Source organism: Phreatobacter sp. AB_2022a (assembly GCF_026847585.1).
GTDB lineage: Bacteria > Pseudomonadota > Alphaproteobacteria > Rhizobiales > Phreatobacteraceae > Phreatobacter.
In genome coordinates this window covers 1-168,651 of sequence record NZ_JAPSET010000007.1, presented here as the reverse complement: position 1 = coordinate 168,651, position 168,651 = coordinate 1, and the positions used below count along the sequence as shown (strand labels likewise).

Below are 168,651 nucleotides of genomic sequence, written 5' to 3'. Positions count from 1 at the left end.
CGAGGTCCAGGTCGCCGCGACGAAGGCATTGATCGGCCCTGCCCCGGTCGAGAACATCGAATGGAACGGCCGCGACGGATTGGCATTCATGCGCGGGACGGCCGACCAGGAGCCGCGGCCGCCGTCCGGCTCGGCCGCATCGGTGCCGGCTGCCGGCGGCGCGGCGGGCGCTTGGGCGGCGGCCTGGGCGGCGACCAGCGTGGTCGCCGGCCGGGCCTCGGAGTTCCCGCCCGAGGCGAGCGCCGCATAGACCTCGGCGACGGTGCGCGGCCGGCCGTTCTCGAAAAAGATGCTGCGATTGGCACCCGCCGCGTCCGGAAAGGCGCGTGCCGCCACGGCCTGCGGGTTCGACTGGTTGAGGGTGATCAGCCGCGCCGCGCCGCCGGAGCCGAGGAAATGGGCCATGTAGAGCTCGCCCTCGGTCGGATTGCGGCCGGTAGCGCTGCGCAGGTCCTGTGCATTGCGATTGGTGAAGGCGCCGGCCATCAGCGCCGAAATCTGCGGATCGTCACGCAGCGCCAGGATCTCGCGGCGCACGGCCGGATCGGCGACCACCGGCTGGCCGGCGCTGTTGGTGCCGATCTGGGCGGCATAACGTTCGAGGCCGAGCTTGCGGCCCTCGTCGCGCACCATGGTGAGCCAGGTCGAATCGATGAACTGGTAGAGGCCGCGGGCGCTGCTGGTCGGCGCCTGGGCCGCCGGTTGCAGGCTCGATTCGCGATGGGCGGTGCGCAGCAGATAGTCGAAACCGGCGCCGGTGGCGCGCGCAGCCGATTGAATGGCCTGCACGACGCGGCCGATGCCCGCTTCCGTCGCCCCGCTCGGGCGGGTCTGCGGATCGGCCGGTGAACGGAACAGAAACATGATGGCGGCCCCCCGGAGGCGATACCTCCGCAAGGGATCTGACTGCTTTATGGTAAACGAATCCCTAATCGCATTGCCCGCGATGGCGCAGATCCCAGGTTGTCCCCCCATGACCACGACCGTTTCCCTCTCCGACGCCCAACGCCACCCGCGTGGCGGCATCTATTTCGACGATTTCGCGGTCGGACAGGTGATCAAGCATCGGCTGACCCGCTCGGTCACGCAGATGGACAACATGCTGTTCTCCAACATGACGATGAATCCGCAGCCGCTGCATGTCGACCGGCAGTTCGCCGCCGCGTCGGACTGGGGCAAGCCGCTGATGAATTCGCTGTTCACGCTCGGCCTGATGATCGGCATTTCCGTGCCCGACACGACCAACGGCACCCTGTTCGCCAATCTCGGCATGACCGATTGCAAGTTCCCGCACCCGCTGTTCGAGGACGATACGATCCATTGCGAGAGCGAGGTGACGGCCAAGCGCGAATCGAAGTCGCGGCCGACCATGGGGGTGATCGAGTTCCACCACCGGGCCTATAATCAGGACGACAAGCTGGTGGCGGAGTGCCTGCGCCAGTCCCTCGTGCTCAAACGCCCGGCCTGATCCCATGCGCTCGATGCTGTTCGTCCCCGCCGATTCGGAAAAGAAGCTCGGCAAGGGCCTGGAAACCGGCGCCGACGCGCTGATTCTCGACCTCGAGGATTCGGTCGCCGCCGCCAACAAGGCCGGCGCCCGCGCGACGGCGCGCGCCTTCCTGGAGGCCCATGTGCCGTCGGCCGACCGCCCGCTCCTGATGGTGCGCGTCAATGCGCTGGATACCGGGCTGACCGACGACGACCTCCAGGCGGTGGTCGCGGCGAAGCCGGACGCCATCATGCTGCCGAAGGCCGAAAGCGGCGCCGACGTCGTCCACCTCGACGCCAAGCTCAATGCGCTGGAGGCGCTCGCCGGCATCCCCGAAGGGCACGTCAAGATCGTCGTGGTGGCGACCGAGACGGCCAGGGCCGTGTTCAATCTGGGCAGCTACCAGGGCGCCAGCCCGCGCCTGTCGGGCCTGACGTGGGGCGCCGAGGACCTGTCCGCCGACATCGGCTCGGAAACCAACCGGGCGAGCGATGGCCGCCATACCGAGCCCTTCCGCATCGCCCGCTCGCTCTGCCTGTTCGGCGCTGTCGCCGCCGGCGTGCAGCCGATCGACACGGTGTTCCCGGCCTTCAGGGACAGCGAAGGCCTGCGGCGCGAGTGCGAGGAGGCCCGGCGCGACGGCTTCACCGGCAAGATGGCGATCCATCCGGCGCAGGTGGCGGTGATCAACGAGGTGTTCACGCCGAGCGCGGAAGCGGTGGCCGAGGCACACCGGGTCATCGCGGCCTTCGCCGCCAATCCGTCGGCGGGCGTGGTCAATCTCGACGGCGAGATGTTCGACCGGCCGCACCTGACCCGTGCCGAAAGGCTGATCGCCCGCCTCGGCCGCTAAGACGCGAGCGGGGCCGGGGCCCCGCTCCCATGCGTCCGTGTTCTAGCGCCTGCGCTCGTCGAAATTGCCGCCGCCCGGGGGCCGGGTCATGCGGAACATCTGGTCGGGCCCGACCTGGAAATACTGGTCGTAGCCGGCCCGCATGATCGGATGCATGGCGGCGGTATCGACCTTGCCGTCGCGGATGAAGGCGTCGTCGACATAGACGCCGACCACCTGGCCGATGATCAGCGAATAGGTGCTGACGCCTTCGAGCGAGGTGAGCGGTACGGTCTGCAGGTACTTGCACTCGATCGCCGCGGGCGATGCCTTGACGCGTGGCGGCCGGACGAATTTCGACGGTGCCGGCTCCAGCCCGGCAAAGGCCATTTCCTCCTCGCCGCGCGGCAGCGGCGCCGAGGTGAGGTTCATCTGGTCGCGCAGGTCGAAGGTTGCGAGCGAACAGGTGAATTCACCGGTTTCCTCGATGAAGACCTGGGCATCCTTCATGTGTCCACCGCCGAAGGCGACCATGTGCGGCTTGTCGGAAATGGCGTTGAAGAAGGAATAGGGCGAACAGTTGATCCGGCCCTCGCCGTTCACGGCCGTGATCCAGCCGATCGGCCGGGGCGCGACCACGGCCTTGAAGGGATCGTAAGGCAGGCCGTGATCGGCGGCGGCGACGCTGTAGTGCATGGCGATCAGCCCTCAAAACGCGTGACGATGGCGGCCATGTCGGGGCGCACCCGGTCCTCGGCCCTGGCGGTCGGCGTGCCGATATGGACGAAACCGGCGATCTTTTCATGTGTCGCCAGGCCCAGCCGCTCCTGGACGCGCCGGTCATAGGCCGGCCATTCGGTGACCCAGTTGCCGCCGAAACCGAAGGCCGCGGCAGCATGCAGCAGGTTGAGCCCGACCGCGCCGGCCGACAGCAACTGCTCCCATTCGGGGATCTTCACATGAGGCCCCGCGCGCGAGACGATGGCAACGCAGACCGGCGCCCGGCTGAACCGTGCGGTCTCGATCTCCAGCTTCCTGGCGTCGGCCGCCGGGTCGTCGGCACGCACGAGGTCGGCGAGGAAGGCGCCGAGCCGCGCCCCGGCAGCCCGGTCGATGACGATGAAGCGCCAGGGCGCGAGCTTGCCGTGGTCTGGCACCCGGGCCGCGATCGCCAGCATGGCGTCGAGCGTCGCCGGGTCCGGGCCGGGCTCGGCCATCAGCGGAAAGGGCGTGGAGCGGCGGGTCTTCAGATGCTCGATGAGCAGGTCGGATTGAGGCATGGGCATGTCCCGCGAAGAGATGCCGCCTGCATTAGCCCGCCTTGCCGACGGAGGATAGGCTTGGCCACACACTTTCGGGCGAGGCGACGCGCCGGCCTTGCCCCTTGCCAGCGCCCGCCGCAGGCAGCAAAAAGGCCATAATGTCAGGCGAATGGAACGCTGCCTGCCGCCGGAAATCTCGACCGATGCGTCTTACTCGCCAGCGCCTGATCTCGACCTGCCTTGCTGCCGCGCTGGCCGTGGCCGCACCAGCGGGCTCCAGCGTGGCGCAGGCCCCCGTTCCTGCTCCCGCAGCCGGCGCGGCGCCCGCGGCCGGCTCTGCGCCGTCCGGCGAGCTGCTGCCGCTCGCCGCTGAGCCGCAGCGGCGGCGCCGGCATATTCCGGGCGGCGCTGCGACGCCCTTCTTCACCCTGCCTGACGGCGCCATGCCGTTTGCGCCGCAGGCCGGCACCAACCCGGCCCTGCAGCTGCCCGGCGCGCCGCCGCAGCCGAACATCGTGCCGCAATTCACCGATCGCACGCCGGTCAATTTCGATGCCCGCTACAAGCAGAACGGCCAGTTCGTGCGCGGTGGCCTGCATTGGCGCGTCTTCGCTGACAAGCCCGAGGCCAGCGGCGCCTTCGCGCTGATCGCCGAATCGCGCGATGCCGCGCCGACCTTCGGCCTGAGGCCCGGCGCCTATATCGTGCACACCGCGTTCGGCACCGTGGCCCAGGCCCAGCGGGTGGAGATCGGCACCGGCCCGTTCCGCCAGACCGTGGTGCTCAATGCCGGCGCGCTGAAGCTGGTCGGCAAGGTCGGCGAGCGCGACATTCCCAACGCCCGCATGGCCTACGACATTTTCGCCGGCGGCCTGTTCGACGGCGGCGAGCCGCGCCTCGTCATGCGCCAGGCACCGGCGGGCGACCTCATTGCCCTGACCGAGGGCACCTATCACATCGTCTCCGTCTATGGCGATGCCAATGCGACGATCCGCGCGGACGTGCGCATCCGGGCCGGCCAGGTGACCGATGCCGTGGTCCATCACCGCGCCGCCAATGTCAGCCTGCGCCTCGTGCGCGACCGCGAGGGCGGCGAGCCGATCGGCAACGCCGCCTGGACGGTGCTGACGCCGGGCGGCGACGTGATCAAGGAATCGATCGGCGCATTCCCGTCCATGGTGCTGCAGGAGGGCGAATATCTCGCGATCGCCCGCCACGAGGGCCGGGTGTTCAACCGCAAGTTCCAGGTCGAGGCCGGCAAGGACCTCGAACTGCAGGTGGTCGCGCGCTAGATCGAACGTCGTGCGCCCGGCATGTCGGCGTGCCGTGGTTCGAGGCTCGCCTGCGGCTCGCACCTCACCATGAGGCATGTGGTGTACTGCGCCGCGGATGCTCATGAAGCCGCACGTCGTGAGCGCATCTGAGACCGCCACAGATGCCATGCTCTCCACTCCTCATGGTGAGGTGCGAGCCGCAGGCGAGCCTCGAACCACGGCGAACCGAGATGCAGCAGACCCGAATACGGAAAAAGCCGGCGGATCGACCGCCGGCCCTCTCAAATGCTCTTGCGACGACTGGCGCCGTCAGGCCGCGCGAGCGCGCCTGACGTCGGGCGGCACCGCCTCTTCGGCGAGCTGGGCGACGAGCTGGTCGAGCCCCATCGTCTCCTGGGCCTGCGAGCCGAGACGGCGAACCGAGACGGTCCGCTCCGCGGCCTCCTTCTTGCCGACCGCCAGGATCACCGGGACCTTGGCCAGCGAGTGCTCGCGGACCTTGTAGGAGATCTTCTCGTTGCGCAGGTCGGCATCGGCCTTGAGGCCGGCCTTGCGGCAGGCGGCCAGCACCTGCCGGCCATAGTCGTCGGCCTCCGAGGTGATCGGGCAGACCACGACCTGCTTCGGCGCGAACCAGAACGGGAAATGGCCGGCATAGTTCTCGATGAGGATGCCGAGGAACCGTTCCATCGAGCCGCAGATGGCCCGGTGGATCATGACCGGCGTGGTCTTTTCGCCGTCGGCGCCGATATAGAAGGCGCCGAAACGCTCCGGCAGGTTGAAGTCGACCTGGGTCGTGCCGCACTGCCAGTCGCGGCCGATGGCGTCGCGCAGCACATATTCGAACTTCGGCCCGTAGAAGGCCCCCTCGCCCGGATTGATCGCGGTCTTGATCCGGTTGCCCGACTGGCGCGCGATGGTTTCGAGCACCTCGCCCATGACGGCCTCGGCGCGATCCCACATGGCATCGGTGCCCACCCGCTTCTCCGGACGGGTCGACAGCTTCACCACGATCTCCTCGAAGCCGAAATCGGCATAGGTCGAGAGGATCAGATCGTTGATCCGCATGCACTCTTCCGCCATCTGCTCGTCGGTGCAGAAGACGTGGGCATCGTCCTGCGTGAAGCCGCGCACGCGCAGCAGGCCGTGCAGTGCGCCTGATGGTTCGTAGCGGTGCACGATGCCGAATTCCGCAAGCTTCATCGGCAGATCGCGGTAGCTCTTCAAGCCATGCTTGAAGATCTGGACGTGACCCGGACAGTTCATCGGCTTCACCGCGAACCAGCGCTTGTCCTCGGCCTCGTCACCGGCCGACTGCGCCGCGAACATGTTCTCGCGGTACCATTCCCAGTGGCCGGACGTCTCCCACAGCGACTTGTCGAGGAGCTGGGGGGCGTTGACCTCCTGATAGTCGGTCTCGGCGAGGCGGCGGCGCATATAGGCGACCAGGGTCTGGAACATGGTCCAGCCCTTGGCGTGCCAGAACACGACGCCCGGCCCCTCCTCCTGGAAATGGAACAGGTCCATTTCGCGGCCAAGCCGGCGGTGGTCCCGCTTCTCGGCCTCCTCCAGCATGTGGGTATAGGCCTTCAGCTCCTCGTCGTTCCGCCAGGCGGTGGCGTAGATGCGGGTGAGCATCGGGTTCTTGGCATCGCCCCGCCAGTAGGCGCCGGCCACCTTCATCAGCTTGAAGGAATTGCCGATCTGGCCTGTGGAGACCATGTGCGGGCCGCGGCAGAGGTCGAACCAGCCGCCCTGGTCGTAGAGCTTGATCTCCTGGTCGGCGGGGATCGCCTCGACCAGCTCGACTTTGAACTTCTCGCCCTTGTCGCGGAAGATCGCGACGGCCTCGTCGCGCGAGACGATGCGCTTGGTGAAGGGCTTGTTGGCCGCGATGATCTTGCGCATCTCGGCTTCGATCGCGGCGAAATCCTCCGGCGTGAACGGCTCGTTGCGGAAGAAGTCGTAATAGAAACCGTTCTCGATCACCGGGCCGATGGTCACCTGGGTGCCCGGCCAGAGCTTCTGCACGGCCTCGGCCATCACATGGGCCGCATCGTGCCGGATCAGCTCGAGAGCCTCCTCGCTCTCGCGGGTAACGAATTCGATGCGGGCATCGCGCGCGATCGGGTCGGACAGGTCGGTCACGACGCCGTCGAGCTTGACCGCCAGGGCGCGCTTGGCGAGCGAGGGGGCGATGGACTTGGCGACGTCGAGGCCGGACAGGCCGGCGTCGTAGGAGCGTTTCGCCCCATCGGGGAATGTCAGAACAGGCATTTTCAAAAACTCCTCTCACTCCTGCTGACCGGGCAGGTAAGGGGGTGGGACAGCGGGGATCCGAACCGCCGGCCGGACTTGCCGCGCACAGAGGCGGCATACGGCCAACGGAAGAGGAGACGGGATAGCCGAGCGGACGCCGAAGGGCAATGCTCCGGCGGCCTTTCGCCGGGTCGCGCCAGGAGGTAGCCTTGTTCCATGCGTCGCCTCGTCATCCGATCGGGCGCCCTTCTGGCCGCCCTCGCCGTCCTGGCCATCGCGGCCGGGCCGGCAAGCCGCGCCGAGACGCCTCAGGCCGAAGCCCCGGTCGCGCGCCCGCCCGATGCCGCGGACCTTGCCGCCCGCACCATGACCTTCACCCGCGTCACTGGCGAACCCGGCGCCTGCGGGCCGGGCTGTTCGGAATGGATCGCCGCCGAGGGCGTGATCCTGCCCGGCACGGTGGTGGCCTTTTCCAGACTCGTCGACCAGCTCCACGGCGCGCGCCCGCCGATCGTGATCCATTCGGACGGCGGCATGACCGACATCGCCATGGCCCTCGGCCGCGTCATCCGGCGCGCCAGGCTCGATGCCGTCATCGCCCGCACCGTCAGGTCGGGCGACAAGGCGACGATCGAGCCCGGCGGCGCCTGCCACGGCGCCTGCCTGTTCGTGCTGGCCGCCGGCGTCAACCGCAGCACTGCGCCCGGCGCGGTGATTTCGATCAGCCCCTTCGATTTCCACTTCGCGACCGGCGGCGCCCTGCCCGAGCCGCGCCGCCAGCGGCTGATCACGGCCATGCTGGAGCGGGCCCGCAGCTATTTCACCGATATGGGGCTCGATCCCGACCTCGCCGGCCTTCTCGATTCCAACACCCACGCCGCCTTCTATCCGACCCGCGGGCAGCTCGAAGCCTATCGCATCCTGACCCGCTATCAGGACCTGTGATCGTTCCCGGCCGGCTCGCAGACCGGCCGGCCGCCGCGCCAGCGCCATCGGCCGTAGCGCCAGGGCAGGAACCAGCGCGCCCCGGGCGGCAGCGCTTCGGGCGCATTGTCGATGCCCGACGTGCCCCAGGGGTGGCAGCGGCAAAGCCGCGCGAGGCCGATCCAGCCGCCGGCCCACAGGCCATGGCGCATGATCGCCTCGTCCATATAGGCCGAACAGCTCGGCAAATGCCGGCACCAGCGGCCGACCAGCATGGAAATGCTGAGCTGATAGGCGCGCAGCAGGCCATGGCCGGCGAGCCGCGGCCATCGGCGCGGACGCCAGTCGTCGAACAGCCGGTCGAGCTCGGACTTTGCCATCCCCTGCTCATAGGCGTCCGGCGGACCGGACGGAAGCGTCACGGTGCAAGCGAGATTGAACGTCGGCGCCCGCCGCTCTATCGGTGAGGCCATGACCCGCTCATATGACCTTGCCGTTGTCGGCGCCGGCATTCTCGGCCTTGCCCATGCGCTCGCCGCCGCAAGGCTCGGCAAGAGCGTCGTCGTCATCGACCGCGACGCCCAGGCGAACGGCGCCTCGGTCCGCAATTTCGGCTTCGTCACGGTCACCGGCCAACAGCGCGGCCTCACCTGGCGCCGCGCGCGCCGCAGCCGGGACATCTGGGCCGAGATCGCGCCGCAGGCGGGCATAGCGATCGCCCATCGCGGCCTGGTCGTGGCGGCGCATCGGCAGGAGGCCGTCGGCGTCATCGAAGCCTTCATGGCGACCGAAATGGCCGGGAACTGCCGCCTGGCCTTGCCCACCGAGGCGCTGGCGCGGGTGCCCGCGCTCCGCGCCGAGCGGCTGAAAGCCGCGCTGATCTCCGAAGAGGACCTCAGGGTCGAGAGCCGCACCGCCATCCCCCTGCTCGCCTGTCATCTCGAAGCAACCCTCGGCGTCACCTTTCGGCGCGCCATAACCGTGCTCGACGTCGCGCCGCCGGTCATCGCCACATCGGCCGGCCCGATCGGCGCGGAAGCGGCCATCGTCTGTCCGAACGACGATTTCCAGACACTTTTCGCCGGGCGGATCGCTGCGCAGGGGCCGACCAAATGCAAGCTGCACATGCTGCGTGTGCGCCCGGACCGGAGCGTCGCGCTCGGCGCCGCCGTCATGTCGGATTTCGGCCTCGCCCGCTATGAGGGCTATGCCGCCCTGCCGGAGGCCGCCCCGCTCAAGGCACGGCTCGCGGCCGAGGCGCCCGACATGCTCGCCAACGGCATCCACCTCATCGCGGTGCAATCCGCCGACGGCTCGCTGGTCGTCGGCGACAGCCATCACTATGCGCCGACACCCGACCCGTTCGCGCCCGACACCGTCGATGCGCTCATCCTCGCCGAGCTCGACGCCACGCTCGCCCTGCCCGGCCGCGAGGTCGTGGAGCGCTGGACCGGCATCTATCCCTCCGGCCCCGGCGTGATGTTCATGGACGCGCCGCTGCCGGCCGTGCGCCTCGTCATGGTGACGAGCGGCACCGGCGCCTCCACCTCCTTCGCGATCGCCGAGGAGACGGTGGCCGATCTCTACGGCTTGGCGCCGCCGCCACATGTCGCGCATTAGCGCCTGATCGGATGGAGCCGACGGCCTGCGCAGCGGCCGGCCTCGGTCCTCTCGTCATGCAGAAGGCATCAAAGCGCTACGCTACTCGCACAGGGTGAAGATCTCGCTGTTGTCCCGGCCGTAGATGACGATCAGCCGCATGGCGCCACCCCGCTCGCTGATCACGAAGCGCAGGTTGCGGGTGCCGCCGACGCTTTCCGTCACGCGGGCATCCCAGCTCAGCGGCTCGCGCGAAGCCTGACGGATCGACAGCGGCTTGCGGTCGACCTCCGGCCCGCGCATCTCGCGCGCCGTCACCAGCATGGCATCGGCCTCGAAGCCCTGGGCCGGCCGGGTGCAGCGGTCGACATTGAGCCGCCAGTAGCCCTGCATCTGCTGGGGAAAGCGCGCATTGCCCTGGGCAGAAGCGGAATGCGGCAGCGCCAGAAAACCGAGGGCGCAGGCAGCGGCAAAGGTCAGGCGCATCATCAAAAAGCTCCAAAATCAACGAAACAGGACATTCTGCCGATCGACCGGCAAAAGCCGGCATGCCGCGCCGATATTGCCGCGGCGTGTCTTCGGGCATCAGAAAGCGTTTCGATCTTCCGGTAAACGGGCCTATTCGGCGGCGGCCGGCGCACGCGCGGCCTCGATCCTGCCGATCGCCTCGACGACAGCGTCGAAGGTGAGCAGGGTCGAGGCGTGGCGCGCCTTGTAGTCGCGCACCGGCTCCAGCACCGCGACATCGGACCAGCGTCCGCCGGGCGGCGCGCCATTGTCCTTCAGCATGCGCCGGACATCCTCGCGCAGCTGCCGCAGCTCGGCAGCGGTTGCGCCGACGACATGGCGGGCCATGATCGAGGAGGAGGCCTGGCCGAGTGCGCAGGCCTTCACGTCATGCGCGAAATCGGTCACCCGATCGCCCTCCATGACGAGGTCGACCGTTACCGTCGAGCCGCACAGTTTCGAGTGGGCGGTCGCCGAGGCCTGGGGTGCGGCGAGCCGGCCGAGCCGGGGAATGTCCGCGGCCAGCTCCAGGATGCGCCGGTTGTAGATGTCATTGATCACGGTGCGATTTCCCCGGGACGCAAGATGAACAAGCGTTCATGGGCCGTTCAGATGCCCCCATCATATATGCCTCGCGTGCAGCGATGGAACCCCGCGCCAAGGCAGGGCGTTGCACCGGCGCATCGGGCATGCATTTCGTCCGCCTTCGACCTTCGCCCTCCTGCCCCAGGGCTCGCCCCTTTTCGCCGAAGACAACAAGCCGTCGGGAACGTCCTTTACGGAGCTCAAGCCATGGATGCCGCCGTCTCGACCCTGCCCGTTCACAAGGGACCCGAGGCCAGACGCCGCCGCCGGCCGACGCGCGAGGAGGCCGAGGCCGCTGTTCGCACGCTGATCGAATGGGTCGGCGATGATCCCGGTCGCGAAGGTCTCGTCGACACGCCCCGGCGCATGGTGAAAGCCTGGGAGGACCTGTTCCGCGGCTACCATCTCTCTGCGGCCGAGGAGCTCGGCACGGTGTTCGAGGAGGTCGGCGGCTATGGCGACGTCGTGCTGGTGCGCGACATCCCGTTCTTCTCCCATTGCGAACACCATATCGTGCCGATCATGGGCAAGGCGCATATCGCCTACTATCCCCGCGAGGGCGTCGTCGGTCTCTCGAAGCTCGCCCGCGTCGTCGATATCTATGCCCGCCGCCTGCAGACCCAGGAAAATCTCACAGCGGAGATCGTCGGCGCCATCGAGGCGAGCCTCAAGCCGCGCGGCCTCGCGGTGCTGATCGAGGCCGAGCATATGTGCATGGCCATGCGCGGCATCCAGAAACAGGGCGTTTCCACCGTGACGACCGGCTTTACCGGCCTGTTCAAGGACAATGCCACCGAGCAGGTCCGGTTCATGACCATGGTGCGCGGGTTCAGGGCCTGAGAAAAAAACTCACCGTTGAAACCGATGTAGCGACCGGACCGTCAGGCAAGGCCCAGGAAGACCGCCAGGGACCGTGTGACGGAAAGAAGGCTCTCGTCATCCAAACGGCCGAATGATGGGCCAAGCCGATCTCGCTTCACCGACATCACCTGGTCGATCATGACCTGCGACGGTTTGTGCAGGTCATTAGGTCGGCTGGACAGTCAGCCTGATCAAAGGTGCGTCGACGAGCGTTCCGGACAGCAAGACGACCGTAACCGTGCCGGTTTCCGCGAATTGATCGGCCTGAATGACGAGCACCGGCCGAGGCCGGCCAAAGTCGCCGGGCATGGCGACGGTCACGAGAGCGCCACGCTTGACCGCTCGTCCCTGTCAGCGAGATCGGACAATGCAGCATCGAGAAAACCGCCCAGGCCGTGGTCTTCAGCATCCGCGGAAGCAACGATCATCGACTGTCGCCGACATTCTTCCGCGAAGCCGGGCCGGCGCGTATCCGGAACCCAGATTTGCACCGGCCGCAGACCGGCGGCACGCAGCGCGTCGGGACGCTTGCGTACCCTCTGATTGATGGATGCCGGCACGAGCTTACCGCCCTCCAACGTTACGTGTAACAAATGGGCGGACCTGTCGTGTCGGTCGAGATCAGCACAGCCCGACCTTTTGAGAGCTCAGAGCGTAATGGTTTCGCCCGGCTTCGGCACAGCCACCTTGGTGCGCACGCCGCTCATGCCGCTGACGAACTTGTCGGCAGTCGCGTCGATGATCGGAAACGTGCCGTAGTGGCAGGGCACGACCGTGTCGAAATCGAAAAACTTGCGGCACGCGAAGGCCGCCGCATCGCCGCCCATGGTGAAACGGTCGCCGACCGGCACGAGGGCGAGGTTCGGCCGGTGATATTCCGCGATCAGCGCCATGTCCGGCATCATGTCGGTGTCACCCATCGCATAGAGATGGGCGCCGCCCTTCACCTTGATCACCATGCCGTTGGGATTGCCGAGCGCATGGCTGACGCCGTCATGGAAGTCGCAGGACGAATGCAGCGCGTTGGTCAGCGAGACCGTGAACTCGCCCTGGTCGGTGGTGCCGCCGCAGTTCATGGGATCGAAGGATTTCAGGCCCTTGGCGGCCAGCACCATGCACAGATCGTAATTGGTGACGACCTTTGCGCCGGTCTCGGCGGCGATCTCGACGGCATCGCCGACATGGTCGGAATGGCCATGGGTGATCAGCACATGGGTCGCGCCGGCGATCGCCTCGGCGCGATTGCCGGTGAACGAGGGATTGCCGGTCAGGAACGGGTCGATGAGCACGATCGACTTGCCGAATTCCAGGCGAAAGGCGGAATGGCCGAACCAGGTGAGCTTCATCGTGCATCTCCTCATGCAAACAGGACTTCGCGCCCTCGAAGCAGTATAGAGGCCGCGCCTGAGGGCTCAACGCGCCGGGGAGGAAAAGCTGCATGGCGATCGTCGAACTTGCCGATATCCGCGCTCATGTCGCCAAGGGCCGGCGCGCCATGGGCATCGACCTCGGCACCAAGACGATCGGGCTCGCCCTTTCGGACGTGAACTGGACGATCGCGACCCCGCTGGAGACGATCCGGCGCGTGAAGTTCACGCCGGATGTGGCCGCCCTTCTCGACCTCGCGGCCCGGCACGATGTCGGCGCGCTCGTCGTCGGCCTGCCGAAAAACATGGACGGCAGCGAAGGGCCGCGCGCCCAGTCGACCCGGGCCTTCGTGCGCAACCTGATGCCGAAGACCGCCCTGCCTGTCGTCTTCTGGGACGAGCGGCTGTCGACCGCGGCCGTGACGCGCACGCTGATCGAGGCCGACGCCTCGCGCGCGCGCCGCGCCGAGCTGGTCGACAAGATGGCTGCCGCCTTCATCCTGCAGGGCGCGCTCGACCGGCTCGGCTATGGCGAGCTGTCCGAAGGCTGACTTTGCAGGATCAGCGCAGGTCGACCGGCCGGGGCAGCATTTCCGTGATCTGGACGCCGATGCGATTGCCGTTGATCACCACCTGCCCGCGTGCGATCGGCATGTCGTTGGCCAGGATCTGGACCTCGTCGTCCTCGGTGGCGTCGAGCTCGATGATGGCTCCGCGCGCCATGCGCAACATCTGATGGATCGGCATTTTGGTCGTTCCGAGCACCACGGATATGTCGAGCGGGACGGTTTCGATTTGCGCCATGAATGCACCGGTCTTAAGTGGAGCTGAAGAGACCACGAACATGGTGAACGAGTGGTAAATACGCGCGAGGATCTGGTCGACACGCTCCACCCCCAAGGAGCGGCCGCGCCGGTTGAATGGCTGATCGCGCCGCGGCAGGTCGCCTATGGCGAGGCGCTGGCCGGCATGGAGAGCCAGGTCCAGGCGATCGCCGAAGGCCGCGGCGCGGAGCGCGTCTGGCTCCTCGAACATCCCCCGCTCTATACGGCCGGCACCAGCGCCCGCGGCCGCGGCGTGATCGACGCGCGCTTTCCGGTCTTCGAAGCCGGGCGCGGCGGCCAGATGACCTACCACGGCCCCGGCCAGCGGGTCGCCTATGTCATGCTCGACCTCAACCGGCGCAAGCGCGACCTGCGTGTCTTCGTCGCCGCGCTGGAAGCCTGGATCATCGCGACGCTCGCCGCCTTCAACATTCGCGGCGAGCGGCGCGAGGACCGCGTCGGGGTCTGGGTGCGCAGGCCCGACAAGGGCCAAGGCTACGAGGACAAGATCGCCGCCATCGGCATCCGGGTGCGCCGCTGGGTGACGCTGCACGGCATTTCCCTGAACGTCGAGCCGGAGCTGGACCATTTCGGCGGCATCGTCGCCTGCGGCATCGAGGATCCGCGCTACGGCGTGACCAGTCTCGTCGACCTCGGCCTGCCGGTGACCATGGAAGAGGTCGACATGGTGCTGAAGAAGACCTTCATCGCGCAGTTCGGGCCGGTGGCGGGCAGCGAATAGCCAGCAGGGCATGAAGCGTCCGGCGGCGCCTCACCCCTGCCCCTCTTCGCTGTTCGCCATTCGCTATTCCCCACTCACCGGCAGGCTGCGCTTGTGGGCGCTGGCGCGATAGGTCTGGAGGATGCGTGCGCGGGCGGTCTCGCTCACCGGCTTGCCCTCGAGGAAATCGTCGATCTCCTCGTAGGTCACGCCATAGGCTTCCTCGTCAGGCTTCAGCGGCGCGTTGGTTTCGAGGTCGGCGGTCGGCACCTTGAACACCAGCTCGCGCGGCGCGCCGAGATGGGCGGCAAGCGCCCGCACGCGGCGCTTGTTGAGCCCGGCGAGCGGCAGGATGTCGGCGGCGCCGTCGCCGAACTTGGTGAAGAAGCCCATGACCGCCTCGGCGGCGTGGTCGGTGCCGATGACGATGCCGCGCACTGCCCCGGCCAGGCCGAACTGGGCGATCATGCGCTGGCGCGCCTTGATGTTGCCGTGATGGAAATCGACCCGGGCCGCGTCCACCAGGTCGCCGGCGCTGCGCATCAGCTCGGCCATCATGGCATCGGCCGCCGGCTTGATGTCGACCGTCACGACGCGGTCCGGTGCGATGGTCGCAAGGCAGTTCTGGGCATCGGCCTCGTCGGCCTGCACGCCATAGGGCAGACGCATCGCGAAGAAGCGGGCATCCCGGCCCTCCCCGCGCAGCCGCTTCACGGCCGTCTGGGCCAGCAGCCCGGCGGTCAGCGAATCAACGCCGCCGCTGATGCCCAGCACATAGGCGCCAGCCCCCGACGTCTTGAGATAATCGGCGAGGAAGGCCGTGCGCCGTTCGGCCTCGGTCGCGGCATCGAAGGTTTCCGGCACGACGATGTCGGGGGTGAGCGGCTGGGGCATGGCGTCCTTGCATTCCCACGTTCAGATGGTCCAATGGCGCACCGGATGAAGGCGTTCCGCAGCGTCGGCGCTCCCCGTGCCGGCGGACCATACCATCTCGAACAAGGGACGAAAGGCGCGGCGCCGAATGGCGGTTGCGCAGCGGAGACCGGACATGATCGCCGAGGATCCCTTCGATCTCGCGCGCTTCAGGAGCGCGCAGGAGCCCGTCTTCGACACGGCGCTCGCCGAACTGCGCGCAGGCGCCAAGCGCAGCCATTGGATCTGGTTCGTCTTCCCGCAGCTTCGCGGGCTCGGCCGCTCGCCGACGGCGCACCATTACGGTCTCGCATCGCTCGCGGAAGCGCGCGCCTATCTGACCGAACCGGTCCTGGCGCAGCGCCTGCGCTGCGCCACCGAAGCTGTCCTCGGCGTCGAAGGCCGCTCTGCGCACGACATATTCGGTTCGCCCGACGATCTGAAATTCAGGTCCTCGATGACCCTCTTCCGGCAGGCGGCCGGTCCGGCCGGCCAATTGTTCCAGCAGGCGCTCGACCGCTATTTCGACGGCGAAGCGGACGAAGCGACGATCGCCCTGCTGCAACGCTGAGGCCTCGCCCGATGCCGGTGTGCCCCACCTGGGCATCGGGCGAAGAGCGGCATCGCGGCAAGCGCCTGCCCGCCTATTTGGCGATGCTGAGCACCGGGCTCGTTTCCTTGTCCGAGGTCATCACGACGAGCAGGCTCGATACAAGCTCGGCCTTCTTGTCGTCGGACATGGCCAGCGTCTCCTTGCCGTCGAAATGCTTGATGACGTCGTCGATGATGGCGAGCGCGTTCTCGACCATGTAGCGGCGGGCCTGGAAGATCGCGACGGCCTGCTGGCGCTTGAGCATGGCGACCGCGATCTCCGCGGCATAGGCCAGGTGGCTGAGACGGGTCTCCTCGATGACGATGCCGGCGACCGACAGCTTGGCCTGCAGGGCTTCCTGCAGCTTGGCGGCGATCTCGTCGATATTGCCGCGCAGGGAAATCTCGGTCTCGGAATCATAGGGATAGTGCGCGGCCAGGGTGCGGATCGCGATGTCGCTCTGATTGGCGACGAAGGTGCGATAATTGTCGACGTTGAACGTCGCCTGCGCCGCATCGGCGACCCGCCAGACCACCACCGCGCCGATCTCGATCGGATTGCCGTTGCGGTCGTTCACCTTCAGCTCGTTGGTGGCGAAATTGATCAGCTTCAACGGAACGGCGGTCTTGCTGCTGAACGGAATGGTGTAGAGAAAGCCGCTCTGGCGCAGCGTGCCCATATAGCGGCCGAAAAAGGTGATGACGCGCGCCTCGTTCGGCTGGATCACGGTGAAGCCGCTGGCCAGCAGAATGCCGATCACCGCGATGGGCCCGGCCAACGGCCAGAACAGGACGCCCGCGACTGCCAGCAGCGCCAGCCAGCCCAGCAGAAATACGAAGCCGCTCATGGCCCAGGCGTCACGGTCGGTAATCGTCTGCATGATCATCGCTCCGTTGGGTTCGCCGGCTGCCCGGGATGTCGATCCCGGCCCCCCGACCGGATTCCAGCACACATGACGTTACGTCATGTGTGCGGCTTTTTCAAACCGTCGGCCGGATTTCGAACCCCTGCTGCTGCGCACCCTCGTTCCACGCGCCGGCTTCGGCCGGCCGCCGGTCGATGCGGTCGACCTTGGCGCCGAGCGGCCCGTTCATCGCAGCGACGGCGACGGCCTCGACCGCCGCCGCCTCGCCTGCCAGCACGGCCTCGACCGTCTCGTCCAGGCGATTGCGCACCCAGCCCGACACGCCGCGGGCCTCGGCTTGACGGCGCAGCCACTGGCGGTAGCCGACCCCCTGGACCCGGCCGGAAATGATCAGGTGGACGACCATGGCAGCTTCGCCTCCCGCTCCTTCAGCAGCGCCTCGGCATGGGTGATGAAGTCGCGGTGAACCGGTACCGCGTCGCGTGTTACCGACAGGAGGAGCTGGTAGACCATGTTCGAGCCGTGCAGGAAGCTCAGCTCCACGGCCGACAGATAGAATTCCCACATGCGCGCGAACCGTTCACCCTGCATGGCTACGACCTTGTCGCGCACGGCCTCGAAATTCTCGCGCCAGGCCTTGATGGTCCAATAATAGTGCAGCCGCAGCACTTCGCAGTCGTCGACCCAGAGCCCGGTGCGCTCGGTGGAGGCGAAGACTTCCGACAGAGCCGGCGTATAGCCGCCGGGGAAGATGTATTTGCGGATGAAGGGCGCCGTGGTGCCGGGCGGGGACATGCGGCCGATGGCATGGATCATCGCATAGCCGCCATCATTGAGCAGCCGCCGGACGGTCGAGAAATAGTCGTCGAAATGGTTCACGCCGACATGTTCCATCATGCCGACCGATACGACCCGGTCGAACCGGCCCGCGAGTTCGCGATAGTCCTTTTCGAAAAAGGTGATCCGGTCGGCGATGCCGGCCTTGGCAACCCGGTCCTTCGAGGCCGCCAGTTGATCGGGCGAGACGTTGATGGCGGTGACGTGAACGTCGCAGACTGCGGCGAGATAGGTCGCAAGCCCGCCCCAGCCCGAGCCGATCTCGGCGACCGTCATGCCCGGCTCCAGCCGCAGCTTGGCCGCGATATGCCGCATCTTGGCGATCTGCGCGTCCTTCAGCGGCGTGTCGGGCCGCTCGAAATAGGCGCAGGAATAGCTCATGGTCTCGTCGAGCCAGAGTTCGTAGAAGGCGCGCGGATGGTCGTAGTGGCTGGAGACATTGGCAGCCGCCTGGCCAATCTTGTTCGATTGCTGGCGTCGCTTCAGCGTCCGCCAGACCTTGCGCAGCGCCTGCTGGATCGGATGCGAGCCAAGTCCCGTGCGGTTCACCGAGAACAGCATGAGCAGATCGAAGATCTTGCCGCCATTCTCGATCGTCAGCCGGCCGTCCATATAGGCTTCGGCCGATGCGAGCTCCGGGTTGAAGAACAATTCGCGCTGGACCTTGCCGTCATGCAGCTTGACCGTCACGTCCGGCCCGTTCTCGCCGGAGCCGAAGCTTTCCCGGCTGCCGTCATGGTGCAGCACGGTGAGCCGGCCGTTGCGGACGAAGCGGGACAGAAGATGGGCGAGCATGCTCATGTCGGACCTCGGTGAGCGCCCGGGAGCCGGAATGGCCAGGACGCGCATTGACACCTGCCCGGGCGAATTCCCGCATGAACGGGCGCCGGGAATTGATGGAAGCCGGCATCAGCTTCGGCTCGCCATTCGCGCGCCGCCTGAACCAGGCGGGGACCCGCGAATGCCGGATGAGCATGACACCGGCCCTGACGGCGGCGCAGGCAACGAAAACGAGCTCGAAACGATGCGCCGACGGTGACCCGCGATATAGCCTGCCCGGCAGCCGGAAGCGAGTGCGGCGCAGCGTGAAGCGGCCGCCATGCGCCAAATCAGCTTGCGCGGCCGGGCGCGGCGTGATGCAAGACCGCCGTCCCGCCCCGGCCCGAGCCCCATGTCCCTCGTCATCGCCAGTCTTGCCCCGGTCTTTCTGATCATCGTGCTCGGCGCGGTGCTGCGCGCGCAGAACCTGATGGACACGGCCGGCTGGAACGGGCTCGAACGGGCGACCTATTACGTGTTCTTCCCGGCGGTCATCATCATGACGCTGGCCAAGGCGGACCTGACGCGCGTGCCGGTGGTCGAGGTCGGCGCGGCGCTGATCGGCGCGATCCTCGCCATGGCCGCGCTGCTTCTCGCGCTGCGGCCTCTGCTCGCCCGCCTGTTCGGCATGAGCGACACGTCCTTCACCTCGGTGTTCCAGGGCGCGACGCGCTGGAACTCCTTCGTCGCCATCGCGACGGCCGGCGCCCTGCATGCGAGCGTCGGCCTGACGCTGACCGCCATCGCGGTCGCCGCGATGATCCCGCTGCTCAACGTGCTCGCGGTGATCATGCTGCAGCGCTATGCGCAGGGCCGGCCGATCGTGCTCGGGCCAACGCTGAAGACGTTGATCGCCAACCCGTTCATCTGGTCCTCGGCGATCGGCATCGTGATCAATGCGCTCGGCCTGCAGCTGCCGCTGATTCTCGTCCGGTTCGGCGATATTCTCGGGCAGGCCGCGCTTGGCGCGGGGCTGCTGCTGGTTGGCGCCGGCCTCGACGTCAAGGCGGCATTCCGGCCGCGCGGCCTGACGTGGCTCTGCTGCGCGCTGAAGCTCGTGCTGATGCCGGCCATGGTCGGCTCCGTCTGCATCGCGCTCGGCGTCTCCGGCGTGCCGCTGCAGGTGGCCGTGCTCTGCGCGGCCATGCCGACCGCCTCCGGCTCCTACATTCTCGCCCGCCACATGGGGGGCGATGCGCCCCTGATGGCGGAGATCCTGACTGTGCAGACGCTGCTCGCGGTCGTCACCATTCCGCTCGCCCTCAACCTGGTAAGCTGAGGTGGCGGCACGAAAAAGGGCGCGGTCCTGCGACCGCGCCCTCCGATCGCCGGCGGGCCGTCCGCCCGGCCGCGCCGATCAATCGTAATATTCCATGTTGCTGCCCGGCGTGTAGAAGTTGCGGGCCGGACGCTCGTAGTAGACCCGCGGCGGCGGGGCCTCGTCGTAATAGTAGGCGCGCGGCGGCGCGGTGTAGTAGCCGCCGCCATAATACCGGCGCGGCGGATAATAGGTTTCCTCGTAGCGCCGGTTGTTCTCGGCGGCGATCGCGGCACCGGCGGCAAGGCCGATGATACCGAGCGCGATACCGGCGCCGACGGCCGCGCCGTTGCCGCCATGGTGATGGTGGCGGCGATAATATTGCGCAGATGCCGGCGTGATGCTGGTCGCAACGCCGGCAGCCACCACAAGACCGGCCACCGTGGCCTTCAGGCCTCGCGATTTGAAAGCTTGGGTCAGCATTGTCATGCCCCTTTCTGGTCGCCGGAAGCTCCGTGGCGCCTCGCGCCTCGACTTCGAGCTTCCTGATCGAACCTTGGGGCAGACAGTAGAGGGGACGGCTTGAACCCCGCCTGAATGGACGGTGACCATATCGTGGCGCCGCCATGAACGGCCGTTCAGCTTGATTGCGGCGGCCCGGGCAAGACCCTAGCCGGCCGCGGGCACCGCCGAGATGACCACGAAGGCCTGGGCCAGCGGATATTCGTCGGTGATCGTCAAATGGATGACCGCGCGGTAGCCCGGCGGGGTCATGGCCTCGAGCCGCGCCTGCGCGCCGTTGGTCAGCTCCATGGTCGGCTGCCCGGAGGGCAGATTGGCAACCCCCATGTCGCGCCAGAAGACGCCGCTGCGGATGCCGGTGCCGAGCGCCTTGGCGCAGGCTTCCTTGGCCGCGAAACGCTTGGCATAGGTCGACGCCCGGTGCGCCCGGCCTTCCGCCCGCGCGCGCTCGCGCTCGGTGAACAGGCGGTGGGTGAACCGCTCGCCATGGCGTTCGATCGACTTCTCGATCCGCCTGATGTCGCAGAGATCGGAGCCGATGCCGAGGATCATTGCCTGCGCCTCCGCGTCGCGAGCACGGTCAATACGATGCCGCCGATCGTGATGACCAGGCCGAGCAGCACCAGCGGGATGCGCTCCTTCGGCGGATCGTCGAGCACGATCACGTCGTCGCAGGTCGCGCCGACGACCAGCCGCAGGTTTTCGAAAACCGGCTTGCCGTCCGGCGCGTGGCGGTATTGCGGCAGGTCGATGCGGCAGTCCTGCACCATGGGACCGATGCGTCGCTCGAAGGCATAGGCGGGCACGGAGACCGTATCGCGCGAGGAATGGGTGACCACCGAGGACACCCAGCGCGCACTCACCGCCTCGCTCGCATCGGCGCGCCAGTAGTGGACCAGCGGCCAGAGATTGGGCGCGAGCACGACCAGGCCGAGCACAACGACGAACAGCCCGACGATCATGCGTGTGCGCGACGGCGGGAGTTCCGGCGTCTGGAAGGTCAAGCCTTGGCTCCCTGGATGCCGCGCGAGCCCGGCTTCACCGCCGGCAGGGCGGCGAGCTCGGGCGGCAGGTCGTCGGCGGGGAAGTCCGGCACATACCAGGACAGCAGCGAAACCATGGGTACGCCGACCTCGACCTTGCCGCCGGACCGGTCGACCAGCACCGCTGCGCCGACGGTGACGCCGGCATGGCCTGATATCGCCTCCAGGCACTCGCGCGTCGACAGGCCGGTCGTGACGATGTCCTCGACCACCAGGACGCGCGCGCCGGCGGGGATTTCGAAGCCGCGGCGCAGCTTGAAGCAGCCGTCCTCGCGCTCGACGAAGATCGCCTTGGCGCCGAGCTGCCGGGCGGTCTCGTAGCCGGGAACGATGCCGCCGACCGCGGGCGAGACCACATAGTCGATCTTGCCGAAGGTCGCCCTCACCTTGTCCGCCAGCGCCGCGCAGAGCCGCGCCGTGCGCTCCGGATCCTGGAAGACGAACATCTTCTGCAGGAAGACCGGGCTGCGCCGGCCCGAGGACAGGATGAAGTGGCCTTCGAGCAGAGCGCCGGCAGCGCGGAATTCGGCGAGCACGTCGTCAGGGGTCATGGAGGTCTCGGCTGGCTTCTGGAACTTGGCGGATCAACGCCTAACCAGCCCGCCTGTCAACCTCATACCGGGAGGCATTTTCGGCGGCTCCGGGCTTCGCCGGTCGATTTGCCGGCTCGGCGTCATTCGAAGACCCGCAGCGCATCCGCCGCCATCGGCAGGCTCTTGATGCCGCCGATGATGGCGTTGAGGTGCTTCAGGTCCCAGACCTCGACGTCGATCATCACGTCGGTGTAGTCGGCGGTTTTGCGCTGCATGCGCAGATTGTCGATATTGCCGTCATTGTCGGCGATCACCTGGGTGATGCGGGCGAGCGAGCCAGGCTCGTTCCGTGATTTCACCGCGATGCGCACGGGATAGCGCGACGGCTTGTTCTCGTCGATGTCCCAGCGCACGTCGAGCCAGCGCTCCGGCTCGTTGTCGTAGGCCGCGAGCGCCGGCGACTGGATCGGATAGATGGTGATGCCCTCGCCCGGCGTCATGATGCCGACGATGCGGTCGCCCGGCACGGCGCCGCCGTCGGCGGCGAAGCGCACCGGCAGATCGAAATTGATGCCGCGGATCGGAATGGCGCCCTCGGTCTCCGGCACCTGGAACTTCAGCGAATCGGCGCCGCCGACCCCGAACCAGTCCTCGCCGGGTTTCGGGCCGAGCGGCACGGTGCCCTTGAAGTCGGGATGGACCGCCTTCAGGACATCGTCGGGCGGGATCTCGTCGCGGCCCACCGCCCAGTAGACGTCCTCGACGGAGGCCCGCGCCAGGCGCTTGAGGCCGGGCTTGATCAGTTCGTCCGAAAACGGCTTGCCGGCCCGGGTGAACAGGTTCTGCACGATGCGCCGGCCGAGCTCGAGATATTGCGCGCGGGTCGCCGCACGGGTCGCGCGGCGGATCGCCGAACGGGCCCGGCCGGTGACCACGATGCTCTCCCAGGCCGGCGACGGCGTGGCATTGGGATCGGTGATGATCTCGACCTCGTCGCCGTTCTGCAGTTCGGTGACCAGGGGCCGCTCGACGCCGTTGATGCGCGCGCGCGAGCAGTGATTGCCGATGTCGGTATGCACGGCATAGGCGAAGTCGATGCAGATCGCCTTGCGCGGCAGGGCGATCAGCCGGCCCTTCGGGGTGAAGCAGTAGACCTGGTCGGAGAACAGTTCGAGCTTGGTGTGTTCGAGGAACTCTTCCGGATTGGAGCCGTGGGCGAGCGTCTCGACCGTGTAGCGCAGCCAGGCATAGGCCCGGCTTTCGTTCTCGAAGGTCGAAAGCTCGGCGCCGTCCTTGTAGAGCGCATGGGCGGCAATGCCGTATTCGGCGACCTCGTGCATCGCGCGGGTGCGGATCTGCATCTCCACGCGCTGGCTGCCCGGCCCGATCACGGTGGTGTGGATCGAGCGGTAGTCGTTGGCTTTCGGCGTGGAGATATAGTCCTTGAAGCGCTGCGGCACGGCCGGCCAGGTGGTGTGGATGACGCCCACCGCGCGATAGCAGTCGGCGAGGCACTCGACGATCACCCGGAAGCCGACAATGTCGGAGAGCTGCTCGAAGGAGACCGATTTGCGCTCCATCTTGCGATAGATCGAATAGGGCCGCTTCTCGCGGCCCGAGACCTCGGCGGAAATGCCCTCGCCGGCGAGCTTGCCGGTGAGCTGCGTCTCGATCTCGGCGATCGCCTTGGCGTTGGCCTCGCGCTGGCGTTCGAGCCTCGCCGTCAAGGCGGCATGGGCTTCCGGGTTGATCTGGCGGAACGACAGGTCCTCCAGTTCCTCGCGCATGTCGTGCATGCCCATGCGGCCGGCGAGAGGAGCATAGATGTCGAGGGTTTCCTGGGCGATCCGGTCGCGCTTGGCCGCCGGCACGTAATGCAGCGTGCGCATGTTGTGCAGCCGGTCGGCGAGCTTGACCAGCAGCACGCGCACGTCGGACGTGATGGCGAGCAGCAGCTTGCGCAGGTTCTCCGCCTGCACCGCCTGCTTGGAGACGAGATCGAGCTTCTTCAGCTTGGTCAGGCCGTCGACGAGATCGGCAATGTTCTCGCCGAACTTCTCGCGGATGTCCTCCTTGGTCGCCGCGGTGTCCTCGATCGTGTCGTGCAGCAGCGCCGCGACGATGGTGGCGTCGTCGAGCTTCAGGTCGGTGAGGATGGCGGCGACTTCCAGCGGATGCGAGAAGTAGGGATCGCCGGAGGCCCGCTTCTGGCTGCCATGGGCGAGCATGGCATAGACATAGGCGCGATCCAGCAGGGCCTCGTCGGTCTGCGGGTTGTAGCGCTTGACGCGGTCCACCAGCTCGTATTGCCGCATCATGGACGGTTATCTGCCTCTGCGAGTGTCGCCGCGGCGGAAAACCGCCCCCGGCTAACGGATATCATTGCTCAGCCCCGATCACACAAGGCAAAGGCTAAAAAAGCCGGAATCAGGGCAGGTTTGCGCGTTCATCCCGTCTTTCCTTGTCCGCCACCGCGCGATATCGACCTTGTGAGCGCGCTGCGGAAAGGAACGCCGCGGCAACGGACGGCGCAGGCGGCGCGGCAGCCACCCGTACGGCGCACGCAAAAAAGGCGGCCATCGGCCGCCTTTGGCATTCTCGATCCCGGGACGCGGACGGCTCACATGCCGTCGTCTTCGTCGGTGTCCTCCGGCGGCTTCAGGCCTTCGAGGCCGCGCAGCAGGTCTTCCTCGCTCATGCGGTCGAGAGCGACGTCGTCGTCCCGGTCGCCGCCGGCCGAAGCGATCATCGGCACCGCATCCGGCTCCGGCTCGTCGACCTCGACATATTTCTGCAGCGAGTGGATCAGGTCTTCCTTCAGGTCCTCCGGCGACACCGTCGCGTCGGCGATCTCGCGCAGCGCCACGACCGGGTTCTTGTCGCGGTCGCGGTCCACGGTGAGCGGCGCGCCGGCGGCGAGCATGCGCGCGCGATGGCTGGAGAGCAGCACCAGCTCGAACCGATTGTCGACCTTTTCAATGCAATCTTCGACGGTGACGCGAGCCATCGGTTATCCTTGTTCGGGCGCCTCGCGGCTGAGGCGGATGTCCGGAAAGCTGGGCTATATAACCGGCGAAGGCCGAGGATACAAGCCTTTGCCGGCGGATGCGGCGAGCCTCGCCCCCCGCTCCCGGATGCCGGCTGCCTGGTGCCGGGCCCGCCGCCATGGCCGCGCGCCGCGAATCGGCACCGTGCGGCCCGGGCCTTCTGCGCCAACCGGCGCCGGCGCGCTTCGCCGATTCGGCCCCGCCGGCCCACGGGCGGTCCATTCCCGCCTTTTCGGCCGGTCCGGACGCTCGGGGAAGTCGAAATTCGCCGCCGCATAGCCGTGGATTGTGACGGCAGCGTCTTGCCGCCGTTCCGCTGCATGTTAAACTCATTCCAGATTTGGCGAACACTTGCCACATCGTGTGTTGTCGACCCCACATTGCCGTCGCGCGGCTCGCTTTTGCTATGGATCACCTGCCCCGCGCCGCATTGCCTGAAGGACCCGATCCATGTCGAGCGGACAAGAACGCATCGCACTCTTCATCGATGGCGCCAATCTCTATGCAACGGCAAAGACGATCGGGTTCGATATCGACTACAAACGTTTGCTGAAGGAATTTCAAAGTCGGGGCTATTTGCTTCGCGCCTACTATTACACTGCTCTTGTCGAGGATCAGGAATATTCCTCGATCCGACCGCTGATCGACTGGCTCGACTACAACGGCTTTACCGTCATCACCAAGACCGCCAAGGAATTCACCGATTCCATGGGGCGCCGAAAGGTGAAGGGCAATATGGACATCGAGCTGGCGGTCGATGCCATGGAGCTGGCTCCGCGGGTCGACCATATCGTGCTGTTCTCCGGCGACGGCGACTTCCGCTCGCTGGTCGAGGCGCTGCAGCGGCGCGGCGTCAAGGTGTCGGTGGTCTCGACCGTCTCCGTTCAGCCCGCCATGATCGCCGACGAACTGCGCCGGCAGGCCGACGAGTTCATCGATCTCGCCCATCTCATGCCGCGCGTCGGCCGCGACCCATCGGAGCGCAGCCAGCGCCAGGCCGCCCAGGATGTGCCCGGCTTCGTGCGCGACCGGCCGCGGCCGGCCCGGCCGGTGGCATCCACCAGCCCGGTCTCGACCGGCCCCGACGACGATTTCGCCGACCGCTGACCAATGACCGCATCGCTCGCTTCCGGGCCGGGCCGCGACTGCCCGCTCTGCCCTCGTCTCGTCGCCTTCCGCGACAAGCAGCGCGCCGCCCATCCCGACTGGCACAACGCGCCGGTGCCCTCGTTCGGCACCGACGATTCGCGGCTGCTGATCGTCGGTCTCGCCCCCGGCCTGCAGGGCGCCAACAAGACCGGGCGCCCGTTCACCGGCGACTGGGCCGGCGACCTGCTCTACGAGACGCTCCTTCATTTCGGCCTGGCCAGCGGCGTCTATGACGAGCGGCCGGACGACGGACTGACGCTGATCGATACCCGCATCACCAATGCGGTGCGCTGCGTGCCGCCCGAGAACAAGCCGACGCCGGCGGAAATCACCACCTGCCGGACATTCCTGTCGGCGACGGTCGCCGCCATGCCGCGCCTGACGGCGATCGTCGCGCTCGGCCGGATCGGCCATGACAGCGTGGTGCGGGCGCTGGGCGAGAAACCGTCGCGCGCGCCTTTCGGCCACGGCGCGACGCACCGGATCGGCCAGATCACCCTGTACGACAGCTATCATTGCTCCCGCTACAACACCAATACGGGCGTGCTGACCCCGGACATGTTCCGGGCGGTCTTTGCCGCCGTGCGAGCCCATCTCGACGGCGCATGACGCATCACCACCCGCAAGGGCTGTAGAACGGCCCGGCCTCCCGTGCCGTTGAACCTTTCGATCCGATGCCACGACCCACTGCCGGAGCCGCCGAGGGCGGCCGCCGTCGGCCGGCCCTGCCGCGCCCCTCAAGGGAAAGTGCATCGCCATGCCAAGCGACCTCAAGCGCCTCCTGCGTGTCGCAATCTTCGCCGCCGCGGCGATCGGCACGGTTTTCTGGCTCGGCACCGCGGCGCGCGTCATGGCGATGCCGGTCGGCCATCGCGACGGTCTGGAGACCGTCGGCGTGCTGCTCGCGACGGCCTATTTTCTCGGCCTCGTCGTTCCGGTCCTGGTGCTCGGCATTCTCGGCCGATGCCTCATCGTCGGCACGCTGCTGGCGGCCGTCGTGATCGGGCTCGCCGTCGACACCATCTGGCCATGGTTTCCCTGGACGCTGTTTCAACAAAGCTGATCGTCGCGACGATTGCCGTTGCGTGAAGGCCGCGACCGCGTCAGGTTCGTTCCTGCGGCGGATCGCTGTCTGGCCTGCGGTCCGATTCCGGCGGTTGCATCCGATAGACATGGGACGCCCCAGGGAGATGCTGGAACCCCGGGCAACGCCGGCTTGGCTCCACATCCGGCGCGGCCTCGAAACGGACCTTCGCAGCCCGTCCGGCGTTGCACGGACAAGGTGCACCCACTCGCATCACCACGCCCGGTCGCCCCGGCCCAACCATCACGGGAGAGCTCATCGATGAACCGCCGTCACGCCCTGAAGATGTTCGGCACCGCCGCGCTCGGCGCCGCCCTGCCGGTCGCTGCCCGCCAGCGCGTATTCGCCCAGCCGGCGAGCGGCCCCTTCACGCTGGCGCCGATCGGCTACGCCTACGAGGCCCTGGAGCCCCATATCGACGCGCAGACCATGACCATCCACCACCAGCGCCACCACGGTGCCTATGTCAGCAATCTCAACGCGCTGGCCGGCCAGTATCCGGCCCTGAAGCCGGATGCCATCGAGACCGTCCTGCGCAACCTTCAGGCGGCGCCCGACGCGGTGCGTACCGGCATCCGCAACAATCTCGGCGGCCATTGGAATCACGTGCATTTCTGGGACATCATGACGCCCGGCGGCGCAAAGGAGCCGGGGACGGAGCTCGCAACCGCGATCAACGGCGCCTTCGGCGATTTCGGCCAGTTCCGCCAGCGCCTCAATGCCGCGGCCGGCGGCCGGTTCGGCTCCGGCTGGGCCTGGCTCGTCGTCGACAAGGACCGCAAGCTCGCCGTCGTCTCGACCGCCAACCAGGACAATCCGCTGATGGACGGCGCCAATGGCGTCGTGCTCGGCGTCGATGTCTGGGAACACGCCTATTATCTGAAATACCAGAACCGGCGCGCCGACTATGTCACGGCCTGGTGGAACACGGTGAACTGGACCAAGGCCGGCGCCAATTACCAGCGGGCCATGACCTGACGGGGTGGAATGACGGCGGGTCGTCGCCGGCGGCGGCCGCGCCGCCGGAGAATCGACATCAACTGCGCCACCCAAGATGCTGGAAAGCCAGGGTATTCGGAACGCCGCGCGCTCAGCCGCGCTCGCGCATGATGCGCGCCTGATCGCGCTGCCAGTCGCGCTTCTTCTCGGTTTCGCGCTTGTCGTGCAACTTCTTGCCGCGCGCGAGCGCGATCTGCAGCTTGGCCCGGCCCTTCTCGTTGAAATAGAGCTTGAGCGGCACGACCGTCATGCCCTCGCGTTGCACGCCGCCGATCAGCTTGGCGATCTCGCGCTTGTGCAGCAGCAGACGGCGCGGCCGCCGCGGCTCGTGGTTGAAGCGGTTCGCCTGCAGATATTCCGGGATGTTGCAGTTGAACAGGAAGAATTCCTCGCCGGAGGGACCGGCATAGCTCTCCCCGATCGTCGCCTTGGAAGCGCGCAACGACTTGACCTCGGTGCCGGTCAGCTGAAGCCCGGCCTCGAAGGTCTCGATGATCTCGTAATCGTAACGGCCGCGCCTGTTGTCGGCGATCAGCTTGATGTTGGGATCCTGTTTCGACGCCATCAGTTCAGCAGGCCGGCATGGACAAGCGCCGAGCGCAGCGTTTCCCGCGTGCCTGCCGTCACCGGCACCATGGGCAGCCGCGTCTCATCCGACATGCGGCCGAGCATGGCGAGCGCCGCCTTGGAAGGCGCGGGATTGGGCTCGACGAACAGCGCCTGATGCAGCGGGAACAGCTTGTCCTGCAGCTTCAGCGCCGTCTGGTAATCGCCCGCGAGGCAGGCGTTCTGGAAATCCGCGCAAAGGCGCGGCGCGACATTGGCCGTCACGGAGATGCAGCCGTGGCCGCCATGGGCCATATGGGCGAGCGCGGTGCCGTCCTCGCCCGAAAGCTGGATGAAGTCCTCGCCGCAGGCCTGGCGCTGGGCCGAGACCCGGTCGAGCTTGGCGGTGGCATCCTTGACGCCGACGATGTTCTTGATCTTGGCCAGCCGCGCCATGGTCTCGACCGACATGTCGACCACCGAGCGCGGCGGAATGTTGTAGATCAGGATCGGCAGCGTGGTCGCTTCCGCGATCGCCTTGAAGTGCTGGTAGAGCCCTTCCTGGTTCGGCTTGTTGTAATAGGGCGTGACATGCAGCAGGCCCTGGGCGCCGACCTTCTCTGCATGCTGGGAGAACTCGATCGCATCGATCGTGTTGTTCGAACCGGCGCCGGCAATGACCGGCACGCGGCCGCGGGCCTCCTCGATCGCCCAGACGATGACCTGCTTGTGCTCGTCATGGGTCAGGGTCGGGCTCTCGCCCGTGGTGCCGACCGGTACGATGCCGTGCGAGCCTTCCGCAATCACCCAGTTCACATGGGCGCGAAACGCTTTCTCGTCGAGTTTGCCATTCGAGAACGGCGTGACGAGAGCGGGAATCGACCCCTTGAACAGAGTGGCGGACATGAAACGTTCTCCCGAACGTGGCAGCGTTGGAACGGCCGGGCGCGATGCGCCGGGCCCATGACAGGCGTCACAAAGCCTTGTGACGGCTTCGCCGTCAAGCGAAACGGCCCCGCAAAGCTCCGTAGAAATACACAAATGCCGCGTAAAGATCCCATGCTGAATCGCGCGGACGTGCGTCGCCGCGTCATATGGGCGTTCCGCCTCCCCGACGCGAGGCCTGCAAGCGCCTGACAGCCGCGACGAAATGGCCGAGCGCGGCCGATCCGCCGTCGCGCCGCCAGACGAGTTGCAGCGGCGCGACCAGGAGCGGCGTGTCGGCCAGGGCGAGATAGACGATCCCCTCGGTTTCCAGGCGCCGCATCGAGGCGGGAATGATCGAGACGCCGAGGCCTGCGGCCACCAGCGAGAGCACCGAAGGCAGCCGCGCCGCCTCCTGGCCGATGCGCGGACTGAAGCCGGCGGCGCTGCAGGCGGCGATGATGGCGTCATAGAGCCCCGGGCCGCTCGGCCGCCGGTAGAGCACGAAGGTCTCCTCGCTGAGATCGATGAGGCGGATCGCCCCACCCGCCGCCGCCAGCCTGTGCTGCACGGGCACCGCGGCGAGCATCGGCTCCTCCATCAGCGCCTCGATGGCGAGGCCGGGCCTGCGTCCGGCGGCCGCGCGAACGAAGGCAGCGTCGAGCCGGCCGGCCGCCAGCGCGTCCGTGAGCTCCAGCGAGCCACCCTCCTCCAGCGCCAGCGACACGGCGGGCACCGCCTCGCCGAAGCTCCTGATCGCCGCCAGGACGAAGGGGTGAAAGGCCGCGGAGCCGGTGAAGCCGACGGCGAGCCGGCCGCTCTCGCCGCGGGCGATCCGCCGGCAGGTCTCGACCGCCTGCTCGACGGCCCCGAGGATCGCCCGCGCGTCGCCCAGGAGCGACCGTCCGCTCTCGGTCAGCCGCATGCCGCGCGGCAGCCGCTCGAACAGGCGGACGCCGATCGCCGCCTCGATCGCCTGGATCTGCTGGCTGAGCGGCGGCTGCTGCATGCCGAGCCGCTCGGCTGCGCGGGTGACATGCCCCTCCTCGGCGACGGCCACGAAATAGCGGAGCTGGCGCAGATCGAGATTATTCATATCCAGACCATATGGATTTTCCCCCCAACATATATTGGACCAGATGATGACGTGGAACTAGGTCAGAGCCCACAGGGCTCCGGCAGCAGCGTGACGGACGCCCCTGACCCCGGAGTCCCGCCATGACCACGACGACAGCGACGGACGAGGTCTCCGCGCCCGCCCGCCCGCCCGGCCTCAAGGCCCTCTTCCTCGGCTTTCTCGAACTCGGCCTGACCGGTTTCGGCGGCGTTCTGCCGCTGGCCCGGGCGATGATCGTGGAACAGCGCCGATGGCTGTCGGCGGAAGAGTTCGCCGACCTCCTGGGGCTGTGCCAGTTCCTGCCCGGCGGCAACATCATCAACCTGTCGGTTGCCATCGGCCTCAAGTTCCACGGTGCGCGAGGCGCATTCGCCGCGCTCGTCGGCCTCATCGCCTTTCCGACCGCCATCGTGATCGGGCTCGGCGCGATCTACGCCCAGGTCCAGGCCGATCCGAACATCCGGCACATGTTCTCCGGGCTCGCCGCGGCCGCCGCCGGCCTGCTCGTCTCGATGGCTGCAAAGATGGCCGTGCCGCTCTTCAGGCGGCCGGAAGGACTGGCCGTCGCGGCCCTCTGCTTCATCGCGATCGCCGTGCTGCGGCTGCCGCTGCTGCCGACCATGCTGACGCTCGCGCCGCTCAGCATCCTGCTCACCTGGCTCGTCGCGCGCCGCGCTGCCGGAAAGGCCTGAGCCATGGTCTCCGTCCTGGTCGCCCTCTTCCTGATCTTCACCGAGCTGTCGCTGCTCGCCTTCGGCGGCGGCAATACGATCCTGCCGGAAATGCAGCGTCACGTGGTCGATATCCAGCACTGGATGACGGCCAGGGAATTCTCCATGCTGTTCGCGCTCGCCCAGGCCGCCCCCGGCCCGAACATGATGATCGTGCCGCTGATCGGCTGGCACGTCGCCGGCTGGTCCGGACTGCTCGTCGCCTCGGTCGCGAAATTCGGCCCGTCGTCGTTCGTCACCGCCCTCGCCATGGGCCTATGGCACCGGTTCAAGGACCGCCCGTGGCGCCGCGTCGTGCAGGCCGGACTGGTGCCGATGACCGTCGGCCTCGTCTCCGCCAGCGCCTTCCTGATCGCCGAGGCCTCGGGCGGCGAATGGGTCCTGATCGCCGTCACGCTCGCCGTCGCGGCCGTCACCTATAGGACGCGGCTCCACCCGCTCTGGGCGCTCGCCGCCGGTGCCCTGGCCGGCTGGGCCGCTCTCGGCCCGATCTGAGGCGGCCGGCCGCCGATCGTTAGCGCCCGCTTAACCACGCCGATCGATTACCCCTCGCCGCGTTCAACACTCGCTAAGGAAAACAAACGACAAACGATGGTTCAGGGGCCGCATTCTGTCCGGACGGTGCGGCCGTTCCGTATTGCGTATCAGGACGGATTCATGGCGCCGCTCGCTGTCTTCCTTCCCCGTTTGGGCCTGCTCACCGGCGTCGCTCTCGGCGCGCTGCTCATCGCCACTCCCGCCCTGCCCCAGGCGAGCGACGGCGACATGCCCCAGCATCTCCTGGAAGCCCAGGCCGCGGAACAGGCCGGCGACGACGAGCCGGCCGAGGCGACGCAGCAGCCGATCGTTGAAGCCCGCGCGAGCGGGCCGGCGGTGACCGGCTCGATCGGACAAAGCGAGCGTTCCTGGCGCCCCCAGGGTGATGGCGGCGGCCAGGTCGACGTCGCGGCGCTCGGCCGCGTGATCGCAGCGGCCAAGGCCGGCCGGGTCGAGCAGGCCACAGCCGGACGCAACGCCTTGACCGACCCGGTGTCGCGCGCGGTCGCCGAATGGGCGATCCTCAGGTCCAACGAGAACCTGCCTTTCGCGCGGCTCGCCGCCTTCGTCGAGACCAATCCGGGCTTCCCGGCGTCGCAGCGCATTCGCGCGCGTGCCGAGGCCGCCCTGCTGGAACAGAATATCGACGGCGCGACTGTGCGCGGCTTCTATGCCCGCCGCCAGCCGAGCTCGGCCAAGGGCAAGATCGCGCTCGCCATCGCCTGGCGGCGGGCCGGCGACAATGCACGCGCGGTGCAGCTCGCCCGCGACATCTGGCGGCGCGACGACCTGTCGGCCGATGTCGAGCGCACGCTGCTTTCCGCCTTCGGCTCGGTGATCGGCGCGGCCGACCACAAGGCGCGCCTCGACCACATGCTCTATGCGGGCAAGGACGGCACGGCCCTGCGCGCGGCCCAGCGCCTCGGCGCCGGCCAGCTCGCGCTTGCGCGCGCCTTCCTTGCGGTCAATGCGCGCCGCTCGAACGGCGGGGCGCTGCTCGCGCGCGTGCCCGGCTCGCTGCATGCCGACCCGGTCTACCTGCTCGCCCGCGCCCAGTGGCTGCGGCGCGAGGATCGGGCCCGCGAGGCCGCGGCCATCCTGATCGCCGCGCCGCGCGATCCGGCCGTCCTGATCAGCCCGGAAAGCTGGTGGACCGAGCGGCGCGTCATGGTGCGCAAGCTGCTGGACGCCGGCGACGCCCGCACCGCCTACCGGGTCGCCTCCGGCCATTCGGTCCGCCGCGGCGTCGCCCGGGTCGAAGCCGAATTCCATTGCGGCTGGCTTGCCCTGCGTTTCCTGAACGATCCCGGCACGGCGCTGCGCCATTTCCAGGCGGGCCGCCAGGCCGCCACCACGCCCATGTCGCAGTCGCGCGCCGACTATTGGAGCGGCCGCGCCTTCGAGGCGCTCGGCCGCCAGGCCGAGGCCCGCCGCGCCTACGAGGCCGCCGCCCGCCATTCCTCGCACTATTACGGCCAGCTCGCGCGCGCCAAGCTCGGCCTCAGCGACCTGCCGATCCGCCGGCCGGCCGAAGCAAGCCCCGTGGCGGGTCCGTCGGCCCGCGCGCTGCGCATGCTCTATCAGGTCGGGGAAAAGGACCTCGCCCGCGCGATCCTCGCCGATCTCGGCCTGCGCGCCATGGATACTGCCCAGCTCCACGCCGCCGCCGAGGTCGCCGCCCGCGCCGGCGATGCCAAGGGTGTCCTGATCCTCGGCAAGCTCGCCAACAATCGTGGCCTGCCCTTCGACATCCACGCGTTTCCGACGATCGGCATTCCGAACTATGCCCATGTCGGTCCACAGGTCGACCGCGCCGTGGTCTATGCCATCGCCCGCCAGGAATCGACCTTCGATCCGCGCGCCGTGAGCCACGCCGGCGCGCGCGGCCTGCTCCAGCTCATGCCCGCGACGGCGCGCGCGACGGCGCGCAGCTACGGCCTTGCCTATGACCAGGGCCGGCTGATCAGCGACCCCGCCTACAACGCCCGCATCGGCGCAGCCCATCTCGGCGATCTCGTCGCCGAATTCAACGGCAGCTACGTCATGACCTTCGCCGCCTACAATGCCGGCCGCGGACGGGTACGCCAATGGGTCGAAGCCTATGGCGACCCACGCGACCCGCGCGTCGATCCGATCGACTGGGTCGAACGCATCCCATTCACCGAAACGCGCAACTATGTGCAGCGGGTGATGGAGAACGTGCAGGTCTATCGTGCGCGCCTCGGCGGCGGCTCGGGCCTCAGGATCGAGGCCGACCTGCGCCGCGGCCGCGCCAACTGAGCGGCAAGGTCAGCCGGCGGTGCCCGCCGGCTCCATCGCCACGGCCACCAGCCAGCGCCTGACGACCTGCTCGTCGGCCGCGCTGAGGCCGCGCACGAGCTGCTCCTCAATCGCGCGGACCTGGCCGCGGCAGCGCGCCAGCAGGGCTTCGCCCGACGGCGACAGCGCGAGCTCCTGGATACGGCCGTGTATGGGGTGAGCCGTGCGCGTCACCGCGCCGGCGCGTTTCAGATTGCCGACGATGACACTGACCGTCTGCGGCGTGAGCAGCGTCAACCGGGCAATATCGGCATTCGACAGGCCCGGATAGGCTGCGATCATGGTCATGACCAGAAACTGGGGCGGCGTCGTGTCGAGTCCGGCCAGCGCCCGCTCCATGCGCAGCCTGTGCATGCCGTGGGCCTGCCGCAGGAGGTAGCCGAGATAGCCTTCCTCACCTCGCTTGCCTTCGCCGATGTCAGGTGCCTTGGCCGGCCGCGGCTTGCGCATGATATTCGAGCTCTTATATCTTGTTCGTGCACTGATATTATGCACGCACCGTTGCGACAATCCAGATCCGAAAGAGCCATCCCATGTCCGCGTCACCGGCCCGCCTGACCCAGGCCGCCTTTTCCGCCGCCGTGCCCAAGGCCTATGCCGCGCTGCGGGCGCTGAATGCCGAGCTCGGCGAGCTCGGCCTCGATCCCGCGATCATCGAGCTCGTCAGGATCCGCGCCTCGCAGATCAACGGCTGCGCCTATTGCGTCCAGCATCATCTGAAGGATGCCCGGCGCATCGGCGTGCCCGAGCACAAGCTCGAACTGCTGGTCGCCTGGCAGGAGGCCGGCGTGTTCTCGCCACGCGAGGAAGCCGCCCTCACCTGGGCCGAAGCCCTGACCGACCGGCCCGGCCCCGGCGCGACGGACGAGACCTATCGTGTGGTCAGCGCAGCCTTCGACGCCAGCGAGATCGCCGCGCTCACCATGGTGATCGGCACGATCGGCCAGCTCAACCGCATCGCCGCGTCGATGCGATTTGCCGTCGCCGTCCCCAAGGAGGCATGACGCCGGGCCGGGTCAGGCGAGCGTGAGCCGCTTCGGCGGCTCGCTCGCCACGACCGGATCCATGGCCTCGACCAGCTTGATGAAGGACGGGCCCGGCAGCGGCGGCGCGAAGACGTATCCCTGGGCGCTGCGCACGCCGCGCCGGCGCAGCGCTTCGACCTGGGCAAAGGTCTCGACCCCCTCGGCCACCACTTCCATGTTCAGGTGGGCTGCAAGATCGATCAGGCTGTCGACGATGGCCGTCGACTGCCGCTCCGCGCCGAGCGCGTCGATGAAGAGCTTGTCGATCTTCATGACGTCGACGCCCAGTTTCAGCAGATAGCTCATGCCGCCATGGCCCGTGCCGACATCGTCGAGCGCGACGCGCACGCCCATCGCCTGGAAGCGCGCGATGATGGCGCGGGCCGTATCGGCGTCCTCCAGCGGATCGCGCTCGGTGACCTCGAGCACGACCTGCGACAGCGCGACGCCGGGACCACCGAAAATGGCGGCGACGTCGGTCACGATGCGGTCGCTCTTGAAATGGGCGGCACACAGATTGAAGCCGCATTTCAGCTTCGGGCGCGCATCGTAGGTCGGCCCGAGCTCGACGGCGGCCTGGCGCATGAGCGCAAGGGTCAGCGGGAAGATGAAGCCGGAGCGCTCGGCATGATCAATGAAGGCGCCAGGCGCGATGATGCTGCCGTCGGGCTTGCGCCAGCGCACCAGTACCTCGCAGCCGAGAATGCGGCCGGTGTCGAGATCCAGGATAGGCTGGTAATGAGGCACGAACTCGCCGCGCTCGAGCGCGGTGCGCATCTCCGCCAGGGGGTCAGCCCGCCGGCGCGCCACCAGCACGATGAAGGCGGCCAGGAGCAGGCCGATCGCCGCGGCGACGGCGGTCGCCAGGGCGACGAGCCAGCTTCGCGCGTTGCGCCAGTCGGCCCGCGAGGCGCTGGTGACAACGGCCACCGGCAAACGCTGCGAGACATGTTCGAGGCGGGCGTCGAAAGCGCCCTCCGGCCCCCAGTCGCGCGGCACGAGCAGGGTGGAGCCGTCGCTCAGCCGGATCTCGACCGCGAGCCGGTCGCCCGGGGCGCTCATTTCCTGGAACGGCGCGAACAGGCTGGCCGCCACCAGCCCGCCGAACATCGAGCGGTCGCCCTCCCGCCAGACGATGCGCAGCGCCCGCCCTTCCGAGCCGAAGGCGACGACCGAGCCGACGAGAATACGCGGGTCGCGGGTCGGCAGCAGGTCGGACAATGGAGAGATGCGGACGAGCTCGCCGATATTGTTGCACAGAACCGAACCGTCCGAGGCGAGCACGGCCACTTCCTTGAGGACGGGCGAGCCGAAGGTGAGCACGCGCAGCGCCTCGCGGTCCCGGAGGTTGCAGCCGTCGGCGCGGCGCAGGGCTGCCTCCTTCAAGGTCGCGACCGACCGGTCGACGGCGCTCTCGACCCGCTGCAGCACGATCCGCGCCGTGCGCTGCAGGTGCACGTCGAGCGCATGGTCGACATAGGCGCTGGAGCCGAAATGGACGGCGACAGGCAGGGTTATCGCGACGGCGACCGCCGCGATCCACACCAAGCACTTTGCCCCCGCACCTGCCTTCAAGGTCCCCACCGATCACAGCCGAAGCCGCCGACACCAGGCAGGATCGCATGATACCGGCGCAATCTAGGGGGCGCCTCTTAACGCACTGTTGATCGGCGGTCGATTTCAACCCTCGCGGGTACGCGCCGCCTCCTGGGCCTCGACCACGGCGAAGGCGGTCATGTTGACGACGCCGCGCGCGGTCACCGACGACGTCAGGATATGCGCGGGCTTTGCCGGACCGACCAGGATCGGGCCGACCGGCAGCGCATCGGCCAGCACCTTGATCACCTGGAACGCCGTGTTGGCGGCCGCGATGTTCGGCATGATCAGCACGTTGGCGACGCCGGTCAGCTTGGACTGCGGCAGGATGCGCTCGCGCAGGTCCGGCACCAGCGCGGTGTCCGCGTGCATTTCGCCGTCGACCTCCAGGCCCGGGGCGCGCTGCCAGATCAGCTCGACCGCCTTTCTCAGGGTCTCGGCGTCGCGATCGTCGTGGCTGCCGAAGTCGGAATGACAGACCAGCGCGATCTTCGGCTCGATGCCGAAGCGGCGCACGTGTTCGGCGGCGATCACCGTCATATTGGCGATCTGCTCGGCCGTCGGCTGGTGGTTGACCTGCGTGTCGGCGATGAACAGCGGTCCCTTCGACGTGATCAGCAGCGCGAGCGCAGCCAGAGTTTCACAGTCCGAGCCGAGCCCGATGACCTGCCGGATATGCCGCAGATGGGTATTGTAGCGCCCCTCGACGCCGCAGATCATGGCGTCGACGTCGCCCCGCGCCAGTGCGACCGCCGCGATCGCCGAGTTCGAGGTCCGAATGATCGTGCGGGCCGCGTCCATCGAGACGCCGCGCCGGCCGACCCGCTCGTGATAGGCCGAGACATAGTCGCGATAGCGCGGATCGGACTGCGGATCGATCAGCTCGAAGTCCTTGCCCGGACGGATCGACAGGCCGAACCGTTCGAGCCGCTGCTCGACGACGGCCGGCCGCCCGATCAGCACCGGCATGGCCAGGCCTTCCTCGATCACCACCTGCGCGGCGCGCAGGATCCGCTCATCCTCGCCTTCGGCATAGATGACGCGCTTGGGCTCTTCGCGCGCCTTGCCGAACACCGGCTTCATGAGCAGGCCCGAGCGGAACACGAAGCGGTTCAGCTCATGCGCATAGGCATCGAAATCGGCGATCGGCCGGCTGGCGACGCCGGTTTCCATGGCGGCCTTCGCCACAGCCGGGGCGATGCGCAGGATGAGGCGCGGATCGAAGGGCGAGGGAATGAGATTGCCGGCGCCGAAGGTCGCGACCTCGCCGCCATAGGCCTTGGCGACGACGTCCGAGGGGGTTTCGCGCGCGAGCGCCGCGATGGCGCGCACCGCGGCGAGCTTCATCGCCTCGTTGATGGCGGTCGCACCGCAATCGAGCGCCCCGCGGAAAATGTACGGAAAGCACAGCACATTGTTGACCTGGTTGGGGAAATCCGACCGGCCGGTGCAGATCATCGCGTCGGGCCGGGCTTCGCGCGCGACGTCGGGCATGATCTCGGGATTGGGATTGGCGAGCGCCATGATCAGCGGACCCTTGGCCATGCGCTGCACCATTTCCGGCTTCAGCACGCCGGCGGCCGAGAGCCCCAGGAAGATGTCGGCATCACCGATGACGTCGCCGAGCGTCCGGGCATTGGTATCCTTGGCATAGACCTCCTTATAGGGGTCCATCAGCGCCGCCCGGCCCTTATAGACCACGCCCTCGATGTCGCAGACCCAGATGTTCTCGACCTTGGCGCCGAGCTCGACCAGCAGATTGAGGCAGGCAATGGCGGCAGCCCCTGCCCCCGAGGTGACGATCTTCACCTCCTCGATGCGCTTGCCCATCAGCGCAAGCGCATTGGTCACCGCCGCGCCGACGATGATCGCCGTGCCGTGCTGGTCGTCATGGAAGACCGGGATCGCCATGCGTTCGCGCAGGCGGCGCTCGACCTCGAAACATTCCGGCGCCTTGATGTCCTCGAGATTGATGCCGCCGAAGGTCGGCTCCAGCGCGGCCACGACATCGACGATGCGGTCGACCTCGTTGGCGTCGATCTCGATGTCGAAGACGTCGATGCCGGCGAATTTCTTGAACAGGACGGCCTTGCCTTCCATGACCGGCTTGCCGGCGAGCGGGCCGATATTGCCGAGACCGAGCACCGCCGTGCCGTTGGAGACGACGGCGACGAGGTTGGCGCGCGCGGTGAGCTCGGCGGCCTGGCTGGGATCGGCGACGATCGCCTCGCAGGCCGCGGCAACGCCGGGCGAATAGGCAAGCGCCAGGTCGCGCTGGTTGCCGAGCGGCTTGGTGGCCTGAATCTCCAGCTTTCCGGGCCGCGGCAGGCGATGATAGACCAGCGCGCCGGCCTTGAGGTCTTCGGTGATTTCCTTGGACATTCGCCCCTCCAGTCCCTGCGCTCACGCGTCCCAGTGTCACGGCCCGCGACATTTGCCCGCCCTGGCCGTCGGCCGCGGCTGCGCCGCACCCGTCCCGGGTGCGCGGGCAAATGCCAGAATCAAGGAACCACTACCAACTCTTTGATTTTAAGTGGAGCTTTGAATCCGACTTTCGCCTGCCCGGCTCGATCGCCCGGGCGGGCCACCGTCGCATCCGCGCCTTGCGGCCAACCTTCCGACATTCGCGGGGCCGGCGATAGGTATCGTGTTGGTTGAGGACCTTCGCCGTCAGGGAAAAGACGGCGGCCTGCGCGCCGCGGCCCGGCGATAAGCCGGAAATTCGCCGGACAGCCGTTGCAGACCGGGCCCGAGCGGGCTATCGGGGCGGGTCTAACGGGGACAAGCCACGTGACCGACAAGCCGAAAGCCACAAACGGCCTCACCTATGCCGAGGCGGGCGTCGACATCGACGCCGGCAACCGCCTGGTCGACATGATCAAGCCGATGGTGCGGGCCACCGCCCGTCCTGGCGCCGATGCCGAGATCGGTGGTTTCGGCGGCCTGTTCGACCTGAAGGCGGCCGGTTTCAAGGATCCGGTCCTGGTCGCCGCCAATGATGGCGTCGGCACCAAGATCAAGATCGCCATCGAGGCCGGCCGGCACGACACGATCGGCATCGATCTCGTCGCCATGTGCGTCAACGACCTGGTCGTCCAGGGTGCGGAACCGCTGTTCTTCCTCGACTATTTCGCCACCGGCAAGCTGGCCCCGGCCGCCGCGGCGGAAGTGGTCAAGGGCATCGCCGCAGGCTGTCGCGAGGCGGGCTGCGCGCTGATCGGCGGCGAGACCGCCGAAATGCCGGGCCTCTACGCCTCCGGCGACTATGATCTGGCCGGCTTTGCGGTCGGCGCGGCCGAGCGCGGCACACTCCTGCCGCGCCCCGACGTCACGAGCGGCGACATCGTGCTCGGCCTCGGCTCGTCCGGCGTGCATTCGAACGGCTACTCGCTGGTTCGCAAGATCGCCGCGGTCTCCGGGCTCGGCTGGGACGCGTCCGCTCCCTTCGCACCGGGCCGGACGCTTGGCGAAGCGCTGCTGACGCCGACGCGCATCTATGTGAAGAGCGTGCTCGCCGCCCACCGCTCGACCGGCGCAATCAAGGCACTCGCCCACATTACCGGCGGCGGTTTCGTCGACAATATCCCGCGCGTCCTGCCAGATGGTTTCGGCGTCGCCGTCGATCTTGCCGCCGTACCCATGCCCCCGGTCTTCGGCTGGCTCGCCAAGACCGGCGGCCTTGTCCAGAGCGAGATGGTGCGCACCTTCAACTGCGGCATCGGCATGGTCGTGGTCACCGCGCCGGCCGAAGCCGAGCGCGTCGCCGCCGCCTTGACCGCTGCGGGCGAGACCGTGGTGCGGCTCGGCGAGGTCGTGCCGGCCGCCGCCGAGCCGCGCGTCACCTTCGCCGGAGCCCTGTCGCTGTGAGCCGCAAGCGCGTCGCCATCCTGATTTCCGGCCGGGGCTCCAACATGGCCGCGCTGATCGAGGCGGCCAAGGCCGCCGACTATCCGGCCGAGATCGCGCTGGTCCTGTCCAATGTCCCCGATGCCGGCGGGCTGGCGCGCGCCAGCGCCGAGGGGATTGCAACCGTCACCGTCGATCACCGGGCTTTCGGCCGCGACCGCGAGGCCTTCGACCGGGCCATGCACGCCGAACTGGTCCGGCACGCGATCGATATCGTCTGCCTCGCCGGCTTCATGCGCATCCTGACGCCCTGGCTGGTCGCGCAATGGCCGCACCGGATGATCAACGTCCACCCCGCCCTGCTGCCGGCCTACAAGGGTCTCGATACCCATGCCCGAGCCCTTGCCGACGGCGCGACCGTGCATGGCGCGACCGTGCATTTCGTCGTCCCAGAGCTCGATTCCGGTCCGATCATCCTGCAGGAGGAGGTGCCCGTCCTCGCCGATGACACTGCCGAGACGCTCGCAAGCCGCGTGCTCGCCGCGGAGCACCGGATCTATCCCGCGGCGCTGCGGATGATCGCGACCGACTACAAGCTCGCCTGAGGCACGGCGGCGTTCAGCCGCCTGCCAGTTCCAGCGCCGTCTGCCGGTAGTCGCTCGGCGTCGTGTCATCGACCCGCCGGAACGCCCGATAGAAGGTGGAAAGCGAGTCGAAGCCGCAGGCAAAGGCAATGTCGGTGACCGATCGCCCGGGCGCGGCCAGAAGCTGGCGCCGGACCTCGGCAATGCGCATTGCCGTGATGGTGGCCTGGCAGGTGCTGCCGGTCGGTTCGAACACGACGTGCATCTGCCTCACGGAAATGCCGAGCGCGCGAGCCAGAGTGTCGACACCGAGGTCCTGCCGCGCCAGATTGTTGCGGATGAGCCGCAGAGCCGTCTTCAGGCAGGCATCGCGCACCGCCGCGCGGCTCTCCGGTTCGCCGGCGCGCACCGATCCCCGCGAGAGCAGGACGAGGCGGGCGAGATGCGCGACCGACTGTTCGGCCTCGCCGGCCTCCAGCACCGCCACCTCCTCGGCCAGCGACATGAAGGCGGCCCGCAGCAGCCGGGCAAATCGACCGTCGGGCGTCAGCACCGCCGTGTGGTAGCCGCGGACCAGCCGGGCAAGCCGGCCCTTGCCCTCGAGCGGAATGCGCAGCAGGCGGACGTGCATCTCTGCGCCGGGCCGCTGCCGGATCGCGAAGGGCAGATCGGTATGACTGGTCGCAAGCGAGCCGGCTCCGAGATAGACGCGGCCGGCCGGCGTTTCGCACCATCCGGGACCGGCGACCAGATGCGAGATCCGGAGGCTGTCGCTCGACACGCGGCCGATATCCGCCGCTGTGCGGGTGACGTCATAGGCGCTCGATCGGATTTCGGAAAAAAGCGCCCCGCCAACGGCGAGCGATGAAAACGCCCCCCAAAACGAGGCTTGCCGCTCGCGCTCGACCTCCATGGTGACGCCCGCCAAATGCCGGCCCCGTACCTCGCGCCAATGCTCGAAGCGTTCGTGGGGGCGCAACGTGTCTGTCGTCCATGAGATCATGAATGCTGCAACCGGCTCGGCACCCCTCTGTCGGCCCGCCGCGTCCCCGCGGGCACTTGTTCCCGCGGCGGTTGCCATATCGGCCGCCAATTGTCTTCTCAATGCGCGCAAACTCCGGAGAGGCAGCGAAACGCCGCTGCCGCAGGGGCGTCACGCGCTCAAGGCCGCGGCGACCCGCATGTCCGTCGCGGTCATTCCATGCGCCTGGCGGAAGGCGCGATAGAAGGTGGAGAGCGAATCGAAGCCGCAATCGAAGGCGATCTCGGTGACCGACCGGGCCGGCCTCTCGGTGAGCATGCGGCGTGCCTCGGCGAGGCGCAGGGCGAGCACAGTGCGCGAAAAGCTGAGGCCGGTCGGCTCGAACAGCAGGTGCACCTGGCGCAGCGAAATGCCGAGTTCGCCGGCGATCCGCTGCGGCGAGAGATCCGGGCGGCGCAGATCGCGCATCATGATCGCGCGGGCAGCACCGAAAAACCCATAGCGCAGCGCCGCCCGGCTTTCCGGCGCGCCGCGGCCGAGGCGGCCATGCGCCATCAGGGCGAGACGGGCGAGATGGTCCACCGCCGCCCCGGCATCCTCGCCCGTTCCTTCGGCGGCCGCCGCCCGGAAATGGCTGAAGGCCGCCGACAGCACCACGGCAAGGCGCGGATCGTGCGTGATGAGGGTCGAATGCAGCCCACGGGCCGGCCCCGCCAGATCCTCGCGCCCGGCGAGCGGGATCTTGAGAATGCGCAGGTCGAAGCCGCGCGCCGTGGTCGGCTCGGTGCGATAGGGACGCTCGGTATGGCTGATCGCCAGGCGCCCGGCCGGGATGACGAATTCACCGCCACCGCGGCTGTCGAACCAGCTCGCCCCTCCCACCTGTTCGTAGAGGCACAGGGCATCGCTCGGCGTGCGCGCAATGTCGGCCTCGCTGCGCGCGACGCGATAGGCCGAGGCGCGCATCTCGCTGAGAGTCGCGTCGCCCGCCGCGATCGCCGCGAAGCGCCCACGGAAGCTCAGCCGCTCCTCGGAGGCGAGCGAAATGGTGACGCCGAAAAGATTGCGCGCGCGCACTTCGCACCAGTGATCGAAGCGTTCGTGTGGACGCAGTTCGTCGGTCGACCAGGAAATCATGAAATCCGGATGCGTCTGCTGCCGCCGGCGCGGGTCTGTCCGCGCGCCCCTCGCCGGCCCCTCTGACAGCGGCAGTGTCATTGCGCGCAAAAGTAGCGGTCGGCCGGGCCGGCGGCAAGCCACCTTCCCTAAGGGGCGGGCGCCGACGGCCGTTGCGCAACCTACCTTCATGGCGCAGGGCAAGCCGGGCGCGGATCGTGCGGCAGCCGAGACCGCCCGCCGGAAACGGTGCACTCTGTCCAGGACGCTGCGGAAGAACTGCCGCCGATGTCGTCCCGGCCGAACACGGACTTCAGTCGAGCGGACGGATCCAGGCGTGATTGTCGTGGAAGGCGGCGCCACCAAATGGTGCAACTGCGTCGGCTCCGGTCAGCATGTTGATGCCGCGGCCGTCCTCGTGGGCCGAATTGGCCCAGATCCCCTCGGCGATCAGCGTGCCCGGCCGGGTCTGCTCGGTCACCTTGGCGTGCAGGATGACCTCGCCTCGGCGGTTGCCGAGCTTGACGCGCATGCCGGTGGCGATGCCGAGCCGGTCCGCATCGGCCGGATTGATCATGACCTCGGGCCGTCCCTCGCGCTTGCGCGACGACGGCGTCTCGGTGAAGCTCGAATTCAGGTAGCTGCGCGCCGGCGAGGTCGCGAGCTTGAACGGATGCTCGGCGTCCGGCTCCTCGGTAACCGGCCAATGGTCGGGCAGGCCCGGCATCTCCTGCCAGGGGCCGAGCGGGCCGATATTGGCATAGGGCACCTCGGGCCAGTCCGGCTTGAAGCGGAACTTGCCGTCACGGTAGGCAAAGCCCCTGAGGTAGTGCGCTTCCTCGAATTTCGGCTGGACGTCGCGAAAATTGGTGGTTTCGAGCTCGGCCAGCGTGCCCCAACCGGAATGCTGCAGTGTCCAGTCGATGATCTCGCGCGGGCTCATGGCAAAGCCCTGGTGCTCCGCGCCGAGTCGGCTCGCCAGCGCCGAGATCACGTCGTGGTTCGAGCGGCACTCGCCCGGCGGCTCGATCAGCTTCAGGCCGAGCATGATGTGCTGGTGGCCGCCGCCCTGGTAGAGATCGTCATGCTCCATGAACATGGTGGCGGGCAGCACGATATCGGCCATCTTCGCCGTATCGGTCATGAACTGCTCGTGCACCGCGACGAACAGGTCGTCGCGCCGGAAGCCGCCGACCACCTTGGTCTGGTCGGGCGCGACATTGACCGGATTGGTGTTCTGGATGAACAGCGCGGTGACCGGTGGGCCGTCGCTGCCGTCGGGCCGGGCGAGCGCCGCCCGCTCGCCGGTCAGGATCGGCCCGATCCGCGACTGGTCGAGAACCCGTATCGCCGGATCACGCGCATCGAGCCCTTCGATCAGCGATTTGCGCCAGTGATAGATGGCGCCATTGTTGTGGAAGGCGCCGCCGCCCTCCACCTGCCAGGCGCCGGTGACGGCGGCGATGCAGGACGCGGCATGCATGTTGACCGCGCCGTTGCGCTGCCGGCCGAAGCCATAGCCGAGCCGGAAGAAGGTCTTCTTGTGCTGGCCCACCAGCCTGGCGAAGGCCTCGATCTCCTCGACCGAGAGGCCGGTGATCGCCGCGGCCCAGATCGGACCGCGCGAGGTCAGATGCTGCTCGAGCTCGGCGGGCACATCGGTATAGCGCGCGAGATAATCCCGATCGGCATAGCCATCGCGGAACAGGACATGCATGACCGCACAGGCGAGCGCCCCGTCCGTGCCCGGCTTCACGACAAGGCCGAGATCGGCCTGTTTCATCGTGTCGGTGCGATAGACGTCGATCACCACCACCTTGGCGCCGCGATCCTTGCGGGCCTTCATGGCGTGGGTCATGACGTTGACCTGGGTGGCGACCGCATTGGTGCCCCAGATCACCACGACATCGGCGAGCGCCATCTCACGCGGATCGACGCCGGCGAGCCTGCCGGTGCCGGCAATGAAGCCGGACCAGGCCATGTTGGTGCAGATGGTGGAGAAGAAACCCGAATATTTCTTCACATGACGCAGGCGATTGATGCCGTCGCGCATGACGAGGCCCATCGTGCCGGCATAATAATAGGGCCATACCGTCTCGGAGCCGTAGCGGGCTTCGGCCTCGAGCAGCCGGGCCGCCGTGATGTCGAGCGCCTCGTCCCAGGAAATCCGCTGGAATTCGCCCGATCCCTTCGGCCCCTTGCGGATCAGCGGATGCAGCAGCCGGTCCGGGTGATGCGTGCGCTCCGCATAGCGGGCGACCTTGGCGCAGACGACGCCAGCCGTGTAGCTCTGGCGGGCGTCGCCATGGACGCGGCCGATCGTCTTGCCCTCGATCACCTCGATGTCGAGCGAACAGGCCGAAGGGCAATCGTGCGGACACGTCGACTGACGGCGCTCGACCCTGAGCGGGGCATTCATCGCTAAAGCTCCTGTTGGCGCGATGCCGGCAAGCTTTAAGCGAAATCGCCCGAAACGACAAAGGCGGACCCGAAGGCCCGCCCCTGCACCATGCTTCAAAGGCCGGATCGGCTCCTGCGGGTGTCAGCCCGGCAGGATCTCGTTCTCGGAGAAGAACTGCGCGATCTCGATCTTGGCGTTTTCGGGCGAATCCGAGCCGTGCACGGTGTTCTCGCCGACCGAGCGGGCGAACTGCTTGCGGATCGTGCCGTCGGCGGCCTGGGCCGGATTGGTGGCGCCCATCACTTCGCGGTACTTGGCGATCGCGTTCTCGCCCTCGAGCACCTGCACGACCACCGGGCCGGAGGTCATGAATTCGACGAGCTCGCCGAAGAACGGCCGCTCCTTGTGCACGGCGTAGAAGCGCTGGGCTTCCTTGACCGACATCTGGATGCGCTTCTGGGCGACGATGCGCAGGCCCGCGGCCTCGATCACCGCATTGACCGCGCCGGTCAGATTGCGCTGCGTCGCATCCGGCTTCAGAATCGAAAAAGTGCGCTCGATGGCCATGGAAGAGTTCCCTGAGAAGGCTGGTCCTGGAAAGTTCGGGACGGTTGCGTTGGGTGGCGCGCTTCTAGCAGCGTGTTTACGCGCCCGCAACGTCTCGGGCGCGTTGGCGGCGGCGGGATGAACCGGACATGAAGAGGTGGATCAGAAGGCGTTCAGCGCCGCGGGCTTAGCGTCTGCGACAACGGCTGATCGATGTCGAGAGGCCGCTGCTCGGAGAACTTCGATGCGCAAGCTCGCCCTCACCGCCATCGCCGGTCTGGCTGCTCTGACGGCCGTGGCGCTCACCCCCTCCAAGGCCGATGCGCAGGTTTCGATCGGCATCGGGATCGACGCCCCGGCGCCCTATGTCCCCGCTCAATATTACGGCGGCGGCTGGGACCGTCCCTACTACCGCCCATACCGGCCCTACCGTCCCGGCTTCTACGGCGGCGGCTACGGTTACGGGCCGCGGCGCTGCTGGCTCGAACGCCGCTGGGTCGAGACGCCCTGGGGCCCGCGCCCGCGCGACGTCCGCATCTGCCGCTGACGGCAAGTCCCTATCGCGCGGATTGTGACGCCCCACCCAGTCCGCGTGAAGCTGGCCCGTCGCTTCGGTTCAACCGTTGCGGCGGGCCTTCTTCGTTTCGGCAACACGCCGGGCCTCGTCGACGCCCGGCGCGGTGGATCGATCAGGCTTCGAGTGCCTTCGACTTGAAGAAGGCTCCGGCGACCGCGCCCGCGATGGTCGGCACGATCAGGAACATCCAGACCTGGGCGAGCGCGGTGCCGCCGACAAACAGGGCCGGGCCGAAGGAGCGCGACGGATTGAGCGAATTGCCCGAAACCGGCACGAAGGCGAGGTGGAGAACAGCCAGGGTCAGGCCAATGGCCAGGCCCGCCACCGGCGTCGAGCCGGCTTTCGAGGTGGCGCCAAGGATGACGACGACGAACAGGAAGGTTGCGACGAACTCCGCGATGATCGCCGAGGTCGCCGAATAGCCCGACCAGCCGGTCTGGCCGAGGCCGGCGGTCGCGACGTCGTAGCCGCCTGTCTTGCCGGACAGCGTAACATAGAGGATCGCCGCGCCGACGATGGCGCCAAGGAACTGCGCAATGATGTAGCCGGGCACCTCCGAGGTCGGCATGCGGCCGGCGACCCACGCGCCGACGGTGACCGCCGGATTGATGTGGCAGCCCGAAACCGGACCGATGCCATAGGCCATGGCGGTGACCGCCACGCCGAAAGCCAAGCCGATCGGCAGGATCGCAAGCGGCGACAGCGGCTGCGCGCTGCCCAATGCCCCGCCAAGGCCGCCCAGGGTGATCGCGCCGCAACCGATGATCACCAAGGCTGCCGAGCCGATGAATTCGGCAAGATACTTCTTCATGGAACCGTTCATATTTGGCCCTCTCCATTGCCCGACTCAGCGTTCCGGTCAGGCAACGGCAAGCTTAGCCCGGATTCCGCCAGGAGAGAGTCAAGAAACCACGTCAGACGCCGAAATCGAACGGAAAACTACTGGCGCGCCGACGGCGAGGTGTTGATCGGCGTCGTTTCCCGCCCCAATTCCTGGCCGTCGCGCAGGAAGCGCATGGCAATGGCATTGGTGGACTGGCTGATGCCGGGGAAGTTGTAGCTGTAGCTGCGCTCGACCCGGCCCGAGCCGGCGCGGCAGCGGGAATTCTCCTCGCGCACCACGATCACCTCGACGGCGAGGGTGCGCGTCGTCACGCCCTGCGGGGTCGCGCGCACCAGCCGGGTGCAATCGTCTGGCAGCTCGGCCTTGAGCGCGAGTTGGATGACGCCGGAACGCCAGTGCGCCTCGCTCGACGTCGCCCGGACCGCCTGGGCGGCGGCAGGCGCAGCCGCCGCGCACAGGCCGAAGGCGAGAAATATGGCGAACTTCAGTCTAGACATGGTCGCGGCTCCGTTCTGCTCGGTGTTTCCAGTGACCGGCAGCGCCGCCACGGACCATGCGGGCCGCCTGCCCCGATTCTTCTCGTCCAGGGGGCTCAAGCCTAGCACGCAGCCCCCGGTCCGTCTTGCATGGAGCGGCTTCCTCCGCCAAAAGCACGGCCATGTTATCGATCAACGACCTGACCGTTCGCGTCGCCGGCCGCGTGCTCATCGACAAGGCCTCCGTGGCCGTGCCGAGCAATGCGCGCGTTGGCTTCCTCGGCCGCAACGGTACCGGCAAGACCACGCTGTTCAAGGTGATCACCGGCGACTACGCCGCGGACGAGGGCACCATCACCCTGCCCTCGCGGGCCCGCATCGGCGGGGTCGCGCAGGAAGCGCCAGGCGGGCCGCAGTCGCTCATCGACTTCGTCCTGGCCGCGGACAAGGAACGCTCCCGCCTCATGGCGGAGGCGGAGACGGCGGTCGACCCGAACCGCATTGCCGAGATCCAGACGCGCCTCGTCGACATCGACGCCCATTCGGCGCCGGCGCGCGCAGCGGTGATCCTGGCCGGCCTCGGCTTCGACGCCGAGGCGCAGCGCCGCCCATGCTCCGACTTCTCGGGCGGCTGGCGCATGCGCGTCGCGCTCGCGGCCGTGCTGTTCGCCGAGCCGGACCTCCTCCTGCTGGACGAACCGACCAACTATCTCGATCTCGAAGGCACGCTCTGGCTGCAGGACTATCTCGCCGCCTATCCGCACAGCGTGCTGCTGATCAGCCACGACCGCGACCTGCTGGACGCCTCCGTCGAGCACATCCTGCATCTCGACAACCAGAAGCTGACGCTCTGGCGCGGCTCGTACACGACCTTCGCCCGCTCGCGCGCGATCGAGATCGCCGTGCGCGAACGGCAGGTCAAGAAGCAGGAGGAGCGGCGGGCGAGCCTGCAGGCCTTCGTCGACCGCTTCCGCGCCAAGGCGACCAAGGCGCGCCAGGCCCAGTCGCGCCTGAAGATGCTGGAAAAGATGGAGACGGTCAGCGCGATCGTCGAAACCGAGGTCGCGCCTTTCGTCATTCCGCCGCCCGAGCGCAAGGCCTCGCCGCCGATCATCACGCTGGAGGGCGCCTCCGTCGGCTATGGCGACGACCGGCCGATCCTCCGCAAGCTCGACCTGCGCATCGACGATGACGACCGCATCGGGCTGCTCGGCGCCAACGGCAACGGCAAATCGACCTTCCTCAAGCTGATTTCCGACCGGCTGAAGCCGATGGCCGGACGCCTGGTCCGGGCCGACAAGCTGAAGATTGCCTATTTCGCGCAGCACCAACTGGACGAGCTGCGCCCGGAAGAGAGTGTCTATCAGCACCTCAGACGGCTGATGCCGGCCGATGGCGAAGCCAAGGTGCGCGCGGCCTGCGCCCGCTCCGGCTTTTCCGGCGAGCGGTCCAACACCAAGGTCGCCGCCCTCTCCGGCGGCGAGAAGGCCCGGCTCCTGTTCGCCCTCGCCGTGTTCGAGGGCCCGCATCTCCTGATCCTCGACGAGCCGACCAACCATCTCGACATCGACAGCCGCGCGGCGCTGGTCGAGGCGCTGAACGACTATCCCGGCGCGGTCATCATCGTCTCACACGACCGCTATCTCCTGGAGGCGACCGTCGACAGGCTGTGGCTGGTCTCCGGCGGCACGGTCGGCCCGTTCGACGGCGATCTCGACGACTATCGCAAACTGGTGCTGAGCGGCCCCGTCCAGCAGGACAAGCCGGGCAAGGGCACGGGCAGATCCGCCGAACTGGCGGCCGGCGGATCGGACGTCGCCGAGACGCGGGCCCCGAGCCGGCACGAGGTCAAGGCCATCGCCAGGAAGGTCGCCGAGATCGAGGCCGCCATGCAGCGCCTGCGCGACGACATCGCGAAGATCGATCGGATCCTGGCCCAGCCCGGCTATTTCCAGGCGCAGCCAGCCAATGCCGCGGAAGCCGCGCGGGTGCGCGCCCAGAGGGCTCAGCAATTGGCCGAAGCCGAAGACGCCTGGCTTGCGGCAAGCGCGGAACTGGAGGCGGCGGGCTGACGCGCCACGCGTTCTGCGCACCGCCGGCATAGGCCGTCATGTCAATGGCTTGCAGGCGTTTTCTCGCAGCCCCCGCATGGCTCGGGCATGCGGTGCGGCCGGAGCGGACAGGCTGTCACGACCCCAATGTCCTGACCCAGCGCGCCCGCAACCGTGCCGGGCGCTCGGGATAACGCTCGTCGAGAAAGACGGCGGTGCGCACCCGATCCGTGCGGAAGCTGCGGAAATCGCGCCGCGTCTCGCACCAGGCGACGAGATGTCTCGCCGCGTCGAAATAACCGATCGCCACCGGCCAGACGATGCGCTCGCTGATCCGGCCGTGCTCGTCGCCATAGGAGATGGCGATCTTGCAGCCGGCATGGATGGCGGCGCGAACCTTCGCGATGTCGATCGCATCGGGCATGGCGGCCCAGGCCGGCGGTGTCCGGCCGACCGGATCCAGCGCGTAGGCGCGCAGCGGTTCCGGGACAATGGCCGCAATCTTGGCGATCAGATCCTCGGCCGCCCGGGCCAGTTCCGGATCGCCGCGCTGGCTGACCCATTGCGCGCCGAGCGCGGCGGCCTCGACCTCCAGCGGCGACAGCATGAGCGGCGGCAGGTCGAAGCCGCCCTCCAGCACATAGCCGAGCCCCGCCTCGCCACGGATCGGCACGCGCTGGGCGATGAGGGTTCCGATATCCCGGTAGACCGTCCGCTTGGAGGTCTCGACCTCCGCCGCGATGGCCTCCGCGGTCATTGGCCGGCGGCTGCGTCGGAGGATCTGGATGATCTGGAAAAGCCGGTCGGCGGGTCTCATGAACGGCGGTCCCAACGGGTTCGCGGCGCCGCGACGGGCAGCGAATGGCCAAGCGGCAGCCGAGCAGGTCCTACCGTATCCGGCGGTCCCAGGCCACGACCAGAAAAACCGCCAGGACGAGCCCGGTGCTGGCCGTCGCGATCATCACCGGCGGATAGCCGAACCGGGCAATGGCCAGGCTCGCCGGCAGGGCCACGAGATAGATCGCGGCGAAAAAGGTGGCGTTGAACAGAGCGAGCGGTGTCGCCCGCGCCTCCGGCGGCACGCCGTCGCAGATCCAGGCCGAGAGCACCGGAAAGCCGATGGAATGGCCGAGACCGAACACTGCGCCGGCGGCGATCGCCATCGGCAGGTTGGTGGCAAGCGCCGCCAGCGTCAGGCCGAGACCGAGCACGATGCCGCCACCTGCCACCACCAGCCGGCGATCGATGGTTTCGAGCGGTCCGAGCAGGCCGAGGCGGACGACGAAGATCGACAGCGTGAAGCTCGTGAAGAAGCCGCCGATCGACAGGCCGCGCTCGAGCATGACCGGCGCCATGAAGGCGCTGACGAAACCGAACATGGCGCCGAACACACAGGCCGCGATCATCGGCAGGACGATCCGGCCCGAAGCGAAGAGCGAGCGCATGCCGCCGACCTCGGGAGCGGCCTTCTCGATCGGGCGCAACGTCCAGAGCAGGGGCAGGGCCACGAGGCCGGGCACGGAGCCGGCCAGGAAGAAGGCGTGCGGGCCGAAGGTATGGAACAGATATTCCGCGACCACGGGCCCGAAGGCATAGGGCAAGGGCGCCATGGCCGAGAGCAGGCCGAAAAGCTGGATGAACCGGTCCTGGGTCAGCCGGGTCGTACCATAGGTCATGACCGGGGCATGGAACAGTGCGAAACCCGCACCCTGCAGGATGCGCGAGGCAAATGAGCCGGCGAAGGATGCGTGGGTCGCGTAAAGGCTGAGCAGGCCGAACGTGGTCAGGATCGCGCCGAGCCTGACCGTGTTGAGCAGACCGAAACGGTTGGCGACCGCGCCGGAGAACAGGCTCGCCAGCACCAGCGGCACCCCGTAGACCCCAAGCAGCACGCCGATATCGGCATGGCTGAAGCCGGCCTCCTGCCAGACCACCGCCAGGATGACCGCCTGCTGATTGGTCATGGCGGTGAGGAAAATGATCGCCGCGAGCCGGACGAATTCGGAGCGGGCCTTCTCATCGACAAATCCCGGCGGCGTCACGGACGCATGGCCGGTCACGCCTTCTTCTCCCAGCGGCCCGCCGCATTCTGCTGCCAGTAGGTGCAGGCATGGCCGCCCGCCTTCGCCTCGCGCCATTGCTGGCGGGCGTGGTCGACGGCATCGGGATCATTGCCGTCGAACATCAGGACCAGGCGCTCGTAGCTCGCGCCGTCCTCCGGCAGGGCGGCGCCGTCGACCAGGAACCGGATGCTGGCCCCGTTCGGGCGGTCCCGCCGCGTGGTGATCAGGATCGGTTGCAGTGCAGCATCGGCCTCGCGGTCGGTGCCGTGGGCCAGGAAGCTCTCGTCGGAATAGGTCCAGAGCAGGCTGTCGAGCGCCTCGACGCGCTCGGGCGAGGACGCCTCGACGACCACCTTCCAGCCGCGCTCGAGCGATTTCTCGAGCAGGGCCGGCAGGACCCGCTCGAGCGGCTGGTTCTGCAGGTGATAGAAGAGGACGTCGGTCACGGTCGGATCAGGGCTCGGCACCAAGGATTGCGCGCGGCATCATAACCCTTGGCGCGGCGGAGATGATCCACCGCCGCGACATGGCCCGCGGCCAAAAATGCCGCACTGCACCCAAGCCCGGCGTCAACCCTCGTGGCGGTCGCGCACCAGCCGGTCGAGCAGGCGGACGCCCCAGCCGCCCCCCCAGGAACGGTTGAGGTCGGACTTCACCGAATTCATCGCCGTGCCGGCGACATCCAGATGGGCCCAGGGCGTCGTGTCGACGAACCGCTGCAGGAACTGGGCCGCGGTGATGGCGCCGGCCTGGCGGCCGCCGGTGTTCTTCATGTCGGCGAACTGGCTGTCGATCAGCTTGTCGTATTCGGCCGTCAGCGGCATGCGCCAGACCTTCTCGCCGGTCTCCAGCCCGGCCCTGCCGAGGGCCGTGGCCAGCGCATCGTCGTTGGAGAACAGGCCGGCATGTTCCTGGCCGAGCGCCACCATGATGGCCCCGGTCAGGGTCGCCAGGTTGATCATGAATTTCGGCTTGAAGCGGTCCTTGGCGTACCAGAGGAGATCGGCCAGCACGAGCCGCCCTTCCGCGTCGGTATTGATGATCTCGATGGTCTGGCCGGACATGGAGGTGAGAATGTCGCCGGGCCGGTAGGCGCTGCCGTCGGGCATGTTCTCGACGAGGCCGATGAGGCCGACGGCATTGACCTTGGCCTTGCGGGCGGCGAGCGCGTGCATGAGGCCGACCACGGCTGCGGCGCCGCCCATGTCGCCCTTCATGTCCTGCATGCCCTCGCCGGGCTTGAGCGAAATGCCGCCGGTGTCGAAGCACACGCCCTTGCCGATGAAGGCGAGCGGCGCTTCGCCGTCCTTGCCGCCCTCCCACTGCATGACGACGAGCTGGCTGTCGCGGGCCGAGCCCTGGCCGACGGCGAGCAGGGCACCCATGCCGAGCTTCTTCATCTCCTTCTCGCCGAGCACCTCCACCTCGACGCCGAGGTCGGCGAGCGCACCGGCGCGGCGCGCGAACTCCTGTGGGTGCAGGACGTTCGGCGGCTCGTTGACGAGGTCGCGCGCCACGTCGACGCCGTCGGCCACGGCCTCGCGGGCGCGGAACGCCTTGCGGGCGGCCTTCTCGTCGGCGGTCAGAAGCGTGATCTGGCGCTTGCGCGGACCTTCCTCGTTGTCCTTCCTTTTGGTCTTGTAGCGGTCGAAAGCATAGAAGCGCAGCCGCAGGCCGAGAGCGAAGTCCGCCGCCTCCTCGGCGCTGAGAGCCCCCTCGCCCGTCTCCAGGACGACGGTCGCTTCGCCCGCGGCGTCCGGCAGCCGGCCGATCAGGCCGCCGCCGAGCTTGACGCGATCGAGTTCGCTCGCCTCGCCCGGCTTGCCGCATCCGGCCACGATGAGCCGGTCGAGACCGAGCTTGTCCGGCGCGACGATGTCGAGAAAGGAGCCGGCCTTACCCTTGAAGCCGTCGGCGGCCGCAGCGCGATTCAGCAGGTCCCCCGCCGGAGCGAGCAGCGCGGACGCCGTCGGCCCCGGCCGCAGATCGGAGCCGACCAGAATGACGGCGAGCCCCGAGACAGGGCTCGACAAAGGTGCGAAGGTAATTTTGAGAGTGTCGGGCATGAACCACATCTGGGTGGAGTGAGAATCAAGCGCAAGCAGGCCAGTTTCGCATGATATCAGGCCTGTGGCGCGGGGGAGACGCCGGGGCCGAAATCGGACGGCGTGACCTTGCGGTCGCCATGATCCGTCCTTAACCCCTCACATGAGACTGCGCCCCCCTCCTCCCGGCGGGCGCGAGCATGGGCCGGAAATGGGATCCCTCGAGCGCTATATTTTCCGGCAGGCTGCGGTCGCCTTCCTCGGTGGCACCTTCATCCTGACGCTGGTGGTGTGGATCACCCAGGTTCTGCGCCAGCTCGACCTCGTCACCAACAGCGGCCAGACGATCGCGCTGTTCTTCCTGATGACCAGCCTCGGCATTCCCGTGCTGGTGACGCTGATCGCGCCGATCTCGCTGTTCATGGCGATCCTGCAGACGCTGAACAAGCTGAACGGCGATTCCGAGCTGATCGTCATGGCGGCCGCCGGCGTGTCCCCGCCGCGGCTGATGCGTCCCTTCCTCATCCTGACGGTCGCGGTGTCCGTCGCGGTGGCGGCGCTGGCGCTCTACGTCACCCCCTCCTCGATCCGCTATTTCCGGCAGTTGCTGACGCAGGCGCAGGCCAACCTGCTCACCGCCATCGTCCGGCCCGGCCAGTTCACCCAGGCCGACCGCGGCCTCACCTTCCACATCCGCGACCGCGCCCCCGGCGGCGTCCTGCTCGGCATCGTCGTCTCCGACAGCCGCGATCCGGCGCTCCAGATGACCTATGTGGCCGAGCGTGGCGTCATCAGCGAGCAGCCCCAGGGCACCTTCTTCGTTCTGGAGAACGGCAACCTGCAGCGGCGTGAGGTCAAGGACGGCTCGACCTCCATCGTGGTGTTCGATCGCTACGCCTTCGACCTGTCGCAGCTGACCCAGGCCGCCGAAACCATTTATAGACCTTCGGAACGCTACACCTGGGAACTGATCAATCCCAATCCTGCCGACCCGATGTTCGAGCGCTGGCAGGGGCGGTTCCGTCAAGAGCTGCACGACCGGTTCAGCGCGCCGCTCTACCCACTGGCCATGATGTGCATTGCGTTCGCCATGCTGGGACATGCTCGCACGACGCGCCAGAGCCGTGGCGCGGCGATCGCCGGCGCAATCACCGCCATGGCGGCGGTGCGTGGCGTCGGCTTTGCCGTTTCCGGCATGGCCGCGACGCGGGCGAGCGCCGTGCCCCTCGTCTATGCCGTGCCGCTGATCGCCATCGTCGTGTTCGGCGCCATGGCGCTCGGCTGGTTCACGCCGCGCGTGCCCGTCGCGCTCAGCAATCGCCTCAGCGACCTCTCCGACCGCATCTCGGAACGTTTCGCCAAACATTTCGCGTCCGGGGGCCAGGCATGATCGGCCGGACCTTCGCCGCCTATATGACGCGCAAGTTCACCGGCGCGGTCACCGGCACGTTCTTCGGCACGTTCGGCCTCGTGCTGATCGTCGATTTCGTCGAGCAATTGCGGCGCGTCGAGGATTCAAGCCGCGCTCCGACCCAGCTCGTCGCACTCCTGGCGCTCTACCGGGTGCCGGCCTTCATCGAGGTGGTGCTGCCCTTCGCCGTGCTGATCGGCGCGATGCTCTGCTTCCTCGGCCTGTCGCGCAAACTCGAACTGGTGGTGGCGCGCGCCGCCGGCCTCTCGGCCTGGCAGTTTCTCGCGCCGGCGCTGGTGGTCGCGGCGCTGATCGGCGTGGCCGCGGCGACCATATACAACCCGGTCGCCTCCGACTTCCGCGAGCGCGGCCTGCAGCTGGAATCCCGGCTGTTCGGTCGCGCCTACGGCTCGGATTCGCGCAACGACTTCTGGTTGCGCCAGGCGACCGACAGCGGCCAGGTCGTGATCAATGCAGCCTCGGCGAGCGATCGAGGCCGGCGCCTCGCCGGCGTCACCGCGCTCGTCTACGGCTCCGACAATCATTTCCAGCGCCGGATCGATGCCGAGGCAGCCGACCTCAACGACGGCTACTGGCTGCTGCACAAGGTCCGGATCACCCCCGTCAACGCCGAGCCGAACAACCACGACACCTATCGCCTGCCGACGCAGCTCAGCGCCGAGCAGGTCCGGCAGGCCTTCGTGATGCCGGAGCAGGTGTCGTTCTGGGAGCTTCCACAGTTCATCGACCTCGCGCGCAAGTCGGGCCTGCCGAGCGCCAGATTCGAGCTCCAGTATCAACTTCTGCTGGCCCGCCCCCTGCTTCTGGTGGCCATGGTGCTGGTGGCTGCCGCAGCGTCCTTGCGGTTCGCGCGCCTCGGCGGCCTCGGCCGTACGATTCTTGGTGGCGTGGTCGCCGGATTTTTGCTTTACGTGGGCTCCGAACTCGCTGGCAATCTCGGGCGGTCCAATCTGGTGCCTCCCGTGCTCGCGGCGTGGTCGCCTGCATTCATCGGTGCGTTAATGGGTTTTATGGTACTTTTGAAGCAGGAGGATGGCTGATGCGTCACGCACCCAGCCAACGTCCTGTCGTGTCGACCCGAATCGCCCGATCCGCCATTCATGTGTCGGTGAGCGTGCTCGCGCTTATCGTCGCCTGGGGCGGGTGTGCGCCTCTGCGTGCCCAGGAACAGAGCCCAGCCGAACAGCGTTTCGTCGTGCCGGATCCGACCCGTGTCGACGGCTCGAACTATTCGGCCGGCTCCACCGCCACCGCTTCCGGCAGCAACACGGTCGGCGCCGCGCTGCCCTCGCCGGCCCCGACCTTCACCCAGACGTCGCGCAACGCGCAGATGCAGGTGAATGCCAACCAGCTCGTCTATGACGAGCGGACCGACCGCGTCTCGGCGCGCGGCCGGGTGCAGATCTATTATGACGGCCGGACGATCGAAGCCGATCAGGTCAGCTACGATCGGCGCACCAACCGCATGCGGGCAACCGGCAATGTCCGCATCACCGAACCGTCGGGCATCATCGCCCATGCCCAGGACCTGGAGCTCGACCAGGACTTCCGCGACGGCTTCGTCCGCTCGCTGAACATCGAGACGCCCGACCGGCGCTATATCGGCGCGGCCAATGTCACGCGCGAGGGCGGTGACGTCACCACCTTCGAGCGGGCCACCTACACGGCCTGCGACGTCTGCCGCGACGACCGGTCGCGTCCGCCGAGCTGGCAGATCAAGTCGAAACGGCTGATCCACCGGGAGTCGGAGCGCACCATCTATTTCCACGACAGCCGCGTCGAGCTGTTCGGAATGCCGATCGCCTATATTCCCTACATGTCCTCGCCCGACCCGTCGGTGCGCAAGGCGACCGGCTTCCTGATGCCCAATATCGGCGGTTCGAGCCGCACCGGCCCGGGCATCGAGATCCCCTATTTCTGGAACATCGCACCGAACTACGACCTGCTGTTCTCGCCGCGCTACTACCAGCGCCAGGGCTTCATGCCGCTGGCCGAATGGCGGCACGGCTTCGAAAGCGGCGGCTATATCATCCGCGGCGCCGGCATCTTTCAGCAGCAGCCGGGCGTCTTCAGCTATGCCGACGGCACGCCGGAAGTCGGCAACCGCAACTTCCGCGGCTTCATTTCGACCTCGGGCTCGTTCCGCCTGACCGAACGCTGGTCGTTCGGCTGGGACCTGAACCTGATGTCGGACACCGCGTTCCTGCGCGACTACTCGCTGGCGCTGCCGAACCAGACCGAGGCCAATTCGCGTGTCTGGCTGCGCGGCCAGGGCGAACGCAGCTGGTTCGATCTGTCCGCGACGCGTTATGTCGGCATCACCGCCGTCGACGTCGACAACAAGGTGCTGCCGACCACCCATCCGGTGCTCGACTATTTCCGCGTGCTCGATCAGGGCGTGTTCGGTGGCGAGTTCTCCTGGCGCACCAATGTCACGAGCCTGACGCGCGAAGCGGCGGATCTGTCGATCCGGGACCCGCTGACGCCGATCACCTGCTTCTCGGCCCTGCCGAAGGCGGGGGCCAACATGCTGCTGCCGTCGAACTGCCTGGTCAACGGCATCGACGGCACCTATACGCGCGCCTCGCTGGAAGTCGCCTGGCGGCGGCGCATCATCGACGCACTCGGCCAGGTCTGGGAACCCTTCATGTCGGTGCGCGGCGACGTCGCCGCCTACCAGTTGCGCGACGGCGGCCAGGTGCTCGGCTCGTTCAACAATCTCGTCGCCGGCAGTGGCCAGACCCAGACGCGCTTCATGCCGATGGTCGGCATGACCTATCGCTACCCGTTCATCTCGGCGAACCAGTTCGGCACCACCACGATCGAACCGATCGTCCAGGTCATCGTGCGGCCGAGCGAAACGCTGATCGGCCGCCTGCCCAACGAGGATTCGCAGAGCCTGGTCTTCGACGATTCCAGCCTGTTCTCGACCAACAAGTTCTCCGGCTGGGACCGGATCGAGGGCGGCGGCCGGGTCAATTATGGCCTCAACATCACGCACCGCTTCATCAACGGCTCGTTCGTCAACGTGCTGTTCGGCCAATCGGTCAGCATTTTCGGCCTGAATTCGTTCGCCTTCGGCGCGCCGGACATTCCCGGCAATCCGCTCTACGGCACGTCTGGCGCCTATACCGGCATTCCCGTCGGCGTTTACGACATTGCCGGCACGGGCGCCAATTCCGGGCTCGACAAGCCGCGCTCCGACTATGTCGGCAGCATCACCTACCAGATGAACCGCGATTTCCGGTTCCGTGCGAGCGGCCGGTTCGACGAGCGGACCCTCGCGGTGCAGCGCGGCGAACTGGAGGCGACCGGGCGGTTCGGCAATTTCGCCCTGACCGGCACCTATGCCTATCTCGCGGCCCAGCCTCTGCTCGGCTACCAGGTACCGCGCAGCAGCATTGGCGCCGCGCTGTCCTATACGGTCGCGGAGAACTGGACGGTCTATGCGGCCGCCCGCTTCGCCTTCGAACGGCAGAACGTGCTCGCCTCCTACACCAATTCGACGCCGCTCACCGAGCGGAACAAGGTGGAGGGCCTGACGCTCGGCGTGAACTATCTCGACGAGTCCATGCAGTTCGGCTTCTTCTACGCACGTGATTTCGCCGCCGCCTTCCTGACCAATGCGGGAGCGCTCGAAACGCGCGACGTGCACCGCTTCATGTTCCGCTTCAACGTGCGCACGATCGGTGATTTCACGATCTCGCAGAACGTGTCGAACTGGTTCAACCCGCCGGCGCAATGATCGGCTCGCCCTGATTGCGCCACCGTCTTGCGCGAGGGAGGGCGTTCGCCCCTCCCTCATCGCCTCTTGAAGGAAGACCAGTCATGGGCCCGATGCGTCCTCTGCTCAGCCTCGCGCTCGCCACCGGTCTCAGCGCCGGTTTCGCCCTTGCCCCCTCGCCCGCCGCCGCTCAGGAAGGCCGGGTGCTGGTGACGGTGAGTGGCGTGCCGATCACCAGCTTCGACATTCCGCAGCGCCAGCGCCTGCTGCAGTTGCGTGAGCATCGCTCGGTCACGGCGCAGCAGGCGCTCGAGGACCTGATCAACGACCGCATCAAATTCGCCGAGGCACGCCGCTTCCGCGTGGAGGCGACGGAGGCGCAGGTCAATGCGGCCTATGCCCAGGTCGCCCAGCGTTCGGGCATCGATCCGCGCGGCTTCGACCAGGTTCTGCGCTCCCAGGGCATCGAGCCGCGCGTCTACAAGGGCAAGCTGCGCGCCGACCTGTCCTGGTCGAACATCGTCGCGGCGCGCTACGGCCGCACCATCTTCGTCACCGATACCCAGCTTGCCGATGGTCTGGCGCGGCGGCGCGCCAGCGCCGACAAGCCGATGGAATATAATTTCCGCTCGATCGTTCTCCTGGTGCCGGCGACGGCCGCCCCCGCCGTGGTCCAGCGCCGCCTCGCCGAGGCCAATGCCCTGCGCGGCCGGTTCAACAGCTGCGCCACAGATCTCGAGCAGGTGAACCGCATTCCCGATGCCGCGGTGCGCGACCAGGTCCGCCGCCTCAGCACCGACCTCAGCCCCGAATTCCGCCGCGTGCTCGACCAGACGCCGGCCGGCAAGCTGACCCCGCCGAGCCGCTCGCAGCAGGGCATCGAGCTGATCGCCATTTGCTCGAAGAACGAAGTGCGAGCCGACGACACCGCGGCGCGCAACCAGGTGCGCGAGGAGATGACCACCACCGAGATGCAGCGCATCGCCCGCGACTACCTTGCGCGCCTGCGGCGGACGGCCGTCATCACCTATCACAATGGCGCGGGCCCCGGCCGGACCGGCCACTGATGCTCCGCCGGCGGGAGGCGCGCCGCAACGCCTTCTACGTCAGGTGCTCGTGGCAAGAGCTTGATTCCGTGCGTCGTTTTTAGTTCGACGTTCACGCAGGGGCGGCTATAGAGATCGGATGCGTCCCGCACGGGCACCGGCCTGCCGCCATGTCCCTGCGCCGCCTTCCTGTTCCTCCCGGCAGCGAGCCGTCCGTCGCCGCTGCCGGACGAGACGTGAGCTTCCGGGTTCGTCATGCTGCCTCTTGCCGTCACGATGGGGGAACCGGCCGGGATCGGCCCCGATATTGCCCTGATGGCCTGGCGCGATCGCGCCGATCATGCCTTGCCGCCGTTCTACGTCCTTGGCGATCCCGGCTTGATGGAGGCGCGCGCCGCGCGGCTCGGCCTCGGCGTGCCCATCGTGGAGGTGCTGCCGGAAGAAGCGATCGACACCTTTGCCTATGGCCTGCCGGTCGTCGCACTGGAAGGCCGCGCCGATGACCGGCCCGGCGTGCCGCGCGCCGACACGGCCGCCCTGGTGATCGAGGCGATCCGGACGGGCGTCGACCATATCCGCTCACAGCGCGCACGCGCCATCGTCACCAATCCGATCGCCAAGTCCGTGCTGGCGGCGGCCGGCTTCAGCCATCCCGGCCACACCGAATTCCTGGGCGAGCTGTCGCGCCCGTTCCGCGTCGGCCCGGTGCGCCCGGTCATGATGATCTGGAGCGAGGCACTGGCGGTCGTGCCGGTGACGATCCACATGCCGCTGGCCGACGTTGCAGACCGGCTGACACGCAATCTGATCGTCGAGACCGGCGCGGTGGTCGCCCATGACCTGCGGCTGAAATTCGGCATCGACGCACCGCGGCTCGCGGTTTGCGGGCTCAATCCCCATGCCGGCGAAAATGGCCTGATCGGGTCCGAGGACGCCGATATCGTGGCGCCGGCGGTGGCCGAGCTGAACCGCATCGGCATCCATGCCAGCGGCCCTCACCCGGCCGACACGCTGTTCCATCCCGAGGCGCGCAAGGCCTATGACGTCGTGCTCGGCATGTATCACGACCAGGTGCTCGTGCCGGTCAAGACGCTCGCCTTCGACGAAGGCGTGAACGTCACGCTCGGCCTGCCGTTCCTGCGCACCTCGCCCGACCACGGCACCGCCTTTTCGCTCGCCGGCACCGGCCTGGCCCGGCCGTCGAGCCTGATCCATGCCATTGCCCTCGCCGGCCGCCTGACCGCCCCGAAGGCTGCCGCCGGACCGGTTGCGGCCGCGGTCTCCTCATGAGCGCCATCGACGACCTGCCGCCGCTGCGCGAGGTCATTGCCCGCCACGGGCTCGCGCCCAAGAAGACTCTGGGGCAGAACTTCCTTTTCGATCTCAACCTGACGAGCCGCATCGCCCGCGCCTCGGGGCCGCTCGACGGCGTCACCGTGGTCGAGGTCGGGCCCGGCCCGGGCGGCCTGACCCGTGCCCTGCTCGCCGGCGGCGCGGCGCGCGTGGTCGCCATCGAGCGGGACCAGCGCTGCCTGCCGGCGCTCGCCGAGATCGCCGCGCGCTATCCCGGCCGCCTGACGGTGATCGAGGGGGATGCCCTCGCCACCGACATCCGGCCGCATCTCGGCGACGGTCCGGCGCGGATCGTCGCCAACCTGCCCTACAACGTCGCCACACCGCTGCTGACGGGCTGGCTGTCGGTCGAGCCCTGGCCGCCCTGGTTCCAATCGCTGACGCTGATGTTCCAGAAGGAAGTCGCCCAGCGGATCGTCGCGCCCCCCGGCAGCGATGCCTATGGCCGGCTCGGCGTGCTCGCGGGCTGGCGCACCGAAGCCAAGATCGCCTTCGACGTCGGCGCGGGCGCCTTCGTGCCGCCCCCCAAGGTGACCTCTTCCGTCGTCCATCTCGTGCCGCGGGCGGAACCACTGCCGGCGAGCCTCAAGGCCCTCGAACGGGTCACCGCCGCCGCCTTCGGCCAGCGCCGCAAGATGATCCGGCAAAGCCTGAAAGGCCTCGGCCGCGACGCGGCGGAACTCATTGCCGCAGCCGGTCTCGCCCCGACCGCGCGGGCCGAAACGCTGTCGATTGCCGATTTCTGCGCCCTTGCCCGCCTCGTCGCGGCCTAGGACACGATACCGGCCGCCGCGACGCGCCGCCCCGGGCATGACGATGGGAGTGCCTCCCCCAATCAGCCCTTGCGGCCCAGCACGCCGAGCTCGCCAGCCGTCAGGACAGTCTCGAGATCCCTGTCGAGCGCCGCCACCAGCGCCTCGATCTTGGGCCGGCGGCTCTGCTTCAGCCGCTCGGCGGCGAGAATGGCACGCAGGCCGGAAAAGGCCTGTTCGAGGTCGTCATTGACCAGGATGTAGTCGAAGTCGCGCCAATGGGCGATCTCCTCCCGGGCCGTGGTCAGGCGGCGCAAAATCACCTTGTCCTCGTCGCTTGCCCGCCGCTTCAGCCGCGAAATCTGCTCGGCGACCGAGGGGGGCAGCAGGAACACGGTCGCCATGTCCTCGCGGACCAGTTCGGACAATTGCCTGACGCCGGCGACATCGATGTCGAACAGCACGTCCTTGCCGGCGGACAGCGCGTCCTCCACGGCCTTGCGCGGCGTGCCGTAGAAATTGCCGTGCACCTCGGCCCATTCCAGGAGCTCACCCGCTTCACGCATCTGCGCGAACCGGTTCTTGTCGATGAAATGATAGTGGACGTGGTCGATCTCGTCCGGCCGGCGCGGGCGCGTCGTCACCGAGACCGAAAGCGCAATATCGGTTTCGGTCTTCAGAAGCTCGCGTGTCAGCGTCGACTTGCCAGCGCCCGACGGCGAGGTCAGGACCAGCATCAGGCCGCGGCGGGCGGTCAGGGTATCGGCCGTCGGGTGGCCCGCTTCCGTCATGGCCGTCACTCCAGATTCTGCACCTGCTCGCGGAACTGCTCGACCACCGCCTTCAGCTCGAGGCCGATGGCGGTCAGCGAGACGTCGTTCGCCTTCGAGCAGAGCGTATTGGTTTCGCGATTGAATTCCTGCGCAAGGAAGTCGAGCTTGCGCCCGACCGGACCGCCGGTCCCCATCAGCTTCGCCGCGGCGGCGACATGGGCGTCCAGCCGGTCGAGTTCCTCGCGAATGTCGACCTTGCTGGCGAGCAGCAGGGCTTCCTGATGGAGCCGGTCGGGGTCGAAAGCCTTGCCGGTGTCCATGACGGCCGCGATCTGCTCGGCCAGCCGCGCCTTGATCGCTTCCGGACGGCGGGCCGGATTGGACTCGGCCTGCTGCTTCAGCGCGGCGATTTCGGCAAGCCGCTCGTTGAGCACGGCGCCAAGCGCCGCACCTTCGGCCCGGCGCATGGCGACGAGATCGGCCAATGCCTTGTCGAGACCGGCCAGGACGGCCGTCTGGAGCGCCATGCGCTCCTCCTCCGTCTCCTCGGGTTCGACCACGTCGACGACACCGCGAATGCCGAGAATGCCGTCGACCGCCGGCGCCCGCACGTCGAGCCGCTCCGTGATCAGCCGTACGGCTTCCAGCACCTGGGCAAGCACGGTCTCGTTGATCCTGACCTCGCTGGCCGCCGCCTCGCGCTTCACCGAGAGGTTGGCGAACAGGCTGCCGCGCGTGACATGGCCGGCGATCTTCTGGCGTATCGCCTGCTCCGCCGCATCGAGGCCCGGCGGCAGCCGAAGCTTGACGTCGAGGCCCTTGGAATTGACCGACTTGATCTCCCAAGCCCACGCTGCCGAACCGACGACACCGTCGGCCCGGGCAAATCCCGTCATGCTCGATAGAGCCATGAGATCCCCTCGAAAACGCCTGGCGCGCCCCGGCGGATCACCTGGGGCAGCGCACGTCCATCAGGGGCTAAGGCCTTGGCCCGCCGCAGGTCAAGCGGCGACGGGCGTCAAACTGGGGATCCGCCCGGCAATATTGCCGGTCAGCGGGGCGTGGTGGCCGGGCTGGCCGCGCCCGGCGTGGCGGTCGCCGCCGCCGGGTCGGCGATCGGCCGGTCCCGGACCTGGTCGGGCTGACCGCGCTCGCGTTCGATCCGCCGCCAGTTGGCGACGTTGCGATTGTGCTGTTCCAGCGTCTCGGCAAAGACATGGCCGCCGGTACCGTCGGCGACGAAGTAGATGTCGCGGCTGCGCACGGGGTTGACCACCGCCTCCATGGCCGCCCGGCCGGGATTGGCGATGGGCGTCGGCGGCAGGCCATCGATCTGGTAGGTATTGTACGGCGTCAGCCGCTGGATCTCGGCCTGCTGGATGCCGCGCCCGAGCGTGCCGCGGCCGCCGACGAGGCCGTAGACGATGGTCGGGTCGGACTGCAGGCGCATGCGCCGGTTGAGGCGATTCACGAAAACGCCGGCGACCCGCGGCCGCTCGTCGGCACGGCCGGTCTCCTTCTCGACGATCGAGGCCAGGATGACCATCTCCTCGATCGAGCGAATCGGCAGGTCCTGCTGGCGCCGCGCCCAGATGGTCTGCACCGCCCGCGCCTGCAGCGCCGCCATCTGGTCGATGATCTGCTGCCGGCTGGTGCCGCGCGTGAACTTGTAGGTATCGGGCATCAGCGAACCCTCGCGCGGGATGCGCGCGATATCGCCGACCAGAATGTCATTGTCGCGCAGCCGACCGACGATCTGTTCCGAGGTCAGCCCTTCGGGAATGGTGATCCGGTATTCGATCGCCTTGCCCTCGATGATGATGGCCATGGCCTCGGCCATCGAGACGCGCTTGGGAAAGAGATATTCGCCCCATTTCAGGTCGCCGCGCGCGCCATAGAGCTGCACCGCGCCGACGAACAGCAGCGAGGACGAGATGACGCCGTTGCGCTCCAGCGTATCGCCGATCTGGTCGGAGGTGGAACCGCGCGGGATGAACACGGCACGATCCTGCTCGAGCGGCCCGGGCGACACGAAGGCGTGACGCGCATAAGAGAAGCCGACGAGCCCGCCGACCAGGACGACGAGGGCGATCGTCAGGATCAGGTTGCCGAGAACGACCCACTGGTTGCGCACATGGCGCGAGGCCGGCGGCGCCGGCGGCGGCGCCTCCGGCTCAAGCGCCGCGCGCGGCGACTTGATCGCTGGACGGGAACCGTTCTGGACCGGACCGAGCCCGGGGGAATCGTTCATCACGCTAGCTCTGAATCGACGCTGTCACATCTTGGCGCAACTGATGCGAAGCGAATGTGGCGAAAGGCAGGTGACCTGCCCGGCGGCCGCCGCCGGCGACGCACCGCACGGGATTCGGCCGCCATCGGACGCGGCCAAGTCTACCCGATTTTGCCGGCGGGCAAACCGCGCCCGGCTCCAGCGCGACAATTTGGTCAGGCCGCCGCGCGGAAGATCAGCGAGGCATTGGTCCCGCCGAAGCCGAACGAATTGGACAGCACCGTCTCGATCGGCCGCTTGCGCGCCTGATGCGGCACGAGATCCATCACCGTCTCGACCGAGGGATTGTCGAGATTGAGCGTCGGCGGCGCGACCTGGTCGCGGATGGCGAGGATCGAGAAGATCGCCTCCACCGCGCCGGCCGCGCCGAGCAGATGGCCGATCGAGGACTTGGTGGAGGACATCGAAACCTTGGAGGCGGCATTGCCGACGACGCGCTCCACGGCCGCGAGCTCGATGCCGTCGGCCATGGTCGAGGTGCCGTGGGCGTTGATGTAGTCGATGTCGCTGGCCGCGATGCCGGCGCGCTTGATCGCGGCCTGCATGCAGCGATAGGCGCCGTCGCCATCCTCGGCCGGGGCGGTGATGTGGTGGGCATCGCCGGACAGTCCGTAACCGATCACCTCGGCATAGATCCTGGCGCCCCTCGCCTTGGCGTGCTCATAGGATTCGAGCACGACGACGCCGGCGCCCTCGCCCATGACGAAACCGTCGCGATCGCGGTCATAGGGACGCGAGGCCTTGGTCGGCTCGTCGTTGAAGGCGGTGCACAGCGCGCGGCAGGCGGCAAAACCGGCGAGCGACAGGCGGCTGACCGGCGATTCGGTGCCGCCGGCCACCATCACTTCGGCATCGCCGAAGGCGACGAGGCGCGCGGCGTCGCCGATGGCGTGGGCGCCGGTCGAGCAGGCCGTGACCACGGCATGATTCGGCCCCTTGAGTCCGTGCTGGATCGAGACGTAGCCGCCGGCAAGGTTGATCAGCCGACCGGGAATGAAGAAGGGCGAAATCCGCCGCGGGCCCTTTTCCTTGAGGATGAGGGACGCTTCGGCGATGCCATCGATGCCGCCGATGCCGGAGCCGATCAGCACGCCCGTCGAGATCTGCTCCTCGTGCGTCTTCGGATGCCAGCCGGCATCGTCCAGTGCCTGGGTGGCGGCGGCCATCGCGAAGATGATGAAGTCGTCGACCTTGCGCTGTTCCTTCGGCTCCATCCAGGCGTCGGGATTGAAGGTTGCATCGCTGCCGTCGCCGCGCGGGATCATGCAGGCGATCTTGGCGGCGATGTCGGACACGTCGAAATGCTCGATCCGACGCGCGGCATTGTCACCCCGGACGAGCCTCTGCCAGGTCGTCTCGGCCCCGCATCCAAGCGGAGAGACGACACCCATGCCCGTCACCACAACCCGCCGCATCATCGTTTCACCCGTTCAACGTCCCGGTCTCCACAACCCTTGAAGCTCGCTTGCCGGCCACCGTCGCTCCGGCACGGATTCCAGGATCGGGGAATCATCATAACCCATTGATATCGAGCATCGTTCCAATGTCGAAGCGCTTGTCCGGCAAGCCGCCGGATCGAAGCGCCGACCGAAACCGCATTGCTCGCTCTTGAACGAAAGGCCGGAGGCGCTCCGCGCTCCCCGGCCCATCGTCGGTCGTCGTCTTGCAGTCAGCCGCCCGGCAAGATCAGGCGCTGGCGGCCTTCTCGAGGAACTTCACCGCGTCGCCGACGGTGAGAATGGTCTCGGCCGCGTCGTCGGGGATCTCCACGCCGAACTCCTCCTCGAACGCCATGACCAGCTCGACGGTATCGAGGCTGTCGGCGCCCAGGTCGTCGATGAAGCTGGCGGTCGGCACCACTTTCTCGGCGTCCACACCGAGCTGCTCCACGACGATCTTCTTAACGCGGTCAGCGATATCGCTCATCAGTTTATCCTCGTTCCATCCGACGATAAGGCACCGCCCACGATGGGACGCGGTGTGCGGCATTCAAGTTTGGTGGTGGCGGGCCGCTCCGCCGTGAATCCGGATCCTGTCGGGCAAGGCCCCCTGCCGAACCGTCTGGCTCTCTAACATAGGCCCGAAGGTTTGGCCAGCGCGACCCCGAACAGCCAAAATACGTAATTATATCATAGCCATGCCGCCGTTGACGTGCAGCGTCTGGCCAGTCACATAGGCAGCTTCTTCGGAGGCGAGATAGACAACGGCGGCCGCGATTTCCTCGGCCTTGCCGAGCCGGCCCGCCGGAACGCGCGTCAGGATGGTCTCCTTCTGCTTGTCGTTCAGCACGTCCGTCATGGCGGTTTCGATGAATCCCGGCGCGACGCAGTTGACCGTCACGTTGCGGCTCGCGACCTCCGCGGCAAGCGCCTTCGACATGCCGATCATGCCCGCCTTCGAGGCGGCATAATTGCCCTGACCGGGATTGCCCGTCACGCCGACCACCGAAGTGATCGAGATGATCCGGCCCCAGCGCTTGCGCATCATCAGCTTGGTCGCAGCCCGCGCCAGCCGGAAGCTGGCGGTCAGGTTGACGGCGATGACCTGGTCCCATTCCTCATCCTTCATCCGGATGAACAGGTTGTCGCGGGTGATGCCGGCGTTGTTCACAAGAATGTCGAGCCCGCCCATGGCTTTTTCAGCGGCCGGCACCAGCGCCTCGACCTCTTCCAAGGAGGACAGGTTGGTCGGCAGCACATGGCAGCGCCCGCCGAGTTCGGCAGCGAAGGCCTCCAGCTTGTCGCGGCGCGTGCCGGAAACGGCGAGCGTCGCGCCACGCGCGTGCAGCGCCTTGGCGACCGCGCCGCCAATGCCGCCGGTGGCGCCGGTCACGAGAGCGGTCTTGCCGGTCAGGTCGAACATGACGATCCCCTTCCTGTCTCAGCGGGAGGCTTTGTACGCGGCGATATCGTCCGGCGTGCCGATGGCCGTGCCGGTCGCTCCGTCGGCGATGCGCCTGACGAGGCCGGACAGCACCTTGCCCGCGCCGATCTCGTAGAAGCTGGTGACCCCGAGGCCGGCCATGGTCGCGACGCATTCGCGCCAGCGCACCGTGCCGGTGACCTGCTCGACCAGCCGCCGGGTGATTTCGGCGGGATCGGTGATCGGCTGCGCCAGCACGTTGGCGACGACCGGCACCGCCGGCGCCTTGGCCGGCACGCGGGTGAGCGCTTCGGCCATAGCGTCGGCCGCCGGCTGCATCAGCGCGCAATGGAAGGGCGCGGAGACCGGCAGCGGAATGGCCCGTTTGGCGCCGCGCGCCTTGGCGAGTTCACAGGCCCGCTCCACCGCGGCCTTGTGGCCGGAAATAACCACCTGGCCGCCGCCATTGTCGTTGGCGGCCTGGCAGACCTCGGCCCCGGCCGCTTCGGCCGCGACCTCGACCACCGCGTCGAAATCGAGGCCGAGGATCGCGGCCATGGCCCCCATCCCGACCGGCGTCGCCGCCTGCATCGCCTTGCCACGAATGCGCAGGAGCCGCGCGGCATCGCCGATCGAGAAGCTGCCCGCAGCCGCGAGCGCCGAATATTCCCCAAGCGAATGTCCGGCGACATAGGCGACGTCCCTTGCCAGGTTCAGGCCGGCCTCGGCCTCCAGAACCCGGGTCACCGCGAGCGATACCGCCATCAGCGCCGGCTGGGCGTTCTCGGTCAGCGTCAGCGTCTCGAGCGGACCTTCGAAAACAACCGCCGACAGCTTTTCGCCGAGCGCGTCGTCGACTTCCGCGAACACCGCGCGCGCGGCCGGGAAGGTTTCGGCGAGAGCCTTGCCCATGCCAACGGCCTGGCTGCCCTGCCCCGGAAAGGTGAAAGCAACGGTCATGAACCCCTCGCGAGCCGCATCGAAGTGGCGGCGGACTCGCATCGGGTCGCGCAAGAGTCAAGCAAGCAGTCGGCCTCCGCGTTGGAAAACCCACCGATCCGACAAGCACTTCGCCGCTCTCTTGCGGGATGCCCGCCTTCTCGTGTATGTTATACTATAACATATCAACCGGAGAGAGCCGTGCCACCAGCCGCGACCGACACCCGCCTGCCCGTGACCGTCCTTTCGGGATTTCTTGGAGCGGGTAAGACCACATTGCTCAATCATATTCTGAACAACCGTGCAGGCCGCCGCATCGCCGTCATCGTCAACGACATGTCGGAGGTGAACATCGATGCCGACCTGGTCCGTGGCGGTACGGACATTTCGCGCACGGATGAAAAGCTGGTCGAACTGACCAATGGCTGCATCTGCTGCACACTGCGCGACGACCTGCTCGTCGAGGTCCGGCGGCTCGCCGAGAGCGGGCGCTACGACCATCTGGTCATCGAAGGCACGGGAATCGCCGAGCCGCTGCCGATCGCGGCCACCTTCTCGTTCCGCGCCGAGAACGGCGAAGCCCTGGACGACGTGGCCCGGCTCGACTGCATGGTGACCGTCGTCGACGCCGCCAATCTGCTGCGCGACTTCGGCGGCCACGACCGGCTGGCCGATCGCGGCGAAACGGCCGATGACACCGACGAACGGACCCTCGCCGACCTGATCACCGACCAGATCGAGTTCGCCGACGTCGTGGTCGTCAACAAAGTTTCGTCCGCCGGCGTTGCCGAACGGACCAAGGTGGAGACGATTGTCAGGGCGCTCAATCCCGAGGCCCGTATCGTGCCCGCCGATTTCGGCCGCGTGGCGCTTGCCGAGATCCTCGACACGGGCCGGTTCGACCGGGAGCGCGCGGAAACCCACCCGCTCTGGGCCAAGGAGCTCTACGGCTTTGCGGGCCACGTGCCCGAAACCGAGGAGTACGGCATCTCCTCCTTCGTCTATCGGGCCGCCCGCCCGTTCGACCCGTTGCGCTTCGATGCCTTCCTGAAGGCGAGCTGGCCGGGTCTGATCCGCGCCAAGGGGCATTTCTGGCTGGCGACGCGCCCGGACTGGTGCGGCGAGCTCTCCATCGCCGGCGCCATATGCCGGACCTCCGCGCTCGGCTCGTGGTGGGCGGCGGTGCCGCGCACGCAATGGCCGGATCATCCCGAATGGCGCGCGATGATCGCGCGTCACTGGCATCCGGTCTATGGTGACCGGCGGCAGGAACTGGTCTTTATCGGTGCCGGCCTCGACGAGGCGGCCATGCGGGCAAGCCTCGACGGCTGCCTCGTCGGCTCGGCCGCCGCAAGCCGCTTCGACCCCGCCGCACATGCCGGCCTTGCCGATCCGTTTCCGGCGTGGCGGCGCGAAAACCACGCGGCTTAAGCGGTTTGGCCTTGAACCTCAGCCATTTTGGCGTATAAGGCCGCCTTCGCTTCGGTCGGCCGGTGGCTGAACGGACGGCAGTTTTGTCTGCAGGTCGCCCTTTTCCGAGGGCCCCGTCGTCCGGTGTCTCCGCCTTCGAGAATTCTGTCGGGCCTGTCCAGGGCTCGAGGGGCTTCGCGCCGGGGAAGCGTCGTTTCGAACCAGGAGACAGGCCTTATGCCTCTCTATGAACATGTATTCCTGGCCCGCCAGGACGTGACCTCGCAGCAGGCCGAAGCGCTTGCCGCGCAGTACAAGGAGGTCGTCGAGGCCCATGGCGGCTCGGTCCCCAAGACCGAGTCCTGGGGCCTCAAGTCGATCGCCTTCCGCATCCGCAAGAACCGCAAGGCTCACTACACGCTGATGAACATCGACGCGCCGCACGCTGCGATCGCGGAGATGGAGCGCCAGATGTCGATCAACGAAGACATCCTGCGCTTCATGACCGTGCGTGTCGAAACCCTCGAGGACGGCCCGTCCGCCATGCTGCAGAAGCGTGATCGCGACGACCGCGGCGAGCGTGGTTTCGGTGACCGCGGCTTCGGCGGCGGCGGCCGCGGGTTCGGCGGCGGTGACCGCAGCGGTGGCGGCGGTGGCCGCCGTTTCCGCGACCGTGACGGCAGCGATGTCGAAGCCGGCGAAACCGCCGCGACGGAGGAGTGATCATGAGCTCGGCTTCTTCCGGCGGCGCTCGCCGCCCGTTCTTCCGCCGTCGCAAGACCTGCCCGTTCTCGGGCCCGAATGCGCCGGTCATCGACTACAAGGACGTGCGCCTGCTGCAGCGCTACATTTCCGAGCGCGGCAAGATCGTGCCGTCCCGCATCACCGCGGTGTCGGCCAAGAAGCAGCGCGAACTCGCCCAGGCGATCAAGCGCGCCCGCTTCCTCGGCCTCCTGCCCTACGTGATCAAGTAATCGCGCGCAGGTACCAAGATTTGCCGGCGGGACGCCTTCGGGCGCCCCACCGGCGCAAGCCAAGACCGTAGATCTTTTCTGAATCGTCGGCCGGGCCTTCACGAAGCGCGCGGCTGAAGTTGGGGCGAGGCCCCCTAACCCTCGGAACCGAGCGGGACAGCTGACGATGGGACCGACCCTCGCCATTGCCTTCGGCGCCGGACTGGCGTCCGCCCTCCTGTTCGCGACACTCGCGACCGGGAACCCGCTGGCTGTCGTCCTGTTCTATTTCGCGGCGCTCCCCATGCTCATCGCCGGCCTCGGCTGGGGCCACTATGCCGGCGGCTTCGCCGCGGCGGTCGGGGCCCTCGCTCTGTCGCTTGCGCTGCGCTCGCAGTTCGGCCTGTTCTTCTTCTTCTGGATCGGCCTGCCGGCCTGGCTCCTGTCCTATCTCGCCCTGTCCGGCCAGCCGCGGCCGACGGCCGAGGACCCGGAGGGCTTCGCCTGGTTTTCCCCCGGCGCGCTGCTCTCCGTCATCGGCGCGGGCGCCGTCGCCCTGACCCTGTTCGGTGTCGCGGTCCTGTTCGGTTTCGATTTTGCCGCCTACCAGGCCTCGCTACGCGCCGCGATCGATCTGTCGCTGCGCCGGATGACCTCGGTCGACGACGAGACGCGGGCAACACTCGTCACCTTCATGACCACCGCCGCGCCGGTGGCGGCGGCAATCGTCTGGACCTTCGTCACGACGCTCAACCTGTTCATCGCCGGCCGCATCGTGCGCGCCTCGGGCCGGCTGCCCCGGCCATGGCCGGACCTGCCCTCGTTGCGCCTGCCGCGCTGGACGGCGATCGCCCTGCTGGCCGGCTGCCTTGCCTCCTTCGCGCCCGGCGCCATCGGCCATATCGGCGTCATCGTCGTGGCCGTCGGGCTCGCCGTCTTCGCGCTGGCGGGCTTTGCCCTGGTCCATGACCTGAGCCGCGGATGGCCGGCCAGGACGCTGGCGCTCGGCCTGCTCTATGCCATCAGCTACATCGTCGTCTGGCCGATGATCTTCGTCGCTCTGGCGGGCCTTGCCGACGTGCTTTTCGATCTGAGGGACAAGCGCCGCGCGCCGCCCTCGGCCCCCTCCAACCCATGACATGCAACTGAACAAACAAGGAGAATGACCATGGACGTGATTCTGCTCCAGCGCGTCGCCAAGCTCGGCCAGATGGGCGAGGTCGTGAGCGTGAAGCCGGGCTATGCCCGCAACTACCTCCTGACCCAGGGCAAGGCGCTGCGCGCGACCGAAGCCAACCGCAAGAAGTTCGAGACCATGAAGGTGCAGCTCGAGGCGCACAATCTCGAGCTGAAGCGCGAAGCCGAGGCCGTTGCCGGCCAGCTCGACGGCGCCACCTACACCATCATCCGCCAGGCGGGCGAGACCGGCCAGCTCTACGGCTCGGTGTCGGCCCGTGACCTCGCCGAAGTCATCACCGCCGACGGCGTCACCGTGCAGCGCGCGATGATCCAGCTCGACACGCCGATCAAGACGATCGGCCTGCACAGGGTCACGATCGCCCTGCACCCGGAAGTCGACGCCCATGTCACGGTCAACGTCGCCCGTTCGGCCGGCGAAGCCGAGCGTCAGATCCAGGGCGAGGACCTGACCCAGCGCGCCGAGGAACCGACCTTCGAGACCTTCAATCCGGAAGACTTCCAGGACGGCGACGAGGCCGGCCAGCCGGCCGCCTGATCCGGCCCGGATCATGGATCCGGGGCCCGGCCGCCGTGGCGGCCGGGCCCCCATATCGGCAGCAACAGAAAACGCCCGGCCTCCTGCGAGGCCGGGCGTTTTCTGTTGGCAGAAGCGCGCGGGCGCGGGCGCGCCCTGCTCCGCAGCGCCGCTCAGTAGCGAGCGACGATCGGCTCGACCGCGACCGGCGGCGCGCCGAAGAGATAGCTCACGCCGACGCGGACCGCATGGCTCTCGATGCGGTTGTTGATGTCGGAGGAGTTCGGATTGATCGAGCAGCTCGCATCGGCGAAGCAGGAGCGCGAGCCGTAATTGGTGTAGCGGTATTCGAGCCGCGCCGACCAGTTGTACGAGAACTTGTGCTCGATACCGGCGCCGATCGTCCAGCCCGTCCGGGTCGAGGTATACTTGACGATGTGGCCGTTGAAGCCCTGGCAGTCGTTCAGGACCGTGCAGGCCTTGAAGCTTGCGAAGGCGAAGCCGCCGGTCAGATAGAACAGCGTGCTCTGATGCACCCAGCCGAGACGGCCGCGCACGGAGCCCTGCCACTGCGACGTCAGCCGCTGCTGGTACTGGTTGTCGACGCCGAAAGCCGAGTCGGAATTGTACCAGGGCGACTGGATCTGCCCCATCGGCCCCTCGAAGTCGGCCTCGATGCCGAACAGGATCTGGTTGAACAGCCGCTGGTAGCCGAGATGCAGACCATAGGTGACGCGCGCGCCACTATAGTCGTAGTCGAAGGCATAGTGCAGCGTGCCGTTGCCGTCCGGGCGCGGCCCGTTGGTCCGGTCGCTGTGCGAGCCGGAATTGCGGATCGACTGCAGGCCGACCTGGCCGCCGATATAGAAGCCGCTCCACTGGTCGGCATAGACCGGCGCGGCGGCGATGACTTCGGAGCCGCGCAGCGCAGGACCGCCGAGATCGGCCGCCTTCGCGCCTTGCGATGCTAAGGCCGCCAGGGCGACCATGGGTAATGCAACACGCTTGAACATGGGAGCGCCCCTTCACGAATGAGTAACCGCTTTTGCGGATGCCCAAGGGATGGCACGACACGGTTAACGCGAGGTTTCCGCAGCTGGTAAAAGGACGATTTCACGACGACATCTATGGGCACCGCCGCGATTTCGTCCCAAGGACTTGCGTCATGCGTGGCTTGCCGGCGGCCGGACCTGTCAACCGAGGAAGCGCCCGACGCCGGCCTCGCTTTCCGCGCCTGTGAGAATCGGGGACACTGGGACCGGATGCGGGGCGGCCTGGAAAAGGCCGAGCGGGACCTCGGTGAAGCCTGCTAGAGACGGAACCCCGCTCCGCGAACCGACGGTTAAGACGAAACGTGATGTCCGCCCTGCCCGCCTTGAGACCCGTTGGCGAGACCGAATCGGCGATTCGGCAGGCCCCGCACAATATGGAGGCCGAACAGGCGCTGCTCGGCGCGATTCTGGTCAACAACGAGGCCTTCTACCGGGTCGCCGACTTCCTCAACGCCAAGCACTTCTATGACCCGCTGCACCAGAAGATCTACGAGACGATCGCCTCGCTCGTGCGCAGCGGCAAGCTGGCGACCCCGATCACGGTCAAGACGTTTCTCGACCCGAGCCTCGATATCGGCGGCCTGACCCCGACTCAATATCTCGGCCGCCTCGCCGGCGAAGCCACCACCATCATCAATTCGGAGGACTATGGCCGGTCGATCTACGACCTCGCGATTCGCCGCGACCTGATCCAGATCGGCGAGACGATGGTCAACGTCGCCTATGACGCGCCGGTCGACCTGCCGCCGCGCGAACAGATCGAGGATGCCGAGCGCAGCCTGTTCACCCTCGCCGAGACCGGCCGCTACGATGGCGGCTTCCAGCGCTTCACCGACGCGATCGCCCGCGCCATGGACATGGCGGGCCAAGCCTATCAGCGCGACGGCAAGCTGTCGGGCATCTCCACCGGCCTGCGCGACCTCGACAAGACGCTCGGCGGCATGCAGCCCTCCGACCTCGTCGTGCTGGCCGGCCGTCCCGCCATGGGCAAGACCTCGCTCGCCACCAATATCGCGTTCAACATTGCCAAGGCCTACCGCTTCGAGGTGGAGGCGGACGGCAACCACAAGACGACCAATGGCGGCATTGTCGGCTTCTTCTCGCTCGAAATGAGCGCCGACCAGCTCGCCACCCGTATCGTCGCTGAACAGGCCCAGATCTCGTCCTACAAGATCCGCCGCGGCGACATTCACGAGGAAGAGTTCTACCGGCTGAGCGAAGCTGCCCGCGAAATCCAGCAGACGCCCTTCTACATCGACGACACCGGCGGCCTGTCGATCTCCCAGCTCACCGCCCGCGCGCGGCGGCTCAAGCGCCAGCGTGGCCTCGACTTCCTGGTCGTCGACTACCTGCAGCTCCTGTCCGGCTCCGGCAAGAACAACCAGAACCGCGTGCAGGAGCTGACCGAGATCACCACCGGCCTGAAGGCGCTCGCCAAGGAGCTGAACGTGCCGGTTCTGGCGCTGTCGCAGCTGTCGCGCCAGGTGGAATCGCGCGACGACAAGCGCCCGCAGCTGGCCGACCTGCGCGAATCCGGATCGATCGAGCAGGACGCCGACGCCGTGTTGTTCGTGTTCCGCGAGGAATATTATCTGCAGAGCCGCGAGCCGAAGCCCGGCACCGAGGAACATATCAAGTGGCGCGACGAGATGGCCCGGCTGCACGGCAAGGCCGAGGTGATCATCGGCAAGCAGCGTCACGGCCCGACCGGCACGGTGACCTTGCAGTTCGATGCCAATGTGACACGTTTCTCGGATCTGGCGGAAGAAGACCACCTGCCCCAGCGCCTGGAATGACATCATGACCGCAGCCTTCACCGTGTCCGCCGAAGAAGCCGGCGCACGGCTGACCGTCGATCTCGGCGCCATCGCGCGCAACTACCGGGCGCTCGCCGCCATGACACACGGCGCCGAATGCGCGGCGGTGGTCAAGGCCGACGCCTATGGCACCGGCATCGAAACGACCGCGCCGGCGCTGGCCGACGCCGGGGCGCGCACCTTTTTCGTGGCCCATGTCTCCGAGGCGCGCCGCCTGCGCGCCGTCGTGCCGGCGGCCACGATCTATGTGCTCAACGGGCTCTTCGCCGAGGCGCTCGATATCTATGCGCGCCACGATTTGCGCCCGGTGCTCGGCAGCCGCGAGGAAATCGAGCGCTTCGGCGCCTTCTGCCGGACCACCGGCCGCCGCAGCCCGGCTGCGATCCATGTCGACACCGGCATGAACCGCCTCGGGCTCGACATGGCGGAGGCGGCGCTGATCGCCGAGCCCGGCCCGCAGGCGCTGGCCTTCGAGCCGGCCCTGCTGATGAGCCATCTCGCCTGCGCCGACGACCCCGGCCATCCCCTGACCGCGCGGCAGATCGACCGTTTCGCGCAGGTCCGCGCCCTGTTCCCCGGCATTGCCGGCTCGCTCGCCAATTCCGCCGGCTGCACGCTGCCGGCCACGCATCATGACCTCGCCCGGCCCGGCATCGCGCTCTATGGCGGGCGCTATCGGGCCGACCGGGAGCCGCTGGAGGCGGTGGTGCGGCTCGAAGCGCCGCTCATCCGGGTTCGCGACGTGCGGGCCGGCGACACGGTCGGCTACGGCGCGACCTGGACGGCGACGCGCCCGAGCCGCATCGGCATCGTCTCCGTCGGCTATGCCGACGGTTATATCAGGGCGACGAGCGCCTCCGACACCCGGACGGGCGCCAGCGTGAGGGTCGCCGGCAGGGCCTGCCCCCTTGCCGGCCGCGTCTCGATGGATCTCCTGGCCATCGACCTGACCGATGCGGGCGCGGTGAAGCCGGGCGATCCGGTGACGCTGATCGGCGACGGCATCGGCGTCGACGATATTGCCCAGCCCGCGGGCACGATCGGCTATGAGGTGCTGACCAGCCTTGGGCGGCGCTATCATCGCCGCTATATCCAGGACTGACGGGCGCAGCCACGGCTGCTGCCTGCCCATTGGCCGGCTTCCGCCCGTCGGGCTCCGGCATCTGGACGATACGGATTTTGCTTCGGCGGTTTCATGGCGCGCAACGTCACCACTTTCGTCTGCCAGTCCTGCGGCGCGAGCTATGGCCGCTGGCAGGGCAAATGCGAAAGCTGCGGCGCCTGGAACACCATTGCCGAGGAAAGCGTCGCCTCCGGCGTCGGCGGCGCGCCTGCCAAGGGACCGGCCCGGGCCGGCGCGGCCAAGAAGGGCCGGACCTTCGCGCTTGTCGGGCTCGACGGCGTCAACGACCAGGCCCCGCGCACCGAAACACAGGTCGGCGAGCTCGACCGCGTCTTCGGCGGCGGCCTCGTCAAGGGATCGGTGATCCTGATCGGCGGCGATCCCGGCATCGGCAAGTCCACCCTGCTGATCCAGGCCTCCGCGCGGCTCGGGCGCATGGGCCACCGCGTCGTCTACATTTCCGGCGAAGAGGCGGTCGGACAGGTGCGCCTGCGCGCCGAGCGGCTGGGGCTGACGGCGTCGCCGGTCGAGCTCGCCGCCGAGACCAATGTCGAGGACATCGTCGCGACGCTGTCCGAAGGGCCGACACCCCGCCTCGTCGTCATCGATTCCATCCAGACCATGTGGACGGACAAGGTGGAAAGCGCCCCCGGCACGGTCAGCCAGGTGCGTTCGGCTGCCCAGGTGCTGATCCGCTACGCCAAGAAGTCCGGCGCGGCGCTGATCCTCGTCGGGCATGTCACCAAGGATGGCCAGATCGCCGGCCCCCGGGTCGTCGAGCACATGGTCGACGCGGTGATGAGCTTCGAGGGCGAAGGCGGCCATCATTTCCGCATCCTGCGCGCGGTGAAGAACCGGTTCGGGCCGACCGACGAGATCGGCGTGTTCGAAATGACCGGCCGGGGCCTGCGCGAAGTGCCCAATCCGTCCGAACTGTTCCTGGCCGGCCGCGACCTCGGCGCGCCGGGCACCGCCGTCTTCGCCGGCATGGAGGGGACCCGTCCCGTCCTCGTCGAAATCCAGGCGCTGGTCGCCGCCTCCTCGCTCGGCACGCCGCGCCGCGCCGTCGTCGGCTGGGATCCCGCGCGCCTGTCGATGGTGCTCGCCGTGCTCGATGCCCATTGCGGGGTACGGCTCGGCGGTCATGACGTCTATTTGAACGTCGCCGGCGGCCTGCGCATCGCCGAGCCCGCGGCCGACCTGGCGGTTGCCGCAGCGCTCGTCTCCTCGCTCTCCGGCGCCGTATTGCCCGCCGATGCGGTCTATTTCGGCGAGGTCAGCCTGTCCGGCGCCGTGCGTCCGGTCGCCCAGGCCGCCTCGCGCCTGAAGGAAGCCAAGAAACTGGGCTTCACCCGCGCCGTGGTACCCGAGGTCGCCCGCGGCGAACCGGCCGAGGCGGGCTTTGCGACCCAGCCGGTCACCGCGCTGTCGACGCTGGTCGCCGACATCGCCGCCTCCGGGGTCGGCGCCGGCAAGTCGCGCGCGGCGGCCGGCGGCTGACGGGGTGACGACGGCGCCGGGCGTCGCTATAAGCGCGTGGTCGCGCGGCCCTTTAGCGACTCGGAGCCGCTGTTTCTGCCTGCCCGGAGCCCGCACAGATGCCGGTCACCTATCTCGACATTGGCCTTGCCGTGATCATGCTGATTTCAGCATTGCTCGCGATGGTGCGCGGCCTGGTCCGCGAGGTCCTGTCGATTGCGTCCTGGGGCCTTGCCGCGCTCGCCACCTGGTGGGCCTTCCCGCGCCTTTTGCCGCTCGCCCAGACGCAGGTCTCCAACGAGCTCGCCGCCAAGGCCATCGTCATCGCCGGCGTCTTCCTCGTCGTGCTCGTGGTGGTTTCCCTGATCACCATCCGCATTTCCGACGCCATCCTCGATTCCAAGATCGGCGTGCTCGACCGTACCCTCGGCTTCGCCTTCGGCCTCGCCCGCGGCCTCGTCATCGTGGTCGTCGCCTTCGCCTTCTTCACCTGGCTCGTGCCGGGCACCAGCCGGCCCGACTGGATCTCGAAGGCCAAGTCCTATGCGCTGCTCGACAGCACCAAGGACTGGCTGATCGAAAAGCTGCCGCAGGATATCGAAGGATCCGACATCCTCCGGCGCCTGAACCGTTCGCAGCAGGCCACGCCCGATGCAGCGCCGCCCCCGGCCGCGCCCGGTGCGCCCGGCGCCCCGGCCAATCCGCCGCCCGGAACACAGCCGGCGCCGCGCCGCCCGTAACCGGCCTGCGCGCCCCGCGGGCCGGACCCGTGCGTTGCATGGCGGCCGTGCATGAGGTGAAAAAGGACTTCCGATCCGGCGCATCGCCCCGCATATGACGACGGGGTGACGACCAGAACGCTCCAGGGCCCGCCGCCGCGATCCGAGACGAATCGTGCCGGCGGCCTTGAACTGTTGTAAGACCCATTGATCGACCGCACCGTCCGCCCCGGATCCGTGCCGGTCACGTTCTTGGAACGAGGATGCCATGACGCGAATCCTGGAGGTGCGCCACCACGAGGCGGACCTGGAGCATGCGCGCGAGGATCTCGGTGGCCAGGCCTGCGACAGCATGGCCTTCGACGCCGAGGCGGACCGCCTGCACGAGGAATGCGGCGTCTTCGGCGTCTACGACCATCCCGATGCCGCGGCGCTGACCGCGCTCGGCCTGCACGCCTTGCAGCATCGCGGCCAGGAAGCCGCCGGCATCGTCTCGTTCGACGGCGCGCGCTTCCATTCGGAGCGGCGGCTGGGGCTTGTCGGCGACAATTTCTCGCGGCGCGAGGTGATCGAGCGCCTGCCCGGCCAGTCGGCGATCGGCCATACGCGCTATTCGACCACGGGCGGCACCATCCTGCGCAACGTCCAGCCGCTCTTCGCCGAACTGGAGACCGGCGGCTTCGCGGTCTGCCACAACGGCAACCTGACCAACGGCCTGACCTTGCGGCGGCGGCTGATCGCCGACGGCGCGATCTACCAGGCGACCTCCGACACCGAGGTGATCCTGCATCTGGTGGCGCGCTCGCGACGCAATCGCTTCACCGACCGTTTCATTGATGCGCTCGGCCAGGTCGAAGGCGGCTATGCCTTTGTCGGCATGACCAACAAGAAGCTGATCGGCGCCCGTGATCCGCTGGGCATCCGGCCGCTGGTCATCGGCGAGCTCGGCGGCAAATATATCCTGACCTCGGAAACCTGCGCCCTCGACATCATCGGGGCGCGCTTCGTGCGCGAAGTGGCGAATGGCGAGGTCGTGGTCATTTCCGACCAGGGGCTGGAATCGCTGCGGCCGTTCCCGCCGCGCAAGCTGCGCCCCTGCATCTTCGAATATGTCTATTTCGCCCGGCCGGATTCGATCGTCGACGGCAAGAACGTCTACGGCCTGCGCAAGCAGATCGGTGCGACACTGGCCGCCGAATCCCCTGTGGCCGCCGACGTCGTCGTGCCGGTACCGGATTCGGGCGTGCCGGCGGCCATCGGCTTCGCCCAGCAGTCGGGCATCCCCTACGAGCTCGGCATCATCCGCAACCACTATGTCGGCCGGACCTTCATCCAGCCGACCCAGTCGGTGCGCGAGCTGGGCGTGCGGCTCAAGCATTCCGCCAACCGTGCCGTGGTCGAAGGCCGCAGCATCGTTCTGGTCGACGATTCCATCGTCCGCGGCACCACCTCGCGCAAGATCGTGCAGATGATGCGCGATGCCGGAGCGCGCGAGGTGCACTTCCGCATCGCCTCGCCGCCGATCAGGTATCCCGACTATTACGGCATCGACATGCCCGACCAGGACAAGCTTCTGGCCGCGCGCATGACGCTGGATGAAATGAAGGCCTATCTCGGCGTCGACAGCCTCGCCTTCATCTCGATCGACGGGCTCTACCGCGCGCTCGGCGAGCCGGGCCGCGACGCCGCCCAGCCGCAATATACCGACCATTATTTCACCGGCGACTATCCGACCCCGATCACCGACCTCGTCAGCGAAAGCGCCAAACAGTTGTCGCTGCTCGCCGAAGCCAGCTGAGCCCGCATCCTCTCATGACCGACAAACCGCTCTCCGGCCGGGTCGCCTGCATTACCGGAGCCTCGCGCGGCATCGGCCGCGCGACGGCCCTCCTTCTCGCCGAGGCCGGCGCGCATGTCATCGCGGTTGCCCGGACGCAGGGCGGCCTCGAGACGCTCGACGACGCCATCAAGACCGCCGGCGGCAGCGCGACGCTCGTGCCGCTCGACATCCGGGACGGCGACGGGCTGGACCGGCTGGGCCTTGCCATTCACGAGCGCTGGGGCAAGCTCGACGTTTTCGTCGCCAACGGCGCGATCCTCGGGCCGATCTCGCCGCTCGGCCATATCACCCCGCAGGAATGGGACCATACGGTCGCGATCAACCTGACGGCGCAATGGCGCCTCGTCCGGTCGCTCGACCCCCTGCTGCAGCAGTCGGATGCCGCCCGCGTCGTCTTCGTCTCCTCCGGCGCCTCCTGGCGCAACCGGCCGTTCTGGGGTCCCTATTCGGTCACCAAGGCGGCGCTCAATGCGCTGGCGCTGACCTATGCCGCCGAGCACCAGAACAATCCGATCCGGGTCAATCTGCTCAATCCCGGGCCGATCCGCACCGCCATGCGCGCCCAGGCCATGCCCGGCGAGGACCCGGCCACGCTGGAGACGCCCGAAGGCCCGGCCCGCGCGATCCTGTCGCTGTGCCTGCCTTCGGTGACCGAGACCGGCCGGATCTACGACTATCCGAGCAAGAGCCTGAAGACGTTCCGGGAACCAGCCTGACCGCGCCGCGGCGCCTGCCGGACGAATATTGCTGTCGCAAGGCTTTCGCCGAGACCGCGCTCCTCCGCCGGCCGGCAACTTTGGCGGGCCATTTCATTGAGCTTCGCCCCGCCGAACCGGATCATGCCGCAAGGATTGTGCCCTGCCGCGCCGAGCAGGTCAGCCTCGGAGGCAGGACATGCTCAAACATCCGGATCGCGGGATTTCGTGCGGCACGCCCGTCAGTCGCCGCTGCCTTCTGGCCGCCGCTGCGACGGTCGTCGCCAGTCCCCGCATCGCCAGGGCCGGACCGGGACGGCTCCCTGCTGGAACGATCCGTTTCGTGGTGCCCTTCGCACCAGGCGGCAGTGTCGACGTGCTCGGTCGTGCCGTCGCCAGGGCTGTCGGTGAGGCGCTCGGGCAGCAGACGCTGGTCGAGAATGTTGCCGGCGGCTCGACCAATCTCGGTTCCGAACGGGTGGCGAAGGCCGCGCCGGACGGCCTGACCATCCTGGTCGCGAGCGACAGCCTGGCCATCAACAAGAGCCTGTTCCCCCGGCTGTCGTTCGATCCGGTCGCCAGCTTCGCGCCGGTCACGCTCGCCATCACTGCTCCGCAGTTGCTCGTCACCCACCCCAAGTCCGGGCTGAACACCGTCGCCGACTATGTCGCGGCCGCCCGGGCAAAGCCCGGGGAGTTGAAGGTCGGCCTGCCGGGACACGGCGTCATCGGCCATCTCGCGAGCGAACTGGTCAACCGGCGGCTGGCGGGGCTGCAGGTCAATCATATCCCCTACAATGGCGGGGCGCCGGCGAGCCGCGACCTCATCGGCGGTCATCTCGACGCGCTGTTCATCACCCTGCCCGCCGTCACGGCGCCAGTCCGCGACGGCGCGCTTCGGGGCCTGGCGACCACCACCGCCCGGCGATCGGCAGCGCTGCCCGACGTGCCGAGCTTCGCCGAGACGGCCGTTCCAGGTCTCGATCTCGCAAGCTGGCAAGGCTTTCTCGTGCCGGCGGGAACGCCGGCGGACATTGTCGCTGGTCTCGACGCGGCCATCGCCGCGGCGCTGCGCGGGCCGTCCGCGAGACCTGCGCTCGAAGGCCTTGGCTTCGACATCGTCGCCGCCGGCCCGGAAGCCTTCGGCAAGCTGGTCCGCGATGATGTCGCCCGCTTCGCGGAGATCGTGCATGACGCCGGGCTCGCCGGCGCCTGACCGCTCGCCGTCACGGTCGCGTGAGCGGCTTCCGGCCGCCGTTGCGGCCGGCATGCGGAGCGCGCAAGCTCGCGTGCCGCCGATGACGCGAGGACCCATGCCGAGAACCGGAATGAATCGCCGCAGGATGGTGGCGGCCAGCCTTGCCGCGGCCGGCCTCGCGCACCTTGCAAAGCCGCGGCCGCTGGCCGCGCAAGGCACCGCCCTGCCCCTGACGCCGGCCTGTGAGGGCGATGCGCGCGTGACGCGGCGCCAGACAGAAGGCCCCTTTTTCCGGCCGGCTTCGCCAGCGAAGCGCGACCTTCGCGGCGACGGGAGCGGCGACATGCTGGTGCTTTCCGGCTTCGTGCTGACACCGCAGTGCCGTCCGGTGCCCGGCGCGCGCGTCAACCTCTGGCACGCCGATGCCGATGGCGAATACGACCGCTCGGGCTTCCGCTTTCGCGGCCATCAGTTCACCGACGATGCCGGCCGCTACCAGTTCATCACCCGCGTTCCCGGGCTCTATCCTGGCCGGACACGGCATTTTCACGTCAAGGTCCAGGCTGGCCGCGGCCCTGTCCTGACAACGCAGCTCTACTTTCCGGACGAGCCGCGCAATGCCCGCGACGGCATTTTCGACCGGGCGCTGCTGATGGAGATCCGCCCGGCCGATGGCGGCCGTCTCGGCCGGTTCGATTTCGTCATCCCGGCCTGACACGCACCTGTCCGCACCGGGCTTCGGTGCTCAGGAGACGTCCGCAAGCGCCGCCGCGACCACGGCGCGCGCCGCGTCATCCAGCGGCTGCTGCGGCGGCACGGGATCGCCGACATCGTAACCCTTGAGGGCGAGCCCGGCCTTGACGCAGGCCGCCATGTTGTAGCGCGCGAAGATCTCGTTCACCCGCCACAGGCGGCGCTGCAGCGCCATGGCCTCGTCCCAGCGGCCCGCCGCGCAAAGCTCATAGAGCCTGACGCTGTCGCGCGGCACGAGGCAGGCAGGACCCGCCATCCAGCCGCGGCCGCCGAGCAGCATGACGGCGGCGGGGATGTGAGCGGAGGCGGAAAAAACGGCCAGCCGATCGCCGCAGCGGTTCATGATCGACAGGAGCCGGCCGGTATTGCTGGAGGCATCCTTGATACCGATGATGCGCGGATGCGCAGCCAGCCGCTCGATCACGCCGAGGGAGAGGTCCGAGCGCTGGAAGTTCGGGTTGGTGTAGAGCACGACGGGCAGGTCGACCGCATCCGCCACGGCCCGGAAATAGGCCTCCACCGCCTGATCGTTCAGAGGAAAATAGGCCTCGCAAATGGCGAGGATGCCGTCGGCGCCAGCCGCGGCGCAGGCGCGCGCCTGCAGCACAGCCTCCGCGATGGTGGTGGCGGCGACGCCCGGCACGACGGGAACCCGGCCGCCGGCGGCGCGCACCACCGTCTCGACCACGGCGGCGCGCTGCCGCCGGTCGAGATAGGCGAACTCGCCGGTCGAGCCCAGCGGCGTCAGGCCGTGCACGCCGGCATCGATGAGATCGGCCGAAAGACGCTCCAGGACGGCCGTGCGCACCGTGCCATCGGCATCGACGGGCGAGACGAGATAAGGGAAGACACCGCGGAAAAGGCTCATGCGGCGCTCGCCAGGGTCTCGCCGGAATCATAGCGGCGCTGGGCGGCGGCTACGTCAGCCAGATGGCTCTCGGCCCAGACGCGCAGGCCGTCGACCGCCTGATGCAGGGTCATGCCGAGCGGCGTGATCCGATATTCCACCGTCACCGGCACCGTCGGAAAGGCGGTGCGGGCCACGAGGCCGTCCCGTTCCAGGCTCTTCAGGGTCTGAGACAGCATCTTCTGCGAGATGCCGTCGATGCGCCGGCGCAGTTCGTTGAAGCGCAGCGGCTCCCTGCAGAGCAGGATCAGGATCAGCACCGCCCATTTGTCGCCGATCCGGTCGAGCACGATCCGCGTCGAGCACTTGCCGTTGAACACATTGGGAGCGTGCAAGGGGTTTCTCCGGGGTGACCTTGTGACGTGAAGGTGCCTTCTTTACAGCGCGGTATAGGATAGGCACTTGGTCTCCATTGGTTACTACCATAGGAGACCTCCCCGATGAAAGTCGCCCTGATCGGCGCCTCCGGCAATGCCGGCTCGCGCATCCTGAAAGAACTTGCGAACCGCGGCCATGCGGTCACCGCCATCGCACGCGATCCCCGGCGCATCGCGGCAGGCGCCAACATCACCGCCGTCGAGGGCGACGCCGACGCTCCGAATGCCCTGGCCAAGATCATCGCCGGCCATGATGTGGTCGTCAGCGCGGTGCATTTCACCGCATCCGATCCGAACAAGCTGATCGCGGCGGTCAAGACCGCCGGCGTGCCGCGCTACATCGTCGTCGGCGGCGCGGGCAGCCTGGAGGTCGCGCCCGGCGCCCGGCTCGTCGACCAGCCGACCTTTCCCGCCGCCTACAAGGCCGAGGCCCTGGCGGGAGGCGTGTTTCTCGATCTCCTGAAGGCCGAGCCGGCGCTCAACTGGACCTTCCTGTCGCCCTCGGCGCTGTTCGTGGCCGGCGAGCGCACCGGCAAGTTCCGCCTCGGCCGCGATGCCCTGCTGACCGCCGCCGACGGCAAGAGCTCGATCTCGTTCGAGGACTACGCGATCGCGCTCGTCGACGAGATCGAAAAGCCGGCGCACGAGCGCCAGCGTTTCACCGTGGGTTATTGAGGCAGGAGGCCGGTCGACGGCCCGTGCTCAATGCACCTTCCGGCCGGTTTCGGCGTAAGGGTTGTCGGTCTTCTTCAGATGGAAGCGGATCGGTGTCCCCATCAGGTCGAAACTGTCCCTGAGGCCGTTGACGAGATAGCGCAGATAGCTGTCCGGCAGGGCATCGGGACGCGAGCAGAAGGCGACGAAGGTCGGCGGCCGGGTCTTGGCCTGCGTCATGTAGCGCAGCTTGACCCGGCGGCCGGACACGGCCGGCGGCGGGTGGTGGTCCACCGTCTCCTGCAGCCAGCGCACCAGCTGGTTGGTCGGCACGCGCCGCTGCCAGGGTTCGCGGGCGTCGATGATCGCCTGCATCAGGCGATCGAGACCCTGGCCGGTCTCGGCCGAATTGGCGACGACCGGGCAGCCCTTGATCTGCGGCAGCCAATGATCGGCCTCCTCGCGCAGCTTGGCGGCCTTGCCGCCCTTGTGCGGTATGAGGTCCCACTTGGTGAAGGCGAGCACCACGGCCCTGCCCTCCTTGGCGGCCAGGTCGGCAATGCGCAGGTCCTGGTCCTCGAACGGCTTTTCGGCATCCATGCAGACGACCACGACCTGGGCGAAGCGGATGGCGCGCAGCGCGTCCGCCACGGACAGCTTTTCCAGCTTGTCCTCGATGCGCGCGCGCTTGCGCAGGCCCGCCGTGTCGACCAGCCGGAACTTGCGCCCGCCCCAGTCCCAGTCGACCGCAATGGCGTCGCGGGTGATGCCGGCCTCGGGCCCCGTCAGCAGGCGCTCCTCGCCGATCAGGGCGTTGACCAGCGTCGACTTGCCGGCATTCGGCCGTCCGACAATGGCGACCGGAATGGGTTTTGCGGGATCGTCGATCTCGTCTTCGCCTTCGGCCGGCTCGTCCTCCTCGGCCGACGGCGCCGGCATGTGAGCGGCAAGCGCGTCATAGAGCTCCGACAAGCCCTCGCCATGCTCGGCCGACAGCGGTACGGGATCGCCGAGGCCGAGACCGAAGGCCTCGTAGGCGCCGGCCATGCCGACCTTGCCCTCGCTCTTGTTGGCGGCGAGGATCACGGGCTTGCCTGAGCGGCGGACGAGATTGGCGAAGGCGTGATCGTCCGGCGTCAGGCCGACCCGCGCGTCGATCATGAAGATGACGACGTCGGCCAGGCGGATCGCCTCCTCCGTCTGGGCCCGCATGCGGGCTTCGAGCGTGCCGGAGCCGGCTTCTTCGAGGCCGGCCGTGTCGATGATCGAGAATTCGAGATCGCCGAGGCGGCCCTCACCCTCGCGCCGGTCGCGCGTCACTCCCGGCCGGTCGTCGACCAGCGCGATGCGCTTGCCGACCAGCCGGTTGAACAGCGTCGACTTGCCGACATTCGGCCGGCCGACAATGGCGAGAGTGAAAGCCATGGCCTCGACGTCAGCCCTGATCTTCGGTGGCGGCGCGACGACGGCGCCGCCCGCGGCGCGGCTGCTGCTCCGCCGGCGGCGGCTCGACCGGAGCCGGCGCTGCCGGCTGGGCGACATCCGGTGGCGCATTGGCCGGCTGCGGGATCGACCGGTCGACGCCGGGAACGCCCTCGGGGAAAACCGGCTGGCGGTCGCCCGGCAGCGGCGGCTGGCGCCGCTCGAACATGGACGGCAGGTCCTGCAGCGATTCGCAGGCCGTCAATCCAAGGCCGAGAGCGCCCAGCGCTCCGGCGCGAAGGACACGGCGTCGATCGAGGCGGGAGGAATTCATGTCTGAGATCCGTTCGGCTCTTGAGGTCTGGTCTGGAAGCCCGTCACCGTCTCAAGGATCGGGAAAAGGCAATATTTCAATATCTTGGCACAAAATCCTGAGGCGGGGAACGGAACCCGTCATGCCGTCCCCCGAATGCCCCGCGTCTCGGCCCGGCGTCCTTTCGATCTCGACACCCGCTCCGAGCGCTATAACGGAAAGAAGCGGAGTTCGAAACCGCGGCTGCGCCGATCACCTGTTGCCGGCAAATGCGGTTATTTGCCGGCCATGACGGTGGCGATGAGCTCGGCCCGGCCGCGCAGGCCCTGCGGCGTCTCCGGATCGGCCTGGATCGCCTGGACCCATTTCTCGGCACCCGCCTTGTCGCCCGCACGCATGGCGGCGAGCGCCATCAATTCACGGGCCGAATGGCGGAACGGCAGGCCCGCGCCGGTCAGCTGCTCGACCCGGCTGGCGATTTCGGCCGGCGGCGCGCTGTCGACCAGGAGGTAGCCCGCCCTGATCCGGGCGATATCCTGGAACAGCGCCCCCACGGCCGGGTCGGCCGCAACGGCGTCGAAGGCCTGCGCGCCGGCCGCCTTGTCGCGGCTGCCGATCTCGGTGGCCTGACGCAGGCGGGCCAGGATGCGGTAGCCCGACGGCGCATCGGCGGCGATGGCGGCGAACTGTGCCTCGGCCTCGGCGCTGTTGGTGCGCGACAACCTGAGGGCGGCCTCGAAACGCCCGCCGGCGGCGGCCGACTGCTGGTCCTGCCGCCACTCGTAGAAGCGCCAGCCCCCGACGCCGATGACGATCACGGCGGCGACGGCGACGACAACGGGCCAATATTTCTTCCAGAACTGCTCGAAGCGCGCGCGCCTCAGGTCCTCTTCGACTTCATCGAAAATATCGGCCATCGGATCATCCAGAAGCGCGGCGCCCCGGTCCGCCGGGTGGGCCGCCTGTCAAAGCGGCGCGGAACCTATCAATTCGCCCGTGCGGAAGCAAACCCGCCGCATGTCCGGCGACACCCGCGGCGCGCGGCCCGCGCGGCGACCGCGCGCGGACCGAGCCACAACGGCCAGAACGCCAAGCGTATCAATCCGCTACGGCGATCCTCTCGCTTCGAATCTTCGCCCCAGCCCGCCATCCGGCTCGACGACCGGCCGAATCCCGGACGGCGACATGTCAGCGCACGATGGCCGGCACGCCGATCAGCAGCGGATGCAGCCAGATCATGAAGACAACCGTGAGCACGAGACCGACGACGATGGCGACGGCATCGGCCCTGCCCCAGGCGGCGGGCGGCGGCTCGACCTCGTCGGCGCGCGACCTGATGGAGATGCGGGCAATCACCGCCCAGGCGAGGAACGAGCCGAACAGCAGCATCGAGGCAAGATCGCCATTGACCAGCAGGTGGCCCGTCGACCAGGCCTTGATCGCCACCAGGAGCGGATGCTTCAGCGTCGACTTGATCTTGCCGTTCGGGCCGCGCGATGCGACGAGCGCGATGAAGGCGAACACCATCAGCAGCGCGGTGACATGGCCAAGCGCCGGTGGCGGCGACCAGATCTGCACATAGCCCTGGCTGCGCGCGCTGCCATAGCCGTAGACGAGCAGCACGAAGCCGATCAGCGAGACGACCGAATAGAGGCCCTTGTAGCCGCCGGCGCCCAGCCGGCCGATGACGGCGGCCCGCGGCTCTCTGGCCATGGTGAAGGCGTGCGCGCCCAGGAATATCACCAGGCCCAGGATCAGAATCGCCATGATCGCCCCTTTCGCATGCCAAATTTGCCGCTGCGCCACGCCGCCGCCGCATTTGCGGAGCTAAACGGGCCACCACCCAACCTGCCCAGAACCTAACATCTGGCCAGCGAGCGACGGAAGTGATAGCCGTTTCTCTGTCCAACAATCGATCGCAGCTGATGACGTCGAGCCCCACAACCGAAGGCGAGCCCGTCACGCGCGCCGCGCCGGATGCAGCGGCGGCCGCCGACGAACGGTTCTACGACCCGGAACGGGAACGCATCGTGGCGCGCCGCCTGAAGGGTGGCCGGCGCAGGCGTGCGGTCCTGGCCATGTGCGCCGTGCTGGTCGCCGCCGCGACGGCGGCGGGCTTCACCTACACCTACCAGGACATGCCGGCCGTCACTGATGCCTGGGCCGCGACGACCGCAGCCCCGCAGCCGGAGCCACCCGCCGCCACCCTGGCGTCCAACAGTTCCGCTCCCGTCCGCCTGGTCCAGCCGGACAGCGACCCGAACAAGCGGCAGGAACGCGTCGCGACCGATGGGCCGGGCGATACCCCGGCCAGCGTCGGCAGCGCTGTTTCACCGGGCGGCAGCCAGCCGGCAAACGGCATGACCGCCATGACCACCGACGGCGTCAGGCGGATCCCGCTCGGTCCGGGGCCGATGGCCGACGCGACCCCGCCGCCCTCGGCCCCGGCTTTCGCGCCGTCCGATACGACGGGACCCGCGACCGAGATGACCATGCCGCTCGCGCCGCTCCCGCAACCGCGGCCCCGTCGCGCGCCCTGACCCGGATCCGGCCGCCCGGGCCGAACCGTTCCCGAGGACGCCGCGCCGTGGCAGCCGACAATCCGTCCCGTACAACCCCGCCCGTCCGCCCCGTCGCGGCGACGATCGCCGTCGTGCCGCGTGACGGCGCCGTGCTGCTGGTGCGGCGTGCCAATCCTCCGGATGCCGGCCGCTGGGGCTTTCCCGGCGGCAAGATCGAGACGGGCGAAGCGCTGCTCGACGCCGCGATCCGCGAATTGCACGAGGAAACCCGGATCGAGGCGGAGGCCGTCGAGGTGCTGACCGCGGTCGACGCCTTCGATCACGACGAAATGGACGCGCTGCGCCAGCACTTCATCCTGATCGCCGTGCTGTGCCGCTGGCGTGCCGGCGAGCCGGTCGCCGGCGACGATGCGCTGGAGGCACGCTGGATCGCGGTCGACGCGCTCGAGCGCGAGGACCTCGCCCTGAGCATCGGCGTCGCGGACCTCGCCCGGCAGGCCCTCGCGCGCGCAGCCGGCCCGACGGCGGCGCCGGCGCACAGGCGAGAATCATGACCGAGGCAAAGCCCATCACGATCGCCATCGCCGATGCCGAACCCGTCTCGGGCCTCTGGCAGGCGCCTGCGGACGCGCGCGCCGCGCTCGTCCTCGCTCATGGCGCCGGCGCGGGCATGACCCATGCCGCCATGGCGGCGACAGCCGACGGCCTCGCCGAGCGCGGCATCGCGACGCTGCGCTACCAGTTTCCCTACATGGAACGGGGCTCCAGGCGCCCCGATACGCCGGCCGTGGCGCATCAGGCGGTGCGGGCCGCGGTCGCCGAGGCCAGGCGGCGCGCGCCGGCCCTGCCGCGCTTTGCCGGCGGCCGGTCGTTCGGCGCCCGCATGACCTCGCAGGCGCAAAGCCTTCAGCCGCTGGACGGCGTGCGCGGCCTGGTTTTCTTCGCCTTTCCGCTGCACCCGGCCGGCAAGCCGTCACGCGAGCGCGCCGCGCATCTTTCCGATGTCGGGCTGCCGATGCTGTTCCTTCAGGGCACGCGCGACACCCTCGCCGAGCTCGGCCTCCTGCGGCCGGCGGTCGCGCAGCTCGGCGCGCGGGCCCGCCTGGCACTGTTCGACGATGCCGATCATTCCTTTCATGTGCGCGCCTCCATCGGCCGGCGCGACGCCGACGTGCTGGCCGAGATGCTGGATCTTGCGAGCGCCTGGATGATCGAAACGGCCGCCGCCCGGGCCTGAGGCTGGACGGCGGCGCCCGCATCATCCGGATCGGCCTTGAACCGGGAGCGCCGTCTCAGCCGAAAGCCCTGGCATAGGCATCGGGCTTGAAGCCGACCAGCAGCCTGTCGCCGAGATCGAGCACCGGTCGCTTGATCATGGTCGGCTGCGCCAGCATGAGGCCGATCGCCTTCTCCTCCGAGAGCCCGCTGCGCTCGGACTCCGGCAGATCGCGGAAGGTCGTGCTGTTGCGGTTGAGCAGAATTTCCCAGCCGACCTGTTTCACCCACTGCTCCAGCCGCGGCCTGTCGAGGCCCGCCTCGCGGTAGTCGTGGAAGGCGTAGGGCCGGCCATGGCTCTCGAGCCAGGTGCGCGCCTTCTTCATCGTGTCGCAGGTCTTGATGCCATAGATCGTCAGCGGCGTGGCCTTGGCCATGATCCTCATATCCCATGCAATGTCGCGCGCTCCTCAAAGCACCGATCGCAGACCGGCGCAAATCGCCCGGAGCAAGGGTTCAGCATGCGGCCTCGCCCGTCTCCGCCGGCGCGAGACCCGCAGCCGCAAGGATCCAGGCCCTGAAGGCCGCGACCTTCGGCCGGGCATGGAAGGCCTCGGGATAGACGAGGTAATAGGCAAAGCTTTCCAGCATGGCGACCTCGGCCAGCCGGACGAGCCGCCCGGCGGCAATGTCGGGCGCGACCATCGCGGCCGGGAGAAGGCCGGCGCCCTGCCCGGCCGCCACCGCCTTCATCAGGAGGCCCGGATCGTCGAAGGAAGGTCCGCGCGGCGGCCCGATGTCGCTGATGCCCTGGGCCTCGAACCAGAGCTGCCAGCCGCGCCGGTCGGTATCGTGCACCAGCGGCCAGCGCGTCAGCGCCTGAGATCCCGCCGGCCTGCCGATCTCGGCGACGAGGCCCGGCGTCGCCACCGGCACCATTTCGACCGCCACCACCTTCTCGCTCCACAGCCCCGGATAGCGGCCGAGCCCATGGCGCACCGCGATGTCGACGCCGTCGCGGCCGAAATCGGCAAGGCCATTGCCGGTCACCACCTGCAGATCGATGCCGGGATGGGCATGCTGAAACGATTTGAGCCGCGGCACCAGCCAGGCCGAGGCAAAGAACGGCGTGACCGAAACGGTCAACAGGCTCGATTCGGCCGCCGCGGCAACGCGCCGGGAGGCATCGGCAATCTGCCGGAACGCATTGCGGACCGGCGGCAGGTAGCCCTGCCCCGCCTCGGTCAGATAGATGCCGCGATTGACCCGATGGAACAGCTGCACGCCGAGATGACCTTCCAGCGTCTTGAGCATCTGGCTGACCGCGCCGGGCGTCACGCAAAGCTCGGCCGCTGCATGCTTCACCGACAGATGCCGCGCCGCCGCCTCGAAGCAGCGGAGTGCGTTGAGCGGCGGAAGGCGGCCTTCATTCATTTAGTTTTTCTCACTCGACACGTGCAGATCTTCTGGTTTGTAGCGCCAGCAATTGTCCATCATCTTAGCTCAATCGAAACGGCCGTGCAGCAGGATCCATGGCGCCATCAATGAGAATTTCTGAATCGAAACCGAACCGCCCGAACGCAGCCGCGGTGCCGCTCCACGCGCTTGAACTCCTCGAGCTTGCAAGCCTGATCGCCCGCAGGGACATCTCCCCTGTCACGGCGACGGACCTGACCCTCGACCGGATCGGCTCGTGCGACGGCCAGCTCGCAAGCTTCGTTCACGTCGCCGCCGCGGCGGCCCGCGCCGATGCGGCGACGGCCGAGCGGGAGATCCGTGCCGGCCGCTATCGCGGGCCGCTGCACGGCATCCCGATCGCGGTGAAGGACCTGTTCGCCGTAGCGGGCCTTGCCACCGGCGCCGGCATGACCATCCATGCCGGACAGAACGCGGTCGAGGACTCGACCGTGGTCGCCAGGCTGAAGGCGGCGGGCGCGATCGTCATCGGCACGCTGCAGATGACCGAAGGCGCCTATTCCGATCACCATCCAGCCATCGCCCCTCCGAAGAACCCCTGGGCGCACGACCACTGGCCGGGCATCTCGTCGAGCGGCCCGGCCGTCGCGGTCGCGGCCGGCCTCAGTTTCGGTACGATCGGCTCGGATACCGGCGGCTCGATCCGCTGGCCGTCGGCCGCCAATGGCCTGACCGGGCTGAAGCCGAGCTGGGGCCGGGTCAGCCGGCACGGCGTCTTTCCGCTCGCGCCGACGCTCGACCATGTCGGGCCGATCGCGCGCAGTGCGGCGGATGCCGCGGTGCTGCTGGCGGCGATCGCCGGTGCCGACCCCGCCGACCCGACCTGCCGGCACGCGCCCGTGCCGGCGCCGCCGCCGGAACCGCCACGCTCGCTTGCGGGAATGCGGCTCGGCGTCGATCCGGCCTGGAACACCGCGGGCGTCGATCCGATGGTGCAGCAGGTCCTCGGCGACGCGCTGGCCGTCTTCGGTTCGCTCGGCGCCGATGTCGTCGACATTGCCTTTCCGGATGTCGAAGCGGCGGTCGCCGACTGGTCGCCGCTTTGCGCCGTCGAGGCGGCGGTCGCCCATGCCGAATTCTATCCGTCCCGCGCCCGCGACTACGGCCCGGTGCTCTCCGGCGTCGTGGAGGCCGGGCTTCAGGTCTCGGGGACCGCGCTCCACGCCATCAGGCTCCGCCGCCGCGCCTTCGCCGGCCGCGTCGCGGCCCTCCACAGCGCGGTCGATCTGATCCTGACCCCGGTCCACCCCTTCCCGCCGCTGTCACTCGCCACCATCCGGAGCCTCGGCGAACAGCCGGCGCTGATCGCCGCACTGCAGCGCTATACCTGCCCGTTCAACATGACCGGCCAGCCGACCCTCACCTTGCCCGGCGGATTTTCGGCCGGGGGCCTGCCACTCGCCTTCCAACTCGTGGGGCCGGATCTCGGCGAAGCCGCGCTGATTGCGGCCGGCATGGCGTTCCAGGCTGCGACCGACTGGCACCGCCGGCGCCCCTCCCTCGCCGACGCCCCTGACAGGAGCCGCCGGCAATGACATCATCGCCCCCGAAGGAGACGGCCTTGAGCTCGCAGACCGCACCCATCCGCCCGCGTCTCTTCCACGGCTGGCTCGTGGTCGCAGGCGCCTTCGCCGTCATGTTCGTCGGTTTCGGCTCGGCCTATACGTTCAGCGCCTTCGTCGAGCCGCTGCAGCGCGATTTCGCCGCCTCGCGGGGCTCGGTCTCGCTGGTCTTTTCGCTGGCCGGCTTTCTCTATTTCGGCCTCGGCGTGATCAGCGGGCCGCTCGCCGACCGCTGGGGTTCGAAAAGCCTTGCCGTCATCGGCATGCTGCTGACTGCCGGCGGCCTGATCGCCGCCGGGCTCGCGACCAGCCTCGTCCAGGTCTATCTTGCCTATGGCCTCGGCGTCGGCCTCGGTGTCGGCGCATCCTATGTGCCTGTCGTCGGCGCGGTGCAACGCTGGTTCGTCCGGCGCCGCGGCTTTGCCTCGGGCATCGCGGTCAGCGGCATCGGCGTCGGCACGCTAGCCATGCCGCCGCTCGCCGCCGCGCTGATCGCAGGCTTCGGCTGGCGCCAAGCCTATATCGTGCTCGGCCTGCTCGCGGCCTTGATCGGCATCGGCATGGCCCTGCTGATCGAAAACGATCCGCGCGACCGCGGCCTCAATCCCGACGGCGATCCGGTCGAGCCGGGCGTCGCGCGCGCCGCGCCCGAAGGGTTTCCAGTGCGCGCGGCCGTCGGCTCGGGCCGCTTCGTCGGCCTCTACATTGCCTGCGTGTTCTGCTCGTTCGGCCTGTTCGTGCCCTTCGTGCATCTCGTGCCCTATGCGCTCGACCATGGCGTGGCGCAGGGCTCCGCCGTGCTCCTGGTCGGCATTATCGGCATCGGCAGCACGGCCGGCCGGTTCTTCCTCGGCGACCTCGCCGACCGGATGGGGCGCAAGAACGCGCTCACCGCCATGTTCGCCGGCATGGCCCTGTCGATGGCGATCTGGGCCCTGGCCGGCAGCTTCTGGCCGCTGGCGGTGTTCGCCTTCGCCTATGGCGTCTTCTATGGCGGGTTCGTCGCGATCATACCGTCGCTGGTCATGGACTATTTCGGCGGCCGCAATGTCAGCAGCATTATCGGCGTGCTCTATACCAGCGTCGCCTTCGGCACGCTGGTCGGGCCGACGGCGGCGGGCTTCGCCTTCGACTTCTCCGGCAGCTACCAGGTGCCGATCCTGGCCAGCACGGCGGCCGGCCTGCTGGCCGCCGTCATCGTCGCCGCCTTGCCAAAGGCGGCCGGCGCGCCGCGGGGCTGATCTCCGCGGCGATCGGACCGGATTGCCGTCAGGGCGTCGCGACGTAGCCGTCGCGGCGCGGATCGGCGGCCCCGGTCAGGACGCCGGTCGCCGGATCGACGGCAACGGCCTGCATGCCGCCGACACGCATGGTCCAGCCGCCGGGATGCAACTGGATATCGTGGCCCCGCTCGCCGAGCGCGGCGATCACATCCGGCGCGATGCGATCCTCCGGCTCGACCACGCGGCCGTCCCACAGCCGCGCCCGCGGGGCCTCGATCGCCTCCTGCAGCGGCAGACCGAACTCGACATGGTGCACGAAGGCCTGGGCCTGGGTCTGCAGGATGCCGTAACTGCCCGGCGTCCCGAGCGCCAGCACCGGCTTGCCGTCGCGCAGCGAGATCGACGGCGACATGCACATCAAGAGATCGCCGCCCGGCCTGGACCGGTTCGGGCTCTCCGGCTGGACGTCGGCCCAGTAGAGGAAATTGTTGAGGCAGAGCCCGGTGCCGGGCACCACGACGCCACTGCCGAAGGGGCTGCCGAGGCTCTGTGTGATGCAGATGAGATTGCCCTCGCGATCAGCGATCGAGAACGAGGTCGTATGGGCGGGGTCCTCACCCTGGCCCGCCATCCACTGCTCGGTCGGTCCCACGATCGGCTTGCCGTCGGCAAGGCGGCGACGCAGGCGCGCGACCGTCTCCTCGGACATGATCGCGGCGAGCCTGTCGGGCGGCGGATTGTTGTGGGCGATGCGCTCGCCGGCGGCAAGACGGATGGCGCGATAGACCCGGTCGAGATGCTCGACGCCATTATGTGCCAGCCCCTTGAAATCGAGCCCGTCCAGGATCCGCAACGTCAGCAGGAACTGGAAACCCTCACAAGGCGGTGGCGGCACATGCACGGTCAGGCCGCGATAGGCGGCGGCCAGCGGCTCGCGCCAGACCGGCTTGAAGTCGGTGAGATCGGCGAGCGTCATGATGCCGCCGAGGCTCTTCAGATGCGCCACGATGCGCTCACCGAGCGGCCCGCCATAGAGATGGCCGGGGCCGTTCTCGGCAAGGCCGCGCAAGGTCGCGGCAAGGTCCGGCTGGCGCAGCACCGCGCCGAGCCTGATGCCGCCGGCCGGCAGATAGGCCTTCGCCCAGTTGTCGTAGAGCGCCGGATAGCCCGCGAGCACCGGCTTCTGCTCGGCAAACTCCTCGACGCCGAACTCGGCGAGCGCGAAGCCGTCCTCGGCCAGGGCGATGGCCGGCGCCAGCACCTCGGCGAGCGACTTGCGGCCATAGGTCCGCACCAGCTCGGCCCAGCCGGCGAGATTGCCGGGCGTGCCGACCGGCAGCGCGCCGCGCTCGAGCTCGGCCCGTTCGCGGAACCGTTCGACCGGAAAGCTCGCCGGAATCTTCGGCACGAAATCCAGGACGCGCACGCGCCTTTCCGCAGCCACCCACATGGTGGCGAGCCCTTCGCCGGCAAGGCTCGACATGAAGGGCTCGACCACGTTCAGCGCCGCGGCGGTCGCTGCTGCCGCGTCGAAGGCATTGCCGCCGCTCGCGAGCACCCGTGCGCCCGCCTGCGCCGCCAGCGGGTGTGCCGCCGCCACCATGCCGTGGAGCGAATTCATCGTCGGTCGCCGTCCGTGCATGTCCTCGTGTCCCCTTGAAACTGCTTGTTGTCGCGATCGGGATCATAGCCAGCCGGGATTGGCGCGCCTCAGCCGTGTCGGCAGGTCTCGCATGCGATGGACAGGTTCCACCCGGCACAAGACTGTTGACCGGCACGGCCATAATGGCTTCGGCTCGGTGCGCCTAAACTGCTGTATGGAGGGCCGGCCGCGCCGGGCCGAAACCGAGGAGATCCGCCATGGCCGCCGTGCAAGGAACCGTACTCGACCGCATCGGCCGGACGCCGCTCGTCGCGCTGCGGCGGATCGGCGTGCCGCACGGCAGCCGCATCCTCCTCAAGCTCGAGGACGAAAACCCGACCGGCAGCATGAAGGATCGCATGGCGCTCGCCATGATCGAGGCGGCCGAGGCCGACGGCCGGCTGAAGGCCGGCGGCGCCGTGGTCGAATATACCGGCGGCAGCACGGGCGTGTCGCTCGCGCTGGTCTGCGCCGTCAAGGGCTATCCGCTGCACATCGTCTCGTCCGACGCCTTCGCCCGGGAAAAGCTGGACCACATGGCGGCCCTCGGCGCGAAGTTGACCATCGTCCCGAGTGAATCCGGCCGGATGACCGAAAAGCTGACGCGCGACATGGTCGAAGCGGCGCGGGTGATCGCCGGCGAGACGAAGGCCTTCTGGACCGATCAGCTCAAGAACACCGACCAGCTCGCGGCCTATCACGCCATGGCCGAGGAGATCCTGGAGGATACCGGCGGACGGCTCGACGGTTTCGTCCAGGCCGTCGGCACCGCGGCTTCGCTGCGGGGCATGGCCGAGACGCTGCGCCGCCATGACGGCACCGTCGCGATCGTCGCGGTGGAGCCGGCGGAATCGCCGGTGCTCGCGGGCGGCAAGGCCGGCGGCCACAAGATCGACGGGATCGGCGCAGGTTTCATCGTGCCGCTCTGGCACGACCGCATTGCCGACCGGGTCGAGCCGGTCTCGACCGAGGACGCCGCCGCCATGGCGCTGCGGCTGGCGCGTGAGGAAGGCCTGTTCGCCGGCACGTCGACCGGGGCCAATGTGGTGGCGGCGCTGCGCCTTGCCGAACGGCTGCGGCCCGGCGCGACGATCGTCACCATCATGTGCGACACCGGCATGAAATATCTCAGCAAGAAATAGCCGGTGCGGGGCGCCGCCAGCCTCAGGCGGGTTTCGAGACCGCCGCCATCCGGCCGCCGACCGCTCGGATCTGGCGCGGTCCGGCCATCCAGATCGCGGCGGCCGACAGGAGGCTGAGCACGATCGCGATCGAGAAGGCGAGCGTATAGTCGCCGTAGCGGTCGTGCAGCAGGCCGGTCAGCCAGGGGCCGGCCGCACCGCCGCCGAGCGCCACGAACATGACGGTGCCGAAGATCGTGCCGAAGTTCCGCCCCTGGAAGATCTCGGCCACCACCGCGCCCATGATCGAGGTCAGGCCGTAGCCGAGGAAGCCCTGCGTGAACACCATCAGATAGAGCAGGACAAGGGCCGGCGTGTGCTGCAGGGCGATCAGCAGCGCGAAGCAGATGGCGAAGCCGACGGTCGAAATGGTCCAGACCCATTCCCGGCCGATCCGGTCGGAAACGTAGCCGAGCGCGATCTGGCCGGGAATGCCGACGAGGCTGACCAGGCCGAGCGCCCAGGCCGACAGCGTCGAGGAAAAGCCGATCTCGACCAGATATTTGGTCTGGTGCACCTGCACCGCGTACCAGACATAGAGGCCGCAGAAATAGCCGAGCGCGAGCCACCAGAACCGCGCGGTCTTCAGCGCCCGGCCGAGCGTCCAGTCGATCGCCACCCAGGCGGGGTCGACGACATTGGAGCCCTGCGCAGCGGCGGCAGGGCCTGAACCGTCGTCGCCGTCGGGCTTGAGGCCGATGTCCTCCGGGCGCTTGCGCAGCAGCAGATTGAGCGGCGCGAGCACGACGAGAATGAGAATGCCCATCGTGGTGCTGGCCGAACGCCAACCGGCGCCGTCGATCGCCATCTGGACCCAGGGCAGCAGCGTCACCGAACCGATGCCGACGCCCGCGAAGGCGAGGCCGACCGCAAGACCGCGCCGGCGGATGAACCAGTTGGGCAAATAGAGCGACTGGCCGGAATAGCCGAGGCAGACGCTGCCGGCGCCGACCAGCACGCCGATGGTCACATAGAGATGCCAGGGCTGGGTGGTGAGCGGGGCAAGCAGAAGCCCCGCCCCCATCAGGATGACGCCGATCTCCATCACCGTGCGCGGGCCGGTGCGATCCATCAGCTTGCCCATGAGCGGGCTCAGCACGGCCGAGATCAGGAAACCGAAGGAGAAGGCGCCGGCCGTGACGCCGCGCTCCCAGCCGAACTCGTCGAGGATCGGCGCGAAGAACAGCGAGAAGGACGTGCGCGCATTGACGCCGATGCCCATGGTGACGAAGGTCACCGCGACGATGATCCAACCATAGAAGAACGGCAGACGACGCATCCTGGCTCCCCGCGGTCCCGACCGGGCCTTGACGCACTATGGCCGGCGCCCAGGACAAGGAGAAGCGCCGCCCCGGAATGGCCCGCATGACGGCCGACCCGCGCGACTTTACCTCGGAAGGAATGGACCGGCCGCGGGCGGACCGGCGAAGCGGTGCGCCGTTCAGGCCGACGCCCGCCTTGCCTCCTCCATGCCGGCGCGGTCGAGCCCGGCCGGCCTGCCGATGAGCACGGCGGCGAGCGGCGCCAGGGCCATGCCGGCGGCGGCCAGCATGACGCCGCCGCCCCCTCCACCTTTCATCAGCAGCGCGCCGCAGCTCGCGCCGACGCCGATCGCAAGATTGACCACCGCGGCATGGATCGCGGCTGCGGGCATGGCGGCGGTGCCGGCTGTCCGCAGCATCCAGACCTGCAGCCCGGCGAACAGGGCCGAAACAGCGCCGCCCCAGGCCGTCACCAGAGCCAGTGTCGCGATCGGGCCGAGGACCGACCGGCCGAGGCCGAGGCCGGCCAGCGCGACGACCAGGACCGCGAAGGCGCAGCCGATCAGGGGCCGCATGTGCCGGTCGGCCAGGAGGCCGGTCAGCATGTTGCCGAGGACACCGGCGGCGCCAAAAGCCGCAAGCGACACCGACACCATGGCCTCGGCCGTGCCGGGGACGGCCTTCAGATAGGGTTCGATGAAGGTATAGGCCGCGAAATGACCGATCGCCATCAGGGCCGTGACGCCATAGATGGCGCGCATCGCGCGATCGCCGAGCACCGCCGCCATGGAGCGCCAGCCGGTCATGGCCGGCGGACCGACCGGCGGCAGCAGCGCGGCCATGGCGGCACCGGTGACGAGGCCGAGCCCTGTCATCGCCGCGAAGGCCATGCGCCAGCCGCCAACCTCGCCGACGACGTTGGCGAGCGGCACGCCGAGCACGATGGCGGCCGTGATGCCGCCGAAGACGGTGGCGGTCGCAAGCCCCAGGCGCTCGCGCGGGACGATCTCGGCGGCCACGGCCATCGCGGTCGCCCAGAAGCAGCCATGCGCAACCGCCCCCGCCATGCGCGCGGCGAGAAAGCCGCCGAATCCGGACGACTGGGCCGCCGCGGCATTGCTCGCCGCCAGCGCGAAGACCAGCACGACCAGCAGCTGCTTGCGCGCAACCGCCTGGAGCAGGATGGGCGAGAGCAGGCCCGCCGCCGCGCCGATCCAGGCATAGACGGTGACCGAGAGGCCGATCTCCGCTGCCGGGCGATCGAATGCCCCGGCAATGGCGGACATGAGGCCGACCGGCGCGAACTCGGTGGTGACGATGCCGAAGGCGGCGGCCGCGAGCGCGACGACACCGAGCCAGGCCCGCGCCGTGTTCCCAGATGAACGCTCCGCCATGCCGTTTCAGATCCCTGCCACCGCCACGACGACGGTTCACGCCGCGTCGGTGTTCATGATTCCGTGCGGGCCGTCGTCTGACACAAACGGAACCCTAGTGCGGCGGACGACCTGCGCCCTACGCATAAAAAATTCACCCGGCGGGAATGCGGCCCCGCCATTCTGCTAGGGTCGACCGCCGACAGCAGGCAAAGACGGGGAATGGAACGCTCATGGTCAGCCAGCCGGACCGGCCTCACGAAGAGCCCATGACCTATCCGCCGCTCGATACGCTGAAGCCGGTGGCCGACAATGTCTGGATCGTCGACGGTCCGGTCGTCCGTTTCGGCATGCCCTGGCCGAAAATGCCGTTCTCGACGCGCATGACGGTGATCCATCTGCGCGACGGCCTGTTCATCCATTCGCCGACGCCGCTCACCGCGTCGCTGCGCGCGGAGATCGCGGCGCTCGGCACGCCGCGCTGGTTGATCGGGCCGAACCGCATCCACTATTCCTGGATCGCCGACTGGGCCAGGGCCTATCCCGCGGCCGAGATCTATCTCGCGCCGCGCATCGCCGAGCAGGCGGGACCGGCCTTCACGCTGTCCGGCCGCGACCTGACGGCGCGGGACGGCTATCCCTGGGACGCCGAAATCGCGACCCTGCCGATCGCCGGCAGCTACATGACCGAGGTGGAGTTCTTTCACCTGCCGAGCCGGACCCTGGTCCTGACCGACCTTATCGAGAACTTCGAAGCCGACAAGCTGCCTTCCACCCTGCATCGCTGGCTGACGCGCATCGCAGGCGTCCAGGCGCCCGACGGCGGCATGCCGCGCGACATGCGGCTGACCTTCGGCCGGCAGAAGCGGCAGCTGAAGGCCGCGGTGGAAACCATGATCGGCTGGCAGCCGGCGCGGATCGTCATCGCCCACGGGCGCTGGTTCGAAACCGATGGCGCGGCGGAGCTCCGGCGCGCCTTTTCCTGGCTCCTCAAGGCTTGAGCACGATCGTGCGGTTCCGTCCCTCGCGCTTGGCCTGATAGAGTGCCTCGTCGGCCCAGCGCAGCAGCCGCGCCGGCTCGCGCGCGAGCTCGGCTCGCGCCACGACGCCACCGCAGCTGATGGTGAGCACGGCGGCGGTGTCCGATCCGGCATGGGCGATGCCGAGCGCCGCCACATCGGCGCGGACCTGTTCGAGCGTCGCGGCGGGCTCGTCGACGCCGGGCAGAAGCAGCACGAACTCCTCGCCGCCATAACGCGCCGCGGTGTCGTAGGGACGCTGCACCGTCGCGACCAGCGCCTGGGCGATCCGGGCCAGCGCCATGTCGCCGGCGCCATGCCCGTAGCGGTCATTGTATTGCTTGAAGTAGTCGACATCGATCATGGCGAGACTCAAGCTGTCGCCCGAGCGCACGGCGTGGCGGCAGACCCGGTTGAACTCCATGTCGAAATGGCGCCGGTTGGCGATGCCGGTCAGGCCGTCCCGCAGCGACAGGAGCTCCAGCTCCTCGCGCTGGCGGGCAAGCTTCAGGTGATTGCGGACCCTTGCGCGAACGAGCGCCGGTCGGATCGGCTTGGCGATGTAGTCGACGGCGCCGAGCAGCAGGCCGCGCTCCTCGTCCTGCTCGTCGGTCTGCCCGGTCACGAAGATCACCTCGATCTTGGCCGTGCGGTCGTCCGCCTTCAGCCGGCGCAGCACCTCGTAGCCATCCATGCCGGGCATGGAAGCATCGAGCAGGACCAGACTGACGCGCTCCTCCTGCGTCCTCTGCAGCGCCGACGGTCCGTCCTTGGCGAGGATGACCCGGCATTCATCGGCCAGGAGCTCCGCCAGCACCGCCCGGTTGACGCGTTCGTCGTCGACGACGAGGACCGTTGGCCTGTTATCCTGCGTCAAGCGAAAGCTCCGTCGCCTGGCCTGCCGAGCTCGACCCGCAGCCGGGCGAGGCCGGCGAGCGCCGCGTCCAGCTCCAGGTCGTCGAAATGGCCGCGGATGGCCTCGATCAGCGCCGTCTGCGGCGCGTCTTTCGCCGCGGCGGCAAGACGGGCCAGGACCGCGCCCGCGGCGAACTCGCCCCGCGCCACCAGCGGCTCGGCCTCGTCGATCAGGGACGCGAGCGAGCCGTTGCCTGGCGGGCGCTCCCGCGGCGGGGTCTCGGCGGCGGCACCCGTGGCCATGCGGTCGCGCACGGCGGCCAGCACCCGTTCCAGCTCGGCGTTGAAGGCGACCGCCTGTTCGCGCGCAAGATCTCCCTCGCCGTTCCGCGCCGCATCCTCGACATTGGCGGCAAGCTGCACCAGGGCATCGGCCTTGAGATAGCCGGCCGGCCCCTTCACCTTGTGCGCGAGCGCCGCCGCCTCGGCGAGATCGTCCGATGCCAGGGCCAGGACGAGCTGTTGCGGCGTATCGGAGAAATCCTTCACGAAGCCGGCAAGCAGCCGCGCCAGCCGGTCCGGATCGCGGCCGACGAGGCGCAGCGCGGTGCCGAAATCGACCTGCCCGCTGCGGCCTTCACCCGCGCGCGGGTATCCCCCGGCCGAATGCGGCTCGCCCGGGCGCAGGGCTCCGGTGAAAATGTCGGCCAGCGTCTTGTAGAGGAGCGCCTCGTCGACCGGCTTGGTCAGATGGGCGGTCATGCCGGCCTTGAGGCTCGCCTCGCGATCCTCGACGCGTGCCTGCGCCGTCAGGGCGACGATCGGCAGGTGCGCCCAGGCCGGGTTGCGCCGGATCTCCCGGGTCGTCGCCGGACCGTCCATGCCGGGCATCTGTACGTCCATCAGCACCGCGTCATAGTTTGCGACCGCCAGCGCGTCGAGCGCCTCCTTGCCGCTCGCGACCGCGTCGACATGCATGTTCACCGAAGTGAGAAACTCGGAAGCGACCTCGCGGTTCAGCGCGTTGTCGTCGACCACCAGGACGCGCCGGCCGGCAAGAACGGCGAGCGTGTCCTTCAGCACCGACCGGTTGCCGATCGCCACCGGCGGCCGCGGCTTGCCGAACAGATCGCTGTCGGGCGCCTCCGAGAACAGGTTCATGATGACGTTGAACATCATGGACTCGGTCACCGGCTTGATCAGCAGGCCCTGCAGGCCGAGCTGATCGACCCGCCGCAGCACCTCCTCCCGGCCATAGGCCGTCACCATGAGGATGGCAGGCGTTTCTGCAAGGCTCGCGTCGGCGCGGATGTGCCGGGCCGTCTCCAGTCCGTCCATATCGGGCATGCGCCAGTCCATCAGCACCAGGGCAAAGGCCTCCTCGCGCGCCGACGCCGCACGCAGCGCCGCCAACGCCTCCCGGCCCGACGGCACGGCCTCCGCGGCCATGCCGAACCCCGCCACCATGTCGGTGAGGATGGCACGCGCCGTGGCATTGTCGTCGACGATGAGAACGCGCATGCCCTCGAGCGGGCGGCCCCCCCAGATCGCCTCCCGCACGGTGACGGCCGGCTGCGCGCCCTTCAGCGGCATGGTGAAACGGAAGGTCGAGCCCTTGCCCGGCACGCTGTCGACCTCGATGTGCCCGCCCATCATCCCGACGAGCTGCTTGCTGATCGCAAGGCCGAGACCCGTGCCGCCATAACGCCGGGCGGTTTCGCTGTCGCCCTGGCTGAACGGCCGGAACAGCAGGGCGCGCTGCTCATCGTCGAGGCCGATGCCGGTGTCGCGCACGGAGAATTGCAGCATCCGGCCGTCATCACCGCCGACGACCTCGACGGAGGCGATGACCTCGCCTTCGTCGGTGAACTTCACGGCATTGCCGACAAGATTGATCAGGACCTGCGACAGCCGCAGCGGGTCGCCGCGCAGAATGCGCGGCACGCCGGCGCCGATGCCGAAGGCGATCTCGATGCCCTTCTCCTCGGCCCGGATGGCGGTGACGGTCGAGACCGATTCCAGCACCGCCTCGAGCGTGAACTCAGTCTCCTCCAGCTCCAGCCGGCCGGCCTCGATCTTGGAGAAATCGAGGATGTCGTTGATGATCGCGAGCAGCGTCTTGCCGGAAACGTCGATCTTTTCCAGATAGTTGCGCTGCTTGGCGTCGAGCTCCGTGCGCAACATCAGCCGCGTCATGCCGATGACAGTGTTCAGCGGCGTGCGGATCTCGTGGCTCATGGTGGCGAGGAAATCGCTTTTTGCCCGTTCCGCCGCCTCGGCCGCCTCCTTGGCGGCGTTCAACACGTCCGCGGTGCGATGGATGTCGGTCGAATCCCAGTTGACGCCGACCGCGCGCAGCGGCTGGCCGTCGTCGTCCTGGAACAGGCGGGCGTAGGAGCGGATATGGCGCACCTCGCCGTCCGGACGGACCATGCGGAACTCGTCCTCGAAGAAGGATTCCGTGCCGATCGCCGCCTGCCAGCGCCGGGCCATCTCGTCGCGATCGTCGGGATGCAGGATCGCGGCCCAATCGCCAAAATCGCCGCCGAACTCGCCGGGCCGCCGGCCATAGAGGACGTGCATCTGCTCGTCCCAGGTGACCTTGCGCGCGCGGAAATCGATGCCGAAGACGCCGATGCGCCCGGCCTGGGTCGCCAGAACCAGGCGCTCCTTCTCGTCGGACAGCGCGTCCGTCAGGCGCTCCTGCTCGGTGATGTCGCGCATCAGCCAGATTTCGTCGCCCTTGACCGCCGTCGGGGTGATCTCGGCCCGGCGCGGCTCGCCGTCCTTGCGATAGAAGGTCACCTTGGCGACATTGCCGAAGCCGCGAGCGCGATGTTCCATATAGGCGCGCATGCGGACCCCCGCGCTGTCGCGGAACAGCCGCTCGAACCAGATCTCCCGGGTCGGCAGTTCCTCGCGGGAATAGCCGGTCATCGCTTCCACGGCCTTGTTGACCAGCAATTCGCCGTCTTTCACCAGCATCGCGCCGGCCGGCAGGTTCTCGACCATGTCCGAAAGCCAGCGCTCGCGTTCGGCGACCGCCTGCTCGGCGGCCCGGCGCTGCGTGATGTCGAGGATGGTGCCGAACAGCGAGACAACCTTGCCGCTCGCGTCGCGCTCCGCCTGGCCGCGCGCCTGCACGAAGAAGTGGCTCCCGTCGGTGCGGATGGCCTCCATGTCGATCACATAGGGCGCCCCCGTCTCCAGACATTCCTGGACGACGAGCCCGAGGCGCTCCCAGCTTTCCGGGGCGAACAGCGCCGCCATGCCATCGTAGCCCGGCAGCGGTTTTGCCGGATCCCAGCCGAACAGCTCGTGGGCGGTGTTCGACCAGGCGATGAAATCTGCGCCGACATCCCAGGTCCAGCTGCCGAGGCCGGCCAGCTTCTCGGTCTGCCGCAGCGCTTCGAGGCTGCGCTTCAGCCGCTCCTCGGCCTCATGCGCCTCGGTGACGTCGATCACGATGCCCGTCAGCCGGTTGGGCCGGCCCGGCGTTGCCGGCATGAAGCGGGCGACCGAGGAGACCCGGCGCATCGTGCCGTCGGGATGCATGACGCGGAAGGCGGCACGATTGTCCCGTTCGCCGGCGCCGGATCGCCGCTGCGGGATGGCCAGAGCCGCATCGACGAGCGGCACGTCGTCGGGATGCAGCATCGGCCGGAGCGCTTCCAGGCTGGTGACCGGCTCGGCCGGGTCGCGACCGAAAATGCGGTACCAGTTGGCGTCGCAGTGCAGGACGCCGCGATCGGCATCGTAGTCCCAGACCCCGAGACCATTGATCTCGGCCGCGAGCTGCAGCCTTTCCCGGTCGGCCTCGAGGTCGGCGCCGGGCCGAGGCTGCAGCGCGGAGGCGGCGACGAGCGCGAGATGATCCTGGATGCTGTCGCGGCACAGGGCGAGCAGGCGCTGCTGCGCCGAGGAAAAGCCCCGCGCCACGCGGTCGGCAAGATCGACCACGCCGAACAGCGTCCCGTCAGGCCGGAGGACCGGCAGCCCGCAATAGGCGCGCAGGCCGCGCGCGACTTCCGGCGCGCGGCGCCATTCCTCCCTGGCCGTCGCATCGGGAACGACGAGCGGCGCCTGATCGGCGGCGACCCGGGCGACGAACAGGCCCGATCCATCGAGCAGCACCCGTTCGCCGATCGCACAGCCGGCCGCACCGGGCCCCTCCGCCAGCAGCGTCTCGGCTTCGCCCTGTTGCACCAGCAGAAGGCGGGCGAGCTGCGTCCCGGTAATCTCGGCCGCGAGCGCAAGCTGATTTCGCCAGCGCGCGACCAGATCGGGGGGCACGCCATGAACGTTCTGCATCGATGCCTGTCCTCAGGCGCAATCCTATTCGAGGTCGCCCGACCCGTCGCCGCATACGATATCGTTCATGCGTAAATATACAATACTGCAATCCCCACGCGACGCGGTGGCGCAATACCATCGCGATGCGCGGCTCGCGTAAAGGAATGGCGCAAGCGCCGGATGCACCGGCCCCAGGCTGCACCGTCAGGCGGCTCCGCCGGAGAGGCCGAAGACCCGGGCCGCATTGCCGCCCAGAAACAGCGCCCGCGCCTCGGCGTCCAGCCCCAGTTCATCCAGCCCTTCGAGCGCCTTGGCCGGCGCGATCATCGGATGGTTGGTGCCGAACAGCACCTTGCGCCGGCCGCGGCCGCGCATGAAGCGCACGAGCTCCGGCGGATAGCGCTTCACCGTATAGGCCGACGTGTCGATATGGACGTTTTCGTATTTGGTGCAGAGCGCGATCATCTCCTCGGTCCAGGGATAGCCGATGTGGCCGCCGACGATGGTCAGTTCGGGAAAGTCGAGCGCCACCTCGTCGAGATAGGGGATCGGCCGGCCGGTTTCCGACGGCCGCAGCGGGCCGGTATGGCCGACCTGGGTCAGGAACGGAATGCCGAGCTCGACGCATTCGGCGTAGAGCGGATAGTAGCGGCGGTCGTTCGGCGGCAGCTTCCAGAGCCAGGGCACGACACGCAGACCGCGAAAGCCGAGCTGCCGCACTGCCCGCCGGAGCTCGCGCACCGCCTCCATCGGCCGGTCGAGATTGGCGCTGGCAATGCCGACGATGCGACCGGGATAAGCCGCGGCGAAGGCCGCGACCTCGTCATGCGAGACGAGCCAGCCCTCCGGCCCGCACCAGGCCGAGGCAATGCCGATATCGACGCCGCCCGCATCCATCGCGGCGATCGTCATGGCGTCGGTGATGCCGGCATGCATCTCGTCGCGGGTCCAGCGCCGCAGCGTCGCCAGCATGTCGTGGCGGGCAAAGCGCTGGGTGGACTGCTGCATCCAGGCGTCGATGATCATGGCCGGCTCCGTCTCGGGTCTCGTGCAGGAGGCTAGCGGCGCCGCCGGCTCCCGACCTATCGCAAAGATCTCCCGCGTGTTGCGAAAACCTCAACACCAGGCTAGGCCTGATCCATGACCCGCCTGCCCAATCTGCGTGGCCTCGAGGCCTTCGTCAGCGTCGGCGAGACCGGCAGCGTGCGGGCGACAGCCACCGCGCTCAGCCTGACGCCGTCGGCCGTCAGCCGGCGCATCGCCGCACTCGAACGCGATACCGACCAGGTCCTGATGAAGCGGACCCCGCAGGGCATCGCGCTGACCGCCGAAGGCCAGGCCCTGCACCGCGTCGCGACCAGGGCCTTCGACGCCATCGCCGCTCATCTCGCGCAGCGCCGACGCGAATATCGCGCCATCGTCATCAAGGCCCCGCATTCCTTCGCCTCGCGCTGGCTGGCGGGACTGATGCCGCGGCTGCGCGAACGTTATCCGCAGCTTGCCCTGACGGTCGCGACCTCGCCGCGGATCGAGACGCTCCAACCCGGCGAGATCGCCTTCCGGTTCGGCTTCGGCGACTGGAGCGACGGCCTCGCGAGCAAGCTGATCGCCATGCCCATGCTGGCCGCTGCGCGCCAGGGCCAGGCACCAGCCGCCGACGGCCCACTGACACGCCGCGATCTCGCCGCCTCGCGGCTCCTCGTCGTCAGCGGTACCGAGCGGGTCTGGCGCCTCTGGCTCGCCGCCAACGCGCTCGGACCGCTCGACGGGCTCGAAGCGCTCTCCTTCGACAATACCGACGTCGCGGTCCGCGCCGCCGCCGCCGGCGCCGGCTTCACTCTTGTCGACGCCGGCCTGGACGATCCGATCGAGGGGCCGCTGCAACGCTATCCCGCGACCATGGCCGATGTCGGCGCCGGCTACTATCTGGTCGTGCCGCGCACCGGCGGCTCCGTGCCGCCGCTGCGCGACCTGACCGGCTGGCTCAAGGCGCAATTCCGCTAGGAGCCGAGCGGCCAGCGGCCGAGAACGTCGTAGTGCAACCGATCCTGCCGGCTGTGCAGGAGAACGAATTCGCGCGCCGTCCAGGCGATCGGCGGGATCGGCCGCTGCACGACCGGGTGCGCGCCGTAGCACAGCGTCACATGCGGAATGCCGCTGCGTTTCGGCCCTGGCGGTCGCCCGCCCATTGCGGCGGCGAGAGCCGCCTGGAGATCCCGGACCCCCGCGGCCTCGCCGACGAGGACCAGCGGCCGCTGTGCCTGCGACCGCGAGCCGAACGGCTCGAACGTCATCGCCGCGCGGAGCGCGAGATCGAACGGCGGCAGGCGGACGGCCGCTCCCGCGAGCCGGGCCGCCATGACACGCCGCGCCTTGAGGCGCGGCCAATCGCAGACGAAATGGGTGGAGACATGCAGGCGCTCCGGCCGGATGAGCTTCGGCGCCGCCGGATCGGCCTCGCACAATGTCCGGCCGATGCGAACGATCGCGCGCGCGGCGGCCGCGTCCGGCATGACCGCGAAGAACAGGCGCTCGGGCCGCGCCACCGGGCGCAGGCGCAGATCGAGCTCTCCCTGCAGCGGCGACATGCCGGCCTCCTTCGCACCCTCGTGCCCATCCATGTTATGTCGCCAAACGGAACAAAACAAGAACAATGAGATCAAAGGTCCGGCCGTGGCGCGCCGCTTCACGGATCGGGAGCAAGCGCGCTCCCGGCGAAGAAATCGACGAAGACCCTGAGTTTCGGCTGGAGATGCCGGCTGGTCGGCCAGAGGACGCGCAGGGGTGTGCGGGTCGGCATGAAGTCGTCGAGCACGCTGACGAGTGTGCCTTCCGCGAGCTGACGCCGAATGGTGATGTCCGGCACGCAGGCAAGGCCCAGCCCCGCCTCGGCCAGGCTGACCTGCGGATCGAGCGTGTTCATCACCATGCCGGGAGCCAGATCCAGCGGCAGCTCGCGGCCGTCGCGCTGCAACGGCCAGGGCTGCAGCTTGCCGGTCGCCGGAATGCGGTAGACCAGGCAGGCATGGCCGGCGAGGTCCTCGGGGCTCTCGGGCGTGCCCCTATCCCGCAAATAGCCCGGCGAGCCGACGATGACGCGCCGATAGGAACCGATACGCCGCGCCATCAGCCGTGAATCGCTGCCATCGCCCGTCCGGATCGCGGCGTCGAAACCCTCCTCGATGAGGTCGACGAGCCGGTCGGAAAAGTCGAGCTCCATCTCGATCTGGGGAAAGCGCCGCTTGAACGCGGCAATCGTCGGCATCAGCAGCATGTCCATGGACGGCATGGTGACGCGCAAGCGTCCCTGCGGCGCCTTGCGGCTGCGCGACAGCTCGATTTCCGCCGCCTCGAATTCCGAAAGGATGCGCCGGCAGCGCTCGCGGAACAGCAGGCCTTCCGCGGTCAGCGTGATGCTGCGCGTGGACCGATGGAACAGCCTCACTCCGAGCCTGTCTTCCAGCCGTGCCACCGCCTTGCTGACGGCCGACGGCGAGACGCCGAGCCTGCGCCCCGCCTCGGTGAAGCCTCCGCAATCCGCCGCCTGAACGAAAGCGCCGAGAGCACCGAGGCTATCCATCGTGTCATGCCCTGCCCGACAGAAATGTCCGAAGTGTTGTGAACTATAGCCCATTTGTCGGCCTTGCGGCACCGCCTAGATGCGCTTCACCACCGGCCCGCACGCGGCCGGACCGAAGGACACCGCATCGGAAAGGCTGCCGCATGAGCGCTTCAGCACAGGTCGAAACCAGCACGTTTACCGCCACCGGCGCGGCGCCGGCCGCTCCCGCCCGCCTGCCGATCGGCGCGCTGCTGGCGCTGTCGGCAGCCGGCTTCATCACCTTGATGACCGAGGTCATGCCGGCCGGCCTGCTTCTGCCGATGGGCGCAAGCCTCGGCACTTCGCCCGGCGTGACCGGACAGTTCGTCACCGTCTATGCCGCCGGCTCGCTGCTGACCGCCATTCCCCTCATCGCGCTCACCCGGGATCTCGGCAGGCGCCTGCTGCTCGCCGTCGCGGTCGGCGGTTTCGCCGTGGTCAACACGGTCACGGCGCTGTCGGACAGCTTCATCCCCTCGTCGCGCGCTTCTTCGCGGGAGCCTTCGGCGGCCTCGTCTGGGCGCTGCTGGTCGGCTATGCGGTGCGCCTGTCGCCACCCGGGCTTGCCGGCCGCGCCATCGCGCTGACCGGACTCGGCGCGCCGATCGCCTTTTCGTTCGGCGTGCCGGCCGGCGCCTTCCTCGGCGGGATCATCGGCTGGCGCCTCGCCTTCGGACTGATGAGCCTGGTGGCGCTGGGGCTGGTCGCCTGGATCCTGGCCCGCCTCCCCGAACTGCCCGGCGAGCGCGGCGGCGCGCGCCGCTCGCCGGTCGCGACGCTGGCCCTGCCCGGGCTCGGCGCCATCCTTCTGAGCCTGTTCGCCTTCGTCGCCGCCCACAATGTGCTCTACACCTATATCGCGCCGTTTCTCGATCTTTCCCGTCTCGGCGGACGGGTCGACGTCGTGCTGCTGGCCTTCGGTGTCGCCGGCCTTGCCGGGCTCTGGCTGGCCGGCGCCTTCGTCGACCGGGCCATGCGGGCCATGCTGCTGGGCGGTACGGCGGTGATGGCGCTCGCGGCCCTCACCGCCGGCCTCGGCAGCACGTCGGCCACCGTCGTGCTGGCCGCGGTGATCGTCTGGGGCATCGTGGTCGGCGCCGCCCCGACGCTCTACCAGGCCGCCACGGCCAAGGCCGCGGGCGAGGCCGGCGATGTCGCCCAGGCGATGCTGGTCACCACCTGGAATCTGGCGGTCGCGGTCGGCGGCGGCCTTGGCGGCATCGCCCTGACATCGTTCGGCGCGGCCGCCCTGCCCGTCGCGACGGCGGGTCTCGCCATCGCGGCGCTCGGCTTCGCCTGGCCGGCGCGAATGGCGCACTGAGCCAAGGCCCTGCCTCAGCCGAACCGCGCCGCGGCGAGTGCCGAAAGGTAGAGAGCCGCGCCTGAGGACGGCCTCCCGGCCATGCCTGGTCAGATGAAGCCGAAGGCGTAGAGCTTCGCGACCGCCTGGGCGCGGGTCCTGGCCCCGAGCTTGCGCTTGGCGTTCTCGACATGGGCGTGGGCTGTCACGGCGCCGATGCCGAGGCGCCCGGCAATGTCGCTGTCGGACAGGCCTTCGGCGACGAAGGCAAGGCAATCGCGCTCGCGCGGCGTCAGTGATGGCCCGCGCACGCGGATGTCGGGCGGCGGCGACAAGACCATCATGCGCTCATGCGCAACCGAGGCGGCCAGCGCCATGACCCGCTTTTCGTGCGGCGACAGCTCGATCCGCTCGAAACCGAAGCTGATCACGCCGTACCGGCCGCCCGGCCCGTGGCAGGGCACCGTGAAGCCATCGCGAAACCCGAGATCGCGCGCCACTCCGAAGCCGGCCCAGGAACTGTATTCGTCGAAACCGCAATCGGTCCATTGGAAGGCGGAAGCGCGGCGCGCCGAGGCGAAGACCACCGGATTGCGATCATGCAGACCGCCGAGCCTATAGGCATCGATCCAGGCCTGCGGCGACTGCTGGAAGAACATGTGCCGGCTCGCGATGAACTCGCCGACGGTCGCGGCGACCGGCAGGGCATTGGACGAGGCGGTGATGGTGCGGGCCCCGAAGCTCCAGAGCCCGTGCAGGAGCAACCGCCCCACCTCCCGTGCCGTCTCGGCCCGCTCGAACGCCTCGGCGAGATCGGCGGCCCCCCTCAGGACCGAAGCCATGCCATCCTCCAACCGATACCGAAACATGCCGCGAGGGCATTTTTCCGGTGATACGAGCAGCAATCGAGACGAGCCATCGTAACGTCACGTCGCGCTGCGACGACCGCCCGGTCAGAAAGCCGGCCGCATCGGCTGCCAGCCATGCGGGGTCCATTGGTGATACCGCCCGCCATTGTCCATGACGAAGGCATTGCCCTGATCATCGCGCTGCACGACGCCCGGCCGGGTATGCGGCAGCACATATTGCCGGCCGTCTCCGCCGACATAGGTGCTGTTGCCTTGCAGGCCGTGGCCGCGCTCACGCGCGATCTCGGACTGCCGGACGCTGCCCTGCCGCATGGCCTCCGCCCTCGCCCGCTCCGCGTCCTGGACGCCGCGCCAGGCACGGTGCTCGGCCTCGCCGTTCCGCCGCTCGTTCTCACGGAGCTGTCTGACGCCGTCCTGCGAGCCCCAGTTGGTCGCGGCCAGCCAATAGGCGAACTGCTCGGGCGTCGACGGGTGGCCTTGGGCGCGGTGCTGCCGATACAGCGGAGCAAACCGTGGATCGCGCATGACGTGAGCGACGATCTGCTGTTCCTGCGCCTGCATCTGTTGGCGCTGCCGGAGCATGAGCTGTTCTTGCTGGCGCACCATGGCGCCATAGTCCGGCCCGAGATTGTAGCCGCCATAGGTGACCTGCGCGGCGGCCGGCCCGGCATCGAGCAGGACCGCGCCGACGGCGGCCGCGGCGACGAGGCTGAAGCGATCGAGGGACATGGCATCATCTCTTGGTTCGAACGGTCGCCCTGCCGGTCATGGCGGGCATCCGACGCAAACAATGGCGCGCGGGCGGACCATCAGCCATTCTCCGTTCAGAGGAGACGGGGGCATTGCCACGCCATCCGGCCGGCCCGAACGGCCGGCCGCGACCGATCGCGAAGCCGCCTTGCGATGCCCTGGCCTCAATGTGCCGCCGCCGGCGGCGCGGCGTCCGGCCGGCCGGCCCTGCCCGCGCCGGCCGCAGCGACCAGCACCGCGGCGGCGAGGGCCAGGCTGCCGCCGGCTGCCATGGCGGCGGCAATGCCGGTGCGATCGACGATCGTGCCGCCGATCAGCGCCCCGAGCGCCAGGGCCCACTGGAACACCGAATTGAACACCACCTGGCCGGCTTCCTTCTCGTCACCCGAGGCCTTGTACATCCAGGTCTGCAAGGCCACCGGCAGGCCGCCGAAGGCCACACCCCAAACGACCACCAGCAGCGCGGTGGAAACGGCGAACGGAGCGGACCGCGGCAGCACGAGGGTCACGCCGGCCGTCAGCAGGGCGACGCCGGCGAGCGTCGCGCGCGTCCGCGCGGTCGCCAGCCTGCCGGCGATGAAATTGCCGAAGAAGGCAGCCACGCCATAGGCGGCGAGCAGCATCGTCGTCGCCTGGCGGTCGAACCGCGCGAGGTCGATGAGAAACGGCGTTACGAAGGTATAGGCGGCGAAATGGCCGGCTATCACCAGGACGGTCGCCGCGAGCCCGACCAGCGCGTCGCGCCGACGGAACAATGCGATGAGGCCGGCGGGCCGGACGCCGCGCTCGACCGGCAGGCGCGGCAGGACGACGGCCTGCGCGCCCAGGATGAGCATCGCGGCCGCGGCGGCCACAGCGAAGGCGCTGCGCCAGCCCGCCCATTCGCCGATCAGCGCGCCGGCCGGCACGCCGAGCACGGTTCCGGCCGAGATGCCGGCAAGGACGACGGCGATCGCCGAGCCCATCTTCGCCGGGGGCACCATACGGGCGGCGGCACTCACAGCCAGCGCCCAAAAGCCGCCGACGGCCAGACCGAGCAAGAAGCGGCCGGCAAGCATGAGCGCGATGTTCGGCGCCAGCGCCGCCACCGCATTGGAGGCGGCGAGCAGCGCCGTCATCAGGACGAGGCCGAGGCGGCGGTCGATGCGGCCGGCGGCAAGCATCATGAGCGGCCCCGCCACGGCCGCGACTACACCCGGCATGGTGACGGCAAGACCCGCCATGCCTTCGGTGACGTCGAGGCCCCCGGCGATCTCCTTGAGGAGGCCGACCGGCAGGAATTCGGTGGTGACGAGCGCGAAGGTGCCGAGCGAAATGGACGCCAGCGCCACCCAGGTCCGGGCCGCTACCGGCGCATCGGCAGGAAGGTGTTCCACAACGGGCATGACGATATGTCCTGATGACACGAAGACGGGCGACCGGCGCGCCGAGACGGCCGGCGATCGGCGCAGACGACCGGCGGCTTTCAAGCCGCGCCCGGCAGCGCTGCGCCGGCGGGCCTGGCGCCGAGCGTCCGACCGAGATCTTCGGCTGCGGCGAGATTGCGCAGGCGCGCGGCCTCGTCACGGGTTTCGACATCGAAGAAGAAGTGGGTCGCGACATCCTTGACGCCGCTGAAATGGAAGACGCCGTGCTCGATCTGGGCCGCCATGGCCGTGCGGTAGCCATGGCGGTCGTAAAGGCGCGGACCGCCGCTCGCCGTGGCGATCAGGCGCACCTTCTTTTGCGACAGCGGCCCGGCGAAACGGTCGCTCCCGCCGAAGGCCCAGCCCGTCGTGAAGACGCGGTCGATCCAGCCCTTCAGCAGCGCCGGCATGGACCACCAGTAGACCGGGAAGGCGAGTATGACGACGTCGGCGCGCTCGACGCGCTGCTGCTCGCGCCGGATCTCAGCGGGCAAGGCACCCTCCCCCCGATAATGTGCGAGATCGGCTCCGGTCATACGCGGATCGAAGCCCTCGCGAGCGAGATCGGCATGTTCGACGACGGCGGCTGCCGCAGCACTGGCGCCGGCCGCGTAGCGGTCGGCCAAGGTTGCGGCGAAGGACTGGCCGCGCGGGTCGGCAGTAACGATCAGGATGTTCATGGCGGCCTCTCCGTGCTGGGAACAGGCCTATTCATGTCAGCATCAGGTCGATATAAAAGTTCGATTTTTCGCCTTTAGCGATCGAATGTTTCGATGAAATGATGCCCCGTATTTCTCTCGACCAATGGCGCGCGCTCGTGGCGGTCGTGGAGGCCGGCGGCTTCGCCCAGGCTGCCGGAGCGCTCAACAAGTCGCAGTCGACGATCAGCTACGCCGTCCGCCAGATCGAGGAGCGGCTCGGCGTCGCGGCCTTTGCCATCGACGGACGCAAGGCGCGGCTGACCGACGAGGGCAGAATGCTCTATCGCCGGGGCAAGTCGCTGGTCGACGAGGCGCTGCGGCTCGAACGCGCCGCCGACAGCCTCGCCCAGGGCCGGGAACAGGAGATCAGCCTCGCCGTCGAAGGCCTGTTCCCGACCTGGCTGATGCTGCGCTGCCTGCAGCGCTTCGCCGAGGCCTCGCCGGAAACGCGCATCGAGCTGCACGAATCCGTGATGGGCGGGACCGACGATCTGCTTCTGTCGGGAGCGGTCGACCTTGCGATCTGCGCCGACAACCTGCCGGCCGGCCATGTCGGCGACGTGCTGCTGCGCTACCGGGCCGTTGCGGTGGCGGCCCCCTTCCATCCGCTGCACCGGACCGGCCGCGAACTCGCGGTGGAGGACCTGAAAGGCCATCTTCATCTCGTCATCCGCGACAGCGGCGCGAAACGGGTGCGCCCCAGCGTCTGGGACGTCACCGACCGGCGGCTGACGGTCAGCCACAAGGCGACCTCGATCCGGGCCGCCTGCACCGGCATGGGCTTTGCGTGGTATCCGGAAGACTGGATCCGCGAGGAGCTTGCCGCCGGCCAGTTGAAGCCGCTGCCGCTGAAGGGCGGCAATGAGCGCTGGGGCGCCCTGTATCTCGTCTATCCCGATCCCGACGGCGCAGGCCCCGGCGCGCGCGAGCTCGGCCGGATCATCACCGAGGAGGCGCGCAAGCTGCCATGAAGCTCAACGATCTCGCCTATTTCGTCGCGGTCGTCGAACGCCGGGGCTTCGCCGCGGCCGCCGAGGTGCTACAGGTGCCCAAGTCGAGCGTCAGCAAGCGGGTCGCGGCCCTCGAAAAGGACCTCGGCGCCAGGCTGATCCAGCGCACCACGCGGCGCTTCCAGGTGACGGAAGCCGGCGAGGACGTCTACCGCCATGCCGCTGCGGCGCTGCTCGAAGCGGAGGCCGCGCGCGATGCCGTGCAGCGCCGCCTGGCCGAGCCGCGCGGCCTGGTGCGGGTCAGCGCCGCCATGACCACCGTGCAGATGGCGCTCGCGGACCTCGTCCCGATCTTGGCCGAGCGCCATCCCAAGCTGCAGATCGCACTGACCGCGACCAACCGTTTCGTCGACCTCGTCCATGACGGCTTCGATGTCGCCGTGCGCGCCCATCGCGCGCCGCTCGCCAGTTCCGACAGCCTACAGCGGCGCCTCGGCTTTTCGCCCAACCATCTCGTCGCCTCGCCCGGCTACATCGCTCGGCGCGGCATGCCCGAAACCCCGGACATGCTGGAACGGCACGACGCGATCCTCGCCGATATCAGCCAGGCGAGCGACACCTGGACGCTGGAGGCCTCCGGCGGCGCTACAGTCGAGGTGCGCGGCACGCCGCGCATCTTCGCCGACGATCCGGGGACGCTGCTCAATGCCGCGCTCGGCGGGCTGGGCATCGCCAATCTGCCGCGCGGCCTGTGCAGGACGGCCCTGCGCGAAGGCCGCCTCGTGCCGGTCCTGCCGGACTGGCGGAGCGGCGGCGTGACCCTGTCGCTGCTCAGCCCGCACCGGCGCGGCCAATTGCCCTCCGTCCGCACGGTGATCGACTTCCTGGCCGACGGCCTCAGGGAGCGCCTCGCGCTGCAATGAGCGCGAGCGCGGGCCGGCCCTGAGGCAACGCACGGCAGCCACCCGGCCTCAGCGCTCCGCCTCGAAACTCGCCAGGAACGGCCGCAGCAGGCCGTCGAGCAGCGCACGCTCATCCGCCGACAGAGCCCCGGTGATCCGCTGTTGCGTCGCGACATGGTCGGTCACCGCCTGGTCGATGACGGCGAACCCTTTCTCGGTCAGCGCGATGAAGACGCTGCGGCCATCCCCCGGGTTCTGCGTCCGCTTGACCAGGCCGACCTTCTCGAGCTGGTCGATGCGGTTGGTCATGCTGCCGGAGGTGATCATGGTGGTGGCGAGCAGGTCGCCCGGCGAGAGCCTGTAGGGCGCGCCAGAGCGGCGCAGCGTCGCCAGAAGGTCGAAAGTGGCATCGTTCAAACCATGGCGGGCAAAGGTCTTTTCCATCTCGCGCAGGAGATGCTGCGACAGGCGGCGCAGCCGCCCGATCAGGCCCATCGGGCCGGTATCGAGGTCGGGGCGCTCCCGGTTCCACTGGGCGACGATGGCATCGACACGATCCATGGCGCGATCATGCCGCGAGATATCTTGACGTCAAGCTAAAACGATTTATCTTGAGGTCGAGATATTCAGCCGGAAGGCGACGGCCATGGCCCGCAACCTCGATCTCCTGACCACCGCCATCGCTCCGGCGATCTGGGGCAGCACCTATATCGTGACCACGCACCTGCTGCCGCAGGGCTATCCGCTGCATGTCGCGCTGCTGCGCGCCCTGCCCGCCGGCCTGCTGCTGCTGCTCATCGTGCGCCAGCTTCCGCACGGCGCCTGGTGGCTGAAGGTGCTGATCCTCGGTGCGCTCAACTTCTCGGTCTTCTGGTGGCTGCTGTTCGTCACCGCCTACCGGCTGCCCGGCGGCGTCGCCGCGCCCGTCACCTCGATCCAGACCCTGATGGTCATCGGGCTCGCCCGGCTCTGGCTCGGCTCGCCGATCCGGCCGCTCGCCGTCGCCGCTGCGGTCGCCGGCATTTTCGGCGTCGCGCTCATCGTGCTGACGCCAAAGGCGGCGCTGGATCCGGTCGGTGTCGTCGCCGGCTTTGCGGCCGCGCTGTCGATGGCGGCGGGCACCGTGCTGAGCCGGCGCTGGCAGCCGCCCGTCTCGCCGCTCACCTTCAGCGCCTGGCAGCTCACCGCCGGCGGCCTGCTGCTGCTGCCGGCCGCCCTCGCCTTCGAGCCCGCCCTTCCGCCGCTCACCGGCGCCAACATGGCCGGCTTCCTCTATCTCGGCCTGATCGGCTCGGCGCTCACCTATATCCTGTGGTTCCGCGGGCTGGCGCGGCTGGCACCGTCTGTCGTCTCGACGCTCGGCCTGCTCAGCCCGGTCATGGCGGTCCTGCTCGGCTGGCTGGTGGCCGGCGAGACGCTGACCCCGATCCAGGTCTTCGGCATCGCCGTGGTGCTGGTCAGCGTCTGGCTCAGCCAGCGGGCGCAGCAGGCGGCTCCGCCCGCGGCATCGGCCGAGGCGGCCGGCAAGGCGCCGGCCCTATCGGGCGCGCCGACGCGCTGAGTGTCGTCGCGGCCGTCGGGCTCACGTGCCCGTCGGAGCCGCCGGCAGCGCCACCGCGGCCTCCGCGGTCAGCACGCGGAAGGTGAAGCTCTCCTGGAGATAGAGCTCGACCGTCGTGGCGGAATGGCCGAGATAGCCGATCGAGATGTCCTGGCCGACAGCGAGCTCGAAATCGCCGCCACGTGTGGTCAGCACGAAGCCGCCGCGGATCGCCGGGGCCCAGATCACGCCGCCGTCGACGATGCGCTCGATGTGGTGAAAGATCGGATAGCCGTCCTCATTGCCACCGCTCGCTGCGGTGTAGCTGTCGGCGCCGAGGACGAGCGCGTAAGGACCGTTGCAGCCGGCGAGCCTGAGGTCCCCGACCGCCCGCGCGACGGCGGCCGGCCAGGCTGACGGATCGGCGGGCAAGGCGACGGCGGCGTTGCTGCTGCCCTCGCGAATGCCCTGGATGCCGGCCGCGGCATAACCCTCGAACACCGCCTGATCCTCGGCATAGGCGATCCTGCGGGCCGCGTCCTTCACGGCGTCCCAGTCGGAATCGCTCGCGCCGCGCTCGACATCGTCGATCGCCTGGCGCGTCAGCGTGAAGGGAACCCGGAGCTCGACCAGCGCCTTGGCCTCGCGCAGGACGGCGCCGACGCCCTCCCCAGGTCCATCGATCCGCCGCGTATGCCCGGTGCCGACCGCGGCGAGCGCGCTGCCGCCAGGGCCGACGACATCGACGACACGCCGCGCCGCGAGATGGCGCTTCAAGGTCCGCGTCGCCTCCTCCTCGATCTCCGCCCAGGCGCTTTCGGAGATGGGAGCCAGGTCCCGATGCAGGTTATTCATGGCCGGCCTCGTTCTTCAGGGAGCCGATGCCGAGCGAACCGTCGCCCGGACGCTTGGATGATGCGGCCGCCGCCCGGATGTCGGGTTCGGAGCCGCCCGGGCCGCCGGCGGCGGGCGCGGCGGGCGCCGCGTCCGCGACGACACCGTCGAGGAAGGTCGCGGTCGGCACGAAGAACAGCGAACCGGTCACCGCGCGGCTGAAGTCGAGCAGCCGGTCATAGACCCCTGGCGGCGAGCCGACGAACATGTTCTCCAGCATGCGCTCGATCCGGCCGGGGGAGCGCGCATAACCGATGAAATAGGTGCCGAACTCGCCCGTCCCGACCTTGCCGAAGGGCATGTTGTCGCGAAGGATCTCGAGCGGCTCGCCATTCTCGGTGATGCTGGTCAGCACATTGTGGGCATAGGGCTTCTTGACCGCATCGTCCTGCTCGATGTCGGACAGCTTGTGGCGGCCGACGATGTTCTCCTGCTCCTCGATCGGCAGTTTGTCCCAGCCGGCGAGATCATGCAGGTATTTCTGCACGATGACATAGCTGCCGCCGGCGAAGGCCGGATCCTCGTCGCCGATGATGGCGGCCTTGACCGCGTCGGCGCCCGCCGGGTTTTCGGTGCCGTCGACGAAGCCGATCAGGTCGCGGTCGTCGAAATAGTTGAAGCCATGGACCTCGTCGACCGTGGTGACCGCGCCGGCGAGCCGGATCATGATCTGCCGCGCCAGTTCGAAGCAGAGGTCCATCCGTTTCGTCGCGCGGATATGGAACAGGATGTCGCCGGGCGTCGAGACCGCATGATGTACGCCCCGGATCTCGCGGAACGGGTGCAGGTCCCTCGGCCTCGGCCCGTCGAAGAGCCGGTCCCAGGCCTGCGAGCCGAAGGCCATGACGCAGGAAAGGTTGCCGGCCAGGTCGCGGAAGCCGACGGCCCGCAGCAATCCCGAAAGATCGGCGCACAGCGCCCGCACGGCAGTTTCGGGCCCAGGCCCCGGATTGATCGTCACGACGAGAAACATCGCGGAACGTGTCAGCGCCGCCACGACCGGCTGCGAGATCACGGAAGGCACGCCTGAATCCATGGACGACCTGCTGGACAGTCTTTGCTCGAAGCCATGCCGGTCGCCCGGACCAGCTCGGCCGATGATCGCGCAGGTCGGCCTCCATGGGAAGGGCGGCAGCGGCAGCCTGTCCCCGCCTCGCGCGAAAAAAGAGACACGGCGTCCGGAATGAAATGCCGCGACTGGCGAGTGAACCATCTGACCGCGAAACCGTTGGTCAGTCGTAGCCTAACCAGCGAGGTGAGCGATGGACTGGAATCGTGTCGAAGGAAACTGGAAACAGGTCAAGGGCAAGATTAAGGAACAGTGGGGCAAGCTCACAGACGACGACCTCGACGTCATTGCCGGCAAACGCGATCAGCTCGAAGGCAAGATCCAGGAACGCTACGGCCTGGCGAAAGACCGCGTAAAAGCCGACGTGGATACTTGGTACGGCCGGCAGACCTGGTCGTAAGCGCCCGGATCGTGGAGCCGCCATTGGCGGCTCCATCCGGGCGGCATCCCGTGCCGGCGGCAGGGCCTCTGCCGCCGGCCGACGGGCATGAGCGCCTAAACGGCATGCCGCGGCATCGCGGCAGGTCCCGAAGGCGTCGAGGACCGTTCGACGGTGCGGCAGCTCGACGCGCCGGCACTGGAGCGTGGCGGCAGTTGCGATGGCGCGCCCCGGCTGCGGCCGGACCATGACGCCAACTATCATGCCGCGTTCGTGCGCAGTCCGGACGGCCACAGGATCGAAGCCGTGACGTGCTCCGGCGAAATAGTTGCCGGCGGAGGCAGAGATGCCAGCTCGTCGCTACGCGATTGTCGAGGCTCCTTCCGCGCTCGGACTGGCGACCGACGGCGTCGAGCGCCTGCCTGACCGCCTCCTGGACCTCAGGTTTGCCGAGCGCATCCGTGCCCGCCGGGCCGGGCGGCTGGCGGTGCCGGCGAAGGATCCGATACCCGATTCCGAAACCCGCACCCTGAACGCCGGAGCCATCGCGGCATGGTCTCCCAGGCTCGCCGATGCGGTCGAAGCGGTCATCGAGGCGCGCGAATTCCCCGTTGTGCTCGGCGGCGATTGCACGATCCTGCTGGGCTCGATGCTGGCGTTTCGACGGCGCGGTCGCTACGGCCTGCTGTTCATCGACGGCCACGCCGATTTCTTCCGGCCCGAGCAGGACCCCAATGGCGAGGGCGCGTCGATGGACCTCGCCTTCGTCACCGGCCACGGCCCGTCGCGCCTGACCAACATCGAAGGCCGCGGTCCGCTGGTTCGTCCCGAAGACGCGGTCGCGTTCGCGTACCGCGACCACGAGGATCAGGCGGAATTCGGCAGCCAGCCGCTCCCCGAAGCGCTCAAGGCGATAGACCTGCCCGCGATACGCGCGATGGGCATCGCGGCCGCCGCGCGCGAAGCGGTCGACCACCTGACGCGCGCGGAACTGGACGGCTTCTTCATTCATCTCGACGCCGATTGCCTCGACGACGCTCTCATGCCGGCGGTCGATTTCCGCGTGCCGGACGGGTTGTCATGGGGCGAGCTCGACATCGCGCTTCGCCTCGCCCTGGCGAGCGGCAAGGCCGCCGGCCTGGAGATCACGATCTACAATCCGCGCCTCGACGCCGACGGCAGCGCCGGGCGTGGCCTAGTGGACGTGTTGGCAGCGGCGCTCGGATCGGCAGCACCCTGATCGGGACAGATCCGGCTTCCGGCGCAACCGCGCAAGCTGCCTCGGCCGTTCCCCTGCGGGCCGCACGGGCCTGTCATGCACGTCTTCGGCGGATCGCGGCCCGCCGATCCGAGGTCGAGCAACGTGGCAGCGCGCGGGGTCCTAGCGCTGCGGATAGATCGTCTCGCCGCGCGCCAGCATGGCCACGAAATCGGCGATCTTCTTCTTGCGCCCCGCCTCGGTCTTCATGTTGTGCACGCGGAAGGCCAGAGCGAAGCGGTTCTGCGCGCTGAGGCGCGCCAGCGTGGCCCGCGCCGCGGGATCGGCGTCGACCGCCGCCTGCAGATCGTCGGGAATCGCCAGGTTCTTGCCGCTCTTGTAGGCCTTGTCCCAACGTCCATCGGCCTTAGCGGCCGCGACCTCGCGCAGGCCGTGCTCGGTCATGCGCCCTTCCGCCACCAGCCGGGCGACATTGTCGACATTGATCTGACTCCAGATGCTCTTCCTGCCGCGCGGCGTGTAGCGCTGAAGGTAGCTCGTGGCGTCGAGGCTCTTGCGGACCGCGTCGATCCAGCCCCAGCAGAGCGCCACGTCGATCGCCTCCTTCGGGGTGATCGACGGCAGGCCGGAGCCGACCTTGTGGATCTTGATCCAGACCTCATCCTGCCGGTCGTGATGGCCCCCGAGCCAGTCGTAGAAGCTGGCCGCATCCTCGAATTCGAAGACCTTGTCGGGGTCCACCTTGATCGGCGGCATCAGCTTGCATCTCCCGGCGCATAGGCCCTGGCGAAAGGCGACGGCAGGGTACTGGCCTTCACCTCGAAGATCTCCACCGCATCGGGCAGTTCCACAAGATAGTCGGCATCCTCGGCGAGATGCCGGATCCGCCGGGGATCGGGCCCGGCAAAGCGCGACATGGCGCCGATATCCGGCCAGAAGGACATGACGACGAAATCGCTCTCGCCGTCCCGGTCCTGCCTGAGCATCTGCACGCCGAGCGCGTGCTTGCGCAGATCCGGCAGGCCCTCGTCGTGGAGATAGCGCTCATAGGCGTCGGCGCGGGCCGCCACCGTCCTGCCGCGCCAGATCCGGACGATGCCGGCGCGGGCCGTCGAAACATCTTGTGCCATGTCGCTGGCTCCCTGAGCATCACGTCGTTGACGGCGCCCGACGCCTGGACTTGCTCCGAACGCCTGCCCGAACCATACTAATGGTTACAGCCATTAGCAAGACGAAGGTGCTCATTTTCGATGACCGGAACGTTCCCGCCGTCCTGGCCCCTGCGCTTCGTCGGCGGCGCGCTGTGCCTCGACTTCATCAACACGCTGGACCGGCCGGGCGCCGCGAACGAGCGCGAATTCCTGGAAGACTACGGTTCGCTTCTCACCTGGAGCGCTGCGCGCGGCCTCGTGGGTGCGACCTCCCACGCAAAGCTCGCGCGCCGGGCCGAGGCGGCGCCCGACGCGGCTGCCGCCGTCTTCCGCGATGCGCTCGCCTTGCGCGCGGCAATCCGCACGCTGGCCGACGCCGCCGTCGACGGCGCCGACCCCGCGTCCGCGCTGCCGCCGCTGAACCGCTGGCTCGATCGCCTCGCGACGCCGCCGCTGATCCGCCCGGCCGAGGGGCGCGCCGGCTTCGCCTTTCATCTGCCCGGGGACGCCCTCGACGAGCCGCTGCGGCCGGTGCTCTGGACCCTGGCTCCGCTGCTCGCCTCCGACGATTTCGCCCGGCTCCGGCGCTGCCAGGCGCAGGCCTGCGACGCCGTCTTCGTCGATCACACCGCCAACCGCTCGCGCATCTGGTGTTCCGACGACATCTGCGGCAACCGGGAACGGGTGCGCCGCGCCTACCAGGCCCGGCGGGCGCGCAAGGCGCCCTGACGACCGGCGCAGTCAAAGCCGGTCCGGCGGCCCCATAACCGGCACGTCAGGGCCTCCGCCGGAGCCGGTTCGGCGCCGAGCGTCGGCAGGCCTCAGCCCGGCTGGCCGCCGACGCGCTCGCCCGGTCCCTCGACGACGACCACCAGGACGCGGTTGTGCGCAGCGATCCCCCGCGTCAGATGCCGATGGCTGCCGGGGAATTGCAGGTAGTCACCGGCCCGCAGGACGACGCCCCGGTCGGCTACGGTGATCTCGACCTGGCCTTCGATGACGAAAAAAATCTCTTCGCCGGCATGGTGTCCTTCGCCTGCGCGCTCGCCGTTGCCGGGAATGTCGACGATAAAGGCACTGATCCCTTGCGCGGCCGGCTTGCCGAGAATGGCAAAACGGTAACCGCCATCCTCGGGCGGGACGTCCCTCATCACGAGGTCGCTGCCGCGCACGAGGTGCAAGGCATCGTCCTCCATCCGTTCCCCCAGCAGCGCGGAGACCGAGCTGTTCAAGGCGGCAGCCAAGCGCAGGAGCGCCGCAACCGACAGCGCCTTCTCACCCCGCTCGAAGCGCGAGAGATGGCCCTTGCTGAGGCCCGCCTTCTCCGCGAGTTCGTCCAGGGTGATCCGGCGCCGCAATCGCAGCGCCTTGGCGTTGATCCCGATGTCCCGGGAACTGCTTTCGCCGCTCTCAGCGGCAGCGAGACGTCTTGACTGAGATGGCATGACGATCGGGATAAAGTGGGCAATCGCGTTGTCCGCTTGTTATCACGAGGATGCGTGACAGGCAAAACGATGGACGGCGCTCCCGCCAGCCGCCACGCGATCCCGAAACATCAGCGCCCGATGCTGCCGGCACCCGGCTCATGGCTGGGCGCGTGGTGGCGCTGGCCTTGCACATGCATCGTCGCCGGCCCCGGCCCTGAAGCCGCGGCAGGTGCCGCCGACTGCGGCAGGTCAGGCACCGAGGGCGACGACCCCGTCGATCTCGATGAGCCAATCGGAGTGACCCAGCGCCTGAACGCCGAGAAAGATGCTGGCGCAAACCGGCCACTGGTCGCCAAAAACCTCCCGCCCGGCAGCAATGATGGGTTCCAGCAGCTCGTCCCGATGGTCGACGACGTTGATCGTCAGCCGCACCAGCTGCGATGGCGCTGCTTCCAGCGCTTCGATCGCAGCCTTGAGGTTGCGGAAACACTGGACGGCCTGCGCATGATGGTCGCCGATGCCGACAAACCGGCCATCGAGGTCGACCGCCGCCTGACCCGCGATGAGAGCGACGCGCCCGGGCGGCGCAACCGAGATCTGGGCATAAACGTCGACGACCGGGCGCGGCATGGTCGGCGGATTGAAGCTCATCATGGATCTTTTCCCCACACGTCATCCGCTTCCTGGCTCGCGGCGGGCGGTCGCTTGACGGCCGCACCTCCAACTCGCCAGCGCGGGTTTCTGCACAAGGAGATCTGCGCCCTATGGACAACTTGGTGTCCGGCACGATTCGATAACCGCACGGACGCCGCGACGGCGCGCTGCCGATCGCGAACCAGCTTCTGCCCGTCACCCGGGGACGGCACGTCATCACGACGGCGGCTGCACGCACGCCCCGCGCCCGATGCCGCTGATCGAAAGCAACTTATCCTCGGATCGCGCCACGCCTGAATGACCTCTGCGTTCGGCCCAAGAACGTGAGCGTCGACCACACCGCCGGTCGGTGGCGCATCCGCCGTCGGACGACGTCTGCGGCAATCGGAACGGGCGCGCCTCGCCGATCAGGCCCGGCGGGCGCGCAAGGCGCCCTGACCGCCGGCGCGGGACGGCCGACCGCGCCGAGTCCGATAAAGCGCCGCTGCCCGTGCGAGCAATTCGGCAAGACCGGCGCGGAATTCCGCCGGCTCCAGCACCTCGACCTCCGGGCCGAGGCGGGCGAGATCGTAGACCGCCTGCTGATAAGGCCCGACCGGCAGCCGGGCCTGCCGCCAGCCGTCCGGTCCGGGCGCGTCAAGCTCCAGGCCAGCGCGCACGAAAGGCGGGCTGACCGACGTCAGGATGCGCAGGCCGAGCGGCGACAGCCTGACGACCGCGACATGCGGATAGAGCTCGGCATCGAGCCGCTCGGTCGAGGCCTTCCAATAGGTCGCGAGATCGAAGCCGGAGGGCCGCACGAAACCTTCGGCGATGACCTCGAGCGCCTCGACCCGGCCGATGCGGAAGGTCCGCACGCTCCCGTCGACCGCCCCGACCATATACCAGGCCCCGGCCTTCATGACGATGCCGAGCGGATCGACGATGCGCTCGACCTCGCCCTTCCAGCTGCGGTAGCGGATCCTGAGCCGACGCTGGCGCCAGACCGCATCGGCCATGGCGCCGAGATGGGCAGGCCGGTCGGCATCGGTGAACCAGCCCGGTGCGTCAAGATGGAAACGGGCCCGCATCTGCTCGGCACTGGCCCTCTGCTCCTGCGGCAAGGCCGCCAGCAGCTTGATCTGCGCGGCTGCGGCCGCCGCGCCGAGACCGAGATCCTCGGCGGCATCGCCAAGCCCGCCCAGGAACAGCGCTTCCGCCTCGCGCGGCGACAGGCCATTGAGCCGCACCCGATAGCCGTCGACGAGCCGGTAGCCGCCTTCCGCGCCGCGCTCGGCATAGACCGGCACACCGGCAGCGCTCAGCGCGTCAATGTCGCGATAGACCGTGCGCACCGACACCTCCAGCGCCTCGGCGAGCGCCGGGGCCGTCACCTGGCCGCGCGCCTGGAGGGTGTTGAGAATGGACAGGAGCCGACTCGCACGCATGGCTCAGCCTTATAAACAAACCTGACACGAACTGACAGGTATGAGCGGCTATCGTGCTCCGGAGCCGATCGACCGGCTCCCACACTGGCAGACATGCGATGAGCGATCCGACGTCACGCCTCAAGCGGGCGATCCACCCCATTCCCGATTTCGTCACCAACGCGCTCGAAGCCCGTGGGCTCGCGGCCGCCTACGCGGCCCGGCCGCCCTACCAGCGCAACGACTATATCGGCTGGATCACCAGGGCGAAGCGCCCGGAAACCCGCCACAAGCGGCTCAGCCAGATGCTCGACGAGCTGGCGCGCGGCGATGCCTACATGAACATGCCCTATCGCGGCTGAAAGGACGACGACCATGGCCGGCCCCATCCTCAATCTCGACGCCCTGACCTTCCTGCCGCGCCCGCCGGACCGGGCTCCGACGGGTGCCGCGGCCGAGCGCTATGACGCCAAGGTCGCCTTCATCGGCCCGAGCATCGGTGCCAAGAAGCTCGGCTACAACGTCACCGCCGTGCCGCCGGGCAAGCGCGCCTTTCCGATGCACAGCCACCAGGTGAATGAAGAAATGTTCCTCATCCTCAGCGGCACCGGCGAATTGCGGCTCGGCGCCGAGACCTGGCCGATCCGCCACGGCGACATCATCGCCTGCCCGGCGGGCGGGCCGGAAACCGCCCACCAGATCGTCAATACCGGCACCGAGGAGCTGCGCTATCTCGCGGTGAGCACGCGCATGTCGCCCGACATCACCGAATATCCCGAAACCGGCCGCTTCGGTCTCCTCGCCGAGGTCGCGCCCAAGCCTGACGGCACGCCCCGAGTGATGATGTTCATCGGCCGCGAGGACCAGAGCCTGCCCTATTGGGAGGACGCGTGAACCGCCCTCAGAGGCCGAGCGCGCGGCCGTCGCTGCGTGGATCATGCGCGCCGGTCATGCTGCCATCCGCCTCGATCCGGATCGCACCAGGATGGCCGGCAAGCGGGCTCTGCGCCGCGATCGGGCTCATCTCATGGCCGCGCTCGGCGAGCCTGGCGAAGACCTCGGGACCCGCATCCTGTTCGAGCTTCAGGCTGTCGCGCGAATCCGAGAAGGTCCGGCCGAGCAGGAAGCGCGGCCGCGCCAGCGCCGAAAGCGGGTCGAGCCCGTAGTCGATCAGCCGGGTGAGAACGGCGGCCAGCGTCTGCGGCTGGCCGTCGGCCCCCTGGGTGCCGTAGAGCAGATGCGGCCGGCCGCCCTTCAGATAGAGGCCGGGATTGAGCGTATGGAACGGCCGCTTGCCCGGGCTGAGCACGTTGGGGCTCGCCGGATCGAGGCTGAACGAGGCGCCGCGATTGTGCCAGAGAATGCCGGTATCGCCTGCGACCACCGCGCTGCCCCAGTCGAAATAGACCGTCTGCAGCATGCTGACGCAATTGCCCTGCCGGTCGGCGGCGCCGACATAGACCGTGTCGCCGGCCTGGAACACGTGCGGCCAGGCCCGCGCCCGCTCCATGCGGATGGCCCTGGCATGCGCGTCGAGATTGGCCTTCGACAGCAGCCGGTTGACCGGGACATCGGCGAATTCGGGGTCGGCAATGTAGCGGTTGCGGTCGGTAAAGGCCTGTTTCACCGCCTCCACCATGAGATGATAATGGTCGGCGCTACCTTCCGGATACTGCCTGAGATCGAAACGTTCGAGAATGCCCATGATCTCGAGCGTGGTGAGCCCCTGCGTCGGCGGGCGGAGGCCGATGAGCTCGCCGCCGCGATAGCCGACGCGCAGCGGCGCCTCGTCGCGGGCCCGGCAGCGCGCGAGATCGTCGCGGGTGAGCGGCGAGCCGGCCTTCTTAAGACCGGCCGCAATGCGTTCGGCGAGCCTGCCCTCATAGAAGTCGCGTCCACCATGGGTCGCGATCAGTTCCAGCGACGCGGCAAGCTCCGGCTGCACCAGGGTTTCGCCGACCTCCGGAATTCGCCCCTTGGCCATGAAGATGCGCCGGATATCCGGCCAGTCCTTCAGGTTGTCGGACTGGAACACCTGCCAGAAGCGCTGCGACGGCGTGACGGGAAAGCCTTTCGCGGCATATTCGATCGGCCGCTCGAACAGCGACGCCCAGCTGAGCTGTCCCTTCCAGCTCTTCCGGCTGAACTCGAAGGCCTGGTCCCAGGTGTCGACGGCTGCCGCCGCGGTCAGCGCCGAGCCCGGCCCTCGGATCGGAATCGCGCCGCGATAGGCCGGCGGGTCGAGCGCGGCCTGGCCGGCGCCCGAGAGGGTGCGGACATTGCCCCGGGCATCGCTCAGCACCATGAAGCAGTCGCCGCCGATGCCGCAGAAATGCGGATAGGTCACCGACAGCGTCGCGCCGATCGCGATCGCCGCCTCGACGGCATTGCCGCCCTTCCTCAGCACTTCGAGCCCGGCCCGCGTCGCCAGGTCGTGCGGGCTCGTGACCATGCCCGCCGTCGAGCGCGCCAGGGCGGCGGGCTCGGGCGCGGCCTCCGACCGCGCGGTCGCGGCGAAGGCGGCGCTCATGGCCGTTCCAGCAAGAAGCATGCGGCGCGACAAGCGCCCTGCGAAATCGTCGCTACCCACCTGATCGCCTCCCTGTCCGTGCCCGGTCGTGAATGCCGCGCTTGGGATAATGTATGCCAATTATCGACGGGCATCGAGACCTCACTCACCTTCTGCATGCGATTTTCCCGAAATTCCTTTTGTTGCAACGCGATAGGCAGCGACCAGCGATTGCCGTCCAAGGCTGCGGCAACCGTCGGCCACGCTCTTATCGGCACTGCGGCGCCCGGTCGCTGCGTGCCGCTTCGCGACGCAGCATCGCCTTGAAGGCGGACCGGCTGCGATAGCCGAGGCCGGCCGCGACGCGCGCGGCCGGCTCGCCGGCGGCCTGCCGCGCGACAGCCTCGAAGCGCCTGAGCCGGCGCAGCCAGGCGCCGACCGAAAGGCCGGTCGCCAGCCTGAACGACCGTGTCAGCGAACGCCGGCTCATGCCGACCGCGAGACACCAGTCGTCGAGGCTGCGCGACAGGCCGGGATCGTCCATCAACGCCCCGGCGAGCCCGGCAAGCCGGCGGTCCGCCGGGATCGGCAGGACCAGGGGAACGATCTCGGCACGGCCGATCTCGTCGAGCACGAGAGCGGCGAGATGACCGCCGCGACCGCTGTCGCCGGCCTTGGCGGTTTCGTCGACGAGGGCCGCGATCACCGCCGCCAGAAGCGGCGACACCGGGATGACCCGGCAGCCTGGCGCCGGGGCACGCGCCGCATCGCGAGCGACATGGACCACATGCATGGCGACGTCGCCGTGCATCGCGACGTCGTATGCGACCCCGGCCGGCAGCCACAGCGCGTGGCCGGCCGGCACCATCCAGGCGCCGGCACCGGTGGTGGCCAGAAGCAGACCCGATGTCGCGAGCAGGAGCTGGCCCCACCCATGGCTTTGCGCCCCGGTTCGCATACCGTCCGGAAACGTGCTGGCCACGGCAGCGACCGGACGCGCACCCGCCATATCGTGACGCGCGCCGCGCACGACCGGCGAAGCGTCGATCGCATTCCATCCCGACATCGCCCTCTCCTTTCCCCCAATGCGGCGGCGCCCGCCCGGCCTACCGCACCGCTTCCTTCGCCGATGGCAGCGTCTCGGTCGGCTCGGCGTGGTGATGCGCGCCGAAATGCGCGGTCAGCCAGGCGAAGATCGGGCCGAGGGCGTTCATCAGCATGGTGGCGGCCAGCGCGATCAGCGGATCGCCGGGCATCGGCCCGAAATTGCCGAACAGCGTGCCGAAATAGGAGGCGAAGCCGAAAAACATGCCGGGCACGAAGCTGAACAGCGGCAGGCGGCCAAGCAGCATCATCGTGCCGTTGAGCGTGAACAGGATGGCGCATTGCGCCGCGATCAGGGCGGCGCCCTGCAGATGCTGGCCGGCAAACTTGAAGCCCATCACGATCAGGAAGGCGAAGACCGTGCCGATCGGCATGGTCGTCCAGATCTTCTTCAGCACCTCGGGCTTCGGCCCGCCGGCGGCGAAGGTGCCGGCCCAGGCAATGAAGATCGCCCAGGGCGGCAGGTGTGACGGTGTGAAGATGGTGGTGGCGGCGAGCGCCGAGGCCACGACTTCCGCAGGCAGTTTCCTCATGGCATTTCCCCTTTTTGGTCGTTGTTTCCGCCGCCGGTTGATCCGGCGGCGGGGCAGACTCAAGGTCAGGCGTGGCTGTGGCCACAGCCCCGGCAGATGCGACTCTCGACCCTGGTGACCACGGTGATGCGGCCCCGCTTCAGCACCCAGGAGCGCGGCGGCAGGTCGAGCAGCGCATCGGCGACGGTCAGCGTGTCGAGGATCATCAGATCGGCCTGCTTGCCGACTGCCAGGCCGTATTCGTCCTGCAGGCCGACCGCGCGGGCGGCGTTGCTGGTGCCCATCTTCAGCACCTCGGCCTGATGTTCCGGCGTGCCGAACTGGATGAGATGAGCCAGCAGATTGCCGATCTGCAGGGGGTCGGCCCTGCCGAACGGCGTGAAGGCATTGCGGATGTTGTTCGAGGAATAGGCGACGTTCACTCCGGCCGCATGCAGCGCCCGGACCGGGGTCAGGCCGCGGCGCGGATTGCCGTCGTCGCGCCGGCCGCCGAGATAGACATCCGTCGCCGGCAAGGTGACGATGTGGATGTCGGCCTCCTGCAGAAGCTCCGCGATCGGCTTCAGCGCCTCGGTGGTCAGCGCGCCGAGGCTCGTGACATGGCCGAGCGCGACCCGGCCGCGATAGCCGGTCTCGATCGTCTTGCGCGCAATATATTCGGTGGCGGCGAAGCGCCGGTCACTGGTGTCGTCGGCAAAGTCGACATGCATGTCGACCGGCAGGTTGCGCGCCAGCGCGAGATCGAAGACCCGGTCGATATGGCCGCAGGTATCGCTCCAGTTCAGCTCGTTGTAGGGACAGCCGCCGACCACGTCGGCGCCCATGGCGAGCGCCTCTTCCATCAGTTCCTGGACGCCCGACGTCTTCAGCCAGCCTTCCTGCGGGAAGGCGACCACCTGCAGATCCAGGAGGTCGCGATATTCGTCCTTGAGCTCAAGCGCGGTCTCGACCCCGATCAGCCCCTGGATCGGATCGACATCGGGATGGGCGCGCACGACCACCGTGCCGTTCCTGACCGCCATGTCGAGCACCTGGCGCGAACGATCGAGGACGTCGTCCCGCTCCTGCTTGGACTTGAGGATGCCGGTGACCCGGATCGCCTCGTCGAGCGTGCCGAAACGCGGCGGCAGGCGGCGGTGCAGGAAGGCCTTTTCCAGATGCAGATGCGGCTCGATGAAACCCGGCAGCGCCACCCGGCCCTCGGCGTCGATCTCCTGCTCGCCGACCTTGTCGATCGCCTCCTCGATCGCGACGATGCGTCCATTGGCAATGCCGATATCGACGAGCGGGCTTTCGTCCTCGATGCGCACCCGCCGGATCACCATGTCCATGCGTCCCCTCCTTCCCATGCCGTCTTCCCGGACGGATGGAAGCTTAGGGACGGCCCCGCGGGGCGAAAATCGGCGCTGTCCTAGCCGGCTCTCGGATTTGTCCTAGAAGCGCTGCAGCAATTGCAGACAGCGCCGCGCCCGGCGCCCGGCCAACTCAGTCGAGCTGATAGCGCAGCGCGTAGCGCACGAGGTCGGCCGTCGTCTCGGCCTCCATCTTGGCCAGCAGATTGGCCTTGTGCGTACTGGCCGTCTTGACGCTGAGACCGAGCTCGCGGGCGATGTCCGATATCTTGCGGCCGGCCACCAGGAGGTCGAAGACCTCGCGCTCACGCGGCGTCAGGCGGCTGTGCGGCAGTTCGGCCGGCGCACCGCGCGCGACGCGGATCGGCCTGAGGGAGGCCGCCGCGCTGACGAAGACCTCGCCGCGCGCCACCTTGCGGATCGCCTGGATCAGCTGGTCGGACGCGCTGTTCTTGGTGACATAGCCGGCCGCGCCCGCCTTCAGCGCCTCGACGATATATTGCTGTTCCTCGTGCATGCTGAGCACCACCACGCGCCGGTCGGTGGCGCCGACATCGCGCACCAGCGCCATGCCGCTGCGCCCGGGCATGGACAGGTCGAGCAGGATGATGTCGCAGGGCGTCGCCGGCAGCAGCGCCAGGAGCTCGTCGCCGTTGGTCGCCTCGCCGACGATCTCGAAATCGTCCTCGTCGCCGAGAATCTGCTTCAGTCCCTCGCGGAAGATGGTGTGGTCGTCGCTGATGAGCAGACGGATCATCGCTGCGCCTCCCTGCTGGGCCCGCCGGCCTTCAACGGCAGGCGGACACGGACCGTGGTGCCGGCGCCGGGGGCGCTGTCGACGGCAAGGGAGCCGCCCAGCATGCGCGCGCGCTCGGCCATGCCGGCAAGCCCCAGCCGCCCCGGCTGGGAGGCATTGAGATCCATGCCCTTCCCGTCATCCCGGATCTCGAGCCTCAGCTCGCCCGCCTCGTGACGCACGCCGATCGCGGCACGGCGCGCCCGGCTGTGCCGGATGATGTTGGTCAGGGCCTCCTGCACGATGCGGAAGGCCGCCGTGCTGACATCATCCGAATAGGCAAGATCTTCCCGATCGAAGGAGAGCGTCAGGGCAAGATCCGGATGCCGGCCGGAAAGGCTCTGGCCGAGCCACTGCACGGCCAGCACCAGCCCCAGCTCGTCGAGGATCAGCGGCCGAAGATCGGCGGCGATGCGCCTGAGGTCGACCACCGCCTGGTCGACGATCGACATCAGCCGGTCGACGCGGATGCGCGGCAGTTCCGGCGCCGCCGGCATGCGGTCGCGCAGCCAGCCGAGCTCCATCTTGAGCGCGGTCAGCGTCTGGCCGAGCTCGTCGTGCAGCTCGCGCGAGATGCGCGCCCGCTCCTCCTCGCGGATCGATTGAAGATAGTTGGTGAGTTCGCGCAGCTGGGCGCGCGAGCGGATCAGCTCGCCCTCGGCCGCCTTTCGCTCGGAAATATCGCGGGATATGCCGACCGTGCCGATGATCCGGCCATTGGCGTCGCGAATCGGCGACTTGATCGTATCGAACCAGCGCAGCTCACCATTGCCGTCCGGCCGCGCCTCCTCGTAGCGCCGCCGCCGGCCGCTCTTCAGCACGGCCCGGTCGGTGCGCAGATAGACGTCCGAGATCTCGCGCGGCCAGATCTCGTCCGGCCGCCGCCCCAGGACGGCGGCTTCGGGACGGCCGACAATATCGAGATAGGCCGTGTTGACGGCGAGGTAGCGGCAGTCGCGGTCCTTCAGCCATGCCATGTCGGGAATGTTGTCGAGAAGTGCGCGCTGCTGTCTTTGACTGTCGTCCTCGGTCATGTCCTGGCGCCGCCAATCGCTGAGCGGCGAGATCTTCGATCACTCGCGCCGAAAGGTGCAACCCCAAGAAAATGCAGGGAGCTCCGGCGCTCTGGCCCGATCGCGCGCGGCGGCGGCGCCCCCCGCGCGAGCGGGCCAGGCCGCCCCTCGCACGGCTCCCGCAACGCCAGGTGGGCCCTGCCGGCCGGCCACAATCCGGCGGCCGGCCCCGGCGGCGCCGGGGCGGCGGCAAGCTAGCGCCGCGCGGGGTGGGACAGCCGCCCGTCGGCGAAACGCGGCAGATGGTCGTGCAGCACGAACCAGGAGAGACCATCGCCGGTCCATTGGTGCGCCTTGGGCAGGACCCGGCCCGCCTGGTCGAGCGTGCCATGGCTGACCGAGACGAAAGGCCCGTCGTCCTCCACGAAGAACAGCGGCGTGCCGCAGGTGCCGCAGAAACAGCGCTCGCCGACGGCGCTCGACCGGAAACGCGACGGCTCGCCCTGAACCAGGGCGAAGGCCGCCTTGGGCACGACGAGATTGAGCGAGACCGGAGCCCCGCTGCGCCGGCGGCAGGTGGCGCAATGGCAGTAGACGACGTCGAAGACCTCGGTGGCGACATAGCGCACGCCGCCGCACAGGCAGCCGCCGGTCATCGCTTCATGCATGGTGTCCTCCTGGCCCGGACTGGCTCGCAAATAGGCGCAGGCCAGACGATAGCATCCGCCGGGCCGGCGCCCAGCCGGAGATCTTCTCAGCAGGAGATCTTTTCAGCAGGAGGTCTTTTCAGCAGGAGGTCATGGCGAGCCGGTCGACCGCCGTCTCGAATTGCGGATCCTCGCCCCGCATGTCCAGCGGCCAGTCGACGGCGATGTCGGGCTGAACACCGCGCCCTTCGAGGTCGACGCCGGGCGGGCCGGCATCCGATACGGCGAGCATGAGAATATGGCGCTGGCCGATCGGGAACGGCTGGCCGGCGAGGAAGGAGCCCGCCGTGGCGGTCCCGATCAGCGGCGCGCGCTCGCTCGCCTTGAACAGGAAGGCCGTCCATTCCTTGCCGCTGCGCGTGCCGGCATCGATCAGCACCGCCATCGGCTTGCGATAGATCGCGCCGGCGCCGATGAACGGAGCGGCATAATCCGGCCCGGCACCGCCGAAGCCGCCACGCAGGTCCAGCACCATGGCCGAAGAACTGGTCGCGAAGCGGCGCGCCGCAACGGTCAGTGTCTCGAGGAAGGCCGGATGCGTGCCGGTCGGCAGCATCAGATAGGCAATGCGCGCGCAGCCGCGCGCGACGACATGGGCCGAGCCCTGCATCGCGCGCAGCATCATGCGCTGGACGCCGTCCTGGGCGATCGGCACGAGCGCGTAACGTTCCGCCTCGTCCGCGCCGCTGCGCCAGGTCAGCGTCGCGGCCGCGCGGCCGGCAAAGGCGCGCACCGGCGCGAAAGGCCTGCCGTCGGCCGCGATCATGGTGTCGCCGCGCCGCAGGCCCGCCCGCTCGGCCGCCGAGCCTTCGTAGACCTCGGCGACGCGCCAGCCACCGTCGCGCCGCACGAACCAGGCCCCGACATGCGGCATGGCCGGCTCGTCCAGTGACCGGCCGAAAATGCTGCGAAAGGCCCAGAAGGCCTGCTCTTCCGCCGAGACCAGCTGGGTATGCGACGTGCCGAGGGCCTTCAGCAGGCCGTTGACCGCCGCCAGCATATCCTGATCGTCGGGCGGCGGGCCCGTCCGCGCCAGCGCCGCACGCGCGACCACCTTGGCCATCTCCCAGGCCTCCAGCCGCGTCGCGACCATACCGTCGCGCCGCTTGTGGAACAGGAAATGATGGGCTTCGGTCAGGCTGATGACTTCCGCGAGCAGCGCCGCAGGGTCGAGAACCATCGTTTCGGCCGTCACCGCCGAGGCCAGGGGACCGAGGGCGAGCATGCCGACGAGCGCGCGTCGGTCGACCGCCCCCGGCCGCCGGCCGGGGCACCATGGCAGAGCCTGGCCGCCTCGGATCTCCGCCATGATGCCGGCCCCTCCCGATACCCTCGGAAAGGTCTCTTGCCCGGCAATGGCGGCGAAAGCATGGGCCCTGGCGGCGGGCTCTCCGCCGCGCTGCCGCGAGGCCGCCCATATTGTCGTTCACGGATCGGCTCGATGACCGATAGCGCCCCACCCTTTCGCCGTCGCCCTGCCGGATTCCTGGTTCTGGCCACGGCCTTCTTCGCCGCCATGGCCCTTGCCGTCTTCGCCACCGGCTTCCTCGACAGCTGGGGCATGCCGCTGACGGCCGGGCTGGTGGCGCTCGGCCTCATCGCCTTCCTGCTCCTGATCGGCGCCACCGCCTTCACCGTGCTCGGCCTCCGCGCCGCCTACAGGCGCAAGACCGCACCGATCCTGCTGCGCCTCGTCCTGGCGCTCGCGCCGCCGCTCCTCTTCGCCGGCCTCGCGCTCGCCGCACGGCCTCTGCTCGATGCCGGCGACCGCCTCGGCGTCGCGGCGCGGCTCGCGCAGGACGAGGCCCGTTTCGCGACCATCATCGCCCGGGTCAAGGACGAGCAGCCGGCGGCGTCGGACGGCACGCAGCGCACCGAGGACGGCATCAGCTTCCTGGTCGATCGCGGCCCGCCGCTGCGCGTCGCCTTCCACCCGCGCGGCATCCTCGACAGCTGGACCGGCATCGTGTTCGATCCGACGCGGGCGCTGTCGCACTATGTCTCGCAGGGGCCGCGCCGACCGGGCGCGCGCTCGGCCATCACGCCCGACGATCTCTCGGGCCTGTTCGGCGGCGACCTCGTCGGCTGCAGACACCTGCGCGACGACTTCTTTCTCTGCCGCTTCACCTGACCCGGCGCGGCCCGGCGTGCCCTGCGCCGCCGGGTCTCATTGAACCGCCGCGGCGATCGTCGGAAGCTTCGCCGGTTCGACGGCAACGGGAACGGGACGATGACGGAAACCGCGGAGACCGTGGCGCGCACCGGCGGCTGCCAGTGCGGCGCCCTGCGCTTTCGGGCGGAGGCGCTGCGGCGCGACGCCCATGTCTGCCACTGCCGCATGTGCCAGAAGGCCGGCGGCAACCTGTTCATGGCCTTTGTCGGCGTCGAGACGGCCCATTTCGCCTGGACGCGCGGCACGCCCGCGGCGTTCCGCAGCTCGCCGCATGTCGCCCGCGGCTTCTGCCCCAGCTGCGGCACGCCGCTGTTCTACCGCCACGACGACAGCACCTATCTCGCCGTCGCCATCGGCGCCTTCGACCGGCCCGAGACCATTCCGCTGGCGTTCCAGCTCGGCAAGGCGAAACGCCTGCCGCAGGTCGGCCAGCTCGCCGAGGCGCCCGATCATGGCCCGATCGAACAGACGGCGCCGGACTTCGCCCGCTCCGTCAAGGCCACCAGGCGGCAGCATCCGGACCACGATACCGAGCGCTGGCCGCCGGAGGCGTCCTGAGCCGCCCCGTCAGATCGGTTTGCCGGCATAGGGCATGGAGGCGGTCAGGCCGCCATCGACCGGGAAGGCCTGGCCGTTGACATAGGAGGCCTCGTCGCTCGCCAGGAACAGGCCCATGGCGGCGAGCTCGTGCGGCTGGCCGGCGCGTTTCAGCGGATTGAGCTGGCCGATCTTGTCCTCGGTGCCGCGCTCGCGGGCGCCATCGAAGATCGGCTTGGTCATGCCGGTCTCGATCAGGCCCGGACAGACCGCGTTGATGCGCACGCCGGTGCCGGAGAGCGAATAGGCCGTGGTCTGGGCGAGGCTGATGACGCCGGCCTTGCTGGCGGCATAGGGATGGCCGCTGGCTCCCGCCTTCAGGCCGGCGACCGAAGCGGTCAGCACGATCGAGCCGCGGCGCTGGCGGATCATCGGCGGCATGGCGTGCTTCACCGCGAGGAACGGCCCGATCAGGTTGACGCGCAGCACCTCCTGCCAATGTTCGGGCGTCTGTTCGGCCAGCGGCACCAGGCCGCCGCTGATGCCGGCATTGGCCCAGATCACGTCGAGCCCGCCATAGGCCTCGACCGCCCGCGCGACAAAGGCGGCGACATCGGCCTCGGCCCCCGCATCCGCCATGACGGCCTCGGCGGTGCCGCCGGCCTTGACGATCTCGGCCACCGTGTCGCGCACCTGCTCGGTCCGGTCGACCGCCACGAGCCTTGCTCCCTCGGCCGCGAACAGGATGGAGGCGGCCCGGCCGATGCCGCTGCCGGCCCCGGTGATGATCACGGATTTGCCTTCGAGACGGCCCATTCTGGTATTCCTTTCGCGCTTTCCCATCGCCCACAGCGACCCATGTTCGCGACCGCGCGTCAACTGGTCCGGAAGGCCCGTCGCGCGAAATCGCCCGAACCGGCCCTTGCCGGCCGGCGGCCCATGCCGACGCTCCGTTTTCCCGCCCCCTCCGGAACTCGCACCGTCCCTGGCGACTTCGCCTTAGGACGGGCCGGCTGCGGCCCGGCTGGCTGAGGGAGAGCGACGATGACCGTGCGTGAACAGACGAGAAAGGCTCAGAACCGGCCCCAGACGACCGCGATGCCGCCGTCGGCGACAGCGGCCGACATCCTCGTCGAGACGCTGATCGCCTGGAACGTGCCCTATGTGTTCGGCCTGCCGGGCGACGGTATCAACGGCATCATGGAGGCACTGCGGACGCGCCAGGACCGGATCCGCTTCATCCAGGTCCGGCACGAGGAATCCGCCGCCTTCATGGCCTGCGCCTATGCCAAATGGACCGGCCGGCTCGGCGTGTGCCTGGCAACCTCGGGCCCCGGCGGCGCCCATCTCCTCGCCGGGCTCTATGATGCGCGGCTCGACCAGGCGCCGGTGCTCGCCATTACCGGCACGCAGTTCCACGACCTGATCGAGACCTGCACGCAGCAGGACGTCGACCTCACCCGGGTGTTCCAGGATGTCGCGATCTTCAACGCCCAGGTGGCCGATGCCGCCCATATGGAGAATCTCGCCTCGCTCGCCTGCCGGTCGGCCCTCGCCCATCGCGGCGTCGCGCACCTCTCGATCGCCAACGACGTGCAGGACCATCACCTCGCCGAAGCGCTGCGCTCGCGCCGCAACCGCCCGGGCCACGCGCCGAACCGCTGGTTCGACGGCCAGAGGCTGCCCGACGAGGACGAGCTCGCCCGCGCCGCCGACATCCTCAATGCCGGTTCGCGGGTCGCGATCCTCGCCGGCCGCGGCGCCATGCACGCCACCGCCGAGCTCGCCGAGACGGCCGAACTGCTCGGCGCGCCGGTGGCCAAGGCGCTGCTCGGCAAGGCCGTGCTGGCCGACGACCACCCGCATGCGACCGGCGGCATCGGCATTCTCGGCACGCTGCCTTCGCAGGAGGCGATGGAACAGTGCGACACGCTGCTGATCGTCGGCTCGTCCTTCCCCTATCTCGAATATTATCCCGACCCCGCGCGGGTGCGCGGCGTCCAGATCGATCGCGCGGCAGACCGCATCGGCCTGCGCTTTCCGGTCGAGGCGGGCCTCGTCGGCGACGTCAAGGCGACGCTGCGCCAGCTCAACAAGCGCCTCACCCGCAAGGCGGACCGCTCGTTCCTGCAGACCGCCCAGGCCGGCATGGAGAAATGGCGGGCCGCCATGGCCCGCGCCGAGCGCAGCGGCGACGGGCCGCTCAAGCCGCAGACGGTGGTCGCCGCCTTCGGCCGGCGCCTGCCGGCGGATGCCCTGATCGCCACCGATTCCGGCCAGAACACCGAGCTCGCGGCGCGCCATGTCGCGCTGCGCGCCGGCCAGGATTTCCAGGTCTCGGGCGCCCTCGCGTCCATGGCCTGCGGGCTGCCCTACGCCATTGCCGGCGGCCTGGCCTTTCCCGGCCGGCCGGTCTGCGCGGTGGTCGGCGACGGCGGCTTCGCCATGCAGCTCGGTGAGTTCTCCACCGCCGTCCGCTACGAGATCCCGCTGAAGCTGCTGGTGATCAAGAACAACATGCTCAACCAGATCGCCTGGGAGCAGATGATGTTCCTCGGCAATCCCCAGTTCGGCTGCGAATTGCAGCCGATCGATTTCACCATGGCGGCCGAGGCCATGGGCGGCCGGGGCTTCCGCATCCGGACGGCCGACGAGCTCGAACCCATGCTCGACGCCGCCTTCGCCGCCGAGGGGCCGGTGGTGATCGAGGCCGAGGTCGACGCCGCCGAGCCGATGCTGCCGCCGCGCATGCCGCGCGACTATGCCGAGAACTTCCGGCATGCGCTCGCCGGCACCGACGGGCACGAAGCTATCGAGGAGCGCGTGGCCCAGAGTCCGTTGGGCGGACGGCTGACGCCGCGGCGCGGCAAGGCCGGCTCCTGAGAGGCCTTTGTCACCGGTCAACCCGGCGCGCGGGCGCCGATCGACCAGCAGGCGGCGGTGAAGCGGATATCGCCGCCATGGCGATAGGGCTCGAAGGCCGCGCGCATGGCCGCGACGATCGGCGCCCGGGTCGCCTCCGCCATGTCCGGCAGGAGCTGGCCGAGCGGACCGAAGCGGATGAGATAGCGGCCGAGCTCGCTGTCCGGCAGCGCGCAGGTGAATGCGACCGGCTGGATGTCGACCGCGGTCCAGCCGGCTGCCTCGAGAATGCGCCGGACCTTGGCGGCATCGGCAAAGCCGAACTGGCCGGGCCCGTCCGCCGGCCGTGGCGGCAGGTCGGGCAGCAGCGGTGCCGCGGCCCGTTCGGCGGTCGTCATGAACGGATTGGCGTCGGCGCCGCGCCAGGCGAGGAGGCGCAGCGCCGCGCGCGGCCGCGCCGCCGCCAGGAGATTGCCGAAGGCGGCGACGGGATCCTCGAAAAACATCACGCCGAAGCGCGAGACGATCATGTCGAAACTTGCCGGCGCGAAAGCGTAGGTCTGGGCATCGGCCTGGAGGAAGGCCGCGTGGAGGCCGTCCAGCGCAGCGCGCGCCTGGGCCGCGGCGATCATCGGCGCGGAAATGTCGATGCCGAGGCACCGGCCGGCCGCGCCGAGGCGCGCGGCAATGCCGAGCGAGACCGCGCCGGTGCCGCAGCCGACATCGAGCACAGCCCGGGCTCCGGCGGCCGAGACGGCCGCGAGCAGCAGATCGGCCATGGGCTGGAACATGCCGTCCACCACGGCGCGCATGTCCACCCAGGCCCGGCCGGCAAGACCGTTCCAGCGCCGGGCCTGGTCGTCGTTGACGGAGCAGATGGCGTTCATTCGAGCCTCCTTGTCGCTTGCGCAGCCGTGACGCGGAGAGCATCTTGCGACTTGAAGTCGACTTGAGGTCAAGAGCATGGCGCAGCGCATCGTCACCAGCGACCTGGACATCGCGCAGGTGGCGCGCCGGACCGGCGTGCCGGCCTCGACGCTGCGCTTCTACGAGGCCAGGGGCCTGATCGTCTCGATCGGCCGACGCGGCCTGAAGCGCCTGTTCGATCCGGATGTCCTCGACCGGCTGGCGCTGATCGGGCTCGGCCGCGCCGCCGGCTTCTCGCTCGATGACATCGGGCGGATGTTCGCCCCCGACGGCCTGCCGCGGATCGACCGGCGAATGCTGACCGACAAGGCCGACGACCTGCAGCGGATGATCGACCGGCTGAGCGCCATGCGCGACGGCCTGCGCCATGCCGCCGCCTGTCCTGCGCCGAACCACATGGACTGCCCGACCTTCCGCCGCCTTCTCAAGGCAAGCGCCGCCGGCCGCTTCGAGGCGGTGCCGGTCGGCCGGCCCGATCGCGCCGGCGCTGCACGCCGCCGGCCGATCCGGAAAATTCAGGCGACTCCATAGGCGATGAGCCCGAGCGCGACCGCGAGCAGCATCCAGCCGGGATGCCGGCCGCGCGTCGCCCGCAGGTTGAAGATCGTGCCGTAAAGATAGGAGCTGCCGACGAGAACCCCGATCGGCAGCCGTGCCTCCGGCGGCAGCCAGAGCGCGGCGGCGATCAGCGCCAGCCCGCCGAGGAACCAGTTGAAGGTCGAGAACTGCAGGAGCGCCGGCACCAGTTGCCGGAGCACCGGCGACGTCCGCTCGGCGGCAAGGAAGGTCGCGGCGATCGGTGCCACCATCAGCCGTTGCGTCAGCCAGCCGTGGACGAGCGCGACGGCGCTGCCGATGATGCCGGCGAGAACGAGCGCCAGGGCTTGCGGGGTCATGGGCTCCTCCCTTGACCATACACATGTGTATGGATCTTATGCGCGCCGCCATGGCGACCGTCAATACACCTGTGTATGGTAACGCCATGACCGACCGCCTGACCCCGGCCGACTGGATTGCCCATGGCCTCGACACGCTCGCCCGCCGCGGCCCGAACGCCCTGAAGGTCGGCGCCATGGCGGCCGGCCTCCATGTGTCGCGCGGCAGCTTCTATTGGCATTTCCGCGACATCGGCGACTTCCGCGACCGGCTCCTCAAGGCCTGGCTCGACGAGGCGACCGAACAGGTGATCGCGCGGATCGACGCCGCGCCCGCCGGCCCAGGCCGGCTCAAGGCCCTGCTGCGCAGCGCCTTCGTGACGCGGCCCGGCCTTGCCGACTCCGGCCGGGCCTTCGCGGCGGAAGCGGCGATCCGCGCCTGGGCGGTCGAGGACCCGGCCGTCGCCGCCATGGTCGCGGCGGTCGACGAGCGCCGCATCTCCTACATTTGCGGGGAGCTCGCCGCAGCCGGCCTCGACAGCAGGACCGCGCTCGGGCGGGCGACGTTCCTCTATTGGGCCTTTCTCGGCGAGGCGCGGGCGATGAACGCCCGCGACGGCGCCGTCGATGCGGCGGCGATCGACGATATCGCCGCCCTGTTCGTGCGCTGAGCCGCCAGGTCCCCGGACCTGGGCCGGCACCGGCGACGGATTGAGGCGGCTGGCACGGCGCTTCGCCACGCGAAACCGCGCCCGGCGTCACGTTCCCGGCGTTCGGGCAAACAGCGCATTGAGCGCGGCGCCCGGCATCTGCCCCGCGGCAAACCCGAGCGTGCCCCGGTCGCGCAGTTCCTCGGCCGCACGCCTGACGAGGCCGAGCGCGGCGCGGGCGATGGTGCCGCCGAGGCTGATGCGCCGAACGCCCGCGGCGATCAATTCATGGGCATTGCCCTCGTTCGTGCCGAGCCCCATCACGACATTGATCGGTCCGTCGATCTCGCGCACCAGGCGGTTCACCGTCTCGCGGTCGACGGCGCCCGGCATGTAGAGGCAGTCGGCGCCGGCGGCACGATAGCGGTTGCACCGGGCAATGCCCTCGGCGAGGCCCGCCCTGCCCGCCAGCAGCAGCGTGTCGCTGCGCGCGGTGAGCACGAAGGCGCTGCCGCGCGCGGCGATCACCGACCGCGCCGCGGCGATGCGCTCGACCGCCAGGCCTTCCTCGTAGAGCGCCTGATGGCCTGGGATCTTGTCCTCGATATTGCCACCGGCGAGACCGGCATCGATCGCCATGGCGATGGTCTCGGCGACCGCCTCCGGGCTGTCGCCATAGCCCGCCTCCAGGTCGCCGTTCACCGGCACGGCCACGGCCTCGACGATGCCGCGCATGCAGCGGACCATCGCCTCGCGCGGCACGGCGCGCGCGGCATCGGTCACGCCGTAGTCCTGGCGGGCGAGCGCGAAGGCGATGCCGGCGCTGGTCGTGGCGATCGCCGGAAAGCCGGCCGCGGCCAGCACGGCGGCGCTGCCGGCATCCCAGGCATTGGGCATGATGAAACCGCGGCTTGCGGCATGCAGCGCCCTGAAGGCGCCGGCGACATCGCTTGCGTCGGACGGCATGGCCTCTCTCCCTCCCGGTGTGCCCGGCCTCATCGATGGCGCTTGCACCGCCATCTGTCCAAGGCATAGTTTCTCTAATGCCGATCAGCTTTTTGCATGGCCATGGACAGCGACGCCCTGCTCACCTTCGTCACCATTCATCAGGCCGGCGGCTTTTCCAGCGCGGCCGAGCGGCTCGGCCGGTCGCAGCCGGCGATCAGCCGGCGCATCGCGCTGCTGGAGGACCAGCTCGGCGTGCCGGTGTTCGAGCGCGCGGCCGGCGGCGTGGTGCTGAGCCAAGCCGGCCGTGCCCTGCTGCCCCATGCCGAACGCGTGCTGGCGGCGCTGCGCGACGCCGAAAGCGCGATCGCGGCGCTGCGCGACCGGCCCGCCGGCCGTGTCGCCCTCGTCGCCGTCGGAACGCTGGCCGGCACCAACCTCACCGCCGTGCTCCGGCGTTTTGCCGCCGACCATCCGGGCGTGGAGCTGGTCGTCGGCACGGCCAACAGCGCGGAGGTGAGCGACATGATCCGGCGCGGCGAGGCGATGGTGGGCCTGCGCTACCTCGCCGATCTCTCGCCCGATCTCGTCTGCGAGCGGATCGGCGCCGAAACCATGGCGGTGGCCTGCGCCGCCGACCATCCGCGCGCCGGCCGCCGGCAGGCGACGCTGGCCGCGCTCGCCGGCGAGCGCTGGTTCGCCTTCCGCAACGCCTATGAGCAGCGCGAGACCTTCGCCGACAACATCTTCGCCCAGTTCCAGGCGCGCGGCATCGGCGCCATCGGCTGGACCCCGGTCGACAGCCTCAACGCCATGAAGCGCATGGTGGAAGCCGGCTTCGGCATCGCCCTGCTGCCGCAGAGCGCGATCGCCGAGGAGCGCCGCCTCGGCTCGCTCGCCGTCATTCCGGTCGCGGATCTCAAGGCGGCCAATCCGGTTCACACCGTGGTCCGGCGCGACGGCTATCTGAGCCCAGCGACACGCGATCTGCTGTGCCGGCTGGCCGAGACCCCCGATCTGGCCGGCGAGCGCGCGCCGGTCCGGAGGGGGCGGCGGCGCTGAGGCGCCGCGCACCGGCGGCCGTTTGCCGCACGGCGTCGGCGCACCACGGCGAGCAACCGGCCTCCGCGCGCGGCGTTTCACCCCGTAAAGGCGCGAGGTGACCTCCATGTCCGAGCAATCCGTGACGCATCGCCATGCCGAGATCGGCGGCCACAGCCTGTTCCTGCGCGAAGCCGGCCCGCCCGGGGCGCCGGTGCTTCTGCTGCCGCACGGCTATCCCTGCTCGTCGTTCCAGTTCCGCCACCTGATGCCGGCGCTCGCCGACCGCTGGCGGACGGTGGCCTTCGACTTTCCCGGCTTCGGCTACAGCGCGACGCCCGAGCCCGCCGCCTTCGCCTACGATTTCGACGCCTATGCGGAGGTGCTCGCCGCGGTCGCCGATGCGCTGCGTCTTGAGCGTTACGCCCTCTGGCTGCACGACTATGGCTCGCAGATCGGGCTGCGGCACGCCATCGCCCACCCCGGCCGGATCAGCGCGCTGATCATCCAGAACGGCGACATCTACCCGGACGCGCTCGGGCCGAAATATCGGGCGATCAAGGCGTGGTGGGCGGACAAGACCGAGGCGGCGCACCGCGTGCTCGAGGCGGCGGTGAGCGAGGACGGCTTCCGCGAGGAATTCGTCGGCGAAGTGTCGCAGGAGGTCGCCGCCCGCGTGCCGCCGGACCTCTGGAAGCTGCACTGGCCGCTGATGGACACGCCCCGGCGCCGGGCGGTCGCGGTCGGCCTGATGGAAAAGCTCGAGCAGAACCTGTCCTGGTTCCCGCTCTACCAGGCCTATCTGCGCGCGCACCGCCCGCCCACCCTGATCGTCTGGGGGCCGGAGGACGGCTACATGCCGGCGGAGGCCGCCCGCGCCTATCACCGCGACCTGCCGGACGCCGAGCTGCATCTCCTCGACGGCGCCGGCCATTGGCTCCTGGAGACGCATTTCGACGCGGCGCTGCCGCTGGTCCGCGCCTTCCTCCAGCGGACGCTGCGCTGACGATCGGCAGGACGAGCCCCTCCTGGCGTCAGGCGGCTCGCGGATATATAGGCCTCGTATATCCATGGAGATACCGATGCGGGTTGCCAAATGGGGCAACAGTCTGGCCGTTCGCCTGCCCGCAGCCGTTGTCGAGGCGTTGCAGTTGAAGGAAGGCGATGAGATCGAGGTTCATGTCGCGGATGCCAGGACCTTCGGCATCACGCGCAAGCCGGACCGCGACGATCTCCTGAAACGCCTGAGGGCGTTTCGCGGGCGCCTTCCCAAGGACTTCACCTTCGACCGGGACGAGGCGAATGGCCGGTGACTTTTTCGATACCAATGTTCTCGTCCATCTTGCCTCGGGCGATGCCGAAAAGGCCGATCGAGCCGAGGTCGTCCTCGCTGCCGGCGGCGCGATCAGCGTGCAGGTGTTGAACGAACTGGCCAATGTGGGGCGCCGCAAGATGCATCTGTCCTGGCGCGAGCTGCACAGTTTTCTGGACACGCTCAGGAGCCTGCTGATGGTCCATCCGGTCACGGCCGACACGCATGAGGCCGGGCTTGCGCTCGCCGAGCGCTACAGCCTGTCCATCTACGACGCCATGATTGCCGCCGCCGCCCTCCGGGCCGGCTGCGATCGGCTATGGTCCGAAGACATGCAGCACGGCATGGCTTTCGAAGAAGGCCTCATCGTCGCCAATCCGTTCCGCTCCGCAGTGTGAACGGCGCATCGTTCGTCCACGTCAGCGCTGAGCGGCACGTCGCGACGCCATGCGTGGAAGGAGGGATTCAGCCGGCCCGGCCTTCGTCCGGTGCGCAGCACTGCCGCGCCCTACTCCCGCGCGACGGTCACCCCGCGGCCGCCATTCCTGATCTGTTGCCAGCCCCGCTTTCCCGCGACACGATGCCACCCGCCGGGCGATCCCACGTCTTGCGCGCGGGACGGCCGGACCTTTCTCGCCGCCACGGCATTGGCGCTCTCGCGCGCTTCCCTCGCCGACCACCCGCCCCCAGGCGGGCCGACAGCCTCTCGCCCCTTCCGACGGAGCCGCAGACCCGCCGACAGGCCCAGAACAAGACCGGAGAGACGTCCATGAGCACCAGTGCAGTCGCCGCCGTGCCGCCACCCGATGCGCGTGCCGACCGGCGCCGGCGGATCAAGGCGATCGTCGGCGCCTCCTCGGGCAATCTCGTCGAATGGTACGATTTCTACACCTATGCCTTCACCTCGATCTATTTCGCCCATGCCTTCTTCCCGGCCGGCGACCAGACGAGCCAGCTGATGGCGACGGCCGGCATCTTCGCCGTCGGCTTCTTCATGCGCCCGCTCGGCGGCTGGCTGTTCGGCTGGCTCGCCGACGCCCATGGCCGCAAGACCTCGATGGTCGCCTCCGTGCTGCTGATGTGCGCGGGCTCGCTGATGATCGCCTGCCTGCCGACCTATGACACGATCGGCGCTGCGGCGCCGGTGCTGCTGCTAGTCGCGCGGCTTGCCCAGGGGCTCTCGGTCGGCGGCGAATATGGCACGGCCGCCACCTATATGAGCGAGGTCGCCGGCAAGGGGCAGCGCGGCTTCTACTCCTCGTTCCAGTATGTGACGCTGATCGGCGGCCAGCTCCTGGCGCTCCTGGTGCTGATCACGCTGCAGACCTCGCTCGGCAACGAGGCGCTGCACGACTGGGCCTGGCGCATCCCCTTCGCCGTCGGGGCGATCGCCGCGATCGTCGCCATGTATCTCAGGCGCTCGCTCGAGGAGACGGCATCGGCCGAGACCATGCGCCACAAGGAGGCCGGCTCGCTGACGGGGCTCCTCCCGCACTGGAAGGCGCTGCTGATCACCACGGGCCTGACCATGGGCGGCTCGCTGTTCTTCTACACCTTCACCACCTACATGCAGAAATACCTGGTCAACACCGCCAAGATGAATGCGGCCACCGTCAGCACGGTGATGACCTGCGCGCTCATCGTCTTCATGGCGCTGCAGCCGCTGTTCGGCGCCCTCTCCGACCGCATCGGCCGCCGCAACAACCTCATCCTGTTCGCCGGCCTCGGGCTTGTCGGCGCCGTGCCGCTGCTCTCGGCGCTCGGCGGCGTCACGAGCCCGGTGACGGCCTTCGCGCTGATCATCGTGTCGCTCGTGATCGCCGCCTTCTACACCTCGATCAGCGGCGTCGTGAAGGCCGAGCTGTTCCCGCCCGAGGTCCGCGCGCTCGGCGTCGGCCTGCCCTATGCCATCGCCAATGCGCTGTTCGGCGGCACCGCCGAATATGTCGCGCTCCGGCTGAAATCGGCCGGCTACGAAGGTGCCTTCGCCTGGTACGTGGCGGCGATCGTCGGCGTCGCGCTGATCGCGACGCTCGCCATGCCGGACACCCGCAGGCACGGCTATCTCGACGGCGACGGCCGGATCTGAGCCTTCGCGCGGGAGCTCTACCGCGGCCGCGCCTCCTTGACGATGTCGAGAAAGGCCCGCAGGGCCGGCGGCACCGCACGGTGGCCGGGATAATAGACCGCCGCCGCTTCCGGCGGATGCATCCAGGCGGCGAGCACCGGCCGCAGCAGCCCCGCGCGCAAGGCCGTCTCGGCGGCCCAGTCCGCGACATAGGCGATGCCGAGGCCCTTCACCGCGGCGTCGACCATCAGCTCCTCGTCGTCGAGGACGACGGGGCCTTTCGGATCGACGACGAGCGCCTGGCCGGCGCGCGCGAACTCCCAGCGATAGAGCCGGCCGCCGGGCACGCGATGGCAGATGCAGCGGTGGCGCGCCAGGTCCTCGGGCGTTGCCGGCACGCCGAACCTGTCGAGATAGGCCGGCGATGCGACGCAGGCGAAGGCGAGCGGCCGGCCGACCGGCACGGCGATCATGTCGGCGGGAATCGAGCCGGCGAGCCTGAAGCCGGCGTCGAAGCCGGCGGCGACGATATCCACGAGCGCGCCTTCGACGACGATGTCGACGACGACCTCCGGGCAGCGCTCGGCCATGCGCGGCAGGATCTCGCGCACGATGAACCCGGCGCCGAGGCGCGGCGCATTGAGGCGGACGGTGCCCGCGACCTGGCCGCGGAACGGCGCCACCGCGCCCAGCGCCTCGTCCAGCGCGCCGAGTGCCGGCCGCAGCCGGGCGAGCAGTTCCAGGCCCGCCTCGGTCGGAAAGACGCTGCGCGTCGTCCGGTTCAAGAGGCGCACGCCCATGCGCTCCTCGAGCGCCCGCATGGCGTGGCTCAGGGTGGACGGCGCCGTGCCGATCTCGTCCGCCGCGCGCCGAAAGCTGCGATGCGAGGCGACGGCGACGAAGGCGGTGAGGTCGTTGAGCGAGGGACGGGACATTGCTGGCGATTTTGCATCAGCCCATGCCGATTTCAACGCCTGGCATGCGCAATCGGCTGGCCCCATCTTCCGGCGGCACCGCGGCGGCGCATTCCGCGCCGCACGCCTGCCAGCCCGAAAGGACCGGCCCCATGCCGCCCCGCCAAGCCATCTTCCCTGCCAGCCGCCACGCGCTCTACGACATTCACCGCTATTCGGCGGCCACGCGCTCCGGCGACCTGCTGTTCGTCTCCGGCCAGGTCGGTAGCCGCGCCGACGGATCGCCCGAGCCGGACTTCGCCTGCCAGGTGCGGCGCGCCTTCGCCAATCTCAGGGCAGTGCTCGCCGCCGCCGGCTGCGGCCTCGACGACATCGTCGACGTCACCACCTTCCACACCGATCCGGCGCGCCAGATCGACACGGTGCTGGCCGTCCGCGCCGAGGAGATCGGCGCCCCGCCCTATCCGAACTGGACGGCCATCGGGGTCACCTGGCTCGCGGGCTTCGACTTCGAGATCAAGGTCGTCGCGCGCATTCCCGAACAGGCCTCGGCGGCTTGAGGGCGCGATGGAACCGGGGCCGACGCGTGATCCATCGACAGCAATGGGCTCTGCACGAAGGTCAGCCGTGGTTCGAGGCCCGCGCAAGGGCGCGGGCGCCTCACTAGGAGGAATGTGGGATATTGCAGGTCGCACGGTGCCTGGGACGCGCGCAGAGTGAGGAGCTTCATGAGCGTCCTCGATGCCGCTTTCGATCCTTCCTCATGGTGAGGAGCGAGCCCCTTTGGGGGTGAGCCTCGAACCACGGCCACCTTTCATGCAGGGCGCATCCTGTCTGGGCGGATCGCGGCATGCGCCCAAAACGCCTGTGGCGGTCCGGCCTGATCGTGAACAAGCCCTCGTGGCCATGGCTCGCGATCGGCGGCAGACCTGTGCCATAAGACGGCCGTCCCCACGCACGCCGATTCCATGCCGCCGTCCCCCGCCCTTGCCCATCCGCCGTCCGGCCGAAGCGGCCCCGATACCCCGCTCGATGTGCTCAGGCGGGTCTACGGCTATGCCGCCTTTCGCGGCCAGCAGGCGGCGGTGGTCGAGCGGGTGATGGCGGGCGGCGATGCCGTCGTGCTGTTTCCGACCGGCGCCGGCAAGTCGCTCTGCTTCCAGATCCCGGCGCTCTGCCGGCCCGGCGTCGGCATCGTCATCTCGCCGCTGATCGCGCTGATGCGCGACCAGGTGGAGGCGCTGAAGCAGCTCGGCATTCGCGCCGCCGCGCTCAATTCCTCGCTGACGCGCGAGGAGTTCGCCGAGGTTCGCCGCGCCGTCGCGCGGGGCGAGCTCGACCTGCTCTATGTCACGCCCGAGCGCATCGTGACGCCCGGCTTCCAGGACATGATCGGCGGCGCCAGGATCGCCCTCTTCGCCATCGACGAGGCCCATTGCGTCTCGCAATGGGGCCACGACTTCCGGCCGGAATATCGCGAGCTCGGCGCGCTCGCCGAGCTCCATCCCGGCGTGCCGCGCATGGCGCTGACGGCGACCGCCGATCCGCATACGCGCGAGGACATCATCGCGCGGCTGCGGCTCGAGGCGGCCGAGGTGTTCACCACCTCGTTCGACCGGCCCAACATTGCCTATGACATCGTCGAGCGCGACCAGCCGCGCCAGCAGCTCCTGCGCTTCCTGGCCCGCCACAAGGGCTCGAGCGGCATCGTCTACTGCCTCTCCCGCGCCAAGGTGGAGGACACCGCCGACTGGCTGAACGGCCAGGGCATCCGGGCGCGCGCCTATCATGCCGGCATGGACCGGGCGCTGCGCGATGCCAGCCAGGACGCCTTCCTGAAGGAGGAAGGCCTCTGCCTCGTCGCGACGGTGGCCTTCGGCATGGGCATCGACAAGCCGAACGTGCGTTATGTCGCCCATCTCGACCTGCCCGGCTCGGTGGAGGCCTATTACCAGGAGACCGGCCGGGCCGGGCGCGACGGGCTGCCCTCGGAAGCCTGGATGGCCTATGGCATGGCCGACGTCATCCAGCGCGGCCGGATGATCGACGACAGCGGCGCGGCCGACGCAGTCAAGCGCGTCGAGCGCGCCAAGCTGAACGCGCTGCTCGCCATCTGCGAGACGCCCGGCTGCCGCCGCCAGGCCATCCTCGCCCATTTCGGCGAGGCCCATGGCGGCCAGTGCGGCAATTGCGACACCTGCCTGAAGCCGGTCGAGACCTGGGACGGCACGGATGCCGCGATCAAGGCGCTGGCGGCGGTCTACCGTACCGGCGAGCGTTTCGGCGCCGGCCATCTGATCGACGTGCTCACCGGGGTGAGCAACGAGAAGACGGTCCGTTTCGGCCACACGGACATGCCGGTTTTCGGCGCCGGCAAGGACTTGGCCGCCAAGACCTGGCAGTCGGTCTACCGCCAACTGCTCGCCGCCGGCCTCGTCAGCGTCGATCATGCCGCCTATGGCGCCCTGAAGCTGGAGCCCGAGGCGCGCGCTGTGTTCCGCCGCGAACGCGAGGTGCGCTTCCGCAAGGACCGGCCGACGGCGGGCAAGGCCTCCACCGGCCGCGGCGCCTCGGCTTCGGCCAGCGCCAAGTCGGCGCTGCAGGGCGGCGACCTCGCGCTGTTCGAGGCGCTGCGCGCCGCCCGGCTGGACATCGCCCGGGAGCTTGCCGTGCCGCCCTACGTCGTCTTTCCGGACACGACCCTCATTGCCTTCGCCACCGAGCGCCCGGCGAGCCGCAGCGCCCTGCTCGGCATTTCCGGCGTCGGCCAGTCGAAGCTCGAGCGGTATGGCGAGGCATTCCTGAACGTGATCCGGGAGCATCGGGAATAGGCGCCGCGCGTCGGAGGCCCGGCCGGCCGGTCGCCGCGCCCGTGCCGACGACAGGCCGGCCGCTTGATTTCCGCCGGAAAGCTGGTCCAGACAGGGGCGCGGGGCCGATACCTGTGAGGACGAGCGGGATGAGCGGACTTGTCATCTGGACCTATGACTGGGTGCCCAAGGGCCCGCGCGGCTTCGTGCGCGACCTCAGGCTGCGATGGGCCTGCGAGGAAGCGGGCCTGGCCTATACGGTGCGGACGGTCGGCTTCGACGACCGCGCGACCAATCACCTGCCGCGCCAGCCCTTCGGCCAGATCCCCTTCCTCAACGACGGCGACATCGAGATCTTCGAAAGCGGCGCCTGCCTCCTGCACCTCGCGCGCAAGAGCGAGGCGCTGCTGCCGCGCGATGCGGCCGGCGAAGCCGACACGCTGCAATGGACGCTCGCCGCGCTCAACTCGATCGAAATGGTCTCCGTGCCCTGGTGGTTCCTGACCGTCTCCGGCCATCCGGACAATGATCTCGGCGGCTGGCTCGGCCAGCGCCTCGACCAGCTCGAACAGGTCCTGAGCCAGCGCGAATGGCTCGCCGCCAACCGCTTCACCGTCGCCGACCTCGTCATGGCCGACGTGCTGCGCGTCGCGAAAGTGCGCAGCTTCGGGGATCGTCCGGCGAGCGAGGCCTATGTGGCGCGCGTGACGGACAGGCCGGCGTTCAGGAAGGCCTGGGCGGATCAGCTGGCGCATTTTGCGAAGGGGGATGAGATGAGGGTGGCGGAGGGGTAATGCTGAAACTCCTGAGCCATTCGCGCTATATGACCAGTTACATGGTCAGGAGCGTCATATGGCCGCGATCAATCTGGCGGATGCCAAGGCCCATCTGAGCGAACTGGTCGATCGGGTCGAAGCGGGCGATTCGATCGACATCACCCGCCGCGGCAAGCCGGTTGCTCGGCTCACCGCCGTGGCCAGGCCACGCAAGCCGATCGATGCGGCGTTGCTTCAATCGCTGACGGCGGCAATGCCGCCCCAGCCCCAGAGCGCCGCCGATCTCGTGCGGTCGATGCGGGACGGCGATCGCTACTATGCTCTATCTCGACACCTCACTGATCGTCGCGGCGCTTTCCAACGAAGCGATGACGCCGCGCGTTCAGGACTGGCTGGCCGAACAGGATCCCGCGCAGCTCCTGATCTGCGACTGGACCGACACAGAGATGTCCTCGGCCATGGCGATCAAGCTGCGGACCGGGTAGATCAGCCTGGAGCAGCGCGCGGCGGTGCCATGTTCAACAAGCTGATCACCGAGAGCTTCACGGTGTTGCCCGTGACGGGTGGGCAGTTTCGGGCAGCGGCGCGGTTTGCCGATCAGCACAGCTTGGGGTTCCGCGCCGGCGATGCGCTGCATCTAGCCGTCGCGTCAGAGCGTGGCGCTACAGTGCATACGCTCGACCGGCGGCTCATGAGCAGAACGATGCGATCGTGGCGGATTATTTCGCCATGCTTGGCGATGACAGCGCCCGACGGCCCTACAGCAAGGCTGAACATAACCACCTGCTGCAAGCGGCGATCGATCGGCCCCGCGGCTCCATCGAATACAAACATCAGAACATCAGCGCCGCGCTCAAGGGGCTCGGTGAGGATTAGAGCATGCTGATTTTTAGCGGAATCGGGATTCGCAAATCAGGTGGATCGTGATTCAAGGTTTCTGCTGGGGAAGGCGGTCAGCAGAGATGACGCGACCTTATTCCGAAGACCTGCGTGAGCGGGCTCTTGCGCGGTTCGAGGCGGGGGAGACGATCCGAGCGATCGGAGCTGCGCTGAAGATCAGCCCGTCTTGCGTCTCGAAGTGGGGCAAGCTGAAAGCTGAGACGGGTTCGCTCGAGCACGGCAAGATCGGCGGGCACAAGAAACCGCGCCTGTCGGGGGAGACAGCGGACTGGTTGCGCGAGCGCTGCCGCACTGGCCCGTTCACGACGCGCGGGCTGACGGCCGAACTCATGGCGCGCGGCATCAAGACTGATCGGCGCACCGTGTGGGTGTTCCTGCATGCCGAAGGGCTGAGCTTTAAAAAAAACCGCGCTGGCAGCCGAGCAGACCCGACCTGACATCGCCCGCAAGCGGCAACGTTGGCAGGCCCATCAGGCTCGGATCGACCCTTCGCGCCTTGTCTTCATCGATGAGACCTGGATCAAAACCAACATGGCGCCGCTGCGCGGTTGGGGGCCGAAGGGCCAGCGTTTGCCAGCCCGCACACCACACGGCCATTGGAAGACGCTCACTTTCATCGGCGCGCTCAGGGTCGATCGCGTCGACGCACCCCTCGTCATCGACGGGCCGATCAATGGCGAGCTCTTTACCCTCTATGCCGAACAAGTCCTCGCGCCGACCCTCGCCAAGGGCGATATCGTCATCCTCGACAACCTCGGCAGCCACAAAGGCCTGGCGGCACGGCGCGCCATCAAAAGGATGGGCGCCCATCTCCTCTTCCTGCCGCCCTACAGCCCCGATCTCAATCCGATTGAGCAACTCTTCGCCAAGCTAAAGCACCTCATGCGCAAAGCCGAACCCAGAACCGTCGAGACGACATGGCGCAAGCTCGGCGAACTGCTCGATCTCGTCTCTCCGCAGGAATGCGCAAACTATCTCAAAAATGCTGGCTACGCTTCCGTGTAAACGAAGCGCGCTCTAGGGCTGCTCTTCCACGGTGCCGAGCTGATCGCCGTCGACCAGCTCGATATTAAGCTGTTGGGCGGCGCTGATCGCGCCGGGTGTGAACGCCGAGGTGACGATCAGCAGCGCTCGATCCGCGCCTCGCAGCACCCGTGCGCCCTCAAGCTCCCTCACAACATCCGGTCCGACTGGTCGGGACCAGTGCTTGCATTGCACGGCCCACTGTTCGGCGTTCCCTGCCCGGTCCTTGAAGGCCGTGATGTCGATTCCCTCGTCAGCCGATTTGCGGGAGACTTCGTCGAACCCGTGCCGCCGCAGCCAGCCGCCGCAGTACCGCTCGAACTCGAACCAGGTCAGGCCCGTCAACGCCTGGCCCTTGGATGGGATCGCTTCGAACAACAGCTTGGCGACAGAGCGACTGCGATAGACACGCTCCGTCTCGACGCCCGTCACACTCGTCCCGCGAACCCAGGTCTGACCTTCCGGGGGAATCTGGCCATAGGCCGCCGCCAGGGCCTGCTGCTTCTTCGACGGCTGGTGTCCCTGGGGAAGCTTGCGATAGTGCGCCGCTCGCCAATGCGCAGCTCGGGCCTTTGAATTGGCAGCGCCTTCCAGCACGCTCCCAAGATTGCGCCCGCCGACATAGCGGATGCGCGGCAGATAGATGACGCGCCGCTCTGAGCTTTTCGATCCGGCGATCCTCCCGATCCTGGGAGGTCCAAGCACGCGATCCCGGTCTTCAACGACCCAGAAATCCCGCAACGCCGAGGCGGCCATGGCGACTGCCACGCGGGTCATCGCGACGAAGGAGTCCATGCGGCCATCCGGCCCGGCGCCGGTGTTCGGCACAACCCACGTCTCCTTGGTCGGGAAGAGATAGATCGGCAGGCCACGGCCGTTGCCGTCCAACGCTTCGACCATTACGAAGTTCGGGTTGATCTCGCCGAACACGAGGGCGACGAAAGGCGGGAAGTTCACCTCGACATAGGCGTTCGGCGGCGTGGAGCCTTCGCGCAGCAGCTCCGCCTCTTGGAGCAGGAGCTTGATGGTTTCGTCCAGATCGCCCTTGGGTGGGTCGAACCGCGCCGCCGATCGCAGGTCGTAGGTGTAGCCGATGGAAACTGGCCGTCGTGCGCGGCTCACGTCGTCGAGGAAAAAGGGATTGCTGAACTGCCAGGACCACCAGGCCCAGACGCTCAGCGGGTCGAGGGCTTCGTAGAAGCCACGCCCCTCGATGTTGTGCGGGGCCTTGGGCGAGTCCGGGTCGGTCAGCCAGAGCAGTCGGACCAGATTGAGGCCGTCCCGGCTCGCCGTGCTCCAATCAGTCAGGCTGTCGACGAACAGCCCGAGCCGGATCGATGCAATGTTCGGATCGTGGCGACCCAGGTACTGGAGCACGAACCGCTTGGCGACCTCATAAGGCGACAAGGCGGCGAGTTCGCCATCCAGGTGGCGGATGCAGATCGCCAGCTGACGTCCAGACAGTGTAGTCGGCTCCGAACCCGCCAGCACTGCGCGAAAAGCCTCCGCAGAAGTGGGGACCTCGGCTTTCAGGCCTTCGTAGGACAGGCGATAGATGACCGCCTTCGGCAGCTTGCCGATCTTGTCGATCAGCGGGCCTTCGCTGCCCAGACCATGCGCTTCAAGCTCGCGAAGCATCGACTCATGCGCCGCCCTGACGGCGTCACGTGCGCCTTCGTCCCAGAACTCCCTCACGCGACGGGCTCCCACAACGCTTGGCCTGGGCCGATCCGTTCAACGTGGGCCAGGTTGTCGCCGGCGATGAACGACACCCGGTAGAGCGCGGGATGTTCATCAGCGACCCACCGCTCGAGCCGCACCAGCCGCTTGAAGTCAGGCGTCAACACCCAGGCGAAGAGGGTCATGGGGTCGATTTCGAGGCGGTAGTCCCCGTTCGGTGGGCGGACCTCGCCGGGTTGCAAATGAAGCCGGCGTCGGACGCTCGTCGTGCGCCAGGCCGGCGCCGCAGCGCCAAGAGCATCGGCGTGGAAGCGGCGCCAGAGATCCTGCGTGTCGGCCGTAGGCCAGCCGTCCTGGGCGGTCAGGACCCGGACTTCCTCGCTTTCGAGCCAGAGCTTCATGCCGTCGAGGTCAAAGAAGGCCGCGTCGCCGTCCTGAACGGCGACGATCGCCGCGCGCCGCGACGGCAGGCCCGCGCGGATCAACATGGCCGCCATGAAGTTTGGAACGCCAGTCTCCGCCGCGGCGGCGGCGCCGCCGGCGACGATCTCGGGCTCCCAGCCCTGCGTCACCCGCCGGGTGCGGATAGCCTCCAGAGCCCAGACCAGCTTGTACGCGAAAGCGTCCTCGACGGTTTTCATCCGGTCGGCGCCGATCAAGGCGACGTCCGCACCGCTGACCCATAAGCGAAGGGTCGCCTCTCAACCCGCGGGAAGACCGCCGTCGCGCGCAAACGGCCGAATGGCCAGGAGGCGGCTGGCCAACTGGGCGAGCGTGTCGCCGAGCTGATCGGCGTTCCCTTGGATCGCGGCGAGGTCTGCCTGATCGATGAGAGCAGCCAGTTCGTCCGCAATCCCGTCAAGAACAAGCCCGGAATCCAGGCCGACGCCCATGGCATAGTGACCGCGCCGGGTCTGCGGCGTGGTGTGAGACCAGATCAGGGCGGCGCGGGTCCGCAGCAGGAACCTGTGCCAGTCGGCAAGGTTGGCTTCAGCCCGGGCGATCTGGCGCGCCCACAGGGATCCCGTCAGAGTCTCATCCAGCAGCTGGGGCAGGTCGGCGCTGGCCGCGTCCAGCGCTTCGACCAGACCGAACACCATGGCGTCGAGCTTCTCGACGAGCACCGGCAGGGTGTCCTCGGCCCCTTCGTCGTCCTCGTCGGCGGCGACCGCCTGCTCGGCGTTGCGCCAGGCCACGAGGTTGTTCGCCAGATATTCGTAGGCGTCTGCGCGCTGGAACACCCCCGTCGCCGCCAGCTTATGCATCACCGCGCTGATCACCTGGACGAGCCCGCTTTCCAGCTTGCGCGCGCGCGCCGACACCACGAGCTGTCTCCACTGCTGCAGCCGATAGTCGGCGTTGTCCATGATGACGTGGGCAACCAGGCCCTCAACGTCCACGAACGCACGACCGGCGCGACCGGCGACGTTGGCGAACTCCTCGCCGCTGATCGGTTCGCCGGCGCGGACCAGATAGGGCGCTAGCAGCACCGCCGCGTTGAGATTGAGCCCCTGCGACAAAGTTGGTGAAGCCACGATCACCTTGATGACGCCTTCACCCAGCAGAAGCTCGAGTTCGCGCAGGAACGGGTTCGGCAGCCTGCCATGATGGATCGCCACACCGATGCCCAGCGCCTGGACGGCCAGGTGATCGGCGCCCAGCCATTCGCGGCCGACCTCCAGCGCTCGCGCCAGGGGCGCGGGATCGTCCACGAGAGTTTGCAGATAGCCGCGTCGAACCAGGTTCAGGGCCGCCGTGCCGAAGCCCTCGACCCAGTTGGCTTGGGTCGAGAAGATCAGCGTCCGCTTGCCCTGTGAGGCGAATTTCCACGCCGCCATGATGCTGAGGTCTTTGGCGTCACGCGGATAAGGATTCTTCTCCTTTCCACGCGGTTCCAGACGATCAACGAAGTGGGCCACGAATGGACCCTGCTGCTCCAGATCGAAGCCGAGCCGAGCGGACTGCCCCTGCCAAACCAGCGAGCCGAACCGCTGACGGGTCGGCCTCCAAGTTGACTTCACGGGCCCGCCGGGCGTGTCGCTCCTGATCCAGGCGGTCAGGTCATCGAGCGCTTCGCCTTCGGGCAGAATGGCGGACAGGCAGACGATCCGTCGGTCTGCCGCATCCGCCCGCCGAAGCAGCCGCTGGACGAGGATCTCGTAGCGGATTTCACGCTCGGATGGCCCGATCAGGTGCCCTTCGTCCAAGACGATCAGGCCGACGTCATCGATCAGGCTGGCGTCATTGCGCAGGGCGAAGTCGAGCTTTTCCGGTGTCGCAATCACGATCGACCGCGTGCGAAGCGCGTCTGCATCCCCCTCCGACACGCCGGCGGCGCCGTAAAGCGATGAGACCTTGAAGCCGAGCGGCGCAAAGGTCTTGCGGAATGAGCGTTCCGTCTGCGCCGACAGCGCGCGCAGCGGCGTCACGATCAACACCCGCTTCGCCACCGACAGGGTCATCAGCGCGGCGAGTTCCGCGACGCGGGTCTTGCCGGCGCTCGTCGGCAGCGCCACGACGAGGTCGTCGGTCAAGTCGGTCGCCCGGGCGGCGACCTCCCGCTGGGACGGCCAAAGCTCGACTTCGGCGACCCGCCGGCCGTAGAGGCTCGAGATGAAGAGATCCCGATAGCGCGGATACAGATCGGCGCCGCCTTCAGGAGGCTGGCCAGGCAGCACCCGATGCAGCGAATGGCGCCAAAGGTCTGTGAGCAAGGCCCGGCAGATGCGGATGATCCACCACATCGGAATGTTCGCAGCATCATCGGCCAGCTTCAGGCCCTGGCTCAGGATCGCCAGGGCCGCAGCATGATGCTGCTCCTCGCCGGTCTGGAGCGCGAAGTCGTAGTGGGCCAAACTCCGGCACAGCACGCCATTGAGGATGGTGGCGATCGCATCGTCTGCGCTCAGATCCTCCTCCTGCAGCCCGGCCGTGATCGCGGCGTCGGAATTTTCCTCCGCCCCCAGCCAATCGCGGGTCAGTCGCCGAAGCGCTCGCAGATCGCGAAGGATAAGCAGCGCGAGCGCGTCCTCGCCGACCGTCGTGTTGAGCGAGCCCCGGTGTTCCGAGAACAGGGAGTAGGCGATGGCCGAGTAGCCGGCCAGGTGATACGCGGCGGCCGCCAAGATCCGGTAGAACCCGCGCTCCGCCAGGGCCACGTCACCGTTGCGGACCAGCGCTTCGAAGGCGTTGGCCGCGCGCTCGAATGCGCGCGTGGATAGCTCGGCGCCTTCGCCGATTTCCTTCAGCGCGAGGGCGGCGCGCAGAACCGAAAAGCCATAGTCAGCGAGGTCTAGATCGATGGTGCGGCCGAACGCCGGCGCACCATCTGGGAGGACGCCGTTCTCCCGCATCAACGACCAGGCCGCCCCCCGGGCCAGGAGCTGGCCCCAGATTCCTGGCTGGATCATCTCGCCCAGGAACACCTGGAGTTCGTCAGGCGTCTCCAAGGTCGCCCGCCGCTTCAAAGACCTCGCTGATGAAGTCGTCGTAGTCCGCGATGTGCAGGTTGATCACCGCATGGCTACGGCCGGCCTCGGCCGCATTGTAGTCCGCCAGAAGCGCGGCGATCGGCCCGTTGCCCGACATCGTGAACAGGGCGTGGTCGATCCTATTCCTGGCCAGAGCCTTGCGGCCGACCTCGTTCCGGATACGGCGGCCAAGATCAGCCTGGTTCTCGTCGCCTTCCAAGAGGCGGTTGGCGACAAAAAGCAGAGAGGACGGTGTGCAGCGACCATCATCACGCCGCAACGCCGCGCGCGCCTCGGAGATCGTCGCTCCGCCCAGGGTGCGGCGGCTCTTGGATTCGCCCTTCAGCAGCCAAAGCCCGCCATCGTCGGCGGCGTAGTTCACGCCGATGAAGTCATCGCCGCGCATCGGGACCTCGCGGCCGTCCTTGAACCGCATCCGCCGGACCGGCACCTCGAATTCCAGGCGCTCGACCGTCAACTCCGACGCGAGAATCTCGCCCAGGTCACCAGCCCGCGCCCGAATACCCGTCGGCAGCAGTTCCTTCAGAATCGCCGCCGCGCCTTCGTAGCCCAGTTCCTCGACGTCGTCCGCGATCCGCTCAAGGTCGTCGTAGTGGCTGCGGACGGTCTCCGCGAGTTCATCAATAATCGCTGCACGGCCGCCGGCCTTCTCGACAATGGTGATGTACTGCTTCTGACCGTTCTCCTGGACCGTGGTTTCGCACCACTGGTCAAACATCGGCATCTCCGCCCCCAAAAGTTACAACCTGCAAAACAGCGCTGCAGTGCGTTGCGCCCTCGCCCGAGAGTTCGTTTTCAAACGGCGACTAGCGCGCGGAAATCCGACTCCCGCAGAATGCGGATTGGTTGACCCTTGGCGATCAACCCCTCCGCTTTAACGTGTTTGCTGCTCTTCTCTTGGCCCGGAGCCAGCTTGGCCACGTCCTGATCACCGACGATGAGGAGCGTTGTCTCCTTGTTCACCCCGGCCTCCACCTCGCAACCCGCTTGCGCGGCCAAGTCCGCGGCTTCCCGGCGGGGCATCGAAAGTGCTCCCGTGAAGACGGCCACCTCACCGGCCAACGGCCCGTCGGGATTTCCTGTCCGCGTAATCCTGACGGCAGCGTCAGGATTCAGGGGGCGCATCGCGCGGATCATGCACTCGTCGAGCGTCATGCCGCCTTCCCGCATCGCCCGAACTAGAATTACCCCTGTAACGCGCGCGTCCTCCGCCGCGTCATGGTGGTCGAATTCGATCCCGAATTCTTGGGCGAGGTTGCCGAGGCCATATCCCCGATAAGCGTATTTGGGCCAGACCCGCCGGACGATGCGGGTGGTGTCCAACCAATGGCACATGATCGGCGACAGGCCGCCGCGGAAAGACGCCCGATCGAAGGCAGCTCTATCGAACAATGTGTGGCTGACCACCACTGAGTTCGCGGCGCGTCGGGACAGTTCGGGGAAGACTTCTGCAAAAGTCGGTGCGCCGAAAACGTCTCCTTCGTCGATCCCGTGAATTGAAACGTTTATGGCGTCGAAATGGTCTTGCGGGTCGACCAGTGTCGAGAAGGTGTCGGCTACTTCGCCGTCCTTGAACGCGACCAAACCGATCTGACAGATGCTGCTCAGATCGGCATTGGCCGTCTCAAAGTCGATAGCCAGAAAATCCATGTGCGCCCCCAGGACATACAACCATTGACTGTGTCCTCAGGGAAGCCCCCAGACGCGGCTTCCGGGCTGACGCGGGCAAACTGGTGGCGGCCGACGAAGCTGCCGGGTAGGCCGAGCGCCCTCACCTCGTCCTAGAACCACTCACGCAGCGATTCAACGAGTTGCATGTTCTTGCGCTCCGGCAGTTGGCCGACATTGTAGTGGCTCTTGATGGTGACCGAGGGGCCGCCGATGAAGGATACGCGCTCTCAATCACGTGGGGATAGAGCGTGCCCTGGGCGAGGAAATCGGCTCGCCCGGCGGCTTTCGTCTTGCGCTCGAACATCTCGATGAACGGGCGGCCGATCGTCTCGCGCTTCGCGGCAACCTAGGGTAGCTAAGGGCGCTGAATCGTGCTGAGATTCTAGAATCTGCATTTCACGGGAGTGAGACCCTGTATCCAGAAGACATCTACACCAAGCTTCGCGGCTGGTCGGAGCAGACGTTGTTTCTGCTCCGCGGACTGCTGCCTGAAATGACGCCAGTGGCTCGCCACCCAGGCTGGACAGCCGATCAGCGTCGAACTCTTGGCGATCTTCTGTCTGCCACCGCTAGATCCACCGAGAGCGCGCTGTTGCTGACTGCATATGCTCAGCTCTGGGACGCAGAAATCCTCGTCCGATCTGTGTTCGAAGGTAGTCTAAAAGTCGCATATTTACTACAGTCGCCTTCTTCATTCGAAGAGCGTCATCGGGAATACGGTCACGATCTATTCCGGATAAGCCTTCTGAAAGACCATGCCAAGTACGCTGAGCTGCTCGGTGTCCTACCCTCCGTAAGCGATCCGGGGTGGCGCCCGTTCCGGGAGCGTCTGCTGGCCGAGGAAGAACGCGAGGAGATAGCGACCGCCTATCCGAAGCAAGTAAGGAGCTCCCTGGAGAGCCGGTGGGGCTTCACCGGCCTCATTGGTGGACTGGCCCGAAGCGGCGACCCAATATTCAAGGGCTTCACCGGGTTGGCGACAGGCTATTCGATGGCGAGCCACATCGCTCACGCTGACAGCGTTGGCACTTCAATTGCCATGGAAAGAGACTATCGCTCTGCTGAACGTCGGGACGCAATCAGTCTCGCCCACGGCGTCAGGCTCATGACTGACGTGATGGTGTGCTTTCATATCCGATTGGCGATCGGTTATCGCTTCATTAGCCGCGATCCGGCTCCCGTCGCGCGAGCTACCAAGGCGATGACCGACCTTAAGACGAGCTTCGGAAGGGTGTATGAAGACTGGATGGAGGCGGAATATGGTACCGTCTAGGCTTGCGTTCACTTTCGTTGAATGAGGAGGGTGCCACGTAAGCAAACATTGTTATCGACGGCTTGTCAGGGCGAGTGACTGCTCGCTTAAATCAGATGCGCAGCCTCAATGTCATGAATTGGACTGCAAAGAGAGGCCGTCTTTACGTGCTCGAGATCGGGCACAGATCGCCTCTACGAGCTCCGTGAGGCGATCAAGATACTCAAGAGGATTAGAGGCACACCAGCAGCAGGATCGCAGCGAAATTCGCCGCCGAACCTCCGCTATCGCCGTTCCCCCTCACTCCCACTCGATCGTCCCGGGCGGCTTGCTGGTCACGTCGTACACCACCCGGTTGATCCCCCTCACCTCGTTGATGATCCGCGTCGCGGCCCGGCCGAGGAAATTCATGTCGAAGGGGTAGAAGTCGGCGGTCATGCCGTCGACGGAGGTGACGGCGCGGAGCGCGCAGACGTGGTCGTAGGTGCGGCCGTCGCCCATGACGCCGACGGTCTTCACCGGCAGGAGCACGGCGAAGGCCTGCCAGATGGTGTCGTAGAGGCCGGCCTTGCGGATTTCGTCGAGATAGATGGCGTCGGCCTGGCGCAGGATGTCGAGCTTCTCGCGGGTGATCTCGCCGGGCACGCGGATGGCAAGGCCGGGGCCCGGGAAGGGATGGCGGCCGACGAAGCTTGCCGGCAGGCCGAGCTCGCGGCCGAGCGCGCGCACCTCGTCCTTGAACAGTTCGCGCAAGGGCTCGACGAGCTTCATGTTCATGCGCTCGGGCAGGCCGCCGACATTGTGGTGGCTCTTGATCGTCACCGAGGGCCCGCCGGTGAAGGAGACGCTCTCGATCACGTCGGGATAGAGCGTCCCTTGCGCGAGGAACTCGGCGCCGCCGACGGCTTTCGCCTCCTTCTCGAACACCTCGATGAACAGGCGCCCGATGGTCTTGCGCTTCACCTCCGGGTCGGTGACGCCCGAGAGCGCGCCGAGGAACTCGCCGGAGGCGTCCACATGGACGAGCGGGATGTTGTAGTGGTCGCGGAACAGGCTCACCACCTCCTTCGCCTCGTTCTGGCGCATCAGGCCATGGTCGACGAAGACGCAGGTGAGCTGGTCGCCGATCGCCTCGTGGATCAGCACGGCGGCAACCGAGGAATCGACGCCGCCGGAGAGGCCGCAGATCACCCGGCCGCGGCCGACCTGGGCGCGGATGCGGGCGATCGCCTCCTGGCGGAAGGTGCCCATGGTCCAGTCGCCGCTGGCGCCGGCAATGTTGCGCACGAAATTGCTGATCAGCCTGGCGCCGTCGGGCGTGTGCACCACTTCCGGGTGGAACTGCACGGCGTAATAGTTGCGGCGCTCGTCGGCGATCGCGGCAAACGGCGCGTTCTCGGACGTCGCCACCACCTCGAAGCCTTCGGGGATCTCGGTCACCCGGTCGCCATGGCTCATCCACACCTGGTGGCGGCTGCCCGGCTCCCAGACCCCCTCGAACAGCCTGGTCTTCTTCTTCACGTCGAGGAAGGCGCGGCCGAATTCGCGGTGATGGCCGGCCTCCACCTTGCCACCGAGCTGGGCGGCCATGGTCTGCTCGCCGTAGCAGATGCCGAAGACCGGCAGCCTGTCGTCGAAGATGAGCTGGGGCGCGCGGGGCGAAAAGTCCTCGGTCACCGAGGCCGGGCTGCCGGAGAGGATCACGCCCTTGGGCTTCAGCGCCTTGTAGGCCTTCTCGGCCGACTGGAACGGATGGATCTCGCAATAGACCCCCGCCTCGCGCACACGCCGCGCGATCAGCTGGGTCACCTGGGAGCCGAAATCGATGATGAGGATGGAGTCGTGCGTCATCGACTTCGGTTAAACGCTCGGCCTCGCGCGCGCAAGCCCCTTGGCGCGGTGCGGGGGCGTGGTTCTTGCGATGGTGTTGGGGGATCTGCACGACGCCCGGTCGCGGTTCGAGGGTCGCTTCGCTCCCACCTCACCATGAGGGAGGGAAAAGCACGGCATCAGCGACATTCATGAAGCCGGTCGCTTGGCGCACATCCCATACGCCAGCCGATCTGCAATGCCCTCCGACCCTCATGGTGGGGCGGGAGCCGAAGGCGACCCTCGAACCACGGCCACCCCTGATGCGGGGCCCCTCGCCGCGCCTCAGCCCGCCCGTTCCATCAGCGCGAGATAGAAGCCGTCCGTGCCGGTGCGGCGCGGCGTGAGCTGCAGGCCGAGCCCCGCGGGCGAGACGAGGTCGGCGCGCTCGGAGAGGCTGTCCGGGGCCAGGGCCAGCACGTCGCGCGGCGGCACGGAGCGGAACGCCGCATGGGCCTCCAGGAAGGCGGCGACGCGGTCGTCGTTCTCGGCTGGCAGCACCGAGCAGGTGACATAGGCGATGCGCCCGCCCGGCTTCACCAGCCTCTCGGCGCGGGCCAGCACGAGGTCCTGGTCCTTCATGCGCTCGGCGAGCGCGCCCGGGCGCACGCGCCACTTGGTGTCGGGATTGCGCCGCCAGGTGCCGATGCCGGTGCAGGGCGCGTCGACGAGACAGAGGTCGATCCGGCCGGCAAGGTCGGCGAGCGGCTCGTCGCCGCGGCCCTTCGGCGTGCGCACCTGGACGTTGCGCGCGCCGGCGCGCGCCAGCCGGTCGTGGATCGGCGCAAGGCGCCGGGCATCGGCGTCGGTCGCGTAGATCTGCCCGGAATTGTCCATGAGCGCGGCAAGCTCCAGCGTCTTGCCGCCGCCGCCGGCGCAGAGGTCCACCACCTGCTCGCCGGGCGCCGCGCCGGCCATCAGCGCGACCAGCTGCGAACCCTCGTCCTGGATCTCGAACTGGCCCTTCAGGAATTCCGGCGTCACCTGCAGGGTCGGCCCGCGGCCGTCCTCGCCGGCGGGAAAGCGCAAGGCGGTCGGCGCGTGCGGGGTGATCTCGGCGCCGAGATGGGCGAGCGCCGGCAGCAGGCGCATGCGCTCGGTCTTCAGCGTATTGACGCGGATGTCGATCGGCGCGCGGCCGGCGAGCGCCTGCATCTCGGCGACGAGGCCGGCGCCGAAGGCGCGCTTCAGCTCCGCTTCCAGCCAGTCCGGGAAATCGCCCGCGACAGGCGCCGGCGCGCCGGCGAGGTCGGCGCGCGCCAGCCGGCGCCTCTCCTCGGCCGAGAGCGGCGCGGGCGCGAACCGCTCGCCGCTGCAGAGCGCGGCGATGGCCTCGACATCCATGCCGCGGGCGAGCGCCAGCGCGCCGAGGACGAGCGCGCGCGGGCTCTCGTCCGCCATGACATGGGCGGCCGAGGCACGCCGGCGCAGCGTGTCATAGACGAGGCTGGCGATCGCCGCCCGGTCCTTGGAGCCGGCGAAACGATGGGCCAGGCCCCAGTCCTTCAGCGCATCCGGCGCCGGCCGGCGGCGCGCGCCGATATCGGCGAGAACCTCGATGGCGGCGGTGAGGCGGGCTGCGGGGATCACGGCGGCTCCTTGGGCTCGGACAGGCGGTGCTAACCACCGGCCGCGCCGGAGGGCAAGCGCAAAGGTGCGCTGGCGCACAGCCCCGCGCGCCGATCCGGCTTTTTTTGACGGGGCCTCGAACCTCCAGGCCATGCCGCCCGACTGATGCGCATGGGGTGATGACACCAACCAAGCCCTTCCAGAGGAGAACCTTCAGATGCCCTCGTTCAAGACCCTCGCTCTCGCCGCCGCCGCCGTTGCCGGTCTCGGCCTCGCCGCCGCCTCGCAGGCCGAAGCCCGCCCGTTCGGCGGCCGCCACGGCGGCTTCCACGGCCACGGCCACTTCCATGGCCATGGCCATTTCCACGGCCACCGCCACTTCCACCGCCACGGCCACTGGCGCGGCGGCCCCTGGCTCGGGCTCGGCCTGGTCGGCGGCGCGGTGATCGCGTCCGACTGCTACCGCGTGCGCTGGGTCGACACGCCCTACGGCCTGGTGCGCCGCACCGTGAACGTCTGCGCCTACTGAGCGCCCGACATCAGGGCCCCCGGCCCCTCATGGACCCCGGTCGCAAGGCCGGGGTTCTGTTGTTGGGACGAGCCGTGCCTCGAACCACGGCCAGCCTCGGCGCAAGCCCCCTCACAGTGCGGCGATCAGCACGCCGACAAGCATCAGGACCAGCACGAGCACGCCGAGCGTGAAGATCGGCGCGCGCAGGCGCAGGTCGTTGGAGCCGATATGGATGAAGGAATGGGCGATGCGGCTCGCGACGAACGCCCAGGCGAGGCCGGTCATCACCGGCCCGGTGGCGCCGACATGGATGGCGGCGATCACCAGCACGTAGAACAGGACCGGCGTCTCGAACTGGTTGGAGAAATTGTTGGCCGCCTGGCGCGCCCGCGCCGGAAAGGCCTCGCCCGACAGGGCGATCTCGCCGAGCCGCACCTCGCGCCGGGCCAGCGCCCGGCGGCGGAAAAAGCCCATCACGAACAAGACGACCAGCGTCAGCGCCACCTGCGCCAGCAGCGGCCAGATGAGCGACAGCCCGCCCGGATTCATCAGCCCCATGCCCTCGATCCCCTCACGGCGCGAACCGCCACGCCGCCGCCAAGCCGATCACGCGAACTCACCGCCAGTCAAGCAGAGCTGATTTGACCCTCGGCACCGGCCATGGCCAGACTGGCGGTTCTTTGCACTTTTCCATCAGGCGACCGGGGGCCTTCAGGAGTTCGGATCATGGTCAACAGCATGAAGCACGGTGCGTTTGCGGCAGCGGTCGGGTTCGCGGCGCTGGGCAGCCTGCTCGCCCTGCCCACTGGCCGCGCGGAGGCGGCCGAACGCGCCGGGCAAGGCATCGCCCAGC

General features: G+C 68.5%; 170 protein-coding genes and 4 pseudogenes. 80 read left to right on the top strand and 94 right to left on the bottom strand.

Going from position 1 to position 168,651, the window contains the following annotated elements; genetic code table 11:
- Window positions 1–864 (bottom strand): lytic transglycosylase domain-containing protein (locus tag OZ671_RS07700; RefSeq protein ID WP_268860186.1); only part of this gene is annotated, 864 nt, incomplete at its 3' end.
- A 109-nt stretch (window positions 865–973) separates the two neighbouring features.
- Here OZ671_RS07700 and OZ671_RS07695 point away from each other — a divergent pair.
- Together OZ671_RS07695 and OZ671_RS07690 are read left to right on the top strand one after the other, a co-directional pair.
- Complete coding sequence (locus OZ671_RS07695; RefSeq protein ID WP_103168407.1) at window positions 974–1,468, top strand: MaoC family dehydratase; 495 nt, start codon at window positions 974–976, stop codon at window positions 1,466–1,468.
- A gap of 4 nt (window positions 1,469–1,472) precedes the next feature.
- Window positions 1,473–2,342 carry an HpcH/HpaI aldolase/citrate lyase family protein gene (locus tag OZ671_RS07690; protein ID WP_268860185.1) on the top strand — a complete coding sequence of 290 codons (870 nt, stop codon included), beginning with the start codon at window positions 1,473–1,475 and terminating at the stop codon, window positions 2,340–2,342.
- A gap of 42 nt (window positions 2,343–2,384) precedes the next feature.
- On the opposite strand, the gene OZ671_RS07685 is transcribed toward OZ671_RS07690, so the two are convergent.
- Entirely contained in the window at window positions 2,385–3,017 is a 633-nt protein-coding gene (locus OZ671_RS07685) for a flavin reductase family protein (RefSeq protein ID WP_268860184.1), read from the bottom strand.
- Between the two features lie 5 nt (window positions 3,018–3,022).
- Window positions 3,023–3,601: a nitroreductase family protein gene (locus OZ671_RS07680; RefSeq protein ID WP_268860183.1), complete on the bottom strand. Its 579-nt coding sequence runs from the start codon at window positions 3,599–3,601 to the stop codon at window positions 3,023–3,025.
- Between the two features lie 185 nt (window positions 3,602–3,786).
- On the opposite strand from OZ671_RS07680, the gene OZ671_RS07675 reads away from it, so the two are divergent.
- Complete coding sequence (locus OZ671_RS07675; RefSeq protein WP_268860182.1) at window positions 3,787–4,875, top strand: hypothetical protein; 1,089 nt, start codon at window positions 3,787–3,789, stop codon at window positions 4,873–4,875.
- A gap of 291 nt (window positions 4,876–5,166) precedes the next feature.
- On the opposite strand, the gene thrS is transcribed toward OZ671_RS07675, so the two are convergent.
- The gene (thrS, locus tag OZ671_RS07670) at window positions 5,167–7,134 is read right to left on the bottom strand and encodes a threonine--tRNA ligase (RefSeq protein ID WP_268860181.1); all 1,968 of its coding nucleotides are present in this window, start codon (window positions 7,132–7,134) and stop codon (window positions 5,167–5,169) included.
- A gap of 198 nt (window positions 7,135–7,332) precedes the next feature.
- Here thrS and OZ671_RS07665 point away from each other — a divergent pair, with 198 nt between their 5' ends.
- Window positions 7,333–8,061, top strand: coding sequence for a hypothetical protein (locus tag OZ671_RS07665; protein ID WP_038313845.1), 729 nt, complete (start codon window positions 7,333–7,335; stop codon window positions 8,059–8,061).
- Here OZ671_RS07665 and yidD read toward each other — a convergent pair.
- Complete coding sequence (gene yidD, locus OZ671_RS07660; protein ID WP_103169190.1) at window positions 8,049–8,420, bottom strand: membrane protein insertion efficiency factor YidD; 372 nt, start codon at window positions 8,418–8,420, stop codon at window positions 8,049–8,051. The genes OZ671_RS07665 and yidD overlap by 13 nt on opposite strands.
- A gap of 91 nt (window positions 8,421–8,511) precedes the next feature.
- Here yidD and OZ671_RS07655 point away from each other — a divergent pair, with 91 nt between their 5' ends.
- Window positions 8,512–9,660, top strand: a complete 1,149-nt coding sequence (locus OZ671_RS07655; RefSeq protein ID WP_268860180.1) for a TIGR03364 family FAD-dependent oxidoreductase — start codon at window positions 8,512–8,514, stop codon at window positions 9,658–9,660.
- Window positions 9,661–9,741: 81 nt separating this feature from the next.
- On the opposite strand, the gene OZ671_RS07650 is transcribed toward OZ671_RS07655, so the two are convergent.
- Together OZ671_RS07650 and OZ671_RS07645 are read right to left on the bottom strand one after the other, a co-directional pair.
- Window positions 9,742–10,128 carry a hypothetical protein gene (locus OZ671_RS07650; protein WP_268860179.1) on the bottom strand — a complete coding sequence of 129 codons (387 nt, stop codon included), beginning with the start codon at window positions 10,126–10,128 and terminating at the stop codon, window positions 9,742–9,744.
- A gap of 129 nt (window positions 10,129–10,257) precedes the next feature.
- The gene (locus tag OZ671_RS07645) at window positions 10,258–10,707 is read right to left on the bottom strand and encodes an iron-sulfur cluster assembly scaffold protein (protein ID WP_038313848.1); all 450 of its coding nucleotides are present in this window, start codon (window positions 10,705–10,707) and stop codon (window positions 10,258–10,260) included.
- 231 nt (window positions 10,708–10,938) lie between these two features.
- On the opposite strand from OZ671_RS07645, the gene folE reads away from it, so the two are divergent.
- Entirely contained in the window at window positions 10,939–11,571 is a 633-nt protein-coding gene (gene folE / locus OZ671_RS07640; RefSeq protein ID WP_268860178.1) for a GTP cyclohydrolase I FolE, read from the top strand.
- Between the two features lie 41 nt (window positions 11,572–11,612).
- Here the strand turns inward: folE and OZ671_RS07635 are convergent.
- From OZ671_RS07635 to OZ671_RS07625, 3 genes and pseudogenes are all read right to left on the bottom strand, one after another.
- A pseudogene (locus OZ671_RS07635) lies at window positions 11,613–11,901 on the bottom strand (type II toxin-antitoxin system PemK/MazF family toxin).
- Window positions 11,902–11,909: 8 nt separating this feature from the next.
- Window positions 11,910–12,152, bottom strand: coding sequence for an antitoxin MazE family protein (locus tag OZ671_RS07630; RefSeq protein WP_268860177.1), 243 nt, complete (start codon window positions 12,150–12,152; stop codon window positions 11,910–11,912).
- Between the two features lie 87 nt (window positions 12,153–12,239).
- The gene (locus tag OZ671_RS07625) at window positions 12,240–12,938 is read right to left on the bottom strand and encodes a metal-dependent hydrolase (RefSeq protein WP_268860176.1); all 699 of its coding nucleotides are present in this window, start codon (window positions 12,936–12,938) and stop codon (window positions 12,240–12,242) included.
- Between the two features lie 92 nt (window positions 12,939–13,030).
- On the opposite strand from OZ671_RS07625, the gene ruvX reads away from it, so the two are divergent.
- Window positions 13,031–13,510, top strand: a complete 480-nt coding sequence (ruvX, locus tag OZ671_RS07620) for a Holliday junction resolvase RuvX (protein ID WP_103168405.1) — start codon at window positions 13,031–13,033, stop codon at window positions 13,508–13,510.
- Between the two features lie 10 nt (window positions 13,511–13,520).
- On the opposite strand, the gene OZ671_RS07615 is transcribed toward ruvX, so the two are convergent.
- Window positions 13,521–13,763, bottom strand: coding sequence for a FliM/FliN family flagellar motor switch protein (locus tag OZ671_RS07615; RefSeq protein ID WP_038313851.1), 243 nt, complete (start codon window positions 13,761–13,763; stop codon window positions 13,521–13,523).
- A 51-nt stretch (window positions 13,764–13,814) separates the two neighbouring features.
- Between OZ671_RS07615 and lipB the strand changes: the two genes are divergently transcribed.
- Window positions 13,815–14,525: a lipoyl(octanoyl) transferase LipB gene (lipB, locus tag OZ671_RS07610; protein WP_038313852.1), complete on the top strand. Its 711-nt coding sequence runs from the start codon at window positions 13,815–13,817 to the stop codon at window positions 14,523–14,525.
- 63 nt (window positions 14,526–14,588) lie between these two features.
- On the opposite strand, the gene nadE is transcribed toward lipB, so the two are convergent.
- Complete coding sequence (gene nadE, locus OZ671_RS07605; RefSeq protein WP_268860175.1) at window positions 14,589–15,398, bottom strand: ammonia-dependent NAD(+) synthetase; 810 nt, start codon at window positions 15,396–15,398, stop codon at window positions 14,589–14,591.
- Window positions 15,399–15,552: 154 nt separating this feature from the next.
- Here nadE and OZ671_RS07600 point away from each other — a divergent pair, with 154 nt between their 5' ends.
- Window positions 15,553–15,987 (top strand): DUF1810 domain-containing protein, encoded by a 435-nt coding sequence (locus OZ671_RS07600; RefSeq protein ID WP_038313854.1) that lies wholly within the window; start codon window positions 15,553–15,555, stop codon window positions 15,985–15,987.
- Between the two features lie 73 nt (window positions 15,988–16,060).
- On the opposite strand, the gene OZ671_RS07595 is transcribed toward OZ671_RS07600, so the two are convergent.
- The 3 genes from OZ671_RS07595 to OZ671_RS07585 all read right to left on the bottom strand — a co-directional run bounded on the left by OZ671_RS07595 (window position 16,061) and on the right by OZ671_RS07585 (window position 18,511).
- Window positions 16,061–16,888, bottom strand: a complete 828-nt coding sequence (locus tag OZ671_RS07595) for an SPFH domain-containing protein (protein WP_038313896.1) — start codon at window positions 16,886–16,888, stop codon at window positions 16,061–16,063.
- 100 nt (window positions 16,889–16,988) lie between these two features.
- Window positions 16,989–17,279 carry an acylphosphatase gene (locus OZ671_RS07590; protein WP_038313855.1) on the bottom strand — a complete coding sequence of 97 codons (291 nt, stop codon included), beginning with the start codon at window positions 17,277–17,279 and terminating at the stop codon, window positions 16,989–16,991.
- Entirely contained in the window at window positions 17,264–18,511 is a 1,248-nt protein-coding gene (locus OZ671_RS07585; protein WP_268860174.1) for an SAM-dependent methyltransferase, read from the bottom strand. The genes OZ671_RS07590 and OZ671_RS07585 overlap by 16 nt, the downstream gene beginning before the upstream one ends.
- 370 nt (window positions 18,512–18,881) lie before the next feature.
- Between OZ671_RS07585 and OZ671_RS07580 the strand changes: the two genes are divergently transcribed.
- Complete coding sequence (locus tag OZ671_RS07580) at window positions 18,882–19,808, top strand: AEC family transporter (protein WP_268860173.1); 927 nt, start codon at window positions 18,882–18,884, stop codon at window positions 19,806–19,808.
- Between the two features lie 78 nt (window positions 19,809–19,886).
- On the opposite strand, the gene OZ671_RS07575 is transcribed toward OZ671_RS07580, so the two are convergent.
- The 6 genes from OZ671_RS07575 to rpoZ form a co-directional block, all read right to left on the bottom strand.
- Window positions 19,887–20,270, bottom strand: a complete 384-nt coding sequence (locus OZ671_RS07575) for a hypothetical protein (protein WP_268860172.1) — start codon at window positions 20,268–20,270, stop codon at window positions 19,887–19,889.
- A 186-nt stretch (window positions 20,271–20,456) separates the two neighbouring features.
- Window positions 20,457–20,861 carry a holo-ACP synthase gene (acpS, locus tag OZ671_RS07570; RefSeq protein ID WP_268860171.1) on the bottom strand — a complete coding sequence of 135 codons (405 nt, stop codon included), beginning with the start codon at window positions 20,859–20,861 and terminating at the stop codon, window positions 20,457–20,459.
- Complete coding sequence (locus tag OZ671_RS07565) at window positions 20,858–21,313, bottom strand: hypothetical protein (RefSeq protein ID WP_268860170.1); 456 nt, start codon at window positions 21,311–21,313, stop codon at window positions 20,858–20,860. The genes acpS and OZ671_RS07565 overlap by 4 nt, the downstream gene beginning before the upstream one ends.
- Window positions 21,310–21,903 carry an orotate phosphoribosyltransferase gene (pyrE, locus tag OZ671_RS07560; RefSeq protein WP_268860169.1) on the bottom strand — a complete coding sequence of 198 codons (594 nt, stop codon included), beginning with the start codon at window positions 21,901–21,903 and terminating at the stop codon, window positions 21,310–21,312. The genes OZ671_RS07565 and pyrE overlap by 4 nt, the downstream gene beginning before the upstream one ends.
- A gap of 122 nt (window positions 21,904–22,025) precedes the next feature.
- A complete protein-coding gene (locus tag OZ671_RS07555) occupies window positions 22,026–24,203 on the bottom strand; it encodes a RelA/SpoT family protein (RefSeq protein ID WP_268860168.1) in 2,178 nt (725 codons plus the stop codon).
- A 302-nt stretch (window positions 24,204–24,505) separates the two neighbouring features.
- Window positions 24,506–24,892, bottom strand: a complete 387-nt coding sequence (gene rpoZ / locus OZ671_RS07550; protein WP_268860167.1) for a DNA-directed RNA polymerase subunit omega — start codon at window positions 24,890–24,892, stop codon at window positions 24,506–24,508.
- A gap of 490 nt (window positions 24,893–25,382) precedes the next feature.
- Between rpoZ and OZ671_RS07545 the strand changes: the two genes are divergently transcribed.
- The 4 genes from OZ671_RS07545 to OZ671_RS07530 all read left to right on the top strand — a co-directional run bounded on the left by OZ671_RS07545 (window position 25,383) and on the right by OZ671_RS07530 (window position 28,143).
- Window positions 25,383–26,039, top strand: a complete 657-nt coding sequence (locus tag OZ671_RS07545) for a LabA-like NYN domain-containing protein (RefSeq protein ID WP_038313863.1) — start codon at window positions 25,383–25,385, stop codon at window positions 26,037–26,039.
- Between the two features lie 3 nt (window positions 26,040–26,042).
- Window positions 26,043–26,690, top strand: coding sequence for a uracil-DNA glycosylase (locus OZ671_RS07540; protein WP_268860166.1), 648 nt, complete (start codon window positions 26,043–26,045; stop codon window positions 26,688–26,690).
- 148 nt (window positions 26,691–26,838) lie between these two features.
- Window positions 26,839–27,144, top strand: a complete 306-nt coding sequence (locus OZ671_RS07535; RefSeq protein ID WP_268860165.1) for a hypothetical protein — start codon at window positions 26,839–26,841, stop codon at window positions 27,142–27,144.
- Window positions 27,145–27,426: 282 nt separating this feature from the next.
- On the top strand, window positions 27,427–28,143 hold the full coding sequence (locus OZ671_RS07530) for a superoxide dismutase (RefSeq protein ID WP_268860164.1): 717 nt from the start codon (window positions 27,427–27,429) through the stop codon (window positions 28,141–28,143).
- Between the two features lie 112 nt (window positions 28,144–28,255).
- On the opposite strand, the gene smpB is transcribed toward OZ671_RS07530, so the two are convergent.
- The 3 genes from smpB to OZ671_RS07515 form a co-directional block, all read right to left on the bottom strand.
- Window positions 28,256–28,729 (bottom strand): SsrA-binding protein SmpB, encoded by a 474-nt coding sequence (gene smpB, locus OZ671_RS07525; RefSeq protein WP_038313866.1) that lies wholly within the window; start codon window positions 28,727–28,729, stop codon window positions 28,256–28,258.
- A complete protein-coding gene (gene dapA, locus OZ671_RS07520; protein WP_268860163.1) occupies window positions 28,729–29,616 on the bottom strand; it encodes a 4-hydroxy-tetrahydrodipicolinate synthase in 888 nt (295 codons plus the stop codon). Before dapA ends, smpB begins: the two co-directional genes overlap by 1 nt.
- Window positions 29,617–29,800: 184 nt before the next feature.
- Complete coding sequence (locus OZ671_RS07515; protein WP_268860162.1) at window positions 29,801–30,730, bottom strand: LysR family transcriptional regulator; 930 nt, start codon at window positions 30,728–30,730, stop codon at window positions 29,801–29,803.
- Between the two features lie 122 nt (window positions 30,731–30,852).
- On the opposite strand from OZ671_RS07515, the gene OZ671_RS07510 reads away from it, so the two are divergent.
- The 3 genes from OZ671_RS07510 (at window position 30,853) to OZ671_RS07500 (ending at window position 34,299) form a co-directional block, all read left to right on the top strand.
- Window positions 30,853–31,443: a chromate transporter gene (locus tag OZ671_RS07510; RefSeq protein WP_268860161.1), complete on the top strand. Its 591-nt coding sequence runs from the start codon at window positions 30,853–30,855 to the stop codon at window positions 31,441–31,443.
- A 3-nt stretch (window positions 31,444–31,446) separates the two neighbouring features.
- The gene (locus OZ671_RS07505) at window positions 31,447–31,977 is read left to right on the top strand and encodes a chromate transporter (RefSeq protein WP_268860160.1); all 531 of its coding nucleotides are present in this window, start codon (window positions 31,447–31,449) and stop codon (window positions 31,975–31,977) included.
- 162 nt (window positions 31,978–32,139) lie between these two features.
- A complete protein-coding gene (locus tag OZ671_RS07500) occupies window positions 32,140–34,299 on the top strand; it encodes a lytic transglycosylase domain-containing protein (RefSeq protein WP_268860159.1) in 2,160 nt (719 codons plus the stop codon).
- Window positions 34,300–34,308: 9 nt separating this feature from the next.
- Here the strand turns inward: OZ671_RS07500 and OZ671_RS07495 are convergent, their stop codons facing one another.
- Window positions 34,309–34,788, bottom strand: coding sequence for a MarR family winged helix-turn-helix transcriptional regulator (locus OZ671_RS07495; RefSeq protein ID WP_268860158.1), 480 nt, complete (start codon window positions 34,786–34,788; stop codon window positions 34,309–34,311).
- A gap of 83 nt (window positions 34,789–34,871) precedes the next feature.
- Between OZ671_RS07495 and OZ671_RS07490 the strand changes: the two genes are divergently transcribed.
- A complete protein-coding gene (locus tag OZ671_RS07490) occupies window positions 34,872–35,342 on the top strand; it encodes a carboxymuconolactone decarboxylase family protein (protein ID WP_268860157.1) in 471 nt (156 codons plus the stop codon).
- Between the two features lie 12 nt (window positions 35,343–35,354).
- Here OZ671_RS07490 and OZ671_RS07485 read toward each other — a convergent pair whose 3' ends face one another.
- Complete coding sequence (locus tag OZ671_RS07485; protein WP_268860192.1) at window positions 35,355–36,908, bottom strand: EAL domain-containing protein; 1,554 nt, start codon at window positions 36,906–36,908, stop codon at window positions 35,355–35,357.
- Window positions 36,909–37,043: 135 nt separating this feature from the next.
- The gene (locus OZ671_RS07480) at window positions 37,044–39,341 is read right to left on the bottom strand and encodes an NADP-dependent malic enzyme (RefSeq protein WP_268860156.1); all 2,298 of its coding nucleotides are present in this window, start codon (window positions 39,339–39,341) and stop codon (window positions 37,044–37,046) included.
- Window positions 39,342–39,749: 408 nt separating this feature from the next.
- On the opposite strand from OZ671_RS07480, the gene purM reads away from it, so the two are divergent.
- Entirely contained in the window at window positions 39,750–40,826 is a 1,077-nt protein-coding gene (purM, locus tag OZ671_RS07475; protein WP_268860155.1) for a phosphoribosylformylglycinamidine cyclo-ligase, read from the top strand.
- On the top strand, window positions 40,823–41,410 hold the full coding sequence (gene purN / locus OZ671_RS07470; protein ID WP_268860154.1) for a phosphoribosylglycinamide formyltransferase: 588 nt from the start codon (window positions 40,823–40,825) through the stop codon (window positions 41,408–41,410). Before purM ends, purN begins: the two co-directional genes overlap by 4 nt.
- Window positions 41,411–41,423: 13 nt before the next feature.
- Here the strand turns inward: purN and OZ671_RS07465 are convergent, their stop codons facing one another.
- From OZ671_RS07465 to ndk, 4 genes are all read right to left on the bottom strand, one after another.
- Window positions 41,424–42,170 (bottom strand): AraC family transcriptional regulator, encoded by a 747-nt coding sequence (locus OZ671_RS07465; protein WP_268860153.1) that lies wholly within the window; start codon window positions 42,168–42,170, stop codon window positions 41,424–41,426.
- 372 nt (window positions 42,171–42,542) lie between these two features.
- Window positions 42,543–43,508, bottom strand: coding sequence for an AraC family transcriptional regulator (locus tag OZ671_RS07460; RefSeq protein ID WP_268860152.1), 966 nt, complete (start codon window positions 43,506–43,508; stop codon window positions 42,543–42,545).
- Window positions 43,509–43,800: 292 nt separating this feature from the next.
- Complete coding sequence (locus OZ671_RS07455) at window positions 43,801–45,906, bottom strand: molybdopterin-containing oxidoreductase family protein (RefSeq protein WP_268860151.1); 2,106 nt, start codon at window positions 45,904–45,906, stop codon at window positions 43,801–43,803.
- Between the two features lie 123 nt (window positions 45,907–46,029).
- Window positions 46,030–46,455 (bottom strand): nucleoside-diphosphate kinase, encoded by a 426-nt coding sequence (ndk, locus tag OZ671_RS07450; RefSeq protein ID WP_038313878.1) that lies wholly within the window; start codon window positions 46,453–46,455, stop codon window positions 46,030–46,032.
- Between the two features lie 223 nt (window positions 46,456–46,678).
- Here ndk and OZ671_RS07445 point away from each other — a divergent pair, with 223 nt between their 5' ends.
- The gene (locus tag OZ671_RS07445) at window positions 46,679–46,981 is read left to right on the top strand and encodes a hypothetical protein (RefSeq protein ID WP_038313879.1); all 303 of its coding nucleotides are present in this window, start codon (window positions 46,679–46,681) and stop codon (window positions 46,979–46,981) included.
- A gap of 142 nt (window positions 46,982–47,123) precedes the next feature.
- Here OZ671_RS07445 and OZ671_RS07440 read toward each other — a convergent pair whose 3' ends face one another.
- Both OZ671_RS07440 and OZ671_RS07435 read right to left on the bottom strand, forming a co-directional pair.
- The gene (locus tag OZ671_RS07440; RefSeq protein WP_442957059.1) at window positions 47,124–47,834 is read right to left on the bottom strand and encodes an aquaporin; all 711 of its coding nucleotides are present in this window, start codon (window positions 47,832–47,834) and stop codon (window positions 47,124–47,126) included.
- Between the two features lie 116 nt (window positions 47,835–47,950).
- On the bottom strand, window positions 47,951–48,352 hold the full coding sequence (locus OZ671_RS07435; RefSeq protein ID WP_268860150.1) for a hypothetical protein: 402 nt from the start codon (window positions 48,350–48,352) through the stop codon (window positions 47,951–47,953).
- Between the two features lie 161 nt (window positions 48,353–48,513).
- On the opposite strand from OZ671_RS07435, the gene OZ671_RS07430 reads away from it, so the two are divergent.
- The gene (locus tag OZ671_RS07430; protein ID WP_268860149.1) at window positions 48,514–50,403 is read left to right on the top strand and encodes an ABC-F family ATP-binding cassette domain-containing protein; all 1,890 of its coding nucleotides are present in this window, start codon (window positions 48,514–48,516) and stop codon (window positions 50,401–50,403) included.
- A 115-nt stretch (window positions 50,404–50,518) separates the two neighbouring features.
- Here OZ671_RS07430 and OZ671_RS07425 read toward each other — a convergent pair whose 3' ends face one another.
- From OZ671_RS07425 to OZ671_RS07410, 4 genes are all read right to left on the bottom strand, one after another.
- Window positions 50,519–51,199 carry a helix-turn-helix transcriptional regulator gene (locus OZ671_RS07425; protein WP_268860148.1) on the bottom strand — a complete coding sequence of 227 codons (681 nt, stop codon included), beginning with the start codon at window positions 51,197–51,199 and terminating at the stop codon, window positions 50,519–50,521.
- 70 nt (window positions 51,200–51,269) lie between these two features.
- On the bottom strand, window positions 51,270–52,442 hold the full coding sequence (locus OZ671_RS07420) for an MFS transporter (protein ID WP_268860147.1): 1,173 nt from the start codon (window positions 52,440–52,442) through the stop codon (window positions 51,270–51,272).
- Window positions 52,439–52,891: a DNA polymerase III subunit chi gene (locus OZ671_RS07415; RefSeq protein ID WP_038313885.1), complete on the bottom strand. Its 453-nt coding sequence runs from the start codon at window positions 52,889–52,891 to the stop codon at window positions 52,439–52,441. The genes OZ671_RS07420 and OZ671_RS07415 overlap by 4 nt, the downstream gene beginning before the upstream one ends.
- Window positions 52,892–53,014: 123 nt before the next feature.
- Window positions 53,015–54,511 (bottom strand): leucyl aminopeptidase, encoded by a 1,497-nt coding sequence (locus tag OZ671_RS07410; protein WP_268860146.1) that lies wholly within the window; start codon window positions 54,509–54,511, stop codon window positions 53,015–53,017.
- 190 nt (window positions 54,512–54,701) lie between these two features.
- Between OZ671_RS07410 and lptF the strand changes: the two genes are divergently transcribed.
- The 6 genes from lptF (at window position 54,702) to rsmA (ending at window position 62,818) form a co-directional block, all read left to right on the top strand.
- Window positions 54,702–55,880, top strand: coding sequence for an LPS export ABC transporter permease LptF (gene lptF / locus OZ671_RS07405; protein WP_268860145.1), 1,179 nt, complete (start codon window positions 54,702–54,704; stop codon window positions 55,878–55,880).
- On the top strand, window positions 55,877–56,962 hold the full coding sequence (lptG, locus tag OZ671_RS07400) for an LPS export ABC transporter permease LptG (protein ID WP_103168397.1): 1,086 nt from the start codon (window positions 55,877–55,879) through the stop codon (window positions 56,960–56,962). Before lptF ends, lptG begins: the two co-directional genes overlap by 4 nt.
- Window positions 56,962–59,667, top strand: coding sequence for an LPS-assembly protein LptD (locus OZ671_RS07395; RefSeq protein WP_268860144.1), 2,706 nt, complete (start codon window positions 56,962–56,964; stop codon window positions 59,665–59,667). The genes lptG and OZ671_RS07395 overlap by 1 nt, the downstream gene beginning before the upstream one ends.
- 83 nt (window positions 59,668–59,750) lie before the next feature.
- Complete coding sequence (locus OZ671_RS07390) at window positions 59,751–60,713, top strand: peptidylprolyl isomerase (protein ID WP_268860143.1); 963 nt, start codon at window positions 59,751–59,753, stop codon at window positions 60,711–60,713.
- 234 nt (window positions 60,714–60,947) lie between these two features.
- Window positions 60,948–61,982 carry a 4-hydroxythreonine-4-phosphate dehydrogenase PdxA gene (gene pdxA, locus OZ671_RS07385; RefSeq protein ID WP_268860142.1) on the top strand — a complete coding sequence of 345 codons (1,035 nt, stop codon included), beginning with the start codon at window positions 60,948–60,950 and terminating at the stop codon, window positions 61,980–61,982.
- A complete protein-coding gene (gene rsmA / locus OZ671_RS07380) occupies window positions 61,979–62,818 on the top strand; it encodes a 16S rRNA (adenine(1518)-N(6)/adenine(1519)-N(6))-dimethyltransferase RsmA (RefSeq protein ID WP_268860141.1) in 840 nt (279 codons plus the stop codon). Before pdxA ends, rsmA begins: the two co-directional genes overlap by 4 nt.
- 62 nt (window positions 62,819–62,880) lie before the next feature.
- Here the strand turns inward: rsmA and gmk are convergent, their stop codons facing one another.
- The 7 genes from gmk to fabD form a co-directional block, all read right to left on the bottom strand.
- Window positions 62,881–63,588 carry a guanylate kinase gene (gene gmk, locus OZ671_RS07375; protein ID WP_268860140.1) on the bottom strand — a complete coding sequence of 236 codons (708 nt, stop codon included), beginning with the start codon at window positions 63,586–63,588 and terminating at the stop codon, window positions 62,881–62,883.
- 5 nt (window positions 63,589–63,593) lie between these two features.
- Window positions 63,594–64,481, bottom strand: coding sequence for a YicC/YloC family endoribonuclease (locus tag OZ671_RS07370; RefSeq protein ID WP_268860139.1), 888 nt, complete (start codon window positions 64,479–64,481; stop codon window positions 63,594–63,596).
- Between the two features lie 140 nt (window positions 64,482–64,621).
- Entirely contained in the window at window positions 64,622–65,821 is a 1,200-nt protein-coding gene (mltG, locus tag OZ671_RS07365; protein ID WP_268860138.1) for an endolytic transglycosylase MltG, read from the bottom strand.
- Between the two features lie 194 nt (window positions 65,822–66,015).
- On the bottom strand, window positions 66,016–67,275 hold the full coding sequence (gene fabF, locus OZ671_RS07360; protein ID WP_268860191.1) for a beta-ketoacyl-ACP synthase II: 1,260 nt from the start codon (window positions 67,273–67,275) through the stop codon (window positions 66,016–66,018).
- 271 nt (window positions 67,276–67,546) lie between these two features.
- Window positions 67,547–67,786: an acyl carrier protein gene (locus OZ671_RS07355; protein ID WP_038313915.1), complete on the bottom strand. Its 240-nt coding sequence runs from the start codon at window positions 67,784–67,786 to the stop codon at window positions 67,547–67,549.
- Window positions 67,787–67,984: 198 nt separating this feature from the next.
- On the bottom strand, window positions 67,985–68,722 hold the full coding sequence (gene fabG / locus OZ671_RS07350; RefSeq protein ID WP_268860137.1) for a 3-oxoacyl-[acyl-carrier-protein] reductase: 738 nt from the start codon (window positions 68,720–68,722) through the stop codon (window positions 67,985–67,987).
- A gap of 18 nt (window positions 68,723–68,740) precedes the next feature.
- Window positions 68,741–69,682 (bottom strand): ACP S-malonyltransferase, encoded by a 942-nt coding sequence (gene fabD / locus OZ671_RS07345; protein WP_268860136.1) that lies wholly within the window; start codon window positions 69,680–69,682, stop codon window positions 68,741–68,743.
- Between the two features lie 180 nt (window positions 69,683–69,862).
- On the opposite strand from fabD, the gene OZ671_RS07340 reads away from it, so the two are divergent.
- The 5 genes from OZ671_RS07340 to rplI all read left to right on the top strand — a co-directional run bounded on the left by OZ671_RS07340 (window position 69,863) and on the right by rplI (window position 73,759).
- Complete coding sequence (locus OZ671_RS07340; RefSeq protein ID WP_268860190.1) at window positions 69,863–71,092, top strand: GTP-binding protein; 1,230 nt, start codon at window positions 69,863–69,865, stop codon at window positions 71,090–71,092.
- 216 nt (window positions 71,093–71,308) lie between these two features.
- Window positions 71,309–71,794: a 30S ribosomal protein S6 gene (gene rpsF, locus OZ671_RS07335; RefSeq protein ID WP_038313920.1), complete on the top strand. Its 486-nt coding sequence runs from the start codon at window positions 71,309–71,311 to the stop codon at window positions 71,792–71,794.
- Between the two features lie 2 nt (window positions 71,795–71,796).
- Window positions 71,797–72,045 carry a 30S ribosomal protein S18 gene (gene rpsR, locus OZ671_RS07330; protein ID WP_038313921.1) on the top strand — a complete coding sequence of 83 codons (249 nt, stop codon included), beginning with the start codon at window positions 71,797–71,799 and terminating at the stop codon, window positions 72,043–72,045.
- 166 nt (window positions 72,046–72,211) lie between these two features.
- Complete coding sequence (locus OZ671_RS07325; RefSeq protein WP_268860135.1) at window positions 72,212–73,162, top strand: DUF2232 domain-containing protein; 951 nt, start codon at window positions 72,212–72,214, stop codon at window positions 73,160–73,162.
- A 30-nt stretch (window positions 73,163–73,192) separates the two neighbouring features.
- Window positions 73,193–73,759 carry a 50S ribosomal protein L9 gene (gene rplI / locus OZ671_RS07320; protein WP_268860134.1) on the top strand — a complete coding sequence of 189 codons (567 nt, stop codon included), beginning with the start codon at window positions 73,193–73,195 and terminating at the stop codon, window positions 73,757–73,759.
- A gap of 152 nt (window positions 73,760–73,911) precedes the next feature.
- Here the strand turns inward: rplI and OZ671_RS07315 are convergent, their stop codons facing one another.
- The gene (locus OZ671_RS07315) at window positions 73,912–74,751 is read right to left on the bottom strand and encodes an outer membrane protein (RefSeq protein WP_268860133.1); all 840 of its coding nucleotides are present in this window, start codon (window positions 74,749–74,751) and stop codon (window positions 73,912–73,914) included.
- Window positions 74,752–75,095: 344 nt separating this feature from the next.
- Between OZ671_RS07315 and OZ671_RS07310 the strand changes: the two genes are divergently transcribed.
- The 8 genes from OZ671_RS07310 (at window position 75,096) to OZ671_RS07275 (ending at window position 84,376) form a co-directional block, all read left to right on the top strand.
- Window positions 75,096–76,586 carry a replicative DNA helicase gene (locus tag OZ671_RS07310; RefSeq protein WP_268860132.1) on the top strand — a complete coding sequence of 497 codons (1,491 nt, stop codon included), beginning with the start codon at window positions 75,096–75,098 and terminating at the stop codon, window positions 76,584–76,586.
- A gap of 4 nt (window positions 76,587–76,590) precedes the next feature.
- Window positions 76,591–77,709, top strand: a complete 1,119-nt coding sequence (alr, locus tag OZ671_RS07305) for an alanine racemase (RefSeq protein WP_268860131.1) — start codon at window positions 76,591–76,593, stop codon at window positions 77,707–77,709.
- 93 nt (window positions 77,710–77,802) lie between these two features.
- Entirely contained in the window at window positions 77,803–79,230 is a 1,428-nt protein-coding gene (gene radA / locus OZ671_RS07300; RefSeq protein WP_268860130.1) for a DNA repair protein RadA, read from the top strand.
- A 98-nt stretch (window positions 79,231–79,328) separates the two neighbouring features.
- Window positions 79,329–79,949 (top strand): CvpA family protein, encoded by a 621-nt coding sequence (locus OZ671_RS07295; protein WP_268860129.1) that lies wholly within the window; start codon window positions 79,329–79,331, stop codon window positions 79,947–79,949.
- A 331-nt stretch (window positions 79,950–80,280) separates the two neighbouring features.
- Entirely contained in the window at window positions 80,281–81,726 is a 1,446-nt protein-coding gene (gene purF, locus OZ671_RS07290) for an amidophosphoribosyltransferase (RefSeq protein ID WP_268860189.1), read from the top strand.
- 14 nt (window positions 81,727–81,740) lie between these two features.
- Window positions 81,741–82,484, top strand: coding sequence for an SDR family NAD(P)-dependent oxidoreductase (locus OZ671_RS07285; protein WP_268860128.1), 744 nt, complete (start codon window positions 81,741–81,743; stop codon window positions 82,482–82,484).
- Window positions 82,485–82,662: 178 nt separating this feature from the next.
- Window positions 82,663–83,679: a tripartite tricarboxylate transporter substrate-binding protein gene (locus OZ671_RS07280; RefSeq protein WP_268860127.1), complete on the top strand. Its 1,017-nt coding sequence runs from the start codon at window positions 82,663–82,665 to the stop codon at window positions 83,677–83,679.
- A gap of 112 nt (window positions 83,680–83,791) precedes the next feature.
- Entirely contained in the window at window positions 83,792–84,376 is a 585-nt protein-coding gene (locus OZ671_RS07275) for a dioxygenase family protein (protein ID WP_268860126.1), read from the top strand.
- Window positions 84,377–84,406: 30 nt separating this feature from the next.
- On the opposite strand, the gene OZ671_RS07270 is transcribed toward OZ671_RS07275, so the two are convergent.
- Entirely contained in the window at window positions 84,407–85,282 is an 876-nt protein-coding gene (locus OZ671_RS07270) for a dihydrodipicolinate synthase family protein (protein WP_268860125.1), read from the bottom strand.
- A complete protein-coding gene (locus OZ671_RS07265) occupies window positions 85,279–85,656 on the bottom strand; it encodes a winged helix-turn-helix transcriptional regulator (RefSeq protein ID WP_268860124.1) in 378 nt (125 codons plus the stop codon). The genes OZ671_RS07270 and OZ671_RS07265 overlap by 4 nt, the downstream gene beginning before the upstream one ends.
- 105 nt (window positions 85,657–85,761) lie before the next feature.
- On the opposite strand from OZ671_RS07265, the gene OZ671_RS07260 reads away from it, so the two are divergent.
- Window positions 85,762–86,373, top strand: coding sequence for an NAD(P)-dependent oxidoreductase (locus OZ671_RS07260; protein ID WP_268860123.1), 612 nt, complete (start codon window positions 85,762–85,764; stop codon window positions 86,371–86,373).
- Window positions 86,374–86,400: 27 nt separating this feature from the next.
- On the opposite strand, the gene der is transcribed toward OZ671_RS07260, so the two are convergent.
- Complete coding sequence (gene der / locus OZ671_RS07255; protein WP_268860122.1) at window positions 86,401–87,777, bottom strand: ribosome biogenesis GTPase Der; 1,377 nt, start codon at window positions 87,775–87,777, stop codon at window positions 86,401–86,403.
- Here der and OZ671_RS07250 point away from each other — a divergent pair.
- The gene (locus tag OZ671_RS07250) at window positions 87,767–88,114 is read left to right on the top strand and encodes a hypothetical protein (RefSeq protein WP_268860121.1); all 348 of its coding nucleotides are present in this window, start codon (window positions 87,767–87,769) and stop codon (window positions 88,112–88,114) included. The two genes, der and OZ671_RS07250, sit on opposite strands and share 11 nt — an antisense overlap.
- A gap of 248 nt (window positions 88,115–88,362) precedes the next feature.
- Here OZ671_RS07250 and OZ671_RS07245 read toward each other — a convergent pair whose 3' ends face one another.
- Both OZ671_RS07245 and OZ671_RS07240 read right to left on the bottom strand, forming a co-directional pair.
- Window positions 88,363–89,004, bottom strand: a complete 642-nt coding sequence (locus OZ671_RS07245) for a tetratricopeptide repeat protein (RefSeq protein ID WP_268860120.1) — start codon at window positions 89,002–89,004, stop codon at window positions 88,363–88,365.
- 271 nt (window positions 89,005–89,275) lie between these two features.
- A complete protein-coding gene (locus tag OZ671_RS07240) occupies window positions 89,276–89,854 on the bottom strand; it encodes an NnrU family protein (RefSeq protein WP_268860119.1) in 579 nt (192 codons plus the stop codon).
- Between the two features lie 158 nt (window positions 89,855–90,012).
- On the opposite strand from OZ671_RS07240, the gene OZ671_RS07235 reads away from it, so the two are divergent.
- Genes OZ671_RS07235 through OZ671_RS07225 form a run of 3 tightly spaced genes read left to right on the top strand, consistent with a single transcriptional unit; the run spans window position 90,013 to window position 91,846 of the window.
- Window positions 90,013–90,627, top strand: a complete 615-nt coding sequence (locus OZ671_RS07235; protein ID WP_268860118.1) for a hypothetical protein — start codon at window positions 90,013–90,015, stop codon at window positions 90,625–90,627.
- Window positions 90,628–90,674: 47 nt separating this feature from the next.
- Window positions 90,675–91,163: an NUDIX hydrolase gene (locus OZ671_RS07230; protein WP_268860117.1), complete on the top strand. Its 489-nt coding sequence runs from the start codon at window positions 90,675–90,677 to the stop codon at window positions 91,161–91,163.
- On the top strand, window positions 91,160–91,846 hold the full coding sequence (locus OZ671_RS07225) for an alpha/beta hydrolase family protein (protein ID WP_268860116.1): 687 nt from the start codon (window positions 91,160–91,162) through the stop codon (window positions 91,844–91,846). Before OZ671_RS07230 ends, OZ671_RS07225 begins: the two co-directional genes overlap by 4 nt.
- 55 nt (window positions 91,847–91,901) lie before the next feature.
- Here the strand turns inward: OZ671_RS07225 and OZ671_RS07220 are convergent, their stop codons facing one another.
- Both OZ671_RS07220 and gcvA read right to left on the bottom strand, forming a co-directional pair.
- Window positions 91,902–92,261 carry an ArsC family reductase gene (locus OZ671_RS07220; RefSeq protein WP_268860115.1) on the bottom strand — a complete coding sequence of 120 codons (360 nt, stop codon included), beginning with the start codon at window positions 92,259–92,261 and terminating at the stop codon, window positions 91,902–91,904.
- 79 nt (window positions 92,262–92,340) lie between these two features.
- The gene (gene gcvA, locus OZ671_RS07215) at window positions 92,341–93,258 is read right to left on the bottom strand and encodes a transcriptional regulator GcvA (protein WP_268860114.1); all 918 of its coding nucleotides are present in this window, start codon (window positions 93,256–93,258) and stop codon (window positions 92,341–92,343) included.
- Between the two features lie 110 nt (window positions 93,259–93,368).
- Here gcvA and OZ671_RS07210 point away from each other — a divergent pair, with 110 nt between their 5' ends.
- Both OZ671_RS07210 and OZ671_RS07205 read left to right on the top strand, forming a co-directional pair.
- Complete coding sequence (locus OZ671_RS07210; protein WP_268860113.1) at window positions 93,369–94,835, top strand: amidase; 1,467 nt, start codon at window positions 93,369–93,371, stop codon at window positions 94,833–94,835.
- A gap of 26 nt (window positions 94,836–94,861) precedes the next feature.
- On the top strand, window positions 94,862–96,103 hold the full coding sequence (locus OZ671_RS07205) for an MFS transporter (protein WP_268860112.1): 1,242 nt from the start codon (window positions 94,862–94,864) through the stop codon (window positions 96,101–96,103).
- Between the two features lie 28 nt (window positions 96,104–96,131).
- Here the strand turns inward: OZ671_RS07205 and OZ671_RS07200 are convergent, their stop codons facing one another.
- On the bottom strand, window positions 96,132–97,706 hold the full coding sequence (locus tag OZ671_RS07200; RefSeq protein ID WP_268860111.1) for a gamma-glutamyltransferase family protein: 1,575 nt from the start codon (window positions 97,704–97,706) through the stop codon (window positions 96,132–96,134).
- Between the two features lie 239 nt (window positions 97,707–97,945).
- Here OZ671_RS07200 and OZ671_RS07195 point away from each other — a divergent pair, with 239 nt between their 5' ends.
- Window positions 97,946–98,869, top strand: a complete 924-nt coding sequence (locus tag OZ671_RS07195; RefSeq protein ID WP_268860110.1) for a PLP-dependent cysteine synthase family protein — start codon at window positions 97,946–97,948, stop codon at window positions 98,867–98,869.
- A 22-nt stretch (window positions 98,870–98,891) separates the two neighbouring features.
- Here OZ671_RS07195 and OZ671_RS07190 read toward each other — a convergent pair whose 3' ends face one another.
- Both OZ671_RS07190 and OZ671_RS07185 read right to left on the bottom strand, forming a co-directional pair.
- Entirely contained in the window at window positions 98,892–100,187 is a 1,296-nt protein-coding gene (locus OZ671_RS07190; protein WP_268860109.1) for an MFS transporter, read from the bottom strand.
- A 162-nt stretch (window positions 100,188–100,349) separates the two neighbouring features.
- On the bottom strand, window positions 100,350–101,564 hold the full coding sequence (locus OZ671_RS07185; protein ID WP_268860108.1) for an MFS transporter: 1,215 nt from the start codon (window positions 101,562–101,564) through the stop codon (window positions 100,350–100,352).
- A gap of 248 nt (window positions 101,565–101,812) precedes the next feature.
- Between OZ671_RS07185 and OZ671_RS07180 the strand changes: the two genes are divergently transcribed.
- Complete coding sequence (locus OZ671_RS07180; protein ID WP_268860107.1) at window positions 101,813–102,544, top strand: DUF4336 domain-containing protein; 732 nt, start codon at window positions 101,813–101,815, stop codon at window positions 102,542–102,544.
- On the opposite strand, the gene OZ671_RS07175 is transcribed toward OZ671_RS07180, so the two are convergent.
- The 3 genes from OZ671_RS07175 to OZ671_RS07165 form a co-directional block, all read right to left on the bottom strand.
- Complete coding sequence (locus OZ671_RS07175) at window positions 102,534–103,439, bottom strand: diguanylate cyclase domain-containing protein (RefSeq protein WP_268860106.1); 906 nt, start codon at window positions 103,437–103,439, stop codon at window positions 102,534–102,536. The two genes, OZ671_RS07180 and OZ671_RS07175, sit on opposite strands and share 11 nt — an antisense overlap.
- Window positions 103,436–107,728, bottom strand: coding sequence for a PAS domain-containing protein (locus OZ671_RS07170; protein WP_268860105.1), 4,293 nt, complete (start codon window positions 107,726–107,728; stop codon window positions 103,436–103,438). Before OZ671_RS07170 ends, OZ671_RS07175 begins: the two co-directional genes overlap by 4 nt.
- Window positions 107,729–107,914: 186 nt before the next feature.
- Window positions 107,915–108,736, bottom strand: a complete 822-nt coding sequence (locus OZ671_RS07165) for an amidohydrolase family protein (protein WP_268860104.1) — start codon at window positions 108,734–108,736, stop codon at window positions 107,915–107,917.
- Between the two features lie 114 nt (window positions 108,737–108,850).
- Here OZ671_RS07165 and OZ671_RS07160 point away from each other — a divergent pair, with 114 nt between their 5' ends.
- Entirely contained in the window at window positions 108,851–109,714 is an 864-nt protein-coding gene (locus OZ671_RS07160) for a LysR family transcriptional regulator (protein WP_268860103.1), read from the top strand.
- Here the strand turns inward: OZ671_RS07160 and OZ671_RS07155 are convergent.
- Window positions 109,711–110,298, bottom strand: coding sequence for a 2'-5' RNA ligase family protein (locus tag OZ671_RS07155; protein ID WP_268860102.1), 588 nt, complete (start codon window positions 110,296–110,298; stop codon window positions 109,711–109,713). The genes OZ671_RS07160 and OZ671_RS07155 overlap by 4 nt on opposite strands.
- A 98-nt stretch (window positions 110,299–110,396) precedes the next feature.
- A complete protein-coding gene (locus tag OZ671_RS07150; RefSeq protein ID WP_268860101.1) occupies window positions 110,397–111,290 on the bottom strand; it encodes a LysR family transcriptional regulator in 894 nt (297 codons plus the stop codon).
- Window positions 111,291–111,433: 143 nt separating this feature from the next.
- Here OZ671_RS07150 and OZ671_RS07145 point away from each other — a divergent pair, with 143 nt between their 5' ends.
- Window positions 111,434–111,898 (top strand): hypothetical protein, encoded by a 465-nt coding sequence (locus OZ671_RS07145; protein WP_268860195.1) that lies wholly within the window; start codon window positions 111,434–111,436, stop codon window positions 111,896–111,898.
- The gene (locus OZ671_RS07140) at window positions 111,835–112,632 is read left to right on the top strand and encodes an MFS transporter (protein WP_268860188.1); all 798 of its coding nucleotides are present in this window, start codon (window positions 111,835–111,837) and stop codon (window positions 112,630–112,632) included. The genes OZ671_RS07145 and OZ671_RS07140 overlap by 64 nt, the downstream gene beginning before the upstream one ends.
- Before the next feature lie 89 nt (window positions 112,633–112,721).
- Here OZ671_RS07140 and OZ671_RS07135 read toward each other — a convergent pair whose 3' ends face one another.
- The 4 genes from OZ671_RS07135 to OZ671_RS07120 all read right to left on the bottom strand — a co-directional run bounded on the left by OZ671_RS07135 (window position 112,722) and on the right by OZ671_RS07120 (window position 116,316).
- Window positions 112,722–113,453 carry a helix-turn-helix transcriptional regulator gene (locus OZ671_RS07135; protein ID WP_268860100.1) on the bottom strand — a complete coding sequence of 244 codons (732 nt, stop codon included), beginning with the start codon at window positions 113,451–113,453 and terminating at the stop codon, window positions 112,722–112,724.
- A gap of 111 nt (window positions 113,454–113,564) precedes the next feature.
- Complete coding sequence (locus tag OZ671_RS07130) at window positions 113,565–114,209, bottom strand: hypothetical protein (RefSeq protein ID WP_268860099.1); 645 nt, start codon at window positions 114,207–114,209, stop codon at window positions 113,565–113,567.
- A 185-nt stretch (window positions 114,210–114,394) separates the two neighbouring features.
- A complete protein-coding gene (locus tag OZ671_RS07125) occupies window positions 114,395–115,615 on the bottom strand; it encodes an MFS transporter (RefSeq protein WP_268860098.1) in 1,221 nt (406 codons plus the stop codon).
- An 80-nt stretch (window positions 115,616–115,695) separates the two neighbouring features.
- The gene (locus OZ671_RS07120; RefSeq protein WP_268860097.1) at window positions 115,696–116,316 is read right to left on the bottom strand and encodes an NAD(P)H-dependent oxidoreductase; all 621 of its coding nucleotides are present in this window, start codon (window positions 116,314–116,316) and stop codon (window positions 115,696–115,698) included.
- A gap of 101 nt (window positions 116,317–116,417) precedes the next feature.
- On the opposite strand from OZ671_RS07120, the gene OZ671_RS07115 reads away from it, so the two are divergent.
- Both OZ671_RS07115 and OZ671_RS07110 read left to right on the top strand, forming a co-directional pair.
- Window positions 116,418–117,308, top strand: a complete 891-nt coding sequence (locus OZ671_RS07115) for a LysR family transcriptional regulator (RefSeq protein ID WP_268860096.1) — start codon at window positions 116,418–116,420, stop codon at window positions 117,306–117,308.
- On the top strand, window positions 117,305–118,210 hold the full coding sequence (locus OZ671_RS07110) for a LysR substrate-binding domain-containing protein (protein ID WP_268860095.1): 906 nt from the start codon (window positions 117,305–117,307) through the stop codon (window positions 118,208–118,210). The genes OZ671_RS07115 and OZ671_RS07110 overlap by 4 nt, the downstream gene beginning before the upstream one ends.
- A gap of 48 nt (window positions 118,211–118,258) precedes the next feature.
- Here the strand turns inward: OZ671_RS07110 and OZ671_RS07105 are convergent, their stop codons facing one another.
- The gene (locus tag OZ671_RS07105) at window positions 118,259–118,750 is read right to left on the bottom strand and encodes a MarR family winged helix-turn-helix transcriptional regulator (RefSeq protein ID WP_268860094.1); all 492 of its coding nucleotides are present in this window, start codon (window positions 118,748–118,750) and stop codon (window positions 118,259–118,261) included.
- 85 nt (window positions 118,751–118,835) lie between these two features.
- On the opposite strand from OZ671_RS07105, the gene OZ671_RS07100 reads away from it, so the two are divergent.
- Window positions 118,836–119,750, top strand: coding sequence for an EamA family transporter (locus OZ671_RS07100; protein ID WP_268860093.1), 915 nt, complete (start codon window positions 118,836–118,838; stop codon window positions 119,748–119,750).
- 21 nt (window positions 119,751–119,771) lie between these two features.
- Here OZ671_RS07100 and OZ671_RS07095 read toward each other — a convergent pair whose 3' ends face one another.
- Both OZ671_RS07095 and OZ671_RS07090 read right to left on the bottom strand, forming a co-directional pair.
- On the bottom strand, window positions 119,772–120,584 hold the full coding sequence (locus OZ671_RS07095) for a family 1 encapsulin nanocompartment shell protein (protein WP_268860092.1): 813 nt from the start codon (window positions 120,582–120,584) through the stop codon (window positions 119,772–119,774).
- Window positions 120,577–121,659 carry a Dyp-type peroxidase gene (locus OZ671_RS07090; RefSeq protein WP_268860091.1) on the bottom strand — a complete coding sequence of 361 codons (1,083 nt, stop codon included), beginning with the start codon at window positions 121,657–121,659 and terminating at the stop codon, window positions 120,577–120,579. Before OZ671_RS07090 ends, OZ671_RS07095 begins: the two co-directional genes overlap by 8 nt.
- 226 nt (window positions 121,660–121,885) lie before the next feature.
- Between OZ671_RS07090 and OZ671_RS07085 the strand changes: the two genes are divergently transcribed.
- Together OZ671_RS07085 and OZ671_RS07075 are read left to right on the top strand one after the other, a co-directional pair.
- Window positions 121,886–122,092, top strand: coding sequence for a CsbD family protein (locus tag OZ671_RS07085; protein ID WP_038314017.1), 207 nt, complete (start codon window positions 121,886–121,888; stop codon window positions 122,090–122,092).
- Window positions 122,093–122,417: 325 nt separating this feature from the next.
- A complete protein-coding gene (locus tag OZ671_RS07075) occupies window positions 122,418–123,311 on the top strand; it encodes an arginase family protein (protein WP_268860090.1) in 894 nt (297 codons plus the stop codon).
- Between the two features lie 141 nt (window positions 123,312–123,452).
- Here the strand turns inward: OZ671_RS07075 and OZ671_RS07070 are convergent, their stop codons facing one another.
- Together OZ671_RS07070 and OZ671_RS07065 are read right to left on the bottom strand one after the other, a co-directional pair.
- Window positions 123,453–124,046, bottom strand: coding sequence for a YdeI/OmpD-associated family protein (locus OZ671_RS07070; RefSeq protein WP_268860089.1), 594 nt, complete (start codon window positions 124,044–124,046; stop codon window positions 123,453–123,455).
- Entirely contained in the window at window positions 124,046–124,420 is a 375-nt protein-coding gene (locus OZ671_RS07065; protein WP_268860088.1) for a hypothetical protein, read from the bottom strand. Before OZ671_RS07065 ends, OZ671_RS07070 begins: the two co-directional genes overlap by 1 nt.
- 120 nt (window positions 124,421–124,540) lie before the next feature.
- On the opposite strand from OZ671_RS07065, the gene OZ671_RS07060 reads away from it, so the two are divergent.
- The gene (locus OZ671_RS07060; protein ID WP_268860087.1) at window positions 124,541–125,170 is read left to right on the top strand and encodes a CGNR zinc finger domain-containing protein; all 630 of its coding nucleotides are present in this window, start codon (window positions 124,541–124,543) and stop codon (window positions 125,168–125,170) included.
- Window positions 125,171–125,262: 92 nt separating this feature from the next.
- Here OZ671_RS07060 and OZ671_RS07055 read toward each other — a convergent pair whose 3' ends face one another.
- The 3 genes from OZ671_RS07055 to OZ671_RS07045 form a co-directional block, all read right to left on the bottom strand.
- Window positions 125,263–125,886, bottom strand: coding sequence for a helix-turn-helix domain-containing protein (locus OZ671_RS07055; RefSeq protein WP_268860086.1), 624 nt, complete (start codon window positions 125,884–125,886; stop codon window positions 125,263–125,265).
- A 231-nt stretch (window positions 125,887–126,117) separates the two neighbouring features.
- Window positions 126,118–126,522 carry a RidA family protein gene (locus tag OZ671_RS07050; protein WP_268860085.1) on the bottom strand — a complete coding sequence of 135 codons (405 nt, stop codon included), beginning with the start codon at window positions 126,520–126,522 and terminating at the stop codon, window positions 126,118–126,120.
- A gap of 407 nt (window positions 126,523–126,929) precedes the next feature.
- Window positions 126,930–127,949 (bottom strand): helix-turn-helix transcriptional regulator, encoded by a 1,020-nt coding sequence (locus tag OZ671_RS07045; RefSeq protein ID WP_268860084.1) that lies wholly within the window; start codon window positions 127,947–127,949, stop codon window positions 126,930–126,932.
- 98 nt (window positions 127,950–128,047) lie between these two features.
- On the opposite strand from OZ671_RS07045, the gene OZ671_RS07040 reads away from it, so the two are divergent.
- Window positions 128,048–128,290 carry a YdeI/OmpD-associated family protein gene (locus OZ671_RS07040; RefSeq protein ID WP_268860083.1) on the top strand — a complete coding sequence of 81 codons (243 nt, stop codon included), beginning with the start codon at window positions 128,048–128,050 and terminating at the stop codon, window positions 128,288–128,290.
- Between the two features lie 13 nt (window positions 128,291–128,303).
- Window positions 128,304–128,822 (top strand): cupin domain-containing protein, encoded by a 519-nt coding sequence (locus OZ671_RS07035; RefSeq protein WP_268860082.1) that lies wholly within the window; start codon window positions 128,304–128,306, stop codon window positions 128,820–128,822.
- A gap of 7 nt (window positions 128,823–128,829) precedes the next feature.
- On the opposite strand, the gene ggt is transcribed toward OZ671_RS07035, so the two are convergent.
- From ggt to OZ671_RS06995, 8 genes are all read right to left on the bottom strand, one after another.
- On the bottom strand, window positions 128,830–130,458 hold the full coding sequence (ggt, locus tag OZ671_RS07030) for a gamma-glutamyltransferase (RefSeq protein WP_268860081.1): 1,629 nt from the start codon (window positions 130,456–130,458) through the stop codon (window positions 128,830–128,832).
- A gap of 247 nt (window positions 130,459–130,705) precedes the next feature.
- Window positions 130,706–131,503: an AraC family transcriptional regulator gene (locus OZ671_RS07025; RefSeq protein ID WP_268860080.1), complete on the bottom strand. Its 798-nt coding sequence runs from the start codon at window positions 131,501–131,503 to the stop codon at window positions 130,706–130,708.
- 40 nt (window positions 131,504–131,543) lie between these two features.
- Window positions 131,544–132,074: a DUF1097 domain-containing protein gene (locus OZ671_RS07020; RefSeq protein ID WP_268860079.1), complete on the bottom strand. Its 531-nt coding sequence runs from the start codon at window positions 132,072–132,074 to the stop codon at window positions 131,544–131,546.
- A 65-nt stretch (window positions 132,075–132,139) separates the two neighbouring features.
- On the bottom strand, window positions 132,140–133,405 hold the full coding sequence (locus OZ671_RS07015; protein WP_268860078.1) for an amidohydrolase family protein: 1,266 nt from the start codon (window positions 133,403–133,405) through the stop codon (window positions 132,140–132,142).
- A gap of 154 nt (window positions 133,406–133,559) precedes the next feature.
- Window positions 133,560–134,183, bottom strand: a complete 624-nt coding sequence (locus tag OZ671_RS07010) for a response regulator transcription factor (RefSeq protein ID WP_268860077.1) — start codon at window positions 134,181–134,183, stop codon at window positions 133,560–133,562.
- A complete protein-coding gene (locus OZ671_RS07005) occupies window positions 134,180–135,256 on the bottom strand; it encodes a PAS domain-containing sensor histidine kinase (RefSeq protein ID WP_268860076.1) in 1,077 nt (358 codons plus the stop codon). The genes OZ671_RS07010 and OZ671_RS07005 overlap by 4 nt, the downstream gene beginning before the upstream one ends.
- A gap of 233 nt (window positions 135,257–135,489) precedes the next feature.
- Window positions 135,490–135,903, bottom strand: a complete 414-nt coding sequence (locus tag OZ671_RS07000; protein WP_268860075.1) for a GFA family protein — start codon at window positions 135,901–135,903, stop codon at window positions 135,490–135,492.
- 118 nt (window positions 135,904–136,021) lie between these two features.
- The gene (locus OZ671_RS06995) at window positions 136,022–137,251 is read right to left on the bottom strand and encodes a S41 family peptidase (protein WP_268860074.1); all 1,230 of its coding nucleotides are present in this window, start codon (window positions 137,249–137,251) and stop codon (window positions 136,022–136,024) included.
- A gap of 132 nt (window positions 137,252–137,383) precedes the next feature.
- Here OZ671_RS06995 and OZ671_RS06990 point away from each other — a divergent pair, with 132 nt between their 5' ends.
- Window positions 137,384–138,073 (top strand): hypothetical protein, encoded by a 690-nt coding sequence (locus OZ671_RS06990; protein WP_268860073.1) that lies wholly within the window; start codon window positions 137,384–137,386, stop codon window positions 138,071–138,073.
- Window positions 138,074–138,172: 99 nt separating this feature from the next.
- Window positions 138,173–138,673: a GFA family protein gene (locus tag OZ671_RS06985; RefSeq protein ID WP_268860072.1), complete on the top strand. Its 501-nt coding sequence runs from the start codon at window positions 138,173–138,175 to the stop codon at window positions 138,671–138,673.
- 9 nt (window positions 138,674–138,682) lie between these two features.
- On the opposite strand, the gene OZ671_RS06980 is transcribed toward OZ671_RS06985, so the two are convergent.
- Window positions 138,683–139,468, bottom strand: a complete 786-nt coding sequence (locus OZ671_RS06980; RefSeq protein ID WP_268860071.1) for an SDR family NAD(P)-dependent oxidoreductase — start codon at window positions 139,466–139,468, stop codon at window positions 138,683–138,685.
- Between the two features lie 282 nt (window positions 139,469–139,750).
- On the opposite strand from OZ671_RS06980, the gene OZ671_RS06975 reads away from it, so the two are divergent.
- A complete protein-coding gene (locus OZ671_RS06975; RefSeq protein ID WP_268860187.1) occupies window positions 139,751–141,535 on the top strand; it encodes a thiamine pyrophosphate-dependent enzyme in 1,785 nt (594 codons plus the stop codon).
- Window positions 141,536–141,552: 17 nt separating this feature from the next.
- Here the strand turns inward: OZ671_RS06975 and OZ671_RS06970 are convergent, their stop codons facing one another.
- The gene (locus OZ671_RS06970; protein ID WP_268860070.1) at window positions 141,553–142,401 is read right to left on the bottom strand and encodes a methyltransferase domain-containing protein; all 849 of its coding nucleotides are present in this window, start codon (window positions 142,399–142,401) and stop codon (window positions 141,553–141,555) included.
- A 76-nt stretch (window positions 142,402–142,477) separates the two neighbouring features.
- Between OZ671_RS06970 and OZ671_RS06965 the strand changes: the two genes are divergently transcribed.
- Window positions 142,478–142,972: a helix-turn-helix domain-containing protein gene (locus tag OZ671_RS06965; RefSeq protein ID WP_268860069.1), complete on the top strand. Its 495-nt coding sequence runs from the start codon at window positions 142,478–142,480 to the stop codon at window positions 142,970–142,972.
- On the opposite strand, the gene OZ671_RS06960 is transcribed toward OZ671_RS06965, so the two are convergent.
- Window positions 142,957–143,337: a hypothetical protein gene (locus tag OZ671_RS06960; RefSeq protein WP_268860068.1), complete on the bottom strand. Its 381-nt coding sequence runs from the start codon at window positions 143,335–143,337 to the stop codon at window positions 142,957–142,959. The two genes, OZ671_RS06965 and OZ671_RS06960, sit on opposite strands and share 16 nt — an antisense overlap.
- 86 nt (window positions 143,338–143,423) lie before the next feature.
- Here OZ671_RS06960 and OZ671_RS06955 point away from each other — a divergent pair, with 86 nt between their 5' ends.
- Complete coding sequence (locus tag OZ671_RS06955; RefSeq protein ID WP_268860067.1) at window positions 143,424–143,987, top strand: TetR/AcrR family transcriptional regulator; 564 nt, start codon at window positions 143,424–143,426, stop codon at window positions 143,985–143,987.
- 87 nt (window positions 143,988–144,074) lie between these two features.
- On the opposite strand, the gene OZ671_RS06950 is transcribed toward OZ671_RS06955, so the two are convergent.
- Window positions 144,075–144,932, bottom strand: a complete 858-nt coding sequence (locus OZ671_RS06950) for an isocitrate lyase/PEP mutase family protein (protein ID WP_268860066.1) — start codon at window positions 144,930–144,932, stop codon at window positions 144,075–144,077.
- Between the two features lie 96 nt (window positions 144,933–145,028).
- On the opposite strand from OZ671_RS06950, the gene OZ671_RS06945 reads away from it, so the two are divergent.
- The 5 genes from OZ671_RS06945 to OZ671_RS06925 all read left to right on the top strand — a co-directional run bounded on the left by OZ671_RS06945 (window position 145,029) and on the right by OZ671_RS06925 (window position 149,353).
- Window positions 145,029–145,973, top strand: a complete 945-nt coding sequence (locus OZ671_RS06945; protein WP_268860065.1) for a LysR family transcriptional regulator — start codon at window positions 145,029–145,031, stop codon at window positions 145,971–145,973.
- Window positions 145,974–146,079: 106 nt separating this feature from the next.
- Window positions 146,080–146,958 carry an alpha/beta fold hydrolase gene (locus OZ671_RS06940; protein WP_268860064.1) on the top strand — a complete coding sequence of 293 codons (879 nt, stop codon included), beginning with the start codon at window positions 146,080–146,082 and terminating at the stop codon, window positions 146,956–146,958.
- A 76-nt stretch (window positions 146,959–147,034) separates the two neighbouring features.
- A complete protein-coding gene (locus OZ671_RS06935; RefSeq protein WP_268860063.1) occupies window positions 147,035–147,265 on the top strand; it encodes an AbrB/MazE/SpoVT family DNA-binding domain-containing protein in 231 nt (76 codons plus the stop codon).
- On the top strand, window positions 147,255–147,662 hold the full coding sequence (locus tag OZ671_RS06930; RefSeq protein WP_268860062.1) for a PIN domain-containing protein: 408 nt from the start codon (window positions 147,255–147,257) through the stop codon (window positions 147,660–147,662). Before OZ671_RS06935 ends, OZ671_RS06930 begins: the two co-directional genes overlap by 11 nt.
- 371 nt (window positions 147,663–148,033) lie before the next feature.
- Window positions 148,034–149,353, top strand: a complete 1,320-nt coding sequence (locus OZ671_RS06925; protein ID WP_268860061.1) for an MFS family transporter — start codon at window positions 148,034–148,036, stop codon at window positions 149,351–149,353.
- A 17-nt stretch (window positions 149,354–149,370) separates the two neighbouring features.
- Here OZ671_RS06925 and OZ671_RS06920 read toward each other — a convergent pair whose 3' ends face one another.
- Window positions 149,371–150,267, bottom strand: a complete 897-nt coding sequence (locus OZ671_RS06920; RefSeq protein WP_268860060.1) for a LysR family transcriptional regulator — start codon at window positions 150,265–150,267, stop codon at window positions 149,371–149,373.
- 131 nt (window positions 150,268–150,398) lie between these two features.
- Here OZ671_RS06920 and OZ671_RS06915 point away from each other — a divergent pair, with 131 nt between their 5' ends.
- From OZ671_RS06915 to OZ671_RS06885, 7 genes and pseudogenes are all read left to right on the top strand, one after another.
- Complete coding sequence (locus tag OZ671_RS06915; protein ID WP_268860059.1) at window positions 150,399–150,806, top strand: RidA family protein; 408 nt, start codon at window positions 150,399–150,401, stop codon at window positions 150,804–150,806.
- A gap of 408 nt (window positions 150,807–151,214) precedes the next feature.
- On the top strand, window positions 151,215–153,077 hold the full coding sequence (gene recQ, locus OZ671_RS06910; RefSeq protein WP_268860058.1) for a DNA helicase RecQ: 1,863 nt from the start codon (window positions 151,215–151,217) through the stop codon (window positions 153,075–153,077).
- Window positions 153,078–153,205: 128 nt separating this feature from the next.
- Window positions 153,206–153,850: a glutathione S-transferase family protein gene (locus tag OZ671_RS06905; RefSeq protein ID WP_268860057.1), complete on the top strand. Its 645-nt coding sequence runs from the start codon at window positions 153,206–153,208 to the stop codon at window positions 153,848–153,850.
- A 58-nt stretch (window positions 153,851–153,908) separates the two neighbouring features.
- Window positions 153,909–154,148 (top strand): annotated as a pseudogene (locus OZ671_RS06900) (type II toxin-antitoxin system Phd/YefM family antitoxin); the annotation flags it as partial.
- Between the two features lies 1 nt (window position 154,149).
- A pseudogene (locus tag OZ671_RS06895) lies at window positions 154,150–154,523 on the top strand (type II toxin-antitoxin system VapC family toxin); the annotation flags it as partial.
- A gap of 20 nt (window positions 154,524–154,543) precedes the next feature.
- Window positions 154,544–154,708 (top strand): hypothetical protein, encoded by a 165-nt coding sequence (locus tag OZ671_RS06890; protein ID WP_268860194.1) that lies wholly within the window; start codon window positions 154,544–154,546, stop codon window positions 154,706–154,708.
- Window positions 154,709–154,794: 86 nt separating this feature from the next.
- Window positions 154,795–155,737, top strand: a protein-coding gene (locus tag OZ671_RS06885; RefSeq protein ID WP_268860056.1) for an IS630 family transposase whose coding sequence is annotated in 2 segments (ribosomal slippage) — window positions 154,795–155,130 and window positions 155,132–155,737 — 942 coding nt in all. Because the reading frame shifts where the segments join, the coding sequence is not laid out codon by codon here.
- 12 nt (window positions 155,738–155,749) lie between these two features.
- Here the strand turns inward: OZ671_RS06885 and OZ671_RS06880 are convergent.
- From OZ671_RS06880 to OZ671_RS06855, 6 genes and pseudogenes are all read right to left on the bottom strand, one after another.
- A complete protein-coding gene (locus tag OZ671_RS06880; RefSeq protein WP_268860055.1) occupies window positions 155,750–157,450 on the bottom strand; it encodes a restriction endonuclease in 1,701 nt (566 codons plus the stop codon).
- On the bottom strand, window positions 157,447–158,094 hold the full coding sequence (locus OZ671_RS06875) for a hypothetical protein (protein WP_268860054.1): 648 nt from the start codon (window positions 158,092–158,094) through the stop codon (window positions 157,447–157,449). Before OZ671_RS06875 ends, OZ671_RS06880 begins: the two co-directional genes overlap by 4 nt.
- Before the next feature lie 42 nt (window positions 158,095–158,136).
- The gene (locus OZ671_RS06870; protein ID WP_268860053.1) at window positions 158,137–160,884 is read right to left on the bottom strand and encodes a DEAD/DEAH box helicase; all 2,748 of its coding nucleotides are present in this window, start codon (window positions 160,882–160,884) and stop codon (window positions 158,137–158,139) included.
- Window positions 160,871–161,644, bottom strand: coding sequence for a Hachiman antiphage defense system protein HamA (locus OZ671_RS06865; protein WP_268860052.1), 774 nt, complete (start codon window positions 161,642–161,644; stop codon window positions 160,871–160,873). Before OZ671_RS06865 ends, OZ671_RS06870 begins: the two co-directional genes overlap by 14 nt.
- A 77-nt stretch (window positions 161,645–161,721) precedes the next feature.
- Complete coding sequence (locus OZ671_RS06860; protein ID WP_268860051.1) at window positions 161,722–162,576, bottom strand: exonuclease domain-containing protein; 855 nt, start codon at window positions 162,574–162,576, stop codon at window positions 161,722–161,724.
- A 134-nt stretch (window positions 162,577–162,710) separates the two neighbouring features.
- Window positions 162,711–162,934, bottom strand: a pseudogene (locus OZ671_RS06855) (glutamine-hydrolyzing GMP synthase); the annotation flags it as partial.
- Between the two features lie 126 nt (window positions 162,935–163,060).
- Here OZ671_RS06855 and OZ671_RS06850 point away from each other — a divergent pair.
- The gene (locus OZ671_RS06850) at window positions 163,061–163,870 is read left to right on the top strand and encodes a DUF5677 domain-containing protein (RefSeq protein ID WP_268860050.1); all 810 of its coding nucleotides are present in this window, start codon (window positions 163,061–163,063) and stop codon (window positions 163,868–163,870) included.
- 279 nt (window positions 163,871–164,149) lie between these two features.
- Here the strand turns inward: OZ671_RS06850 and guaA are convergent, their stop codons facing one another.
- Together guaA and OZ671_RS06840 are read right to left on the bottom strand one after the other, a co-directional pair.
- The gene (gene guaA, locus OZ671_RS06845) at window positions 164,150–165,700 is read right to left on the bottom strand and encodes a glutamine-hydrolyzing GMP synthase (protein ID WP_268860049.1); all 1,551 of its coding nucleotides are present in this window, start codon (window positions 165,698–165,700) and stop codon (window positions 164,150–164,152) included.
- 303 nt (window positions 165,701–166,003) lie between these two features.
- Complete coding sequence (locus tag OZ671_RS06840) at window positions 166,004–167,308, bottom strand: RsmB/NOP family class I SAM-dependent RNA methyltransferase (RefSeq protein ID WP_268860048.1); 1,305 nt, start codon at window positions 167,306–167,308, stop codon at window positions 166,004–166,006.
- Window positions 167,309–167,504: 196 nt separating this feature from the next.
- Here OZ671_RS06840 and OZ671_RS06835 point away from each other — a divergent pair, with 196 nt between their 5' ends.
- Window positions 167,505–167,816 carry a hypothetical protein gene (locus OZ671_RS06835; protein ID WP_268860047.1) on the top strand — a complete coding sequence of 104 codons (312 nt, stop codon included), beginning with the start codon at window positions 167,505–167,507 and terminating at the stop codon, window positions 167,814–167,816.
- Between the two features lie 111 nt (window positions 167,817–167,927).
- Here the strand turns inward: OZ671_RS06835 and OZ671_RS06830 are convergent, their stop codons facing one another.
- A complete protein-coding gene (locus OZ671_RS06830; protein ID WP_268860046.1) occupies window positions 167,928–168,356 on the bottom strand; it encodes an MAPEG family protein in 429 nt (142 codons plus the stop codon).
- Window positions 168,357–168,651: the final 295 nt, after the last annotated feature.

Bases quoted from the DNA above. Each gene is read 5' to 3' on its own strand.
- OZ671_RS06915 (WP_268860059.1), top strand. From the start codon at position 150,399: ATGCCGCCCCGCCAAGCCATCTTCCCTGCCAGCCGCCACGCGCTCTAC.
- OZ671_RS06935 (WP_268860063.1), top strand. From the start codon at position 147,035: ATGCGGGTTGCCAAATGGGGCAACAGTCTGGCCGTTCGCCTGCCCGCA.
- OZ671_RS07615 (WP_038313851.1), bottom strand. From the start codon at position 13,763: ATGGCGCAAATCGAAACCGTCCCGCTCGACATATCCGTGGTGCTCGGA.
- OZ671_RS06970 (WP_268860070.1), bottom strand. From the start codon at position 142,401: ATGAACGCCATCTGCTCCGTCAACGACGACCAGGCCCGGCGCTGGAAC.
- OZ671_RS07395 (WP_268860144.1), top strand. From the start codon at position 56,962: ATGCGTCACGCACCCAGCCAACGTCCTGTCGTGTCGACCCGAATCGCC.
- OZ671_RS07035 (WP_268860082.1), top strand. From the start codon at position 128,304: ATGGCCGGCCCCATCCTCAATCTCGACGCCCTGACCTTCCTGCCGCGC.
- OZ671_RS07235 (WP_268860118.1), top strand. From the start codon at position 90,013: ATGACGTCGAGCCCCACAACCGAAGGCGAGCCCGTCACGCGCGCCGCG.
- yidD (WP_103169190.1), bottom strand. From the start codon at position 8,420: ATGGCAAAGTCCGAGCTCGACCGGCTGTTCGACGACTGGCGTCCGCGC.
- OZ671_RS07665 (WP_038313845.1), top strand. From the start codon at position 7,333: ATGCGTCGCCTCGTCATCCGATCGGGCGCCCTTCTGGCCGCCCTCGCC.
- OZ671_RS07285 (WP_268860128.1), top strand. From the start codon at position 81,741: ATGACCGACAAACCGCTCTCCGGCCGGGTCGCCTGCATTACCGGAGCC.
- OZ671_RS07445 (WP_038313879.1), top strand. From the start codon at position 46,679: ATGCGCAAGCTCGCCCTCACCGCCATCGCCGGTCTGGCTGCTCTGACG.
- OZ671_RS07515 (WP_268860162.1), bottom strand. From the start codon at position 30,730: ATGAATAATCTCGATCTGCGCCAGCTCCGCTATTTCGTGGCCGTCGCC.
- guaA (WP_268860049.1), bottom strand. From the start codon at position 165,700: ATGACGCACGACTCCATCCTCATCATCGATTTCGGCTCCCAGGTGACC.
- OZ671_RS06860 (WP_268860051.1), bottom strand. From the start codon at position 162,576: ATGGATTTTCTGGCTATCGACTTTGAGACGGCCAATGCCGATCTGAGC.
- OZ671_RS07120 (WP_268860097.1), bottom strand. From the start codon at position 116,316: ATGAACATCCTGATCGTTACTGCCGACCCGCGCGGCCAGTCCTTCGCC.
- OZ671_RS07370 (WP_268860139.1), bottom strand. From the start codon at position 64,481: ATGGCTCTATCGAGCATGACGGGATTTGCCCGGGCCGACGGTGTCGTC.
- OZ671_RS06905 (WP_268860057.1), top strand. From the start codon at position 153,206: ATGAGCGGACTTGTCATCTGGACCTATGACTGGGTGCCCAAGGGCCCG.
- OZ671_RS07600 (WP_038313854.1), top strand. From the start codon at position 15,553: ATGATCGCCGAGGATCCCTTCGATCTCGCGCGCTTCAGGAGCGCGCAG.
- fabG (WP_268860137.1), bottom strand. From the start codon at position 68,722: ATGTTCGACCTGACCGGCAAGACCGCTCTCGTGACCGGCGCCACCGGC.
- alr (WP_268860131.1), top strand. From the start codon at position 76,591: ATGACCGCAGCCTTCACCGTGTCCGCCGAAGAAGCCGGCGCACGGCTG.
- OZ671_RS07355 (WP_038313915.1), bottom strand. From the start codon at position 67,786: ATGAGCGATATCGCTGACCGCGTTAAGAAGATCGTCGTGGAGCAGCTC.
- OZ671_RS06995 (WP_268860074.1), bottom strand. From the start codon at position 137,251: ATGGCGGAGATCCGAGGCGGCCAGGCTCTGCCATGGTGCCCCGGCCGG.
- OZ671_RS07540 (WP_268860166.1), top strand. From the start codon at position 26,043: ATGACCGCATCGCTCGCTTCCGGGCCGGGCCGCGACTGCCCGCTCTGC.
- OZ671_RS07210 (WP_268860113.1), top strand. From the start codon at position 93,369: ATGAGAATTTCTGAATCGAAACCGAACCGCCCGAACGCAGCCGCGGTG.
- OZ671_RS06980 (WP_268860071.1), bottom strand. From the start codon at position 139,468: ATGGGCCGTCTCGAAGGCAAATCCGTGATCATCACCGGGGCCGGCAGC.
- pyrE (WP_268860169.1), bottom strand. From the start codon at position 21,903: ATGACCCCTGACGACGTGCTCGCCGAATTCCGCGCTGCCGGCGCTCTG.
- OZ671_RS07595 (WP_038313896.1), bottom strand. From the start codon at position 16,888: ATGCAGACGATTACCGACCGTGACGCCTGGGCCATGAGCGGCTTCGTA.
- OZ671_RS07170 (WP_268860105.1), bottom strand. From the start codon at position 107,728: ATGCAGAACGTTCATGGCGTGCCCCCCGATCTGGTCGCGCGCTGGCGA.
- OZ671_RS07195 (WP_268860110.1), top strand. From the start codon at position 97,946: ATGGCCGCCGTGCAAGGAACCGTACTCGACCGCATCGGCCGGACGCCG.
- OZ671_RS07695 (WP_103168407.1), top strand. From the start codon at position 974: ATGACCACGACCGTTTCCCTCTCCGACGCCCAACGCCACCCGCGTGGC.
- thrS (WP_268860181.1), bottom strand. From the start codon at position 7,134: ATGCCTGTTCTGACATTCCCCGATGGGGCGAAACGCTCCTACGACGCC.
- OZ671_RS07075 (WP_268860090.1), top strand. From the start codon at position 122,418: ATGCCAGCTCGTCGCTACGCGATTGTCGAGGCTCCTTCCGCGCTCGGA.
- gcvA (WP_268860114.1), bottom strand. From the start codon at position 93,258: ATGAATGAAGGCCGCCTTCCGCCGCTCAACGCACTCCGCTGCTTCGAG.
- OZ671_RS07085 (WP_038314017.1), top strand. From the start codon at position 121,886: ATGGACTGGAATCGTGTCGAAGGAAACTGGAAACAGGTCAAGGGCAAG.
- OZ671_RS07650 (WP_268860179.1), bottom strand. From the start codon at position 10,128: ATGATGCGCCTGACCTTTGCCGCTGCCTGCGCCCTCGGTTTTCTGGCG.
- OZ671_RS07060 (WP_268860087.1), top strand. From the start codon at position 124,541: ATGACCGGAACGTTCCCGCCGTCCTGGCCCCTGCGCTTCGTCGGCGGC.
- OZ671_RS07580 (WP_268860173.1), top strand. From the start codon at position 18,882: ATGTCCCTCGTCATCGCCAGTCTTGCCCCGGTCTTTCTGATCATCGTG.
- OZ671_RS07310 (WP_268860132.1), top strand. From the start codon at position 75,096: ATGTCCGCCCTGCCCGCCTTGAGACCCGTTGGCGAGACCGAATCGGCG.
- recQ (WP_268860058.1), top strand. From the start codon at position 151,215: ATGCCGCCGTCCCCCGCCCTTGCCCATCCGCCGTCCGGCCGAAGCGGC.
- OZ671_RS07585 (WP_268860174.1), bottom strand. From the start codon at position 18,511: ATGAGCATGCTCGCCCATCTTCTGTCCCGCTTCGTCCGCAACGGCCGG.
- OZ671_RS07015 (WP_268860078.1), bottom strand. From the start codon at position 133,405: ATGGACATGGTGATCCGGCGGGTGCGCATCGAGGACGAAAGCCCGCTC.
- OZ671_RS07685 (WP_268860184.1), bottom strand. From the start codon at position 3,017: ATGCACTACAGCGTCGCCGCCGCCGATCACGGCCTGCCTTACGATCCC.
- mltG (WP_268860138.1), bottom strand. From the start codon at position 65,821: ATGAACGATTCCCCCGGGCTCGGTCCGGTCCAGAACGGTTCCCGTCCA.
- OZ671_RS07510 (WP_268860161.1), top strand. From the start codon at position 30,853: ATGACCACGACGACAGCGACGGACGAGGTCTCCGCGCCCGCCCGCCCG.
- fabF (WP_268860191.1), bottom strand. From the start codon at position 67,275: ATGCGGCGGGTTGTGGTGACGGGCATGGGTGTCGTCTCTCCGCTTGGA.
- rpoZ (WP_268860167.1), bottom strand. From the start codon at position 24,892: ATGGCTCGCGTCACCGTCGAAGATTGCATTGAAAAGGTCGACAATCGG.
- gmk (WP_268860140.1), bottom strand. From the start codon at position 63,588: ATGACGGAAGCGGGCCACCCGACGGCCGATACCCTGACCGCCCGCCGC.
- OZ671_RS07025 (WP_268860080.1), bottom strand. From the start codon at position 131,503: ATGTCGGGATGGAATGCGATCGACGCTTCGCCGGTCGTGCGCGGCGCG.
- OZ671_RS07260 (WP_268860123.1), top strand. From the start codon at position 85,762: ATGAAAGTCGCCCTGATCGGCGCCTCCGGCAATGCCGGCTCGCGCATC.
- smpB (WP_038313866.1), bottom strand. From the start codon at position 28,729: ATGGCGTCGAAACAGGATCCCAACATCAAGCTGATCGCCGACAACAGG.
- OZ671_RS07315 (WP_268860133.1), bottom strand. From the start codon at position 74,751: ATGTTCAAGCGTGTTGCATTACCCATGGTCGCCCTGGCGGCCTTAGCA.
- OZ671_RS06945 (WP_268860065.1), top strand. From the start codon at position 145,029: ATGGCCATGGACAGCGACGCCCTGCTCACCTTCGTCACCATTCATCAG.
- OZ671_RS07090 (WP_268860091.1), bottom strand. From the start codon at position 121,659: ATGGATTCAGGCGTGCCTTCCGTGATCTCGCAGCCGGTCGTGGCGGCG.
- OZ671_RS07010 (WP_268860077.1), bottom strand. From the start codon at position 134,183: ATGATCCGTCTGCTCATCAGCGACGACCACACCATCTTCCGCGAGGGA.
- OZ671_RS07095 (WP_268860092.1), bottom strand. From the start codon at position 120,584: ATGAATAACCTGCATCGGGACCTGGCTCCCATCTCCGAAAGCGCCTGG.
- dapA (WP_268860163.1), bottom strand. From the start codon at position 29,616: ATGTCCGCCACTCTGTTCAAGGGGTCGATTCCCGCTCTCGTCACGCCG.
- OZ671_RS07005 (WP_268860076.1), bottom strand. From the start codon at position 135,256: ATGACCGAGGACGACAGTCAAAGACAGCAGCGCGCACTTCTCGACAAC.
- OZ671_RS06975 (WP_268860187.1), top strand. From the start codon at position 139,751: ATGCCGCCGTCGGCGACAGCGGCCGACATCCTCGTCGAGACGCTGATC.
- OZ671_RS07460 (WP_268860152.1), bottom strand. From the start codon at position 43,508: ATGATTTCCTGGTCGACCGACGAACTGCGTCCACACGAACGCTTCGAT.
- OZ671_RS07040 (WP_268860083.1), top strand. From the start codon at position 128,048: ATGAGCGATCCGACGTCACGCCTCAAGCGGGCGATCCACCCCATTCCC.
- OZ671_RS07455 (WP_268860151.1), bottom strand. From the start codon at position 45,906: ATGAATGCCCCGCTCAGGGTCGAGCGCCGTCAGTCGACGTGTCCGCAC.
- OZ671_RS06835 (WP_268860047.1), top strand. From the start codon at position 167,505: ATGCCCTCGTTCAAGACCCTCGCTCTCGCCGCCGCCGCCGTTGCCGGT.
- OZ671_RS06830 (WP_268860046.1), bottom strand. From the start codon at position 168,356: ATGGGGCTGATGAATCCGGGCGGGCTGTCGCTCATCTGGCCGCTGCTG.
- OZ671_RS07500 (WP_268860159.1), top strand. From the start codon at position 32,140: ATGGCGCCGCTCGCTGTCTTCCTTCCCCGTTTGGGCCTGCTCACCGGC.
- OZ671_RS07225 (WP_268860116.1), top strand. From the start codon at position 91,160: ATGACCGAGGCAAAGCCCATCACGATCGCCATCGCCGATGCCGAACCC.
- OZ671_RS07440 (WP_442957059.1), bottom strand. From the start codon at position 47,834: ATGAACGGTTCCATGAAGAAGTATCTTGCCGAATTCATCGGCTCGGCA.
- radA (WP_268860130.1), top strand. From the start codon at position 77,803: ATGGCGCGCAACGTCACCACTTTCGTCTGCCAGTCCTGCGGCGCGAGC.
- OZ671_RS06985 (WP_268860072.1), top strand. From the start codon at position 138,173: ATGACGGAAACCGCGGAGACCGTGGCGCGCACCGGCGGCTGCCAGTGC.
- OZ671_RS07680 (WP_268860183.1), bottom strand. From the start codon at position 3,601: ATGCCTCAATCCGACCTGCTCATCGAGCATCTGAAGACCCGCCGCTCC.
- OZ671_RS06950 (WP_268860066.1), bottom strand. From the start codon at position 144,932: ATGCCGTCCGACGCAAGCGATGTCGCCGGCGCCTTCAGGGCGCTGCAT.
- OZ671_RS07425 (WP_268860148.1), bottom strand. From the start codon at position 51,199: ATGAGACCCGCCGACCGGCTTTTCCAGATCATCCAGATCCTCCGACGC.
- OZ671_RS07280 (WP_268860127.1), top strand. From the start codon at position 82,663: ATGCTCAAACATCCGGATCGCGGGATTTCGTGCGGCACGCCCGTCAGT.
- OZ671_RS07410 (WP_268860146.1), bottom strand. From the start codon at position 54,511: ATGCCCGACACTCTCAAAATTACCTTCGCACCTTTGTCGAGCCCTGTC.
- OZ671_RS07590 (WP_038313855.1), bottom strand. From the start codon at position 17,279: ATGGTCGTCCACCTGATCATTTCCGGCCGGGTCCAGGGGGTCGGCTAC.
- OZ671_RS06960 (WP_268860068.1), bottom strand. From the start codon at position 143,337: ATGACCCCGCAAGCCCTGGCGCTCGTTCTCGCCGGCATCATCGGCAGC.
- OZ671_RS07100 (WP_268860093.1), top strand. From the start codon at position 118,836: ATGGCCCGCAACCTCGATCTCCTGACCACCGCCATCGCTCCGGCGATC.
- OZ671_RS07430 (WP_268860149.1), top strand. From the start codon at position 48,514: ATGTTATCGATCAACGACCTGACCGTTCGCGTCGCCGGCCGCGTGCTC.
- OZ671_RS07160 (WP_268860103.1), top strand. From the start codon at position 108,851: ATGACCCGCCTGCCCAATCTGCGTGGCCTCGAGGCCTTCGTCAGCGTC.
- OZ671_RS06865 (WP_268860052.1), bottom strand. From the start codon at position 161,644: ATGTTTGACCAGTGGTGCGAAACCACGGTCCAGGAGAACGGTCAGAAG.
- ndk (WP_038313878.1), bottom strand. From the start codon at position 46,455: ATGGCCATCGAGCGCACTTTTTCGATTCTGAAGCCGGATGCGACGCAG.
- OZ671_RS07295 (WP_268860129.1), top strand. From the start codon at position 79,329: ATGCCGGTCACCTATCTCGACATTGGCCTTGCCGTGATCATGCTGATT.
- rsmA (WP_268860141.1), top strand. From the start codon at position 61,979: ATGAGCGCCATCGACGACCTGCCGCCGCTGCGCGAGGTCATTGCCCGC.
- OZ671_RS07155 (WP_268860102.1), bottom strand. From the start codon at position 110,298: ATGTCGCCGCTGCAGGGAGAGCTCGATCTGCGCCTGCGCCCGGTGGCG.
- OZ671_RS07690 (WP_268860185.1), top strand. From the start codon at position 1,473: ATGCGCTCGATGCTGTTCGTCCCCGCCGATTCGGAAAAGAAGCTCGGC.
- OZ671_RS07115 (WP_268860096.1), top strand. From the start codon at position 116,418: ATGCCCCGTATTTCTCTCGACCAATGGCGCGCGCTCGTGGCGGTCGTG.
- OZ671_RS07165 (WP_268860104.1), bottom strand. From the start codon at position 108,736: ATGATCATCGACGCCTGGATGCAGCAGTCCACCCAGCGCTTTGCCCGC.
- OZ671_RS07435 (WP_268860150.1), bottom strand. From the start codon at position 48,352: ATGTCTAGACTGAAGTTCGCCATATTTCTCGCCTTCGGCCTGTGCGCG.
- OZ671_RS07535 (WP_268860165.1), top strand. From the start codon at position 26,839: ATGCCAAGCGACCTCAAGCGCCTCCTGCGTGTCGCAATCTTCGCCGCC.
- OZ671_RS07555 (WP_268860168.1), bottom strand. From the start codon at position 24,203: ATGATGCGGCAATACGAGCTGGTGGACCGCGTCAAGCGCTACAACCCG.
- OZ671_RS07150 (WP_268860101.1), bottom strand. From the start codon at position 111,290: ATGGATAGCCTCGGTGCTCTCGGCGCTTTCGTTCAGGCGGCGGATTGC.
- ggt (WP_268860081.1), bottom strand. From the start codon at position 130,458: ATGAGCGCCGCCTTCGCCGCGACCGCGCGGTCGGAGGCCGCGCCCGAG.
- der (WP_268860122.1), bottom strand. From the start codon at position 87,777: ATGGCTTTCACTCTCGCCATTGTCGGCCGGCCGAATGTCGGCAAGTCG.
- OZ671_RS07675 (WP_268860182.1), top strand. From the start codon at position 3,787: ATGCGTCTTACTCGCCAGCGCCTGATCTCGACCTGCCTTGCTGCCGCG.
- OZ671_RS07575 (WP_268860172.1), bottom strand. From the start codon at position 20,270: ATGCTGACCCAAGCTTTCAAATCGCGAGGCCTGAAGGCCACGGTGGCC.
- OZ671_RS07105 (WP_268860094.1), bottom strand. From the start codon at position 118,750: ATGGATCGTGTCGATGCCATCGTCGCCCAGTGGAACCGGGAGCGCCCC.
- OZ671_RS07545 (WP_038313863.1), top strand. From the start codon at position 25,383: ATGTCGAGCGGACAAGAACGCATCGCACTCTTCATCGATGGCGCCAAT.
- OZ671_RS07000 (WP_268860075.1), bottom strand. From the start codon at position 135,903: ATGCATGAAGCGATGACCGGCGGCTGCCTGTGCGGCGGCGTGCGCTAT.
- OZ671_RS06990 (WP_268860073.1), top strand. From the start codon at position 137,384: ATGACCGATAGCGCCCCACCCTTTCGCCGTCGCCCTGCCGGATTCCTG.
- OZ671_RS07390 (WP_268860143.1), top strand. From the start codon at position 59,751: ATGGGCCCGATGCGTCCTCTGCTCAGCCTCGCGCTCGCCACCGGTCTC.
- OZ671_RS07270 (WP_268860125.1), bottom strand. From the start codon at position 85,282: ATGAGCCTTTTCCGCGGTGTCTTCCCTTATCTCGTCTCGCCCGTCGAT.
- OZ671_RS07480 (WP_268860156.1), bottom strand. From the start codon at position 39,341: ATGTCCAAGGAAATCACCGAAGACCTCAAGGCCGGCGCGCTGGTCTAT.
- rplI (WP_268860134.1), top strand. From the start codon at position 73,193: ATGGACGTGATTCTGCTCCAGCGCGTCGCCAAGCTCGGCCAGATGGGC.
- OZ671_RS07185 (WP_268860108.1), bottom strand. From the start codon at position 101,564: ATGGCGGAGCGTTCATCTGGGAACACGGCGCGGGCCTGGCTCGGTGTC.
- OZ671_RS07070 (WP_268860089.1), bottom strand. From the start codon at position 124,046: ATGCCGCCGATCAAGGTGGACCCCGACAAGGTCTTCGAATTCGAGGAT.
- OZ671_RS06930 (WP_268860062.1), top strand. From the start codon at position 147,255: ATGGCCGGTGACTTTTTCGATACCAATGTTCTCGTCCATCTTGCCTCG.
- pdxA (WP_268860142.1), top strand. From the start codon at position 60,948: ATGCTGCCTCTTGCCGTCACGATGGGGGAACCGGCCGGGATCGGCCCC.
- rpsF (WP_038313920.1), top strand. From the start codon at position 71,309: ATGCCTCTCTATGAACATGTATTCCTGGCCCGCCAGGACGTGACCTCG.
- OZ671_RS07130 (WP_268860099.1), bottom strand. From the start codon at position 114,209: ATGTCCCTCGATCGCTTCAGCCTCGTCGCCGCGGCCGCCGTCGGCGCG.
- nadE (WP_268860175.1), bottom strand. From the start codon at position 15,398: ATGCCCCAGCCGCTCACCCCCGACATCGTCGTGCCGGAAACCTTCGAT.
- OZ671_RS07055 (WP_268860086.1), bottom strand. From the start codon at position 125,886: ATGCCATCTCAGTCAAGACGTCTCGCTGCCGCTGAGAGCGGCGAAAGC.
- OZ671_RS07220 (WP_268860115.1), bottom strand. From the start codon at position 92,261: ATGGCCAAGGCCACGCCGCTGACGATCTATGGCATCAAGACCTGCGAC.
- OZ671_RS07505 (WP_268860160.1), top strand. From the start codon at position 31,447: ATGGTCTCCGTCCTGGTCGCCCTCTTCCTGATCTTCACCGAGCTGTCG.
- OZ671_RS07180 (WP_268860107.1), top strand. From the start codon at position 101,813: ATGACCTATCCGCCGCTCGATACGCTGAAGCCGGTGGCCGACAATGTC.
- OZ671_RS07245 (WP_268860120.1), bottom strand. From the start codon at position 89,004: ATGGCCGATATTTTCGATGAAGTCGAAGAGGACCTGAGGCGCGCGCGC.
- OZ671_RS07045 (WP_268860084.1), bottom strand. From the start codon at position 127,949: ATGCGTGCGAGTCGGCTCCTGTCCATTCTCAACACCCTCCAGGCGCGC.
- rpsR (WP_038313921.1), top strand. From the start codon at position 71,797: ATGAGCTCGGCTTCTTCCGGCGGCGCTCGCCGCCCGTTCTTCCGCCGT.
- OZ671_RS06965 (WP_268860069.1), top strand. From the start codon at position 142,478: ATGGCGCAGCGCATCGTCACCAGCGACCTGGACATCGCGCAGGTGGCG.
- OZ671_RS07135 (WP_268860100.1), bottom strand. From the start codon at position 113,453: ATGGCTTCGGTCCTGAGGGGGGCCGCCGATCTCGCCGAGGCGTTCGAG.
- OZ671_RS07190 (WP_268860109.1), bottom strand. From the start codon at position 100,187: ATGCGTCGTCTGCCGTTCTTCTATGGTTGGATCATCGTCGCGGTGACC.
- OZ671_RS07655 (WP_268860180.1), top strand. From the start codon at position 8,512: ATGACCCGCTCATATGACCTTGCCGTTGTCGGCGCCGGCATTCTCGGC.
- lptF (WP_268860145.1), top strand. From the start codon at position 54,702: ATGGGATCCCTCGAGCGCTATATTTTCCGGCAGGCTGCGGTCGCCTTC.
- OZ671_RS07110 (WP_268860095.1), top strand. From the start codon at position 117,305: ATGAAGCTCAACGATCTCGCCTATTTCGTCGCGGTCGTCGAACGCCGG.
- folE (WP_268860178.1), top strand. From the start codon at position 10,939: ATGGATGCCGCCGTCTCGACCCTGCCCGTTCACAAGGGACCCGAGGCC.
- OZ671_RS07200 (WP_268860111.1), bottom strand. From the start codon at position 97,706: ATGAATTCGCTCCACGGCATGGTGGCGGCGGCACACCCGCTGGCGGCG.
- OZ671_RS07625 (WP_268860176.1), bottom strand. From the start codon at position 12,938: ATGAAGCTCACCTGGTTCGGCCATTCCGCCTTTCGCCTGGAATTCGGC.
- OZ671_RS07240 (WP_268860119.1), bottom strand. From the start codon at position 89,854: ATGGCGATTCTGATCCTGGGCCTGGTGATATTCCTGGGCGCGCACGCC.
- OZ671_RS07530 (WP_268860164.1), top strand. From the start codon at position 27,427: ATGAACCGCCGTCACGCCCTGAAGATGTTCGGCACCGCCGCGCTCGGC.
- OZ671_RS06955 (WP_268860067.1), top strand. From the start codon at position 143,424: ATGACCGACCGCCTGACCCCGGCCGACTGGATTGCCCATGGCCTCGAC.
- OZ671_RS07145 (WP_268860195.1), top strand. From the start codon at position 111,434: ATGAGCGCTTCAGCACAGGTCGAAACCAGCACGTTTACCGCCACCGGC.
- fabD (WP_268860136.1), bottom strand. From the start codon at position 69,682: ATGACCGTTGCTTTCACCTTTCCGGGGCAGGGCAGCCAGGCCGTTGGC.
- OZ671_RS07020 (WP_268860079.1), bottom strand. From the start codon at position 132,074: ATGAGGAAACTGCCTGCGGAAGTCGTGGCCTCGGCGCTCGCCGCCACC.
- acpS (WP_268860171.1), bottom strand. From the start codon at position 20,861: ATGATCCTCGGCATCGGCTCCGATCTCTGCGACATCAGGCGGATCGAG.
- OZ671_RS07490 (WP_268860157.1), top strand. From the start codon at position 34,872: ATGTCCGCGTCACCGGCCCGCCTGACCCAGGCCGCCTTTTCCGCCGCC.
- OZ671_RS06925 (WP_268860061.1), top strand. From the start codon at position 148,034: ATGAGCACCAGTGCAGTCGCCGCCGTGCCGCCACCCGATGCGCGTGCC.
- OZ671_RS07275 (WP_268860126.1), top strand. From the start codon at position 83,792: ATGAATCGCCGCAGGATGGTGGCGGCCAGCCTTGCCGCGGCCGGCCTC.
- OZ671_RS07125 (WP_268860098.1), bottom strand. From the start codon at position 115,615: ATGCCCGTTGTGGAACACCTTCCTGCCGATGCGCCGGTAGCGGCCCGG.
- OZ671_RS07495 (WP_268860158.1), bottom strand. From the start codon at position 34,788: ATGCGCAAGCCGCGGCCGGCCAAGGCACCTGACATCGGCGAAGGCAAG.
- ruvX (WP_103168405.1), top strand. From the start codon at position 13,031: ATGGCGATCGTCGAACTTGCCGATATCCGCGCTCATGTCGCCAAGGGC.
- OZ671_RS06920 (WP_268860060.1), bottom strand. From the start codon at position 150,267: ATGTCCCGTCCCTCGCTCAACGACCTCACCGCCTTCGTCGCCGTCGCC.
- OZ671_RS07065 (WP_268860088.1), bottom strand. From the start codon at position 124,420: ATGGCACAAGATGTTTCGACGGCCCGCGCCGGCATCGTCCGGATCTGG.
- lptG (WP_103168397.1), top strand. From the start codon at position 55,877: ATGATCGGCCGGACCTTCGCCGCCTATATGACGCGCAAGTTCACCGGC.
- OZ671_RS07050 (WP_268860085.1), bottom strand. From the start codon at position 126,522: ATGATGAGCTTCAATCCGCCGACCATGCCGCGCCCGGTCGTCGACGTT.
- purF (WP_268860189.1), top strand. From the start codon at position 80,281: ATGGCCTTCGACGCCGAGGCGGACCGCCTGCACGAGGAATGCGGCGTC.
- OZ671_RS06940 (WP_268860064.1), top strand. From the start codon at position 146,080: ATGTCCGAGCAATCCGTGACGCATCGCCATGCCGAGATCGGCGGCCAC.
- OZ671_RS07325 (WP_268860135.1), top strand. From the start codon at position 72,212: ATGGGACCGACCCTCGCCATTGCCTTCGGCGCCGGACTGGCGTCCGCC.